General features: G+C 65.3%; 205 protein-coding genes and 1 tRNA gene (2 of these 206 running past the window's edge). 117 read left to right on the top strand and 89 right to left on the bottom strand.

Going from position 1 to position 226,331, the window contains the following annotated elements; translation table 11 throughout:
* On the bottom strand, positions 1-206 hold the start of the coding sequence (locus ACSQ3S_RS30770) for a response regulator (RefSeq protein ID WP_176652281.1). Its footprint begins 505 nt before the window's first position; the window shows 206 of its 711 coding nt (coding positions 1-206); the start codon lies at positions 204-206; its stop codon lies off the left edge, out of view.
* A gap of 172 nt (positions 207-378) precedes the next feature.
* Here ACSQ3S_RS30770 and recA point away from each other — a divergent pair, with 172 nt between their 5' ends.
* From recA to ACSQ3S_RS30730, 8 genes are all read left to right on the top strand, one after another.
* Positions 379-1,506 (top strand): recombinase RecA, encoded by a 1,128-nt coding sequence (gene recA, locus ACSQ3S_RS30765; RefSeq protein WP_436144743.1) that lies wholly within the window; start codon positions 379-381, stop codon positions 1,504-1,506.
* A gap of 135 nt (positions 1,507-1,641) precedes the next feature.
* Positions 1,642-2,094, top strand: a complete 453-nt coding sequence (gene recX, locus ACSQ3S_RS30760; protein WP_436144742.1) for a recombination regulator RecX — start codon at positions 1,642-1,644, stop codon at positions 2,092-2,094.
* A gap of 277 nt (positions 2,095-2,371) precedes the next feature.
* Positions 2,372-2,956, top strand: a complete 585-nt coding sequence (locus tag ACSQ3S_RS30755; RefSeq protein ID WP_176652284.1) for a DUF2889 domain-containing protein — start codon at positions 2,372-2,374, stop codon at positions 2,954-2,956.
* 77 nt (positions 2,957-3,033) lie between these two features.
* Positions 3,034-4,203 (top strand): ADP-forming succinate--CoA ligase subunit beta, encoded by a 1,170-nt coding sequence (sucC, locus tag ACSQ3S_RS30750; protein ID WP_176652285.1) that lies wholly within the window; start codon positions 3,034-3,036, stop codon positions 4,201-4,203.
* Positions 4,204-4,216: 13 nt separating this feature from the next.
* Positions 4,217-5,098: a succinate--CoA ligase subunit alpha gene (gene sucD, locus ACSQ3S_RS30745; protein WP_152808787.1), complete on the top strand. Its 882-nt coding sequence runs from the start codon at positions 4,217-4,219 to the stop codon at positions 5,096-5,098.
* 100 nt (positions 5,099-5,198) lie between these two features.
* On the top strand, positions 5,199-5,777 hold the full coding sequence (locus tag ACSQ3S_RS30740) for an FHA domain-containing protein (RefSeq protein ID WP_436144741.1): 579 nt from the start codon (positions 5,199-5,201) through the stop codon (positions 5,775-5,777).
* 194 nt (positions 5,778-5,971) lie between these two features.
* On the top strand, positions 5,972-6,433 hold the full coding sequence (locus ACSQ3S_RS30735) for a pilin (RefSeq protein ID WP_436144740.1): 462 nt from the start codon (positions 5,972-5,974) through the stop codon (positions 6,431-6,433).
* A 226-nt stretch (positions 6,434-6,659) separates the two neighbouring features.
* Complete coding sequence (locus ACSQ3S_RS30730; RefSeq protein ID WP_436144739.1) at positions 6,660-7,121, top strand: pilin; 462 nt, start codon at positions 6,660-6,662, stop codon at positions 7,119-7,121.
* Between the two features lie 59 nt (positions 7,122-7,180).
* Here the strand turns inward: ACSQ3S_RS30730 and ACSQ3S_RS30725 are convergent, their stop codons facing one another.
* Together ACSQ3S_RS30725 and ACSQ3S_RS30720 are read right to left on the bottom strand one after the other, a co-directional pair.
* Positions 7,181-7,891, bottom strand: coding sequence for a flagellar brake protein (locus tag ACSQ3S_RS30725; RefSeq protein ID WP_436144738.1), 711 nt, complete (start codon positions 7,889-7,891; stop codon positions 7,181-7,183).
* Between the two features lie 118 nt (positions 7,892-8,009).
* The gene (locus ACSQ3S_RS30720; protein ID WP_353401208.1) at positions 8,010-8,921 is read right to left on the bottom strand and encodes a LysR family transcriptional regulator; all 912 of its coding nucleotides are present in this window, start codon (positions 8,919-8,921) and stop codon (positions 8,010-8,012) included.
* A gap of 126 nt (positions 8,922-9,047) precedes the next feature.
* On the opposite strand from ACSQ3S_RS30720, the gene ACSQ3S_RS30715 reads away from it, so the two are divergent.
* Positions 9,048-9,803: an SDR family NAD(P)-dependent oxidoreductase gene (locus ACSQ3S_RS30715; RefSeq protein ID WP_353401207.1), complete on the top strand. Its 756-nt coding sequence runs from the start codon at positions 9,048-9,050 to the stop codon at positions 9,801-9,803.
* Here ACSQ3S_RS30715 and moaC read toward each other — a convergent pair.
* Positions 9,800-10,318 (bottom strand): cyclic pyranopterin monophosphate synthase MoaC, encoded by a 519-nt coding sequence (gene moaC, locus ACSQ3S_RS30710; protein WP_353401205.1) that lies wholly within the window; start codon positions 10,316-10,318, stop codon positions 9,800-9,802. The two genes, ACSQ3S_RS30715 and moaC, sit on opposite strands and share 4 nt — an antisense overlap.
* A 106-nt stretch (positions 10,319-10,424) precedes the next feature.
* On the opposite strand from moaC, the gene ACSQ3S_RS30705 reads away from it, so the two are divergent.
* Positions 10,425-12,137 (top strand): beta-barrel assembly-enhancing protease, encoded by a 1,713-nt coding sequence (locus ACSQ3S_RS30705; RefSeq protein ID WP_436145103.1) that lies wholly within the window; start codon positions 10,425-10,427, stop codon positions 12,135-12,137.
* On the opposite strand, the gene ACSQ3S_RS30700 is transcribed toward ACSQ3S_RS30705, so the two are convergent.
* From ACSQ3S_RS30700 to ACSQ3S_RS30685, 4 genes are read right to left on the bottom strand one after another with little or no spacing between them, the layout of a single operon-like run.
* The gene (locus ACSQ3S_RS30700) at positions 12,112-12,720 is read right to left on the bottom strand and encodes a DUF2946 family protein (RefSeq protein ID WP_413446721.1); all 609 of its coding nucleotides are present in this window, start codon (positions 12,718-12,720) and stop codon (positions 12,112-12,114) included. The two genes, ACSQ3S_RS30705 and ACSQ3S_RS30700, sit on opposite strands and share 26 nt — an antisense overlap.
* Positions 12,713-13,693: a YheT family hydrolase gene (locus ACSQ3S_RS30695; RefSeq protein WP_436144737.1), complete on the bottom strand. Its 981-nt coding sequence runs from the start codon at positions 13,691-13,693 to the stop codon at positions 12,713-12,715. The genes ACSQ3S_RS30700 and ACSQ3S_RS30695 overlap by 8 nt, the downstream gene beginning before the upstream one ends.
* Positions 13,694-13,714: 21 nt before the next feature.
* Positions 13,715-14,146 carry a YybH family protein gene (locus ACSQ3S_RS30690; RefSeq protein ID WP_436144736.1) on the bottom strand — a complete coding sequence of 144 codons (432 nt, stop codon included), beginning with the start codon at positions 14,144-14,146 and terminating at the stop codon, positions 13,715-13,717.
* Between the two features lie 25 nt (positions 14,147-14,171).
* Positions 14,172-14,378 carry a zinc-finger domain-containing protein gene (locus ACSQ3S_RS30685; RefSeq protein WP_176652294.1) on the bottom strand — a complete coding sequence of 69 codons (207 nt, stop codon included), beginning with the start codon at positions 14,376-14,378 and terminating at the stop codon, positions 14,172-14,174.
* Positions 14,379-14,514: 136 nt separating this feature from the next.
* Here ACSQ3S_RS30685 and ACSQ3S_RS30680 point away from each other — a divergent pair, with 136 nt between their 5' ends.
* The 12 genes from ACSQ3S_RS30680 to ACSQ3S_RS30625 all read left to right on the top strand — a co-directional run bounded on the left by ACSQ3S_RS30680 (position 14,515) and on the right by ACSQ3S_RS30625 (position 27,408).
* A complete protein-coding gene (locus ACSQ3S_RS30680; protein ID WP_436144735.1) occupies positions 14,515-15,261 on the top strand; it encodes an AzlC family ABC transporter permease in 747 nt (248 codons plus the stop codon).
* Positions 15,254-15,583 carry an AzlD domain-containing protein gene (locus ACSQ3S_RS30675; RefSeq protein WP_436144734.1) on the top strand — a complete coding sequence of 110 codons (330 nt, stop codon included), beginning with the start codon at positions 15,254-15,256 and terminating at the stop codon, positions 15,581-15,583. Before ACSQ3S_RS30680 ends, ACSQ3S_RS30675 begins: the two co-directional genes overlap by 8 nt.
* Positions 15,584-15,650: 67 nt before the next feature.
* The gene (locus ACSQ3S_RS30670; protein WP_436144733.1) at positions 15,651-16,868 is read left to right on the top strand and encodes a phosphoglycerate kinase; all 1,218 of its coding nucleotides are present in this window, start codon (positions 15,651-15,653) and stop codon (positions 16,866-16,868) included.
* 192 nt (positions 16,869-17,060) lie between these two features.
* Entirely contained in the window at positions 17,061-18,512 is a 1,452-nt protein-coding gene (pyk, locus tag ACSQ3S_RS30665; protein ID WP_176652297.1) for a pyruvate kinase, read from the top strand.
* A gap of 100 nt (positions 18,513-18,612) precedes the next feature.
* Positions 18,613-19,677 (top strand): class II fructose-bisphosphate aldolase, encoded by a 1,065-nt coding sequence (fba, locus tag ACSQ3S_RS30660; protein WP_176652298.1) that lies wholly within the window; start codon positions 18,613-18,615, stop codon positions 19,675-19,677.
* A gap of 107 nt (positions 19,678-19,784) precedes the next feature.
* Positions 19,785-20,678 carry a phosphoribosylaminoimidazolesuccinocarboxamide synthase gene (locus ACSQ3S_RS30655; RefSeq protein WP_176652299.1) on the top strand — a complete coding sequence of 298 codons (894 nt, stop codon included), beginning with the start codon at positions 19,785-19,787 and terminating at the stop codon, positions 20,676-20,678.
* Between the two features lies 1 nt (position 20,679).
* On the top strand, positions 20,680-21,177 hold the full coding sequence (gene purE, locus ACSQ3S_RS30650) for a 5-(carboxyamino)imidazole ribonucleotide mutase (protein ID WP_176652300.1): 498 nt from the start codon (positions 20,680-20,682) through the stop codon (positions 21,175-21,177).
* Positions 21,178-22,374 carry a 5-(carboxyamino)imidazole ribonucleotide synthase gene (locus tag ACSQ3S_RS30645; RefSeq protein ID WP_176652301.1) on the top strand — a complete coding sequence of 399 codons (1,197 nt, stop codon included), beginning with the start codon at positions 21,178-21,180 and terminating at the stop codon, positions 22,372-22,374. It abuts the gene before it with no gap.
* On the top strand, positions 22,371-23,435 hold the full coding sequence (locus ACSQ3S_RS30640; protein ID WP_436144732.1) for an L-threonylcarbamoyladenylate synthase: 1,065 nt from the start codon (positions 22,371-22,373) through the stop codon (positions 23,433-23,435). Before ACSQ3S_RS30645 ends, ACSQ3S_RS30640 begins: the two co-directional genes overlap by 4 nt.
* Before the next feature lie 113 nt (positions 23,436-23,548).
* On the top strand, positions 23,549-25,093 hold the full coding sequence (locus ACSQ3S_RS30635) for an alpha/beta hydrolase family protein (RefSeq protein WP_436144731.1): 1,545 nt from the start codon (positions 23,549-23,551) through the stop codon (positions 25,091-25,093).
* A gap of 183 nt (positions 25,094-25,276) precedes the next feature.
* A complete protein-coding gene (locus ACSQ3S_RS30630) occupies positions 25,277-26,653 on the top strand; it encodes an esterase (RefSeq protein ID WP_353401188.1) in 1,377 nt (458 codons plus the stop codon).
* 74 nt (positions 26,654-26,727) lie between these two features.
* Entirely contained in the window at positions 26,728-27,408 is a 681-nt protein-coding gene (locus tag ACSQ3S_RS30625) for an OmpW/AlkL family protein (protein ID WP_176652305.1), read from the top strand.
* Positions 27,409-27,461: 53 nt separating this feature from the next.
* Here the strand turns inward: ACSQ3S_RS30625 and ACSQ3S_RS30620 are convergent, their stop codons facing one another.
* On the bottom strand, positions 27,462-28,646 hold the full coding sequence (locus ACSQ3S_RS30620) for an acyl-CoA dehydrogenase (protein WP_353401185.1): 1,185 nt from the start codon (positions 28,644-28,646) through the stop codon (positions 27,462-27,464).
* Positions 28,647-28,735: 89 nt separating this feature from the next.
* Positions 28,736-29,239 carry a flavin reductase family protein gene (locus tag ACSQ3S_RS30615; RefSeq protein WP_176652307.1) on the bottom strand — a complete coding sequence of 168 codons (504 nt, stop codon included), beginning with the start codon at positions 29,237-29,239 and terminating at the stop codon, positions 28,736-28,738.
* 118 nt (positions 29,240-29,357) lie between these two features.
* Between ACSQ3S_RS30615 and msrA the strand changes: the two genes are divergently transcribed.
* From msrA to ACSQ3S_RS30600, 3 genes are read left to right on the top strand one after another with little or no spacing between them, the layout of a single operon-like run.
* On the top strand, positions 29,358-29,885 hold the full coding sequence (gene msrA / locus ACSQ3S_RS30610; protein WP_436144730.1) for a peptide-methionine (S)-S-oxide reductase MsrA: 528 nt from the start codon (positions 29,358-29,360) through the stop codon (positions 29,883-29,885).
* Between the two features lie 40 nt (positions 29,886-29,925).
* Positions 29,926-30,993 (top strand): HD domain-containing phosphohydrolase, encoded by a 1,068-nt coding sequence (locus ACSQ3S_RS30605; RefSeq protein ID WP_436144729.1) that lies wholly within the window; start codon positions 29,926-29,928, stop codon positions 30,991-30,993.
* Positions 30,971-33,262, top strand: a complete 2,292-nt coding sequence (locus tag ACSQ3S_RS30600) for an ATP-binding protein (RefSeq protein ID WP_436144728.1) — start codon at positions 30,971-30,973, stop codon at positions 33,260-33,262. The genes ACSQ3S_RS30605 and ACSQ3S_RS30600 overlap by 23 nt, the downstream gene beginning before the upstream one ends.
* Here ACSQ3S_RS30600 and ACSQ3S_RS30595 read toward each other — a convergent pair.
* Both ACSQ3S_RS30595 and pdxH read right to left on the bottom strand, forming a co-directional pair.
* On the bottom strand, positions 33,196-34,545 hold the full coding sequence (locus tag ACSQ3S_RS30595; RefSeq protein WP_436144727.1) for a class I SAM-dependent methyltransferase: 1,350 nt from the start codon (positions 34,543-34,545) through the stop codon (positions 33,196-33,198). The genes ACSQ3S_RS30600 and ACSQ3S_RS30595 overlap by 67 nt on opposite strands.
* 72 nt (positions 34,546-34,617) lie before the next feature.
* The gene (pdxH, locus tag ACSQ3S_RS30590; protein ID WP_436144726.1) at positions 34,618-35,850 is read right to left on the bottom strand and encodes a pyridoxamine 5'-phosphate oxidase; all 1,233 of its coding nucleotides are present in this window, start codon (positions 35,848-35,850) and stop codon (positions 34,618-34,620) included.
* Positions 35,851-35,925: 75 nt separating this feature from the next.
* Between pdxH and tcdA the strand changes: the two genes are divergently transcribed.
* The 3 genes from tcdA (at position 35,926) to cysK (ending at position 38,306) form a co-directional block, all read left to right on the top strand.
* Positions 35,926-36,768 carry a tRNA cyclic N6-threonylcarbamoyladenosine(37) synthase TcdA gene (gene tcdA, locus ACSQ3S_RS30585; protein WP_176652312.1) on the top strand — a complete coding sequence of 281 codons (843 nt, stop codon included), beginning with the start codon at positions 35,926-35,928 and terminating at the stop codon, positions 36,766-36,768.
* Positions 36,769-36,838: 70 nt separating this feature from the next.
* Positions 36,839-37,333: an FKBP-type peptidyl-prolyl cis-trans isomerase gene (locus tag ACSQ3S_RS30580; RefSeq protein ID WP_176652313.1), complete on the top strand. Its 495-nt coding sequence runs from the start codon at positions 36,839-36,841 to the stop codon at positions 37,331-37,333.
* A 40-nt stretch (positions 37,334-37,373) separates the two neighbouring features.
* Positions 37,374-38,306: a cysteine synthase A gene (gene cysK / locus ACSQ3S_RS30575; RefSeq protein WP_353401175.1), complete on the top strand. Its 933-nt coding sequence runs from the start codon at positions 37,374-37,376 to the stop codon at positions 38,304-38,306.
* 14 nt (positions 38,307-38,320) lie between these two features.
* Here cysK and ACSQ3S_RS30570 read toward each other — a convergent pair whose 3' ends face one another.
* The 3 genes from ACSQ3S_RS30570 to ACSQ3S_RS30560 are packed head-to-tail and all read right to left on the bottom strand — an operon-like array spanning position 38,321 to position 40,684.
* A complete protein-coding gene (locus tag ACSQ3S_RS30570) occupies positions 38,321-39,325 on the bottom strand; it encodes a cation diffusion facilitator family transporter (RefSeq protein ID WP_436144725.1) in 1,005 nt (334 codons plus the stop codon).
* Positions 39,322-39,648: an ArsR/SmtB family transcription factor gene (locus ACSQ3S_RS30565; RefSeq protein ID WP_176652316.1), complete on the bottom strand. Its 327-nt coding sequence runs from the start codon at positions 39,646-39,648 to the stop codon at positions 39,322-39,324. The genes ACSQ3S_RS30570 and ACSQ3S_RS30565 overlap by 4 nt, the downstream gene beginning before the upstream one ends.
* Before the next feature lie 49 nt (positions 39,649-39,697).
* Positions 39,698-40,684 (bottom strand): zinc-binding dehydrogenase, encoded by a 987-nt coding sequence (locus tag ACSQ3S_RS30560; protein ID WP_436144724.1) that lies wholly within the window; start codon positions 40,682-40,684, stop codon positions 39,698-39,700.
* Positions 40,685-40,773: 89 nt separating this feature from the next.
* Between ACSQ3S_RS30560 and ACSQ3S_RS30555 the strand changes: the two genes are divergently transcribed.
* Positions 40,774-41,667: a LysR family transcriptional regulator gene (locus ACSQ3S_RS30555; protein WP_436144723.1), complete on the top strand. Its 894-nt coding sequence runs from the start codon at positions 40,774-40,776 to the stop codon at positions 41,665-41,667.
* Positions 41,668-41,679: 12 nt separating this feature from the next.
* Here the strand turns inward: ACSQ3S_RS30555 and ACSQ3S_RS30550 are convergent, their stop codons facing one another.
* The 4 genes from ACSQ3S_RS30550 to ACSQ3S_RS30535 form a co-directional block, all read right to left on the bottom strand.
* On the bottom strand, positions 41,680-42,339 hold the full coding sequence (locus ACSQ3S_RS30550) for a hypothetical protein (RefSeq protein WP_436144722.1): 660 nt from the start codon (positions 42,337-42,339) through the stop codon (positions 41,680-41,682).
* A gap of 9 nt (positions 42,340-42,348) precedes the next feature.
* Positions 42,349-42,933, bottom strand: a complete 585-nt coding sequence (locus ACSQ3S_RS30545) for a hypothetical protein (RefSeq protein WP_436144721.1) — start codon at positions 42,931-42,933, stop codon at positions 42,349-42,351.
* A gap of 6 nt (positions 42,934-42,939) precedes the next feature.
* Positions 42,940-43,680, bottom strand: a complete 741-nt coding sequence (locus ACSQ3S_RS30540) for a hypothetical protein (protein WP_176652321.1) — start codon at positions 43,678-43,680, stop codon at positions 42,940-42,942.
* An 80-nt stretch (positions 43,681-43,760) separates the two neighbouring features.
* The gene (locus tag ACSQ3S_RS30535) at positions 43,761-44,249 is read right to left on the bottom strand and encodes a CinA family protein (RefSeq protein WP_176652322.1); all 489 of its coding nucleotides are present in this window, start codon (positions 44,247-44,249) and stop codon (positions 43,761-43,763) included.
* A 225-nt stretch (positions 44,250-44,474) separates the two neighbouring features.
* Between ACSQ3S_RS30535 and ACSQ3S_RS30530 the strand changes: the two genes are divergently transcribed.
* Entirely contained in the window at positions 44,475-47,093 is a 2,619-nt protein-coding gene (locus tag ACSQ3S_RS30530) for an EAL domain-containing protein (RefSeq protein WP_436144720.1), read from the top strand.
* Here the strand turns inward: ACSQ3S_RS30530 and thiL are convergent.
* Positions 47,078-48,052: a thiamine-phosphate kinase gene (thiL, locus tag ACSQ3S_RS30525; protein ID WP_353401161.1), complete on the bottom strand. Its 975-nt coding sequence runs from the start codon at positions 48,050-48,052 to the stop codon at positions 47,078-47,080. The two genes, ACSQ3S_RS30530 and thiL, sit on opposite strands and share 16 nt — an antisense overlap.
* 292 nt (positions 48,053-48,344) lie before the next feature.
* Here thiL and ACSQ3S_RS30520 point away from each other — a divergent pair, with 292 nt between their 5' ends.
* The 8 genes from ACSQ3S_RS30520 (at position 48,345) to ACSQ3S_RS30485 (ending at position 58,735) form a co-directional block, all read left to right on the top strand.
* Positions 48,345-50,663, top strand: a complete 2,319-nt coding sequence (locus tag ACSQ3S_RS30520) for an NADP-dependent malic enzyme (protein ID WP_176652325.1) — start codon at positions 48,345-48,347, stop codon at positions 50,661-50,663.
* Positions 50,664-50,839: 176 nt separating this feature from the next.
* Entirely contained in the window at positions 50,840-51,883 is a 1,044-nt protein-coding gene (gmd, locus tag ACSQ3S_RS30515) for a GDP-mannose 4,6-dehydratase (protein WP_176652326.1), read from the top strand.
* Between the two features lie 10 nt (positions 51,884-51,893).
* Positions 51,894-52,802, top strand: coding sequence for a GDP-mannose 4,6-dehydratase (locus ACSQ3S_RS30510; protein ID WP_436144719.1), 909 nt, complete (start codon positions 51,894-51,896; stop codon positions 52,800-52,802).
* The gene (locus ACSQ3S_RS30505) at positions 52,799-53,974 is read left to right on the top strand and encodes a glycosyltransferase family 4 protein (protein ID WP_436144718.1); all 1,176 of its coding nucleotides are present in this window, start codon (positions 52,799-52,801) and stop codon (positions 53,972-53,974) included. Before ACSQ3S_RS30510 ends, ACSQ3S_RS30505 begins: the two co-directional genes overlap by 4 nt.
* 7 nt (positions 53,975-53,981) lie before the next feature.
* Positions 53,982-55,121, top strand: coding sequence for a glycosyltransferase family 4 protein (locus tag ACSQ3S_RS30500; RefSeq protein ID WP_353401154.1), 1,140 nt, complete (start codon positions 53,982-53,984; stop codon positions 55,119-55,121).
* A gap of 207 nt (positions 55,122-55,328) precedes the next feature.
* Positions 55,329-56,039, top strand: a complete 711-nt coding sequence (locus tag ACSQ3S_RS30495) for a winged helix-turn-helix domain-containing protein (RefSeq protein WP_176652330.1) — start codon at positions 55,329-55,331, stop codon at positions 56,037-56,039.
* Positions 56,032-57,420, top strand: a complete 1,389-nt coding sequence (locus ACSQ3S_RS30490; RefSeq protein ID WP_436144717.1) for an ATP-binding protein — start codon at positions 56,032-56,034, stop codon at positions 57,418-57,420. Before ACSQ3S_RS30495 ends, ACSQ3S_RS30490 begins: the two co-directional genes overlap by 8 nt.
* Positions 57,421-57,514: 94 nt before the next feature.
* Positions 57,515-58,735, top strand: a complete 1,221-nt coding sequence (locus ACSQ3S_RS30485; protein ID WP_176652331.1) for an aminotransferase class I/II-fold pyridoxal phosphate-dependent enzyme — start codon at positions 57,515-57,517, stop codon at positions 58,733-58,735.
* Positions 58,736-58,738: 3 nt separating this feature from the next.
* Here ACSQ3S_RS30485 and ACSQ3S_RS30480 read toward each other — a convergent pair whose 3' ends face one another.
* The 3 genes from ACSQ3S_RS30480 to ACSQ3S_RS30470 all read right to left on the bottom strand — a co-directional run bounded on the left by ACSQ3S_RS30480 (position 58,739) and on the right by ACSQ3S_RS30470 (position 64,261).
* Entirely contained in the window at positions 58,739-59,758 is a 1,020-nt protein-coding gene (locus tag ACSQ3S_RS30480) for an HD domain-containing phosphohydrolase (protein WP_436144716.1), read from the bottom strand.
* Complete coding sequence (locus ACSQ3S_RS30475) at positions 59,755-63,174, bottom strand: MHYT domain-containing protein (protein ID WP_436144715.1); 3,420 nt, start codon at positions 63,172-63,174, stop codon at positions 59,755-59,757. The genes ACSQ3S_RS30480 and ACSQ3S_RS30475 overlap by 4 nt, the downstream gene beginning before the upstream one ends.
* A gap of 103 nt (positions 63,175-63,277) precedes the next feature.
* Positions 63,278-64,261 (bottom strand): alpha/beta fold hydrolase, encoded by a 984-nt coding sequence (locus ACSQ3S_RS30470; RefSeq protein ID WP_436144714.1) that lies wholly within the window; start codon positions 64,259-64,261, stop codon positions 63,278-63,280.
* A gap of 185 nt (positions 64,262-64,446) precedes the next feature.
* Between ACSQ3S_RS30470 and ACSQ3S_RS30465 the strand changes: the two genes are divergently transcribed.
* From ACSQ3S_RS30465 to ACSQ3S_RS30455, 3 genes are read left to right on the top strand one after another with little or no spacing between them, the layout of a single operon-like run.
* Positions 64,447-65,712, top strand: coding sequence for an efflux RND transporter periplasmic adaptor subunit (locus ACSQ3S_RS30465; RefSeq protein WP_436144713.1), 1,266 nt, complete (start codon positions 64,447-64,449; stop codon positions 65,710-65,712).
* 11 nt (positions 65,713-65,723) lie between these two features.
* A complete protein-coding gene (locus ACSQ3S_RS30460; RefSeq protein WP_436144712.1) occupies positions 65,724-66,464 on the top strand; it encodes an ABC transporter ATP-binding protein in 741 nt (246 codons plus the stop codon).
* 44 nt (positions 66,465-66,508) lie between these two features.
* Positions 66,509-67,693, top strand: coding sequence for an ABC transporter permease (locus ACSQ3S_RS30455; RefSeq protein ID WP_176652336.1), 1,185 nt, complete (start codon positions 66,509-66,511; stop codon positions 67,691-67,693).
* A gap of 1 nt (position 67,694) precedes the next feature.
* Here the strand turns inward: ACSQ3S_RS30455 and ACSQ3S_RS30450 are convergent, their stop codons facing one another.
* From ACSQ3S_RS30450 to ACSQ3S_RS30440, 3 genes are all read right to left on the bottom strand, one after another.
* Positions 67,695-68,135, bottom strand: coding sequence for a hypothetical protein (locus ACSQ3S_RS30450; protein ID WP_176652849.1), 441 nt, complete (start codon positions 68,133-68,135; stop codon positions 67,695-67,697).
* 111 nt (positions 68,136-68,246) lie between these two features.
* The gene (locus ACSQ3S_RS30445) at positions 68,247-68,726 is read right to left on the bottom strand and encodes a glycine zipper 2TM domain-containing protein (protein WP_353401143.1); all 480 of its coding nucleotides are present in this window, start codon (positions 68,724-68,726) and stop codon (positions 68,247-68,249) included.
* A gap of 99 nt (positions 68,727-68,825) precedes the next feature.
* The gene (locus ACSQ3S_RS30440) at positions 68,826-69,143 is read right to left on the bottom strand and encodes a hypothetical protein (protein ID WP_436144711.1); all 318 of its coding nucleotides are present in this window, start codon (positions 69,141-69,143) and stop codon (positions 68,826-68,828) included.
* Positions 69,144-69,226: 83 nt separating this feature from the next.
* Between ACSQ3S_RS30440 and ACSQ3S_RS30435 the strand changes: the two genes are divergently transcribed.
* The 3 genes from ACSQ3S_RS30435 (at position 69,227) to ACSQ3S_RS30425 (ending at position 75,712) form a co-directional block, all read left to right on the top strand.
* A complete protein-coding gene (locus tag ACSQ3S_RS30435; protein WP_436144710.1) occupies positions 69,227-71,356 on the top strand; it encodes a hypothetical protein in 2,130 nt (709 codons plus the stop codon).
* An 81-nt stretch (positions 71,357-71,437) separates the two neighbouring features.
* The gene (locus ACSQ3S_RS30430) at positions 71,438-74,386 is read left to right on the top strand and encodes a triple tyrosine motif-containing protein (RefSeq protein WP_436144709.1); all 2,949 of its coding nucleotides are present in this window, start codon (positions 71,438-71,440) and stop codon (positions 74,384-74,386) included.
* 69 nt (positions 74,387-74,455) lie between these two features.
* A complete protein-coding gene (locus ACSQ3S_RS30425; RefSeq protein ID WP_436144708.1) occupies positions 74,456-75,712 on the top strand; it encodes an SGNH/GDSL hydrolase family protein in 1,257 nt (418 codons plus the stop codon).
* A gap of 33 nt (positions 75,713-75,745) precedes the next feature.
* Here the strand turns inward: ACSQ3S_RS30425 and ACSQ3S_RS30420 are convergent, their stop codons facing one another.
* Together ACSQ3S_RS30420 and ACSQ3S_RS30415 are read right to left on the bottom strand one after the other, a co-directional pair.
* Entirely contained in the window at positions 75,746-77,536 is a 1,791-nt protein-coding gene (locus ACSQ3S_RS30420) for a hypothetical protein (protein WP_436144707.1), read from the bottom strand.
* A 490-nt stretch (positions 77,537-78,026) separates the two neighbouring features.
* A tRNA-Leu gene (locus tag ACSQ3S_RS30415) sits at positions 78,027-78,111 on the bottom strand.
* Positions 78,112-78,259: 148 nt separating this feature from the next.
* Here ACSQ3S_RS30415 and ACSQ3S_RS30410 point away from each other — a divergent pair.
* Positions 78,260-80,221, top strand: coding sequence for an amino acid permease (locus ACSQ3S_RS30410; RefSeq protein ID WP_436144706.1), 1,962 nt, complete (start codon positions 78,260-78,262; stop codon positions 80,219-80,221).
* A 298-nt stretch (positions 80,222-80,519) separates the two neighbouring features.
* On the opposite strand, the gene ACSQ3S_RS30405 is transcribed toward ACSQ3S_RS30410, so the two are convergent.
* Complete coding sequence (locus ACSQ3S_RS30405) at positions 80,520-82,421, bottom strand: AAA family ATPase (protein ID WP_436144705.1); 1,902 nt, start codon at positions 82,419-82,421, stop codon at positions 80,520-80,522.
* Positions 82,422-82,844: 423 nt separating this feature from the next.
* Between ACSQ3S_RS30405 and ACSQ3S_RS30400 the strand changes: the two genes are divergently transcribed.
* The gene (locus ACSQ3S_RS30400; protein ID WP_436144704.1) at positions 82,845-83,231 is read left to right on the top strand and encodes a gel scht; all 387 of its coding nucleotides are present in this window, start codon (positions 82,845-82,847) and stop codon (positions 83,229-83,231) included.
* A gap of 182 nt (positions 83,232-83,413) precedes the next feature.
* Positions 83,414-83,821 carry a gel scht gene (locus tag ACSQ3S_RS30395; RefSeq protein ID WP_176652344.1) on the top strand — a complete coding sequence of 136 codons (408 nt, stop codon included), beginning with the start codon at positions 83,414-83,416 and terminating at the stop codon, positions 83,819-83,821.
* Between the two features lie 7 nt (positions 83,822-83,828).
* On the opposite strand, the gene ACSQ3S_RS30390 is transcribed toward ACSQ3S_RS30395, so the two are convergent.
* The 8 genes from ACSQ3S_RS30390 to hutC form a co-directional block, all read right to left on the bottom strand.
* Positions 83,829-84,578, bottom strand: coding sequence for a substrate-binding periplasmic protein (locus tag ACSQ3S_RS30390; protein ID WP_436144703.1), 750 nt, complete (start codon positions 84,576-84,578; stop codon positions 83,829-83,831).
* Positions 84,579-84,660: 82 nt separating this feature from the next.
* Positions 84,661-86,385 (bottom strand): ArnT family glycosyltransferase, encoded by a 1,725-nt coding sequence (locus tag ACSQ3S_RS30385; RefSeq protein WP_436144702.1) that lies wholly within the window; start codon positions 86,383-86,385, stop codon positions 84,661-84,663.
* 102 nt (positions 86,386-86,487) lie between these two features.
* Entirely contained in the window at positions 86,488-86,757 is a 270-nt protein-coding gene (locus ACSQ3S_RS30380; protein ID WP_176652347.1) for a type B 50S ribosomal protein L31, read from the bottom strand.
* Positions 86,758-87,009: 252 nt separating this feature from the next.
* Positions 87,010-88,272: a transcription termination factor Rho gene (rho, locus tag ACSQ3S_RS30375; RefSeq protein ID WP_116991848.1), complete on the bottom strand. Its 1,263-nt coding sequence runs from the start codon at positions 88,270-88,272 to the stop codon at positions 87,010-87,012.
* Positions 88,273-88,413: 141 nt separating this feature from the next.
* Positions 88,414-88,740 carry a thioredoxin TrxA gene (trxA, locus tag ACSQ3S_RS30370; RefSeq protein WP_176652348.1) on the bottom strand — a complete coding sequence of 109 codons (327 nt, stop codon included), beginning with the start codon at positions 88,738-88,740 and terminating at the stop codon, positions 88,414-88,416.
* A gap of 229 nt (positions 88,741-88,969) precedes the next feature.
* Positions 88,970-89,374, bottom strand: a complete 405-nt coding sequence (locus ACSQ3S_RS30365) for a response regulator (protein WP_176652349.1) — start codon at positions 89,372-89,374, stop codon at positions 88,970-88,972.
* A 13-nt stretch (positions 89,375-89,387) separates the two neighbouring features.
* A complete protein-coding gene (locus ACSQ3S_RS30360; RefSeq protein WP_436144701.1) occupies positions 89,388-93,674 on the bottom strand; it encodes a PAS domain S-box protein in 4,287 nt (1,428 codons plus the stop codon).
* A gap of 132 nt (positions 93,675-93,806) precedes the next feature.
* A complete protein-coding gene (hutC, locus tag ACSQ3S_RS30355; protein ID WP_353401104.1) occupies positions 93,807-94,532 on the bottom strand; it encodes a histidine utilization repressor in 726 nt (241 codons plus the stop codon).
* A 174-nt stretch (positions 94,533-94,706) separates the two neighbouring features.
* On the opposite strand from hutC, the gene ada reads away from it, so the two are divergent.
* The 4 genes from ada to ACSQ3S_RS30335 all read left to right on the top strand — a co-directional run bounded on the left by ada (position 94,707) and on the right by ACSQ3S_RS30335 (position 98,177).
* Positions 94,707-95,801: a bifunctional DNA-binding transcriptional regulator/O6-methylguanine-DNA methyltransferase Ada gene (gene ada, locus ACSQ3S_RS30350; RefSeq protein WP_436144700.1), complete on the top strand. Its 1,095-nt coding sequence runs from the start codon at positions 94,707-94,709 to the stop codon at positions 95,799-95,801.
* Between the two features lie 188 nt (positions 95,802-95,989).
* Positions 95,990-96,691 (top strand): 2OG-Fe(II) oxygenase, encoded by a 702-nt coding sequence (locus ACSQ3S_RS30345; RefSeq protein ID WP_436145102.1) that lies wholly within the window; start codon positions 95,990-95,992, stop codon positions 96,689-96,691.
* Positions 96,692-96,750: 59 nt separating this feature from the next.
* A complete protein-coding gene (locus ACSQ3S_RS30340) occupies positions 96,751-97,332 on the top strand; it encodes a TetR/AcrR family transcriptional regulator (protein WP_436144699.1) in 582 nt (193 codons plus the stop codon).
* A gap of 101 nt (positions 97,333-97,433) precedes the next feature.
* Positions 97,434-98,177 carry a 3-oxoacyl-ACP reductase family protein gene (locus ACSQ3S_RS30335; RefSeq protein ID WP_436144698.1) on the top strand — a complete coding sequence of 248 codons (744 nt, stop codon included), beginning with the start codon at positions 97,434-97,436 and terminating at the stop codon, positions 98,175-98,177.
* Here the strand turns inward: ACSQ3S_RS30335 and msbA are convergent.
* Entirely contained in the window at positions 98,165-99,988 is a 1,824-nt protein-coding gene (gene msbA, locus ACSQ3S_RS30330; RefSeq protein WP_436144697.1) for a lipid A export permease/ATP-binding protein MsbA, read from the bottom strand. The two genes, ACSQ3S_RS30335 and msbA, sit on opposite strands and share 13 nt — an antisense overlap.
* A 104-nt stretch (positions 99,989-100,092) precedes the next feature.
* On the opposite strand from msbA, the gene ACSQ3S_RS30325 reads away from it, so the two are divergent.
* Positions 100,093-101,784, top strand: a complete 1,692-nt coding sequence (locus ACSQ3S_RS30325; RefSeq protein ID WP_436144696.1) for an amidohydrolase — start codon at positions 100,093-100,095, stop codon at positions 101,782-101,784.
* On the opposite strand, the gene ACSQ3S_RS30320 is transcribed toward ACSQ3S_RS30325, so the two are convergent.
* The gene (locus ACSQ3S_RS30320) at positions 101,781-102,344 is read right to left on the bottom strand and encodes a Fic family protein (RefSeq protein WP_436145101.1); all 564 of its coding nucleotides are present in this window, start codon (positions 102,342-102,344) and stop codon (positions 101,781-101,783) included. The two genes, ACSQ3S_RS30325 and ACSQ3S_RS30320, sit on opposite strands and share 4 nt — an antisense overlap.
* Positions 102,345-102,356: 12 nt before the next feature.
* Positions 102,357-103,313: an AlbA family DNA-binding domain-containing protein gene (locus ACSQ3S_RS30315; RefSeq protein WP_436144695.1), complete on the bottom strand. Its 957-nt coding sequence runs from the start codon at positions 103,311-103,313 to the stop codon at positions 102,357-102,359.
* Positions 103,314-103,528: 215 nt separating this feature from the next.
* Between ACSQ3S_RS30315 and hutU the strand changes: the two genes are divergently transcribed.
* The 8 genes from hutU (at position 103,529) to ACSQ3S_RS30275 (ending at position 115,221) form a co-directional block, all read left to right on the top strand.
* Complete coding sequence (gene hutU / locus ACSQ3S_RS30310) at positions 103,529-105,232, top strand: urocanate hydratase (RefSeq protein WP_436144694.1); 1,704 nt, start codon at positions 103,529-103,531, stop codon at positions 105,230-105,232.
* A 13-nt stretch (positions 105,233-105,245) separates the two neighbouring features.
* A complete protein-coding gene (gene hutH / locus ACSQ3S_RS30305; RefSeq protein WP_436144693.1) occupies positions 105,246-106,793 on the top strand; it encodes a histidine ammonia-lyase in 1,548 nt (515 codons plus the stop codon).
* Between the two features lie 11 nt (positions 106,794-106,804).
* Complete coding sequence (hutG, locus tag ACSQ3S_RS30300; RefSeq protein WP_353401084.1) at positions 106,805-107,593, top strand: N-formylglutamate deformylase; 789 nt, start codon at positions 106,805-106,807, stop codon at positions 107,591-107,593.
* Positions 107,590-108,954 (top strand): formimidoylglutamate deiminase, encoded by a 1,365-nt coding sequence (locus ACSQ3S_RS30295; RefSeq protein WP_413446750.1) that lies wholly within the window; start codon positions 107,590-107,592, stop codon positions 108,952-108,954. Before hutG ends, ACSQ3S_RS30295 begins: the two co-directional genes overlap by 4 nt.
* A complete protein-coding gene (locus ACSQ3S_RS30290) occupies positions 108,951-109,526 on the top strand; it encodes a HutD/Ves family protein (protein ID WP_353401081.1) in 576 nt (191 codons plus the stop codon). Before ACSQ3S_RS30295 ends, ACSQ3S_RS30290 begins: the two co-directional genes overlap by 4 nt.
* 12 nt (positions 109,527-109,538) lie before the next feature.
* Positions 109,539-110,750, top strand: coding sequence for an imidazolonepropionase (hutI, locus tag ACSQ3S_RS30285; RefSeq protein ID WP_436144692.1), 1,212 nt, complete (start codon positions 109,539-109,541; stop codon positions 110,748-110,750).
* A 119-nt stretch (positions 110,751-110,869) separates the two neighbouring features.
* Entirely contained in the window at positions 110,870-113,500 is a 2,631-nt protein-coding gene (locus tag ACSQ3S_RS30280) for a zinc-dependent metalloprotease (protein ID WP_436144691.1), read from the top strand.
* Between the two features lie 209 nt (positions 113,501-113,709).
* Entirely contained in the window at positions 113,710-115,221 is a 1,512-nt protein-coding gene (locus ACSQ3S_RS30275) for a glycine betaine ABC transporter substrate-binding protein (protein ID WP_436145100.1), read from the top strand.
* Here ACSQ3S_RS30275 and ACSQ3S_RS30270 read toward each other — a convergent pair.
* From ACSQ3S_RS30270 to ACSQ3S_RS30260, 3 genes are read right to left on the bottom strand one after another with little or no spacing between them, the layout of a single operon-like run.
* Positions 115,207-115,383, bottom strand: coding sequence for a hypothetical protein (locus ACSQ3S_RS30270; protein WP_176652364.1), 177 nt, complete (start codon positions 115,381-115,383; stop codon positions 115,207-115,209). The genes ACSQ3S_RS30275 and ACSQ3S_RS30270 overlap by 15 nt on opposite strands.
* Positions 115,384-115,434: 51 nt before the next feature.
* On the bottom strand, positions 115,435-115,941 hold the full coding sequence (locus ACSQ3S_RS30265) for a GNAT family N-acetyltransferase (RefSeq protein WP_176652365.1): 507 nt from the start codon (positions 115,939-115,941) through the stop codon (positions 115,435-115,437).
* The gene (locus tag ACSQ3S_RS30260; RefSeq protein WP_436144690.1) at positions 115,941-116,861 is read right to left on the bottom strand and encodes a DMT family transporter; all 921 of its coding nucleotides are present in this window, start codon (positions 116,859-116,861) and stop codon (positions 115,941-115,943) included. The genes ACSQ3S_RS30265 and ACSQ3S_RS30260 overlap by 1 nt, the downstream gene beginning before the upstream one ends.
* A 160-nt stretch (positions 116,862-117,021) precedes the next feature.
* On the opposite strand from ACSQ3S_RS30260, the gene ACSQ3S_RS30255 reads away from it, so the two are divergent.
* Positions 117,022-117,147: a hypothetical protein gene (locus ACSQ3S_RS30255; RefSeq protein WP_353401072.1), complete on the top strand. Its 126-nt coding sequence runs from the start codon at positions 117,022-117,024 to the stop codon at positions 117,145-117,147.
* Here ACSQ3S_RS30255 and ACSQ3S_RS30250 read toward each other — a convergent pair.
* Positions 117,144-117,581 (bottom strand): DUF962 domain-containing protein, encoded by a 438-nt coding sequence (locus ACSQ3S_RS30250; protein WP_413446754.1) that lies wholly within the window; start codon positions 117,579-117,581, stop codon positions 117,144-117,146. The two genes, ACSQ3S_RS30255 and ACSQ3S_RS30250, sit on opposite strands and share 4 nt — an antisense overlap.
* A gap of 86 nt (positions 117,582-117,667) precedes the next feature.
* Between ACSQ3S_RS30250 and ACSQ3S_RS30245 the strand changes: the two genes are divergently transcribed.
* Entirely contained in the window at positions 117,668-118,177 is a 510-nt protein-coding gene (locus ACSQ3S_RS30245) for a DNA-deoxyinosine glycosylase (RefSeq protein ID WP_436144689.1), read from the top strand.
* Positions 118,178-118,348: 171 nt separating this feature from the next.
* Here the strand turns inward: ACSQ3S_RS30245 and ACSQ3S_RS30240 are convergent, their stop codons facing one another.
* The gene (locus ACSQ3S_RS30240) at positions 118,349-119,035 is read right to left on the bottom strand and encodes a GNAT family N-acetyltransferase (protein ID WP_436144688.1); all 687 of its coding nucleotides are present in this window, start codon (positions 119,033-119,035) and stop codon (positions 118,349-118,351) included.
* Between the two features lie 80 nt (positions 119,036-119,115).
* Here ACSQ3S_RS30240 and ACSQ3S_RS30235 point away from each other — a divergent pair, with 80 nt between their 5' ends.
* Positions 119,116-119,493, top strand: a complete 378-nt coding sequence (locus tag ACSQ3S_RS30235) for a homoserine dehydrogenase (protein ID WP_436144687.1) — start codon at positions 119,116-119,118, stop codon at positions 119,491-119,493.
* Positions 119,494-119,496: 3 nt separating this feature from the next.
* Here the strand turns inward: ACSQ3S_RS30235 and ACSQ3S_RS30230 are convergent, their stop codons facing one another.
* From ACSQ3S_RS30230 to ACSQ3S_RS30210, 5 genes are all read right to left on the bottom strand, one after another.
* A complete protein-coding gene (locus tag ACSQ3S_RS30230; protein ID WP_436144686.1) occupies positions 119,497-122,118 on the bottom strand; it encodes a BACON domain-containing protein in 2,622 nt (873 codons plus the stop codon).
* Positions 122,119-122,222: 104 nt separating this feature from the next.
* On the bottom strand, positions 122,223-123,419 hold the full coding sequence (locus tag ACSQ3S_RS30225; RefSeq protein WP_436144685.1) for a tetratricopeptide repeat protein: 1,197 nt from the start codon (positions 123,417-123,419) through the stop codon (positions 122,223-122,225).
* Between the two features lie 75 nt (positions 123,420-123,494).
* On the bottom strand, positions 123,495-124,715 hold the full coding sequence (locus ACSQ3S_RS30220; RefSeq protein WP_436144684.1) for a DUF2863 family protein: 1,221 nt from the start codon (positions 124,713-124,715) through the stop codon (positions 123,495-123,497).
* A gap of 6 nt (positions 124,716-124,721) precedes the next feature.
* Entirely contained in the window at positions 124,722-125,588 is an 867-nt protein-coding gene (locus tag ACSQ3S_RS30215) for an HDOD domain-containing protein (RefSeq protein WP_436144683.1), read from the bottom strand.
* 50 nt (positions 125,589-125,638) lie between these two features.
* Positions 125,639-125,815, bottom strand: a complete 177-nt coding sequence (locus tag ACSQ3S_RS30210; RefSeq protein ID WP_436144682.1) for a hypothetical protein — start codon at positions 125,813-125,815, stop codon at positions 125,639-125,641.
* Between the two features lie 36 nt (positions 125,816-125,851).
* On the opposite strand from ACSQ3S_RS30210, the gene ACSQ3S_RS30205 reads away from it, so the two are divergent.
* Positions 125,852-126,430, top strand: a complete 579-nt coding sequence (locus ACSQ3S_RS30205) for a DNA-3-methyladenine glycosylase (RefSeq protein ID WP_436144681.1) — start codon at positions 125,852-125,854, stop codon at positions 126,428-126,430.
* On the opposite strand, the gene ACSQ3S_RS30200 is transcribed toward ACSQ3S_RS30205, so the two are convergent.
* On the bottom strand, positions 126,335-128,002 hold the full coding sequence (locus tag ACSQ3S_RS30200) for a methyl-accepting chemotaxis protein (RefSeq protein ID WP_436144680.1): 1,668 nt from the start codon (positions 128,000-128,002) through the stop codon (positions 126,335-126,337). The genes ACSQ3S_RS30205 and ACSQ3S_RS30200 overlap by 96 nt on opposite strands.
* A gap of 12 nt (positions 128,003-128,014) precedes the next feature.
* Entirely contained in the window at positions 128,015-128,464 is a 450-nt protein-coding gene (locus ACSQ3S_RS30195) for a cache domain-containing protein (protein WP_436144679.1), read from the bottom strand.
* A gap of 224 nt (positions 128,465-128,688) precedes the next feature.
* On the opposite strand from ACSQ3S_RS30195, the gene ACSQ3S_RS30190 reads away from it, so the two are divergent.
* Genes ACSQ3S_RS30190 through ACSQ3S_RS30175 form a run of 4 tightly spaced genes read left to right on the top strand, consistent with a single transcriptional unit; the run spans position 128,689 to position 133,238 of the window.
* Positions 128,689-130,143, top strand: coding sequence for a KamA family radical SAM protein (locus ACSQ3S_RS30190; RefSeq protein WP_436144678.1), 1,455 nt, complete (start codon positions 128,689-128,691; stop codon positions 130,141-130,143).
* Between the two features lie 9 nt (positions 130,144-130,152).
* On the top strand, positions 130,153-131,469 hold the full coding sequence (locus ACSQ3S_RS30185; RefSeq protein WP_436144677.1) for an MFS transporter: 1,317 nt from the start codon (positions 130,153-130,155) through the stop codon (positions 131,467-131,469).
* Complete coding sequence (locus ACSQ3S_RS30180; RefSeq protein WP_436144676.1) at positions 131,444-132,352, top strand: 2OG-Fe(II) oxygenase; 909 nt, start codon at positions 131,444-131,446, stop codon at positions 132,350-132,352. The genes ACSQ3S_RS30185 and ACSQ3S_RS30180 overlap by 26 nt, the downstream gene beginning before the upstream one ends.
* Positions 132,353-132,383: 31 nt before the next feature.
* Complete coding sequence (locus ACSQ3S_RS30175; protein WP_436144675.1) at positions 132,384-133,238, top strand: fumarylacetoacetate hydrolase family protein; 855 nt, start codon at positions 132,384-132,386, stop codon at positions 133,236-133,238.
* On the opposite strand, the gene ACSQ3S_RS30170 is transcribed toward ACSQ3S_RS30175, so the two are convergent.
* On the bottom strand, positions 133,239-134,570 hold the full coding sequence (locus ACSQ3S_RS30170) for an aspartate aminotransferase family protein (RefSeq protein WP_413446768.1): 1,332 nt from the start codon (positions 134,568-134,570) through the stop codon (positions 133,239-133,241).
* A gap of 114 nt (positions 134,571-134,684) precedes the next feature.
* On the opposite strand from ACSQ3S_RS30170, the gene ACSQ3S_RS30165 reads away from it, so the two are divergent.
* Positions 134,685-135,236, top strand: a complete 552-nt coding sequence (locus ACSQ3S_RS30165; RefSeq protein ID WP_436144674.1) for a carboxymuconolactone decarboxylase family protein — start codon at positions 134,685-134,687, stop codon at positions 135,234-135,236.
* A 13-nt stretch (positions 135,237-135,249) separates the two neighbouring features.
* On the opposite strand, the gene ACSQ3S_RS30160 is transcribed toward ACSQ3S_RS30165, so the two are convergent.
* Genes ACSQ3S_RS30160 through yjgA form a run of 3 tightly spaced genes read right to left on the bottom strand, consistent with a single transcriptional unit; the run spans position 135,250 to position 137,148 of the window.
* Positions 135,250-135,918 carry an alpha/beta hydrolase gene (locus ACSQ3S_RS30160; RefSeq protein WP_176652381.1) on the bottom strand — a complete coding sequence of 223 codons (669 nt, stop codon included), beginning with the start codon at positions 135,916-135,918 and terminating at the stop codon, positions 135,250-135,252.
* Positions 135,919-135,926: 8 nt separating this feature from the next.
* Complete coding sequence (gene mog / locus ACSQ3S_RS30155) at positions 135,927-136,550, bottom strand: molybdopterin adenylyltransferase (RefSeq protein WP_176652382.1); 624 nt, start codon at positions 136,548-136,550, stop codon at positions 135,927-135,929.
* Positions 136,540-137,148 (bottom strand): ribosome biogenesis factor YjgA, encoded by a 609-nt coding sequence (gene yjgA / locus ACSQ3S_RS30150; RefSeq protein ID WP_176652383.1) that lies wholly within the window; start codon positions 137,146-137,148, stop codon positions 136,540-136,542. Before yjgA ends, mog begins: the two co-directional genes overlap by 11 nt.
* Before the next feature lie 94 nt (positions 137,149-137,242).
* Here yjgA and pmbA point away from each other — a divergent pair, with 94 nt between their 5' ends.
* A complete protein-coding gene (gene pmbA / locus ACSQ3S_RS30145; protein ID WP_176652384.1) occupies positions 137,243-138,595 on the top strand; it encodes a metalloprotease PmbA in 1,353 nt (450 codons plus the stop codon).
* An 89-nt stretch (positions 138,596-138,684) separates the two neighbouring features.
* Complete coding sequence (locus tag ACSQ3S_RS30140) at positions 138,685-139,776, top strand: TRAP transporter substrate-binding protein (protein ID WP_413446772.1); 1,092 nt, start codon at positions 138,685-138,687, stop codon at positions 139,774-139,776.
* Positions 139,777-139,783: 7 nt separating this feature from the next.
* Here ACSQ3S_RS30140 and ACSQ3S_RS30135 read toward each other — a convergent pair whose 3' ends face one another.
* The 3 genes from ACSQ3S_RS30135 to ACSQ3S_RS30125 form a co-directional block, all read right to left on the bottom strand.
* On the bottom strand, positions 139,784-140,929 hold the full coding sequence (locus ACSQ3S_RS30135) for a hypothetical protein (RefSeq protein WP_436144673.1): 1,146 nt from the start codon (positions 140,927-140,929) through the stop codon (positions 139,784-139,786).
* Between the two features lie 110 nt (positions 140,930-141,039).
* Complete coding sequence (locus ACSQ3S_RS30130) at positions 141,040-143,232, bottom strand: TonB-dependent receptor plug domain-containing protein (protein WP_436144672.1); 2,193 nt, start codon at positions 143,230-143,232, stop codon at positions 141,040-141,042.
* Positions 143,233-143,349: 117 nt separating this feature from the next.
* Positions 143,350-144,480, bottom strand: coding sequence for a M14 family metallopeptidase (locus ACSQ3S_RS30125; protein WP_353401036.1), 1,131 nt, complete (start codon positions 144,478-144,480; stop codon positions 143,350-143,352).
* A 156-nt stretch (positions 144,481-144,636) separates the two neighbouring features.
* Between ACSQ3S_RS30125 and ACSQ3S_RS30120 the strand changes: the two genes are divergently transcribed.
* Positions 144,637-145,722 (top strand): TRAP transporter substrate-binding protein, encoded by a 1,086-nt coding sequence (locus tag ACSQ3S_RS30120; protein ID WP_176652388.1) that lies wholly within the window; start codon positions 144,637-144,639, stop codon positions 145,720-145,722.
* A gap of 15 nt (positions 145,723-145,737) precedes the next feature.
* On the opposite strand, the gene paaX is transcribed toward ACSQ3S_RS30120, so the two are convergent.
* Complete coding sequence (gene paaX, locus ACSQ3S_RS30115) at positions 145,738-146,658, bottom strand: phenylacetic acid degradation operon negative regulatory protein PaaX (RefSeq protein ID WP_436144671.1); 921 nt, start codon at positions 146,656-146,658, stop codon at positions 145,738-145,740.
* 176 nt (positions 146,659-146,834) lie between these two features.
* On the opposite strand from paaX, the gene paaA reads away from it, so the two are divergent.
* The 13 genes from paaA to ACSQ3S_RS30050 all read left to right on the top strand — a co-directional run bounded on the left by paaA (position 146,835) and on the right by ACSQ3S_RS30050 (position 159,195).
* Entirely contained in the window at positions 146,835-147,821 is a 987-nt protein-coding gene (paaA, locus tag ACSQ3S_RS30110; protein ID WP_436144670.1) for a 1,2-phenylacetyl-CoA epoxidase subunit PaaA, read from the top strand.
* Between the two features lie 10 nt (positions 147,822-147,831).
* Complete coding sequence (paaB, locus tag ACSQ3S_RS30105) at positions 147,832-148,116, top strand: 1,2-phenylacetyl-CoA epoxidase subunit PaaB (protein ID WP_176652393.1); 285 nt, start codon at positions 147,832-147,834, stop codon at positions 148,114-148,116.
* Between the two features lie 13 nt (positions 148,117-148,129).
* Positions 148,130-148,882: a 1,2-phenylacetyl-CoA epoxidase subunit PaaC gene (paaC, locus tag ACSQ3S_RS30100; protein WP_436144669.1), complete on the top strand. Its 753-nt coding sequence runs from the start codon at positions 148,130-148,132 to the stop codon at positions 148,880-148,882.
* Positions 148,883-148,895: 13 nt separating this feature from the next.
* A complete protein-coding gene (gene paaD, locus ACSQ3S_RS30095; RefSeq protein WP_436144668.1) occupies positions 148,896-149,447 on the top strand; it encodes a 1,2-phenylacetyl-CoA epoxidase subunit PaaD in 552 nt (183 codons plus the stop codon).
* 7 nt (positions 149,448-149,454) lie between these two features.
* Positions 149,455-150,534 carry a 1,2-phenylacetyl-CoA epoxidase subunit PaaE gene (gene paaE, locus ACSQ3S_RS30090; protein ID WP_436144667.1) on the top strand — a complete coding sequence of 360 codons (1,080 nt, stop codon included), beginning with the start codon at positions 149,455-149,457 and terminating at the stop codon, positions 150,532-150,534.
* 36 nt (positions 150,535-150,570) lie between these two features.
* Positions 150,571-151,362, top strand: coding sequence for a 2-(1,2-epoxy-1,2-dihydrophenyl)acetyl-CoA isomerase PaaG (paaG, locus tag ACSQ3S_RS30085; RefSeq protein ID WP_436144666.1), 792 nt, complete (start codon positions 150,571-150,573; stop codon positions 151,360-151,362).
* 1 nt (position 151,363) lies between these two features.
* Positions 151,364-152,974: a 3-hydroxyacyl-CoA dehydrogenase PaaH gene (paaH, locus tag ACSQ3S_RS30080; protein WP_436144665.1), complete on the top strand. Its 1,611-nt coding sequence runs from the start codon at positions 151,364-151,366 to the stop codon at positions 152,972-152,974.
* The gene (paaI, locus tag ACSQ3S_RS30075; protein WP_176652399.1) at positions 152,967-153,446 is read left to right on the top strand and encodes a hydroxyphenylacetyl-CoA thioesterase PaaI; all 480 of its coding nucleotides are present in this window, start codon (positions 152,967-152,969) and stop codon (positions 153,444-153,446) included. Before paaH ends, paaI begins: the two co-directional genes overlap by 8 nt.
* Before the next feature lie 13 nt (positions 153,447-153,459).
* On the top strand, positions 153,460-154,770 hold the full coding sequence (paaK, locus tag ACSQ3S_RS30070) for a phenylacetate--CoA ligase PaaK (protein ID WP_436144664.1): 1,311 nt from the start codon (positions 153,460-153,462) through the stop codon (positions 154,768-154,770).
* A 9-nt stretch (positions 154,771-154,779) separates the two neighbouring features.
* Positions 154,780-155,985 carry a 3-oxoadipyl-CoA thiolase gene (gene pcaF, locus ACSQ3S_RS30065; RefSeq protein ID WP_436144663.1) on the top strand — a complete coding sequence of 402 codons (1,206 nt, stop codon included), beginning with the start codon at positions 154,780-154,782 and terminating at the stop codon, positions 155,983-155,985.
* Between the two features lie 16 nt (positions 155,986-156,001).
* On the top strand, positions 156,002-156,613 hold the full coding sequence (paaY, locus tag ACSQ3S_RS30060; protein ID WP_176652402.1) for a phenylacetic acid degradation protein PaaY: 612 nt from the start codon (positions 156,002-156,004) through the stop codon (positions 156,611-156,613).
* A 27-nt stretch (positions 156,614-156,640) separates the two neighbouring features.
* Positions 156,641-158,686: a phenylacetic acid degradation bifunctional protein PaaZ gene (paaZ, locus tag ACSQ3S_RS30055; protein ID WP_436144662.1), complete on the top strand. Its 2,046-nt coding sequence runs from the start codon at positions 156,641-156,643 to the stop codon at positions 158,684-158,686.
* A gap of 80 nt (positions 158,687-158,766) precedes the next feature.
* Positions 158,767-159,195, top strand: a complete 429-nt coding sequence (locus ACSQ3S_RS30050) for a hypothetical protein (protein WP_436144661.1) — start codon at positions 158,767-158,769, stop codon at positions 159,193-159,195.
* Positions 159,196-159,198: 3 nt separating this feature from the next.
* Here ACSQ3S_RS30050 and ACSQ3S_RS30045 read toward each other — a convergent pair whose 3' ends face one another.
* Complete coding sequence (locus ACSQ3S_RS30045) at positions 159,199-160,428, bottom strand: M24 family metallopeptidase (RefSeq protein ID WP_436144660.1); 1,230 nt, start codon at positions 160,426-160,428, stop codon at positions 159,199-159,201.
* 155 nt (positions 160,429-160,583) lie between these two features.
* Between ACSQ3S_RS30045 and ACSQ3S_RS30040 the strand changes: the two genes are divergently transcribed.
* Positions 160,584-162,212 (top strand): S-layer protein, encoded by a 1,629-nt coding sequence (locus ACSQ3S_RS30040; protein WP_436144659.1) that lies wholly within the window; start codon positions 160,584-160,586, stop codon positions 162,210-162,212.
* Between the two features lie 15 nt (positions 162,213-162,227).
* Here the strand turns inward: ACSQ3S_RS30040 and ACSQ3S_RS30035 are convergent, their stop codons facing one another.
* The 12 genes from ACSQ3S_RS30035 to ACSQ3S_RS29980 all read right to left on the bottom strand — a co-directional run bounded on the left by ACSQ3S_RS30035 (position 162,228) and on the right by ACSQ3S_RS29980 (position 175,936).
* Positions 162,228-164,495 (bottom strand): M4 family metallopeptidase, encoded by a 2,268-nt coding sequence (locus ACSQ3S_RS30035; RefSeq protein ID WP_436144658.1) that lies wholly within the window; start codon positions 164,493-164,495, stop codon positions 162,228-162,230.
* Between the two features lie 116 nt (positions 164,496-164,611).
* Positions 164,612-165,121 (bottom strand): type II secretion system protein, encoded by a 510-nt coding sequence (locus tag ACSQ3S_RS30030; RefSeq protein ID WP_436144657.1) that lies wholly within the window; start codon positions 165,119-165,121, stop codon positions 164,612-164,614.
* Positions 165,096-165,470, bottom strand: coding sequence for a type II secretion system protein (locus ACSQ3S_RS30025; protein ID WP_176652407.1), 375 nt, complete (start codon positions 165,468-165,470; stop codon positions 165,096-165,098). Before ACSQ3S_RS30025 ends, ACSQ3S_RS30030 begins: the two co-directional genes overlap by 26 nt.
* A gap of 4 nt (positions 165,471-165,474) precedes the next feature.
* Positions 165,475-165,948, bottom strand: coding sequence for a type II secretion system protein (locus ACSQ3S_RS30020; RefSeq protein WP_436144656.1), 474 nt, complete (start codon positions 165,946-165,948; stop codon positions 165,475-165,477).
* A 2-nt stretch (positions 165,949-165,950) separates the two neighbouring features.
* Positions 165,951-167,903, bottom strand: coding sequence for a secretin and TonB N-terminal domain-containing protein (locus ACSQ3S_RS30015; protein WP_436144655.1), 1,953 nt, complete (start codon positions 167,901-167,903; stop codon positions 165,951-165,953).
* Positions 167,900-168,412: a hypothetical protein gene (locus tag ACSQ3S_RS30010; RefSeq protein ID WP_436144654.1), complete on the bottom strand. Its 513-nt coding sequence runs from the start codon at positions 168,410-168,412 to the stop codon at positions 167,900-167,902. The genes ACSQ3S_RS30015 and ACSQ3S_RS30010 overlap by 4 nt, the downstream gene beginning before the upstream one ends.
* Entirely contained in the window at positions 168,409-169,014 is a 606-nt protein-coding gene (locus ACSQ3S_RS30005) for a hypothetical protein (protein ID WP_436144653.1), read from the bottom strand. The genes ACSQ3S_RS30010 and ACSQ3S_RS30005 overlap by 4 nt, the downstream gene beginning before the upstream one ends.
* Positions 169,002-169,562, bottom strand: a complete 561-nt coding sequence (locus ACSQ3S_RS30000) for a hypothetical protein (RefSeq protein ID WP_436144652.1) — start codon at positions 169,560-169,562, stop codon at positions 169,002-169,004. The genes ACSQ3S_RS30005 and ACSQ3S_RS30000 overlap by 13 nt, the downstream gene beginning before the upstream one ends.
* Entirely contained in the window at positions 169,559-170,416 is an 858-nt protein-coding gene (locus tag ACSQ3S_RS29995; RefSeq protein WP_436144651.1) for a hypothetical protein, read from the bottom strand. The genes ACSQ3S_RS30000 and ACSQ3S_RS29995 overlap by 4 nt, the downstream gene beginning before the upstream one ends.
* Positions 170,403-172,088, bottom strand: a complete 1,686-nt coding sequence (locus ACSQ3S_RS29990) for a GspE/PulE family protein (protein ID WP_436144650.1) — start codon at positions 172,086-172,088, stop codon at positions 170,403-170,405. Before ACSQ3S_RS29990 ends, ACSQ3S_RS29995 begins: the two co-directional genes overlap by 14 nt.
* On the bottom strand, positions 172,085-173,287 hold the full coding sequence (locus ACSQ3S_RS29985; RefSeq protein WP_436144649.1) for a type II secretion system F family protein: 1,203 nt from the start codon (positions 173,285-173,287) through the stop codon (positions 172,085-172,087). The genes ACSQ3S_RS29990 and ACSQ3S_RS29985 overlap by 4 nt, the downstream gene beginning before the upstream one ends.
* A gap of 111 nt (positions 173,288-173,398) precedes the next feature.
* Positions 173,399-175,936, bottom strand: coding sequence for a M4 family metallopeptidase (locus ACSQ3S_RS29980; protein ID WP_436144648.1), 2,538 nt, complete (start codon positions 175,934-175,936; stop codon positions 173,399-173,401).
* Between the two features lie 767 nt (positions 175,937-176,703).
* Between ACSQ3S_RS29980 and ACSQ3S_RS29975 the strand changes: the two genes are divergently transcribed.
* On the top strand, positions 176,704-177,360 hold the full coding sequence (locus ACSQ3S_RS29975; protein ID WP_176652416.1) for a hypothetical protein: 657 nt from the start codon (positions 176,704-176,706) through the stop codon (positions 177,358-177,360).
* 9 nt (positions 177,361-177,369) lie between these two features.
* On the opposite strand, the gene ACSQ3S_RS29970 is transcribed toward ACSQ3S_RS29975, so the two are convergent.
* The 4 genes from ACSQ3S_RS29970 to argH form a co-directional block, all read right to left on the bottom strand.
* Positions 177,370-178,026, bottom strand: coding sequence for a DUF6445 family protein (locus ACSQ3S_RS29970; RefSeq protein WP_176652417.1), 657 nt, complete (start codon positions 178,024-178,026; stop codon positions 177,370-177,372).
* Complete coding sequence (locus ACSQ3S_RS29965) at positions 178,023-179,669, bottom strand: TRAP transporter large permease (RefSeq protein WP_436144647.1); 1,647 nt, start codon at positions 179,667-179,669, stop codon at positions 178,023-178,025. The genes ACSQ3S_RS29970 and ACSQ3S_RS29965 overlap by 4 nt, the downstream gene beginning before the upstream one ends.
* Before the next feature lie 9 nt (positions 179,670-179,678).
* On the bottom strand, positions 179,679-180,251 hold the full coding sequence (locus ACSQ3S_RS29960; protein WP_436145099.1) for a TRAP transporter small permease subunit: 573 nt from the start codon (positions 180,249-180,251) through the stop codon (positions 179,679-179,681).
* 139 nt (positions 180,252-180,390) lie between these two features.
* On the bottom strand, positions 180,391-181,788 hold the full coding sequence (argH, locus tag ACSQ3S_RS29955; RefSeq protein ID WP_436144646.1) for an argininosuccinate lyase: 1,398 nt from the start codon (positions 181,786-181,788) through the stop codon (positions 180,391-180,393).
* Positions 181,789-181,883: 95 nt separating this feature from the next.
* Here argH and ACSQ3S_RS29950 point away from each other — a divergent pair, with 95 nt between their 5' ends.
* Both ACSQ3S_RS29950 and ACSQ3S_RS29945 read left to right on the top strand, forming a co-directional pair.
* Positions 181,884-182,309, top strand: coding sequence for a GNAT family N-acetyltransferase (locus ACSQ3S_RS29950; protein ID WP_176652420.1), 426 nt, complete (start codon positions 181,884-181,886; stop codon positions 182,307-182,309).
* Between the two features lie 320 nt (positions 182,310-182,629).
* The gene (locus ACSQ3S_RS29945) at positions 182,630-183,106 is read left to right on the top strand and encodes a hypothetical protein (RefSeq protein ID WP_353400986.1); all 477 of its coding nucleotides are present in this window, start codon (positions 182,630-182,632) and stop codon (positions 183,104-183,106) included.
* Between the two features lie 6 nt (positions 183,107-183,112).
* Here the strand turns inward: ACSQ3S_RS29945 and ACSQ3S_RS29940 are convergent, their stop codons facing one another.
* The gene (locus ACSQ3S_RS29940; RefSeq protein WP_176652421.1) at positions 183,113-184,507 is read right to left on the bottom strand and encodes a YfcC family protein; all 1,395 of its coding nucleotides are present in this window, start codon (positions 184,505-184,507) and stop codon (positions 183,113-183,115) included.
* Positions 184,508-184,518: 11 nt separating this feature from the next.
* Entirely contained in the window at positions 184,519-185,658 is a 1,140-nt protein-coding gene (locus tag ACSQ3S_RS29935; RefSeq protein ID WP_436144645.1) for a succinylglutamate desuccinylase/aspartoacylase family protein, read from the bottom strand.
* A gap of 164 nt (positions 185,659-185,822) precedes the next feature.
* On the opposite strand from ACSQ3S_RS29935, the gene ACSQ3S_RS29930 reads away from it, so the two are divergent.
* From ACSQ3S_RS29930 to ACSQ3S_RS29875, 12 genes are all read left to right on the top strand, one after another.
* Positions 185,823-188,588, top strand: coding sequence for a TonB-dependent receptor (locus ACSQ3S_RS29930; RefSeq protein ID WP_436144644.1), 2,766 nt, complete (start codon positions 185,823-185,825; stop codon positions 188,586-188,588).
* A gap of 107 nt (positions 188,589-188,695) precedes the next feature.
* On the top strand, positions 188,696-190,030 hold the full coding sequence (locus ACSQ3S_RS29925) for a cyanophycinase (protein ID WP_176652424.1): 1,335 nt from the start codon (positions 188,696-188,698) through the stop codon (positions 190,028-190,030).
* A 74-nt stretch (positions 190,031-190,104) separates the two neighbouring features.
* Positions 190,105-191,358 carry a cyanophycinase gene (locus tag ACSQ3S_RS29920; RefSeq protein ID WP_436145098.1) on the top strand — a complete coding sequence of 418 codons (1,254 nt, stop codon included), beginning with the start codon at positions 190,105-190,107 and terminating at the stop codon, positions 191,356-191,358.
* A gap of 162 nt (positions 191,359-191,520) precedes the next feature.
* Positions 191,521-191,946, top strand: coding sequence for a DoxX family protein (locus tag ACSQ3S_RS29915; protein ID WP_436144643.1), 426 nt, complete (start codon positions 191,521-191,523; stop codon positions 191,944-191,946).
* Positions 191,947-192,017: 71 nt separating this feature from the next.
* The gene (locus ACSQ3S_RS29910) at positions 192,018-192,299 is read left to right on the top strand and encodes a BufA1 family periplasmic bufferin-type metallophore (RefSeq protein WP_176652426.1); all 282 of its coding nucleotides are present in this window, start codon (positions 192,018-192,020) and stop codon (positions 192,297-192,299) included.
* The gene (locus tag ACSQ3S_RS29905; protein ID WP_436144642.1) at positions 192,296-193,057 is read left to right on the top strand and encodes an alpha/beta hydrolase; all 762 of its coding nucleotides are present in this window, start codon (positions 192,296-192,298) and stop codon (positions 193,055-193,057) included. Before ACSQ3S_RS29910 ends, ACSQ3S_RS29905 begins: the two co-directional genes overlap by 4 nt.
* Before the next feature lie 30 nt (positions 193,058-193,087).
* On the top strand, positions 193,088-193,369 hold the full coding sequence (bufA2, locus tag ACSQ3S_RS29900) for a BufA2 family periplasmic bufferin-type metallophore (protein WP_436144641.1): 282 nt from the start codon (positions 193,088-193,090) through the stop codon (positions 193,367-193,369).
* 2 nt (positions 193,370-193,371) lie between these two features.
* Entirely contained in the window at positions 193,372-194,217 is an 846-nt protein-coding gene (gene bufB / locus ACSQ3S_RS29895; RefSeq protein WP_436144640.1) for an MNIO family bufferin maturase, read from the top strand.
* Entirely contained in the window at positions 194,214-194,966 is a 753-nt protein-coding gene (locus ACSQ3S_RS29890; RefSeq protein ID WP_436144639.1) for an HvfC/BufC family peptide modification chaperone, read from the top strand. The genes bufB and ACSQ3S_RS29890 overlap by 4 nt, the downstream gene beginning before the upstream one ends.
* Before the next feature lie 27 nt (positions 194,967-194,993).
* Positions 194,994-196,046 carry an alpha/beta fold hydrolase gene (locus tag ACSQ3S_RS29885; RefSeq protein ID WP_436144638.1) on the top strand — a complete coding sequence of 351 codons (1,053 nt, stop codon included), beginning with the start codon at positions 194,994-194,996 and terminating at the stop codon, positions 196,044-196,046.
* A gap of 65 nt (positions 196,047-196,111) precedes the next feature.
* Complete coding sequence (locus tag ACSQ3S_RS29880; protein ID WP_436144637.1) at positions 196,112-197,533, top strand: M64 family metallopeptidase; 1,422 nt, start codon at positions 196,112-196,114, stop codon at positions 197,531-197,533.
* A gap of 125 nt (positions 197,534-197,658) precedes the next feature.
* A complete protein-coding gene (locus tag ACSQ3S_RS29875; RefSeq protein ID WP_436144636.1) occupies positions 197,659-198,126 on the top strand; it encodes a hypothetical protein in 468 nt (155 codons plus the stop codon).
* A gap of 111 nt (positions 198,127-198,237) precedes the next feature.
* On the opposite strand, the gene parC is transcribed toward ACSQ3S_RS29875, so the two are convergent.
* Positions 198,238-200,730: a DNA topoisomerase IV subunit A gene (gene parC / locus ACSQ3S_RS29870; RefSeq protein WP_436144635.1), complete on the bottom strand. Its 2,493-nt coding sequence runs from the start codon at positions 200,728-200,730 to the stop codon at positions 198,238-198,240.
* A gap of 13 nt (positions 200,731-200,743) precedes the next feature.
* Positions 200,744-202,741 carry a DNA topoisomerase IV subunit B gene (locus ACSQ3S_RS29865; RefSeq protein WP_176652434.1) on the bottom strand — a complete coding sequence of 666 codons (1,998 nt, stop codon included), beginning with the start codon at positions 202,739-202,741 and terminating at the stop codon, positions 200,744-200,746.
* A gap of 223 nt (positions 202,742-202,964) precedes the next feature.
* On the opposite strand from ACSQ3S_RS29865, the gene ACSQ3S_RS29860 reads away from it, so the two are divergent.
* From ACSQ3S_RS29860 to kdpE, 8 genes are all read left to right on the top strand, one after another.
* Positions 202,965-203,465, top strand: coding sequence for a hypothetical protein (locus ACSQ3S_RS29860; RefSeq protein ID WP_436144634.1), 501 nt, complete (start codon positions 202,965-202,967; stop codon positions 203,463-203,465).
* Between the two features lie 15 nt (positions 203,466-203,480).
* Positions 203,481-204,242, top strand: a complete 762-nt coding sequence (locus ACSQ3S_RS29855) for a TorF family putative porin (RefSeq protein ID WP_436144633.1) — start codon at positions 203,481-203,483, stop codon at positions 204,240-204,242.
* A 364-nt stretch (positions 204,243-204,606) separates the two neighbouring features.
* Positions 204,607-204,696 (top strand): potassium-transporting ATPase subunit F, encoded by a 90-nt coding sequence (locus tag ACSQ3S_RS29850; protein WP_176652437.1) that lies wholly within the window; start codon positions 204,607-204,609, stop codon positions 204,694-204,696.
* Positions 204,696-206,513, top strand: a complete 1,818-nt coding sequence (kdpA, locus tag ACSQ3S_RS29845) for a potassium-transporting ATPase subunit KdpA (RefSeq protein ID WP_436144632.1) — start codon at positions 204,696-204,698, stop codon at positions 206,511-206,513. The genes ACSQ3S_RS29850 and kdpA overlap by 1 nt, the downstream gene beginning before the upstream one ends.
* 33 nt (positions 206,514-206,546) lie before the next feature.
* Positions 206,547-208,667 carry a potassium-transporting ATPase subunit KdpB gene (kdpB, locus tag ACSQ3S_RS29840; RefSeq protein WP_436145097.1) on the top strand — a complete coding sequence of 707 codons (2,121 nt, stop codon included), beginning with the start codon at positions 206,547-206,549 and terminating at the stop codon, positions 208,665-208,667.
* A gap of 21 nt (positions 208,668-208,688) precedes the next feature.
* Positions 208,689-209,276 carry a potassium-transporting ATPase subunit KdpC gene (gene kdpC / locus ACSQ3S_RS29835; protein WP_436145096.1) on the top strand — a complete coding sequence of 196 codons (588 nt, stop codon included), beginning with the start codon at positions 208,689-208,691 and terminating at the stop codon, positions 209,274-209,276.
* A 15-nt stretch (positions 209,277-209,291) separates the two neighbouring features.
* Positions 209,292-212,087: a two-component system sensor histidine kinase KdpD gene (gene kdpD, locus ACSQ3S_RS29830; RefSeq protein ID WP_436144631.1), complete on the top strand. Its 2,796-nt coding sequence runs from the start codon at positions 209,292-209,294 to the stop codon at positions 212,085-212,087.
* Positions 212,080-212,787, top strand: a complete 708-nt coding sequence (gene kdpE, locus ACSQ3S_RS29825) for a two-component system response regulator KdpE (protein WP_436144630.1) — start codon at positions 212,080-212,082, stop codon at positions 212,785-212,787. The genes kdpD and kdpE overlap by 8 nt, the downstream gene beginning before the upstream one ends.
* A 218-nt stretch (positions 212,788-213,005) precedes the next feature.
* Here kdpE and ACSQ3S_RS29820 read toward each other — a convergent pair whose 3' ends face one another.
* Genes ACSQ3S_RS29820 through ACSQ3S_RS29810 form a run of 3 tightly spaced genes read right to left on the bottom strand, consistent with a single transcriptional unit; the run spans position 213,006 to position 215,645 of the window.
* Positions 213,006-214,175, bottom strand: coding sequence for a vWA domain-containing protein (locus tag ACSQ3S_RS29820; RefSeq protein ID WP_353400952.1), 1,170 nt, complete (start codon positions 214,173-214,175; stop codon positions 213,006-213,008).
* Position 214,176: 1 nt separating this feature from the next.
* Positions 214,177-214,791, bottom strand: coding sequence for a GNAT family N-acetyltransferase (locus ACSQ3S_RS29815; RefSeq protein WP_436144629.1), 615 nt, complete (start codon positions 214,789-214,791; stop codon positions 214,177-214,179).
* Entirely contained in the window at positions 214,791-215,645 is an 855-nt protein-coding gene (locus ACSQ3S_RS29810) for an AAA family ATPase (RefSeq protein WP_436144628.1), read from the bottom strand. The genes ACSQ3S_RS29815 and ACSQ3S_RS29810 overlap by 1 nt, the downstream gene beginning before the upstream one ends.
* Before the next feature lie 199 nt (positions 215,646-215,844).
* On the opposite strand from ACSQ3S_RS29810, the gene ACSQ3S_RS29805 reads away from it, so the two are divergent.
* Entirely contained in the window at positions 215,845-216,186 is a 342-nt protein-coding gene (locus tag ACSQ3S_RS29805; protein WP_176652445.1) for a c-type cytochrome, read from the top strand.
* A gap of 11 nt (positions 216,187-216,197) precedes the next feature.
* Complete coding sequence (locus ACSQ3S_RS29800) at positions 216,198-216,539, top strand: c-type cytochrome (protein WP_176652864.1); 342 nt, start codon at positions 216,198-216,200, stop codon at positions 216,537-216,539.
* Between the two features lie 140 nt (positions 216,540-216,679).
* Here ACSQ3S_RS29800 and ACSQ3S_RS29795 read toward each other — a convergent pair whose 3' ends face one another.
* A complete protein-coding gene (locus tag ACSQ3S_RS29795; RefSeq protein ID WP_176652446.1) occupies positions 216,680-217,105 on the bottom strand; it encodes a DUF1841 family protein in 426 nt (141 codons plus the stop codon).
* An 81-nt stretch (positions 217,106-217,186) separates the two neighbouring features.
* Here ACSQ3S_RS29795 and ACSQ3S_RS29790 point away from each other — a divergent pair, with 81 nt between their 5' ends.
* Positions 217,187-217,768: a malonic semialdehyde reductase gene (locus tag ACSQ3S_RS29790; protein ID WP_176652447.1), complete on the top strand. Its 582-nt coding sequence runs from the start codon at positions 217,187-217,189 to the stop codon at positions 217,766-217,768.
* A 35-nt stretch (positions 217,769-217,803) separates the two neighbouring features.
* Here ACSQ3S_RS29790 and ACSQ3S_RS29785 read toward each other — a convergent pair whose 3' ends face one another.
* Positions 217,804-218,421, bottom strand: a complete 618-nt coding sequence (locus tag ACSQ3S_RS29785; RefSeq protein WP_176652448.1) for an RNA pyrophosphohydrolase — start codon at positions 218,419-218,421, stop codon at positions 217,804-217,806.
* A gap of 202 nt (positions 218,422-218,623) precedes the next feature.
* Here ACSQ3S_RS29785 and ACSQ3S_RS29780 point away from each other — a divergent pair, with 202 nt between their 5' ends.
* Both ACSQ3S_RS29780 and ACSQ3S_RS29775 read left to right on the top strand, forming a co-directional pair.
* Positions 218,624-220,360, top strand: a complete 1,737-nt coding sequence (locus tag ACSQ3S_RS29780; RefSeq protein WP_436144627.1) for a proline--tRNA ligase — start codon at positions 218,624-218,626, stop codon at positions 220,358-220,360.
* Between the two features lie 11 nt (positions 220,361-220,371).
* Positions 220,372-220,956, top strand: a complete 585-nt coding sequence (locus ACSQ3S_RS29775) for a lytic transglycosylase domain-containing protein (RefSeq protein WP_413448909.1) — start codon at positions 220,372-220,374, stop codon at positions 220,954-220,956.
* 156 nt (positions 220,957-221,112) lie between these two features.
* On the opposite strand, the gene ACSQ3S_RS29770 is transcribed toward ACSQ3S_RS29775, so the two are convergent.
* On the bottom strand, positions 221,113-221,502 hold the full coding sequence (locus tag ACSQ3S_RS29770; RefSeq protein WP_176652450.1) for an SWIB/MDM2 domain-containing protein: 390 nt from the start codon (positions 221,500-221,502) through the stop codon (positions 221,113-221,115).
* A 180-nt stretch (positions 221,503-221,682) separates the two neighbouring features.
* Positions 221,683-223,050: a signal recognition particle protein gene (gene ffh, locus ACSQ3S_RS29765; protein WP_176652451.1), complete on the bottom strand. Its 1,368-nt coding sequence runs from the start codon at positions 223,048-223,050 to the stop codon at positions 221,683-221,685.
* 91 nt (positions 223,051-223,141) lie between these two features.
* On the opposite strand from ffh, the gene ACSQ3S_RS29760 reads away from it, so the two are divergent.
* On the top strand, positions 223,142-223,885 hold the full coding sequence (locus ACSQ3S_RS29760) for a substrate-binding periplasmic protein (protein ID WP_436144626.1): 744 nt from the start codon (positions 223,142-223,144) through the stop codon (positions 223,883-223,885).
* Here ACSQ3S_RS29760 and ACSQ3S_RS29755 read toward each other — a convergent pair.
* The gene (locus ACSQ3S_RS29755) at positions 223,882-225,123 is read right to left on the bottom strand and encodes a hypothetical protein (RefSeq protein WP_436144625.1); all 1,242 of its coding nucleotides are present in this window, start codon (positions 225,121-225,123) and stop codon (positions 223,882-223,884) included. The genes ACSQ3S_RS29760 and ACSQ3S_RS29755 overlap by 4 nt on opposite strands.
* A 203-nt stretch (positions 225,124-225,326) precedes the next feature.
* Between ACSQ3S_RS29755 and ACSQ3S_RS29750 the strand changes: the two genes are divergently transcribed.
* Together ACSQ3S_RS29750 and ACSQ3S_RS29745 are read left to right on the top strand one after the other, a co-directional pair.
* Positions 225,327-226,301, top strand: coding sequence for an ABC transporter substrate-binding protein (locus ACSQ3S_RS29750; RefSeq protein ID WP_413448902.1), 975 nt, complete (start codon positions 225,327-225,329; stop codon positions 226,299-226,301).
* On the top strand, positions 226,301-226,331 hold the 5' end (the start) of the coding sequence (locus ACSQ3S_RS29745) for an ABC transporter permease (protein WP_436144624.1). The gene runs 803 nt beyond the window's last position; only the first 31 of its 834 coding nucleotides appear in the window; it begins with the start codon at positions 226,301-226,303; its stop codon lies beyond the right edge, outside the window. The genes ACSQ3S_RS29750 and ACSQ3S_RS29745 overlap by 1 nt, the downstream gene beginning before the upstream one ends.

Here is a 226,331-nt window from a genome sequence, read left to right as displayed (position 1 = left end):
CGCGCGCGCAGGCGGCGCAGCACCTCCAGGCCGGACAGCTTGGGCAGGCCCAGGTCCAGTATCAGCAAATCGAATTCCTGGGTCGACAGGGCGGTGTCGGCCTCCTGGCCGTTGCGCACGCAATCGATGGCGTAGCCGGATTGGCGCAGCGACCGGGTCAGGCCGTCGGCCAGTACGCTATCGTCCTCGGCAAGTAAAATACGCATGGTAGACACTCCGGCTGCAGAAGCTTGTATTGTGTTTCATTTCACGCAAGGTGGCGAGTTTTTGTGCGAACTCAAAATTGTTTAAAAATCGTGCTTGCATTAAGCACTGTTTTTTTATACAGTACTGCCTGTACCGACGAATTTGCACCCACCCACTGGTTGAAAGAACATTATGGACGATAAAAAAGCTGTTGTACCTGCATCTGAAAAGGCCAAGGCGCTGGCTGCCGCGCTGGCACAGATTGAAAAGCAATTCGGCAAAGGCTCCGTAATGCGCATGGACGCCAGTACGCCGATGGAAGAGGTGCAAGTGGTGTCGACCGGCTCGCTCGGCCTGGACATCGCCCTGGGCGTCGGCGGCCTGCCGCGCGGCCGCGTGGTGGAAATCTACGGTCCGGAATCGTCGGGTAAGACCACGCTGACCCTGCAAACCATCGCGGAAATGCAAAAACTGGGCGGCACCTGCGCCTTCATCGACGCGGAACACGCGCTGGACGTCGGCTATGCGCAAAAATTGGGCGTCAACCTGCATGAACTGCTGATCTCGCAGCCGGACACCGGCGAGCAGGCGCTGGAAATCTGCGACGCGCTGGTGCGTTCCGGTTCGGTCGACATGGTGGTGATCGACTCCGTCGCCGCGCTGACGCCGCGCGCCGAGATCGAAGGCGACATGGGCGATTCGCTGCCGGGCCTGCAAGCCCGTCTGATGTCGCAGGCGCTGCGCAAGCTGACCGGTTCGATCAACCGCACCAACACCCTGGTCATCTTCATCAACCAGATCCGCATGAAGATCGGCGTCATGTTCGGCAGCCCGGAGACCACCACCGGCGGCAACGCGCTGAAGTTCTACGCCTCCGTGCGCCTGGACATCCGCCGCACCGGCTCGATCAAGTCGGGTGACGAGGTGATCGGCAACGAAACCAAGGTCAAGGTCGTCAAGAACAAGATCGCGCCGCCGTTCAAGGAAGCGCACTTCGACATCCTGTATGGCGCAGGCACCTCGCGCGAAGGCGAAATTCTTGATCTGGGTGTGGAAGCGAAGATCGTCGAGAAGTCCGGTTCCTGGTACAGCTACAACGGCGAGCGCGTCGGCCAGGGCAAGGACAACGCCCGCATCTTCCTGCAAGAGCGTCCTGAGCTGGCATGGGAAATCGAAAACAAGGTCCGCGAATCGCTGGGCGTGCGCGCACTGCCGCCGCTGAATACCGATAAAGCCGACACCGTCGTCAAGCTGAAGTCCGTCGACAAAGCCGATAAGGCCGACAAAGCGGACAAAGCCGACAAAGCCGACGCGGCGTAAAATAGCCGTCATCCTCGCGAAAGCGGGGATCCATGCTGAGCATGCGTTCTATAGGCTCCCGCCTGCGCGGGAGCGACGGATTGACCACCGCGCTGTTTATTCAGCCGGTGGTTTTCTCATTGTGCAGAGGGTTTTATGGCAGCACCGCAACTGAGCCTGAAGGCACGCGCACTGCGATTCCTGTCGATGCGCGAACACAGCCGGCTGGAACTGGGCCGCAAGCTGTCGCGCTACGCGGAAGAGGGCGACGACATCGAAGCCCTGCTCGACTTGCTGGAAAAGAACAACTGGCTGTCGCAGGAGCGGTTTTCCGAAGCGCTGATCCACCGCCGCTCCGCGCGCTTCGGCAACAGCCGCATTGTCGCCGAGCTGCAAAGCCACGGCATCAAGGGCGAGGAGTTGCAGGAACTGAAGGCCGGCCTGGCCGAAGGCGAGGCCGAGCGCTGCCAGGAAGTGTGGAGCCGCAAGTTCGGCACCGTGGCCGCCGATCCGCAGGAACGCAACAAGCAGATGCGCTTCCTGCTGCAGCGCGGATTTTCCCAGCGCGCCGTCCAGGCCGCGTTAAAAGGCGCGCCGGAGGATGATTAAGCGCGACTGAGCGGCTGACTGAACGGCTGCCGCAACGCACCATACAATGTTTCCATGACTGAAATACGATTGATGAATTTCTTGTAAAAACAACCTCGAAACGCCCATTTTTGTGGTCAAAACATATGTTCTGGCGCAACTGGCGGTCTTGATGTGCTACACTTTTGGGGTTTTTGCAGCGCCGCAGGTGCGGTAGTTGTCCGTAGAAGCTGCGGACACGTGCGTTTCAGCACATGGCTGCTTACTAAATTTCTGTCGCGAGAGCGGCATCGGTCTTATGTCCCTGTCAACCCCAGTTACCCGACGTGCGCTCCGGCACACGCGCGCAATTGCCGTCCAAGCGTACGCACGCGATGACGGCCTGTGGGATCTTGACGCCCATATCACCGATATCAAAGTGCACGACACCGTGCTGGCCTCGGGCCCACGCGCTGGCGGCACCCCCCTGCATGACCTGCACCTGCGTTTGACCGTCGATCTGCAACTGACCATCGTCGATGCCGAAGCCGCATCCGATGCCGTTCCGTATCCCGGCCACTGCGACACCATTGCTCCCGATTACAAACAACAGCTCGTCGGCCTGAACCTGATGAAGGGTTTCCGCCACGAGCTCAAGCAACGCCTGGCCGGCATTTCCGGCTGCACCCACTTGACCGAACTGGCGCAGATCCTGCCGACGGCCGCGGTGCAGGCGTTTGCCAACGATGTCTGGTCGACCAACGACGCGGCTACCGAAGATAACGGCGTGCCGCGCCACAAGCCTTTTCAACTCGACAAATGCCATGCCCTGCGCACCGACGGCGGAGCAGTGGCGCAGTTTTACCCGCGCTGGGTGGTCAAAGCAGCACCAGGTGGCGCGTAGCAATCTCTGCTTACTAGATACACACATTTCGCACTATCAACCGATTTTTACACATCAGCATCAGAAGGGAAGCCAGCATGAAAATCCATGAGTATCAAGGCAAAGAAATCCTCCGAAAATACGGAGTGACGGTTCCGCGCGGTATTCCGTGCATGTCCGTGGAAGAAGCAGTCAAAGCTGCTGAAACCTTGGGCGGCCCGGTCTGGGTTGTAAAAGCACAAATCCACGCCGGTGGCCGTGGTAAAGGCGGCGGCGTGAAGGTAGCCAAGTCGCTGGAGCAAGTCAAAGAATACGCCGAGCAAATCATGGGCATGCAGCTGGTCACGCACCAGACCGGCCCTGAAGGCCAGAAAGTACGCCGCCTGCTGATCGAAGAAGGCGCGGACATCAAGAAAGAACTGTACGTGTCGATGGTGACCGACCGCGTATCGCAGCGCGTCGTCCTGATGGCTTCCTCCGAAGGCGGCATGGACATCGAAGAAGTTGCCGAGTCCCACCCAGAACTGCTGCACTCGATCGCCATCGACCCATCCGTCGGCCTGACCGACGCTGAAGCCGCCAGCATCGCCGCCAAGATCGGTGTGCCGGAAGGTTCGATCGCCGACGCGGTCACCAACCTGCAAGGCCTGTACAAAGCCTACTGGGAAACCGATTCGTCGCTGGCCGAAATCAACCCGCTGATCCTGACCGGTTCGGGCAAGGTCATCGCACTGGACGCCAAGTTCAACTTCGACGCCAACTCGCTGTTCCGCCAGCCGGAAATCCTGGCTTACCGCGACCTGGACGAAGAAGATCCAGCCGAAGTCGAAGCATCGAAATTCGACCTGGCCTACATCTCGCTGGACGGTAACATCGGCTGCCTGGTGAACGGCGCCGGCCTGGCCATGGCCACCATGGACACCATCAAGCTGTTCGGCGGCGAGCCGGCCAACTTCCTGGACGTGGGCGGCGGCGCAACGGCCGAGAAAGTGACCGAAGCGTTCAAGATCATGCTGAAAAACCCAGGCCTGAAAGCCATCCTGGTCAACATCTTCGGCGGCATCATGCGTTGCGACGTCATCGCCGAAGGCGTGATCACCGCATCGAAAGCCGTTTCGCTGAAGGTGCCTCTGGTGGTGCGCATGAAGGGCACCAACGAAGACCTGGGCAAGAAGATGCTGGCCGATTCCGGTCTGCCTATCATCGCAGCCGACACCATGGAAGATGCAGCGAAGAGCGTTGTAGCAGCCGCTGCCGGTCAAGCTTAATTAAGGAATCAACATGTCCATTCTGATCAATAAAGATACCAAAGTCGTTACCCAAGGTATTACCGGCAAGACCGGTCAATTCCACACCCGCATGTGCCGCGACTACGCGAACGGCAAAGCTGCTTTCGTGGCAGGCGTGAATCCTAAGAAAGCCGGCGAAGACTTCGAAGGCATTCCTATTTTCGCCAACGTGACCGAAGCGAAAAAAGAAACCGGCGCAAACGTGTCGGTGATCTACGTACCGCCTGCAGGCGCGGCCGCCGCGATCTGGGAAGCTGTCGAAGCTGAAATGGATCTGGCCATCTGCATCACCGAAGGCATTCCAGTCCGCGACATGATGGCCCTGAAGGACCGCATGGCCAAAGCCGGCTCGAAGACCCTGCTGCTGGGCCCTAACTGCCCAGGCCTGATCACCCCTGACGAAATCAAGATCGGCATCATGCCAGGCCACATCCACCGCAAGGGCCGCATCGGCGTGGTCTCGCGTTCGGGTACCCTGACCTATGAAGCAGTCGGTCAGCTGACCGCACTGGGCCTGGGCCAATCGTCGGCAGTCGGCATCGGCGGCGACCCGATCAACGGTCTGAAGCACATCGACGTCATGAAGATGTTCAACGACGATCCTGACACCGACGCGGTCATCATGATCGGCGAAATCGGCGGCCCGGACGAAGCGAACGCGGCTTACTGGATCAAAGACAACATGAAGAAACCAGTGGTCGGCTTCATCGCCGGCGTTACCGCTCCTCCGGGCAAGCGCATGGGCCACGCCGGCGCGCTGATCTCCGGCGGTGCCGACACCGCACAAGCCAAACTGGAAATCATGGAAGCTTGCGGCATCACCGTCACCAAGAACCCGTCCGAAATGGCGCGTCTGCTGAAAGCCATGCTGTAATAACAGCCAGCTTGAATGTGGAATAAAAAAGCCCCATGTGCGCATGCGACGCTCAAGATCGTCGCAAGGCCACACGGGGCTTTTTCTTTTGGAGACCAGATTGGCGAAGATCATCATCTCGCGGGATGGGCAGGTGGAACAGCAAGTACAACTGAGCAAGGAGCGGATGACCATCGGCCGTCACCCGCGCAACGACATCGTGCTGACGCATCCGGCCGTCAGCGGCGAACACGCGGTCATCGTCACCATCCTCGACGATTCCTTCCTCGAGGACCTGCACAGCACCAACGGCACCTTCGTCAACGGCCACCGCATCGGCAAGCATTTCCTGCAGCACCAGGATGTGATCAAGATGGCCAAGTTCCACGTCGAGTTCGTGGCTGACGGCGTGCGGCCGATGGCTGCGGCGGCACCGTTGCTGGCGCAAATCGAAGTATTAAATGGCAGCAACGCCGGCAAGCAGGTGGCGCTGACCAAGCCGCAGACCACGCTCGGCCGCGCCGGCGTGCAGGTGGTGGTGATCCATCGTCAGCCGGATGCGTATTCGATCGTCCACACGGAAGGCGACGTGGCGCCGCTGGTGAATGGCGTCGCCCTGGGCAAGCAGGCGGCGCAACGATTGCACCCGGGCGACTTGATCGACCTCAGCGGAACACAAATGGCCTTCCGCATCGGCTGACCAAATTTGTCAGTTGCGGGCTGAGCTGACAAATTGCGGCGTACCGGCTGACAAAAAAGGGCAGTCGGACCGACAAAAAACGGCAGTTTCAGGCGGTTTCAGCCGGATTCCATCGCAAAAAGGGCTGGCACATCAATTGCACATAGCTAGGTGCTCTACAAAATTTTGATGTTCAACACACCCGGGAGTCAAAAATGAAATCCATGCAGATGATGAAGAAACAAGCTCAGGCTGGCTTTACGCTGATCGAACTGATGATCGTGGTTGCCATTATCGGTATTTTGGCCGCCGTGGCGATCCCGGCGTACAGCGACTATACCGTCAAGGCCAAGATCGCCAACGCCCAGGGCGCTGCCGATTCGCTGAAAACCGCTGTGGCCGTTTGCGCCCAGGAAGCCGGCGGCATCCTGACCGACTGCTCCGATACCAAGCCAGGCATCCCAGCCTTCACACCGACCAAGGAAGTTGCCAGCGCAACCGTCGCTGCCGGCGTGATCACCCTGACCCTGGGTACCGGTCTGGGCACCGGCGTCGATGGCCTGACCATCATCTACACCCCAACCGTTGCAGCTGGCGCAACCAACTTGACCTGGAAGGCCACCACCACCGTGACCAACACGGCTGCGAAGACCGCCATCGAGAAGAACAACATCTAAGCTGATTTAGATGCATAGAGAACCCGGCTGCGGCCGGGTTTTTTTGTGGGCGACTGACAAAATTTGTCAATCGATTGCGCGACTGACAAATTGCGTCATGGAAACTGACAAAAAGTGGCGTATTTTTTATGATTTCGTTCCTTTTGGTGGCTGAAATGCCTTGGCACGCCACTTGCTCATAGGAAAGTACACAAAAAAACGTAGCGCCCACCCTCAGGAGTAGAAAATGAAATCCATGAAAATGATGAAGAAACAAGCACAAGCCGGCTTTACCCTGATCGAACTGATGATCGTGGTCGCCATTATCGGCATCCTGGCCGCCGTGGCGATTCCAGCGTATAGCGATTACACCGTGAAAGCCAAGATCGCCAACGCCCAGGGCGCTGCCGATTCGCTGAAAACCGCTGTGGCCGTTTGCGCCCAGGAAGCTGGCGGCATCCTGACCGACTGCTCCGATACCAAGCCTGGCATTCCGGTCTTTACCCCGACCAAGGAAGTCGCCAGCGCAACCGTCGCTGCCGGCGTGATCACCCTGACCCTGGGTACCGGCTTGGGTACCGGCGTCGATGGCCTGACCGTAATCTACACCCCGACCATCGCAGCTGGCGCCACCAACCTGACCTGGAAGGCCACCACCACGGTGACCAACACGGCCGCGAAGACCGCCATCACGAAGAACAACATCTAAGCTGATTTAGATGTAGAAAACCGGCCTCGGCCGGTTTTTTTTCGTCCCTGCAAAACGCATCAGACGATCTTCTGGCGGTCGGCGATCAGCGCTTCGTAGGTCAGGTTTTGCAGCATCGTGTAGTGGACCGGGTCCAGGTCGATGAATTGCACGCCGTAAGTGAACACGTCGGGTTTGCCGCCGGTGGCCGGCTTGACCATGTTGATATTGCGTATCGTCGCCTGCGGATTGATGCGCACCTGCCGGTTGCCGGGCTGGGCGATCAGGTAGAACGACAGGCCGACCTCGGCGTCGTCTTCCGACAGCCTCTTGGCCGACTCGATCAATGCGCCGGAAACGCTCAGGTTGACCAGGAATACCGAGGTGGTGCCGACCGGCGTCGTCACCTGCGCCGGGATATCGACCTTGACCCGCATCGCCGCCCGCAGGCTGGTGCCCTGGATCGATACCGGGAACGACAGGTGGACATAAAACAGCGGCCTGGGAAACACGCGCTGCACGACGCAGGAGAAAGAGCACACGTTCACGCCGGAAAAGACCCGGATCGTCAGCTTGTCGCCATCGTTGAGCGCGATCGGTGCGCCATTCTCGAACGGCACCTTGACGATCATGTATTCGTCTTTGGACCATCCTATCAGCGTGGAGAAGTGCTGGATGGGTTTGATGGTACGGTGAGTAATGAACTGTATCCTGCCGCCTACCTGCAGGTTCATCTGCTCGAATTCGTATTCCTGAGTCTTGGCTTCGCCTGCGGGAGGAGTGCTGCTCATGCAAATTCTTTCGTGAGACCTGCGTCAAATAATTACTTCCGTGACATCAATTATATACCTGCCATGGAAGGGTAACAATCAGACAAGACGAGCAGTTGCGATTTGGTCGCGGCGTGCTTTAGTCTGGCGTCCTGGACAAGGGCAGCCCGTCCAGTCCCGGCGTGGCGGCGAACAAGGCGGCGATGAAGTCGATGAAGACCGTCGCGCGCAGTGGCAGTAGCCGGTCAGCGGAATACACCGCATTGACCGGCGATTTCTTTGCATGATCGCCCAGGACAAGTTGAAGCTTGCCGCTGCGAAGCTCATGGGCGACCATCCACGCCGGCAAATAGCCTATGCCCATGTTCGCCAGCGCCGCGCGGCGCACCCCCTCCAGGCTGTTGAGCTTGAGGCGGCCCGTCACGTGCACCTCGCCGTTCGTGAATGCCCAGCCCCGTCCTTCTTCAGCGAGCAGGGTATAGATGATGCATTGATGTTGCAGCAAATCGGCGGGCTGGCTCGGAACGCCATGCTGCTCCAGATAAGCGGCACCGGCGATGCAGACGCGCTCCGAGGTTCCAACCCGCCGTGCCCGCAGCGCGCTGTCTTTCAGCGCGCCACCGCGTATCGCCACATCCACTCCCTCGGCGATGAGATCGGCGAAGCTGTCGCTGAGCCTGAATTCCACCTCTACATCCGGAAACCTGGCCATGAATTCCGGCAGTGAATCGACGATCTGTTCCACCGCCAGGGTGGGGGCGCACGCCACCCTCAGCAGTCCATGCGGATTTTGCTGTCCACGCGCCTCGGACTCCGCCTGATTGATGACATCCATCGCCTGCCGGGCCAATTCGTAATAGCGCTGACCGTCGGGTGTGACGGTCAGCTGGCGAGTCGACCGGTTCAATAGCCTGGTGCCCAGCATGCGCTCCAGCGACCCGATGTGGCGACTGACATTGGGCTGGCCGATGCCCAATTCGCGCGCCACGGCCGAAAAGCTGCCGGTCTCCACAGCCCGAACCAGGCAATGCATCCATAGCAATTTATTCATCTGGGGACGCCGAGTGATTGATTCATGCAATTAAAGCATAAATGTTGTGAGCCGCGCTTGCCTTATCGGGCCGGTTGTTCCTCTGCATACTCACTCGCACTCCATCCACTTTAAAGGAAGATCATCATGACGTTGAAACTCGTACAAAAAGTTGCAGTCATCACTGGTGGCAGCACTGGTATCGGCCTGGCCATGGCCAAGCGTTTCGTCCGCGAAGGCGCCAAGGTCTACATCACCGGCCGCCGGCAGACGGAACTCGACGCTGCGGTCAGCGCCATCGGCGGCGCTGCCGAAGGGATGCGCGTCGACTCCACGGACCAGTCGCAGTTACAGCAACTGTTCGATCACATTCGCGACCGGCATGGCAAGCTGGACGTACTCGTCGCCAACGCCGGCGGCGGCACCATGCTACCGCTGGGCCAGATTACGGCAGAGCATTTTGACGACACCTTCTCCCGCAACGTGAAGGGCACGCTGTTCACCGTCCAGACCGCCTTGCCGCTGCTGGGAAATGGCGCCTCGGTCATCCTGACGGGCTCCACCGCCGGCAGCAGCGGCACCGAAGCGTTCAGTGTCTACGGGGCATCCAAGGCGGCGGTGCGCGCGTTTGCGCGCAACTGGATTCTGGATTTGAAGGGACGTGGCATCCGCATCAACACGCTGAGCCCCGGTCCGATCAAAACGCCAGGCCTGGTGGAACTGGTCGGCAACGATCCTTCTCAGCAGCAGGGCTTCCTCGACCACCTGGCCTCGCTGATCCCGATGGGACGCGTTGGCGATCCGGACGAGATCGCGAAGGCGGCGGTGTTCCTGGCCTCGGACGATTCCAGCTTCGTCAATGGCATCGAGCTGTTTGTCGACGGCGGTATCCAGCAGATTTAGTCTGCAGCAATGGCTTGGCTGGTCACGCTCCAGTCGCCCGACTTGCCGCCATGCTTCTCCATCACGCGGATGTCGGTCATCACCATGCCCCGGTCCACGGCCTTGCACATGTCGTAAACGGTCAGCAGGCCGACCTGCACGGCGGTCAGCGCTTCCATTTCCACGCCGGTCTTGCCGTAGGTTTCCACCTGGGCCTTGCAGTGGACGCTGGAATTGGCGACGTCGGTCTCGAAATCGACGGCAACACGGGTCAGCGCCAGCGGGTGGCACAGCGGCACCAGGTCGCTGGTGCGCTTGGACGCCATGATGGCGGCGATGCGGGCGATGCCCAGCACGTCGCCTTTCTTGGCCGTGCCGCCGGTGATGATGGCCAGCGTTTCCGGCTTCATGCGGATGGTGCCGCTGGCCAGCGCGATGCGGTGCGTTTCGGCCTTGGCGCCGACGTCGACCATGTGGGCCTGGCCGGAGGCGTCGAAATGGGTCAGCTGCTCGGCGGGATTTGCGGGTGTGGTCATGATCGAAACGTAACAAAATAATTCAGTGGAGAGCGCTGTGCGTAAGCGCGCGAGTTGCGGGTATCATAGCATCGTGAATGAAAAACGATTCCCCCGCTCCCTGCGCATGCGCCTGACCGCCGCCGCGCTGCTGGTCGCCATGCCGGTGGCGATGGCGCAGAACGCGCTGGCGCCCGCCAAGATCCCGAACCTGCCTTCGCTCGGCGATACCGAACGCCAGGACCTGTCGCCGCTGATGGAACGCAAGCTGGGCGAGGAAATCATGCGCGACATCCGCCGCGACAAGGATTTTCTCGACGACGGCCCCATCCTCGAATACATGAACAACTTCGGCAACGCGCTGGTGGCGGCCCGCCCCGGCGCGCGCGGCGAAGCCAATTTCGATTATTACTTCTTTGTCGTGCGCGATCCGCAGCTGAACGCGTTCGCGCTGCCGGGCGGCTTTATCGCCGTGCACTCGGCGCTGCTGCTGGCGGCAAACAACGAGTCCGAGCTGGCCTCGGTGCTGGGCCACGAGATCGGCCACGTGGTCCAGCGCCACATCGCCCGCTCCATCGGCCAGCAGAAGCAGGACGCGCTGATACCGCTGGCGGCCATGATCCTGGCCGCGCTGGCGTCCCGCGCCGGCGGCGACGCGGCCATGGGCGTGTTCCTGGGCGGCCAGGGCCTGGCGATCCAGCGTCAGCTGAACTTCGGCCGCGATGCCGAACGCGAAGCCGACCGCATCGGTTTCCAGATCATGGGCGAGGCCGGCTTCGACACGTCGGGCATGGTGGCCTTCTTCCAGCAAATGCAGAATTCGACCCGCAACTACAGCGATCTGGTGCCGGCCTGGCTGCTGACCCACCCGCTGACCACCGAGCGCATCGCCGACATCCAGGCGCGCATCCGCGAGCAGCCGTACAAGCAGCGCCAGGACAGCCTGGACTTTTACCTGGTGCGTTCGCGCGCCCGCGTGCTGCAGGACCAGACCTCCAACGGCTATGCCGAAGCGAAGCAGTTTTTCCAGACCCAGATGGGGCAGGACAACTGGCAGCTGAAGGCCGCCGGCCAATACGGCATGGCCTTCCTGAGCATGAAGCAGGGCGACACGGCCAGCGCGCAAACCTGGCTGGACAAGGCGCGCGACACCGTCAACAAGCCGCCGATGGCCGGTGTGTTCGGCGCCGCGCCGCGCACCAAGGCGGAATCGATATTTGTCGCGACGTCGATCGAGATCAAGCTGGCGCAGCCGGATAACAAGGCGGTGCTGGCCAAGGCCGCCGAGGAGGCGGAGGCGGCGCACCAGAAGTTCCCGCTGTCGCGCGGCATCGCGCATCAGTACGGCGAGGCGATGATCGCGGCCGGCAAGCTGGAGGAAGCGGCCGTCTATCTGCGCGACCAGGTGCAGCTGTACCGCGAGGATCCGGATTCCTACGACCTGCTGGCGCAGACGTATTCCAAGCAGGGCAAGCTGGCGTTGCAACATATCGCGCTGGCGGAATCGTATGTGCTGCAGGGCGGCACCTTGTCGGCGCTGGACCAGCTGAACTATGCGCGCAAGGCGCCCGATGCGTCCTTCTACGACCAGGCCGTCATCGATGCGCGCGAACGCGAGCTGCAGGCCAAACGCCGCGAGGAAATGGGCGACAAGGCCAAGAAGGATATGCGCGAGGCCGACTCGCGGCCGGCGTTCAAGGCCGAGATAAAGTCCGGCGCGGATGCCCGCCAGTCAAGCTATCCGTTCGACCGCCTGCGTCAGCAGAACTCGGACGCTACCACCGATCCGTTCGACCGCTCGCGTTCACAGGATATTACGTCGGGGCGGACGGTACGCTGACGTAGCCTAAGCGCGCCGGCAAGTCGGCGCCAGCCATGCGCTGCACGGCGATCTGGCGGCCCCGCTCGCACAATGTCAGCGCCACCGGCGGCAGTTCGTCGCCTTCCAGCCAGGCCAGCAAGGCTTCGTCGTCCACCGGCTCGCCATTCATTTGCAACTGCGGCAGCACGTGCGCGAAGTCGCGGTCGTCGAGTTGCGCCACCACGTCGCCGCTGCGCAAGACCAGCGCGCCGGTCTCCGTCAGCACCGCTTCATCGATGCCGCCCAGCGCGGCGCCGGTGTGCAGCGTCCAGCCATGCTCGGAATCGGGATCGGTGCGGACGATGTAGGGCGTCGCCTCCAATTGCACGTACACGCGCTGCGGACCGTTCTGGAAATACCAGCAGCCGCGCTCGTCGGCGGCATAGTTGCGCACGATGAAGGCCACCAGCGCGCCATGCGTCAGCTTGTCGCCAGGAAGGTTCAGGTGCTGCGCGCGCTCGTCGCGCATGCGCCAATTGCCGCGCGCATCCAGCCCCAGCCAGCCGTAGCAGTGGGGCACGTTCGGCCATTTGGCCAGCGCCTGCTTGACGATGTCATCCATGCTGTTCCACCAGTGCGTCGTTTTGTGCGATCCCGGTGGCGCCTTCCATGAAATGGATCAGGCGCCGTGGCAGCCAGTCCAGCTTGCCCGGCAGTCCGCCGACGGCAAAACCGACATGGCCTCCGTGAGCAGGATAGTCCAATACCACATTGGCCGCCGCACGCTGCGGCAGATGGCGGCCCGGCAGGAAGGGATCGTTCCTGGCGTTGAGCACCAGCGTGGGCACGGTGATGTCGCCCAGCACGTGCTTGGCGCTGGCGCGGTCCCAGTAATCCTCGGTGTTGCGGTAGCCGTGCAGCGGCGCCGTGACGACATTGTCGAATTCGTAGAGATCGCGCGCGGCGCGCAGCTTGTCCAGTTCGAACAGGCCGGGGAATTGCTGCAGCTTGGCCACGCACTTGGGCTTCAGCGTTTGCAGGAACATGCGCGTGTAGATCATGTTGAAGCCGCTCGACAGCGATGCGCCGCCCTGCGCCAGGTCCAGCGGCGCCGACACCGAGCAGGCGGCGTCGACGAAGTCCGCCCGGTGCTGCGATTCGCCCAGCCAGCGCAGCAGCGCATTACCGCCCAGCGAGACGCCGGCCGCGTAGAACTTGCCCTGGCTGCGCGCGTGCAGGCGGCGGATGACCCAGTCGATTTCCTCGGCATCACCGGAATGGTAGAAGCGCGGCGCGCGGTTCGGCTCGCCCGAGCAGCCGCGGAAATGCGGCACCGCGCCGGACCAGCCGCGCGCGGCCACGTCGGCCATCAGCGCGCGCGCGTAGTGGCTGTCGGACGAGCCTTCGAGGCCGTGGAACAGCACGACAAACGGCTGCCCCGGCTGGCCGTCGACGAAATCGACGTCGACGAAGTCGCCGTCCGGAGCATCCCAGCGCTCGCGCCGGAACTGCACCGCCGGCTTGGCGATGCAGGTGGCGGGATAGATGGTCTGCAGGTGGCCGCTGGGCAGCCACAGAGGGGCGGTGTACTTCACGGCGATTCGTTGCGGCTTAATTTAGTGGAAGACTTGTGTGGGCGTATCGACCGGCACCGGGCCCGGCGCCACCGACACATGGTGCAGCACGATGCGCCAGCCGCGCGGGGTTTTGACGTAGACGTTGGTGGCGACCAGGTGCGCCGCTTCGTTGCCGGCTGCGGCGGTGGTGCCTTCGACCACCGTGTGCACCGAGCTCATCAAGTTGTGCGTCTCATGCAGCTGCGACGGCATGATGTGCAGGCCACCATGCCCGAGGATGGCGCTCCATGACGAGCGGATCGCCGCGTGCCCGATCAGGCGCGGGCCGCCGGGATGCACGCAGACGATTTCGTCGTCGTCGGCCCACAGGGCCATCAGCGCATCGAGGTCGGCGCGGTTCAGCGCATCGTAAAACGCCGATTCGGTTTCGGCGGCGCTACCATTCAACTGCTTGACTCGTTTGGTTGGCATGCTGGCTCCGGTAGCGCTGCGCTGATTAGTGGTGGCCGACGACGGTGCCTGGCTTCAGGCGGTAGGCGGTGCCGCAGTAAGGGCACTTGGCGACGCCGTCATGGTTAAACTCCAGGAATACGCGCGGATGCGACGACCACAGCGGCATGGCGGGGTTCGGGCAATGGGCTGGCAGGTCCTTGCCTTCGAGTTCTACGGCATTGGCGGCGGCGGACGTGTTGGCGGTGGTCATATTCTTATGCTCCGAAAGGCTGAGGGAAAACCACGATTTTAACGGATTCGCGCATTGAGCAAAAATCATCGGTAAAATAGCGCCTCTACAACACCGGTCCCACCTGCTATGTGGCAGGAATGCCACAAGAATCCACATGACCGAATCCAGCAGCGCACCCCCATCGCCTTACGTGGCAGAGCATCATGAGCCATCCTGGCGCGAGGGGGTGAAGGCCGGCACGCCCACCCTGTTCGGCATCGGCGCCTGGGGCCTGGTGGTCGGCATCGCGATGGTCAAGAGCGGGCTGACGGTGCCGCAGGCGCTGGGCATGACCATGCTGGTGTTCGCCGGATCGGCCCAGCTGGCGGCCTTGCCGTTGATCGCCGCGCACTCGCCGATCTGGGTCATTTTCGCCACCGCTTTTGTAGTAAATCTTCGTTTTGTCATCTTTTCCGCGCTGTTGGCGCCGCATTTCGCGCATTTGCCGCTGCGTAAGCGCTTCCTGCTGGGCTATGTGGCCGGCGACATGACGGTCGCGCTGTTCCTGCAAAAATACCCGTCCGAAGCGCCGCAAGTGGGCAAGCTGTCCTATCTGAAGGGCTTGCTGTATCCGAACTGGGCCGCCTGGCAGATCGGCTCGATCGCCGGCATCTTCCTCGGCAGCGCCGTGCCAGCCGAATGGGGGCTGAGCTTTGCCGGCACGCTGGCCATCATCTGCGTGATGATCCCGCTGATGGCCGACCGTCCGGCGCTGTGCGGCGTGCTGGTGGCCGGCGTGGTGTCGGTGCTGGCGGCCGGCCTGCCGTACAAGCTGGGCCTGCTGCTGGCCGTGCTGGTCGGCATGCTGACCTCGATGGCGGTCGAAGAGGGCGCCGAAAAATGGAGAAAAACACATGGCTGATTGGGAAATCTGGGCCGTCATCGGTGCGCTGGCGGTGGCCACGGCCGCCACCCGCAGCTCGTTTTGGGTAGTTGGACAACATGTGACCATCCCGAAGCGGGTGCAGGAAATGTTGCGCTACGCCCCGGCCTGCGCGCTGGCGGCCATCGTCGCGCCGGACCTGATACTGGCGGACGGCCATGCTGTGCTTGATTTGAGCAATCTCAAACTGGTGTCTGGAATTGTTGCTACGATCTTCTACTTGCTGCGTCGCAATATGCTGCAGACCATTATATTTGGCATGGCTTTCTACACGGCATTACGCCTGATGCATGTATTTTAATAACAGAAGAATCAGCCCCGGCTTGCGGTAAAATAGCGCTCTTTCATTAACTCGACCTTGGGTAGCCATGTCCGCTGTTCTGAACTTCATCCGTCTGCAAGATCTCATCGCCCAGAATGCGCTGCAAGGCAAGCGCGTTTTTATCCGCGCCGACTTGAACGTGCCGCAGGATGATGCGGGCAATATCACCGAAGATACGCGCATCCGCGCTTCCGTTCCGGCCATCAAGGCAGCTGCCGCCGCCGGCGCCAAAGTGATGGTGACGTCCCACCTGGGTCGTCCGACCGAGGGCGAGTTCAAGCCGGAAGACAGCCTGGCGCCGGTCGCCAAGCGCCTGTCCGAGCTGCTGGGCCAGCCGGTTGAGCTGAAGCAGAACTGGGTGGACGGCGCCGGCCTCGAAGGCCTGCAGGCCGGCCAGGTCGTGTTGCTGGAAAACGTCCGCGTCAACAAGGGCGAAAAGAAGAACAGCGACGAACTGGCGCAGAAAATGGCCGCTTTGTGCGACATCTACGTCAATGACGCCTTCGGCACCGCCCACCGCGCCGAGGCTTCGACGCACGGCATCGCCAAGTTCGCGCCGGTCGCCGCGGCCGGTCCGCTGCTGGCCGCCGAGCTGGACGCGCTGGGCAAGGCGCTGGGCGCCCCGGCCCGTCCGCTGCTGGCCATCGTCGCCGGCTCCAAGGTTTCCTCCAAGCTGTCGATCCTGAAGGCGCTGGCCGACAAGGTCGACAACCTGATCGTCGGCGGCGGTATCGCCAACACCTTCATGAAGGCCGTCGGCCTGAACATCGGCAAGTCGCTGGTCGAGAACGAACTGGTCGATGAAGCCAAGGCCATCATCGAGATCATGGCCAAGCGCGGCGCGCAAGTGCCGATCCCGGTCGATGTCGTGTGCGCCAAAGAGTTCTCGCCCACCGCCGCCGCCACCGTCAAGGACGTGGCCGACGTGGCGGACGACGACATGATCCTGGACATCGGTCCGAAGACGGCCGCCATCCTGGCCGCGCAGATCGGCGCGGCCGGCACCATCGTCTGGAACGGCCCGGTCGGCGTGTTCGAGTTTGACCAGTTCGGCGAAGGCACCAAGACGCTGGCACTGGCCATCGCCGCGTCGAAGGCGTTCTCGATCGCCGGCGGTGGCGACACGCTGGCGGCGATCGCCAAGTACAACATCACCGAGCAGATCGGTTACATCTCGACCGGCGGCGGCGCCTTCCTGGAGTTCCTGGAAGGTAAAACCCTGCCGGCAGTGGAGATCCTGACCCAGCGTGCTGCGGCGCAGTAATATAGCAGGTATAAAAGCACGGTCGTGCGGTGTAGCAAATTAACAGTAAAATCCAGTTAATGCCTGGGAAAGGTCTAAAAACTGTAGCTTTGCTACATTTTTTGGGCCTCACCATAACAAACAGCGCAGCTTTTCCTGGTTCCCGCCGACCGCGGGGACTGTTCGCATGACCCAACGCTCAAGGAATACTCCATGTCCCGTGGTACCAAAATTGTCGCAACGATCGGCCCAGCCTCCACTGACTTCAATGTACTGGTCAAAATGATACGTGCAGGCGTCGATGTCGTACGCCTGAATTTCTCGCACGGCAAGGCGCAGGACCATATCGACCGAGCGCGCCTGGTGCGCGAAGCGGCGGCCGAATGCGGCCGCGAAGTGGCGATCATGGCGGACATGCAGGGTCCTAAAATCCGCGTTGGCAAGTTTGAAAATGGTAAGATTGACCTTGCGAACGGCGACAAGTTCATCCTGGACGCCAAATGGGGCGAAAACGGCGAACTGGGCAACCAGGAGCGCGTCGGCCTGGACTACAAGGCGCTGCCGCAGGATCTGCGCCCGGACGACAAGCTGCTGCTGAACGACGGCCTGATCGTGCTGGTGGTCGACAAGGTGGTCGGCCACGAGATTTACACCACCGTGAAAATCGGCGGCGAGCTGTCCAACAACAAGGGCATCAATCGCCAGGGCGGCGGCCTGACCGCGCCGGCGCTGACCGCCAAGGACATGGAAGACATCAAGACGGCCATGAGTTTCCAGTGCGATTACCTGGCGATCTCGTTCCCGAAAAGCGCAACCGATATGGAAATGGCGCGCCAGCTGGCCAACATCGCCGGCGAGCCGTTCGGCCACAAGCCGATGATGATCGCCAAGATCGAGCGTGCCGAAGCGATCCCTGTGCTGCAGGAGATCCTTGACGCGTCCGACGGTATCATGGTGGCGCGTGGCGACCTGGCGGTGGAAGTGGGCAACGCGGCGGTGCCGGCGCTGCAGAAGCGCATGATCAAGATGGCGCGCGAGTCGAACAAGCTGGCGATCACCGCGACCCAGATGATGGAATCGATGATCTTCAACGCCGTGCCGACCCGCGCCGAAGTATCGGACGTGGCCAACGCGGTGCTGGACGGCACCGACGCGGTGATGACCTCGGCGGAAACCGCCTCGGGCCGCTACCCGATCGAGACCGTGGAAATGATGGCCGCCATTTGCGTGGAAGCCGAGCAGTCCGAGTACAACAAGCTCGACGCCGACTTCCTCAATGCGACCTTTACCCGTATCGACCAGTCGATCGCGTACGGCGCCCTGTTCACCGCGCACCATCTGGCGGTCAAGGCGATCGTGGCGTTGACCGAGTCCGGTTCGACCGCGCTGTGGATGAGCCGCCACAACATCGATACGCCGATTTACGCGCTGACGCCAAGCACCACGACGTTGCGCAAGGTGGCGCTGTACCGCAACGTGAAGGCCTACAATCTGCAGCAGAAGGGCAGCAGCGCGCAGGTGCTGAAGCAGGCCGAGGATCTGCTGGTGGAGTACGGCATCGTCAAGAAGGGCGACATGATCGTCGTGACCTGGGGCGAGCCGATGGGCCAGGTTGGCGGCACCAATGCGCTGAAGATCGTCAAGGTTGGAGAGTTTACCCAGTAAGTCCGGTAGCGCCGCCCCCGCGGAACGGGGGGTCGCCCCTCGAACAACGAGGGGGGACGGGCTCCGGCAACCAGGTTTTTTTATTGTTTGGAGTATTACCATGTCCCTCGTATCCATGCGTCAACTGCTGGACCACGCCGCTGAAAACGGCTATGGCATCCCTGCGTTCAACGTCAACAATCTGGAGCAGGTGCAGGCCATCATGGCCGCCGCCGACGCCCTGAACAGCCCGGTCATCATGCAGGCCTCGGCCGGCGCCCGCAAATATGCCGGCGAAGCTTTCCTGCGCCACCTGATCGACGCCGCCGTCGAAGCCTACCCGCACATCCCGGTCGTCATGCACCAGGACCACGGCCAGTCGCCGGCCGTGTGCCAGGCCGCGATCCGTTCCGGCTTCACCTCGGTGATGATGGACGGTTCGCTGGAAGCGGACGGCAAGTCGGTCGCATCGTACGAGTACAACGTTGAAGTGTCGAAGGAAGTGGTCAAGTTCTCGCACGCCATCGGCGTCACCGTGGAAGCGGAACTGGGCGTGCTCGGTTCGCTGGAAACCATGAAGGGCGACAAGGAAGACGGCCACGGCGCCGAAGGCACCATGACCCGCGAAATGCTGCTGACCGACGTGGCCCAGGCCGCCGACTTCGTGCAGCGCACCCAGTGCGACGCGCTGGCGATCGCCATCGGCACCTCGCACGGCGCCTACAAGTTCACCCGCAAGCCGACCGGCGACATCCTGGCCATCGACCGCATCAAGGAAATCCACGCCCGCATCCCCAACACCCACCTGGTGATGCACGGCTCGTCGTCGGTGCCGCAGGAACTGCTGGCCATCATCCGCGAATTCGGCGGCGACATGAAGGAAACCTACGGCGTGCCGGTCGAGGAAATCCAGGAAGGCATCCGCCACGGCGTTCGCAAGATCAACATCGACACCGACATCCGCCTGGCGATGACCGCCGCCGTGCGCAAGTTCATGTTCGAGAACCCGTCGAAGTTCGACCCGCGCGACTTCCTCAAGCCGGCCCGCGCCGCCGCCGAGCTGGTCGTGCGCGCGCGCTTCCAGTCCTTCGGCTGCGAAGGCCAGGCGTCGAAAATCAAGGTCATTCCGCTGGAAAAAATGGCTGAACGCTACAAGGCCGGCGAGCTGGCCCAGATTGTGAAGTAAAATTCTGTTTGGAACGGGTTAGTCCTTTTGGACCAACCTGACTCTTTCGACCGGCGATCGAGGCTCCCTCCACCGCCGGTTTTCGCTTTTTCATTACATTCCCCGCTATGAACAGCCTTTACCAGACCTCTATCCACTCCCTGCCATTGCTCGGCCACGGCAAAGTCCGCGACAACTACGCTGTCGGCGACGACAAGATCCTGATCGTCACCACCGACCGCCTGTCGGCCTTCGACGTGGTCATGAATGAACCGATTCCCGGCAAGGGCATGGTGCTGAACCAGATGAGCGACTTCTGGTTCGAGAAGCTCGGCCACATCGTGCCGAACCACCTGACCGGCGTGGCGCCGGAATCCGTGGTGGCGCCGGAGGAAGTGGAGCAGGTCCAGGGCCGTGCCGTGGTCGCCAAGCGCCTGAAGCCGATCATGGTCGAGGCGGTGGTGCGCGGCTACATCATCGGTTCGGGCTGGAAGGATTACCAGGACACCGGCAGCATCTGCGGCATCAAGCTGCCGGCGGGCCTGCAACAGGCCGAGAAGCTGCCCGAGCCGCTGTTCACGCCGGCCGCCAAGGCCGACCTGGGCGAGCATGATGAAAACATCAGCTTTGCCGAAATGGAAAGCCGCATCGGCGCCGAACTGGCCGCCAAGATGCGCGACGTCAGCATCCAGCTATACAAGGCCGCCGCCGACTACGCGGCCACGCGCGGCATCATCATCGCCGACACCAAGTTCGAATTCGGCCTGGACGAAAACGGCGTCATGCACCTGATGGATGAAGTGCTGACCGCCGATTCCTCGCGCTTCTGGCCGGCCGATTCGTACAAGCCGGGCATGTCGCCGCCGTCGTTCGACAAGCAGTTCGTGCGCGACTACCTGGAAACGCTGACCTGGGGCAAAACCGCGCCGGCGCCGGCGCTGCCTGCCGACGTCATCGACAAGACCCAGGCCAAGTATTTCGAAGCCATCGAGCGCCTGACCGGCCAGAAACTGAAGGCCTGACATGGATCAGAACAAGCCATTGGTCGGCGTCATCATGGGCTCGTCGTCGGACTGGGACGTGATGCAGAACGCGGTCGCCATCCTCAAGCAGTTCGGCGTGCCGTTTGAAGCGCAAGTGATTTCGGCCCACCGCATGCCGGACGAGATGTATGCCTACGCCAAGAGCGCGCGCGCGCGCGGCCTGCGCGCCATCATCGCCGGCGCCGGCGGCGCCGCCCACCTGCCGGGCATGGTGGCCGCGATGACCATCGTGCCGGTGCTGGGCGTGCCGGTGCCGTCGAAATATCTGCGCGGCGAGGATTCGCTGCTGTCCATCGTGCAAATGCCGAAGGGCGTGCCGGTGTCGACCTTCGCCATCGGCGAAGCGGGCGCCGCCAATGCCGCGCTGACGGCGGTGGCGATGATCGCCGCCAACGACGACGCGCTGGCCGACCAGCTGGAAGCATTCCGCGCCACGCAAACCGCAGCCGCCAAGGCCATGACTTTACCGCTTGAATAAATGAGTAATCCGAAGTTCACACCACTGCTGCCCAACGCCAATCCGCCAGCGTGGCTGGGCGTGATGGGCGGCGGCCAGCTCGGCCGCATGTTTGCCCAGGCCGCACAAAGCATGGGCTACCAGGTCGCCGTGCTGGAGCCTGCCGACGAGTGTCCGGCAGGGCAGGTCGCGCAGCGCCTCGTCAACGCCGGCTACAGCGATGCCGCCGGCCTCGACGCGCTGGCCGCGCAATGCCTGGCCGTCACCACCGAATTCGAGAACGTGCCGGCCGACAGCCTGTCGCGCCTGGCCGAAAAAGTATTTGTCGCGCCGAACGCGCACGGCGTGTCGGTGGCGCAGGACCGCATCGCGGAAAAACGTTTCTTCGTCGATTGCGCGGCCAAGTCCGGCGTGCTGCCGGCGCCGCACAAGGTGATCGCCTCGCAGGAGGATATCGACGCCATCGCCGACGACCTGCTGCCCGGCATCCTGAAGACCGTGCGCATGGGTTACGACGGCAAGGGCCAGGTCCGCGTGAAGTCGCGCGAAGACGTGCGCGCCGCGTTCGAGTCCATGGACAAGGTCACTTGTCTGCTGGAAAAGATGCTGCCGCTGGCCTATGAAGTGTCGGTGCTGACGGCGCGCGGCGCGGACGGCGAGTCGGTGGTCTATCCGATCGCCGAGAACGTGCACCGCGACGGCATCCTGTTCACCACCACCGTGCCGGGCCCGAATGTTTCCGACGCCAGCGCCAAGGTGGCGCAACGGGCGGCGCAAGCCATCGTTGCCGAGCTCGGTTATGTCGGCGTGCTGTGCATCGAGTTCTTCGTGCTCACCGACGGCAGCCTGGTGGTCAATGAAATGGCGCCGCGTCCGCACAACAGCGGCCACTACACGATGGATGCCTGCGTCACCAGCCAGTTCGCGCAGCAGGTCCGCGCGATGGCGCGCCTGCCGCTGGGCGACGTGCGCCAGCATTCGCCGGCCGTGATGCTCAACATCCTCGGCGACGTCTGGTTCACCGACGACACCGATGCCACGCGCGAACCGGCGTGGGACCAGGTGCTGGCGCTGCCCGGCGCCTGCCTGCACCTGTACGGCAAGGACGACCCGCGCCGCGCGCGCAAGATGGGGCATCTGACCTTTATCGCGCCGACCCTGGCGCAAGCGCGGCAGCAGCTGAACGCCGCCTGCGTCATCCTGGGCATCGCGCCGTGAAAGCGGTCGCTGACCAGGCCGCCATTGCGGCGGCGGCGGAAGTGCTGGAAGCGGGCGGCCTGGTCGCCTTTCCGACCGAGACCGTCTACGGCCTGGGCGCGGATGCCGAGAACCCGGCGGCCGTGGCCCGCATCTACGAAGCCAAGGGCCGTCCCAACGACCATCCGGTGATCGTCCACGTCGCGCCCGGCGCCGATCTCGACTACTGGGTCACCGATATCCCGCGGGAAGCGCGCCAGCTGGTGCAAGCCTTCTGGCCCGGTCCGCTGACCTTGATTTTGAAACGCGCCAGCCACATCCCCGACGCCGTCTCCGGCGGCCAGGATACGGTCGGCATCCGCTGCCCGTCGCATCCGGTCGCGATCGCCTTGCTGAGCGCCTTCAAGGGCGGCAAGGGCGGCGTGGCCGCGCCGTCGGCCAACAAGTTCGGCAACGTCAGCCCGACCACCGCGCAGCACGTGCGCGACGAGTTCGGCCTCGACGACCATGACGAGGGCCCGACCGAATCCGGGGACGACGCCTGCAGCGCCGCCTTGCTGACCACCGTGCTCGAAGGCGGACCCAGCCAGGTCGGCATCGAGTCGACCATCGTCGACCTGTCGCGCCTGGCCACGCACGGCCCGGTGCTGCTGCGTCCCGGCCACATCAGCGCGCAGCAGATCGCCGGCGTCATCGGCGCCATGCCGGCCGCGCCCGACCAGGCCGCGCCGCGCGCCTCCGGCACGCTGGAATCGCACTACGCGCCGCGCACGCCGGTCACCATGCTTGAGCACGCCAAACTGTCCGACACCGTGGCTCAGTTGCAATCGAAAAGTCTCTCTGTTGCCGTCATCAGCTATGCCTTGCCGGCATTGGTGCAGTCGCAGCAAATGTTGCCCGCCGACCCGGCCGGCTATGCCTACGGTTTGTATGCCGCCTTGCGCGATATGGACCAGACCGGCTCCGACGTGATTCTCGTCGAAACCCCGCCGCAAGGCCCGGAATGGCTGGGTGTCAACGACCGGCTGCGCCGATCCGTATTCGGCTCGGCCGGTGTCATCGCGTCATTGTTGAACAAATGAGCTGTGTGGGCACCGCAACATCATGGTGCTTGCGGTTTGCTTTCCTGCTACGATGAAACGGTTGCCGGCCGAAAAAATCGCTCGGCGACCTTGAATTCACTAGCAAGGATGCGATGATGCGCGGCCCCCGTCTTTCCCTGATTTTCCCGGCAGTCCTGTTGGCTTCGTGCGGCGGCGGTGGCGGTTCTTCCGCCGACCATACCGGCGGCACCGTCGTCACCCAGCCTCCCGTTACGCAGTTGCGCGGCGTCGTCATCGGCGGCGCCACCCTGGTGCCGGCCGCTGTGAGCGCCGGCGCCACGCTGAACACCGTCGATCCCGTCACGATGAGAAACCTGGTGCAGGCCTCGGTCAGCTACGGCAGCGCCGTCACCGGCACGCCGACCTGCGCCGTCACCACCTACACCGTCAGATACCACACGCTCGACGGCATGGCCGCCGACACCGACGCCAGCACCGCCATCATGGTGCCGTCCGGCACTGATCCGGCGTGCCAGGGCGGCCGTCCGGTGATGCTGTACGCGCACGGCACCTCGGCCTCGAAAGCCACCGACATGGCCAACCTGGCCGGCACCGAGGCGCGCCTGATGGCGGCGATGTTCGCGGCGCAGGGATACATCGTGGTGGCGCCGAACTACGGCGGTTACGCCGGCTCGGCCATGGCCTACCACGCCTATCTCGACGCCGAGCAGCAGGCCAACGACATGATCGACGCCTTGCGCGCCGCGCGCAGCGTGTTCGGCGCCATCAACGCGACCGCGTCCAGCCGGCTGATGGTGAGCGGTTACTCTCAGGGCGGCTTTGTGGCGCTGGCCACGCAGCGCGCGATGCAGACCAAATACTCGGGCGAATTCAAGGTCACGGCGGCGGCGCCGATGTCCGGCCCGTACGCCTTGCTGCAGTTCGGCGACGCCATCTTCAACGGCGCGCCGACGGTCGGTTCCAGCGCTTTCCTGCCGATGCTGATCAACGCCGGGCAGCGCGCCGGCGCCGGCCTGTACACCAGCCTGAACGACGTCTACGAAGACAAATACGCCACCGGCATCGACACGCTGCTGCCCGGCACCCTGGGCCTGGGCGACCTGGTCGCCGCCGGCAAGCTGCCGAACGACGTGCTGTTCGCGGCCGATTCGCTGCCGCAGGCGGCCGGCTACGCTTCCTATTTCGGCGCCGACCATTTGCTCAAGACCAGCTACCGCAACAGCTACCTGGCCGATCTGAAGGCCAATCCGTGCAATACCAACTCGAGCACGCCGCTGGCCTGCGCGCCGGCGCAGCCGCTGCGCAAGTGGCTGCTGAAGAACGACCTGCGCACCTACACGCCGAGCGTGCCGCTGTTCCTGTGCGGCGGCAACCAGGACCCGGTGGTGCCGTTCGCCAATACCGATGCCGCCGGCGCTTATTTCCGCGCCCAAGCCATGTCGTCGTTGCAATTGACGGTGCTGGATCTGGACGACTCCGCGCTGCTCACCGACTACCGCAACGCGCGCGCGGAGTTCGCCGCCGCCAAGGCATTGCTGCGGCTTTCGGTCATCAGCGGCGGCGGCAGCGGGAGCGATGCCAACAAGGCCGTCGCCGACAGCTACCATGCCGGCCTGGTGGCGCCATTCTGTATGCGTGAGGCAAGAAACTTCTTCGATTCCGCACCATCGCGGTGAAAATACCGCCGGACTCGCTTTCATGCCGAAATTGACACCGAGCAAACGTTCTTTTTAGCCACAAAAAGGACGCTCAATTGCGTGCTCCTCTATACAACGTTGCTCAAGGCTGGCATATTAGTTGTGTTGCGAATAGCACGGCCGTTCGTATCACATCACAAAATAAAATTCCTAGGAGACAATATGCGTCACACCAAATTTGCACTCGCTGCAATGGCCTTGGCCGTCCTTGCAGGCTGCGGCGGTACAGATCCAGCACCTGGCAACCAAACCCTCAAGAACAAGTTCAGCGCCCAGGTATCGTTTGGCGATAGCCTGTCCGACGTCGGCTCCTACGCTGTCGGCACCGTGGCTGCGCTGAAGGGTGGCAAATTCACGATCAACGGCGACAGCTCCGCCACCGTGTCCACGCTGACCGGCAAGAACTGGACCGAACTGATGGCCGCGCAAATCGGCGTGGCCGCGCCATGCCCCGCGATTACCGGCCTCGACGGCAATGCAGCCCAAGGCTTCTCGGTGCCGCAAGTAGCCCACGCCGGCTGCTACGGCTATGCACAGGGCGGTGCCCGTGTGACCAACCCTGTCGGCCCAGGCAACAAGCTGACCGGCAGCCCGCTGGGCGCGCTGACCATTCCTGTGGTCACCCAGGTGGCGAATCACCTGAAAGCCGTCGGCGGCAAATTCAAGGGCGACGAGCTGGTGCTGGTCATGGCCGGCGGTAACGACGTGCTGTTCAACCTGTCCAAGCTGAGCGCCGACGCCACCGCGGCCGGTACCGCCGCCGGCGGCCAAGCCTATGTGACTAGCCTGGTGGGCCAGCTGGCCGCCGGCGCCACCAACCCGCAGACCGCCGCCCAGGCCATCGGCCTGGCCGCGGGCACCGAAGCGGCGCGTCCTGGCAGCACCCAGACCACGATCACCCAGGCCGCCATCGGCGCCGCCGCCATCCAGCCAGGCAACTCGGCTGTGGCATCGCCTGCCGTCTATGGTCCAATGGTGGCCAAGGCCACCACCGACGCGACCGCCGCCGGCGCCAAGGCCGGTGCCGACTATGCCACCGCCCACGGTCCCGACCTGGTCGCCGCCATGACGACCGCCGGCACCGAACTGGCCACCCTGGTGAAAACCCAGATCGTCGCCAACGGCGCCAACTTCGTCACCGTGAACAACCTGCCGGACGTGGCCACCACGCCGTCGGGCCGCGGCCAGTCGGCATCGACCCAGGCCCTGATCAACGCCATGGTCAGCGCCTTCAACACCGCGCTGACCACCGGCCTGTCGTCGGAAACCAAGGTGCTGATCGTGGACGTGTTTGCCGCCAGCCACGACCAGGCCACCAACCCCGGCCCATACGGCCTGACCAACGTGTCGGAAACCGCCTGCGACCTGACCCCTGCCAAGAACCCGCTGGCCAGCTCGCTGGTCTGCAACGCCAGCAACGTCAAGTCCGGCGATATCAGCCACTGGTCCTTCGCCGACGACGTTCACCCGACGCCGTTCACCAACCTGCTGCTGGCCCGTTATGTGGCCGAGAAGCTGGTGGTCAAGGGCTGGCTGTAATTCTGTCGTCGCAGGCAGCCGCCGCCTGAGGGCGCCGGCTGCCGGACTCACAACACAATAAATCTGGAGACGATATGAAGAACACGGTAAAACTGCTGGCGCTGGCCGCCGCGATGACGGTAGCCTCGGCTGCATCCGCACAACAAACCCAGGGCACCTGGCTGGGCACGCTGGGCGTCAACAAGATCACCCCTAAAGTCGACTCGGGCGACGTTTCGGCGCCGGCGCTGCCAGGCACCAAGACCGACGTCGGTTCGGATACCAAGCCGCGCTTTGCGGTTGCCTACATGGTGACCGACAACATCTCGGCCGAACTGGATCTGGGTCTGCCGTACAAGCACGAGCTGGAAGGCGCCGGCGCCATTCAGGGCACGGGCAAGCTGGCCACGGCCGAAGTGCTGCCGCCGACCGCCTTTATCCAGTACCGCTTCCTGCCGGCCAACTCGATGTTCCGTCCGTACGTGGGCCTGGGCATCACCTACGCCATGTTCCAGAAGGAGCGTGGTTCGGGCCAGTTGACCTCGATTCTGAACACCGGCGGCCCTGGCGCAACCTTCAAGCTCGATGACAAGTGGGCGGCCAGCTACCAGATCGGCGGCACGGTGAAGATCAACGAGAAGTGGTTCATCGACGCTTCGGTCATCAAGACCAAGCTGAAAACCACCGCGCATTACTCGACCGGTCAGACCCAGGACGTGCGTCTGGATCCGCTGGCGGTCAACGTCAGCATCGGCTATGCCTTCAAGGGCTTCTAGAAAGCGGCCGCACAATGAGAAACCGCTGCCTCGGCAGCGGTTTTTTTTTAGCTTTACTGGAAGGCCTGGATGCCGGTCTGGGCCCGGCCCAGGATCAGCGCATGGATGTCATGCGTGCCTTCGTAGGTATTGACCACTTCCAGGTTCACCATGTGGCGGATGATGCCGAACTCGTCCGAGATGCCGTTACCGCCCAGCATATCGCGCGCCACGCGGGCGACGTCCAGCGACTTGCCGCAGGAGTTGCGCTTCATCATCGAGGTGATTTCCACCGCCGCCGTGCCCGCATCCTTCATGCGGCCCAGCTGCAGGCAGCCCTGCAGGCCCAGCGTGATTTCGGTCTGCATGTCGGCCAGCTTTTTCTGCACCAGCTGGTTAGCGGCCAGCGGACGGCCGAACTGCGAGCGGTCCAGCACGTACTGGCGCGCCGTGTGCCAGCAGTCTTCCGCCGCGCCCAGCGCGCCCCAGGCGATGCCGTAGCGCGCCGAGTTCAGGCAGGTGAACGGACCCTTCAGGCCGCGCACGTCCGGGAAGGCGTTCTCTTCCGGGCAGAACACGTTGTCCATGACGATCTCGCCGGTCACCGAGGCGCGCAGGCCGAACTTGCCGTGGATCGCGGGCGCGCTCAGGCCGGCCATGCCTTTTTCCAGCACGAAGCCGCGGATCGCGCCTTCATCGTCCTTGGCCCAGACCACGAACACGTCGGCCACCGGCGAATTGGTGATCCACATCTTGGAACCGGTCAGCGCGTAGCCGCCCGCCACCTTCTTGGCGCGGGTGATCATCGAGCCGGGATCGGAGCCGTGGTTGGGCTCGGTCAGGCCGAAGCAGCCGATCCACTCGCCGGTGGCCAGTTTCGGCAGGTATTTCTGTTTCTGTTCCTCGGTGCCGAATTCGTAGATGGGCACCATCACCAGCGACGACTGCACGCTCATCATCGAGCGGTAGCCGGAATCGACGCGCTCGACTTCACGCGCGATCAGGCCGTAGGACACGTAGTTCAGGCCGGGACCGCCGTACTGTTCCGGGATGGTCGGGCCGAGCAGGCCCAGTTCGCCCATTTCGCGGAAGATGGAGGTGTCCATCTGCTCGTGGCGGAACGCTTCGAGGATGCGCGGCTGCAGCTTGTCCTGGCAATAGGCGGCAGCGGCGTCGCGCACCATGCGCTCGTCGTCGGTCAGTTGCTGGTCCAGCAGCAGGGGATCATCCCAGTGGAATTGGGCGCGGGCTTGGCTCATGGTGGTCTCTCATTGTGGTGTATGCTGCCCAGCATTCTATGCCGTCACACGGGGGGCGGCTTTTCAAATGGCGACACCAATTTCCGTTTTTAGCCCAGGCTGCAGAATTGCCCGCCGTGGAAAATCAGCGGCGGCGCCGGCGTGACCGCGCACAGCTCGACCTCGCCGACGAAAATGACGTGGTCGCCCTCGGGATAGCGGCTGCGGTTGTGGCATTCGAACCAGGCCGACGAGCCTTTCAGGATCGGCTGGCCGGTGCGCGACAGTTCGTATTCCACGCTGTCCCACGGATTGACGCCGCGCGTGGAAAACAGCTTGGCCAGGTGCGCCTGGCCTGCCGACAGCACATTGATGACGTAATGCGAGTTGCCGGTGAAGATGGGCATGCTGTTGGCCGAGGTGGCCAGGCTCCACAGCACCAGCGGCGGATCCAGCGATACCGAATTGAAGGAACTCGCCGTCAGGCCACGGAAAGTGCCGTCCGCCAGCCGCGTCGTGATGACGGTGACGCCGGTGGCAAACTGCCCCAGGGCCTGGCGGAAATGGGGGGTATCGAAGGAGCGCTGTTGGGCGCGGGGAGAACGTGTGTGCATGGTTGGCCTGTATATTTCTGACATTATGCCAAAGTTTGCCCCGCGATAGCGTATTGCCCCGGTTTGCGTTACAGTCACTCATGGACAGAACCGGGCAGTCTTCTACGCAGGGGGAGTGATGACAATCGAAACCGCGATACTGGGCGGAGGCTGTTTCTGGTGCCTCGAGGCGGTGTATCTGGAAGTGAAGGGCGTTACCCACGTTGAGTCCGGCTACACGGGCGGCCATCAGCCCAACCCGACCTACGAGCAAGTCTGCGTCGGCGACACCGGCCATGCCGAAGTGGTGAAACTGGACTTTGATCCGGCCGTCGTCAGCTACCGCGACCTGCTGGAAATCTTCTTCACCATCCACGACCCGACCACCCTGAACCGCCAGGGCAACGACGTCGGCACCCAGTACCGCTCGGTGATCTACCACCAGTCGCCGCAGCAGGAAGCCACGGCGCGCCAGGTGATCGCCGAAATGGCGGGAGTGTGGGACGCGCCCATCGTCACCGAACTGTCGCCGACCCAGCCCTACTACAAGGCCGAGGACTATCACCAGGACTACTTCCGCCAGCATCCGCTGCAAGGCTATTGCGCCTTCGTGGTGGCGCCCAAGGTGGCCAAGTTCAAGAAGACGTACACGCATCGCTTGAAATAATTGCTTGAAATAATAAGAACGACTAAGCCCGGAGGCATGCATGAAGGTGGTACTGGTCGACGACACCCATATCAACCTGGTGCTGATGTCGCGGCTGGTCGATAAACTGCAGGACGTCAGCACGATGTCGTTCCAGTCGGCGCGCGAGGCGCTGGCCTGGTGCAACGCCAACCCCTACGATCTGCTGATCGTCGACTACATGATGCCGGACATGAACGGGCTGGAGCTGATCGCCGCGCTGGCCGCGCCGCCCGACCAGCGCCCGCCGGTGCTGATGGTGACCGCCAGCGTCGACGTCGACGTGCGCCACCGCGCGCTGGAAAACGGCGCCAGCGATTTCCTCATCAAGCCGATCGACAAGGTCGAGTTCCTGGCCCGCACCCGCAACATGCTGGCGCTGCGCAGCGCCACCTTGAGCCTGCAGCACCGCGCCAGCTGGCTGGCGGACGAGGTCAGCAAGGCCACCGCCGAGCTGCGCGCGCGCGAGCAGGAAACCATCATGCTGCTGTGCCGCGCCTCCGAGTACCGCGATCCCGAGACCGGCGCCCACATCCAGCGCATGGCCCACTATTCGAAGCTGATCGCCGGCCAGCTGGGCCTGTCTGCCGAACAACAAGACGACATCCTCAACGCCGCGCCCATGCACGACATCGGCAAGGTCGGCACGCCGGACCACATCCTGCTCAAGCCGGGTCGCCTGAACGACGAGGAAATGGTGGTGATGCGCCAGCACGCCGGCATCGGCTACAACATCCTCAAGGATTGCCAGGCGCGCATGCTGCAGCTGGCGGCCGAGATCGCGCTGACCCACCACGAGCGCTGGGACGGCAACGGCTACCCGCGCGGCCTGGCCGGCGAGGCCATTCCGCTGGTGGGCCGCATCGTCGCCGTGGCCGACGTGTTCGACGCGCTGACCAGCGTGCGGCCGTACAAGCAAGCCTGGAGCATGGAGGACGCCCGCCGTCACTTGTTGGACAACTGCAACACGCATTTCGACCGGCGCTGCGTCGACGCCTTGCTGGCGCGCTGGGACGACGTGCAGCACATCCGCGCCCGTTTCCGCGACGAACCCGACCAGGCTGGCGATGCCACAATCGCCACCGCCTAGCTGGCCGGCGCCGGCGCTGCGCCGCGACAGCCTGATCGGGGCGATACGGCAGGCGTTCGGCCTGGGCGACGAGGCCGCGCTGGAACGGCTGCTGATCACCTTGGCCGAACTGGAGACCGAGTCCACCCAGCTGCGCCTGGCCAACTCGCTGCTGCGCAAGGAAAACCGCCAGCAGCGCGGCAACGTCGGCACCTGGCGCGACAAGACCGCGGCCAAGCTGGCCGGCCTGCAGCGCGACCTGCACGCCGACCTGACCACGCCGTCCGAATCCGCGGCCGACCGGGCCGCGCGCGACCAGCAGGAGCTGACCGAGCAGATCCTCGACCAGCTGCCGATCCCCGTCTTCCTCAAGGACCGCGCCGGCCGCTTCCTGCGCTTCAACAGCCGCTTCGAGGAATTCACGCAGCGCTCGCGGGCGGAAATCCTCGGCCGCACCATCGGCGACTTCGCCTCGCCGCGCTGGGCCGCCGCCACCTTGCGCGAGGACGAGCAGGCGTGGAGCAGCGGCCGGCTGGTCACCAGCGAACGGCGCATGACCAGCGTCGACCCGCCGATCGACGTGCTGGTCAGCCGCAAGGTGATCAACAGCGGCGGGCTGTCCTATATGCTGGGCTATTTCATCGACATCAGCGAGCAGCGCGCCGCCCGCGCCGCCATGCAGCACGCGGTGGAATCGGCCGAGGCGGCCAGCCGCGCCAAGAGCGAATTCCTGGCCAATATGAGCCATGAAATCCGCACGCCGATGAACGGCATCCTCGGCATGACCGAGCTGGTGCTGGAGTCCGGACTCAACGCCGAGCAGCGCGCCGACCTGGGGCTGGTCAAGGCCTCGGCCGACGCCCTGCTGCACATCGTCGACGACATCCTCGACTTTTCCAAGATCGAGGCGGGCAAGCTGGAGATCGAGGAAGTGCCGTTCGACCTGCACCAGCTGGTGGGCGACACGCTGCGCGCGATGGGCTTGCGCGCCCGGCAGAAAGGGCTGGCGCTGGCCGGCGAGCTGGCGCCGGAACTGCCGCGCATCATGAAGGGCGATCCGGGGCGGTTGCGCCAGGTGCTGCTGAACCTGGTCGGCAACGCCATCAAGTTCACCGAACACGGCGGCGTGACGGTGGCGCTGGGCGCCGGTCCCGAGCACGACGGCCGCAGCGACATCACGTTTGCCGTGCGCGACACCGGCATCGGCGTGCCGGCCGAAAAGCAGCACATGATCTTCGAGGCGTTTGCCCAGGTCGACGGTTCCACCACGCGCCAGTACGGCGGCACCGGCCTGGGATTGGCGATCTGCCGCCGGCTGGTGATCCTGATGCAGGGACGGATAGACGTCAGCAGCGAACCGGGGCGGGGCAGCGTGTTCAGCTTTACCGTGCCGCTGCAGCACACCGGGGTGACGCAGGCGGCGCCGCTGCCGCCGCTGCCGGTGCAGGCCCCGGGCGCGAACATGGGGCCCAGCGTGCTGACCGCCGAGGGCGACGCATTGCCTTCATACTCGCCGGTGTCGGCGGCCACCACTGCGCCCGCGCTCGGCGGCCTGCGCGTGCTGCTGGCCGAAGACAATCCGGTCAACCAGCGGCTGGCGATGCGGCTGCTGGAAAAGCTGGGCCACCGCGTGACCCTGGTCGACAACGGCCTGGCCGTGCTCGACAGCGCGGTGTACGGCGGCTTCGACGTGATCCTGATGGACGTGCAGATGCCGGCCCTGGATGGCTTGGCGGCCACGCGCCAGATCCGCCTGCGCGAGCTGGCGCAGGGCGGCCATGTGCCGATCATCGCGATGACCGCGCGCGCCATGGCCGGCGACCGCGAGCGCTGCATGGAGGCGGGCATGGACGACTACCTGTCCAAGCCGGTCGACAGCCAGCAGCTGCGCGAGATGCTGCAGCGCTATCAGCCCGACAGCGGCCATCAGTTGCTGGACTGGCGCGGCGCGCTGCAGCGGCTGGACGGCGATACCGAACTGCTGCTGGAACTGGCCGCGCTGTTCCTGCAGGACGGCCCGCAGCTGTGGCAGGAACTGGGCGCGGCGCTGGCGTCGGGCGAGACCGAACGCAGCACGCGCGCCGTGCACAGCCTCAAGGGCGTGCTGGTCAACTTCGGCGCCGCGCGCGCGGTGGCGCTGGCCGAGCAGCTGTCGGCGGCGTTGCATGCCGGCCAGCCGTGGCAATCGGCCGCCGTGCGCCTGGAGTCGGCGCTGGAGCAGGTCTACGAGGCGCTGAAGGCCTTGATCGCCGGCGGCGTCGACGCCACGGCCGCGCCGCCATCGTCCTGAAGCAGCGCGAACGCCGACAGGCCGTCGCCGCCGAGCGCGTAGTTCCCGGCGCCGGTGCCATTGTTCGTATTGTCCGCCGCCGACGGATACATATGCTTGCGCGACCACGGCAGCGCGCCGCTGCGTTGCGCCGCCTTGCGGCCGACGATCTGGTACAGGCTGATCCAGTCCTGCTCGAAGGCATAGCTGCAGCCGGCCAGGTAGACGTGCCAGATCCGGTAGCGCTTGTCGCCCGCCAGCGCCCGCGCGCGCTCGGCCCCGGCCTCGAAATTGTCGGTCCAGATCGCGCAGGTGCGGGCGTAGTGGCGGCGCAGGTTCTCCACGTCGAACACTTCCAGCCCCCCTTGCTGCATGGTCTTGAGCACGTTGCCGACGTGCGCCAGTTCGCCGTGCGGGAACACGTATTTTTCAATGAACTCGCCGCCGCCGTACGGCGTTTCGCCGTTGTCCGGATCGGTGGTGGTGATGCCGTGGTTCATCACCACGCCGTCCGGCGCCAGCAGCCTGTTGATGGCCGCGAAATACTCGGGCAGGTGCTTGACGCCGACGTGCTCGAACATGCCGACGCTGGTGATGCGGTCGAACTGGCCGCGCACGTCGCGGTAGTCCTGCAGGCGGATCTCGACCAGGTGTTCCAGCCCGGCGCGCCGCACCCGCTCCTTGGCCAGCGCGAACTGGTTTTCGGACAGCGTGACGCCGACGCAGCGCGCCTTGTACTGCTGCGCCGCGCGTATCACCAGCGCGCCCCAGCCGCAGCCGATGTCGAGCAGCGTCTGGTTGGGCTTGAGCTCGATCTTGCGCAGGATGTGGTCGATCTTCTTGACCTGGGCCACGGCCAGGTCCTCGTCGCCGTTCTCGAAATAGGCGCAGGAATACACCATGTTGGGATCGAGGAACTGCGCGTAGAACTCGTTGGACACGTCGTAGTGGTAGCGGATCGCCTCCGCGTCCTTCTGCTTGCTGTGGGCCATGCCGCGCACGATGCGGGCGAACTTGCCCTCGGCCTTGAGCGTGGTGCGCGCCAGCGCGTTGACGATGGCGATCATGTCGTGCGCGCGGCCCTTGACCTCGATCGCGCCTTCGACATAGGCGGCGCCGAGGTTGGACAGCGACGGCGTCAGCAGGTAGCGCGCCGCCGACACATTGGGCAGCCGTATCGTCACGCGCGGCGGCTGGTCGGAGAAATCGACATGCTGGCCGTTCCACAGTTCGATGCGCAGCGGCAGCGCGATTTGCTGGCGGATGCCCGAGATCCAGGTGCTGAGTCGGTTCTGTACAAACAAGATAACCTCCGAGTTCAGAAACAAAAAGACCATCGCAAGCGATGGCCTGGTGTCCCGCCCGGCGCGCCGGTGCTACGGCTGCAAGCGTTCCTTCACCCAGCTTCCATCTGCCTGTTTGACGTACACGATCCGGTCATGGAAACGCGAACGGCGTCCCTGCCAGAACTCGATGCGCACCGGATCGAGGCGGTAGCCGCCCCAGTGTTCCGGCCGCACCGGATGTTCGCCGCCGACCGCGGCGGCGGCATCGTAATTGGCTTCCATCTGTTCCCGGTTGGCGATCCGCGCGCTCTGCTGCGATGCGATCGCGGCGATCTGGCTTTTCACCGGCCGGCTGTAAAAATACTTGTCGCTCTCTTCGGCGGAGGTGTGCTCCACCTTGCCTTCTATCCGCACCTGGCGTTCCAACTCGCTCCAAAAGAATAACAGCGCGGCGTGCGGGTTGGCGCGCAGTTGCCGGCCTTTCTGGCTCTCGTAATTGGTGTACCAGGTGAAGCCGCGCTGGTCGTACTGCTTGATCAGCACAATGCGCGAACTGGGCTTGCCGTCCGCATCCACCGTCGCCACGCTCATCGCGTTCGGTTCATTGACCTGGGCGCGCAGGGCTTCTTCAAACCATTTGCCGAACTGGGCGATCGGATCGTCCAGCACATCGTGTTCCGTCAAACTGGCGCGGCCGTAATCGAGGCGCAGGTCCGCCAGCACCACGCCGTCGGCCACCGTGTTGGCCACCGCCACCTGTTGCTGCTCCGGCACCTGGCTTTGCGGCAGGGCCGGGGCGATGCCGCGCCGCGCCTGCATCGCGCTGCCCAGCTGCGCCATCTGCTCCGGGCTGAACAGGCGCTTGGCCATCGGCGCGACGTGCGTTTCTTCCTTGGTCATATGGGCCGCGTAGGCGTCGCAGAAACGCTGGACATCCTGCGCCGACAAGGCGGTACTTTGCCCATTTGCAATTTGATCAAGTTGTGAATTAATTATATGCCAGTCTTGGTCCATTTGCTGGTGGTCGGCCAAAATGCCGGGCACCAGCTCGGCCAGCAGCGCGGCGTCGGCGCCGCGCGCGGTGGCCTGCAGCATCGGCACCAGGTTCTGCTCCTCGTCGTCGTGGTGCAGGTGGGCCGCCTTGTTGAAATATTTCTGCACCGCTTGCGCGGCCTTTTGCGCCTCGGCGTCGGCGCCGTGCTTGGGCAAATGCGCCAGCAGCTTCTGCAGCGTTTCCAGCTGCTGGCGTATCTTGTCGTGGCAATGTTTCAAGACTGCTATCGGCTGGCTGAAATCGGGGGCGGTGTCAAACAAGGTACTCATGGGATGGGCGCTCTGGCTAAGGTAGAAAGTCATTCTAAAATAATTTTTGCGGCAGCGTCCGTTAAAATGTCGGCTATGAACTCCATCGCCCCCACCCAATTCGACGATATCGACTTCGAGCGCCGCTTCGGCGGCATCGCCCGCCTCTATGGCGAGCGCGCGCTGGCGCGCTTCCGCGGCGCCCACGTGTGCGTGGTCGGCACCGGCGGCGTCGGCTCCTGGATCGTCGAGGCGCTGGCGCGCAGCGCCATCGGCCAGCTGACCTTGATTGATCTGGACAACGTCGCCGAGTCCAACATCAACCGCCAGATCCAGGCCCTGAGCGGCACCGTCGGCCAGGCCAAGATCGGCGCGCTGGCCGAGCGCATCGCCCAGATCAATCCGTTCTGCGTGGTCAACCAGATCGAGGACTTCGTCACGCCGGACAACCTGGAGCAGATGCTGGGCGCGGGCAGGTACGACTACGTGGTCGACGCCATCGACAGCGTCAAGGCCAAGGCGGCGATGATCGCCTGGTGCCGTCAGCACGCGCTGCCGATGATCATCATCGGCAGCGCCGGCGGCCAGACCGATCCGACCCAGATCGCCGTGCGCGACCTGGCGCGCACCGAGCAGGAACCGCTGCTGAAAAAAGTGCGCAAGGTGCTGCGCAGCCAGTACGGCTATCCGCGCGGCGAAAAGACCAAGTTCCACGTCGACGCGGTGTTCTCGATGGAGCCGCTGAAGTTCCCGGAAACGGGCGAGGCGTGCGCGGTGGACGGCGACGAGCGCGCCGGCGGGGTCACCGGTTTGAACTGCGCCGGCTTCGGCTCGGCGATGGTGGTCACCGCCACCTTCGGCATGGTGGCCGCCAGCCAGGTGCTGCTCAAGCTGGCCGAGAGCGTGCAACCGGCGGTACCGGCCGCCGCGACGATGTAAGTTTTATCCAGTTCGCGATACAGGTTTGCTATCATAGCCCGCTGTCCCAGACCCATCGAAAGAAAACCATATGATGCGTAGTTCAGTATTCGTTGCACTGTGCGCGCTGGCGGCCTCCGTGGCCCAGGCGCAAACCCCGGCCGCGCCGGCCACCGCCGCCGATGCGCCGCCACCGCCGCCGCTGGTGGTCGGCTCGGCCACGCCGGGCCCGGCCGCCGAGCAGCTGATCGTCACCGACACCAAGGTCGGCACCGGCAAGGAAGCGACCACCGGCGCCACCGTCTACATGCACTACTCGGGCTGGCTGTATCGTCCGCTGGCGAAAGGCATGCACGGCAAGCTGTTCGACTCGTCGATCCCGCGCGGCGAGCCGCTGGACTTCGTGCTGGGCGCAGGCCGCGTCATCAAGGGCTGGGACCAGGGCATCCAGGGCATGAAGGTGGGCGGCAAGCGCACCTTGATCATCCCGTCGGAACTGGCCTACGGCTCGCGCCCGTCGCCGGGCAGCGGCATCCCGCCGAATTCCGCGCTGATCTTCGACGTGGAGCTGATGGACGTCAAATAAAGGCGTAGACTGGAACCTCCGTCCCACCCCGGAGGTTCTGATGAAGATAGCCAACGACGTAACCGAATTGATCGGCCGTACCCCGCTGGTACGGCTGAACCGGCTGGCCAAGGGCAGCACCGCCCAGGTACTGGCCAAGCTGGAATACTGCAACCCGGCCCACAGCGTGAAAGACCGCATCGGCCTGTCCATGATCGAAGCGGCCGAAGCGGCCGGCCAGATCCGTCCCGACACCATCATCCTCGAACCGACCAGCGGCAACACCGGCATCGCGCTGGCGATGGTCTGCGCCGCGCGCGGCTACCGCTGCACCCTGGTCATGCCGGACACCATGAGCCGCGAACGGCGCCTGCTGCTGCGCGCCTACGGCGCTGAACTGATACTGACGCCGGGCAGCGAAGGCATGCTGGGCGCGATCCGCAAGGCCGAGGAGCTGGCCGAGGGCGACCGCCGCTACCTGATGCCGCAGCAGTTCAACAATCCCGCCAATCCCGACGTGCATCGCCGCACGACGGCCGAGGAAATCTGGGCCGATACCGACGGCCGCGCCGACATCCTGGTGGCCGGCGTCGGCACCGGCGGCACGATCACCGGCGTGGGCGAGGTGATCAAGGCGCGCAAGCCGGAATTCCGCTGCATCGCGGTGGAACCGGAGGCGTCGCCGATGCTGGCCAAGGGCACCAAGGGCCCGCACCCGATCCAGGGCATAGGCGCCGGCTTCGTGCCGGCGGTGCTGAACACCAAGGTCTACGATGAAATCATCGGCGTGAAAAACGAGGACGCGTTCGAGACCGCGCGCCTGGCGGCCAGTCAGGAAGGGCTGCTGGTGGGGATCTCTTCCGGCGCCGCGCTGTGGGCCGCGCTGCAGGTGGCGCGGCGGCCGGAGAGCGCGGGCAAGATCATCGTGGTGATCATCCCGTCGTTTGGCGAGCGCTATCTGAGCACGCCGCTGTACGCCAACCTGGCGGACTAGCCGCTTAGCTTAGCTTAGTGCGGCGCCGGCTGCAGGCAGCATTCCTGCGAGCCGGTGCCGAGGCGGATCTGCAGCGTGCTGTGCTGGATCGAGAATTCCTCGCGCAGCTGGCGGCTGATGGCGTCGATGGCGCCGTCGCCGGGGTAGCCGGCCGGCGTGACCAGTTGCGCCGTCAGCGCCGTCTCGGTGGTGCTCATGGCCCAGATGTGCACGTCGCACACCTCGCTCACCTCGGGCTGGCTGCGCAGGAAGGCTTCGATCTCGGCGCGGTCCACATTGTCCGGCACGGCGGCCAGCATCATGCGCATGGCCTGCTTCAACAGCGACCAGGTGCTGTAGGCGATGAAGGCGACGATGGCCATGCTGACCAGCGGGTCCAGCCAGTTCCAGCCGGAATAGCGGACGATGACGCCGGCCACCAGCACGCCCAGCGAGATGGCGGCGTCGGCGGCCATGTGCAGGTAGGCGCCGCGGATGTTGATGTCGTCCTTGCTGCCGGACATGAACAGCCAGGCCGAGAAACCGTTGACCAGGATGCCGACGCCGGCCACCACCGACACCGTCAGGCCGGCCACCGGTTCCGGATGCACCAGCTGCTGCACGGCTTCCCAGGCGATGCCGCCGCAGGCCGCCATCAGCAGCATCGAATTGAACAGCGCGGCCAGCATCGAGGTGCTGCGCAGGCCGTAGGTATAGCGGCCGTTCGGCGTGCGCCGGGCCAGGATGGCGGCGCCCCAGGCCAGCATCAGGCCCAGCACGTCCGACAGGTTATGGCCGGCGTCGGCCATCAGCGCGGTGGAGTTGGCCAGGAAGCCGTAGAAGAATTCGATCGCCACGAACACGGTGTTGAGCACGATGGCGATGGCGAAGGCGCGGCCCATGGTGTTCGGGTCGCCGTGGTGGTGGCCGTGGCTGTGGTCGTGCCCATGATCGTGGCTGTGCGCCTTGGCCTTGGCCGGCGCGTGGCTGTGGTCGTGGTCATGATGATCGTGGTCGTGATGGTCGTGGTGCTGGCTCATGCTTCGTTCCCGTTGGAAGGTTCGGCGATATGTTCGAGCATATCGTTGAGGACGCCGCTGATATGGGCGTCGGCTGCGGAGTAGAAAACCTGCTTGCCCTGGCGCTCGGACTTGACGATGCGCGCCGCGCGCAGCAGGCGCAAGTGGTGGCTGACCAGAGAGCTGCTCAGTTCAAGGGAGGAGGCGATGTCGCTGACGGCGATCGGCGCCGCCACGCAGGCAAGCACGATGCGCAGGCGCGTCGGATCGCCCAGCAGGTGGAACAGATCGGCCAGCTGGGCAATCGCGGGATCGCAGACGGTATAGTCGTGTTGGCAACTCATAATACTAACAAGTGAATAGGTATTCACATGTTAGCAGAAAATGCCGGCGTCAGGGTAGTACGGTCACAACAGCCTTGCCCGTTCCCGTGCCGGACTCCAGGTATTCATGGGCGCCGACGATGTCTTCGAAGGAAAATACCCGCGCCGGCCTTGCCCGGTAGTGGCCCTGTTCCACCCGCTCGACGATTTGCTGCAAGGGCACCCGGTCCAGCTCGAATCCCGGCGAGCCGAACGCGAAGCTGCCGAAAAAGCTCAGCTGCACCCGCGGCGGCAGATGTTGCAGCGGCAGGAAGCCGGCCAGCGGCCCGAGGCCGCCGAGGAAGCCTGCCTGGCAGACGCGGCCGGGCCGGGCCGCGAGGGCCAGCGAATCGAGCAGCGTGGTATTGCCCACCAGGTCCAGCACCGCGTCGACGCCGCCGGGAGCGATGGCGCGCACGGCGGCGGCCAGGCTGGGCTGTTCCTCGATGACGTGGCGGGCGCCGTTGTCTTTCAACAGGGTCTCAAGCGCAGCCGGACGGCGCGTGGTGGCGATCACCTGCGCGCCCGCGTGGGCCGCGATATTGGTCGCCGCCTGGCCCAGCGCGGAGCTGGCGCCGCGTACCAGCAGCGTTTGCCCGGGACGCAGCTCCAGGTTGTCGTGCAAGCAGGCCCAGGCGGTTGCATACGATTCCGGTATCGCGGCCAGATCGGCCCACGGCAGCGACGAGCGCAGCGGCACCACATTGCCGGCCGGGACGCACGCATATTCCGCGTAGCTGCCGTTGATGGTGCGTCCCATGCCGCCCATGATGGCGGCCACGGTGTCGCCTTCGCGCAGCCCGGTTCCCGGCGCCGCGGCCACGATGCCGACGCATTCGATGCCCGGCACCCTGGCGACCTCGCCCCACAAGCCCTGGCGCATATAGGTTTCCGCGCGGTTCAGGCCGAACGCCTGGACGTGGATCAGCGCCTGGCCGGGAGCGGGCACCGGTGTGGGCAGCTGCACCGGCTGCAACTGGTCGGGACCGCCGAACTGGGCGATTTGTATGGCACGCATGAGGTTCTCCTGAAAGTGGTCGAGCCACGACTGTATGGGAAAACATATTCGGATAAAATTGGAAAATCTGGTCAATCTCTGTAGGATTTATGAACTCTGTCGGATTCACCCTGCATGAACTGGCCTGCTTCCTGGCGGTCGCCGAACTGGGCAGCTTTCAAAAGGCCGCGACCCGGCTGCACCGCTCCCATCCCAGCGTGTTTGCCGCCGTCGCCAGCCTCGAGCGCCAACTGGGGCTGGCGCTGTTCGACCGCGGCGGCTATCGGGTCGCCGTCTCCGCCGCCGGCGAGGCCTTCCTGGACCGGGCCAGGCAGATGCTGGACAGCGCCAGGCAGATGGAAACGCAGGCTCGGCAGATCGCCATGGGGGAGGAAGTCAGGCTGGCGGTGGTGATCGGCGACCTGTGCCCGCTGCCGGCGACCTTGCATTTGCTGCGGCGTTTTTTTGCGCAGTGCCCGGCGACCCGGCTGGACCTGCATTTCGAGGCCCTGTCAGGCCCGTGGGAGCGCCTGCAAAGCGGCGAGGCGGACTTGATCTTCCATCACCTCGAGCAGGCGGAGGTGCGCTTCGACGCCAGGGGATGGCAGCGGGGCCGGCTGGTGCCGGTGGTGGCGCCCGATTTCCTGGATTTTCCGGTGCACGCCGGCATCACGCCGGAAATGATGCGGCCCTACGTGCAATGCGTGATACGCGACAGCGCGCGCAACGGCGTCCCGCGCGACTACTTCGTGGTGGACGGCGCCCGCCGCTGCACCGTCGCCGATCAGTTCATGAAGCGCGAGGTGATCCTGCAAGGCATGGGGTGGGGGCATATGCCGCTGTACCTGGTGGAAGAGGATCTGGCTCAGGGGCGGCTGCTGTCGATGGCCGGCGACCATTTCCGCGAAAGCGAGCTGGAACTGGTCATCGCGCGCCGCCGCGATGTCGCCCACGGTCCGGTCGCCACCCGGCTGTGGGAGCACCTGGTGGCGCATCTGCCGTAGATCAGGAGTGCGTCAGGAATGCGGGGCGGCCGGCACGGACTTGGCCAGGTCGTTGCGCAGCGCCTGCAGGTTGCCGTCCAGGCTGCTGTAGGCGCTGATCATCTGGCTCAGCATGCGGAAAATCGCCTTCGGATCGCCGTCGCCCATGCGCACATCGCTGATCGTGTCCATCATGCCCGGGCCGTTGAGGAAATTGTTGCCGCCGCTGGCATTGATCATCTGCACGTCGCGCATGCTGGCATACAGGCCCGAATACCGTTCCAGCTCCTGTTGCGACATCCAGCTGACCGCCTGGCTGGCGACCGCCACTTCCCATGCCTCGCGCCGCAGCGCCGGGGTCAGCACGCTCAGGCCCAGCTTGTTCTTCAACTCCAGTTTGTCGATCAGCGCCTGGCTGCCGCCCTTGTCCTGGATGCCGGCCAGCAGTTGCGCGCGCAGCGCCTGCAGCTTGGTCAGCTCGGCGGTGTTGTGGGTCAGTACCTGGTCGAGTTCGCGGACATTGGCCTGGATCTCGGCGTCGATGCGGGTGCCGGCTTCATGCGCCAGGTGGCGGTGGTGCAGGGTTTGCACGCCATGCTCCAGCGCCAGCGCGGTGATGATGCTGATGACGATCATCAGGTACTCGCCGCCGAATTCCTTGAAAGAGCTGGCCTTGGGGACTTCAAAGTGCATGTATCTTCCTTATTTTTGCAGCTCGGCCTGGAGCTGGGTGCGGACTTTCGGGTCCAGTTTCTGGATCGCCTTGTTCAGCTTGTCGGCGTTTTGCAGGGCCAGGGTTTGTTCCGGCGTCAGCGCCTGCGCCTGGATGACGGCGGCCGGCGGCGGCGCGGGCTTGAAGAAGGCGGCCTGGCCGCCCAGCACCAGCAGCGCGCTCAGCACCGAGACGCCGGCGGCGGCCGCCAGCAGGCGCAGTTCGCGCGGCGTGATGGCCGGCGACTGGGTGGCGATCGGGCGTACCGCGCCGGCGGCGGGCGCCGGCGCGTAGGCCGACGGCGTGGCGGGCGGCTCCGTGGCGGCGGCCGGCTCGTTGGTGGCGTCCAGCACCGCCGCCTTGTGGCTGCCGGCCTGCAGCGGCGCCAGCCCGCCGGCCAGGCGCGCCTGCTGCGCCAGCTCCAGCGAGGCGGCGTCGATCAGCGCGACGTGGCGCTCGACCGCTTCCTCCAGCACCGCTTCGTTCAAGGCCACCAGCGCGAACACCGGATCGTCGATGTCGATCCTGACGCCGGTTTTTTCAAAGACCAGACTGCGCAGCTTCTGCTGATCCATGGCGGCTTACCACTCCACTTTGTCGAGTTGCTCGAACAGGTCGCGGAACACCACCTTGATGCGCTGCTTTTCCATGACGTTGAACTTGTCGCTTTCCTTGACCTCGTTGGCGGTCAGGCGCGCCGTGTTCATCTTCTTGATGTCGGCGCCGAAGGTGTCGGCGTTGCGCGCCGACAGCACGATGCGACCCTTGACGCGCGACGAGTTGTCGGCGTAGGTCTGCGATTCGGTGAACTGCTTGCCGGACGCCGACTGCAGCAGGCCGAAGTGCTCGTTTTCCCACAGCACCAGCGGCACATTGGTCGACTTGGCCGTCGACACGAAGCCCATCGCCGTGTCGTGCAGGGTGTCGCCGCCGCCGACGATGGTGTGGATGTAGACCTTGCGCCCCGATTCCTGCAGCAGCGAGAAGCAGTCGTTCTCGATCAGGTAGCCCATCAGCGGGGAGAAGGTGTTGGCGCCGTTGTCGATGACGCAGTTGCCGTCCTCTTCCAGGATGTCGATCATCAGCGCGTCGAAACGCTTGGGGTCGATGTTGCGGCTGTCCGTCATCACCGGCACATGCTTGACGTCCATCGCCTTGTAGCGCGAGAAGGTCGCGTTCTCCTGGTCGGTGTCGTAGCAGCGCAGCGGCTGGTCGCCTTCGCCGACGTCCTTGCTGGCGATCCATTGCGCGAGGATGGTCGAGACCAGCGTCTTGCCGATGCCGCCTTTGCCCTGGAGAATAAAATGTACCGTGTTTTGCATCAATTACTCCTGAAACGCTTGAATGCGTCGAGAGTAATTGTTTTGTGGCGGGATGGCAACCGCCACGCTGACTTCCGGACTCAGTTGATGAAGCGGAGCAGTCCCTGCAGCGCGTGGATCACGGTTTGCTCGCGCACCGCCTTGCGGTCGCCGCTGAACACCAGCCGCTCCGTGTGCACGGTGTCGGCGTTGGCCCAGCCGAAGCAGACGGTGCCGACCGGCTTGCCCGGCACGGCGCCGGTCGGGCCGGCGATGCCGGTGGTCGAGACCGCCAGGTGGGCGTTGCTGGAGCCGAGCGCGCCGCTGGCCATGGCGGCCGCCACTTCCTCGGACACGCTGCCCATCTGCGCGATCAGCGCGGCCGACACGTCCAGCAGTTCGGTCTTGGAGGCGTTGGAATAGGCGATGAAGCCGCAATCGAACCAGGCGGTCGAGCCGGCGATTTCGGTGATGGCCTGCGCCACCCCGCCGCCGGTGCACGATTCGGCGGTGGCCAGGATCAGGCCCTTCTGCTGCAGGGCCTTGCCGACCTGCGCGGCCAGCTCGAGTATGGTGTTCGTGGAATCCATGGAATTCTCCTTCTGATGCGGCAATCTGGGGGCGTGCTGCCACTGTACCATGCAGTTCGCAATCGTTGCCAGTGGCGTACTGGAGGTTTATCAACGGTTTGCCGGAATCGCAACATCCCAGAAAACATTAGACCGGCGAATTGAAGTTGCGTACACTCAAATGATTGTGCGGTAGCCTCTGCCCAAACAACGCAGATGTGCGCCGACCACACGGAGGCGCATCCCATGATCAGCCAGACCGACATCTTTCACGCCCGCATCCTGATCGTCGACGATCAGCCCGTGAACGTGGAATTACTGGAATTCCTGCTGCACTCGACCGGCTACACGGCCGTCAGCTCGACCACCGATCCGCACGTCGTCGCCGACTGGCACGCCGAACACCGATACGACCTGATCATCCTCGACATGCAGATGCCCGGCATGAACGGCTTCGACGTGATGGAGGCGCTCAAGCCGCTGGAGGCGGGCTCCTGGCTGCCGGTGCTGGTGGTCACGGCCCAGCCCGACCACAAGCTCAAGGCGCTCGAGGCGGGTGCGCGCGATTTCATCAGCAAGCCCTTCGATCCGGTCGAGGTGCTCACCCGCATCCGCAACATGCTGGAGGTGCGGCTGCTGCACGGCGAGTCGCGCAACTACAGCGTCCGGCTGGAGCAGACCGTGCGCGAACGCACCGCCGAACTGCAGCGCTTCCGCAGCGCGATGGACGCCACCGCCGACGCCATTTTCCTGCTCGACCCGGCCAGCGCCGAGGTGGTCGACGCCAACGACGGCGCCAGCCGCATGCTGGCCTATCCGCGCTCCGAACTGCTGGGCCAGAGCGTCAGCCGCCTCGGCCTGGGCACGCCGTCCGTGATCCGCGAGCGTGCCGCGCAGCTGGCCGCGCAACTGGTCAATGCCACGGCCGCCGGCGGCCCGCCGCGCGCGCCCGAGCTGATCGAGCTGGAGCTGATGCGGCGCGACCTGGTCGCGGTGCCGGTGGAACTGTACTGGCAGCTGCTGCAGCGGCCCGAGCAGCCGGCCGTGTTGCTGGGCGTGGCGCGCGACATCAGCGAGCGGCGCCAGGCCGAGGAACTGCTGCTGCACATGGCGCATTACGACAGCCTGACCGGCCTGCCCAACCGCACGCTGTTTTTCCAGACGCTGGCCGACGCCATCGCCCTGGCGCGCGACAAGAACTGGCGCGTCGTGGTGCTGTTCATCGCGCTGGACCGCTTCAAGAACGTCAACGATTCGCTGGGGCCGCTGCAGGGCGACGAGCTGCTGCGCCAGTTCAGCAACCGGCTGGTGCAGTGCGTGCGCCTGCGCGACACCGTCGGCCGCATGGGCGGCGACGAGTTCGCGCTGATCCTGACCATGACGCGCGACCAGCAGGACGCCGTCCACACCGCCAACGAAGTGCGCGAGGCGCTGCGCCTGCCGTTCGACCTGGACGGCCATCCGGCCGTGCTCAGCGCCAGCATCGGCATCGCCATGTATCCGGACGACGCCACCGATCCCGAGACGCTGATCAAATATGCCGACACCGCGATGGAGCGCGCCAAGCAGGCCGGCCGCGACGGCTACCGCTTCTTCACCGCCGGCATGAACGTGCAGGTGCTGGCGCGGCTGGACATGGAGCAGGCGCTGCGCCGGGCGCTCGACAACAACGAGCTGCTGCTGCATTACCAGCCCAAGGTCAACCTGAACACCGGCGCCATCGCCGGCGCCGAGGCGCTGCTGCGCTGGCAGCGGCCGGGCTTCGGCATGGTGTTCCCGGCCGACTTCGTGCCGGTGCTCGAGGATACCGGCCTGATCGTGCGGGTCGGCGCCTGGATCATCGACAGCGCCTGCCGCCAGATCAGCGCCTGGAACCGCGGCGGCATCGGGCCGGTGCGGGTGGCCGTCAACGTCGCCAGCCGGCAGTTCGTCGAGGGCGACCTGGAGCAGGTGGTGCGCGATGCGCTGGCGCGGCACCAGGTGGCGCCCGAGCTGCTGGAACTGGAGCTGACCGAGACCGCGCTGATGTCCAACGCCGAGCGCACCATCACCGTGCTGGGCAACCTGAAGGCGCTCGGCATCAAGGTGGCGATCGACGATTTCGGCACCGGCTATTCGTCGCTGGCCTATCTGCAGCGCTTCCCGATCGACAAGCTGAAGATCGATATCGCCTTCGTGCGCGACATCACCACCAACCCCAACGACGCGGCCATCGCGCAGGCCATCATCAGCATGGCGCACAGCCTGAAGCTGCGGGTGATCGCCGAAGGGGTGGAGACGCGCGCCCAGCTGGAGTATCTGCGGCGCAGCCGCTGCGACGAGATCCAGGGCTATTTCTTCAGCCGGCCGGTGCCGGCGGCCGAGATGGCCGCCATGATGGTCGCCGGCCGCAGCCTGCCGCCGCCGCCGGGCGATGCGGCCCAGCCGGCGCAGACCCTGCTGATCGTCGACGACGACGTCAACGTGCTGGCCTCGCTGCACCGGCTGTTCCGCCGCGACGGCTACCAGATCCTGACCGCGGCCACGCCGGCCGAGGGCTTCGAGCTGCTGGCGCTGCACGCGGTGCAGGTGATCGTCTGCGACCAGCGCATGCCGGGCATGAGCGGCACCGAGTTCCTCGGCAAGGTCAAGGAGATGTATCCGGAGACGATACGCATCGTGCTGTCCGGCTACACGGGGCTGGAGGCGGTGCTTGATTCGATCAACCGCGGCGCCATCTACCGCTTCTACACCAAGCCGTGGGATGACACCCAGCTGCGCGACAACATCCGCCTGGCCTTCCACCATTACTGGCTGATGCACGGCAGCGGCCGGCGCGCCGGCCAGCCGGACGAGGACGTGACCTCGCTTCAGGAAGCGAAGTGATCGAAGCCGTGTAGTGGCAGGTCGAGCGCGGCGCCGGCGGCGTCCACCAGGCGCAGGCCGGCCTGCGCGTCGATGCTGCCGACGCGGGTGACCGGCGTCGCCACGCTGGCCGCCGCCGCCAGGATGGCCGCGCGCGCCGAGGCCGGCGCGGTGAAGCACAGCTCGTAGTCGTCGCCGCCGGCGGCGGTGTAGGCGCGCCGCAGCGCCGTCTCGCGCGTGGCCAGCACGGCGCCGGCCGGCAGCGCGTCCACATCCAGCGTGGCGCCCACCTGCGACCGTGTCAGGATGTGGCCGAGATCGCCCACCAGGCCGTCCGAGATGTCGATGGCGGCGTGGGCCAGGCCCTGTTCGGCCAGCAGCATGCCCAGCTCGACGCGCGGCACCGGCGTGTGCATGCGCACCGAGGCCGCCTGCAGGCTGGCCGCGTCCAGCGGCTGCGCCAGTTCCAGCCGGTAGCCGGCCAGCGCCAGGCGGGCGTCGCCCAGCGTGCCGGAGATCCAGATATCGTCGCCGGCGCGGGCGGCGTCGCGGCGCAGGGCCCGGCCCGGCCGCAGTTCGCCGAACACGGTGATGCAGATGGTCAGCGGGCCTTTGGTGGTGTCGCCGCCTATCAGTTCGATGTTGAAGGCGTCGGCCAGCGCGAACAAGCCCCTGGCGTAGCCGGCCAGCCAGTCGGGCTCGGCCGACGGCAGCGCCAGCGCCAACGTGAAGCCGACGGGGCGCGCGCCCATCGCCGCCAGGTCCGACAGGTTGACCGCCAGCGACTTATGGCCGAGGCGCTGCGCATCCTCGCCGGCAAAGAAGTGGCGGCCTTCGACCAGCATGTCCGACGAGATCGCCGTCTGCATGCCGGGCGTGGGGGTGAGCAGCGCGCAGTCGTCACCGATGCCGAGCGTGGCGCGGGCCGGATGGTGGGGGCGCTGGAAGTATTCCTTGATGAGGTCGAATTCGGAGAGCATGCGGCATTGTACCGCCGCCGCGGCCGGCGCGCCGGGGCCGGACTTTGGCGCAATATTGTCAATTTCAATCAATTTAATAATTTTAATAGTAAAATGTAATTAGTTAGGAAAATTGATTATGTTGTGGCGATTGATAGGTTAAAACGACAAAAATTCGGTCATCGGCGCCCTGCAATCATAAATAATGCTGATACCGGTCATAGCTGTTGGTGAAAATACCTACTTAAATGAAAGAATTGGTCTGATAAAATCGCAAGCTATCCGACAGCACAAAACAGGAAGGCCGCACAGCATGGATTCGTCACTTGAGAAAAAAGAAGAACTTCGCCAACAATTGCGCCTCGCGGCGCTCGAATACCACGAGTGCCCGACGCCCGGCAAGATCAGCGTCACGCCGACCAAGCAACTGACCAACCAGCGCGACCTGGCGCTGGCCTACTCGCCGGGCGTGGCCGCGCCGTGCGAGGAAATCGTCATCGACCCGGCCAACGCCTATAAATATACGGCGCGCGGCAACCTGGTGGCGGTCATCACCAACGGCACCGCCGTGCTGGGCCTGGGCAATATCGGCCCGCTGGCGGCCAAGCCGGTGATGGAAGGCAAGGGCGTGCTGTTCAAGAAATTCGCCGGCATCGACGTGTTCGACATCGAGATCAACGAGATGGACCCGGACAAGCTGGTCGACATCATCGCCTCGCTGGAGCCGACCTTCGGCGGCGTCAACCTGGAAGACATCAAGGCGCCCGAGTGCTTCTACATCGAGCGCCAGCTGCGCGAGCGGATGAAGATCCCGGTGTTCCACGACGACCAGCACGGCACCGCCATCATCGTCGGCGCGGCCATCATGAACGGCATCCAGTACGTCGGCAAGGACATCGCCAACTGCAAGCTGGTGGTGTCGGGCGCCGGCGCGGCCGCGCTGGCCTGCCTGGACCTGATCGTCGACCTCGGCTTCCCGCTGGAAAACATCTACGTGACCGACCTGGCCGGCGTGGTGTACAAGGGCCGCACCGAGCTGATGGATCCGGACAAGGAACGCTTCGCCCGCGACACCCCGGCCCGCACGCTGGCCGAAGTGATACACGACGCCGACATCTTCCTCGGCCTGTCGGCCGGCGGCGTGCTCAAGCAGGACATGGTCAAGGCGATGGCGCCCAACCCGCTGATCCTGGCGCTGGCCAACCCGAATCCGGAAATCCTGCCGGAAGACGTCAAGGCCGTGCGCGGCGACGCCATCATCTGCACCGGCCGCTCGGACTATCCGAACCAGGTCAACAACGTGCTGTGCTTCCCCTACATCTTCCGCGGCGCGCTCGACTGCGGCGCCACCACCATCACGCGCGAAATGGAAATCGCCGTGGTGCACGCGATCGCCGAGCTGGCCCACGCCGAGCAGTCCGACATCGTCGCCACCACCTACGGCTTCAGCAACCTGTCGTTCGGCCCGGAATACCTGATCCCGATGCCGTTCGATCCGCGCCTGCTGATCAAGATCGCCCCGGCCGTGGCCAAGGCGGCCGAGGATTCCGGCGTCGCCACCCGTCCGATCAAGGACCTGCAGGCGTACGCGGACAGCCTGCAGCAGTTCGTCTACCGCAGCGGCACCTTCATGAAGCCGCTGTTCCAGGTGGCGAAGAAGACCGCCGCCGAGCTCAAGCGCATCGTCTACGCCGAGGGCGAGGAAGAGCGCGTGCTGCGCGCGGTGCAGGTCATCGTCGACGAGAAGCTGGCCCGTCCTATCCTGGTCGGCCGCCCGGCCGTGCTGGAGACGCGCATCGCCAAGTTCGGCCTGCGCCTGAAGCAGGGCGTGGACTTCGACGTCATCAACCCTGACCACGACGAGCGCTACCGCGAATACTGGCAGGCTTACTACGAGCTGACCAGCCGCAAGGGCGTCACCCAGGAGTACGCCAAGCTGGAAATGCGCCGCCGCCACTCGCTGATCGGCGCCATGATGATCAAGAAGGGCGACGCCGACGGCATGATCTGCGGCACCTTCGGCACCACCCAGCTGCACCTGCACTACATCGACCAGGTGCTGGGCCGCCGCGAGGGCGCCTGCGTCTACGCCGCGATGAACGTGCTGATCATGCCCGAGCGCCAGCTGGTGATGGTCGACACCCACGTCAACGAAAACCCGGACGCCAACGAACTGGCGGCCATCACCGTGATGGCGGCCGAGGAAATGCGCCGCTTCGGCCTGTCGCCGCGCGCGGCGCTGCTGTCGCACTCGAACTTCGGCTCGTCCAACAGCGAGTCGGCGCAGAAGATGCGCGCCGCGCTGGAGCTGGTCAAGCTGCGCGACCCGACCTTGGAAGTGGACGGCGAGATGCACGGCGACACCGCGCTGGACTCGAAGCTGCGCAATTCCATCATGCCGGGTTCGACCCTGACGGGCGACGCCAACCTGCTGGTGATGCCGAACATCGACGCCGCCAACATCGCCTACAACCTGGTCAAGACGGCGGCCGGCAACGGCATCGCGGTCGGCCCTATCCTGCTCGGCTGCGCCAAGCCGGTGCACATCCTGACGCCGTCGGCGACGGTGCGCCGCATCGTCAACATGACCGCGCTGTGCGTGGTCGACGCGGTGGCCCAGCGCAAGGCTTAAGCGTTTCCCGCCAGTGCGGCCGAGGAGGGCCGGACCGACACCGGTCCGGCCTTTTTTATTGAGCTGTAACAAGATGTAAGGGATGTAATTGAGACATTTGGTGAGAAGTGCTCCATATCCGCTCTGTTACAATACCCGGCTTGTCGAGTCTTTAACGAATTTGGATCGTATTCACCATGCAGAAAATCAAAAAAGCCCTGGTTACGGGGATCACCGGCCAAGACGGCGCATATCTGGCGGAACTGCTGCTGGAAAAAGGTTACGAAGTCACCGGTACCTATCGCCGTACCAGCTCGGTCAATTTCTGGCGTATCGAGGAATTGGGCATCCAGTCGCACCCGAACCTGAACCTGGTGGAATACGATTTGACCGACCTCGGCTCGAGCATCCGCCTGCTGCAGAACGCGCAGCCGGACGAGGTGTACAACCTGGCGGCGCAAAGCTTTGTCGGCGTCTCGTTCGAGCAGCCGGTGACCACGGCGGAAATCACCGGTGTCGGCCCGGTCAACCTGCTGGAAGCAATCCGCATCGTCAATCCGAAGATCCGCTTCTACCAGGCGTCGACCTCGGAAATGTTCGGCAAGGTGCAGGCCGTGCCGCAGAAGGAAGACACCCCGTTCTACCCGCGCAGCCCGTATGGCGTGGCCAAGCTGTATGCCCACTGGATGACCGTGAATTACCGCGAATCGTATGGTATCTTCGGCTGCTCCGGCATCCTGTTCAACCACGAATCGCCGCTGCGCGGCCGTGAATTCGTCACCCGCAAGATCACCGACTCGGTGGCCAAGATCCACCTGGGCCAGCTCGACGTGCTCGAGCTGGGCAATATGGACGCCAAGCGCGACTGGGGCTATGCCAAGGAATACGTCGAAGGCATGTGGCGCATCCTGCAGGCCGACCATCCGGACACCTACGTGCTGGCCACCAACCGCACCGAGACCGTGCGCGACTTCGTGACCATGGCGTTCAAGGCGGTCGATGTCGCCATCGAGTGGAGCGGCGCGGCCGACCATGAAATCGGCACCTGCAAGAAGACCGGCAAGGTGCTGGTACGCGTCAATCCCAAATTCTACCGTCCGGCCGAAGTGGAGCTGCTGATCGGCGATCCGGCCAAGGCCCTGGCGGACCTGGGCTGGAAGCCGAAAACCACGCTGGAGCAGCTGTGCCAGATGATGGTCGAGGCCGACCTGCGCCGCAACAAAGCCGGCTTCTCCTTCTAAGGCGGCGACGATGGCCGCCGAAGGTGCAGGCAAGCGCGCGCTGATCACCGGCCTGGCGGGCTTCACCGGCCGCTACGTCGAACAGGAACTGCAGGCCGCCGGCTACGAGGTGTACGGCACCATCACCCCCGGTCATGCCCCCGGCGAGCGTCAGTTCGCCATCGACCTCAACGACCGCGCCGCCATGGCGGCCATGGTGCAGGAGGTGCGGCCGGACGTGGTGGCCCACCTGGCCGCCATCGCCTTCGTCGGCCATGGCGATGTCGAACAAATCTACCGCGTCAACGTGGCCGGCACCCGCAACCTGCTGGAGGCGCTGGCCGCGCTGGAGCAGAAACCGTCGGCCGTGCTGCTGGCGTCGAGCGCCAACATCTACGGCAACACCGACGTCGGCGTGATCCACGAGGACGTGCCGGCCGCGCCGGCCAACGACTACGCGGTCAGCAAGCTGGCCATGGAATACATGGCCAGGCTGTGGCAGGACAAGCTGCCGTTGATCGTGGTCCGTCCATTCAACTACACCGGCGTCGGCCAGCACGAGAATTTTCTGCTGCCGAAAATCGTTGGCCACTTCCGCCGCAAGGCCGCCGACATCGAGCTGGGCAACCTGCACGTGTGGCGCGACTTTTCCGACGTGCGCATGGTCGCTGCCAGCTACCGCAAGCTGCTGGCCGCCCGCCCCGCCACCTCGGGACTAGCCTTCAATATCTGCTCCGGCCACGCGTACTCGCTGGGCGAGGCGCTGGACATGATGGCCGACATCGCCGGCTACAAGATCAACGTCCACGTCAATCCGGCCTTCGTGCGCGCCAATGAAGTGGTGCGCCTGGTCGGCGACAACAGCCGCCTGGTGGCCGCCACCGGCCCGTTGGCGCGCGTACCGCTGGCCGACACGCTGCGCTGGATGTATTCGGCGTGAGCGCCGCCGTATCCGGCGAGGCCTTGCGCATCGGCCTTTCCACCACCACGGCCGAACCGGCGCTGACCGGCGGCCGCCTGGACGGCATCGGCGTCTACAGCCGCGCCCTGCTCGAACACCTGCCTCATGCCGGCGTCGAAGCGCTGCCGTTTTCCTTTGCTCCGCCGGGCGACGCGCGGCGGCTGACGGTCGGCCGCGCGCTGCCGCTGTCGTTCCCGCTGGCGACGCTGGGCGATTTGCTGCTGCCGTCCTCGGTGCATTTGAACGTGAGTCGCGTGATGGGCAGGAACGCGCCGCCGCTGGACCTGTTCCACGCCACCGACTACCGCATCGTGCGCATGGATTGCCCGGTGGTGGCGACCTTGCACGACGCGCTGCCGATTTCGCATCCCGAGTGGTGCAGCCCGAAAATGCGCGGCGTGAAGAACTGGCTGCAGGCCAAGGCCGCGCGCAAGGCGCAGCATGTGATCACCGGCTCGCATTACTCGATCCGCGAGCTGGTCGAATGCTTCGGCGTCGACGAGCGCAGGATCAGTGTGGTGCACCACGGCGTGCGCGCCGAGTGGTTCGACGCGCCGCCCGCCGAAGCGCGCGACGCCACGCTGGCGCAGTACGGCCTGAACGCCGGCTACTTCCTGTTTGTCGGCACGCTGCAGCCGCGCAAGAACGTCGAGCGCCTGCTGCAAGCCTATCTGGCGCTGCCGCCGGTGCTGCGCTCCGCGCGCCAGCTGCTCATCGTCGGCGCGCCGGGCTGGCGCAGCGAAGAACTGGTCAAGCGCATCAAGGCCGCGCAGCAGCAGGGCGAAAACGTCATCTGGCTCGACAAGCTGACCGACGACGCTCAGCTGCAACACCTGTACGCGGGCGCGGGCGCCTTCGTGTTTCCGTCGCTGCACGAGGGCTTCGGCCTGCCGCTGGTGGAGGCTTTCGCCAGCGGAGTGGCGGTGGCCACCTCCAACGCCACCTCGCTGCCGGAAGTGGCGCAGGGCGCGGCGCTGGAATTCGATCCGCTGTCGGTGCCGGAAATGACCGCCGCCATGACCACGCTGGTGCGCGACGACGCCGTCCGCAACCGTTGTATCGCCGCCGGCCGCCGCCGCGCGCTGGAACTGACATGGGATGAAGCGGCGCGCCGTACCGTCGCCGTGTACCGTCAAGTCTTATCCCACTAAATCCCTTATGCGCGTCCTCCATTTCTACAAGACCTACTATCCCGATACATGGGGCGGCATCGAGCAGGTGATACGCCAGCTGTGCGTGGGCACCGGCCGCCTCGGCGTGACCAACGAAGTGCTGACGCTGACGCGCGACAGCGGCCCGGCGCAGATCGAGTTCGAAGGCCACACCGTGCACCGCGCGCCGCTGGATTTCGAAATCGCCTCGACCGGTTTTTCGTTCGCGGCCATCCGCAAGCTGGCGCGCCTGGCGCGCGAGGCGGACGTGATCCACTATCACTTCCCGTGGCCGTTCATGGACCTGGCGCACTTCATGGCGCGCATCGACAAGCCGAGCGTGGTCACCTACCACTCGGACATCGTGCGGCAGAAGAACCTGCTGCGCGTATATGGCCCGCTCAAGCGGCAGTTCCTGCGCAGCGTCGGCACCATCGTCGCCACCTCGCCCAACTACCTGGCCTCGTCGCCGGTGCTCAAGCGCTTCGAACACAAGACCCGCACCATCACCTATGGCCTGGACAAGACCATTTATCCCAAGCCTTCCGAGGCGGTCAAGGACAAATGGCGCGCCCTCTGCGGCGAGCGCTTCTTCCTGTTCGTCGGCGTGCTGCGCTACTACAAGGGCCTGCACATCCTGCTCGACGCGATGGCCAACCTCGACTATCCGGTGGTGATCGTCGGCGCCGGTCCGATCGAGCAGGAGCTGAAGGAGCATGCGCAGCGCCTGGGCCTGGCGCACGTGATGTTCGTCGGCGCGGTGGAGGAGGAAGACAAGGTCGCGCTGCTGGAGCTGTGCTACGCGTTGGCTTTCCCGTCGCACCTGCGCTCGGAGGCGTTCGGCATCTCGCTGCTGGAAGGCGCGATGTACGGCAAGCCGATGATCTCCAGCGAGATCGGCACCGGCACCACCTACATCAACATCGACAACGAGACCGGGCTGGTGGTGCCGCCGGACGATCCGCAAGCCTTCGGCGAGGCGATGCGCACCCTGTGGGAGCAGCCCGAACGCGCCGCCGAAATGGGGCGCCGCGCCGAAGCGCGCTACTGGGAGCTGTTCACGGCGCGGAAAATGGCCGAGAGCTATGCCGCGCTGTACCATGAGCTGGCCGATGGCCGGGAAGCGGGCCGCAAGCGCGCTGTTTGATCTGGCGCAAGGGTTGAACAGGCACGCGCGGCTACCATGGCAGTCGAACTCCGCGCTCTGGCCACGGTCCCCAGAGATGACGCTACCATGATGGCGCCAACCGCTGTGCGACGCAACGACGTCGTCCGGGCGGGAGTTCACCACCGTGCTCCGCGGGTTATACGCAGGTTACAATACCTGCCACCATCCTGAATTACGGAGTACCGCGTGCGCTGCCTGGTCATCGAAGACGAAGCCGAAACCTCCAATTACATCTGCAAGGGACTGCGCGAGGCGGGCTATCTGGTTACGTCCCGCGACAACGGGCCCGAAGGACTGGACCTGGCCGTCGGCGACGACTGGGACGTCATCATCCTCGACCGCATGCTGCCCGGCCGCGTGGACGGCCTGACCATCGTCGACAAGCTGCGCGCGCTGGGCAAGGCCACGCCCGTCATCATCGTCAGCGCCATGACCACCATCGACGCCCGCGTCTCCGGCCTGCGCGGCGGCGCCGACGACTACCTGTCCAAGCCTTTCGCCTTCTCCGAGCTGCTGGCGCGGGTGGAGGCGCTGCTGCGCCGCAGCGCCCCCGGCGCCGACAGCTCGCAGCTGCAGGTGGCGGACCTGAAGCTGGACCTGCGCACCTTGCGCGTCACCCGCGGCAGCAAGGTCATCACGCTGCAGCCGCGCGAATACCGGCTGCTCGAATACCTGATGCGCAATGTAAACCAGGTGGTGACGCGCACCATGCTGCTGGAATCGGTGTGGGACTATCACTTCGACCCGCAGACCAATGTCATCGACGTGCAGATCAGCCGCCTGCGGGCCAAGGTCGACAAGGATTTCCCCGTCATGCTGATCCATACGCTGCGCGGTGTCGGCTACCGCATGGGGGCTGCGCCGCCGGAAGACGGCACGGAGCGCGGGCTTGCTTAAGCTGCCATCGTTGCCTGCATCATCGATCGCGGCCAAGCTGGTGCTGGGCTACGGCCTGCTGGGCACCGCCTCCATCGTGCTGGTGTCGGCGGTGTTCTACACCGGCACCGTCGGCGTGCTCGATCGCGACATCGACGGCAAGATCGTCGCCCAATCGGACCGCCTGATCGAACATGCGGGCAGGCGCCATCGCGGCGTGCTGCTGGCCGAAGTGCGGCGCCAGCTGGACGACGGCATCGACAGCGACCGTGAAATCTTCCAGCTGCTGGACGCCGCCGGCGCGCCGGTGGCCGGCAACCTGGGCACGTGGCCTGCGGTCGACGCCATCGCTGCCGCCGATGCCGACACTCCGCCGCTGGTCAGCGCCGTGGTCACGCGCAACGGCCGTCCCACCACGGCGCGCCTGTACCTGCGGCCGCTGGACGGCGGCGGCGTGCTGATCGTCGGCCGCGACCTGAGCGAACAGGAGGAAGTGCGCGACGTGATCTGGCGCGCGCTGCTGGCCGGCGCCGGCGTGTCGCTGCTGCTGACGGTGGCCGGCGCCCTGCTGTTCCGGCGCACCATCGAGAGCCGGCTGGGGGCGATCCGCCGCACGGCGGCGCAGATCGAGACGGGCGACCTCAGTCCGCGCGTGCCGGTCAGCGGCAACGACGAATTCGCGCTGCTCAACCGCGACATCAACCGTATGCTGGACCGGATCGAACTGCTGATGGAAGGCGTGCGCCACGTGTCGAACGCCATCGCCCACGACCTGCGCACGCCGCTGAGCCGCGTGCGCAGCAAGCTCGATGACGCCTTGCGCCACCAGGCCACGGTGCCGGGCCTGAGCGGCGCCGCGCACGCCGCCATCGACGATATCGACGACCTGATACGCCTGTTCGAGCGCCTGCTGCAGATCGCCGAGGCTGAATCGGGCATGCGCGCGCGCCTGTTCGAGCGGCTCGACCTTGGCCACGTCGCCGCCGACATCGGCGAGATGTACGAAGCAACCGCGGAAGACAGCGGCGTGACGCTGACGGTGGACGCGCCCGAGCACCTGTATGTCGACGGCGACCGCAACCTGCTGGCCAGCGCCGTCGCCAGCCTGCTGGACAACGCCATCAAGTATGCGGGGCAGGGCGCCGCGATCCGCGTGCGCGCCGGCCTGTATCACGGCCAGGCCTCGATCGCCGTGCACGACAACGGCCCCGGCATCCCGGAGACGGAGCGCGGCAAGGTCACGCAGCGCTTCTACCGCCTCGACGACAGCCGGCATATGCCCGGCAACGGCCTGGGACTGGCCATCGTCAGCGCCACCGCCATGTCGCACGGCGGCTCGCTGGTGCTGGAGGACGGCGCGCCGGGACTGGTGGCGCGCATCCTGCTGCCGGTCGCGCTGTAGTTTTCCTGTAGCTCTCCTATCGGTAATGCGGCTGCAATCTTGCGGCAAGCCGAGGGCAGCTAACATGGGGCGATCTTCACAGGATCATCCCATCATGCACGATTTAAGCGACATCGCCGATTGGCTGCAGCACCATCCCATCTATCACAACTCGTCGGTGCACAGCACCTTGCCCGACCCCGTCTTCGTCACGCGCGGCGAGAGCGTGGTGTCCTTCAGCACCAACAACTACCTGGCGCTGGCCAATCATCCGCGCCTGGTGGATGCGGCCAAGCAGGGCCTGGACCGCTACGGCGTGGGCAATTGCGAATCGCGCCTGCTGGGCGGCGACCTGGAGGTGTACCGCACGCTGGAAGCGCGGCTCGGCGCCTTGAAGCACAAGAGCGACGCGGTGCTGTTCGTGACCGGCTACATGGCCAACATCGGCGTGCTGTCGTCGATCGTCAAGGCGGCCACGCTGGCGCGCCTGCACGGCTTCCGCGCGAAGCGGCGCCACAAGTACGCCTACTATTCGGACGAGTTCAATCACATCAGCATCCGCGAGGGGATACAGATGTCCGGCGCGCTGCGCTACAACTACCGCCACTGCGACATGAACCACCTGGAGTCGCTGCTGCAGGCCGGCGCAGGCGAGGGCACCACGCCCATCATCGTCAGCGACGGCGTGTTCAGCATGGAAGGCACCATCGCGCCGCTGCCGGAGCTGGTGGCGCTGGCCGAGCGCTACGGCGCGCTGCTGTACATCGACGACGCCCACGCCACCGGCATCCTGGGCGCCAACGGCGGCGGCACCTCGGAGCACTTCAATTGCTACAGCCCGTGCATCATGCAGATGGGGACCTTGAGCAAGGCGCTCGGTTCGATCGGCGGTTTCGTCGCCGTCGAGCGCGACGTGGCGGACGTGATCCGGCTGACCAGCTCCGCCTACGGCTTCACCTGCCCGCCGCCGCCGGACCAGGCGGCCGCGCTGCTGGCGGCGCTGGATCTGCTGGAGGAAGAACCGCAGCGCCGCCAGCGCCTGTGGGACAACCAGCGCTACTTCATCGAACGGATGGCGCCGCTGGGCTACACCATCATGTCCACCGCCACGCCTATCGTGCCGGTGCTGATCGGCGATGCGGAAACCTGCCAGCGCTATGCGATCGCGCTGCGCAAGGAAGGCATCCATGTCGATGCGATCCAGTTCCCGGCGGCGCCGGTCGGCCAGGCGCGCCTGCGCTTCATGATGAACGCCGGCCATACCAGGGCGCAGATCGACCACCTGGTCAGCGTGATGGCCCAGCTGGCGGGGCGCCAACCGCGACTGGTGGCCTGAAGTTCAGGCCGGGGCCGGAGCGACGGTCTGTTCCGCCCAGCGCTGCTTGACTTCGAGCAGCGCCGGCATCTGCGCCAGGAACAGGTCGACCAGCTGTGCGTCGAAGTGCTTGCCGCGCTGCTGTTCCAGATACTCGACAGCCTTTTCCAGCGGCCACTCCGGCTTGTAGGGGCGGGCCGAGGTCAGCGCGTCGAACACGTCGGCGATGGCGACGATGCGCCCCACCAGCGGTATCTGTTCGCCCGCTAGGCCGTTCGGATAGCCGCTGCCGTCCCACTTTTCATGGTGCGTCATGGCGACCGCGTGCGCCATCGCCAGCATGCCCTGCGCGTGCCGGCCGATGATGTCGCCGCCGATGGTGGCGTGCGATTGCATCACCTTCCATTCGTCCGGATCGAGCGCGCCGGGCTTGCGCAGGATGCTGTCCGGGATGCCGATCTTGCCGACATCGTGCATCGGCGCCGCGTGCAGCAGGTCGTCGGCCTCGGCCTCGCTCATGCCGGCCGCGCGGCCGAGAATGCGCGAGTAGTGGCTCATGCGGATCACGTGCAGGCCCGTTTCGTTGTCCTTGTACTCGGCGGCCAGGCCCAGGCGCTGGACGATTTCGAGCCGCGTCTGTTTCAGTTCGTCGGTGTGCACCAGCGACAGGTGGGTGCGCACGCGCGCACGCACGATGGGCGGGCTGACCGGCTTGGTGATGTAGTCGACCGCGCCGGCCTCGAAGCCGACCACTTCGTCGTCGGGGTCGCTGAGGGCGGTGACGAAGATGACGGGGATGGCGGCGGTGGCCGGATCGGCCTTCAGTTTGACGCAAGCTTCGTAGCCGGTCATCCCCGGCATCATCACGTCGAGCAGAATCAGCTGCGGCTTTTCCTGGCGCGCCAGCTCCAGCGCGCGTGGGCCGTCCTTGGCGAACAGCAGGCGGTATTGGTCTTGCAGGATGTGGCGCAGCAGTTGCAGGTTGCTGGCTTCGTCGTCGACCGCGAGGATCAGTGGCTGGTTGGGTTGGTGGGTGGTGATCATGGGTTCTCCGTGGCCAGGCTGGCCAGCAACTCCTGCAGCGCGCCTTGCGCCAGCGGAAAGTCGAAATCGTTCAGGGCGTTTTGCAGCTCGGCCAGCTGCTGCGTTTGCGCGGCGGGCGCTCCGGCCAGGCTGGATGCGAGTTCCGTCAGCTTGGAGTCATCGAGCGCGCCGCGTTGCAGCGACGGCAGCAGGGCCGACGCTTTCTGGCGCGTGGCTGCAGGGTCGTAAGTCTTGACGTCGCCAACCGCCGCGCCGCCAGCGCCTGCGCTCGCACCAGCTCCAGCACCAGCATCTGCGGCGGCCGTGCCGCCCGCCGCCACGGCGGCGTGGATGGCGCTGAGCGCGGCGTCCAGCTGAGCCGTCAGCGTGCGCTGTGCCCGCGTCAGTTCGGTGTTCAGGGTGCCGCCGTCGTGCGGCGAGCCGCATAGTTTTTCAATCTGTCCCAGGGTGGCGGTCAGCTGCTCCAGGCCCAGGTTGGCGGCCACGCCTCGTATCTTGTGGCACCACGCCTGCGCGTCGTCCAGGCGCACATCGCTGGTGGATGCGAGCAGCTTGCCCAGCGTGGTGGCGGCGCTGGTGTAGTCGGCGGCAAAGCGTTTCAGCGCCTGCTGGTACACCGGCAGCTGCCCGGACCACCGCTGCAGGCCTGCCTTCTGGTTCAATACCCGCTGGCGCACCGGCGCATCGGGCGCGGGCGCAGCCGGCTCCAGCGCCGGCAGTTTCATCACTCGCGCGATCTCGTGCGACAGCGCGTGCCAGTCCACCGGCTTGGACGCGAAACCCTGCATGCCCGCCGCGCTGCTCGCTTCGCGGTGCGCCGCCAGCACGCTGGCCGTCATCGCCACGACTGGCAGTGCCGGCGCCTGCGTTGCGCGTTCGCGCTCGCGGATCGCGCGGGTCGCGGCCAGGCCGTCCATCTGCGGCATCTGCACGTCCATCAGCACCACGTCGTAGCGCCGTTCGGCCGTCAGGCGCACCGCCTGGGCGCCGTCGCAGGCGGTATCGAGCGTGTGGCCACGTTTGGCCAGCAGCAGCGACAGCAGCTCCAGGTTCTGCGGCACGTCGTCGGCCGCCAGGATGTGCAGCGGCGGCAGCGGATAGTCGACGCGTTCGCCGCCTTGCGCCACATCGTTGCGGGCCGGCTCCAGCGGCAGCGTGACGTGGAAGGTGGTGCCCTCGCCGGGCGCGCTCTCGGCCCAGATCTTGCCGCCCATGAGCGCCACCAGCTGGCGGCTGATGGTGGTGCCCAGGCCGGTGCCGCCGAAGCGCCGCGTCATCGAGACGTCGGCCTGGGTGAACGGATCGAAGATCGCATCGAGCCGCTCCGGCGCGATGCCGATGCCGGTGTCCTGCACGGCGATGTGCAGCTGCCCCTGCCGCACGCCGGCGTGCAGGCCGACCTTGCCGGCCGCGGTGAACTTGATGGCGTTGTCCAGCAGGTTGCCCAGGATCTGGCGCATGCGCAGCTCGTCGCCGTGCAGCCAGGCCGGCAGCGCAGGATCGTAGACGATGTCGATCGTCAGACCCTTGCTGCGGGCGTTGCTGCCGAAGGTGGAGGCCAGTTCGTCGATCAGCCCGAGCAGGCTGTAGTCGTCCGGCTCCAGTTCCATCGCGCCCTTGTCCAGCTTGGCGGTGTCGAGGATCTCGTTGAGCAGGCGTAGCAGCGAACGGCCTTCCTTGCGCACGGTGTCGAGGTGGCGACGCTGGCTGTCATCGAGTTCGGTGTCGAGCAGCACGTCGGTGAAGCCGAGGATGGCGTTCATCGGCGTGCGGATTTCATGGCTCATGTTGGCGACAAAGCTGGCGCGGGCCGCCGCCGCCTGTTCGGCCGTCTCCTTGGCCTTGCGCAGTTGCTGCTCCATCTCGCGCCGCTCGCTGATGTCGAGGATCACGCCGTCGATCCAGCGTATCGTCGGATCGCTCTCGTCCTGGGTGACGGCGCCGTGCTCCCACATCGCGCGCACGCTGCCGTCGGCGTGCCGCAGGCGGTACTCGACCTGGTAGGGCGACAGCGCGGCCACGCTGCGGGCGATCTCCTCGGCCACGCGCGCGCGGTCTTCCTCGCAGATCAGCGAGCCGAGGGTGCGGGTGCGATGCTCGCCGACGAAATCGCTGGCGGGATAGCCGGCCACGCGCTCGATGCCGTCGCTGACGAACACCGGCGGCGCGTCGAAGCGCATGCTGCTGCGGAAGGAAATGCCGGGGATGTTGCTGATCAGCGAGCGGAATTGCAGCTCGCTGTCGCGCAGCGCCTGCATGATGGCGCGCCGCTCGCTGATGTCGGTGATGAAGAGGACGAACAGGTCGCGCTGGGCCAGCCGGGCATGGCCCAGCGCGCGGCGGATAGGCAGCGTGCTGCCGTCCTTGCGCAGGGCGATCACTTCGCTGCCTTTGCCCGGCGCGCCGGCCTCGCCGGTGCGCAGGTAGTTGAGCAGGCCGTCGTGTTCGGAGCGCTGGACGTCGGCCATCAGTATGCGGATATTGCGGCCGACGATTTCGCCGCGCGTCCAGCCGAAGATGCGCTCGGCCGACGCGTTGAACTCATGGATCACGCCGTGGCGGTCGACCGTCACCACGCCGTCGACGGTGGTGGTGAGCAGGGCGCGCATCCAGCTTTCGCTCTCGCTTTTTTGGCGGAACAGTTCACGGTAGCGCAGCAAGCCGTTGGCCGACATGATGAAGATGGTGATGGCGACCGTGATCAGGGTGATCGCCAGCGCCAGGAAGGTGCTGCCATGCTGGGGCGCGGCGCTGCCGGGCGGCAGCTGGCCGACGAAGCGTGCCGCCGCCATGCCGGTGTAGTGCATGCCTGCGATGGCGCAGCCCATGACGCTGGCGCTGATCAGACCCAGCGTCCTGCCGCTCACACGGGCGCGCAGCGTGCGCAGGCCGAAGCGTATCCACAGGGCCAGCGTTGCCAGCACCACGGCCACCACAATGGACAGGCCGAACATCAGCGGATCGTAGCGCAGGTCCAGCGCCGTGCGCATGGCGGCCATGCCGGTGTAGTGCATGGCGCCGATGCCCGCGCCCACCAGGATGCCGCCGACGATCAGCGACGCGGCGTTGATGCGCTGGCGGCTGATGATGGAAAGCGCGATGTAGGACGCGCCAAGGCTGGGCAGTACCGACAGCATGGTCACGCCCTGGTCGTAGTCGACGGCGGTGCACAGGTCGAAGGCCAGCATGCCGATGAAGTGCATCGACCACACGCCGCAGCCGAGCGCCAGGCTGCCGGTGCACAGCATGATGGTGCGCAGTCCGCGCGTGCCGGCCGATTGCGCCTGCGCGGCGACTTGTAATCCCATCCATGATGAGAAGATGGCAACCATTATCGACAGCAGCACCAGCGATGGCGTGTAGGTTCCGTAGTGGATCAGCGCCGAGTTGTCGGGAGGAGAGAACAGTTGCATCATGGTAGAAGAAACCATAGCACAAAAAAAACCCGCCGGCCCGAACGCATTCAAGATCGCGTTCAGTGCCGGCGGGTTTTTGGGAGAGTGTGGTTATGGCGCCAAATCAGGACTTGGCGAAGGCCAGGAAGTCGGCGTTGAACTTGTCCTTGTAGGTGTCGGTCAGGCCGTGCGGCGCGCCCGGGTAGGTGATCAACTTGGCATGCTTGACGATGGCGGCCGAGGCGCGGCCTGCGGCGTCGATCGGCACGATCTGGTCGTCCTCGCCGTGGATGATCAGCGTCGGCTTGTCGAATTTTTTCAGGTCGTCGCGGAAGTCGGTTTCCGAGAACGCCTTGATCGAGTCGTAGGTGTTCTTGTGGCCGGCCTGCATGCCCTGTGCGTACCACGCCTGGATGATGCCCTGCGACGGCTTGGCGCCCGGGCGGTTGTAGTTGTAGAACGGGCCGGACGCCAGGTCCAGGTACAGCTGCCCGCGGTTGGCGACCGAGGCGGCGCGGATGCCGTCGAACACTTCGATCGGCAGGCCGCCCGGATTGGTCGCGGTCTTGAGCATCAGCGGCGGCACGGCCGAGATCAGGCCCAGTTTGGCGATGCGTTTGGTGCCATGGCGGCCCACGTAGCGCGCCACCTCGCCGCCGCCGGTCGAGAAGCCGGCCAGGATGATGTTCTTCAGGTCCAGCGCCTCGATCAGCTGCGCCAGGTCGTCGGCGTAGTGGTCCATGTCGTTGCCGTCCCAGGGCTGGCTGGAGCGGCCATGGCCGCGGCGGTCATGGGTGACGACGCGGAAGCCGTTGTTGGCCAGATGGAAGGCCGCCGATTCCCAGCTGTCGGCGTTCAGCGGCCAGCCGTGGCTCAGCACCACCGGCTGGCCGGTCTTCGGACCCCAGTCCTTGTAGTAGATCTCGACGCCGTCGCGGGTGGTGATGGTGCTGGCGGTCTTGGCCACTTTGCCGGTGGCGGCCTGGCTGTCGGTGCTGACAGCCGCCAGCGGCAGCGCGGTGGCGACTGCGGCGGCGGCGGCAACCGCGCTGCCGACCATGGCGGAGCGGCGCGATGGATTGACCTGCTCTTTATCGTTATTGTTCATGATGTCCTGCCTTTTGAAGTGGAAGAGGTGAACCATCGTAGGATCGAATCGCGGCCGCGGGTACGCCCATTGGTAGTGGTTGTCTCTCCCCTGAGGGAGGGATGGCCTTGCGCCGGCCTGATTGCATATTTTGCAAAACTCAATAATACTTGCCGTGCTGATCCGCATATCGCCGGATTTCACCTATGGGACTTACAGAAACGATGGCTTTCCTGACCAAGAAGAAAATCGTGCTGGCCGTCGGCCTGCTCATCATCTGCGGCGCCAGCGCCGCCTGGTATTCCAAAAGCAAGACTCCGGTAGTCGAGCCGCCGCGCTTCCGCGTCGCCGCCGCCGATACCGGCAACATCACGCAGACGGTGACGGCCACCGGCACCATCAACCCGGTCGCGCTGATCAACATCGGCTCGCAGGTGTCGGGCACGGTGAGCGAATTGAAGGCGGATTTCAACGATCACGTGAAAAAGGGCCAGGTGCTGCTCAAGCTCGACCCGACCATCTTCAACGCGCAGATCCGCCAGGGCGAGGCGCAACTGGCGTCGGCGCGGGCCAACCTGCGGCTGGCGCAGGCCACGCACCAGCGCAACCAGACACTGGTGACGCAGAGCTTCATCTCGCCGCTGGCGCTGGACCAGTCCAAGCGCGAAGTCGACGTGGCGCAGGCCAACATCCAGCTGGCGCAGGCGCAGCTGGCGCGCGCACAGGCGGACCTCGACAACAGCGTGATCCGCTCGCCGATCGACGGCGTCATCATCAAGCGCACGGTGGATTTGGGGCAGACGGTGGCGGCCTCGTTCACCACGCCGACCCTGTTCCAGATCGCGCGCGACCTGACCAAGATGCAGATCGATACCAGCGTGTCGGAGGCGGACGTGGGGGCGCTGAAGGAGGGACAGGAGGCGCGCTTTGTCGTCGACGCCTATCCTGACAAGGAATTTTCCGCGCGCATGCGCCAGTTCCGCCTGGCCGCCAACGTGGTGCAGAACGTCGTCACCTACAACGTCGTGCTGGACGTGGACAACAAGGAAGAGCTGCTCAAGCCGGGCATGACGGCGCAGGTGCGGCTGCTGGTCGGCAATCGCCAGCAGGTGCTGCGCATACCGACGGCCGCGCTGCGCTTCCGCCTCAGCGACGAGGAGGTGGAGAAGCAGGCCAAGCTGGCCAAGGCCGCCGCGGCATCCGCAGGAGGATCGGCTTCGGCCAGCGCCTCCGCATCGGCCGCCGCCGTCGCCGAAGCGCAGCAGCCGGAGGATGACGCCGCCTTCCGCAGCAAGAGCGAGCTGGCGCGCTCGTTCAAGATCTACACGCTGGACGCGAAGAACCAGCCGGTGTCCCGGGACATCCGGATCGGCCTGTCGAACTTCCGCTACACCGAAGTGCTGGGCGGCGAATTGAAAAAGGGCGACAAGGTCATCACCCGCGCGATCAACGACAAGCAGGGTGACATGTGACGGCGCCGGAAATGCTGATCGATATCCGCAAGGTCACCAAGAGCTACTTCTCCGGCAACGTGGAAACGCAGGTGCTGTTCGGCATCGACCTGGCCGTGCCGCGCGGCGACTTCCTCGCCGTGATGGGGCAGTCCGGCTCGGGCAAGTCGACGCTGATGAACATCTTCGGCTGCCTGGACCAGGCTACCGGCGGCAGCTACCATCTGAACGGTATCGACACGCTGACCCTCTCGCGCGCCGAACTGGCCACCATCCGCAACCGCACCATCGGCTTCGTGTTCCAGAGCTTTAACCTGATCAAGCGCATGAGCGTGGCGGAGAACGTGGCGCTGCCGCTGATCTATGCCGGCGTGTCGCGCTCGAAGGCGCACGCCAAGGCGCTGGTGGAGCTGGAGCGCGTGGGCCTGAAGGAGTATGCGAAGCGCACGCCGAACCAGCTGTCCGGCGGCCAGCAGCAGCGCGTGGCGATCGCCCGCGCGCTGGTCGGCGATCCGCCGCTGATCCTGGCCGACGAACCGACCGGCAACCTCGATACGCAGACCAGCGAGGAGATCATGCGCTCGTTCCAGCAGTTGAACGAGGAACGCGGCATCACCATCCTGCTGGTGACGCACGAACCGGACATCGCGGCCTACGCCAAGCGGCTGATGCGGCTCAAGGACGGCCATGTGCTGTACGACGGTCCCGCCGCCGAGGGCTTGAAACTGCTGGGGGCGGAGTCGGTGACCCGCCACGAACCGATAACTATATAAATCATATGAATCCTTTACAGATAGTGGTGGAGGCGTTTCGCTCGATGATGGCGAACCGCCTGCGTACGCTGCTGACCATGCTGGGCATCATCATCGGCATCACGTCGGTGGTGCTGCTGCTGGCGGTGGGCGACAGCATGAAGCGTTTCATCGCCAAGGAGCTGGAGCAGCTGGGCACCAACATGCTGTTCGTCTCGCCGGGCGGCGACCGCGCGCAGCAGCAGCGCATGCGCAGCGGCGCGGCGCCGGCGTTGACGATGGCCGATGCGGCGGCGTTGAACGCGCTGCCGTCGCTGGCCGGCGCGGCGCCGGTGCTGCAGGGCGGCTTCAACCTCGCGGTGGGCAACGAGAACGCGTCGAAGACGGTGCATGGCGTGACGCCGGCCATGTTCAAGATACGCGGCTGGAAGGTCGACAAGGGCAGCGCCTTCAGCGAGGCCGATGTGCGCGCGGCCTCGCGCATGGTGGTCATCGGTAAAAAGATCGCCGACCAGTTCTTCTACAAGGTCGACCCGCTGGGCAAGTACATCCGCATCGAGAACGTGTCGTTCCAGGTGGTGGGCGTGTTGTACGGCGAGGGCAAGCAGGTGGACGGCGGCGACCTGTCCGACTACGTGCTGGTGCCGATCACGGCGTCGGCGGCCAACCTGGTGCGGCTGCCGTTCCCCGGCAACGTGCACTACGTGGTCGCGCAGGGCAAGTCCGGCGGCAATCTGCAGGATGCGATCCAGGACATCAACGAAACGCTGCGCGATCGCCACCACATCAAGTACGAGCAGCCGGACGACTTCCGCATCGACAACCTGGCCTCGTTCGCCGAGACGGCGCAGAAGATCAGCGCCGGCCTGGCGGCCCTGCTGGGATTGATTGGCGCGATCTCGCTGATCGTCGGCGGCATCGGCATCATGAACATCATGCTGGTGTCGGTGACGGAGCGCACGCGCGAGATCGGCATCCGCATGGCGATCGGCGCCAAGCCGCGCGACGTGCTGCTGCAGTTCCTGACGGAGGCGGTGGTGATCTGCCTGGTGGGCGGCATCTTCGGCATACTGCTGGCCACCGGCGCGGCGGCGGCGATCACGTCGACCGGCAAGTTCGACGTCTTCATCACGCTGCAGGCGGTGGTGGTGGCTTGCGGGTTTTCCAGCCTGGTGGGGGTGTTCTTCGGCTTCTATCCGGCGCGCCGGGCGTCGAAGCTGCTGCCGGTGGACTGCCTGCGCTACGAGTGAGTTAGTAGTCGAACTTGGTGCTGCGGGCGGAGCTCTTGAAGAAGGAAGGGGAGGTTTCCCTTTCCTTCAGTTCCTGTTCGCGGCGTTCTTTCGCTTCCAGCTTCTTTTGCGCGATGCGCTCGTTCTGTTCGTCGATGCGCTGCTGCATGGCGCGGCCCTGCTTGCTGTTCTGCAGCAGGCTCATCTTTTGCAGCATGGCCGCCGCCCAGATCAGGAAGATCACCAGCAGGGCCAGCAGGTAGCCGCCCTGCCAGATGCCGTAGTTCTGGCTGATGAAGGGGAAGATCGGACTGGCGTCTTCCAGCCAGCCCTGGCCCAGCACGCCGAGGACGGCCGCCAGCGCGCCCAGCATGGACGTCTTCATGATCAGCCAGCGGCTGGCCTTGACGCGCTGCTCCCAAAATTGCCGGGGGTCTTCGTGTTGTTCGATGGGCGTGGTCATGACGACAATATTGTCCGGTGGATGATGCGGCGTACATTATGTCATATTTTCCACCTGGAAATAAATTCCGGCCTTGAACCTGGTCAAGGCCGGAGCGGATCCGCCGGACTGTTACGGGTTTTTCTTGGCGATTTCGTTGCCGACGTAGGCGCCGCCAACTGCACCGGCGATGGTCGCCACGGTGCGGCCCTTGCCGCCGCCGACCTGGTTGCCGATCAAGCCGCCGACCACCGCGCCGAGACCCATGCCGAGCGGGCTGTTCTGGGCGGCCGGCGCCGGAGCCGGTGCCGGAGCCGGAGCTGGCGACGATTGGGCATAGCCGTCGTTCTGGCTGACAGGCTTGGGGGCGTAGGTGTGATGCACCACGGTGCGATGCTGCACCACCGCCGGAGCTGCTGGAGCCGCAGGCTGGGCGGCCAGTTGCTGCGTGGCTGGCGGCATGGTGGTCGCGGCCGTCGGGGCGGTGTCGACCGATGCATGCGAATTCGGCAGCAGGCCGGCGATCGAAGCGGCGCCGACCAGGCTGACCAGGGTCAGCGATACGGCGGCAACAGCCATCATTGGGTGGATGCGGGTGGTGGTGGTGGTCATGTTGTTCTCTCCAGTAATACGCCTCGGTGGCGCTTGCTCCTATAACGAGCCGGGGAGAACCGGCGGTGACGCAGAAAGTGTTTCCAGAGTAAGCAGATGTTACGGCGCGGCCCTGGCCGCATCGCGCCGCTCCAGCCATTCGCGGCCGCCGCTGTCGAGCGCCTTGGCGATCACCGCCGGCGGCAGGCTGTAGACGGTGGCCCAGGTGGCGCGCCCGTCGCCGCTGTTGGAAGGAAAGCTGCTGATCTCGATCGGCCAGTTGTATTTGCGTTTCAAGGTCTTGACGATGGCGGCCAGCGACGTGCGACCCTGCAGCGGCGTCGCGCCGGTCTGGTCTTTATCGGAAATCAGCACGGCCAGGACGGCGCCGCGTGCGGTCAGCGGACCGGGGAATTTGGGAAGTTTGGCTGGAGGCATCGCGTTATTCTAGCCGAGCACGCGTCCGCCGGGTTTTGATAGTACTATTAGATAATATTAATTTATATGTAACGGAGGATGGCATGTCATACCAATCATTGTCGGCGCTGGTGTTGCTGGCAGCACTGTCGGCCTGCGGCGGCGGTTCGGGCAATGGTAGCCCCCCTCCTGTAACGCCGGTACCTCCCGTGGTATCCGGCATGACACTCTTAGCCGGCAATGTCGGCGGCCGCGCCGTGGGGACTCCGAGCCTCAACGACGGCCCAGGCGCCAATGCCCGCTTCCTGGGCCCGGCATGGCTTGCGATCGATGCCGCAGGAAAGTTGTACGTAGGCGATTTCAACGGCACTGAAATCGTGCGGACGATCACGCCGGACGGCACCGTCGCCACGGCCGCCGCGCTGCAACCCGGCTCTGGAAGCTTCACACCGATCGCCGTCGATGGCGGCGGCAATTTCTACTACTTCCTCAACTTCCGGCTCCACAAAAAAGCGGTTGACGGCAGCGATGTCGTTGTCGCGGGTTCCGGCAGTGTCGACGGCAACGACGGCAGCGCTCAGGACGCTTCGTTCGCCTCTGTCATGGACATGACGGTGGATGGCAACGGCAATATTTACCTGGCAGACGCGACGATCGTGGACCCCAGCAGCGCATCGCAACGCCGCGTGCGCAAGGTGACGCCGGCCGGCGCGGTCAGCACCTTGTTCGCCTCGGACCAGGCCGCAGCGGTCAGCGCCGGGGAGCCGGTAGGGCCGGGCGGGGCGGTGGCAGTCGATGGCGGCGGCAATGTTTACACGCTCGATAACGACGTGGTGGTAAAAATCACACCCGACGGCAAGGTTGTCGTGCTTGCCGGCAACCGCAGCGGCGCCGGTAGTATCGATGGCGTCGGGACTGCGGCCGGCTTCAGCCGTCCTCACCGGCTGGCGGCCGACCGCGACGGTACGGTCTATGTCACCGACGGCAACAGCACCATCCGCAAGATCACCCCGGCCGGCGTGGTGACGACGCTGGCAGGCAAGCCGAACACCGCGGCGCAGCCATTTGGCACGCCGGTCGAGCTGGGCAGTGCGGACGGACCGGCCGCAACGGCGCGCTTCAACGTGCCGCTGGCGATTCGGGTGGGAGTCGATGGCGCCGTGTATGTGACCGACAGCGCCAACGGCAATATCCGCAAGATCAGCGGCGGGCAGGTCAGCACCTTTGCCGGGCCGTCCGGCGTCGCCAATGTGGTGACCGGCGTCCCCGGTATCGACAGCTGGGTGGGCAGCGCCGATGGCGTCGGCGATGCCGCCTCCTTCAACCAGCCCAGCGGTATCGCGGTCGACGCCACCGGCCGTATTGTCTACGTGGTGGATATGCTCAACGGCAACATCCGCACGGTCGACCCGACCGGCGCCGTGTCGACGCTGACCCGCGCATTTACCCCGAATAACCTCCTCTCCAAGGCCGATGTGTCGCTCGACGGCGCCGGCAACCTCTATGTGCCGGACATCAGCAACCAGGTTATTCGTAAAATCACGCCGGCCGGTGTCAACACCATACTGGCCGGGCAGCCGGGCGTATCCGGCGGCGATGACGGACCGGCGGCGGCGGCCACCTTCAGATACCCTGCGACACTGACGGCCGATCGCGAGGGGAATGTGTATGTATTCGATCAGCTTAGCTATGTGCTGCGCAAGATCAGTGCCGCGGGCGTCGTCAGCACGCTGGCGGGCACGCCGGGCGAGTACGGACACGCGGACGGCACCGGCGCGACGGCGAAATTCAGTTTCCCCTCGCGTGTGGGACTCACGACCGACCAGGCGGGGAATATCTACATGACCGATGGCGTCTACATCCGCAAGATCACCCCGCAAGGCGCGGTGACCACGCTTGCCGGTGGCGGTGGCCAAGTGCTATCTGGAGACAGCCATGGTCCGTTTTACGTGACCACGCACGTCGATGGCAAAGGCGCCAACGCCGGCCTGCCGAATCCGACCGCGCTGACGATAGACGACGATGGCAATCTGTATTTTGCCGATGGTGCGACGGTCAGGAAGTGCACGCCCGACGGCGTGGTCACCACGGTGCTTGGCGCGCCTGGACAGTTCTATTTTGCGCCTGGCGCGCTGCCGGGCAAGATCATGACGCCACGAGGCCTGGCGATCAGGGGCCGTACCCTGTACATGACGATGTATAACGGAGTGGTCAAGGTGCAGGGCTTGCCGTAGCACGGCCGGCGGCGTCCGAGCCCGCCGCCGGGGAGCCCGGAGCTCCCCCGAAGACAGGGACTAAGCGGATAGAATGGCGTCATGAAACTTAGCACCTGGATTGACCGCGCGGCCTGCGCGCTGCTGCTGGCCTGCTGCACGACCGCCGCCGCATCGCCGCTCCCCATCGATGCCCACCACACCAGCTGGACCGCCAAGGACGGCGCGCCGCCCTATATCATCGCGATGACGCAGACGCCGGACGGCTGGCTGTGGCTGGCCGCGTCGAGCGGCCTGTACCGTTTTGACGGCGTGACCTTCGAGCGCTTCGAAGGCAAGGGCGAGCGCTTCCGTTCCAACAATTTATGGGGCATGCGTCTGCTCGAATCCGGCGCGCTGTGGATAGGCTACCGGCACGGCGGCGCCAGCGTCTGGCAGAACGGCAAGGTCCGCAACTACGGCCAGGAAGACGGTTTGCCGCCCAGCAGCTCGGTGGATTTCGAGGAGGATGCCGCCGGCCGCGTGTGGCTGGCCACGGCGCGCGGCTTGTGGCTGTTCGATGGTAAGCGCTGGGCAAAGGCCGGGCCGCAGTTCAAGGCGCCGGAAACCATGTGCACCCTGTTGCGCGACCGCCAGCGCAACCTGTGGGCGCAGTGCGAGAGCGGCGCCTACGAGCTGGCGGCGGGGACATCCGAGTTCGCCAAGTTCGCCGGTCCTGCCGGCATAGGCCGGCTGACGCAGGGGCCGGACGGCACCGTGTGGAGCGTGGGCGGACCGAAGGCCGACGTCACGGCGCTGGCCGGGCCCGGCGTGGGTCGGCCGCCGCCCGGCTGGCCGGCGCCGCGCTACGCCGGCGGCACCATGTTGTTCGAGCGCGATGGCCGGCATCTGTGGGTGGTCGGCGATACCGGCGTGGTGCGGGTCGGCCCGGAAGGCGCCAGCGCAAACTTCGGCATGGCGCAGGGCCTGAGCGGGGCGGTGCCCAACTTCATCCTGCAGGACCGCGAGGGCAATGTCTGGATCGGCACCGAGAACGGACTGGACCGCTTCCGGCCGCAGCTGTTGTCCGGCGTGGCGCTGCCGCAGGTGCATGGCGACAGCGCCACCATCGCCTCGGCCCCGGACGGCGGACTGTGGGTTGGCAAGACGCTGCTGGCCGCGCCGCAGCGCGCCGCTTTCGCCACGCTGCCGCCGGAAAGCGAATCCGACCTGGACGAGGTGACCGTGCTGTGGCGCGAAACGCCGGACAGCCTGTGGACCGCGACGCGCAGCGGCCTGTGGCATGAACAGGGCGGCAAGCGCGAGCGCCTGCCCTTGCCGGACAATCTGCCGCCGCGACTGAATATCTACAGCATCGCGCGCGACCGCGCCGGCGATGTGTGGGTCGCAGTGCGCAGCCGCGGCGTCTACCAGTTGCACGACGGCGCGTGGCTGCGGCCCGCCGGCGTGCCCGAGCCGACTCTCGCCAACCTGCTGTACCGCGACAATGAGGGACGCATGTGGCTGGGCCTGGGCACAAAGGGCGTTGCGGTGCTGGACCAGGGCAGGCTGCGCGTGTTCGGCGAGGCCGACGGCCTGCAGGTTGGCGTCGCGCTGCAGATGCTGCAGGTCGGCAAGGACATGCTGGTCAGCGGCGAGAACGGCTTGTTCCGCTTCGACGGCGCGAAGTTCCATCGCGTGACCGGCGTGGGCGGGGATGGCTTGTACGGCGTCTCCGGCATGTTCCATGCGCGGGGCACGCTGTGGATGAACGGCATCGCCGGCATCACCGCCATCGACGACGCGGAGCTGGAGCGTGCGGCGCGCGATCCCGGCTATCGCGTGCGCTTCCAGCGCCTCGATCACAAGGACGGCCTGCGCGGCGTGGCCACGCAAAGCGCGCCGCTGCCGTCCGCCGTGGCCGGCAGCGACGCCAGGCTGTGGTTCACCACCACCGCCGGCGTGTTCTGGCTGGATCCGGCCCGGGCGCACAAGAACACCTTGCCGCCACCGGTGCTCATACGCCGCATCACGTCGGGCGGCGTGGTCTACCCGCTGGACGATGGCGCGGTCGCCAGGCTGCCGCCCCATCCGTCCCGCGTGCAGATCGACTACACCGCGCTGAGCCTGACGATGCCGGAGCGGATGCGGTTCCGCTATCGGCTCGACGGCGTCGACGGCGACTGGCAGGAGGCCGGCACCAGCCGCAGCACCACCTACACCGACCTGCCGCCGGGCGAGTACCGCTTCAAGGTGCGGGCGGCCAATAACGACGGCGTGTGGAGCAGCGGCGAGACGACCGCGCAATTCGTCGTCGAGCCGGCGCCGTACCAGACCGAATGGTTCCGCGCGCTGTGCGTCACGCTGTTCGGCATGGCGCTGTGGGGACTGTACAAACTGCGGCTGGCGCAGGTGGACCGGCAGATCCGCGCACGCTTCGAGGAGCGGCTCGACGAACGCGAACGCATCTCACGCGAGCTGCACGACACCTTCCTGCAAACGGTGCACGGCTTGATCCTGAAAATCCACATGGCGTTCCAGCGCCTGCCCGCCGACGAGCCGGCCAAGGAGGAGATGGAGCGCTCCCTGCAACTGGCGGAACAGGCGCTGGCCGAGGGACGCGACCGCGTGCAGGGACTACGCCTGAGCACGCTGCGCCAGCCCGAGCTGGTGGCGGCGGTGAGCGTGGCCGTGCGCGGCGAGTACGGCGAAGGCACGATGCTGGTGACGCAATGCGGCGGCAAGGCGCTGCGCTTCCATCCGGTGGTGTTTGAAGAGCTGTTCGCGATCGCGCGCGAAGCCCTGCTGAACGCGGCGCGCCATGCCGGCGCGACGGAAGTCACGTTCGGCGTCACTTATGGCAAGGATGAATTCACGATGACGATCTGCGACAACGGCCATGGCATCGCCGCGGAAGTGCAGCAAGCTGGCCACCTGAGCGGCCACTTCGGCATGATAGGCATGCGCGAACGCGCGGTTCGGATTGGCGCCGCGCTGACCTTGACCAGCGGCGCCGGCGGCACCCAATGGCATCTGGTGCTGCCGTCCACGCTGGCTTACGCGGCAGATTAAAGGTACACGGTTTTGGAATGGTTTTTATATTATTATAATATTTCTTCCATTTAATTTAATAAGGTTCCAATGAAGCGACGACCTTCTGTCACCAGTGCCTTTATTCCCCTGATGCCTGCCTGGAATGACCTCCAAACTGTGACGCAACGCCTGCTTGTCGCCGCACCCGGGCATTTTGATGCGGTAGCGATGTTTGCTATCAATATCGCTACCGTGGAGGCGGTGGTCGATGGCGCCGCGCTGGCCGTCACAGAGCGATCCGATACCGATCGCAGCAAGACCATACCCTCCGTCGGAGGGCAGGAGTACAACGCTTTGGCGGCTGTCGGAACACAAAAAGGTTGGTTGCCGGTGACCTGGAACGGGCAGGGCTCCGTCACGCTGCCTGCGGGCAGCCTGATGCGGCCAGCCGTCGCCTTGTCCGACTTCATCGCGCTGTCCAGCATTGACCGCCTGGACAAGCCGGGAGGATTTCCGCTGGTGATGGCCAGTGCTTATTTTAATAATCGAAGCACCAGCATGTTCACCTTCAGCTCAATCGACGAGAGTCATAAATTCAGCACATTGCTGTCGCCGTACGAGTGGTATCAAACGGCGCAATGGGGCGTGGATGGCGTGAGCCAGCCGGCCCAGATGACGGCCACCTGGAGCGCTGCGGGAGGCTCCAAAGACGTCAGGATTTTCGGACTGGCTTTTCGTACCCGGGGCAGCGCAGACCTGATTCTGTTCACCGGCGATTCCATCATCAAGGGCTTGGGCGCGGGGGGCGACACCACGACCAACAACGCCATGAATTCGGCGGGCGCCTGGGTCACGCGTTCAGCGTTGGGGCTCGCCAACGTCAACCGGCCGGTGGGATTTGTCAACGCGGGCATCGGATCGCAGCCATCGGCGACTTATCTGCAGCGCGCCAAGGATCTGATGGCGCTGCTGCACCCGACGATTTCGGTGTATCCCGTTTATACGCCCAACGACAGCCCTGTCAGCGACGCTGTCAACTCAGCTGAATTTGCCCGCGCCCTGGACTTCGCCGATACCTGCTATAACGGCAGTACGGTCCCGGTGCTGGTCGCCCCGGTGCCTTACAGCGGCGCCGGAACAGAAGGCCGACGCCAGGGGGTCGTGAACAAGGTGCGAGCGCTGCGCGGCATTGCCAGCATTGATCCGAACGTCGCGGGCGTCTTTGATCCGACAAATGCCGCCGGCAGCTACTGGGCGCCGGGGGCAACGGTGGATGGAACCCATCCCGCGGATCAGGCTTACGCCGCCATTGCCAATCTGGCGGCGTTGCCGGTGCTCTCAAGCTTGCTTGGGTCGCGAGATTAGATGGACGGTGGTATGGATTGATTGTGGAGTCTGCTATCTCCTGTTCGGAGTAATAAGCTGACTTTTCTCCGATATCGGGCTGGACATGCGCAGCGCGTCGAGATATTTGCGGCTGTCTTCAATCCCCGCGTTGTATTCCACAATCCGCATCAGGTCTTCGCTGGCGACGGTCCATTCCTTGAACGGGCCGGAGGTTTCGTTGCGCATTTCCGCCACCAGATCGGCGCGGGCGACGCGGGTGGACAGCCTGGCTTGCCAGGTTTTCGCCCAACCGGCCATGTCGGGATCGCGCGCATTATGCGCCAGCAGCGTCAAGGCGTTGTCCGCTTCCGGACCACGTCCAAGATAGGCCAGCGCCAGCGCAGCCGAGCGCGCGTACTGGTTGACCTCGTGCGCGTTGTGCCAGGCGGAGATCGCCGCGTCCAATGCCTGCTGGCTCGGTTGAGCGTCCGCGCGCATCTGCACCTGGTAAAACGCGAACGCCGCCTCGGCCGATTTTGGGGCCAGGCTGCGCGCGCGCGACAGATGCGCGCCCGCGGCCTGTAAATATGCGGCGCGCTCCGCATCCTTGTGCTGCTCGGCCAGTCGCAGATTCGCCAGGCCGAGCAGCGTGAGCGCCTCGACATTGCCGCCGTCCTTGCGCGTGGCTTCGGTCAGATAGGGCAGCGCGTCCCCGGCATTGCCCCAGTTGATCTGCGCCCGGCTCACGGTAAGCCTGGCCGCGTCGTTATTCGGTATGCCGCCCGGATGCTGGGTCACTGTCCGCAGCAAGGCCAGGCCGGCTTTTTTATCCGGGCACGACGCCAGGGCGGCCTCGGCCAGCACGAAGTCGGTGACCGCTTCAGGCAGGCTTGTGAACTCGATCGAGGCGACCGGAAGTTCGGGTATCTCCACCTGGTTCACCTCCACCCCCTTGAGCCGGTAACGCCACATCGCGGTGTCAAGGTCGGTCACCTTCACGCCGAAGGCCTCCTCGAAGGCTTTGCCGGCGGGGACGTCCTGGTGCACGAGGTTGAGGTACTTGTTCCGCTTCGACTGGTTGTCGATGGACGACATCATGTAATGGGTCAGCACCCAGGACTTGGCCAGGAATTCGAGACGCTCGGCCGGCAGCGGATCCTTGGTCTCGGCCTGGTCGAGGATGTCCTGGTATTTCAGGCGGTAGCTGTGGCCGCTGTCGATGAAATAGATATAGCGCGACACGCCGCGCGGCACCCGGCCGAGTGACATTTGATTGTCGGTGAAGCGCAGCGCCGAAAAGTATTGGGCAAAGCCATCGATGTAAGAGGACGGCGAGCGGATATCGGTATAGCGATAAAGGAAGTGGCGCGCATACGCCTCGAAAGCGTAGGACAGGGTGTTGTTGAGCGCATGCTTCGCCAGTTGCGGATTGCTCAAACTCGCCACGCGCTCCAGCTGGACGCCGTAGCCCTGTACGCCCCCGCCGCAGCTGTTGTAGAGGCCGACGGCCTCTTCCGGCTCGTCCCGGACGGCCGCGTTGAAGCCCACCATGCCGTCGTGGTAATACAGCGTCATTTTTTGCCGCGAAGGGCTGGCGCTGATGAAGTCGTGGGTATAAATCCGCAGCACGTAGTCCAGCTTTTCCATATTGTCCAGCAGCTGCCGGACGTCGTCGTTGCTGGTGTTGGAGAAAACAATGAAGTGCTGGCTGACGGCCTTGAACCAGCCGGATGCGTTTTTCTGGCCGGTGACGACCACGCGCTGTGCTGTCTCCGGTGCCGTGGTTTGCTGAGCGTGGGCGCTGAGGGTGGAATAGAACAAAGCCGCCGCAAGCAGCGTCTTCTTTTGGAAGCTGTTTCTCATTGCCGTCTCTTAAATTATGATCGCCAGGGCGATGCTCTAAATAAGTAGACTATTTTGCATCTTTATTCGTGTCAAGCTTCCCGGGGAGTTTGCGCATTATTCTGATGGGTTTGTTAAAAAACATAAGATCCACCCGGATCTCGCGGTAACGGCGACATGTTTGTCTGGCCACAAAAACTTCAGCGAGCAGGCAGAGCCATAATTCACCGTCATTCCACGCATGGAGGAGAATATGCCGTCGCCGTCGGAATATTTGTGGCGGGCTGCCTTGACCGGTCTGACCGTTTTCACGAATGTGTCTGTCAAAGCCATCGCTGCCTCGCTCTGTGACGGTATACGGATTTAGCCTAGCAAACCTACCGTAAGAAATACCGTCAAAAATCAAAGTTTGTGGGATTCAGGGAGAGACGGGCTTAGCCAATAAAAAACCCGCCGTCATAGGAGAGGGGCGGGTTCTTGACTGATACTGGGTTACATGGATTGTAACGATTGGTGCCTCGGGCCGGAATCGAACCGGCACGCCTTGCGGCGGCGGATTTTGAGTCCGCTGCGTCTACCAGTTCCACCACCGAGGCAACGCGACCCGCATTATCCCCGATTTGCCCCCCCGCCGCAACCCATGCTACGAAATTTTTATATTTCGATAAGTATTTCTGCCGCCGCGAAGCGAGTATCATCTCGGCTACCACCAGCTTCCGCCGGTTCCGCGCCGGCAGCAGATGCATGAAAAACAATAAGATACGCGAGATTATCCTGGGGAAACCGCTCGATCCGATGAAGAGCGAAACCCGTCACTCGATGGCGCTGGTGGCCTTCCTGGCCTGGGTCGGACTGGGCGCCGACGGCCTGTCTTCCTCCGCCTACGGCCCCGAGGAAACCTTCCGCGCGCTGGGCACGCACACCCATCTCGGCCTCTACATGGCCATCGCCACCGCCGTGACGGTGTTCATCATCGCACTGGCCTACAACCAGGTGATCGAACTGTTTCCCACCGGCGGTGGCGGCTACCGCGTCGCCACCAAGCTGGTCGGCCCCTACCTGGGCCTGATCTCCGGCTGCGCGCTGATACTCGATTATGTGCTGACCATCGCCATCTCGATCGCCTCCGGCGTCGACGCGCTGGCGTCGTTCCTGCCGCTGGGATTCCAGCCCTACAAGCTGTGGGCCGAGGTGTTCTTCATCGGCCTGCTGATCGTGATGAACCTGCGTGGCCTGAAGGAGGCGATCCAGATCCTGCTGCCGATCTTCCTCGGCTTCGTCGCCACCCATCTGGTGTTAATCGTTTATGGCATTTTCGCCCATGCCTCCCATCTGCCGGCGCTGATACCGAACACCATGGCCGACACCGGCAAGCTGGCCGGCGAGATCGGCTGGATCGGCGTGGCCGGCATGTTGCTGCTGGCGTACTCGCAGGGCGGCGGCACCTACACCGGCCTGGAGGCGGTGTCGAACAACGTCAACCTGCTGGCCGAGCCGCGCGTGCGCACCGGCAAGATGACGATGCTGTACATGGCGCTGTCGCTGGCGTTCACGGCCGGCGGCATCATCCTGCTGTACCTGCTGTGGGATGCCCATCCGATGCCCGGCGAGACGCTCAACGCGTCCACCTTCAAGACCATCATCGCCAGCATGGGACTGGGCGGCGAGGTGGTCAACCAGATGCTGCTGGTGATCGTGCTGGCGTTCGAGGCCGGCTTGCTGTTCGTGGCGGCCAATACCGGCTTCCTCGGCGGGCCGTCGGTGCTGTCGAACATGGCGGCCGATTCGTGGGTGCCGCACAAGTTTCGCTACCTGTCGACGCGGCTGGTGACGCAGAACGGCATCCTGGTGATGGGCATCGCGGCACTGGCCGTGCTGTGGGGCACCGGCGGCAGCGTGACACTGCTGGTGGTGCTGTATTCGATTTCCGTGTTCCTGACCTTCGCCATTTCGCTGTTCGGCCTGGTGCTGTACTGGTCGCGCAACCGCAGCAAGGGCACGCAGTGGAAGCGCCGGCTGCTGCTGTCGGCCATCGGCTTCGTCATTTGCGCCGGCATCCTGGCGATCCTGCTGGTCAAGCGCTTTACCGAGGGCGGCTGGGCGACCGCGCTGATCATCGGCGCCATCGCCGGCCTGTGCGTGCTGATCCGCAAGCATTACCGCGCCACCAAGCAGGCGATCCACTCGGTCGACGAGGTGTTCGCCAGCCAGCCGTTCGGTCCCAACACGGAAGAGATCGAACCGGATCCGGAGGCGCAGACCGCCGTGTTCATCGTCGGCACCTCGCGCGGCGGCGGCCTGCACGCGCTGCTGTGGGTGCAGCGCATGTTCCCCAATCACTTCAAGAATTTTTTGTTCGTCAATGCGCGCACCGTCGATTCGCATGCCTACGGCGGCGAGGGCGCGCTGGAGCAGATGCGCGAGGAGGCGGCCGAGACGCTGGAGTTCTTCGTCGACTTCTGCCACAGCCACGGTATGGCGGCCTCGTCCTATCTGGGCTTCGGCACCGACGCGGTCGACGAGGTGACCCGCATGTGCGAGGAAATCAGCCGCGAGTTCCCGCATGCGATCTTCTTTACCAGCAAGCTGATCTTCTCGTCCGACAACTGGTTCACGCGGCTGCTGCACAACCAGGCGGCGCTGGCGGCCCAGCGCCGGCTACACCTGGAAGGTTTGCAGATGGTGATCCTGCCGATGAAGGTCTAGGTTTTTGAGCGCACCTGGATGCAGATCAATCGGCGCCTGCCTGCCGCGGACAGATAATTGCTTCCTGATGGTCGGGGAGGCGGCATGGAAATGCGCATCGAACTGGTTGGCTGTGCTGCACGTCTCGACGTTGTTGAGCGTCAGCTCTGCGCCTTGGAGCAACGGCTCGACGCCGTGCCGCAGCGGCTGGACGCGCTGGAACTGCGGCTAGCTACCTTGAAGCAGCAGCTGCAATCGCGCCGGCGTATCCGCCGGCGCGTTCGCCGGCATTGCGCTTGCACGCAGGCTGCCCCGGCCTCTAGGCTGGGTGTGCGAGGTCCAGGTTCTGCCTTTCCAGCAGCGCGAAGATGGCGTCTTTCGATAGAACGTACTGCTCCATCAGCACCTCCTTCAGCTCGCCGATCTGCACGCGGTAGTCGGCGATAGCCTGCAGCGTGTAGGTGTACAGCTCATCGGCCTTGGCCTGCACCTGGTCGAGATCGCGCTCCTGGTTCTTGAACTGGCGGTAATCCAGTTTCGAACGCGAATACATCGACAGCTGGTTGACCATCATGTCCAGCATCGAGGTGGCCTTCTGGATATCGTTCTGGCTGCCGACCGAGATGCCGCGCGCGCCGTAGAACAATTCCTCCGCCGCCACGCCGCCATACAGCTGGATGACGTCGCGCTCCAGCTCCTCCAGCGTGCGCAGCGCGACGTCGTCCGACGCCGACAGCACGTAGCCCAGCGCGCCCAGCTTGGACACCGACTCGGTGCTGATCTTCAGCAGCGGCGAGCGTTCCTTGACCTGCGCCAGCGGCATGCCCTGGCGCAGCCACGGGTCGATCTGCATGAAGAAGTGGCCCAGCTCGTGCAGGGCCACGCGCTCGCGCTGGCGGGTCTTCTCGGCGGTGGTGGCGCGGTCGGTCAGGCCGATGGTGGCGCGCTCGAAGGCGCGGAACATCAGGTCGGTGTCGATGACCGTGTGCTCCTGGATCGCGATCATGCTGGCGCGCTCGACCACCGTCCGCAGCACCGCCGGGCTGAGGTTGGCGGTGATCTCGGCCACGTGGTCGAGGTTGAGCCGGTCCCAGGCCACGCAGCCGTCGGCCTTGCGCGACAGGAAGCTGCGCAGCAGCTCGCGCCGCTCGCTCTTGTTCGGCAGGCGGAAATTGATCTTGACCGAGAAACGGCGCAGCATCGCCTCGTCCATCTGCGACGAGGCGTCGTCGAAGTTGGAGGCGACTATCCAGATGACGCCGGCGCCCTTGTCGCTGCGCACGCCGTCGAGCAGGCCCAGCAGCGTGTTGGCGGTGTCGTCCTCCCATTTCTTTTCGCCGCGGCCGCGCGGCGCGAACAGCGTCTGCGCCTCGTCGAGGAAGATGATGCAGCTGCCGCGCGCGCAAGCCTTGCGGTGCAGCGCGTGCAGCGCCTTGGAGCCGCCGCCGATATAGCCCGACTCCAGCGCCGAGGCCGAGGCCTGGATCAGCGGCACGTTCAGGCGCTTGGCCAGGTAGCCGGCCAGCTTGGTCTTGCCGGTGCCGGCCGGGCCGGTCAGCATGACGTTGAACGGCTTGTCGATATCGTGTTCGCGGTACACCGCGCGGTTGCGGATCATGTCTTCCAGGTGCAGCACTTCCTGCTTGATGTCTTCCATGCCGATCAGGTCGTCCATGCTGCCGGCCAGCTGCTGGGGGTTGAGCACGGTGGCCGACACGCCCATGCCGGGCAAGCCGTGGCGCACCACGAACAGCGCCAGGCCGACCAGCAGGATGTCGACCGCGTGGCGGCGCAGGAACACGCCCACGCGCGACAGCGTGCTGTCGTCCTCGTCCTGCAGCACCGCCTTGTGCGACGCCAGGTAGTCGTCGCGCGCGATGGCGTAGGGGATGTTGTTGCGCAGCAGGACTTCGCGTTCCAGGCTCTGGTGCGTATTGGCCGGCACCTTGACCACGTACAGCAGCGGATCGTCGCGCAGCTTGAACACGTAGCGCGGCGCTTCCGACAGCGGCGCCGCGATCATCAGGTATTCCAGGCGCTCGCGCTCGGCCGGCAGCGCGGTGATCTGCGAGATGTCCTGCGAGCGCAGCATCGGGCTGGCGTCCTGCGGCACCTCGATGCGCCAGCTGAGCAGCACGGCGATCGCGACGGCCAGCACGGCCAGTCCGGCGCGCACGTAATTGTTACGCAACGCGGATTGAAGTTTGTGAAGAGTAAACATAGACGCTGTCCAACCTGAGGCTGTGCGGCTGATGTCGGGCTGAAGCGCGGGGATGGGGCGCAGCAGCCGAGGCCGCTATGGCCGGCGCGCGAGGTGGGGCGCTGCCGGGGTGTTGCAATCAATATTGCGAAACAAACATGCTGTAAGGCAACTCATATAGGGACTATAGCTGGCCCGCGGGAGTTTGTGACGGCCCTGCCGAAAAAAAACTTCGCGGCGCAACAGGGCCGGCTGTTTTCTGGTTGCCGCGCGCACCGCTTGTCGCGCTTTTTTGCCATTGGCGCACGCGGTTCGACCGCCCGTCGCATACGCCCGAGCCGGCGCGAGGGTGTTTGTTAATCTGCACCTGTCTACCGCTGATCCATGAATACAGCGGTGGCTCCCCGGCAGTATTTATCACTTCACAATCTTACGGAGCACACCATGAAAACCACCCTGTCCAGCATCGGCGCCGCCCTTGTCCTGAGCTCGATGTCGCTTGCCCACGCCGCCGATACCAGCGTCCACATCAAGGCCACGCCAGGCAGCTATCACATGATGCAGGAAGACTTCCATGACTACAAAAAATCGTATCAATTGACGAACGGACAGGTGGTCGAATTCAGCCAGCGCATGGCCCACTATTACACCCAGCTGAATCACGGCGACCGCGTCGAGATCTTCCCGGTGGCCAAGGGCGTATTCGTCACCGACGCCGGCACGCGCTTCGAATTCCGCGACGAGGCGGAGACCATCGGCATCTCGAATTTCGAGAAGCTGCCGCTGGCCGGCGACCTGCCTGCCAACACCATGATGCTGGCACGCCGCTGATCACTCAGCCGTATGCATTTCGTCGCGCTGTAACGCGATTTATTCCCGCGAAATGCCAGTTCGTCGCATTGCCCTGTAGTCGCCCGGAGCCGGTGCTATTCTGATCCTGCCCTACCGCTGAACCCCTTATGCAGCGGCGGCTCCTTTGAACTACGCAACTTAAAACTTATTGGAGCACCACCATGAAAACCACTCTGTTGAGTCTGGCTGTAGCCGCTGCTTTGTCCATCGCCTCCATCGCTTCCGCCGCACCGGCCTCGGCCGCCCAGGAAGCCGCCAGCGAGAGCGTGAAAATCAGCGCACCGCGTTACCACATCGAGCCGAGCGAGTTCAGCGAATACCTGTACGCATACAAGCTGAGCAATGGCGACATGCTGCGCTTCAGCAACCGCGTCGGCCACTACTACGCGCAGGTCAAGGGCCAGCCCAAAGTGGAGATCTTCGCCACCGGTCCCGCCGAGTTCGTGACCGACACCGGCGCCCGCATGAAGTTCACCGAAGCCGGCGACACGCTGACCATCAACAACTACGAGCGCCTGCCGATGGCCGCCCATCTGCCGGCCAACACCATGGTCATGGCCAAGCGTTGATGGCCGTTCATGGCTTGGACTGCTGGGGCCAGTGTTCGTATTTGTGTTCCAGGCGGGCGAAGGTGCCGTCGCGGCGCATGTCGGCCAGCGCCGCGTTGAGCCGGGCGACCAGTTCGTCCGGCACCGACTGGTTGCAGGCAAGGTAGACCTTGACGCGGTTGAACACCAGCAGCGGCGCCAGCTTGTCCGACCATAGGAACTGATTGCTTCCCACCACGCCGGTGCGCATGGCGACGGCCCACAGGTCGATGCGGTTGAGCAGCAGCTTTTCCGGATTGACCATATTGTTGCTGACCGGGTCGACGGTGTAACCCTGGTCGCGCAGATAGTCGCCCAGCGCGTCGCCGTTGTAGGTGCCGATGCGCAGCTTGCGCGCGTCTTCCATCGTCTTGAGCGGGAACTCGTGGTCGATGCGGCCCCAGAACTGCCATTCGGCCTCGTCGGTCGGACCCACCCATTTGAACAGGCGCTCGCGCTCCGGCGTGCGCGAGGTCGAGTACACGCACGTCTGCGGCTGGTTCAGCGCCATCACGTAGGCGCGCTTCCACGGCAGCAGGTCGATCTTGTAGTCGGTGCGGGTGCGCGCCATCATCTCGCGGATCTTGTCGGTCTCGCGGCCGGTCACGCCGTCCTGGCCCAGCATGCTGGCCGGCGGCGAGTGTTCAGTGGTGATGGTCAGCGGCGCGGCCTGCGCGGCGCCGAGGCCGGCAGCCGACTGGATGAAGGACAGGACAAATGACAGGGTGGTAACACGCATGGGCTGGCCGCTTTCTGAATAAAAGCATAGCAGCAATGCTAATTGAGCGGCAACACCGCCGCCCAGCCGTGCCTGCGGACGATTAATCAGCGCGGCGGTACAGGCGGAAGCGTTCCTCGCGGTCGGCCGGACGGCGGCCTTCCCACAACAGCACCCACTGCTTGCCGCGATGCTCGGGCAGGATCTCGCGGTCGTCGCGCAGCTTGATGCTGTCTTGTAGCAGCAACAGGTTGCAGCGGCCGCCTTCGACACCCTCGAACGGCAGGTGCGCGTAATAGGCAAACGAGGCGCGCTGGGCCGGGCCGACGTTGGTGGCGATGCAGCCGGCGTCCGGCGGCAGCTTCTCGGCGATCTGGCGCGCCACGCTGGCATAGCTCTTCGAATAGTTGACGTCCGGCAGGAACAAGGTCATCAGCAGGATCCAGATCAGGATCAGGCCGCCGGACGACAGCACCACGGCGCGCCACAGCACGGCCGGCTGGCGCGAGATGCGCCAGTGCACCAGCGCGAACCAGCCGGCGGTGGCCGCCAGCGCCACCAGCAGCGCGATCCAGCCCAGCTCCGGGTGGAAGCCCGGCACCAGCTTGAGCGCGTTCTTGGCGGCCTGCGCCGGCCAGCCGGTCAGCTTGGCGATCCAGAACACCCAGATCACGGCCGCGCACAAGGTCAGCGCCATCACCGAGAACCAGTCGATGGCGTTGATGGCGCCGCGCTTCATCGTCAGCAGGCCGAAGGCGGCCATGATCGCCAGCGGCGGCAGCAGCACCAGCAGCTGGCCCTGCTCGGGTGCGTCGTTGAACAAGGTCAGCAGCGCGCCCATGGTGACGAAGGCCAGCGGCACGACGATGTGCAGCGCCAGGCGCTGGCGGCGCCAGGCCCACACGGCCCAGCCGGCGAATGGCCAGGCCGGCCAGAAGAACCAGACGCCGACGCGGAAGAAGAATTTGAGCGACAGCCGGCTCGGCAGGCCGAACAGGTCCAGGTTCCAGGCCAGCCAGGCGTTCAGCGGCAGGTGGTGGTAGGGCTGCAGCAGCTGCGCCGGCAGCAGCCACAGCGCGGCCACGGCGCCGCCGACGGCGATGGTGGCGCCCAGGTCGCGCACGGCGCGGATGGCGGGCTGGTTGAGCAAACGGGTGCAGGCGAACAGGGACAGCATCAGCATCACCGGCGTGACCCAGCCGCGCGTCAAGGTCAGCAGGCCGACCGCCAGGCCGCTCAGCGCGGCGTTGCGCAGCGACGGGCCTTCGACGTAGCGCACGGTGCGGTACAGCAGCAGCGCCACCAGCGACACCTGTAGCGCCTCGGACGTGGTCTCGTGACTGTGCAGCAGCAGGCCCAGGCAGCCGAGGTAGATCAGTACGGCGGCGTCGGCCAGCGTGCGGCCGAAGTCGTCCGGCTCCGGTTGGCCGCCGAAGGCCAGGCGCAGCGGTTGCGCGTCCTGGCGCCGGCCCAGATTGAAGGTGGCGTACCACAGCGACAGCACGCCCAGCAGGAAGATGCCGACGGTGCCCACGCGCGCGGCCAGCACGTCGCCCAGCAGCCAGCCGAACAGCTTGATGCCGATGGCGCCCAGCCAGAACGCCAGCGGGCCTTCCTCCGGCCACGAATAGCCGGCGATGTTGGGCCACAGCCAGTCCTGCCAGGTGCCGTGGGCCATCGTCCACATGATGCCGAAGCTGGCGGCATCGTCGTTCTTCCACGGATCGCGGCCGAGCAGGCCAGGCAGGATGTACAGCAGGCCGAGGGCAAACAGGGCCCAGCGCGGCAATGCCAATGTAGCGGCGGCGGGAAGACGGACTGGCTTCATCGATCGGTGTGCAAGTGAGAGTAGAACGGGAGTATGAAGGAAAACGGGATAACAAACAAAAAAAGCAGCCAGAGGCTGCTTTTTTCATCGAAGCGGCTGAAATTAGCCGGCTGCGACGGCGGTTTTCGAACCGACGGTACCGAACTTCTGGCGGAATTTCTCAACGCGGCCAGCGGTGTCGACGATTTTGTGCTTACCGGTGTAGAACGGGTGCGATTCAGCCGACACCTCGATCTTGACCAACGGGTATTCTTTACCGTTGTGCTCGATTTTTTCGCGGGTCTGGATGGTCGAACGGGTGACGAATTTGAAGTCGCACGACAGGTCGTGGAACACCACTTCGCGGTAGTCTGGATGGATTTCTGGTTTCATTTGAAGCCTCGGTTAGTTTGGTAGCCAAACAGCACTTCGTCGGTCGATGTTGCTTCGTGACCCGATTGCCGCTCACTTGCCAGAGTTAAAGTTGATGCGATCGGCGATTATACAGCTGTAAACGGAAACAGGCAACCGAGGTTGCCTGTTCATCATGATTGCCGGAGTGTTAAAAACTGAGTGCAGCGGGACGCAGCGACGAAGACGTGCGAATAGCACGGCGAGGAGCTGCAACGAAGCTGCGGTCAGTTTTTAACCGCCGCGGCGCATCATGTCGAAGAACTCACCGTTATTCTTGGTGGCCTTCATCTTGTCGAGGATGAACTCCATCGCCTCGATCTCGTCCATCGAGTACAGCAGCTTGCGCAGGATCCAGATCTTCTGCAGCTGGTCCGGCTTGATCAGCAGTTCCTCGCGGCGGGTGCCCGATTTGTTCAGGTTGATCGCCGGGTAGACGCGCTTCTCGGCCAGGCGGCGCTCCAGGTGCACCTCCATGTTGCCGGTACCCTTGAATTCTTCGTAGATCACGTCGTCCATGCGCGAGCCGGTTTCGATCAGCGCGGTGGCGATGATGGTCAGCGAACCGCCTTCTTCGATGTTGCGGGCGGCGCCGAAGAAACGCTTCGGACGCTGCAGCGCGTTGGCGTCGACACCGCCGGTCAGCACCTTGCCGGAGGCAGGGATCACGGTGTTGTAGGCGCGCGCCAGGCGGGTGATCGAGTCCAGCAGGATGATCACGTCTTTCTTCATCTCGACCAGGCGCTTGGCTTTTTCCAGCACCATCTCGGCGACCTGCACGTGGCGGGTGGCCGGTTCGTCGAAGGTCGAGGCGACCACTTCGCCGCGCACCGAGCGTTGCATCTCGGTCACTTCCTCAGGACGTTCGTCGATCAGCAGCACGATCAGCGTGCAGTCGGGATGGTTGGCGGTGATCGCATGCGCGATGTGCTGCAGGATCACCGACTTGCCCGACTTGGGCGAGGCCACCAGCAGGCCGCGCTGGCCCTTGCCGATCGGCGCGATCAGGTCGATGATGCGGCCGGTGATGTTCTCGGTGCCGTTGATGTCACGTTCCAGGCGCAGCGGCTCGTTCGGGTGCAGCGGCGTCAGGTTCTCAAACAATATGCGGTGCTTCGAGGCTTCCGGCGATTCGCCGTTGACCTTGTCGACCTTGACCAGCGCGAAGTAGCGCTCGCCATCTTTGGGGGTGCGCACTTCGCCCTCGATCGAGTCGCCGGTGTGCAGGTTGAAGCGGCGGATCTGCGAAGGGGAAATGTAGATATCGTCGGTGGAGGCCATGTAGCTGGCGTCCGGCGAGCGCAGGAAGCCGAAGCCGTCCGGCAGCACTTCGAGGGCGCCGTCGCCGAAGATCTGCTCGCCCGATTTGGCGCGCTTTTTCAGGATCGCGAACATCAGTTCCTGCTTGCGCAGGCGGGCCGCGTTGTCGATATCAAGACCGATGGCCATCTCCAGCAATGCCGAGACGTGTAAGGCCTTTAATTCAGATAGATGCATATGTGTTGAGTGTCCCGTGACGGGAAAGTAAAGGTAGGGGAGGGAACTGCGTGGTGTTGTCTGTTTAATTATATTTAAACGGTGCCGCGGGCGCGGCACCGTTTGGGTACAGCATGATCTTACTGCATCACGCTATCTTACTTAGATATTGCTGTCGATGAAAGAGGTCAGCTGGCCTTTTGCCATTGCGCCAACCTTTTGAGCGGCGGCGACGCCGTTCTTGAACAGGATCAGCGTCGGGATGCCGCGGATGCCGAACTTGGCAGGTACCGCCTGGTTCGAGTCGACGTCCATCTTGGCGATCAGGATCTTGCCGTCGTATTCCTTGGCCACTTCTTCCAGGATCGGGGCGATGCTCTTGCAAGGACCGCACCATTCGGCCCAGAAGTCGACCAGCACCGGGCGGTCGGACTTCAGCACGTCTGCGTCAAAGGAAGTATCGGTGATGTGTTTGATATTTTCGCTCATAGTTTCCTCTATCGAGGTCAGTTGAATCTCAGTTAGATAATAACGCCTGGGGATTATGCCATTTTGCCTGCAATCGCCTTCAACGTTGCCGGGTTACAGGCAGCAGATGGTGGCCAATTGCACGAATTCAATGTCTTGGAAGGGATGGCAACAAGGTCGGCAGGCGGGGATGGCTGAAATAATAACCCATTTTTAAAAAATGTGCGGCAGATTGTACAAACCCTCTAAACTATTTACCCGGACCGGCCTGCGGCGGGGCGCAGCGTGTTGCGGCGCGGTCCATCAGCGCGCCCAGCGCGTCGAGGCTCAGCGGCTTGGCGCAGGCGTCGAGTATCGCCAGTCCCTGCACCTCGGCCAGCCGGGCGGCGGTCTTCAGCACGGCGCCGTCCACGCCCGACAACAGCACCACGCAGCCGCGATATTGCTGCGCCGCCGCAAGGCGCAGAAAGTCGATGCCGTCCATCACCGGCATGCTCAGGTCGCAGATCAGCAGGTCGGGCGGACGCAGGCGCAGCTCGAGCAGCGCGCGGCGGCCATCGGTTTCGCACAGCACCTCGTGCGGCCCGAGGCCGGCGATCATGTCGGCCAGCAGTTCGAGCATGAACGCGTCGTCATCCAGCAGCAGTACCCGCATGCATCCTCTCTGGTTAATTGTCGTCGGCAAAAGTGGTGTTGGTCATGATTTGTTCGGTGATCCTGTCCAGCAACGGCCACAGCTGCGCCAGCAAGGCCCGCGCGCGCCGCAGCAACTCCTCCTGGCCGCCGTCGGCGGGCAGCTGTTCCAGTTCCAGCAGCAGGTCGCCCAGCCCCAGCGCGCCGACCGTGCGCGCCGGCGACTTGAGCCGGTGGCCCACTTCGCGCGCCACCGCCAGGTCGCCGCGCGCCAGCGCGCGTTCGATCTGGGTCAGGCCGTCCTGGGTATTGTGCAGGAATTTGAACGCGAACTTGCGCACCTTGTGCGGATGATAGCCCAGCAGCTTGGCCAGTATCGATAAATCGATCACCGCCGGGTCGCCGCCCATGGTGGTCTTGAACGCCGTGCGCGACGCCGGCGGCGCCGCTTCGAGCGCGCCGGCGCGGCGCTCCGGCAGCCAGTTGGCGATGGTCTGGTACATCAGCGCCGGCTGGATAGGCTTGGAGATGAAGTCGTCCATGCCGGCCTCGATGCAGCGCACCCGGTCTTCGTTGGTGGCGGTGGCGGTCATCGCCAGCACCCGCATGTCGGCCAGGCTGGGGTCGGCGCGGATGCGGCGAGTCGCCTCCAGACCGTCCATCAGCGGCATCTGCACGTCCATCAGCACGCAGTCGAAGGCGGTCTGGCGCAGCAGCTCCAGCGCCTCCATGCCGTTGTTGGCCAGGCACACCGACGAGCCGACTTCCTCCAGCATCTCCAGCGCGATCTGCTGGTTGAAGGTGTTGTCCTCGACCAGCAGGATGCGGGCGTCCTTCAGCGCCGACATGACGGCGGCGCTGCGCGAGGTGGCCAGCAGCTCGGCGGCGGCGTCCTTGACGCGGTCGATCAGCGCCGGCACCGTCGCGCTGCTGATGCCCAGGCGGGCGGTGAACCAGAAGGTGCTGCCGTGGCCCGGCCGGCTGCGCACGCCGACGTCGCCGCCCATCAGCTGCGCCAGCTGCTTGCAGATGGCCAGGCCCAGGCCGGTGCCGCCGTATTCGCGGGTGGTCGAGGTGTCGGCCTGCTGGAACGACTGGAACAGCTTCTCGATCTCGGTCTCGGACAGGCCGATGCCGCAGTCGCTGACCTCGAAGCGCAGCAGGCAGCCGTTGGCGTCGCCGACCACCTGGCGCACGCGCACCTCGATGCGGCCCTTCTCGCTGAACTTGATGGCGTTGTTGGCGTAGTTGATCAGCACCTGGCCCAGCCGCAGCGGGTCGCCGCGCAGCACGCGCGGCAGCGTGGGGTCGAGGTCGAACACCAGTTCCAGCTCGCGGCTGGCGGCCTTGGGCGCGACCACCGTGGTCAGCGTCTGGATCACGTGGTCGAGCGCGAAGTCGACCTGCTCGATCTCCAGCTTGCCCGCCTCGATCTTGGAGATGTCGAGGATGTCGTCGATGATGCCCAGCAGGTGCTCGCCGGCGAAGCGGATCTTTTCCAGGTAGTCGCGCTGGCGCGCATCGAGGTCGGTCTTCAGCGCCAGATAGGCCATGCCGATCACGCCGTTCATCGGCGTGCGGATCTCGTGGCTCATGTTGGCCAGGAACTGGCCCTTGGTCTGGCTGGCTTCCTCGGCCAGCATGCGCGCCTGGTTCAGCTCCTCGGTGCGCATGGCCACGCGCTCCTCCAGGTGCTCGTTCAGCTCGCGCAGCTGGTCCTCGCCGCGCTTGCGGTCGGTGATGTCGGTCAGGCTGGCCACCACCAGGTGCACGCTGCCGCCCTCGTCGAGGATGGGCTCGGCGTTGACCGACATCCAGCACACGCCGCCGTCCGGCCGCGCCAGTCCCATGACCACGTCGCGCACCGACACGCCGGTGACGATGGCCAGCCGCACCGGATGGCTGGCGGCGTCGAACTGGCTGCCGTCCTCGCGCATGCCGAGCCACAGGCGGTCGCCGGCGATCGGCAGCGAATGCGCCAGCATGCCGGCGGCGGCGGCATTGCTTTCGAGGATGGCGCCGTCACCGTCGACCATCACCAGGCCGTTGGTGACGGCGTTGAAGATCGAGGCCAGGCGCTGGCTGGAACTGCGCAGCGCGCTGTCGGCCCGGCGCCGCGCCGTGATGTCGGTCAGCATGGCCAGCGTGCCGGAGTAGTGGCCGGCGTCGGAGTTGATGACGGTGGTCGACAGCAGGCACCAGACGCTGCTGCCGTCGCGCCGCAGGAAGCAGACGTCGCCCTGGCAGGCTTCGCCGGCCAGCCGGCGCTGCAGGTGCTGCTTGAGCAGCGCGCGGCCGTCGTCGTCCATGAAGTCGGTCATGGCGCGGCCCATCATCTGCTCGACGTCGTAGTCGAGCATGCGCGCCATGGTCGGGTTGACGAAGCTGGTGCGGTCGTCGGCGCCGGTCATCCAGATGCCCTCGGCGGCGGTCTGCACGATCAGGCGGTAGCGTTCCGAGCTGGCGTGCAGCGCCTCCTCGGCGCGCTGGCGCTGGGTCATGTCGCGCAGCGACAGCAGCACCAGTTCCTGCCCGGCCAGCAGCACCGGCGAGATGTGGACCATGGCCGGGAAGCTGCTGCCGTCGGCGCGCATCGCGCTCAGCACGCGGCCCGGCAGGTTGGGGCGCGAGAACAGCTCGCGCGTGCGGCCGTTGCTGCGCATGGCCTCCGGCGCCAGCTGCTCGATCGAGCGGCCGGTCATGCTGCCGTGATAGCCGAAGCTGCGCGCGCAGGCCGGGTTGGCGTGGCGCACGCGGCCGTTCTTTTCGGCGATCAGCATCGCGCCCGGCGTGGCGTCGACGATGGCGCACATGCGCGCCTCCTCGTCGGCGGCGCGCTCGCTGATGTCGGCCAGCGTGCCGATCGCGCGCAACGGCTTGCCGGCCGCGTCGCGCTCCATCACCATGCCGCGCGCCAGCACCCATTTCCAGCCGCCGTCGCCGGTGCGCATGCGGTGCTCGCTGCGGATCGGGGTGCCCGCTTCGGCGCCGCCGGACAGCTGGAACTGGATGCCGCGCTCGACCTGCGCCTGGTCGTCCGGGTGCACGTAGGCCATCCATTCGGCCAGCGTCGGCGCGAATTCGCCGGGCGTGTAGCCCAGCAGTTCGCAATAGCGGCGCGACAGTTTCAGCGTGCCGGTATCGAGCTGCCATTCCCACAGGCCTTCGCCGGAGCCTTCCAGCGCGAAGCTGGCCAGCCGCTCGGCGCTGCCCAGTTCTGCCCGCGCGCCGCGCAGCGCGCCGGCCTGGAGGCGCAGCCGCCAGAAGCCGCCCAGCGTGACCAGCAACAGCAGGGCGCCCAGCAGCGCACCGCTGTAGCGCAGCAGCGGATTGCCGGCCGGCGGCTGGTACAGGAAGCCGTCCAGCTTGAAATCGGCCGGCAGCATGCCCTGCTCGATGTAGGCGCGGGCGATGGCGCGCCAGCGCTCGGGGTTGCTGTAGCCCAGCTCGATCAAGCCCTGTTCCAGCAGGGGGGCGATGTGCTGTGCTTCGAACATCAGGTGTTCGCGGCTGTGGCGTTCGGGATAGCGGGCGCGTATCAGGTCGGCGATTTCGCCCTGGTGCGCCATCGCATAGTTCCAGCCGCGCAGCGTGGCGTCGCGCAGCGCCTGGGCCCGCAGCGGATGCTCGCGCAGCTCGCTCTCGGTGGTGTACAGCGTGTCGCCGTAGAAGTCGTCGCCTTTCGAGCGCGGCGACGCGATCTCGTACTGGACGCTGCTGCGATCGAGCACGTACGGCGCCTCGCTGATGTAGATCGACATGGCGTCGACCCGGCCTTCGAGCAGGTCGTCGACGTTGAAGCTGTGCGCCAGCTGCACCATGCTGTCGAGCCGCACGCCCTGCTTTTTCAGGAAGACGGTCAGCTCTTCGTTGTTCGGCGCCAGCATGATGCGACTGCCGGCCCATGGCCGCGGCTTGCCGTCCGCTCCGTGGCGCACCAGCAGCGCGGAGGCCGAATGCTGGAAAATCGAGGCCAGGGCCACCACCGGCAGTCCCTGCGCGCGCGCCATCAGCAGCGAGGTGTTGCCGACGCCGTATTGGGCGCGGCCATCGAGCACCGTCTGCAGCGGATCGGCGCCGGGGCGCGCTTCCAGCAAGGTGACATCGAGGCCGGCATCGCGGTAATAGCCCTGGTCCTGCGCGGCGTAGTAGCCGGCGAACTGGAACTGGTGCAGCCACTTGAGCTGGATGCTGACTTTTTCCGCCGCCAGCGCGCCGTGGGCGGCGCCGGCCAGAACGAGCGCGCACGCCAGCAACCTGCGCTGCAGGCGACGCCAGCTACCGGCACGGCTCAACCTGGGGCGGCAGTGCAACAAGAGCATCCCTTTCTGTACTGTATCCGGGCAACTATAGCATCGAAATTTTGGCTTTAGTCGAGAAAGTTGCAAGAAACGAATTACATTGCGCGGACGCCGCCACGCTGGTTGCGGCTTGCGGACTGGTAGCCACGGCCGCTACTGGGCGAAGCTGCCGGCGAACTGGTAGCGGTGGCCCGGATGCCACATCGTCGCGATCGAGGCGACCTGGCCGCCGGAGCGGGTCTGGCGCTTCAGCACCAGGCAGGCTTGTTTGGTATCGATGGCCAGCATCTCGGCGATGTCGCGCGGGGCCGCAAGCGCCTCGATGCTGTAGGTGGCGCCCTGCAGCGGGGCCGCCTTCATCAGGTATTCGTTGGGCGTGATGGTGGCGAAGTCCTGCTCCATGTAGTCGGGCGCGCACAGCGGATTGGCCCAGCGATCCTCGACCTGGATCGGCACGCCGTTTTCAAAGTGGACGATCACCGAGTGGAACAGGGGGTGGCCGGCCGGCAGGTCGAACTGCTTGGCCAGCAGGTCGCTGGCCTTGACCCGCTCCAGCTGCTGCAGGCTGCTGCGGTGGGCGTGGCCACGCGCGCGGATCTCGTCGGCGATGGATTTGATCTCCAGCAGCGTGGCCTGGTATTTTTGCTGGGCGACGTAGGTGCCGGAACCCTGGCGGCGGGTGAGGATCTGGTCGGCGGTCAGTTCGCGCACGGCGCGGTTGACCGTCATGCGGGAAACGCCGAATTGCTTGACCAGCGCCTGCTCGGACGGGATCACGTCGCCTTCCTTCCAGGTACCGGCGGCGATCTGGGCAACCAGATAGTCCTTGATGCGCTGGAAAATTGGGGTGCTGTCTTGCAGGGTCTGATCGTCGTTCAACCGGCTTCTCCGAGGCACGCCTCCACTGGCGGCAGAGGGCTATTCTAGCATCGCATGGTTGCTCGTTGAACATCTTTGCGTCAATTTTTCCGGCACGACGTACAATTCGAAAGCAAGAGCCGGAGTGTGTCGCCGCCGGCCGCTGGATAAGATGGATGCATTCCTTATCCAATCATGGAGTCCGAGATGGGCAAGACAGCAAATAAAGTCATTCCGCAAGCCGCCTACCAAGGCGACGAGCAGCGCTGGACCGCCGTGCGGCAGCGCGACGGCGGCGCCGACGAGGTGTTCTGGTATTCGGTGCGCAGCACCGGCGTGTACTGCCGGCCGTCGTGCGGCGCGCGGCCGGCCCTGCGCAAGAACGTGGACTTCCACGACAGCCGCGAGGCGGCCGAGCAGGCGGGCTTCCGTCCATGCCTGCGCTGCAAGCCGGACCAGCCGCCGCTGGCCGAGCGCCAGGCCGCCATCGTGGCGCGGGCCTGCCGCCTGATCGACGAAGCCGAGCAGGCGCCGGACCTGGACGCGCTGGCGGCGGCGGTGGGCGTCAGCCGCTTCCACTTCCATCGCATGTTCAAGGCGGTGACGGGGATTACGCCGAAAGCCTATGCCAACGCGCAGCGGGCGCGGCGCATGCAGGCCGGCCTGGCGCAGGAAGCCTCGGTGACGGACGCGATCTATGCGGCCGGCTTCAACTCGAGCGGACGGTTTTATGCGCAATCGCCGGCGGTGCTGGGCATGACGCCGACCGCCTTCCGCTCCGGCGGGCGCGGCGCGCAGATCCGCTTCGCCATCGGCGCCTGTTCGCTGGGCGCGATCCTGGTGGCCAGCACGGAACAGGGCATCTGCGCGATCCTGATCGACGACGATCCGGATGTGCTGGTGCGCGACCTGCAGGACCGCTTTCCCAAGGCGGAGCTGATCGGCGCGGAACCGGAATATGAGCAGGTGGTGTCGCGCGTGGTCGGCATGGTCGAGCGGCCGGAGCTCGGCCTGGACTTGCCGCTCGACGTGCGCGGCACGGCGTTCCAGCAGCGCGTGTGGCAGGTGCTGCGCGGGATCCCGGCCGGCCGCACGGTGAGCTATGCCGAGCTGGCGCAACTGGTCGGCTCGCCGAAGGGGGCGCGGGCGGTGGCGGGGGCGTGCGCGGCCAACGCGCTGGCGGTGGCGATACCGTGCCACCGCGTGGTGCGCAACGATGGATCGATCTCCGGCTACCGCTGGGGCGTGGATCGCAAGGCCGCGCTGCTGGACCGGGAGGCGGGCAAGTGAAAAACGGCGAGTTCGATTTCAGCGGCGGCGCGCCGGAGCGCAAGCCGCGCAAGACGCCGCCGGTCAGCGTGGCGCCCGCCGCGCAGCTTACGCCCGTCGCGGATCCGGCCGCCGAAGGCGCCTCGGATCCGGCCGCCGTCGCGCAGGCGCAGGCCAACGCGCGCAAGCTGGTGGCTGCGGCGGCGGGCATCGGCGTGCACGTGGCGGGGCTGGACTGGCAAGCCATCGCCGACGAACTGAATGCGCACGGCTACGCCATCGTCCCCGGCATGCTGACCGCCGAGGAGTGCGTCGCCATGGCCGCGCAATACACCCAGCCGCAGTTGTACCGCAGCCGGGTGGTGATGGCGCAGCACGGTTTCGGCAGCGGCGAGTACCAGTACTTCCGCTACCCGCTGCCGGCGATGATCTCGGCGCTGCGCCAGTCCCTGTATGGGCCGCTGGCCGCCATCGCCAATCACTGGCATGAGGTGATGGGCATGGAGGCGCGCTTCCCGCCGGACCACGCCGACTTCCTGGCCCGCTGCCACGCCGCCGGCCAGCAGCGCCCGACGCCGCTGATGCTGCAATACGGCCCCGGCGACTACAACTGCCTGCACCAGGATTTGTACGGCGAACACGTGTTCCCGCTGCAGGCTGCGGTGCTGCTGAGCGAACCGGGAAAGGACTTCGAAGGCGGCGAGTTCGTGCTGACCGAACAGCGGCCGCGCATGCAATCGCGGGTGGAAGTGGTGCCGCTGAAGCGCGGCGACATGGTGATCTTCCCGGTCAACCATCGTCCGGCGCAGGGCGCGCGCGGCGTCTACCGGGTGGCGATGCGGCACGGCGTAAGCCGGCTGCGCGCCGGCGCGCGTCACACGCTGGGCCTGATCTTCCACGACGCCACCTGAATGCATTTCCAGACCAATTAGTCCATAATATGCGGATATTCATACCGCAAGAGGACCGCATGGCCAGGCAAAGAGAATTCGACCGCGACACCGCCCTGAAGCAGGCGCTGGAAGTGTTTTGGCAAAAAGGCTACGCCGCCGCGTCCACCGCCGACCTGCTCGTAGCGATGCAGATCGGCCGCCAGAGCATGTACGACACCTTCGGCGACAAGCACGCGCTCTACCTGGAAGCGCTGCGCCAGTACAACGACGCCAGCACCACCGAACTGCTGCGCGCCCTGCAGGGCGATACCGCGCTGGACTCCATCGCCAATATGCTGCTGGCCTTCGCCTCGCGCCCCGAACGCGATAGCGCCAAGGGCTGCATGGGCATCAACGCGATCTGCGAATTCGGCACCGGCGACGACAAGATCAATGCGCTGCGTGGCGTGAGCAGTGCGCGCATCAACGGCGCGGTCGAGAAAGTGTTGCGCGATGCCGTCGCCGCCGGCGAAATGGCCGCCGGCACGGACATCCGCCATGCCGTTTCCTTCATCGCCGCCACGCTGGCCGGAATGAAGGTCAGCGCCAAGGCCGGCTGCGACATGGCCACGCTGCGCGCCATTGCCGATTTTGCCATCCAGGCGCTGCGGGCCGCCTGAATTTCTCACGAAACGTTTACTTGACTGACCGATCCAGAAAACCTACGATGAGGCTTGATCTTGACTGATCGATCCACAAACCTACATCGAACGGATTTTTTATGACTACCTCTCTGAACAACAAGGTCGCACTGGTCACCGGCGGTGCGCGCGGCATCGGCGCGGCCACCGTCAAACGCCTGGCGCGGGACGGCGCGGCCGTCGCTTTCACCTACGTCTCATCGGCGGCGCAGGCCAACGACCTGGCCGACACCATCAACGCTGCCGGCGGCAGGGCGCTCGCCATCGAGGCCGACAGCGCCGATGCCGCCGAGCTGCAAGCCGCCGTCGAGCAGACCGTCGCCCACTTCGGCGCGCTGGATATCCTGGTCAACAGCGCCGGCATCCTGCATCTGGAGTCGGTGGAGACCTATGCGCTGGAAGCGTTCGACCGCATGGTGAACGTGAATGTGCGCGCGGTGTTCGTCGCCGTGCAGGCGGCCACCGCGCACATGAAGAAGGGCGGGCGCATCGTCACGATAGGCAGTGTGGCCGGCATGCGGGTCGGTTTTCCGGGCTCCGGCGTGTATTCGATGACCAAGGCGGCCGTGGCGACGCTGGTGCGCGGCATGGCGATAGACCTGGCGCCGCGCGGCATCGCCGTCAACAACGTCCAGCCTGGCCCGATAGAGACGGACATGAATCCGGCCGACTCGCCCTACAAGGACCGCATACTCGCGATGATTCCCCAGGGGCGCGTCGGCCAGCCGGACGACGTGGCGGGCATGGTGTCCTGGCTGGTCGGCGACGAAGCCGGTTTCGTCACCGGCGCCAGCTTCACCGTCGACGGCGGTTATACCGCCTGAACGCTCTTCTGCGTTTGATACAGGCGGGCGTAGATGCCGTTGCGCGCCAGCAGCGCATCGTGGCTGCCCACTTCGGCGATGCGGCCGCCGTCGAGCACCACGATGCGGTCGGCGTTCTCGATGGTCGACAGGCGATGGGCGATGACCACCGTGGTGCGGCCCTGCATCAGCACTTCCAATGCCGCCTGCACCAGCCGCTCGGACTCCGTGTCCAGCGCGCTGGTGGCCTCGTCCAGTATCAGGATAGGCGCGTTCTTGTACAGCGCGCGGGCGATCGCCAGCCGCTGGCGCTGGCCGCCTGACAACCGCAAACCGTTTTCTCCCACCGGCGTGTTGTAGCCTTCGGACTGGCGTTCGATGAATTCGTGCGCGTGCGCGGCGCGTGCCGCCGCCTCGATGCGTTGCGGCGATGGGTCCGGATCTCCGTAGGCGATATTGGCCGCCAGCGTATCGTTGAACAGCACCACGTCCTGGCTCACCAGCGCGATCTGCTGGCGCAGCGACGTCATGGCGTACTCGCGCAGGTCGACACCATCGAGCTTGATGCTGCCGGCGCTGACGTCGTAGAAGCGCGGCAGCAGGCCGGCCAGCGTGGTCTTGCCGCTGCCCGAGCTGCCGACCAGTGCCACCGTCTCGCCGGCGGCGATGTCGAGCGACACGTCGTCAAGCGCGGGACGGGCGTGCGGATCGGCCTTGTAGTGGAAGCTGACGTGTTCCAGCGCCAGGCGGCCCTCGGCGCGTTCCACCGTCCGGGTGCCGGTATCGGCTTCGGCCTCGGTGTCGATCAGGCCGAACACCGATTCGGCGGCGGCCAGGCCCTTTTGCATAGGCTCGTTAATCTTGGTCAAGTTCTTGATCGGCGACTGCATCGCCATCAGCGACGACATGAAGGCAACGAAGGCGCCGGGCGACAGCGCGCCGGCCTGCGCCCGCAGCAGCGCAAAGTAAATCACCGACGACAGCGTGATCCCGATCAGCAGCATGATGATGCCGGAGTTCAGCGCCGACGTCGCCGCGTGCTTGACCGCCAGCTGGCGATTGAGCTTGACCACCTGGTCGAAGCGGTTCTGTTCATATTTCTGGCCGCCGAAAATCTTCACCACGCGCTGGCCGCTGATGCTCTCGTCCAGTACATTGGTCAGGTCGCCCATGGCCGCTTGCGCGCTCTTGCTCAGGTGCCGCATGCGGCGGCCGGCGAAGGTGACGATGGCCGCCACCAGCGGCAGCAGGCCGAGGCAGAACACCGCCAGTTGCCAGTCCACGGTGAACAGCGTGATCAGGTAGCCGATGGTGGCGACCGAATCGCGCACCGCCACGTTGACCACCGTCAGGCCGGCCTGCGCCACCTGGGCCGCGTCGAACGCCACGCGCGACAGCGTGGTGCCGGTCGACGACTGGTCGAAAAAGCCGTTCGGCAGGCGCATGATGCGGGCGAACATCAGCTCGCGCAGATTGGCCTGCACCCGGCTGCTCAGCCACGCCGCGCCGTATTCGCCGGCGAAGCTGGAAAACATGCGCATCACGGCCAGGCCGAAGATCACCGCCGGGATCGACCACAGCGCCGCGTTGGCCGGATCGCGCGGCAGCATATGACCCAGCCATTCCTGCACCTCGGCCAGCAGGCCGCCGGCGGGACGCACGGCGCCCAGGCTGTGCGAAGGCGCCAGCGCGTCGACCACGTTTTGCAGCTGGCGTATCAGCAGCACGTCGGTGGCGGCGGCCAGGGCGACGGCGAACAGCGTGGCGACTCCGATCCACGCGTAGGGGGTGAACTGCTTGAGCAGGCGTAAATAGAGTGATCGGCTGGACACGATGTGGTTATAGAGCGGCGAATCCTCCATTGTACCCAGAGTTTGATTGACCCCGGCCCAAACTTGGTTACACTCTGAATCTTGCTTCCGAATGGAGAGAATTGATGCGCGCCCCCTTTATTTCCCTGTCCCCGCTGGCCGCGGCTGTCAGCCTGGCGTTATCCGCTGCCCTGCCGGCGCAAGCCGACACCATCATCGACCACGCCAACGGCTACACGCTGAACTCGGGGGGCGCGCTGCAGCGTTTTACGTCGCTGGCGTTCGACGACTTGGGGCGCATCGTCGCCGTCGGCAGCGAAGCGGAAACGGCGGCCCGTGTGCCGAAGGCGCAGCATATCGACGCGCAGGGCAAAACCCTGCTGCCAGGCTTGATCGACGCCCACGGCCATGTGTTCGAACTGGGCGAGATCGCCTCCAGCGTGGAGCTGTTCAGCCCTTCGACGCTGAACGGCGCGCTCAAGGCGGTGGCCGACTTCAGCAAGTCGCATCCGAAGAACGCCTGGGTGATCGGCTTCGGCTGGAACCAGGAGATCTGGAAGCTGGGCCGCTTCCCGACCGCCGCCGAGCTGGATACGGTGGTGGCGGACCGTCCGGTGTTGCTGCACCGGGTGGACGGCCACGCGATCTGGGTCAACACCAAGGCGCTGGAAATGGCCGGCGTCTCGCGCGACACGCCGGATCCAAAAGGCGGCAAAATCGAACGCGATGCCTCCGGCAAGCCGACCGGGGTGCTGGTCGACGCCGCGATGGACCTGGTGCACAAAGTGGTGCCGCTGCCGACGCCGTCCGACGCGCGCGGCATGCTGGACAACGCGCTGGCGGCCTTGTCCAAGGTCGGCCTGACCAGCGTGCACGATGCCGGCATCAAGGTGGTGCAGGACGACCTGTACCGCGACTACGCCGACCACGGCAAGCTGACCACCCGCGTCTACGCGATGATCGGCGACACCGCGGCCGATTTCGACGAGCTGTCGAAGGAGGGGCCGCTGAAATCCTACGCCAACGACGTCTACGCGCTGGCGGCGGTCAAGCTGTACTCGGACGGCGCGCTGGGCAGCCGCGGCGCGGCGCTGCTGGCGCCGTACTCCGACATGCCGTCGACCAGGGGCCTGCTGTTCTATCCGAACGCCGAGATGCTGGCCAAGATGAACAAGGCCATGAAGGCCGGCTACCAGGTCAACGTGCACGCCATCGGCGACGCCGGCAACCGCCAGATCCTCGACGCCTATGCGCAGCTGATCCCGAAATATAACAACGCCGAGCTGCGCCACCGCATCGAGCATGCGCAGGTGGTGGCGCTGGAGGACATCCCGCGCTTCAGGGCGCTGGGCATCATCCCGTCGATGCAGCCGACGCACGCCACCTCGGACCAAAACATGGCCGAGCAGCGCGTGGGCCACGACCGCATCAAGGGCGCCTATGCGTGGCGCACCTTCCTCGACCAGGGGTCGCGCATCGCCTGCGGTTCGGACTTCCCGGTGGAGTCGCCGAATCCGTTCGAGGGCCTGCATGCGGCCGTCACGCGCCAGAACAATGCCGGCGTGCCGGTGGGCGGCTGGTACAGGAACCAGGCGATGACGCTGATCGAAGCGTTCCGCTGCTTCACCCTGGACGCGGCCTACGCGGCGCACCAGGAAAACGTCATCGGCTCGCTGGAGCCGGGCAAATGGGCTGACTTCATCCTGATCGACCGCGATCTGTTCAAAGTGCCGGCCGAGCAGATCGGCAAGACGCAGGTGTTGCAGACGTGGATGGGCGGCAAGCGGGTGTACAAGAGGGATAAGCGGCCGGATTAATTGCCCGCGTTCATTTTCAGCCATTGCTGGCCGTCCGAGGTCAGGCGATAGCGCTGTTTGCTGCTGCGAGGCTTATCGGGAAGAGTCATCTGCACGAGGCCGGCCTCGATCGCTGGCAGTAGGTACGTTTTGCGAAAATGTTCATCATCCTTCAGTCCAAGCGCTTGCTGGAGTTGCTGGCGTTGCCATTCGCCAACGAGCAGCTTGAGCATACGACGAACTTCAGGGGTGACTTCCGGGGTCACTTCCGGGGTCACTTCCGGGGCGGGGCCTTTTGCCAGCGCGTGGACCGGCAGGCGGACCAGGCAGGAACTGCGCTCATCGTCGGTTTCAAACACTGGCGGCGGCGAGCCGTTGGCGCGCATCGCCTTCAGTATCTTGGGAACGCCTGTCGAACGTCCTTCGGTTAGCTCCAGTTCCTTCAAGAATTCGCCGATCCGGCGATTCCGGTAGCGCCGGCTGACCGCGCGGCCGGCACTCCAATCCTCAAGTCGTATCGACCGGTCCGGCCCCGGAAAGCTGAGTATCGTTATTTCTTCCGGGGTAATGCGTACTTCAATTGGCTCCCGCTCCTAATACGAGCGGTGATACACGGCGTTGATCAACGCCTCTTCAATCGCCGAATATGGGAAGTTCCACGCCCGCGTGGCCTCCGCGCGGTCGGGGTGTTTCAGGATCGTCTGGTGCAGGTAATTGCGTTGGATGTAGCTGAGGGAGTCCCGGGCAATCCGGTTCAGTGGCCCTTTGAATATTTTCTCGTCGAAATGATCGCCGTCTACGCCATCATGGAACCAGACCACGTCGATCTGGCTGTAGGGAAAGAACCTGTCGGGTGCTTCGCTAAAGAACATGAGGCCTACATTTTTCGGCCAAAGACACTCCGGCGAGCCATCAAGGATATTCATCTGGCGGGCCAGTTCTTCCGTTGACAGCTTGTCCGCGTAGTCTGCGAGCGCGCTGCCTACTTCGCGAAGGTAGTCGAGCATTAACGGCCTGGACAAGTCGCTTATCCGTGCCTGCTGCGCCGCCCTGTCATCGAATGGCACGTTGGCGGTCAGGGTTAGTAGCTCCTGCTCGGCATCGCCTTTTGCCTCCACTGTGCTGCTGTAGCGGCGGATGTAGTAGTGCCAGCTTTTGTGCCTGGAAGAGACCGACGACGGCGCCTTGTATGGACGGTTCATGCCACCGGGGGCATGCAGCACGATCAGCTTGCGGCTATCCACCTCGCAGATGCTCAGAATAGGGAAGTAGGGCGGATGTATCTGCTGGCAGGCGGCCAACAATTCCCGCTGAATCTTATCGATCTGATTTTCCGCCACCCCAATAGGCGGAGTCGCCGGTCGACCCTCGGCATCGCAGTCCTGTCCGATGACAATGTAGCCGCCTCCGAGATTTTCAAAGTCGTTGGCGAACGCACACGGGGTGCGGACGATAGCATCCGGATTCCACCCGGACTTGTATTCAATGCGCTCACTCTCGACTGTGCGGTGGCGCAACAGATTTTGTATGTTGATCGGCAAGGCCGCCATATTCAGGCTCCCGGTGAGCGTGTGCCGGCGAATGCTGGCAAGATAGCAAGGACTTATGATGTTTTTGACAAGCTCGAGAATTATTCGTTCACTGAGTCCGCTTAAAAAAACTGGTTGACTTAGTTGTATAGACAACTTATGCTTTGAGGATGCGCCGGCTGTGCGCGGGCCTTGTGCCAACAGCCGGTCCCACCCACTCAGGAGCAGGAGCCACCATGACGACCCATTTAGACAGCGATCCACGTTTTGACGCCAGCCGTGAAATCCGCGCCCCGCGCGGACCGGAACGTACCTGCAAGAACTGGGGCGCCGAGGCGGCCTACCGCATGATCCAGAACAACCTGGACAAGGAAGTGGCGGAAAATCCCAAGCACCTGGTGGTCTACGGCGGCATCGGCCGCGCCGCCCGCAACTGGGAATGCTACGACCAGATCCTGGCGTCGCTGCGCGAGCTGGAAGACAATCAAACCCTGCTGATCCAGTCCGGCAAGCCGGTCGGCGTGTTCCAGACCCACGAGGACGCGCCGCGCGTGCTGATCGCCAATTCGAACCTGGTGCCGAAGTGGGCCAACTGGGAACATTTCAATGAGCTGGACCGCAAGGGCCTGTTCATGTACGGCCAGATGACGGCCGGTTCGTGGATATACATCGGCACCCAGGGCATCGTGCAGGGCACCTTCGAGACCTTCGCCGAGGCTGGCCGCCAGCATTTCGGCGGCGACCTCAAAGGCCGCTGGGTGCTGACCGCGGGCCTGGGCGGCATGGGCGGCGCGCAGCCGCTGGCCGCGACCATGGCCGGCGCCGTCTCGCTGAACATCGAGTGCCAGCAGAGCAGCATCGATTTCCGCCTGCGTACCCGCTATCTGGACAAGCAGGCCGCCAGCATCGACGAGGCGCTGGAGATGATCAAGCTGCACAAGGCCAACGGCGACGCCATCTCCATCGGCCTGCTGGGCAACGCGGCCGACGTGCTGCCGGAGCTGGTGCGCCGCGCCAAGGCCGGCGGCATTCTGCCTGACGTGGTGACCGACCAGACCTCGGCGCATGACCTGATCAACGGCTACCTGCCGCAAGGCTGGTCGGTGGACCAGTGGAAGGCTGCGCAGCACGACGCCGCGCGCCATGAAGAACTGAAAGCGGCGGCCACCGCCTCGTGCGCCGTGCACGTGCAGGCGATGCTGGACTTCCAGGCGCTGGGCGCCAAGGTGGTCGACTACGGCAACAACATCCGCCAGGTGGCGTTCGACCACGGCGTGAAGAACGCCTTCGATTTCCCCGGTTTCGTGCCGGCCTATATCCGTCCGCAATTCTGCGAAGGCCGCGGCCCGTTCCGCTGGGTGGCGTTGTCCGGTGATCCGGAGGATATCTACAAGACCGACGCCAAGATCAAGGAGCTGTTCCCCCACCACGCCAATGTGCACCGCTGGCTGGACATGGCGCGCGAGCGCATCGCCTTTCAGGGGCTGCCGGCGCGCATCTGCTGGCTGGGCCTGGGCGAGCGTCACATCGCCGGCATGGCCTTCAACGAGATGGTGCGCAACGGCGAGCTGAAGGCGCCGATCGTCATCGGCCGCGACCACCTGGACACCGGCTCCGTCGCCAGCCCTAACCGCGAAACCGAAAGCATGAAGGACGGCACCGACGCCGTCTCCGACTGGCCGCTGCTGAATGCATTGCTGAATACCGCCGGCGGCGCGACCTGGGTGTCGCTGCACCACGGCGGCGGCGTGGGCATGGGCTATTCGCAGCACTCGGGCGTGGTGATCGTGGCCGACGGCACCGATGCCGCAGCCAAGCGCCTGGCGCGCGTTCTGGTCAACGACTGCGGCTCGGGCGTGATGCGTCACGCCGATGCGGGATACGAGACGGCGATCGCCTGTGCCAAGCGCAACGGCCTCAATCTGCCTATGATTAAATAATTCGAGAACACCTATGAACCCCAATGCACTGACCCTGAAGCCGGGCGCGATGACGCTCTCCGAACTGCGCGCCGTGTGGAGCGCGGCCGGTCCGCTGTCGCTGGCTGCCGAAGCCTATCCGGTGATCGAGGCATCCGCCGCCGCCGTGCAGGCCATCGTGGCCAAGGGCGACGCGGCCTACGGCATCAACACCGGTTTCGGCCTGCTGGCCAAGACCCGCATCCCGGACGACAAGCTGGAACAGTTGCAGCGCAACCTGATCCTGTCGCACTCGGTCGGCACCGGCGAGCTGGTGTCGGATGCGGTCTGCCGCCTGATCCTGTTGATGAAGATCGGCAGCCTGGCGCGCGGCTACTCCGGCGTGCGTCCGCTGATCATCAACACGCTGATCGCGCTGTACAACGCCGGCATCATGCCGGCCATTCCGGCCAAGGGTTCGGTCGGCGCGTCGGGCGATCTGGCGCCGCTGTCGCACATGACGCTGGCCATGCTGGGCGTGGGCGAAGTGCGCGTCAACGGTGAGCTGATGCAAGCCGCCGACGCGCTCAAGGCCGCCGGCATCGCGCCGGTGGTGTTGGCCGCGAAGGAGGGCCTGGCGCTGATCAACGGCACGCAGGTGTCGACCGCGCTGGCGCTGCACGGCTTGTTCATGGCCGAGCGCCTGCTGGAAGCGGGCATGGTCTCCGGCTCGCTGTCGCTGGACGCCGCCAAGGGCTCCGATTCGCCGTTCGACGCGCGCGTGCACGAGGTGCGCGGCCAGCCGGGTCAGATCGCCGCCGCATCGATTTACCGCCAGCTGGTGAGCAACAGCGCGATCCGCGCTTCGCACCTGGTCGGCGACGAACGCGTGCAGGACCCGTACTGCCTGCGCTGCCAGCCGCAAGTGATGGGCGCGTGCTGGGACATCATCGGCAATGCCTCGCGCACGTTGCTGATCGAAGCCAACGCGGTGACCGACAATCCGCTGCTGTTCAAGGATGGCGAGCTGTCGGTGGTGGTCTCGGGCGGTAACTTCCACGCCGAACCGGTGGCCTTCGCCGCCGATACGCTGGCGTTGGCGATCGCTGAAATCGGCGCTATTTCCGAGCGCCGCATCGCGCTGCTGATCGACGCCACCTTGTCCGGCCTGCCGCCGTTCCTGGTGCGCGATCCGGGCGTGAACTCGGGCTTCATGATCGCCCACGTGACGGCCGCCGCGCTGGCGTCGGAGAACAAATCGCTGGCCCATCCTGGCAGCGTCGATTCGATTCCGACCTCGGCCAACCAGGAGGACCATGTCAGCATGGCGACCTATGCGGCGCGCCGCCTGGACGATATGGCGCAGAATACGGCTGTCATCATCGGCATCGAGCTGCTGGCCGCGGCCCAGGGCATTGATTTCCATCGTCCGCTGAAGACGTCGCCGCAACTGGAGCACGTGCATGCGCAACTGCGCCAGAAGGTGCCGTTCTTCGACGCCGACCGCTTCTTCGCACCGGATATCGAGGCCGCCAAGGGCATGGTCATGCGCGGCGAGTTGAGCGCGTCGTGCAAGAGTTTGTTCACGCCATTGCATCCATAAGAGGAGGCGTCATGGACTATCAGTTCAAAGCAGGCAGCATACCCTTGCTGGTGTCCATGCCGCACGTGGGCACCGATATTCCGGACGAGGTGGCGGCCTGCATGACGCCGGCCGCCACGGACAAGCAGGATACGGACTGGCATCTGGTGCGCCTGTATGAATTCCTTGGCGAGATGGGGGCATCGACCTTGTCGGCGCGCTGGTCGCGCTATGCGATCGATTTGAACCGTCCGCCGGAGAATACCAATTTGTATCCCGGCCAGGACACGACCGGCCTGTGTCCGGTCGATACCTTCCATCGCGAGCCGCTGTATCTGGACGGCCGCACACCGGACGAGGCGGAGGTGCGCCGCCGCCTTGCCGCCTACTGGAAACCCTATCACGATCAACTGCGCGCCGAGCTGGATCGGCTGCTGGCGCTGCATGGCCGCGTGGTGCTGTGGGATGCGCATTCGATCGCGTCCATCGTGCCGCGTTTCTTTGAAGGCAAGCTGCCGGACCTGAACTTCGGCACCGCCGACGGCACCAGCTGCGCGCAGGGTCTGAGCGACGCCATCGTGTCGCGCGCGCTGGCGCAGGAACGGTTCAGCGTGGCCGTCAACGGCCGCTTCAAGGGCGGCCACATCACGCGCCACTACGGCCGGCCTGCGGCGAACGTGCACGCGATCCAGCTGGAGATGTGCCAGTCGACCTATATGGATGAGGAAGCGCCTTACGGCTATCGCCCGGACCTCGCGGTGCGGGTGCAGGGCGTTCTGAAGGAAATGACGCGGGCCGCCGCCGACTGGGGGCGCGCATGAGCAGACTGTTTGCGCGCCATGCCTTGCTGCCGGAGGGATGGCGCAAGGATGTGCTGATCGAGTGGGATGCGGCTGGCGCCATCACCGCCGTGACGGCCGGTGCCGAAGCCCCGGCCGGCGTCGAGGTGGCTGAATATGCGCTGCCGGGCATGATCAACCTGCATTCGCACAGCTTCCAGCGGGCGCTGGGCGGACGCACCGAGAGGGCGGGTGAAACCCAGGACAGCTTCTGGACCTGGCGCGACCTGATGTACCGCTTCGCGCGCAACATCACGCCCGAGCATATCGAAGCCATCGCGGCCCAGCTGTTTTCCGAGTGCCTGCGCCACGGCTATACGGCGATGTGCGAGTTCCATTACGTGCAGCGCGCGCCGGACGGCGCCATGTACCCCCGTCCGGCGGAAACGGCTGAGCGGGTCATCGCCGCCGCACGGTTGGCGGGAATCGGCATCACCATGCTGCCGGTGTTGTATAGTTATTCCGGCTTCGGCGAAAGCGCGCTGAAACCGGAGCAGCGGCGCTTCAAGACCGATCCGCAGGACGTGTTGCGGGTGATCGAGGCGCTGGAACCGCTGCGCGATGGGCAGACCGAGGTCGGCGTGGCGCCGCATTCGTTGCGCGCGGCGTCGGTGGCGCAGATCAACGAGGTGCTGGTGACGCTGCCGGACGACCGTCCGGTGCATATCCACATCGCGGAGCAGAAGCAGGAAGTGCAGCAGTCGCTGGACTGGAGCGGACGCCGCCCGGTGCAATGGCTGCTGGACCAGGTAGAGGTGAACGAACGCTGGTGCCTGGTCCACGCCACGCACCTGATGCGCGACGAGGTGGACCTGATGGCGCAGAGCGGCGCCGTGGCGGGCCTGTGCCCGACGACGGAGGCCAACCTGGGCGACGGCCTGTTCCCGCTGGAGGAATTCCTGGCGGCGGGCGGACGGTTCGGCATCGGCAGCGACAGCCATATTTCGCAAGGCGCGGTCGAGGAACTGCGCTGGCTGGAATACGGCCAGCGGCTGCAGCATCAGCGCCGCAATATCGCGGTGTCCGCCGAAGAACGCAACGTCGGCGACTTTTTGTGGCAGGGCGCCTTGCGCGGCGGCGCGCAGGCGAGCGGGCGCAAGGTGGGCGCGCTGGCGGTTGGCCGTCGCGCCGACCTGATCGTGCTCGACGAGCAGCATCCGAATTTTTATGGATTGGCGCTGGACGAGGTACTCGGCAGCTTCGTCTTCTGCGGCAATGACAATCTGGTCAAGGACGTCATGGTCGGCGGCCAGTGGGTGGTACGCAATCAGCAGCACGTTGCGCAGCAGGCGATCGCTGCGCGCTTCAAGCAGACCTTGGCCGAACTGAGGGAGTTCCGATGACCCAGCTAATCCAGTATGCAAGCCTGCGGCCCGCGCCGTGGAAAAATGGCGGCGGCAGCACCACGGAAATCGCCGTCTTCCCGACCGGCGCCGGCTTCGATGAATTCGACTGGCGCATCAGCCTGGCGACCATCTCGCAGAGCGGCCCGTTCTCGTCCTTCCCCGGCATCGACCGTTCGCTGGCGCTGGTCGACGGCGACGGCGTGCTGCTGGATTTCGGCGACGAGCGCTTCGTGCTCAGCCCCAGCGAACCGCTGATCGAATTCCCTGGCGAGGCGGCGGTGCACGCCACCGTCACCGGCGCCCTGACCACCGACTTCAACGTGATGACGCGGCGCGGCCGCTGCCGCCACCGGCTCGAACCGTGCGTGGTGCGCGGCACGGAGGAACTCAAGCGCCGCGGCGGCACCACCTTGCTGTTCCTGGCCGACGGCGAAAGCCTGACGCTGAGCAGCGCGCGCGAACGCATCGCCATGGTGCGCTACGACGTGGTGGTGATGGAGGCCGAGGAGGCGTGGACCATGGAAGCGTCGCTGGCGACCGTCTTTGTCGTCGACATCGTCTATAACTAGAAAGCTGCCTGTATGTGGGATGTGTTGTTTACCAATGTGCACCTGGCCACCATGGCCGGCGGCTACGGTGAGATCCGCGATGGCGCCATCGCCGTCAAGGATGGCCGCATCGCATGGCTGGGGCGCCAGGCCGACATGGCTGCGGGGGCGGTGGCGCAAACCATGCACGATGGCGGCGGCTGCTGGCTGACGCCCGGCCTGATCGACTGCCACACCCACATCGTCCACGCCGGCAACCGCAGCGACGAATTCGAGGCGCGCCTCAACGGCGCCACCTACGAGGACATCGCCCGCGCCGGCGGCGGCATCATGTCCACCGTGCGCGCCACCCGCGCCGCGTCGGAAGATGAGTTGATGCGGCAAAGCCTGCCGCGCGTGCGCAGCCTGCTGGCCGAGGGCGTGACTACGCTGGAAATCAAATCCGGCTACGGCCTGACCCTGGAATCGGAAGCGAACATGCTGCGCGTCGCGCGCCGCATCGGCCGCGAACTGCCGGTCGGCGTGGCGACCACCTTCCTCGGCGCGCACGCGTTGCCGCCGGAATTCGCCGGCCGCGCCGACGACTACATCACCGAAGTATGCGCGATGATCGCGCCGCTGGCCGCAGAAGGATTGGCCGACGCGGTCGATGCCTTCTGCGAGCGCATCGGCTTTTCGCATGAACAGACGGAGCGCGTGTTCCAGGCCGCGCGCGAGCACGGCCTGCCGGTCAAGCTGCATGCGGAGCAGCTGTCCGACCAGCGCGGCGCGGAACTGGTGGCGCGCTACCAGGGCCTGTCGGCCGACCATCTCGAACATCTGGGCGCGGCGGGCATCAGCGCGATGGCCGCCGCCGGCACCGTGGCCGTGCTGCTGCCCGGCGCCTACTACTTCCTGCGCGACACCACGCCGCCGCCGGTGGCCGCGCTGCGCGCCGCCGGCGTGCCGATGGCGGTCGCCACCGACTGCAATCCCGGCACCTCGCCGATGACGTCCCTGCTGCTGGCGATGAATATGGTCTGCACCCTGTGGCGACTGACGCCGCTGGAGGCGCTGGCCGGTTGCACCGTGCATGCCGCCCGGGCGCTGGGCCGCGATGGGCAGATCGGCAGCCTGGAAGTGGGCAAGCGCGCCGATTTCGCGCTGTGGCGCATCGCCCGTCCGGCCGACCTGTCGTACGCCATCGGCCTCAATCCCTGCTGCGGCGTGGCTAACGGCGGGGTGTTGCGTTCGCCGCAAGTTTAGAGGGAACGCTCTCAAAATTCCGTTTCGTGCGTTGGCCTTTCGGTTACATTATCCGGGATGCCTCTACACGTAACAGGATAACCATGTTTGCCTTGAATTCCCTCCGCGCCGCGGTCCTGATGATGTTGGGCCCAGGCCTGGCCGCGCAGGCGCTGGCCCAGGAGCCGGTGCCGCCATCGCCAACCCCGCATGTGCCGGAAGTGCCGGTGGTCGCCACCGCGCCCTTGCAGCCGGCCGCCGTGCCGGTGCCGGCCATCGCGCCCGCCGCTGCGGTGCGGCCCTTCGTCGACGTAGTACGCGGCGCCGTCCACGTGCTGGGATTCCTGAACCTGTACCAGAAAGAGGAAAAAGTCTGGATCGAGCTGCGCCCCGACCAGTTCGACAAGCCGATCTTCATGACCGTGAATATGCCGAACGGGATCGGCGAGCGTGGCGTGTACGGCAGCCAGATGGGCTTCAGCCAGGTGGTGGTGTTCCATCGCGTCGGCAGCCTGGTGCAGATGATCGCCAAGAACACCGGGTTCGGCGCCAAGGGCGGCACGCCGCAGGCATTGGCGGTGTCGCAGGCGTTCTCGGACAGCCTGCTGGCCATCGCGCCGGTGGCCAGCGGCCCGAATCCGCAAAACCACGGCATCCTGATCGAAGCGAACAATCTGCTGTTCGGCGACATCCCCGGGTTTACCACGCGGCTGGAAGCGGCCTTCCGCCTGGCGTATGTGATGGATCCGCGTAACAGCAGCTTCCTGACGGTGCGTTCGGACGAAGCCATGACCGGCTTCCAAGTCAATGCCCACTATTACGTGCCGCGCATTCCGGCGCCGCCGGTGGTCATGCCGACCGTGCCGCTGGCCGTCGCCAGTCCGCCGACCACGCTGCCGGACCCGCGCAGCATGTTCCTCGGCTTCTATTACAGCTTCATGCCGCTGCCGGCGCAGCCCATGCATGGCCGGCTGGCGGACGACCGCATCGGCCATTTCGTCAGCACCTCGCAGGACTTTTCCGACGACGTGACGCCGACCACGGCGGTGCACCTGGTGGAGCGCTGGCGGCTTGAAAAGCAGGACCCGGCGCTGGAGCTGTCGGAGCCCAAACAGCCCATCGTTTATTGGCTGGATGCGAACATCCCCGAGAAGTATCGCGAATCGGTGCGGCAGGGCGTGCTGGCATGGAACGCCGCGTTCGAGCGCATCGGTTTCAAGAACGCCATCGTGGTCAAGCAGCAGACCGAGGCCGACCGCTTCGATACGATGGATGCGCGGCACGCGTCGGCGCGCTGGTACTTCGGCAGCGATGCGGGCCTGGCCATCGGTCCGCGCCAGGTCGATCCGCGCAGCGGCGAAATACTGGATGCGGACATCGCCATGTCCGACGTGTTCGCGCGCGGCGCGCGGCGCCTGGTCGGCGAGGACGGCATGTCGCTCCAGCCGCCTGCGGTGGTGGGAACGGAGGCGCACTGCGACTACCTGGACGAGTCGGCGCAGGAAATGGGCTTCGCCATGGGCCTGCTGGAGGCGCGCGGCGAACTGGAAATGGGCAGCCCCGAGGCGGATGCCGTGGCGCAGGCTTATGTGCGTTCCGTGATCATGCATGAAGTGGGACATACGCTGGGCTTGCGGCACAACTTCCGCTCGTCCACCATCTACAGCCTGAAGGAACTGCAGGATCCGGAATTCACGAAGAAGAACAGCCTGGCCGGTTCGGTGATGGACTACACGCCGTTCAATCTGTCGCTGAAGGGCGAGAAGCAGGGCGAGTATGTGGCGTCCACGCTGGGACCTTACGACTACTGGGCGATTGAATACGCCTATAAACCGATGGAGGCCGCGCAGGAGAAGGCGGAGCTGGCGAAGATCGCCGCGCGCTCGAACGAGCCGCAACTGGCGTTTGGCACCGACCAGGATGCTGGCGGATTCAACTCCGACCCGGACGTCAACGTGTTCGACCTGGGCAGCGATCCGCTGGCTTACTTCCAGCGCCGCCTGACGATGTCGCGCGAGCTGTGGGACCGGATCGAGACCCGTACGCTCAAGCCGGGCGAGAGCTATGAAACGCTGCGCCGCGGCTTCGATTACGGCTTCCAGCAGTTTGCGCGCACCATGCCGGTGGTGGTCAAGTATGTGGGCGGGGTGACGTATCTGCGCGACCACGCCGGCACCGGGCGCGCGACCTTCACCCCGGTGCCGCTGCCGCGCCAGCGCGAGGCCTTGCGCATGCTGACCAACAGCCTGTTCAAGTCGGACAGCTTCAAGTTCACGCCGGCGATGATCAGCCGCCTGGCGCCGGATCATTTCGAAACGCGCGGCAGGGCCGACGTGTCGGTCAGCCAGCGGGTGCTGTTCCTGCAGGCCGCCGCGCTCGATCAGCTGATGTCCGACGGCGTGGCCGCGCGCTTGCTGGATTCCCAGGAAAAGCTGGACGACCGCAAACAGGCGCTGGGCCTCGAAGAGCTGTACTCCACGGTGCAGGGCGCGGTGTGGAGCGAGCTGAAAACCGGCAAGGACATCAGCGGCATGCGGCGCAACCTGCAGCGCGAGCACCTGAAGCGCGTGGCGGCGACGCTGTTGCGCGGCTCGCCGGCCACGCCGGCCGACGCGCGCAGCCTGCAGCGCGAGAACGCGCTCAAGCTGCAGCGCGAGATCCGCGCCGCGATGGGCAAGCCGATGAGCCGCGAGGCCAAGGCGCATCTGTCGGAGTCGTACGAAACGCTGAGCCAGGCCTTGAGGGCGCCGATGCTGCGCGTGGGCGCTTAGAAGACGTTTCAAAATGACCGTGGCGTCGTTGCGGCTCCTAGCCGTGCAGGCGCACGGTCTTCGTCGCCGCGCCTAGCCACGCTCATTTTGAAACGCCTTCTTAGACTGCACGACCCAATACAGCCGGGTTAGCCCAGCAATGGTAAGCTTGCCGGATTGATCATCAATCCGGAGTGCTTGTGCGCGCACGTTTGCCAGTTTTGCTGTCGCTGCTGTCGCTGATATTCGCTTGTGCGGCGTGGGCCGCGCCGGGCGATACGCTGCATGTGGGGTCGAAGCGCTTCACCGAGTCGTACATCCTCGGCGAGGTGCTGACGCAGACGGCCGCGCCGTACGCCAAGGCCGAGCATCTGCAGGGACTGGGCAATACCGCCATCGTGCTGGCGGCGCTGCAGGCCGGCCGCATCGACGTCTATCCCGAATATCTCGGCACCATCGACCTTGAAATCCTCAAGCACGCGCAGGCCGCGCCGCTGGAGCAGATCCGCCGCGAACTGGCGCCGATGGGGCTGGGCGTGGCGGTGCCGCTGGGCTTCAACAATACCTATGCGCTGGCGATGCGCGGTGGGCCCGATGGCCTGCACAAGCTGAGCGAACTGGCGGCCGCGCCGAAGCTGCGTCTGGGCCTGTCGCATGAATTCATCGGCCGCGCCGACGGCTGGCCGGGACTGGCCAAACTCTACGGCCTGCCGCAGCGGCCCGAGGGACTGGACCACGGCATCGCCTACGAGGCACTGATGCAGCGCCAGGTCGACGTCATCGACATCTACTCCACCGACGCCAAGATCCGCCAGTACGGCCTGCGCGTGCTGGACGACGACCGCGCCTACTTTCCCCGCTACGATGCGGTGCTGCTGTACCGGCTCGATGCGGCCGCGCGCTTTCCGGCCGCGTGGAAGGCGATCACGCAGCTGGAGGGACGCATCAGCGCCGCCGACATGATCGCGATGAACGCCTCGGCCGAAATCGACGGCCAGAATTTCGCCCACGTGGCGCGCGACTGGCTGGCGGCGCACAAGCCGCTGGCCGCTGCCGGCGCTGCCTCCGCGACGACGGCGCAGTCAACGGCTCCTGCCCAGGTCAGGGATGGCCTGATGGCCAAGATCTTCGACAAGAGCCTGTGGACACTGACGCGCCAGCACGTCACGCTGGTGCTGTTCGCGGTCGTGATGGCGTGCCTGATCGGCGTTCCGCTGGGCGTGCTGGCGGCGTTCTTCCCGCGCCTGCGGCAGGTGGTGCTGGCGGCGACGGGCGTGCTGCAGACGGTGCCCTCGCTGGCCTTGCTGGCGCTGCTGATACCCTTGCTCGGCATGATAGGCACGGTGCCGGCGCTGGTGGCGCTGCTGGTGTATGCGCTGCTGCCCATCGTGCGCAACACCTGCACCGGGCTGCTGCAGGTGCCGTCCGGCCTGCGGCTGGCGGCGCTGGCGTTGGGACTGCGGCCGTTCCAGCGGCTGGTGCATATCGAGCTGCCGCTGGCGCTGCCGGTGATATTGGCCGGCGTGAAAACGGCGGCGGTGATGAGCGTGGGAACGGCGACCATCGCCGCCTTCATCGGCGCCGGCGGCTACGGCGAGCGCATCACCATCGGTCTGGCGCTGAACGACAACGACATGCTGCTGGCCGGAGCGATTCCGGCGGCGGTGCTGGCGCTGCTGACCCAGGGCGCGTTCGAGCTGCTGGAGCGGCTGGCCAGCCGCGCGCCATCACAGCGAATGTAGCTTCGAGCGCGTGACGACGACTTCCTTGTGCAGCACGCGCTCGGCGTGGAAATCGTTCTCGCGCTGGGCGGCGATGACTTCCAGCGCGCGGGTGTAGCGCTCCAGCCGCGAGCGCAGATAAGCTTTGTAGACCACGATGGCCAGGGGCGGTAGTTTGATCATGACTGACTCCTGCAGGTTCGCATCAGCAGTCATTTTGTAAGGTTGATAACTTTACGCCTTGTTCTGGATCAAGTCTTGGGCCATATGGGTCAGTGCGCCTCCGGTGACGCGACAGATGCGCCAGTCCGGCAACAGCGACGCGCCCATGCCTTCGTAGAACTTGATGGCGTTGGCGTTCCAGTCCAGCACCGACCATTCGAAGCGGCCGCAATCGCGCTCCACCGCCAGTTGCGCCAGCGCCACCAGCATCTGCTTGCCGTAGCCCTTGCCGCGGCAGCTTTGCTTGACGTACAGGTCTTCCAGGTACAGGCCCTTCTTGCACAGGAAGGTGGAGAAGTTGTGGAAGAACAAGGCGAAGGTGACGACCTCGCCGCCGGCCTCGCCGACCAGCGCCTCGCACACGGGCTTGGCGCAGAACAGGCTGTCGTGCAGCATGGCCTCGTTGGCGACCACCATGTGCTCGAGTTTTTCAAACACGGCCAGTTCATAAATCATGCCGAAGATAGCGGCGACGTCTGCCGGCCGGGCCGGGCGTATGGTCAAATCGGAAGGTGTCATCAGGCTTCTACCATGCTTTCTGCGGGAAGAGGTGTATCGGATTGCAGCGCCCAGGCGACGCTGGACAGGCACAATACCATGCCGGCCCATTCCATGGCTCCGGGGCGGAAATGTTCCAGCTGGATCGACAGCAGCACGGAAATGACCGGCGTGACGACGCCGATGTAGACCGCCTTGTGCGAGCCGATGCGGTGGATCAGCGTGAAATAGGCGGCGAAGGCGATCACCGAGCCGAACAGCGCCAGATACAGCAGGCCGCCCCAGTATTTCGCGCCGCTGGGCATGGTGAACGACTGACCGCTGAGCAGTACCCACAGCGTCACCAGCATGCTGCCCCACATCATCGACCAGGCCATCGTCAGCGGCACGTTGGACGATTGCTCGCGCACCTTGACCACGACCACGTTGCCGATCGAGCTGGCGACGGTGGCGGTGACCGCCAGCATCAGTCCAAGCAAAAAGTGGCCGTTGCCGCCGGACATGATTTCAGTCCACGCGCCGTGGATCGACTGGAAGAACAGCAGCGTGACGCCGCAGATGGCGACCGCGCCGGCGCTCCAGGTGCGCCAGCCGAGCGGCGAGCCGAAGGCGAAATGGTTGAGGATGGGATTCCAGAACACCATCAGCGCGAACAGCACGGCGACCAGGCCGGACACCAGGTATTGCTCGGAAGTGTAGGTGCAGATGTAGCTGAGGGCGAAGGTGGCGCAACCTTGCAGCAACATCCAGCGCTGGGTGCGCCATGGCAGCAGCAGCTTGTCGCCGCGCGCCAGGCACCAGGCGAACAGCACCGCCGCCGACAGGGCGAAGCGGTAGACCACAGAGACGGCCGGCGCGACCTCGCCCAGTTGCAGCGTGATGGCGAAGAAAGTGGAGCCCCAGATCAAACAGGCGATGATGAATAGAAGTGGAGAGGACATCAAACGAGTATAGCTGTCCGGGCCGCATCTTGCCTAGCGTCTACGGTTTTGTTGCGACGCAACAGGTGCCCAAATAAATTGTTTCCCAATTGTACGAATCGGGGTTTTTGTTGAAAATGCAAGTATGATGGAAACACTAATCGTCAAGGGGAGAGCGGTAATGAGCACCGCGCTGCAAATCAAGGTCATCACGCTGCTGGGCTATGTCGCGGTCAGTACCGCGCTGGTGCTGCTGCTTGCCGACGACGAGTTGCAGGGGCTGTTCGCCTTCACCGGCTTCCACTAGTACGCCAGTTTCAAGCGGCGGTACAAAAAGCCCAGCACGAACAGCGGGCCGATCAGCAGGAAGCGCAGGTCGTCGAAAAAGGATGGTTTCTTGCCTTCGATCTTGTGGCCGATAAACTGGCCTATCCACGCCAGCACGAAGATCGCAACCGACAGCGGCAACACAGCCCTGTCCGGCAGCGCGGCCAGCACGGCCAGGAACAGCGCCGACATCAGCAACATCCCCACCGCGAACGGCTTCGACAGCTTGAAATAATACGCCAGCGACGCCAGGGTGACGGCCACCGCCACCAGCGGATGGATCGCCCATAGCAGGCCCAGCAGCGTGAAGACGATGATGGGCACGCAGACGAAGTGGATCAGCTCGTTGGTCGGGTTCAGATGGCTTTCGCTGTACTGGGCCAGCAGCGTGTCGATGGTGCGGGTTTGCGACATGGGTGTCTCCGGTTTTTTTAGTACGGTCGTGCCGTTGACAAATTCTACACCCGAAACGCGGCTGCGCGACGCGGTAGAATGCCGTCATGTCCAAACCAGCTTCCGCCATTCCCTCCGCCCCGCTGACCGGCCTCGCGCCGGTGGTGGACGCCGGCACCCGCATCCTGGTGCTGGGCAGCTTCCCCGGCGCGGCGTCGCTGGCGGCGCAGCAATATTATGCGCATCCGCGCAACCTGCTGTGGCCGATCTTATCGGCGTTGACCGGCGAGCCGCTGGCGCAGCTGCCGTACGACGAACGCCTGCCGCGCCTGCTGGCGCACGGCTTCGGCCTGTGGGACGTACTGGGCGCCTGCGAGCGCGAGGGCAGTCTCGACTCGGCCATCCGCCAGCCCGCCGCCAACGATTTCGCGCGCTTGCGCGAGTTGTGTCCGCTGCTGGAAACGGTCGGCTTCAACGGCCAGACCTCCGGCAAGTTCGCACCGCAGTTCGACGCCGCAGGCTATCGCACTGTGGTACTGCCATCCACGTCGCCCGCGCACGCAGCGATGACGTTTGAGCACAAGCTCACCAGCTGGCGTCGCCTGCTGGCCGGCTGATACGATGCGCGCGGCACCGTTTCTTCCGCCGCTTCAAGCGCGCACGGCAGCCAGCACCGTGGCGGTGTCGACGATGGCGGCGTATTCGCCGTCGAGATTCGACAGCGCCATCCAGTGCACACGGGGCGGGCCATGCCTTTTTGCATATCGATGACGATCAGGGCCTGCATCTCAAGTCTCGTCGCGTGCGACCACGCGCACCACGGTTTCCCGGTAATCGGCAAAGCCCATGCGCAGGTACAGCGCGTGGGCCTCGTTGCTGCGCATGACGTGCAGGAAGGGCGTGTCGCCGCGCTGCAGTTGGCGGCGGATCAGCTTGACGATCAGCCGTTTGGCCAGGCCCCGGCCCTGGTAATCCGGATGGGTGCAGACGCCGCTGATTTCGCACAGGCCCGGCGCGCGCAGGCGCTCGCCGGCCATCGCCATCAGCCGCTCGCCGTCGAAATAGCCGAAGTAGTCGCCCAGCTCGATGGTGCGGATGCCGAACGGGCCCGGCTTGCACAGCGCGGCCAGTTCCACCGCCTGCGCCGCGTGCTGCGGCTGCAGCGCGATGGCGTCGGGCGCCGGATCGTCGGCCGGCATGGCGCCGGCCCAGACCATGCGGAACATGGTGCTCTCGGCGGCGATGCGCCAGCCGGGCGGCACGGCGCCGCTCCAGCTGTCGCAATAGAATTGTTCGCCCGGCGCGCAGTGCGGTTCCAGCGCGGCGAAGTCCGGCCGGGCCGGATCGGCAAAGGCGACGATGGGGGAAAAGCCGGGCGTGTAGCGGCGCGCGCCGCCGCTGCCGCTGGCGTGGCGCGCGTGCGCGCCGGTCAGAGTGTGCCAAAAAATGTGGTCCAGCTGTTCATTGCGCTTCATGCAGCTTGCCTTGTCCGTGGGTCATGGTTATGCTTGTTCAAAAGGTATCGATCGTAGTGTAATTCCAAAACGGGGGACACGTGGACAATCAGAATATCGCCATCGTCGGACTGGGCCGGATCGGATCGGCTTTCTTGCGCAATATGCTGGGCCGCCGCGAGCGCGGCGTCAACCTGGTGGCCGTGGCCGAGAGCGGCAACACGCCGGGCCGCCAGATGGCGCTCGACGCCGGGTTGAAGGTGGTGTCGCTAGATGAGATCGTGGACCTGGACAACGGCGTCGACATCCTGTTCGACCTGACCGGCATTCCCGCGGTGCGGCGCGAGATCCGCGAAAAACTGATGGCCCGGAATAATCATCACACGGTGATCGCGTCGGAGACCATCGCCCGCCTGATCTGGGCCATGACCACCGACGACGACCTGCCCGTCATTGCCGGCCGCAGCACCGGCTATTGATGCTTACGGGCCGACCGGCACGATGGTGGTCGCGCCGTCGTCGGTGATGCCGATCAACAGCAGACCATCGCCGGAAACCGCCATCTGGCGCGGCAGCAGCTGCTTGGCGCCGGCCGCCAGCTTGAACTGGTTGAGCAGCTTGCCCGTGGTGTCGTAGACCCACACATCGCTGACCGTGGCGCGGGTGGCGGCGCCGCAGTAGATGCGGCCGTCGCTGCCCAGCTCGACGTTGTTGGGCGTGCCGTCGCCGGCGGCCAGGTAGCCCAGCACACCGAGGTCGGCCGGGCTGGCGATCGCGCACAGCTTGGGCGTGGCGCTGGCACTGTAGATGCGCGTGCCGTCGGCGCTGACGGCGATATCCTGCCCCAGCGCGCCGCCGCCGGAGTGGCTGGCGGCCGGAATCCTGGCCGGGTACAGCATGCCGCCGCCAAGGCTGGCATAGTCGACGCTGACGCTGGTCACCTGCACCGCGCTGGTGTTTTCCTGCTGCTGCACCACCAGCTTGCCGTCGCCGCTGGCCGCGATCACGCCGGCCGTCAGCGGCAGCGTGCCCTGATACACGCCGCCTGCGGTCAGATAGGCCCGGCCGTCACCCAGCACCAGCACCTCGACACCGTTCGGACGGATGATCTTGAGGCGGGTCGTCTTGTCTACCCCTGTCAGCGGCAACTGGCTCAGGACGGCGAACGTGTTGAGGTCGATGCTGGTCAGCGCGTGGTTGCTCAGGTTCAGCACATGCAGCACATCGCCGTTGGCGCTGGTGACCATGTCGCCCAAGCTGGCGGCCAAGCCGGTGATGGTGATGACCTTCTGCCCGCTGTACAGGTTGTAGACGTCGATGTAGGCGCCGCCGTTGTGGGCATAGGCATACGGCCGGATCGGATCGGCAATCACGGTGGCGTAGGGCAGCGGCAGGGTGACGTTGGCGGTCGGCGTCAGCGTGCCTTTCCACAGCGCCACGCGGATCGGTTCCGGGGCCTTGGCGTCCGCGTCGTTCGGCGTCAGCGTGACGGTCGCGATGTTGAGTGTGTCGGGACCGAACGGAGTCGGGTCGGCCGTCAGCACCAGCTTGTTGCCGTTGACGCCGGCCACCAGCCAGGTCGCGCTGGAACTGGCGCTCATGCCGGTGAAGTTGTTGAAGTTGTCGGTAACGGTCAGTGTGCGGGTCAGCCGGGTCCAGCTGGGCGAGGCGCTGAAGGCCACGGCGGTTTCCGACGGGATCAGCTTGTGCTGGTCCTTGTTGATGGTCAGCAGCGTCGGCGCGATCGCCAGGTCGCCGTTGACGCGGGACGCGGCCTTGACCAGCACCGACGTGGTGCCGACGGCGGCGTTGGCCGGCCGTGCGGTGATGACGGTGCTGGTGCCACCCTGGTTGATGCTGCCGCTGGCGACGGTGGCGCTGGCCCAGGACGGCATGCCGTCCAGGCTCCACGGCCAGGAGTTGGTCGACGTGTTCAGGCTCAGCGTCAGCGTCTGGCTGGTGCTGAAATCGCGGCCGTAGGTGCCGCCCAGGGTCAGGCTGTTGGCCGATGTGGTCAGCGTCGCCGGCACCAGGTTCAGCGCGACCGGCAGCGCGCGCGTCGACAGTCCCGGCGCGCTCAGCGTGATGCTGCTGTTGTAGCTGGCGCTGGCCAGCGATCCGACGGTGGGATCGACCGTCAGCACGGTGGTGGAGGGCGTGCCGCCACTGGTCGGCGACAGCCGCAGCCACGGCGCATTGCTGACGGCGCTCCAGCTGGCGGCGCTGTTGTCGTCGGTGCCGATGCTGACCACCTGGGTCGGGATGGGCGCGCCGTTGACGGCGGTGAAGGTGACGCCGTTGGCGCCGGTGGTCAGGCCGCTCGGCAGCACCGTCAGCGAGGCCGGCAGGCTGGCGACCTGGCCGTCGCTGGCGGTGATGGTCAGCGTGGTGTTGTAGCTGCCCAGCGCCAGGCCGGTGGTGTCGAAGACTACGTTCAGCGTGCCGCTGCCGGTGCCGCTGGCGCGGGCCGGCTTGAGCCAGCCGGCGCCGCTGGCGACGGTCCAGCTGCGGCCTTCGCCGGCGATGGCGACGTCGATCGCCGCCGGCGCGGCGCCGCCGAGGTGGGCGGTGCCCGCCAGCGCCACGGTGGGCGTGGCGGTGAAGGTGGCCTGGCCGGCCGGCACCACCTGGAAGCTGTAGGGCAGCAGCATCGGCGAACCGGGGAACTGGCTGGCGCAGCCGCTGTCGCGGCACAGGCGCACGTTGAAGTTGCCGGTGTAGGTGCCGGCCGCCAGGCCCGGCGCCGATTGCAGGATGGCGTGGTATTGGGTGTCGCTGTCGCGGATCAGCTGGGCGCTTGGCTGGATCACGCCGGCGCTGTCGGTGACGCTGGCAACCACCGTGGTGGCGTTGGCGAAATCGGCCGGGCGGTTGACGGTGGCGAGCACGTTCAAGGTCAGCGAGGTGCCGGCGTTGATGGTGGCGCGTACCGTGGCGGGATTGAAGGTCAGCGCGGGCGAGGCGGCCGGGGTATCGGTGCCGCCGCCGTTGTTGCCGCCACCGCCGCCGCCGCCACCGCCGCCACCGCAGGCCGTCAGGCCGGCGCCCAGCAGCGCGGCCAGCGTCAGGGAGGCGATGACTGTGGCGGACTTGGGTCTGAGCATGGCGGAATCCTTGTGGTAAACGCTGCTTGATTTACAATTATTGCAATTGTTGCGCAATTGCAACTAGAAGTCAAGCCTGTCCCACCAGTCTGCCATGATGTTTGCTAGTGGCGCGCCTCATACGCGCGCAGCCGGTCCAGCTTGGCCGAATACAGGTCGTGGTCGCCGCGCGTGGTGCTGTTTTCCAGCGCGTGCGCCAATTGCGACTCGGCCGCCTTCAGGTTGCCCAGCTGGTAATTGGCCATGGCCAGCCAGAAGTGGAATTCGTGGTAGTCCGGCACCCGCTCCAGCTCGCGTTCGAACATGTCGCGGGCGCGCTTGTAGTCGCCCCGCGCCATCGCTTCCTGGCCCAGGTTGAAGAAATGGAAGGGCGGATACGGCTCCAGCTGCGCCAGCCGCACGCGCAGCACCGCCGCTTCATCCATCTTGCCTTCGCTTTCCAGCGTTTGCGCCAGGTTGGCCAGGAAGATGGTGTTGTCCGGCGCCTGCGACAGCGCATAGCGCAGCGTCTGCTCGGCGTCGAGCCGGTCGCCGTGGTGCTGGTAGATCACGCCCAGCGTGTTGTAGACGTTGAGGTAGTGCGGATCCTGCTCGATCGCCTTGCGCACCGACCAATAGGCGTCGTCCAGCTTGCCTTGCGCCATCAGCTCGGCGGCGCGGTTGTTCAGGTACATGGCGATGATGGTCTGCTCCTCCAGCGGCTTGGCGTTTTCGCGCGCCTTGGGCGGGATGGGGATGAAGTCCACCACCAGCGAGTTCGACATGTCGACGCTGATGCCGTCGGCGTAGCGGGTGCGCTGCTTGCCTATCGCCAGGTTGACGTGGTTGCTGGCGAAGTACAGGTCGCCGGAGCGGCTCCAGCTCTCGTCGACCTCGACCTGCTGAAACTGCACGGGCAGGTTGAGCTCGCGTGCCAGCGCGGCTGTCATGATGGCCAGCGACAGGCAGTTGCCGGCGCGCGCCGCGAAGGTCTGGGCGGCGTTGCGCGTCATCGCCGAATCGTATTCGAGCTTGAGCTTGTCCTTGCGGTAGAGCGCGTCGAACAGCACGCGGCGCACATCCTTGCCGCCGAGCAGGCGGCCGCTGCCGCCGTTGCCGCCGATCTCGCGCTGCAGGTAGAGCCGCATGTCGTCATTGAGGGCGAATACATGGTCGGTGTCGACCGGGGCGGCTGGCGGCTGGAACAGTTGGTCGTGGAATACCGGCGGGGCGGCGTCGCGCGCCACGGTCGCGGGACCGGCGCAACCGCCCAGCAGGGCGGTCGACAGCACGGCGCATAAGGTCAGGGCCCAGGTTTTCATGACGATCTCCCAGCGGATTCTGTGTTCCGCTTGAAGAAAGTATCCTCGGCTCCCGGGACTATGTCAAACAGGAATTTATGCCAGCGGCCGCACGTCCACGGCCTGTCCCTGGGCGTCGAATCGGAGCGCCGCCGAGACGTTGACGATGCCGATGCTGGCCAGCGCGTCGCGCAGGTCGTCGAGCTCCAGTTCGAGGTCGGCGGCCAGGTCCAGCGGCCGCTCGCACAGCGCCAGTTCCACCTCGCCGTCGAACAGTTGCACGCGCAGTACCATGTCGTCGTCGACGTCGGCCGGGGCGATGATGGCGCTGGCCTGGTCCGGCGCGCGGCCGTCCAGCGCCTGGTTCAGTTCGGACAGCATGCGCAGCGTCGCGTATTCGGCCTGGGCCTGTTCCCTGGCGCCGAAGAACAGGTCCTGGTACAGGAAGTTCAGGGTCAGTTCCGGCGTCGCGCCACGGCCGCGGCCCAGGCAGCGCGCCACCAGCGGCGCGTGCTGCGCGGTCCACTGCTGATAGCGTTCGGCGCGCCTGGCGAAGTAGGCGTCGGCGGCTTTTTCGGCTTTCGGCACCTGGTAGAAGGCGTCGTCGGCGCGCTTGAGCGCAAAGCCCAGCAGGAAGCGCAGCTCGACGGCGCTGTCGGCGGCGCCGAAGCTGGTGGCCGACCAGCCGGTCGCCATGCTGCGTTCCAGCGCCGGCGCGGCGGCGATTTTTTTCTCGGTCAGCGAGTGCGCCGCCTCGCGCAGCATGGCGTGCAGCTGGCCGTAGGTGATGCGTTCAATTTCGTCGAGGTCGTAGGCGTGGCTGACCAGCACCACCTTGGCCTGCGGGCTTTCCAGGCCGGCGTCGGTGAAGCTGGCCAGCAGCGCCTCGTAGGCATCGCTGTCCTGGAAGTCGGCGGCCGGGTCGAGCCCGCCCTGGCTGTGCACGAACACCGGGATGGCGAAGGCGTCGATCTCCAGCTCGGGCGCGCCCTCGCGGCGCAGCAGCAGGCTGGCGGCGCCTTCCTCGACCGCGTTGCGCAGGTAGCGGTAGCCGTCGATGGCCTCGTCGCGCGCCAGCTCGATGGCGCCGTACAGCACTTCGTCCTTGCCCTGGTTGAGCAGCTTGCGCAGCAGGCGCTGGAAGTCGAGCGCCTTTTGCGCCAGTTCGGCGCGGGTGCTGTCGGCCACGATGTCGTTGTTGAATTCGCCGTCCGCCAGGTCCAGCGCCAAGGCGCACAATTCGGTGGTTTGCTGCTCGTCTTTCAGTTCCGGGGAGTTGGCGGATTTGCGCGGTACGGGGCGCTTATTTTTAGGCATTTTTTCTTATCGGTCGGTGTGGAAGGCTTCGTGCAGTTCGTCGAGCAGGTCGGCGGTTTCATCTTCGGACAGGCCGAGGTGGCGGCAGGCGCCATCGCCGCCTTTTTCCCATTCATAGGACAGGCTGCGGCCATGGAAGCGCGCGATGCCTTTTTCCGCCAGCAGCGCCAGCGCCACCAGCGAGCGCACGGCGTCGTCGGTGGCCGGGTCGTCCAGCACGCGGTAATCGTGGTGCAGCAGGATGGCCCAGGAGACGTCCGGCGACAGCCCCCAGTTGCGCGCCAGCAGGCAGCCGATGGCGGCGTGGTTGGTGCTGTAGCGGCTGTCCTCGATGGCGGTGAACGGGGTCTCGGCGTCCTCGCAGGCGTCGGCGTAGGTGCCGGCGTAGTCGGTGAAGCGGTTCATCAGCAGCGGCACGCCGATGTCGCAGAACAGGCCGAAGGTGTGGGCGATGTCGGGCGGCGCGATGCGCAGCTTTTGCGAGAAGAACACCACGGCCTGGGCGCGCCGGGAGGAGATTTCCCAGAACGCGTTGAGGTCGGCCTCCTTGCCTTCGATGGCCTGGCGCGCCAGCAGCCCGGTCAGCAGCGCGGCGCACTGGTTGATGCCGAGGAAGTTGATGCCCTGCTCGACCGACTTGGCCTTGCGCGCGGCGCCGAAGAACGGCGAGTTGGCCAGCTTGAGCAGCGCGCCGGACATGCCGACGTCGTTGCCGATGATGCGGGCGATCTTGCGCGGCGACGGATCGGGCAGCGCCAGCTCGCGCTGCAGGTCGACAAGCAGGCTGGGCCGGGGCGGAATGCGGATCGAGCGCATCAGCGCGTCTTCTACCGCGTTTTCTGCTGGCATGGCTTTGGCTGCAACTGTCATCATCGTGTTCATCTTGGGGTAAGGGCGGCGCGCGATGCTATTTCATCATGATGTTATTTCATCACTATAAACCAGGGCGCCAACTCATGCTGGGCATGCTTACTCCGATTATCGCCGCAAGCGCGCGCCGGCGGCATGAATTTCTCCCGATTTTCTGGCCGCGCCGCCGTATTTTGTCGCTTTGTACCGAGCGTCGCGGCGATTCGATAATCATTTGTCACGTGTTTCATGAGCCTCCAGGCCATGTTGACGTTTACAATACATGGATGAATACGCTACTTGCAGGCATAGATTTCAGCGCGCCCTCGCACGAGGTGGCGCGCCAGCTGATCGGCGTGACCTTGCTGGTCGACGGCGTCGGCGGGCGCATCGTCGAGACCGAGGCATACGACGGCACCGAGCCGGCCGCCCACACCTTCAACGGGCCGACCCCGCGCAATTTCTCGATGTTCGGGCCGCCCGGGCGCAGCTATGTGTACCGCTCGCACGGCCTGCACTGGTGTTTGAATTTTGTCTGCCGCGAGGAGGGCCACGGCGCCGGGGTGCTGATCCGCGCGCTGGAGCCGGTGGCGGGGCTGGAATTGATGCGCGAGCGGCGCGGCCTGGAAGACGAGCGGCTGCTGTGCTCGGGACCGGGGCGGCTGTGCCAGGCGCTGGGCGTGACGCGGGCCCTGAACAACTGGCCGCTGGACGCGCCGCCGTTCGAGCTGCTGCCGCGCGACCATGCGCCGAAGATTGCGTTGGAAGTGCTAGCCGGCCCGCGCATCGGCATTTCCAAAGCCGTGGAGCTGCCGTGGCGCTTCGTGCAGGCCGGCTCGCGCTTTTTGAGCAAGCCCATGCGTTGAAGCCTGGGCCGGCGCCAGCTTGAACACCGACATCACCTCGGACAGGTGGCTGGCCTGATCCTGCAGGCTGGCCGCCGCCGCCGCGGCCTGCTCGACCAGCGCGGCGTTCTGCTGCGTCATGTCGTCCATCTGCCCGACCGCCTGGTTGACCTCGGCGATGCCCTGCGCCTGCTCGGCGCTGGCCTCGCTGATGCGGGCGATGATGTCGTTCACCTGGCGCACCGAGGCGACGATGTCGTCCATGCGTTCGCCGGCCTGCTGCACCGAGGCGCTGCCGCTGTCGATGGTGGAGACCGAGGCCGCGATCAGCGCCTTGATTTCCCTGGCCGCGGCGGCCGAGCGTTGCGCCAGCGTGCGTACTTCCGAGGCCACCACGGCGAAGCCGCGCCCCTGCTCGCCGGCGCGCGCCGCCTCCACCGCCGCGTTCAGCGCCAGGATATTGGTCTGGAACGAGATGCCGTCGATGACGCCGATGATGTCGACGATCTGGCGCGAGCTGGCGCGGATCGAGGCCATCGTCCGCACCGCCTGCTGCACCGCCGTGCCGCCGTGCTGCGCCAGCTCGGAGGCGCCGGCCGCCAGGGTGCAGGCCTGGCGCGCGTTGGCGGCGTTCTGCTGCACCGCCTGCGTCAGGCTGTCCATCGCGCTGGCGGTCTGCTCCAGCGAGCTGGCCTGCATCTCGGTGCGGGTCGACAGGTCGAGGTTGCCGCTGGCGATTTCGTGGGCGGCGGTGTCGATCGAGCGCACCGAAGCCATGATGGCGGTCAGCGTCTGCGTCAGGTTGTGCATGGTCTGGTCCAGCATGCGGGCGGTGTCGGCGATCTCGTCGCGGCCGTCGTTGCGCCGGCCGGTGCCGAGGCGGCCGGCGGCCAGCGCCACCACCACGTCGGCGATGGCGCGGATGTCGCGCAGCATGGCGCCGCGCACCGCCATCGTCACGCCGATCGACAGCGCGATCGACAGCAGCACCATGACCGCCATGGTCGTGCTCAGCGCGTGGAACTCGGCCTTGGCGCGCGCGTGCGCCTGTTCGCTGTAGCGCTTTTCCAGCGCCGACAACTGCGCCAGCTGTTCGTTCAGCAGCAGGAATTGTTTTTCCGCGCGCGCCATCGAGTTGGTGGCGATGCTCTGGTCCATCTGCGCCATGTCCATGGTTTCCAGCACGGCTTTGCGATAGGCGTTCAGCGACAGCAGCGACTGCCCGACGATCTTGCGTTCGTCGTCGGTATCGGCGGCAGGATCTGCCGCGGCATCGGCCAGCTGGCGCAGCTGGGTCTCGATATCGGCGTGGGCGGTCTTGATCTGCCGGCTCAGCGCGTCGAGCCGCGCCTGCGCGAAGCTGCCGTTGACCCAGGCCAGCAGCTGGTAGATGTGGGCGTGGGCGTAGCGGGCGTCGCCGGAGACGTCGGCCGCGATCTTCAGGCGCGCGGCGCGCACCTGCACCAGGTTTTCCAGCGAGGCGTTTTGTCGCACCATGCCGTAGTAAGAGGCGGCGGCCGTCACGATCAGCAGCAGCAGCACCAGGCACGGCGCCAGCAGCAGTTTGGGACCGATACGCAGTTTCTTCAGCATGATGCGCTCCCGCTATTTTTTGTAGATGCCCGCTTCCAGCACCGCATCGCCGATGCGCAGGATGTAGGTGGTCTTGGCTTCGAGCTTGCCGCTGGTGGGGTTCTTGTACATGTAGTCGACCCAGCCGTGGCCCTTCCTGGCGGCCAGCTCGATGATCTCGCGGCGGTATTTCTTGCCGTTGGCGTCGGGCACGTCGGTCAGGTCCTTGCCGACGATGGACGGATTGATCGGGTGCGCCAGCACGATGCCGGTGTTGATGTCGCGCAGGTCGACATACAGCGAGCCCTGGACGTAGTCAGGGTCCTTGGCGCTGATCTTCTTCATCATCTCTTCCTTGCCGTGCGCCTTGATGAAGGCGGCGCCTTTCTCGGCCATGGCGATGGCGTCTTTTTCGGTCGGCTCGGCGGCGCGGGCGGGCAGGCACAGCACGGCGGCGGCCAGGGTGGCGGCGGTCAGTCTCATGACGTTTCCTCGATGGTGGCGGGCGGGATTGCTTCGATGAACTGTACGCCGGCGGGGGCGCGGCGAATTGCGGTGTCGCAAGTTCTGGCCGTGTGGCAACGTCGGATGCGGTCTGCATCAATGCAAAATATCTTTCCATACATCAGTTGATTTGCGGCAATCGAACGGTGGGGCGCGGGGCCTAGCATGCAGTTTCCGCCACCTCACTGCGATAGGAACCCGCGATGACCACTACTCCGATTTCGTCCTGGAATGCCGCCGGCGCACAGGCGCCCAAGTTCAAGCCGTTCATCCGCCAGACCATCCCCAACTCGCGCCAATGGGAGTGGATCCCGCGCGACCTGCAGGAAGCGGTGCAGGTGGTGTCGCACGTGCTGCCGTTCCGCACCAATGAATATGTGCTCGACCACCTGATCGACTGGAACAACATCCCCGACGATCCGATCTACCGCCTGACCTTCCCCCACCGCGACATGCTGGCGCCGGACGACTACGCGCAGCTGCGCGAGCTGGTGCTGGGCCGAGCCAACCAGGCCGCGCTGGTGGAGCTGGTGCGCAAGATCCGCATGCGCATGAACCCCCATCCGGCCGGGCAGATGACGCACAACGTGCCGCGCGTGAACGACGCGCCGCTCAAGGGCCTGCAGCACAAGTACAAGGAGACGGTGTTGTTCTTCCCCAGCGCGGGGCAGACCTGCCACGCCTACTGCACCTTCTGCTTCCGCTGGCCGCAGTTCGTCGGCATGGACGACATGAAGTTCGACGCCAAGGAGTCGCACGAGCTGGCGTCCTACCTGAAAATGCACCCGGAGGTGACCGACGTGCTGATCACCGGCGGCGATCCTCTGATCATGAACACGCGCTCGCTGGAGGCCTACATCGAACCGCTGCTGGTCCCGGAGCTGGCGCATATCCAGAACATCCGCATCGGCACCAAGTCGGTGGCGTACTGGCCGCAGCGCTTCGTCTCGGACCGCGACGCCGATGACTTGCTGCGGCTGTTCGAGCGCGTGGTCGCCAGCGGCAAGAACATGGCGATCATGGGCCATTACAACCACGCGATCGAACTGCGGCCGGAGATCGCGCAGCAGGCGGTCAAGCGCATCGTCGGCACCGGCGCCACCCTGCGCATGCAGGGGCCGCTGATACGGCATATCAACGAAGATCCGAAAAGCTGGGCGGAACTGTGGCAGACCGGCGTGCGGCTGGGCGCCATTCCCTACTATATGTTCGTCGAGCGCGACACCGGGCCGCGCGAGTATTTCCAGCTGCCGCTGGCGCGCGCGCACGAGATCTTCCAGCAGGCGTACCAGATGGTGTCGGGCCTGTCGCGCACCGTGCGCGGGCCGTCGATGAGCGCCTTCCCCGGCAAGGTGGTGATCGACGGTGTCGTGACCATCGGAGGCGAGAAGCTGTTCGCGTTGCAGTTCCTGCAGGCGCGCAATCCGGACTGGGTGCGCAGGCCGTTCTATGCGAAATTCGATCCGCAGGCGACCTGGATGGACGAGCTGAAGCCGGCCTTCGGCAAGGACAAGTTCTTCTTCGAGGAGGAGGGCGGCAGCCGCAGCGAGTTCGGCGCCGAGCCACCGGGCCAGCGCAAGGTGATCCCGCTGATCTCTGCGCGCCAGGAAGAGGCCATGCGCGCTGCCGCCGAATGCGATTCGCACACGGCCGCCTAGGGGGATGCGATGACGGCGCCGCCCCCCAGGCTGTCCGGCCGCGCCGTGTTCGTGCTGGTGTTCCTGCCGTTCGCGCTGGGGCATTATCTGTCGAGCCTGATGCGCACCGTGAACGCGACGCTGGCGCCGCAGCTGGTGGCGGCGCTGTCGCTGACGCCCGGCCAGCTTGGCCTGCTGACCAGCGCCTACTTCTTTTCGTTCGCGCTGGTGCAACTGCCGGTGGGCATGGCGCTGGACCGCTGGGGGCCGGCCAGGGTGCAGCTGCCGATGCTGATGCTGGCCGCCGTCGGCGCGCTGGCCTTCGCGGGCGGCCATGATTTCGCCCAGTTGCTGCTGGCGCGCGCGCTGATCGGGCTGGGACTGGGCGGCTGCTTCATGTCGGCGGTGAAGGCGATCTCGACCTGGATCGCGCCGGCGCGGCTGCCGTCGGTGCAGGGCTACCTGATCGCGGTGGGCGGCCTGGGCGCGGCCTCGGCCACCCTGCCGGTGCGGCTGGCGCTGCACTACACCGACTGGCGCGGGCTGTTCGTCTGGCTGGCGGCGGCTGCGGCCGGCACCGGGCTGCTGATCCGGCTGCTGGCGCCGGCCCACCCCCAAACTGGAACGCGGCGGCCGGCAACGCTGGCGGCGATGCGCGAGGTGGTCTGCCATCCGGCCTTCCGCGAGGCGGCGCAGCTGGTGCTGGTGCCGCACACGGTGTTCTTCGGCATGCAGGGCTTGTGGATCAGCCGCTGGCTGGCCGACGTCGCGCACTTTTCCGAGGAGGCGGTGGCCTACCTGCTGTACCTGGGCATGGCGGCGATCATCTTCGGCGCCATCGCGGTCGGCATGATCACCGAGTGGGCCGGCCGGCGCGGCGTGCGGCCGCTCAGCGTGGCGGCGGCCGGCGTGGCGCTGTTCATCGTGGTGCAGCTGGGTTTCGTCTGCAACTGGGCGCCCAGCTACCAGCTGTTGTCGGTGTTGTTTACGCTGGTCGGCACGGTGACCGGCATCGAATATGCGATCGTCGCGCAAAGCCTGCCCGGCGCGCTGACGGGACGCGGCGCCACCTGCCTGAACCTGATGATCTTCCTCGGCGCGTTCGCGGTGCAGGCGGGCTTCGGCGCGCTGGTCGGCTGCTGGCGGCCGAACATCATGCAACAGTATCCGGCGCAGGCCTACCGGGTCGCGTTCGCGGTGCTGGTGTTGTTGCAAATGCCGGGACTGCTGTTTTTCCTGCGCCGGCGCTGGGGACGGGCGGCACATTCCGGTAAAATGGAACTCCAATCCGGCAGCCCGGCGACCAGCCCTCGAATGCGCGATGACTACTTATCAAAACGTTTTTAGCACCCTGCCGCAGACCTGGCAGGACTGGATCATGGAAAACCTGGCGCGCGCCTGCAGCCCGCTCGATATGGCCAACAGCATGGCGCGCTCGGGGCAGCACAGCATGGCGGTGGCCCGCGCGGCCATCGACGAGGCGCTGGCGCTGCGGGCGCGCGGCATCGACAGCGCCGGCGCAGGTTCGGCCCATGCGCCAGCGCCGGTGCCTGCCAGCGCCTTCGAGGCGCCGCAGGAGATGCCCTACATCGACATCAGCCGCAACCTGGTGGCGGCGCCGGACCGCGAGGTCGAGGTGCTGTTCGTGCTCAAGCAGCCGCAGGTCATCCTGCTGGGGAATGTGCTCAGCGACGAGGAGTGCGATGCCATCGTCTCCCATTGCGGCGGGCGCTACACGCGCTCGACGGTGACCGCCGAAGCGGATGGCGCCAGCGTGGTGCACGAGGGCCGCACCAGCGAGATGGCCTTCATCCAGCGCGGCGAGGCCGAGGTGGCCGAGCGCATCGACCGCCGGCTGGCGGCGCTGGCGCACTGGTCGCCCGAGTGCAGCGAGCCGTTCCAACTGCAGAAATACGGCAAGACGCAGGAGTACCGGCCGCACTACGACTGGCTCGATCCGGACAGCGCCGGCCATCGCAGCCACCTGGCGCGCGGCGGCCAGCGGCTGGCCACCTTCATCCTGTACCTGTGCGATGTGGACCAGGGCGGCGGCACGATATTCCCCGGCATCGGGCTCGAAGTGTTCCCGAAAAAGGGCAACGCGCTGTGGTTCCTGAACACCGACGCCAACCACCAGCCGGACAAGCAAACCCTGCACGGCGGGGCGCCGGTGGTCAGCGGCACCAAGATCATCGCCAACAAATGGCTGAGGCAGGGACGCTACGGTTAAAATAGCAGCGACTTTTTAACCTAGGAATCCCATGAGACTCGTGCGCTACGGCCGTCCCGGCAAAGAAAAACCAGGCTTGATCGACGATGAAGGCAAGCTGCGCGACCTGTCCGGCGTGATCGCCGACATCGGCGCCGAACAGCTGGCGCCCAAGGCGCTGCGCAAGCTGGAGAAGATCGCCCATGCGTCGCTGCCGCTGGTGCGCGGCAATCCGCGCTACGGCGTGCCGCTGGCGAAGGTCGGCAAATTCATCGGCATCGGCCTCAATTATTCGGACCACGCGGCCGAAACGGGCATGCCGATACCGAAGGAGCCGATCGTCTTCATGAAGGCGATTTCCTGCCTGTCCGGCCCGGACGACCCGGTCATGCTGCCGCAAGGCTCGAAGAAGACCGACTGGGAAGTGGAACTGGGCGTGGTGATCGGCACGCGCGCGCAGTACGTCAGCGAGGCGGACGCGCTGAAGCACGTGGCCGGCTATTGCGTGGTCAACGACCTGTCGGAGCGCTCGTTCCAGCTGGAGCGCGGCCCGCAGTGGGACAAGGGCAAGGGCTGCGACACCTTCGGCCCGGTCGGCCCGTGGCTGGTGACGCAGGAAGACATCTACGACGTGCAGAAGCTGGACCTGTACCTGGAGCTGAACGGCAAGCGCATGCAGACCGGCTGCACCGACACGATGATTTTTTCGGTGGCGCAGATCGTCAGCTACCTGTCCAGGTTCATGACCCTGGAGCCGGGCGACGTCATCGCCACCGGCACGCCGCCGGGCGTGGGCCAGGGCCGCAAGCCGCAGCGCTTCCTCAAGAAAGGCGACGTCCTGCGGCTGGGCATCGCCGGCCTGGGCGAGCAGCAGCAGGAAGTCGTGGCCTGGACGGCGAAGAAATAATCACGTCACCGCGGCCAGCGCGCGGGTCAGCGAGTCGGCCAGCCGGCTGGTGATTTCGGCCAGCTCGGCCTCGGTGGCGATGAACGGCGGCGCCAGCAAAATATGGTCGCCCCGGCGGCCGTCGATGGTGCCGCCCATCGGATACACCATCAATCCGCGCGCCATGGCCTGGTCCTTGACCGCCGCGTGCAGCTTCAGCGCCGGATCGAACGGCGCCTTGCTGGCGCGGTCCCGCACCAGCTCCAGCGCCAGCAGCATGCCGCGCCCGCGGATGTCGCCGACGTGCGGATGGGCGCCGAAGGCTTCCTTCAGCATGCGCTTGAACGACGCGCCGCGCACCGTGACGGCGCCCAGCAGGCAATCCCGTTGTATCACCTTCTGCACCGCCAGCGCGGCGGCGGCGGCCACCGGATGGCCCATGTAGGTATGGCCGTGCTGGAAGGCGCCGCTGCCGTCGCGCAGCCGCCGCACCACGTGATCGCGCGCCAGCACCGCGCCGATCGGCTGGTAGCCGGCACCCAGTCCCTTGCCCAGCACCGCCAGGTCCGGCACCACGTTTTCCTGTTCGAACGCGTAGAGCGTGCCGGTGCGGCCCATGCCGCACATGACTTCATCGGCGATCAGCAGGATGCCGTACCGGTCGCACAGCGCGCGCACGCCCTTGAAGTAGCCGGGCGTCGGCGGCACGGCGCCGGCGGTGGCGCCGACCACCGTCTCGGCGACAAAGCCGATCACCCGTTCCGGCCCGGCGTCGAGGATGGCCGCCTCCAGTTCGGCCAGCAGGGCGGCGGTGTAGTCGCCCACGGTCTGGCCTTCGGCGCGGTCGCGGTATTCGTAGCAGGGCGACACGTGCGGCACGTCGATCAGCAGCGGCTCGAACGGGCGGCGGCGCCACTCGTTGCCGCCGATGGCCAGCGCGCCCAGCGTGTTGCCGTGGTAGCTCTGGCGGCGGGCGATGAACACGCTGCGTTCCATCTGGCCGGCTTCGACGTGGTACTGGCGCGCCAGCTTGAGGGCGGTCTCCATCGCTTCCGAGCCGCCGGAGACCAGGTAGACGTGATCGAGGTCGCCGGGAGCGTCGTTGGCCAGGCGCGCCGCCAGTTCCTCGGCCGCCTCGGAGCTGAAGAAGGCGGTGTGGGCGTAGGCATTGCGGTCGATCTGCGCGTGCATCGCCGCCAGCACGTCCGGGTGGCCGTGGCCAAGCGAGGAGACGGCGGCGCCGCCGCTGGCGTCGAGGTAGCTGTTGCCGCGGCTGTCGCGCACGGTCAGGCCGGAGGCGCTGACGGCGACCGGCGGCGGGCGGCGCAGGTTGCGATGGATGAGATGACTCATGGCGTCCTTTCTGTCGAAGGTTGGAGGTGACCAAGAGCAGACAATAGCCGCGATCGTCTTGTGTTCCATTGATCTATGCCGCAACATGAGCGAATAATCTCGAGGATGCTTGCCATGACCGATCGTTTGGGGCCTATTCCCTTTGCAGAAATGAGCGCCAGCCAGCAGGTGGCGGCGCAAGCCGTCATCGACGGGCCGCGCGGCGCGCTGTACGGGCCGTTCGTGCCGTTGATCCGCAGTCCGGAGCTGATGGCGGCGGCCCAGCGCATGGGCGAGTACCTGCGCTACCGCAGCGCGATCGGCACGCGGCTGACGGAGCTGGCTATTTTAGTGACGGCGCGGCAGTGGAGCCAGCAGGTGGAATGGGCGATCCACGAACCGATCGCGCGCGACTACGGTATCGCCGACGGGGTGATCGCGGCGATCGCGGCGCGGCGGCCGCCGCAGGGCATGCTGGACGACGAGGCGCTGGTGTACGAGTTCTGCATCCAGCTGCACGAGAAGCAGCGGGTGGACGACGCGACCTACGCGGCGGCGCTGGCCGCCTTCGGCGAGCATGGCGTGGTGGACCTGATGGGTATCAACGGCTACTACACCTTCCTGGCGATGGTGATGAACGCGGCGCAGACGGAAGTGCCATCCTCCCCGGCCGCGCCGCTGCCGTAAAAACAACCGGGGGTTAGGCCAGCACTTTTTTCAGCCAGGCGCTGATGTGGTCGACTTCTTCCTGGCACAGCGAGTGCTGCATCGGGTAGTCGTGCCATTCGACTTGGTAGCCCCATTGCTGCAGCAGGTCGCGCGACTGTTCGGCGCGGGCCACCGGGATCACCGGGTCCATGCGGCCGTGCACCATGAAGACCGGCGTGGCCAGGCTTTCCGGCGTGTGCTCGGCGGCGGCCTTGGCGGCGATCGGCACGTAGCCCGACAAGCACATCAGGCCGGCCAGCTTTTCCTTCTGGCGCAGGCCCGTCTGCAGGGTCATCGCGCAGCCCTGTGAGAAGCCGGCCAGGATGATGCGTTCGGCCGGGATGCCGCGTGCCTTTTCGCGTTCGATCAGGGCTTCGACTTTCGCCTGCGAGGCGCGCAGGCCGGCTTCGTCTTCCTGGCGGCCCAGGTCGGTGGCGACGATGTCGTACCAGGCGCGCATCACGTAGCCGCCGTTGATCGTCACCGGCATCGTGTCGGCGTTGGGGAAGATGAAGCGGATAGCCGGCAGGCCGGCCAGGTCCAGCTCGTGCAGCATCGGCACGAAGTCGTTGGCGTCGGCGCCCAGGCCGTGCATCCAGATGATGGCCACGGTCGGGTTGGCGCCGGTTTCTTTTTCGATGGTTTGCAGCAGGGTGCTCATGGGCGTCCTCAGGGTTGGGGGCGTAGCGCGGATTTGGGGCGGAAGGCCTTGCACACGGCGGCGTCGGTTTCCATGTACGGACCGCCGATCAGGTCGACGCAATAAGGCACGGCGGCGAAGATGCCGCCCACCAAGGTGGCGCCGGCGGCGTCCTTCAGGCCGCCCAGCGTCTCGGCGATGGCCTTCGGCTGGCCCGGCAGGTTCAGGATCAGCGCGGCGTGGTCGGGCGTTTCGCGGATCACGGCGGTCTGGCGCGACAGGATCGCGGTCGGCACGAAATGCAGGCTGATCTGGCGCATCTGCTCGCCGAAGCCGGGCATCTCCTTGGTGCCGACGGCGCGCGTGGCCTCCGGCGTGACGTCGCGGCGCGACGGGCCGGTGCCGCCGGTGGTCAGCACCAGGTGGCAGCGGGTGACGTCGACCAGTTCGGTCAGCGTGGCTTCGATTTGCGGGCGTTCGTCGGCGATCAGCCGGGTTTCCAGGCGATAGGGCGTGGTCAGCGCGCGCGCCAGCCAGTCTTCCAGCGCAGGGATGCCCTGGTCCTGGTAGACGCCGCCGCTGGCGCGGTCGGAGATCGACACCAGGCCGATGACCAGGGTGTCGGCGGCGTTACTGGTCAAGTTACTCGTCATCGGACTCGCTGTCGGCGTCGTCGTCGCCTTCGTCGGCGGCCGGCTTGCCCTTCTTGGACTCGATCTGCTTGAGCAGCTGGAAGATTTCGCGATAAGCCTTCGGCGGCTTGTTCTCGGCCTGCTCCTTGCGGGCATTGCGGATCAGGGTGCGCAGGTGCTGCACGTCCAGTTCCGGATTTTCGGCCAGCAAGGTGGTCAGCGCCTTGTCGTCGGTCAGCAGCTTGTCGCGGCGGCGTTCCAGCGCGTGCATCGCGGCCGTCTCCGACTTGGACGCGCCCTTCCAGCTGTCGATGGCTTGCTGGATCACGGCCACTTCGGTTTCGTCCAGGGTACGCATCTTCTTGCCGACGAATTGCAGCGCGCGGCGCCGGCCCTCGTGGTTGGTGATCACCTGGCAGGCGAGGATGGCTTCGAGCACATCCTCCGGCATCGGCACGCGCTTGACGCGGTCGCGCGGCGCTTCGACCAGGGTTTCACCCATTTTTTGCAGGGCGTCGGACTGGCGCTTGAGCTCGGATTTGGAAGGACGTTCGTACTCTTGCTCGAATTCGGTCGAGCTGAAGCCCACGCCGCCGCTGCCGCGATTGGGATTTACCATAATATTAACTCTCTGTCAGGAGCGTGGCCGCCCCTGTAAACTGTAAACGACTGCTATGATACCTGTTTTAGCGGCCACCCGAAGATTACAGCCCATGAGCGATACCCATTTTACCCATACCCAGGACCAGTTGAAGCAGCTCGCACGCGATGTGCTGGCGTTTGCCAAGGAGCAAGGCGGCACCGATTGCGCCGTCGAAATCAGCGAGGGCAGCGGGCTGTCGGTGTCTGTGCGCAAGAGCAAGATCGAGACCATCGAGCAGAACAAGGACAAGGGCATGGGGGTGACGGTGTTCATCGGCCAGCGCCGCGGCAACGCCAGCACCTCGGACTTTTCGCAGGCGGCGCTGAAGGCGACCGTGGAGGCGGCCTACAACATCGCCCGCTTCACCGCCGACGACGACTGCGCCGGCCTGGCCGACGCCGACCAGCTGGAGCTGGCGCCGCGCGACCTGAAGCTGTTTTATCCGTGGGACATCTCGACCGCCGATGCGGTGGCGCTGGCCCAGCGCGCCGAGGCGGCCGGCTTCGACGTCGATCCGCGCGTGACCAATTCCGAAGGCGCCGGCGTGCACGTGCAGCAGTCGCACTTCGTCGCGGCCAATTCGCGCGGCTTCATCGGCGGCTATCCATATTCGCGCCACACGCTGTCGGTGGCGATGATCGCCGGCAAGGGCGCCAAGATGCAGCGCGACGACTGGTATACCTCGGTGCGCGACGCCAAGAAGATGTCGTCGCCGGAAGCGATCGGGCGCTACGCGGCCGAGCGCGCGCTGGCCCGTCTGAACGCGCGCACCATCGACACCCGCACCTGCCCGGTGCTGTTCGAGGCGCCGCTGGCGGCCGGCCTGCTGGGCGCTTTCGTGCAGGCGACGTCGGGCGGGGCGCTGTACCGCAAGTCCAGCTTCCTGCTCGATTCGCTGGGCAAGCAGGTGCTGCCGAAACATATCCAGATCAAGGAAGACCCGCACGTGGTCGGTGGCGTCGGTTCGGCGCCGTTCGACGAGGAAGGCGTGCGCACCGTCAAGCGCGACGTGGTCAAGGACGGCGTGGTGCAGGGCTATTTCCTGTCGACGTATTCGGCCCGCAAGCTGGGCATGCAGACCACCGGCAACGCCGGCGGCTCGCACAACCTGTCGCTGACGTCGTCGCTGACGAAGAAGGGCGACGACTTCGCGGCCATGCTGCGCAAGATGGGCACCGGCCTGCTGGTGACGGAACTGATGGGCCAGGGCACCAACTACGTGACCGGCGACTACTCGCGCGGCGCCTCGGGCTACTGGGTCGAGAACGGCGTGATCCAGTATCCGGTGGAGGAGATCACCATCGCCGGCAACATGAAGGACATGCTGGCGCAGATCGTCGCGGTGGGCGCGGACGTGCTGGTGCGCGGCACCAAGCAGACCGGCTCGATCCTGATCGAGAACATGGTGGTGGCGGGCGGCTGAGCGCTGTCTGTTGCACTTTGCCGACGGCCGCCCTGTGCGGCCGTTTTTGTCTTACACTGTGGCGACTATAACAACAGCGGAGACTTACCATGCAGCGTCGTTCCTTTCTGAAAAAGGCCGCCACCGGCGCCGGTGTGGCCGCGGTGGCCGCGCCCGCGCTGGCGGCCGATCTGCCGACCATCAACTGGCGGCTGGCCTCAAGCTTCCCCAAATCGCTGGACACGATCTTCTCGGCGTCCGATACGCTGACCAAGCGCGTTGCCCAGCTGACCGGCGGCAAGTTCAACATCCGCGTGTTCGCGGCCGGCGAAATCGTGCCCGGCCTGCAGGTGCTCGACGCGGTGCAGGCCGGCACCGTCGAGATGGGCCATAGCGCCTCCTACTATTACTTCGGCAAGGACCCGGCCTTCGCCTTCGATTGCGCGGTGCCGTTCGGGCTGACGTCGCGCCAGCACACGGCGTGGTTCGACCAGGGCGGCGGACGCGAATTGATGCGCGAGTTCTTCAAGGGCTATGGCGTGGTCAACTTCCTCGGCGGGAATTCCGGCACGCAGATGGGCGGCTGGTTCCGCAAGGAGATCAAGTCGGTGGCCGACCTGAAAGGCCTGAAGATGCGCATCGCCGGTTTCGCCGGGCGGGTGATGGAGCGCCTCGGCGTGGTGCCGCAGCAGCTGGCCGGCGGCGACATCTATCCGGCGCTGGAAAAGGGCACCATCGACGCGGCCGAATGGGTCGGACCGTACGACGACGAGAAGCTGGGCTTCAACAAGGTGGCGCCGTACTACTACGCGCCGGGCTGGTGGGAGGCGTCGGCGTCGTTCTCGTTCTACGTCGGCATCAAGGAGTGGGAGAAGCTGCCCAAGGAGTACCAGGCGGCGATCGAGGTGGCCACGTACGAGGCGCATGTGGTGATGCAGGCCGAGTACGACGCGAAGAATCCGGCCGCGCTGGCGCGCCTGCTGAAGAACGGCGTGAAGCTGCGTAACTTCCCCAAGGATACGATGGACGCCTGCTACGCGGCGGCCACCGCGGTCATGGACGAGGAAGCGGCGCGCAATCCGAAGTTCAAGAAGATTTATGAGCCTTGGAAGAGGTTCCGCCAGGATCAGAATCAGTGGGCGTCGGTGGCCGAGGCGACCATGCAGAACTATCTGATCAGCGCCGGGCGGAACGCGAAGTAAAGCCCGCCTACTCCCGCTTGCAGAGTGCGCTGGACGGCAGTCCGCAGGCGATCAGGCGGCCGACGCCGGGATTGTTCAGGTAGTCCAGGTGGGCGTAGTCGGGCCGCTCCAGCAGGCCGAAATAGGTGGGCGCGTTGGAGACCAGGATGTTGTAGACGGTAACTCCCTCGCGCGCATACTTGTCGGTCTGCATTGTGTACGACAGCAGGTCGTTGGGATCGCTGAATGCCACCAGCGTCAGATGCTGGTCGGCGCCGGCGCGGGGTCGCGCCGCCAGCCGCTTTTGCAACAGCCGCTGCAGGCTGTCGGGCGGAACAGACATCGACAATCCCGGCGCGGCTATCGACTGGTCGGCCAGCGACAGCAGCGGAATCTGATTGGCCGCCATCACCAGAAAACGCAGGCGGTCGACCGCCCGCTGCGCCACCAGCGCCGGCCGCGAGCCGGGCGCCTCCTCGGTCATGCGCAGCAGGGTATCGAACAGGATCTTGCTGCCCATGCTGTGCGAGATCACCACCAGCGGCACCTCCGGCACGCCGTCGCCGTCCGCCAGCACCTGCAGGATGGCATCGCGCATGCGGCGCTGGATCTCGTCGCGGGCCACGCCCTGGTAGATCAGCGCGTCGGGCAGGCAATCGTCGATCAAGCCATCCTTGAACCGGGCATTGAGCCGCGCGCGCTGCGGCGTGTAGGGCGGCGCGCCTTCGCAGATGGCGGACTTGCCGCTCTGGTCGTAGCACAGCTGGCGCTTGAGCGGCGTGGTCAGCGGCGACCAGATCAGCGCGTCGAAGCGCAGCCGGCCTGTTGGCGTCTCGACCGTTGCCGGCACGATCTGGATCTGCGGGCCGCCGTCGGCGCGCGCCACGGCCGGCGCCGATGTGGTGGCCGCGGTGACGGCCTGCATCAATTGCCCGACCACCTCGCCGGCCCAGTTGGCGTCGTGGGTGCAGATGCCGTGCACCAGCAGCACATCGGCGCGCTTGCCGCCGGACTGCGCGGCCAGGTCGGCCAGTCCGGGAAAGGCGGCGCCGGCGTCGGCCACTTGCGGCGGACGGTAGGGTGTGGAGCAGGCGCTCAGCAGCAGGGCGAAGAACAGCAACACGCGGCGCGCCGAGGCGCGGCTGAAAGGCCGGGAAAAAGTCAGGGTATCCATGCTGAACCTCCGGAAGCGGCGCGCGGATGCGCCGTATGAGGTCCAGTGTATTTTTACCTGCGGCGGCGACATTGTCGCGCCGCAGGGAACGGGCTCAAGCGGTTGCTACGTCAGAACTTCATCTCCACCAGCGCCCGCACCACGGCGGTGGTCGGCGTGATGGTGCCGTCGCGCAGCGTGCCGCTGGCATCGGCGTAGCTCGACTCGCTGTAGTTGTCCTGGTGCAGCGCGTTGGCCAGCGCCACCCGCAGCTGGTTCTTGGGATTGAACTTCCACAGCCCGTACAGGTCCAGCGACCGTTTCGGAATGGTGTAGGCCGACTGCTGCAGCGAGATGCGCACCGGGCCGCCGCTCTGGAAGCTGAAGCTGCCGCCCACGGTCAGCGGCAGGGTGTCGAGCTTCCAGTCGGCGCCGACGGTGCCGCTGACCGGGGTCTGCTGGTCCAGCCGGTTGTTCGGGCCCGGCACCGAGGTCAGGTCCGACCAGTTGCGCGAGACGTTGGCGCGCAGGTCCACCGCCGGCATGCCCTTCATCATCGCGCGCAGCGGCAGCTTGGCCTCCAGCTCGATGCCGCGCGTGTTGGCGATGCCGTCGTTGACCGGGCGCGACACGTAGAGGCCATTGATCAGCGCCACCTGCTGGTGCGTGATGTCCTCGATGCGGCGGACGAAGGTGCTGGCCGTCAGCAGGCCGCCGCCCGCCAGGTAGTGCTCGAACGCCAGGTCCAGGCCCCAGGCCAGTTCCGGCTTGAGCAGCGGATTGCCGGTCTGGTCCGGGCTGGTGGCGCTGTTGTTGTTGGAGGCGAAGCGGCGCGGGATCAGGCTGTTGACGCCAGGCGCCTTGTAGGTGCGCGTCAGGCCCAGGCGCAACTGGTCGGCCTTGCTGCCGGGCAGTTTCCACAGCGTCTGGAACAGCGGGCTGAACACGCTGGACTTGTTGCTTACCGGCGCATAGTCGTTACCCTCGCTGGTGGTGTCGATGCCTTCCCAGCGCAGGCCGAAGTACATCGACCATTGCTGCGTCAGCGTCCACTCGTCCTGCGCGTACAGCGCCAGCCGCTTGACGTCGGCGTTGTAGCGCTGGTCCAGGTTGGCGGCCGGCGCGCCCACGGTGGAGCTCTCGCGCTGGATGCGGTCCTCGTCGCGCGCGCTGTAGCCGGCGTCCCAGCCGGCGGCCAGCGCATGGCCCTCGAACAGCGGCGTCGAATACTTGCCGGTGCTCGACCAGCCCTGGTCGGTCGACGCCGACGTGATCAGCCGCGACAGCGCCAGCACGTCGCCCGGATAGTACTGGCTGGACGGCGCCTCGGTCTGGCGGTGGTTGTAGTTGACGCCGCCCTTGAGTTCGAGCTTGGCGCCGCCGGCCAGCTTGCGGGTCCAGGTCAGGTCGCTGCGCAGCATTTCGAAGTCGCTGTCGATGTGGATCCGGGTGCCGGTGTAGCGCGGCGCCGCGCCCTGCACGGTGGCCACCTGCTCGCTGTTGTCGGCGTGGAAGCGGTTGACGTTGACGAAGCTCTGCGAGGTGACGATGTCGTTCGGCCCCAGATTGACGTTGACGCGCGGCGACAGGTTGAGCGCCTCGAACAGGCCGCGGCTCTGTATGGCGGTCCGGCGTAGCAGGTTCTGGCTGCCGTCCGGCGCGAAGCCGGTGGTCACCACTTCAGACGGCCGGTCGAACTTGCCGTAGGTGATGCCGCCGCCGACCGCGTACGACAGCGCGCCGCGGCGGTCCGACAGCTGGAAGTTGGTGTTGGTGCCGACATGGCCGTTGTCGTCCTGCAGGCCGAGCTTGAGTTCGCGCTGGGCCGTCACGATGGCTTTCTTGAGCACGATGTTGATGCCGCCGGCGATGGCCTGGGTGCTGTACTCGGCGGTGGCCGCGCGCATCACCTCGATGCGCTCGATCATGTCCGGCGACAGCGAGTCGAGCGAGAAGCCCGGCGGCGCCGGTTCGCCGTTGAGCATGATCTGCGTGTAGCCACTGCCCAGGCCGCGCATGCGGATGTCGCCGCCGCGTCCCTGCACGCCGCCGACGGTGATGCCCGGCAGCCGCTTGAGCACCTCGGCGATGGTGGTGTCGCCGTTCTTCAGGATCTCTTCCTGCGTGACGACGATCTTGGTGGCGGTGTCGTTGCGGCGGGCGTCGTAGGTGGCCGCCGCGCCCTTGATCTCGACTTGCTGCACGGGCGCTTCGGCCGGCGGCTTCTTGTCGTCGTCGGCGCGGGCGGACAGCGGGGACAGCAGCATGGGGGCCGCGGCCAGCAGGCGCAGCAGGGTAAGGGACGGGCGTTGCCGTGGATTCATGATGATCGATGCCGGTTGGGTGGTCGCACAGAAAAAAGCCCGCATCGCGCGGGCTTTTTCCACTTCGCTGGCATGGTAATCGGAAAGTTGCCTACTTTCAATCACCTGGTTGCAGTATCAGGCCTGGGCCAGCAATTGTTGCAACACCGGCTGCAGCACCGACTTGCCCAGCTCGGCGCTGCGGGCGCCGTTCCAGCCGGTGTCCGGGTCCGGATCGTTGGCGTTGTCCTTGAACGGCATCTCCAGGGTCAGCGACAGGCAGCCGAAGGCGTGGGTGATGTGCGGCGAGCCCATGGTCAGCGTCTCGTCGGTGTACGGCGTCTCGCCGTAGCCGTACTCGTCCTGGAAGTCCGGGCTGGCGATCAGGAAGTTGTCGATGAAATATTGCTGCGCCTCGGCCTGGTCCGGCGTGAACGTCGGCAGCGACTCGCTGCCGGCCACGAACACATAGGGCAGGCCCTCGTCGCCGTGGATGTCCAGGCACAGGTCGCAGCCGGTTTCCAGCATCTTGTTTTTCACCAGGAACACTTCCGGGCTGCGCTCCATGGTCGGGTTCAGCCATTCGCGGTTCAGGTTGGCGCCGGCCGCGTTGGTGCGCAGGTTGCCGCGCACCGAGCCGTCCGGGTTCATGTTCGGCACCACGTAGAACACGGCTTCCTTCAGGCACTGGCGGCCGAACGGGTTGGCCGGGTCCAGCAGGGCTTCCACCATGCCTTCGACGAACCACTCGGCCATCGTCTCGCCCGGGTGCTGGCGGGCGATGACCCACACCTTCTGCTCGGCTTCCGGATCGCCGATGACCAGCATGTTCAGGTCGCGGCCGTCGATGGTGCCGCCCAGGTCGACCAGCTTGACCAGCGGCGACAGCTGGGCGTTGTCCAGCAGCGACAGATGGCGCTCCCACGAATACGGCTCGAAGTAGGCGTAGTAGACGCTGTCGTATTCCGGCGTGTGGCTGATTGTCATCACCGAGCCGTCAAAGGTGGTCGGCACGCGGAACCAGTTGTCGCGGTCGTAGCTGGCGACGGCCTGGTAATCCTTCCAGCCGTCCGGATAGGCGGCCGCGCCGGCGTTGAGGAAGCGCAGCGTCAGCGGCGTCGCCTGCGCGCCCTGCACGCGGAAATAAAACCATTGCGTGATGTCGGCGTGCGAGTCCTTGCGGATGTGGAGGTCGATGGCGGCCGGATCGTCGGCGCGGATCACCTCGATGGCGCCGGCGTCGAATTGCTGGCTGATTTTGATAGACATGGCTGAATCCCGGTAATTTCTATGTATGAGTTTGTTCGCGCTTGTGGCGCGGTGCCGACATGATACAGCCTCGCGCCCGGCGCGGCCCGATTTCAACGATTGCAAGCTTGTCAAAGTGGCTCTACACTGGCCGCAGACCAATCACCGGAGATACGCATGCAACGTCGTTCCTTCCTCAAGCATGGCACCGTCGCAGCCGGCGCCGCCACCCTCGCGGCCCCGGCGCTGGCGCAGGGCGGCCCGGCCATCAGCTGGCGCCTGGCGTCGAGCTTCCCCAAGACGCTGGACACCATCTTCGGCTCGGCCGAGCGCTTCACCAAGCGGGTGGCCGAGCTGACCGGCGGCAAGTTCGTCATCCGCCAGTTCGCCGGCGGCGAGATCGTGCCCGGCCTGCAGGTGATGGACGCGGTGCAGGCCGGCACGGTGGAGATGGGGCACACGCCGTCGTACTACTATTTCGGCAAGGACCCGACGTTCGCCTTCGACTGCGCGGTGCCGTTCGGCCTGACCTCGCGCCAGCAGACGGCGTGGATAGACCAGGGCGGCGGGCGCGAGCTGATGCGCGAATTCTTCAAGGGCTACGGCATCATCAACTTCATGGCCGGCAACACCGGCACCCAGATGGGCGGCTGGTTCCGCAAGGAGATCAAGACCTTGGCCGACATGAAGGGGCTGAAGTTCCGCATCGCCGGGTTCGCCGGCCGCGTGATGGAGCGCATGGGCGTGGTGCCGCAGCAGATCCCGGCCGGCGACGTCTACGCCGCGCTGGAGAAGGGCACCATCGACGCGGCCGAGTGGGTCGGCCCGTACGACGACGAGAAGCTCGGGCTGGTGAAAGTGGCGCCGCACTACTACGCGCCGGGCTGGTGGGAGGCCGGGCCGCAGCTGTCGTTCTACATCAACATCAAGGAATGGGACAAGCTGCCCAAGGAATACCAGGCGGCGATCGAGGCTGCCAGCTTCGAGTGCCACGTCGCCATGCAGGCCGAGTACGACGCCAAGAACCCGGCGGCGCTGGCGCGGCTGATGAAGAACGGCGCCAAGCTGCACAACTTCTCCAAGGAGATCATGGACGCCTCCTACCAGCACGCCACCGCCGTGATGGAGGAGGAAGCGGCGAAGAACGCCAAGTTCAAGAAGGTCTACGAGCCGTGGAAGAAGTTCCGCCACGACCAGAACCAGTGGGCCTCGGTGGCCGAGGCGACGATGCAGAACTACCTGATCAGCATCGGCCGCAAATAAAACCCCCGGATTGGTTTAGGCCAGGCCGCCGAAGCGGTCGAAGAAGGCTGGCTCGGCGGCCGGGGCGGCGGCGTCCTCGCGCCGCAGCGTGGCGTCGACGTGCTGCTCGGCCGCCGCGTAGACGGCCTGGTAGATGTCGCGCGCCAGTTCGTAGGCCACGGCCCCCGGCCACGGCGTCGGCAGCAGCTCGACCGGCAGTTGCGGATCGTGCAGCTGCACGCGGCGGTAGGCGTGGATCAGCAGGGTGCGGATCACGAACGCCTGCTGCGGCGACAACGCGTCCGCTTCCGCCTGCACCGCCGTCCGCAGCGGCTCGAACTGGGTGATGAAGCGCTGGTAGCCGTAGGCCACGCCGCTCAGGTCCCAGCCGTCGGCCACCAGGTCGCTGAGCGGGCGCGCGCTGACCTGGCGCATCGACTTGCCCTGCACCACGAATAACTTGCCCGCCACGCCCAGCCGCTTGAGCAGCTCGTCGAGCGCCGGCCCGTCGGCCGCCGGGTGGCCCATGATGCCGGGCGCGATCACGCTGTAGCCCTCCCACAGCAATTCCTTGCGCACCGCGCCGCGCTCGGCCGCGTTGAGCGCGCCGTCGCCGTTGAGGATCAGGGTCCAGCTGCCGTCCCAGTGCACGTTGAGCGGCGCGTAGATGCGGCGGTAGGCGTGCACGAAACGCGTCATCGCGTCCGGCGTGATGGCGTACGAGCTGCGGCGGCCGTCGCGCTGCGCGCCCAGCCAGCCCTCCTGCGCCAGCCGGAACACGGCGGTGCGCAACAGCCGGTCGTTGACGCCGAAGGGCGCCAGCAGCTCGATCAGGCTACCCAGCCACACCATGCCGCCATGCGGCACGATGGCGTCGCCGAAAATGGTCACCACCAGCGATTTCGACCGCGGCGGGTCGCTGGCCAGGAAATTCGCTATCCAGTCATTGCAATTCATGGGCTGCAATCTTTATCTATACACACAAACAAGAGTTTACTTTGCCTGACCGCAGGCGCAGCATTTATTTCATACGCTTTACCGATGGGATACTGTTTATCAATATGACTCAAAAAAAACGTAGTCAAACTAAAATATGTATCGTATTATGATGTCTACTCGATGAGGAGATAGCGATGTATGCACAAATGGTGGAGACCGGCCTGAGCACCGTCCGCACGGCCGACGACATGGCGGCCGACGAGCGCGCGTTCCAGGCCCGCATCGACGACGGCGTCAAGATCGAGGCCAAGGACTGGATGCCGGATGCCTACCGCAAGACCTTGATCCGGCAGATTTCGCAGCACGCGCACTCGGAAATCGTCGGCCAGCTGCCCGAGGGCAACTGGGTCACGCGCGCGCCTACGCTCAAGCGCAAGTCCATCCTGCTGGCCAAGATCCAGGACGAGGCCGGCCACGGCCTGTACCTGTACAGCGCCGCCGAGACGCTGGGCGTGTCGCGCGACGAGCTGCTGGGTGCGCTGCACAGCGGCAAGGCCAAGTATTCCAGCATCTTCAACTACCCGACGCTGTCGTGGGCCGACATGGGCGCGATCGGCTGGCTGGTCGACGGCTCGGCCATCATCAACCAGATCCCGCTGTGCCGCTGCTCGTACGGTCCGTATGCGCGCGCCATGATCCGCGTCTGCAAGGAAGAATCGTTCCACGCCCGCCAGGGCTACGACATCATGATGGCGCTGGCCAAGGGCACGTCCGAACAGAAGGCCATGGCGCAGGATGCGCTGAACCGCTGGTGGTGGCCGTCGCTGATGATGTTCGGTCCGTCGGATGCCGAATCGGTCAACAGCGCGCAGTCGGCGCAATGGCGGATCAAGCTGTTCTCCAACGACGAGCTGCGCCAGCGCATGGTCGACCAGACCGTGCCGCAGGCCGAGTACCTGGGTCTGACCGTGCCCGATCCCGATCTGAAATTCAACGCCGAAACCGGCCACTACGAATTCGGCGCCATCGACTGGAGCGAGTTCCACAACGTCCTGAAGGGCAACGGCCCGTGCAACCGCGAACGGCTGCGCACCCGCGTCAAGGCGTGGGAAGACGGCGCCTGGTTCCGCGAAGCGCTGGTCGCGCACGCCGACAAACACGCCGCCGCCAAGGCCGCATAAGGAGAAGAGCATGAGCAAAGAATGGCCGTTGTGGGAAGTATTCATCCGCAGCCAGCACGGGCTGGCGCACAAACACGTCGGCAGCCTGCACGCGCCGGACGCCGAAATGGCCGTCAACAACGCGCGCGACGTCTACACGCGCCGCAATGAAGGCGTCAGCATCTGGGTGGTGCGCGCCGCCGACATCGTCGCCAGCAGCCCGTCCGACAAGGGCGCCCTGTTCGAGCCGTCCAACAGCAAGGTGTATCGCCACCCGACCTTCTTCCCGATGCCGGAAGAAGTCAAGAACCTTTAAGCGGAGCCGCACCGTGGATAACAAAGTCAACTACCTTCTGCGCCTCGGCGACAACGCGCTGATCCTGAGCCAGCAGCTGTCGCAGTTGTGCGGCAAGGGCCCTGCGCTGGAAGAGGACATGGCGCTGACCAACGTCGCGCTGGACCTGCTGGGCCAGACCCGCCTGTGGTACGAATACGCCGCCGAGCTGGAAGGCGCCGGCCGCGACGAAGACAAGCTGGCCTACCACCGCGACGCTCACGACTTCAAGAACTGCCTGCTGCTGGAACAGCCGAACGGCAACTACGCCGACACCATGATGCGGCAGTTCTACTTCGACACCTGGCACTACTTCCTGATCGTCGGCCTGACGCGTTCGAGCGACACCCGCATCGCCGCCATCGCCGAGAAATCGCTGAAGGAAGTCACCTATCACCTGCGTCGCAGCGGCGACTTGATCGTGCGTCTCGGCGACGGCACGGAAGTCAGCCACGCCAAGACGCAGGCGGCCGCCGACGAGCTGTGGATGTACAGCGGTGAAGTGTTCGCCTACGACGCCATCGACGACGCCATGGTGGCTGCGGGTATCGCGCCGTCCGCCGACGAACTGCGCGCGCAATGGCTGGCGCACGTGGCCGAGATCTTCGCCGAAGCCACGCTGGCGATGCCGCCGGCCGATGCCTGGATGCAGAAGGGCGGCAAGCAAGGCCGCCATACTGAACACCTGGGCTATATACTGGCCGAGATGCAGTTCCTGCAGCGCGCCTATCCCGGCGCCACCTGGTAACAGCGGGCCTGCCATGACAGCCGCCGCCATCAACGCCGGGCACACCGCCGCACAGGTCTGGTCCTGGCTGGCCGAGGTCTCGGACCCGGAGATCCCGGTCATCTCCATCGTCGACCTGGGCATCGTGCGCGACGTGCAGCTGGCCGCCGACGGCGCCTGCACCGTCACCATCACGCCAACCTATTCCGGCTGTCCCGCCATGCAAGTGATCGCCGACGCAGTCACCGATGCGCTGCACGCGCATGGCCTGCAAGACGTCCGTTTGCAAAACCAGCTCTCGCCCGCCTGGACCACCGACTGGATGAGCGAAGAAGGCAAGGTCAAGCTGAAAAACTACGGCATCGCGCCGCCCGCGCAGCAGGTCATCGACATCAGCGGCCTGCGAGGTGGAGCAGGAGCCCATGCCGCCATCTCGCGCCGCGCGCAACCGCGCCTGAGCGTCGTGTGCCCCAACTGCGGTTCCAGCCATACCGAAATCACCAGCCAGTTCGGCTCCACGCCCTGCAAGGCGCTGTACAAATGCCTGGACTGCCGCGAGCCCTTCGACTACTTCAAGTGCCACTAAAAAGATCATGAGCAAATTCCACCCGCTGACCGTCTCGCAAGTGCGCAACGAAACGCGCGACACCATCGCCGTCACTTTCGCCGTGCCGCCCGAGCTGCGCGACAGCTTCGCCTACCAGCAAGGCCAGCACCTGACCCTGCGCGCGCAGATCGGCGACGAAGACGTGCGCCGCTCGTATTCGATCTGCTCCGCCGTGCAGGACGGCGCGCTGCGCGTGGCCATCAAGCGCACGCAGGGCGGCCTGTTCTCCAGCTGGGCCAACGACACCATCAAGCCCGGCATCACGCTGGAAGTGATGCCGCCGATGGGCCACTTCAACGTGTCGCTGGACGCCACCAACCGCAAGCACTACCTGGCCTTCGCCGCCGGCAGCGGCATCACGCCCATCCTGTCGATCATCAAGACCACGCTGGCGGCCGAGCCGCACAGCCGCTTCACTCTGTTTTACGGCAACCGCGCCTCGTCGTCGGTGATCTTCAAGGACGAGCTGTCGGACCTGAAGGACGTCTACATGGAACGCCTGAAGCTGGCCTACGTGATGAGCCGCGAGCAGCAGGACATCGAGCTGTTCAACGGCCGCATCACCAAAGAGAAGGCCGCGCAGTTCCTGAAGTACTGGGTGCGCGCCGACGACATCGACGTCGCCTTCATCTGCGGCCCGGAAGACATGATGCTGGGCGTATCAGAAGCGCTGCAGGAAGCCGGCATGCCGAAATCGAATATCAAGATCGAGCTGTTCGCCGCCAGCATTCCCAAGCACCAGCACAAGCCGCGCGCCATCGACCCTGCCGCGGCGCGTCACGAAACGGAAGTCACCGTCATCATGGACGGCAGCGCCACCAGCTTCACCATGGACCAGGACAAGGAGTCGCTGCTCGACGCGGGCCTCAAGGCCGGCATCGACATGCGCTACTCGTGCAAGGGCGGGGTGTGCTCGACCTGCCGCTGCAAGCTGCTCGAAGGGAAGGTCGACATGGACGTCAACTACGCGCTGGAAGATTATGAAATCGCGCGCGGCTATGTCCTCAGCTGCCAGAGCTTCCCCATCACCGACAAGGTCGTCATCGACTTCGACCAGGCCGAATAACGCAATAAACAAGCCAATAACCAGCACGGAGACGCCATGAACTACGAGAACATCCTCTTCGACATCACCGACGGCGTTGCCACGCTGACGCTGAACCGTCCCGACAAGTTGAACAGCTTCACGCAGGCCATGCACGAGGAAGTGCGTCACGCCATCCACAAGGTCAACACCGACAAGAGCGTACGCGTATTCGTGCTGACCGGCGCCGGCCGCGGCTTCTGCGCCGGACAGGACTTGTCGGACCGCTCGGTGGAGCCGGGCGCCAGTCCGGTCGACCTGGGCGACTCGGTCGAGAAAAACTACGCGCCGCTGGTGCTGGCGCTGCGCGCCTTGCCGATGCCGGTGATCTGCGCCGTCAACGGCGTGGCCGCCGGCGCCGGCGCCAACATAGCGCTGGCCTGCGACATCGTGCTGGCCGCCAAATCGGCCTCGTTCGTCGAAGTGTTCTGCAAACTGGGCTTGATCCCCGACACCGGCGGCACCTACTTCCTGCCGCGCCTGGTCGGCAGCGCCCGCGCCATGGGCCTGGCCATGCTGGGCGATAAGCTCAGCGCCGAGAAGGCTGAAGCCTGGGGCCTGATCTGGAAGGCCGTGCCGGACGACGAACTGGCCGCTGAAACCGCAGCCATGGCGCGCCACTTCGCCAGCGCGCCGACCAAGGGCCTGGCCTTCACCAAGCAAGCCCTGTACGCCAGCCCGCACAACACGCTGCAGCAGCAACTGACGCTCGAATGCGGCATGATGAGCGAACTGGGTCGCAGCGACGACTACCGCGAAGGCGTCGCCGCCTTCATGGAAAAACGCGCACCGCAATTCAAGGGGCAATAACATGGCCGCCCTCGACAAAGACCGGGTCGTCGCCGTCATCGGCAGCGGCGCGATGGGCGCGGGCATCGCGCAGGTGGCCGCCGTCGCCGGCTATACCGTCAAGTTGTATGACACGCGCCCCGAGGCCGTCGCCAAGGCCATATCCGACATTGCCGCCGCCCTCAACAAGCTGGTGACCAAGGAGCGCATCAGCGCCGTCGACTGCGCCGCCGCCATCGCGCGCCTGCATGCGGCCGTCACGCTGGCCGATGTCGCCGACGCCGCGCTGGTGGTCGAGGCCATCGTCGAGAACCTGGACGTCAAGCGCAAGCTGTTCGCCGAGCTTGAAACGCTGGTCGCGGACGACTGCATCCTGGCCACCAACACCTCGTCGATCTCCGTCACCGCGATTGCCGCGCAGCTGCGCGTGCCCGCGCGCCTGACCGGCATGCACTTCTTCAATCCCGTGCCGCTGATGGCGCTGGTCGAAGTGATCAGCGGCTTGGCCACCGATGCGGCGGTTGCGCAAACCGTGTACGACACCGCCGCCGCCTGGGGCAAGAACCCGGTGCACGCCAAGTCGACGCCGGGCTTCATCGTCAACCGCGTGGCGCGGCCGTTCTACGCCGAAGGCTGGCGCCTGCTGAACGAACAGGCAGCCGACGCCGCCACCATCGACGCGGTGATGCGCGACTGCGGTGGCTTCCGCATGGGACCATTCGAGTTGATGGACCTGATCGGCCATGACGTCAATTTCTCGGTTACGCAGTCGGTCTTCAGCGCCTACTTCAACGATCCGCGCTTCACTCCGTCGGTGCTGCAGCAGGAGATGGTCAATGCGGGCTTCCTGGGCCGTAAATCGGGGCGGGGATTTTATTCATACGGCGAGGCCGCCGTTGCGGGTGCGCCGCTGCATTCCGCACTGCAGCCGCAGGCCGAGGCGCCGCAGCCCAAGCCTGAATATGTCAGCTACACGGTGGAACCCGGCGCCATCGGCGGCGCTTCGCATGCCGCCGGCGGCGTAGTGGCCGACGCGCTGGCCGCGCGTCTGCGCGCATCCGGCATCGCCGTCTCGCATCGCAAGTCGCCGGAGACGCGGGGCCACGCGGCGGGCGCCGACGAAGCGCCGGCCTTCCACTGCAACGGCGCCGCCGTCTTCCTGACGGACGGCCGCAGCGCCACCCAGCGGGCCCGGGACAACAACCATCCCGATACGGTGCTGTTCGACCTGGCGCTGGACTCCGGCAGCGCCAAACGCATCGCATTGTCATGCTCGGACCAGTGCGCGCCGGCCGCCTATCAATCCGTGGTCGGCCTGTTCCAGGCGGCAGGCTTCGTAGTCACGCGGCTGGACGACGTACCCGGCATGGCCGTCATGCGTACGGTCGCCATGCTGGCCAACGAGGCGGCGGACGCTGTCAACCAGGGCGTCTGTAGCGCGTCGGCGGCGGACATCGCCATGCAGAAGGGCGTCAACTATCCGCGCGGCCCGCTGGCCTGGGCCGATGCTGTCGGCATCGCGCAGATCGTGACCGTGCTGTCCAACCTGGCCGCAGGCTATGGCGAGGACCGCTATCGGGTGTCGCCGCTGCTGCGCCGCAAGCTGGCCAACGGAGGACGCTTCCATGACTAAGCTCGGCATCCTGGCCGCTGCGCAGGAACGCAGCATTGACGAAGCGCAGGCGCTGGCCGAAGCCGTCGCCACCTCCATGTTCGAGCGCGACCCGGCCTCGCAAGGACTGGGCATGACGATCGATGCCATCGCACCCGGCTACGCCCGCATGTCGATGCCGGTGCGCGCGGACATGCTGAATGGGCATGGCAGCTGCCACGGCGGTTTCATTTTCGCGCTGGCCGACAGCGCCTTCGCCTTTGCCTGCAACAGCCGCAATATGGTGACCGTCGGCGCAGGCTGCACCATTGACTATCTTGCACCGGGACGCCTGCACGACGTGCTGACCGCGACGGCGGTCGAACAGGCGTTGTCCGGCAAGAGCGGCGTCTACGACATCAAGGTCAGCAACCAGGATGGCCGCACGATCGCGCTGTTTCGCGGTAAGTCGCACCGGGTCAGCGGAGAAGTCATACCGCAGCAGCCAGCATAAAGAGGAGACAACGATGGTCCAACGCATTCCTGAACCGTCCGATCTGGAGCCGATCGAACGCGCCAGCAAGGACGAACTGCAAGCCCTGCAACTGCAGCGCATGCAGTGGTCGCTCAAGCACGCCTACGAAAACGTGGCCCACTACCGCGCCGCGTTCGACGCCGCCGGCGTCCATCCCGACGACCTGCGCACGCTGGCCGACCTGGCCAGGTTTCCCTTCACCGGCAAGAAGGAACTGCGCGACAACTACCCGTTCGGCATGTTCGCCGTGCCGCAGGACCGCGTGGTGCGCGTGCACGCATCGAGCGGTACAACCGGCAAGCCGACCGTGGTCGGCTACACGCAAAACGACATCGACACCTGGGCCAATGTGGTTGCGCGCTCGATCCGCGCCGCCGGCGGCCGACGTGGCGACATGGTTCACATCTCGTACGGCTACGGCCTGTTCACCGGCGGCTTGGGTGCGCACTACGGCGCCGAGCGGCTCGGCTGCACGGTGATTCCGATGTCCGGCGGCCAGACCGAAAAACAGGTGCAGCTGATCCAGGACTTCAAGCCGTCCATCATCATGGTCACGCCATCGTACATGCTGAACATCATCGAGGAATTCCAGCGCCAGGGGCTGGACCCGGCCGCCAGTTCGCTCAAGGTCGGCATCTTCGGCGCAGAACCGTGGACCGACGCCATGCGCAAGGAAATCGAACAACGCGCCGGCATCGACGCGGTCGACATCTACGGCCTGTCCGAAGTGATGGGCCCAGGCGTCGCCAGCGAATGCATCGAGAGCAAGGATGGTCCGGTCATCTGGGAGGACCATTTCTACCCGGAGATCATCGATCCCGAAACCGGTGAAGTGCTGCCGGACGGCGAAGAGGGCGAACTGGTATTCACTTCGCTGAGCAAGGAAGCGCTGCCCATCATCCGCTACCGCACGCGCGACCTCACTCGGCTGCTGCCGGCGACTTCACGTTCGATGCGTCGCATCGGCAAGATCACCGGCCGCTCGGACGATATGCTGATCATCCGCGGCGTCAACGTGTTCCCGACGCAGATCGAAGAACTGATCTGCAAGATGCCCAAGCTGGCGCCGCAATACCAGCTGGTGATCTCGCGCGACGGTCATCTCGACAAACTCGATGTGCTGGCCGAGCTGCGTCCGGAAACGCCGGTTGGCGAGACTGAAGCGCTGGCGCGCGAGCTTGAGCATCACATCAAGACCTACGTTGGCGTCACCACCAAAGTGCGCCTGCTAGCCGCCAACGGCATCGAACGCACGCTGACCGGCAAGGCCCGCCGCGTGGTCGACCAGCGCCCGAAAAATTAAGGAGATTCCGTGAACGACGCTTTTATCTGTGACGCCATCCGCACCCCATTTGGCCGCTACGGCGGCGCCCTCGCCGGCGTGCGCGCCGACGACCTGGCCGCGTTACCCATCGCCGCGCTGATCGCCCGCAACCCCGGCGTCGACTGGTCGAAAGTGGACGACGTCTACTACGGCTGCGCCAACGGCGCCGGAGAGGACAATCGCAACGTCGGCCGCATGGCCGCGCTGCTGGCCGGGCTGCCGGTCGACGTTCCCGCCAACACCATCAATCGCCTGTGCGGCTCCAGCCTCGACGCGGTGGGTATCGCCGCGCGCGCCATCAAGTCCGGCGAAGCACAGCTGGTGATCGCCGGCGGCGTCGAAAGCATGACGCGCGCGCCTTTTGTCATGGGAAAGGGCGACAGCGCCTTCTCGCGCGCAGCCAAGATCGAAGACACTACCATCGGCTGGCGTTTCGTCAATCCGCTGATGAAGGCGCAGCACGGCATCGACTCGATGCCGGAGACGGCCGAAAACGTGGCCCAGGAATTCGGCATCAGCCGTATCGACCAGGACGAATTTGCCGTGCGCAGCCAGCAACGCTGGGCTGCCGCCCACGCGGCGGGTGTATTCAAGAGCGAAATCGTGCCGGTCACGCTGCAACAGAAAAAAGGTGATCCGAAGATCGTCGACACCGACGAGCATCCGCGTCCCGACACCACTGTCGAGATGCTGGCCAAGCTCAAAGGCGTGGTCAGGCCCGACGGCAGCGTCACCGCCGGCAACGCATCCGGCGTCAACGACGGCGCCTGCGCCATCCTACTGGCGTCGGCCGCCGCCGCCGAACAATACGGCTTGAAGAAGCGCGCCCGGGTGCTGGGCATGGCCACCGCAGGCCTGGCGCCGCGCATCATGGGCTTCGGCCCGTCGCCGGCATCGAAGAAGGTGCTGGCGCAGGTCGGCCTGAGCATCGCCCAGATGGACGTCATCGAACTGAACGAAGCCTTCGCAGCGCAAGGCCTGGCCGTTACGCGCGACCTTGGCCTGGCTGACGACGCCTCGCACGTCAACCCGAACGGCGGCGCCATCGCCATCGGCCATCCGCTGGGCGCGTCCGGTGCGCGGCTGGTGCTGACAGCGTTGAACCAACTGGAACGCACCGGTGGCCGCTACGCGCTGTGCACCATGTGCATCGGCGTCGGCCAGGGTATCGCCCTCGTCATCGAACGCGTGTAAGCGCCGGGGAACCGTCATGGTCAAAGTCTACGAAATCAACGGTGTCACGCCGGTGGTCCACCCGACCGCCTACGTGCATCCCAGCGCGGTGCTGATCGGCGACGTCATCGTCGGCCCGCGCTGCTACGTCGGTCCGCTGGCGGCGCTGCGCGGCGACTTCGGCCGGCTGGTCCTGGAGGAGGGCGCCAACCTGCAGGACACTTGCGTCATGCACGGCTTCCCCGGCTGCGATACGGTGGTCGAGCGCGATGGCCATATCGGCCATGGCGCCGTGCTGCACGGCTGCCGCATCGGCCGCAATGCGCTGGTCGGTATGAACAGCGTCATCATGGACAACGCCGTCATCGGTGCCGACAGCATCGTCGCCGCGATGAGCTTCGTCCGCGCCGGCATGGAAGTGCCGCCGCGCAGCCTCGTGGTCGGCACGCCGGCCAAGGTGGCGCGCGCGCTGAGCGACGACGAAATCAAATGGAAGACGGAAGGCACAGGCCAGTACCAGGAGCTGGCCGTGCGCTCGATGAATACGATGCGCGAAGTCGAAGCGCTGACCGAAGTGGAAGCGGACCGCAAGCGCATCGAATGGGAAAGCTCGCTGCCGCTGCACCTGCATAAAAACGCGCAAGCATAACGAATGAAATAAGGAACGGAGATCAACATGGCATCAACCCTGCAAAGCTGGATCGGAGGCCGCTGGATCGGCGCCGAAGCGTCGGCGCCGCTGCACAGCGCCCTGAACAACTCGCTGATCTATCACACCCACGCCGAGAAGATCGACTTCGACGAAGCCGTCACCTATGCCCGCAAGGTGGGCGTGCCGGAACTGATGAAACTCGATTTCCAGCAGCGCGCCGCGCGCCTGAAGTTGCTGGCGCTGTACCTGGTCAGCCGCAAGGAAGAACTGTACACGATCTCGCACCTGACCGGCGCCACCCGCGCCGACAGCTGGGTCGACATCGAAGGCGGCACCGGCACGCTGTTCGCCTACGCAAGCATGGGCAGCCGCGAGTTGCCGTCGTCGAACGTGCTGCATGAAGGTCCGGCCATGGCGCTGGGTAAAAACGGCGGCTTCTCGGGTACTCACATCCTGGTGCCGCGCGGCGGCCTGGCGGTACATATCAACGCCTTCAACTTCCCGATCTGGGGCTTGCTGGAGAAGTTCGCGCCAAGCTTCCTGGCCGCGATGCCGTGCATCGGCAAGCCAGCCACCGCCACCAGCTACCTGACCGAAGCCGTGGTGCGCATGATGCACGAATCCGGTCTGCTGCCGGAAGGCGCGCTGCAGCTGGTCATCGGCAGCACCGGCGACCTGCTCGATCGCCTGGGCGGTGCCGACGTCGTCACCTTCACCGGTTCGGCCGACACCGCCGCCAAGTTGCGCACCAACCGCTACCTGATCGCCAATTCGGTGCCGTTCACCGCCGAAGCAGATTCGCTTAACTGCGCCATCCTGGCACCGGACGTCTCGCCGGACGACGTCGAGTTTGACCTGTTCGTCAAAGAGGTGGCGCGCGAGATGACCGGCAAAGCGGGCCAGAAATGTACCGCGATCCGTCGCATCATCGTGCCGGAAAATATGGTGGACGCCGTCGGCACCCGCCTGCGTGAACGGCTGGCGAAAGTCAGTGTCGGCGATCCGTCGGTCGAGGGCGTGCGCATGGGGGCGCTGGCCTCCAAGGACCAGCAACGCGACGTCGCCGAGCGCGTCGAGCTGCTCGCGCGCGGCAACGAGGTGCTGTTCAGTGAACGCGACGGCTTCAAGCCGGTCGGCGAAGACGTGGCCGGCGGTTCGTTCTTCTCGCCGACGCTGCTGCTGTGCCGCGACGGCATGAGCAACGACGCCGTGCACGACATCGAAGCCTTCGGTCCGGTCAGCACCATCATCAGCTACAACGGCATCGACGAAGCGATGGCCCTGGCCGCGCGCGGCAAGGGCTCGCTGGTCTCGACGCTGGTGACCAAGGAGCCGGCCATCGCCGCGTACGCGGTGCCGATGGCGGCCGCCTCGCACGGGCGCGTGCTGATACTCGAACGTGAAGCGTCGGTGGACTCCACCGGTCATGGTTCGCCGTTGCCGCAGCTGAAGCATGGCGGTCCTGGCCGCGCAGGCGGCGGCGAAGAGCTGGGCGGCATCCGCGCGGTGCGCCACTTCCTGCAGCGCGCCGCAATCCAGGGCTCGCCGACGATGCTGGCCGCCGTCACCGGTGAATACGTCCGTGGCGCCAAGGTGCAGGAAAGCGAAGTCCATCCGTTCCGTAAATATTTCGAAGACCTGAAGATGGGCGACTCGCTGCTGACGCACCGCCGTACCGTGAGCGAAGCGGACATCGTCAACTTCGGCGGCGTCTCGGGCGACTACTTCTACATGCACTTCGATGAGATCGCCGCCAGGGACACGCAGTTCGGCAAGCGCATCGCGCACGGCTACTTCGTGCTGTCGGCCGCCGCCGGCCTGTTCGTCTCGCCGGCGCCCGGTCCGGTGCTGGCCAACTACGGCCTGGACAACCTGCGCTTCATCACGCCGGTCGCCATCGGCGACACCATCCGCGCGCGCCTGACCTGCAAGCGCAAGGTGGACCGCAACCGCACCGACGACAAGGGCGTCGGCCAGGGCGTGGTCGCTTGGGACGTGCAGGTGACCAACCAGAACGACGAACTGGTGGCCAGCTACGACATCCTGACGCTGGTGATGAAGCGCAGCTGATATGGCAGCCGCGCCGGAAGACTGGATTTTTCCAGCGCGGCAATGCAGAATGCCTTATTTGCAACGATCAGGTGCTTCGTATGGCATGTACTTTTAAAAAACAGTCGATCGGCTTCAATCCCCTGCTGAGCGCACGCGACTGGATGGTGTGGGGCTGTCTTGTCGCCGGATTCCTGGCCGTTGCCCTGTTGGTCAGCTATTGGATGCCGAACGCGTTCGTGCGGGGAGCGCTGATCGGCGCCTGCATGGGCCAACTGCCCGCGCTGCTGATGTGCCTTCCGGTACGCGGCACCGTGGATGCGGCAGGCGAGATGGCCTTCCTCGGCCGCGTAGAGCAGTTTGGCTTCGTACCCGTAGGCGAAACCGATGCGGGGCGCATCTTCAACTACAAAAGCCCACGTTGGATGCGCTGGGATTCCAACCGTGTCGTGATCCGTCCCGCCGAAGGCACGCTGCATGTCACCGCACCGCTGTATTTCTACAATCGGCTCAAGCGCATGCAGGCATAAGGATTACTTGCGCAGGCCGAACGGATCGTCGATGCTGTGCGCCGGTTCGGTGAACCACTTCGGACCGCTCTCCGTCATGTAGAAATGGTCTTCGTGGCGCACGCCGAATTCGCCGGGGATGCAGATCATCGGCTCGTTCGAGAAGCACATGCCGACATCGAGTGGCGTCTTGTCGCCGCCGACCAGGTACGGCCATTCGTGGATATCGAGGCCGATGCCGTGGCCGGTGCGGTGCGGCAGGCCTGGCAGCTTGTAGCCCGGGCCGTAGCCATCCGCTTCCAGCGAACGCCGCGCCGCCATGTCCACTTCCTCGCACGGCACGCCCAGCTGCGCCGCATTGAACGCGGCCAGTTGCGCCGCCTTTTCGCTGTTCCACACCGAACGCTGACGCGCGCTGATTTCACCGAACACGTAGGTGCGCGTGATGTCGGAAATGTAGTTGTGCAGTTTGCAGCCTGTATCGATCAGCACAGTGTCGCCTCTCTGCAACGTCTGCACGTAGCTGACACCGTGCGGATACGCGGTCGCCTCGCCGAACAGCACGATCACGAAGTAGGAACCCGAGGCACCTACCTTGCGGTGCGCGCGGTTGATGAACTCCTCCACCTCGACCGTCGTGATCCCCTCGCGCAGCATGCTGGCGGTAGCGACGTGCACGGCCAGCGTCATGTCCTTGGCGCGCTGCATCAGCGCGATCTCGCTGGCCGACTTGCGGGTGCGGCAGTGCGCCGTCACCTGGCGCGCGTTCTCCAGCGCGTAGCCGGCGGCCAGTGGACGGATGCCGTCATAGATGAAGAAGGCCGCGCTCTCGCAAATGCCGACGCGCGGTGCCGTGCCGCCCGCCGCAGCCGGCGCGATGCCCATGCGCTTGAGCGTCTCGACGAACAGCTGATATGGGCTTTCATGCTCATGCCAGGTGTTGACGTTCCCTTCGACAAGCATGAAATCCTTCAGCGTGCTCTCTTCAAACGCAGGAGCGATGTATTCCACCGGGCCGCTGGCCGGTACGATGGCGCCGACCATGCGTTCGCTGGCGTGCCACTTGGTGCCGGTGAAGTAGGTCATGTTGGAGCCGGCGTTGACGTAGATCGCTGCGATGCCCTGCTCGCGCATGTAGGACTGTGCGCGCGCGATGCGCTGCAAGTGTTCGTCCTTGCCGATGGGGACCGCGCCCGCGGTCATGTCGGACAACGAGGCCAAAGCCTCTTCTATGGTTTTTCCGCCTATGGTCATTTTTATAATCCCTGAATTGATTTGCGAGGCTGCGCGGATCTTTGTCTGCGCCAGCCGGCGATCATAGCAGCTTCACACGCCTTACCTCGTCATAAGGAGGTAATACGCCGATGCTAATGTGCCGAATTCCGCATTCACTTCAGGACTCATATATCATGCCGTTTTCCTCCCGTTTTCGCCCACGCCAATTGCTGATCCCGACCGCCATCGCCATCCTGCTGACCGCTGCCGCCTGCGGCGGCGACCAGTCCCCAACCGTCGCCGCGCCTCCGCTGCCGAGCGGTCGCTGGATCGCGGGCGATCTGCATACCCACACCACCCAGTCGCCCGATACCGATGTCAGCCAGACACTGGACAAGGTGCTGGGCAAGGCCTTCACCAACTATGGCCTGGATTGGATGGCTGTCAGCAATCACCTGCGACTGTCCTCGCGAGACGAGAAGGGCGCCACGCTGCCTGCGGCGATTCCACTGTCGACCGGCGTCGAACGCTACGAGATTCCACACGTGAAGGCGCTGCAAGCTGCCGGCACCTTTGCCGACAAGCTGATTTTCTCCGGCTTCGAATGGGACATGCCGACCCACGACCATATCGGGATCGGCCTGTTCGAGGGCACCGACAAGCTGGCCGCCAGTACCAAGGGCATGAAGGAATTCGAATATCTGTTCACCAACCGCGACGCGGCGCTGTTCGATGCGGCCGATGTCGCCGCCTGGAAGGCCAAGTACGGCGCCACCCGCTACAACGCCTCCGCCGACGATGCGCTGAAAGCGATCAGCTGGCTGAAGGACAACTATCCGGATACCAGCTACGCCGTGGTCAACCACCCGTCGCGCAACAAGGGCAGCTACACCGTCGACGACTTCCGCCGCTTCAACGATATCGCGCCGAACATCGTATTCGCCATCGAAGGCATGATCGGCAACCAGATGGAGCCGGACCGCGGCGGTTACACGGCGGCCTACACGCCAGAAAACGCGCCGCTGCGCGCCTACGGCGGCGTCGACTACGTCGTCGCCAAAGTCGGCGGCGTGTGGGATGCGCTGCTCGGCGAGGGCCGCCGCATCTGGAACTTGACCGACTCGGACACCCACTTCAAGATCGTCGGCGGCAACAGCAGCGGCTATTTCCCCGGTGAGTACGCGAAGAACTACGTTTTCAACAGCGCCCAGGGCGCGCCGGCCGCGAAGGACCTGCTGCAAGGTCTGCGCTCGGGCAAAATGTTCTCGGTCTACGGGGACTTGATCAACGCGCTGGACTTCAACCTGGCCAGCAAGGACGACCGCAAGGAGATGGGCGGGGAACTGAAGGTCGCCAGCGGCGACAAGGTGACGATCACCATCCGCTTCAAGTCGCCCGCAAAAAACAACTACGAGAAGCCGGTCGACAGCGGTACGGCCGCCAACGTCAAGCCAGTGGTCGACCACGTCGACCTGATCGTGGGCGACGTGGGCGCCAAGGCCACACCGGGCAGCGCCGCCTACAGTGTGGCCACCAATGCCAGCACCCGCGTGGTGAAGCGTTTCACCAGTGCGGACTGGAAGGTCGATGCGGACGGCTACTTCAGCATCAGCTACGAAACCATCGCCGGCAAGAACCAGTACTACCGCCTGCGCGGCACCAACCTCGGCACCGATGTCGCCGGCCTGACCCTGGATGGCGAGCCGCTGGCGGACCAGCGCACCGGCACCACCGATAACACGGCGCGCTTCAACGACATCAACGATCGCAACTACCGCAGCCTGTGGTTCTATTCGAACCCGGTATTCGTCACGTTGAAGTAAGCGCGCCGTCCTGCCTTACTTGGCGATCAGGCTGATCTTGTCGAGCACGAACGAGGTCTGCTTCGACCGGTCCTCGCGCATCGCAAAGGACAACGTGACGGTCTGGCCTTTGTAGGGCAGCAGATCGAAATTGCGGATCTGGTAGCCCGCTGCCGCGTCGAGGTTGGTGTAGGTGGCCAGTGTCGACAGCACTGCGCCGCTGCTGTTTTTTACCGTGACCACCAGCCGGTCGTAGACCACGGCGCGGGTTTCCGAGGTGTCGATGTGCAGCGCGTAGGTCAGCGTCGCACTGGTGGCTGCGGCTGGAATCGATATGCTCTGGGTCAGCGTTTCGGTAGAAGTGCGGCCATTCCCCCCCAGCCAGGCGAAACGGGTGCCTTCGTAGGCGGTCTGGCCGGTGTGGGAACCGATCACGCGGGTGCTGCCGCTCCAGCCGGTGGTGCCGGATTCGAAACCGCCATTGATAACCAGTTCCGTGCCGTCACCTCCGCCGCCACCTCCACCACCCGCGCCGGCTTCGTCGATGTCGGCGCCGACGTTGATCGCCGCGTAGGCGCGCTGTACGGCGATGGCTTCCTTCGAATCGGCGCCATACAGCTCCTGCGCCGACGCAAGCACCTTGCCGCGGGCGTCGGCGTAGTTGGTCGACGAGGTGAACTTGGTGGTCAGTGCCTTGAACCAGATGCGGTAAGCCTTGTCGTTGCCGATGCCGGTCATCGCGGCGGGACTCTTCACCAGGTATTTGCTGTAGTACTCGGTCGTGGAGTCGGCGTTCGAACCCTGCGACAGGAAGTAGAACATGCGGTTATTCGGCCCGCTGGAATAGTGCACGTCCAGGTTCTTCAGCGAGGTGCTCCACGCATCGGGGCTGCTGCGATCCTTGCTGGGTTTGTACATCCAGCGCAGCGGCTGGCCGGATTTGCTGATCTCCTTGCCCATCATCCAATCGTTGCCGGTAAGCGGGATCGATGTTCCGGTGCCGCCCGCGCGCGCGTAGGCTTCCACCATTTCGCCGCCGATGTCCGAGTTCGATTCGTTCAAGCCGCCCGACTCGCCGGAGTACACCAGATCCGCCGTGGATGCGGTGACGCCGTGCGACATCTCGTGGCCGATGACGTCGATCGAACCCAGGCTGTAGAAGCTATTGCCGTCGCCGATGTACATGCACTTGCAGCTGTCGTCGTAGAAGGCGTTGTCGTAGGCGGTGTCGACGTGGGCGGCGATGTAGGTCGAAGTGTTGTTCCCGTCCAGCGACTGCCAGCCCAGCACATTCTTGTTGGCGTCGTAGGTGTTCATCAACCCCCACAACGCGTTGACCGCGGCTGTCTGGCCATTGGCGTTGGTGGTGCTGCCGCCGTTGATGTACTGCTTGCCGTCGCCCCAGGTATTAGTGCTGTTGGTGTAGATAGCGCCGGGATTCGGATTGTTGGCCGAGCTGTGGTTGGCGTTGGTGATCGCCATGCCGCCGAATTTTCCGCCGGTGCCGCGCGACGCGTCCAGCATCTGGAAGGTGGAGCCGGATTGCGTGGTATTGATCGGCACCGTGCCGTTGTACTGGCTGTTGCCGGTGCCGACCACCGTCTTCAGCGCCACCCATTGCGCGATGATCGCGCCGGTTTTCGCGTTGACGACGGTGTCGTAGTAAACCGGCTTGCCGTCCTGCGCCATACGCGTCTTCACGTAGTAGGCCAGCTCGTAGTGGTCGACTACGTCCTCAACGTCTGTGGCGTTCAGTTCCGATTCCGGCTTGCCGGCGGCGGTGGGCTTGCGCACGGAGTTCATCAACGGGTAGACCAGCAGTTCGGCGCTTGGCGGCCAGCGATGCGTACCGCGCGGCGCGGTCGACTTGGCAGCCACCGCGATGGCGTCATCGGTGCTCAGCACCGGCGTCGTGTCGGTCAACGGCGTCCCCGCCGCGGCGTTGGGGCTCAGTGCGGGCCGCCGGTCGGATGTGGAGACACTGATGATGCCGCCCGCTGCATCGGTGACCACCACCGATTCCGAGCCGAACACGCGCAAGCCCTTGTACGTATGCTGGGCGCGCGTGATCTTCTGGCCGGTCACGCCGGGGTGCTGGCTGCTGAGATGGAAGCTGTAGTCGGTGGCAGGCCCGCGCGCGGCGTCCAGCGCGGCCAGCCGGGCCACCAGCCCGGCGGCCTCCGGCGGAGAGGCGATGTTGACCGGTGCGGCCATCAGTTGTTCGGCCGCGCGCGACGCGGTGGTGGGCAGCATCGAGACAGCTGCGGCGATGCTGGCCGTTAGCAAGTGCATACGTAGGATCATCTCATCCTCCCATGTCGACATTCCAGCGGTATCGAATGATGTCGCCGATTCCGCCAATGCGGATGAGTCACGCTAGAACGGAGAGGCTGGACAGGTACTGTCCTATATCAATAAAATCAACGTTTGACCTCGCCACCCTGCGGGATGGTGAACAGATCGAAGGGATAGGTGAAGATCCAATCGGCATAGCGCGACTTTTTCGCCAAGCCCGCATCGTCGTCGTGGAAGTTGTCCTGCTTGATCGGACGCAGGGGCGATGTCGAGTGAATGCCGACGATGCGGCCCTGCTGCAGTATCAGGCTCCATTCCGGCTTGCCCGTGACCGGATCGGCGTAGAGCCGGCGCAGGTGGCGCCTGGGGTTGGCGAAGCGCGGGTCCTTCAGCAGGTCGTCGAGCGTCAGCGGATACTGGCTCTGGCCATTGGCCTTGACGTAGCTCTCCAGCGCGTGGCGGAATTCATGGCCGATGAACAGCAGCTCGCGTTCTTTGTCGCGCCGCATCGCGGTCGCGTACAGGTCCGCCGCAATGGTCAGGCCGACGCCCATGAACGCCACCAGCATCAGCGTCCACAGATAGGCGAAACCGCGCTGGCGCGGCGGCTTAGAGTTGGCCGAACGGGATGCCATCGCGGGTTTTTCCTTTGGCGCCGCTGCGGATGTCTGCCACGCCGGGTTTGTCGGCGTCGGCGGAGGGCAGCAACTGCCAGGTGACGGCGGATTCCGTCACAGGATCCATGGGCACCTTGCGGAAGTAGTGCTGGCTTACCAGGTCGGACAGCGCGGCCGGATATTCGCCCTTGTCCGCATAGTATTTATCGATGCCGCTGCGGAGCACTTGCAGATTTTCCTTCAGCGCGACTTCCTTCGATTTGTCGACGGAGCTGAAATACCGGGGCAGGGCGATCGTCAGCAGCAGCGAGATAATCGCCAACACCACCAGCAATTCGACCAGTGTGAATGCCTTGTTGCGGTTCATGGTGTCACCATTGTTTGAGGGGGATGCCGTTCAGGCCCGTTTTTCCGGAGCGCGAACTGATGTCGAAAACGTCTTCACCTTCGCTGGGATTGTCCGGCGGCGAGGCGTAGGCGCGGACGGCCCAGCCGCCGCCGCTCGCCTCGGACGGCGCGAACGGGTCGCGCGGGAGGCGGCGCAGGAAGTACATGTTCTGCTTGCGCGGGCTGCGCTGGTCCGGCACGCCAGTGACCAGGTCTTCGAGTCTTTTCGGATAGCCGGAATCGCCTATCGACAGCTTGATGCGGCCGTTGTCGGCTGCGCGCTTGTAGGCATCGATCGCCTCGCGAACTTCGATCAGCGCGGTGCGCAGCTGGTGCTCCTTCTCGCGCTGCAGCGCTACCTGCGCCATCGGCGCCGCCACCATCGCCAGCGTGGCAAGGATGGACAGCGTGATCATCAACTCGATGAAGGTGAAGCCGCGTTCGGCCTTGCGCGACATGCCTACTGGACCTTTTTCGATGAGTTGGAAACCGGGCCAGCCGGTTCGGGCTTGGCCGGAGTTGGCGCCGGCGGTGCGTCGCCGCCAGTCATGCCGGAACTGCCGGTCATGGAAGATCCGCCGGAAACCGGGGATGCGTCGCGCTGCGGTTGCGTGGCTTCCGGCGCTTCCGCTGCATCGCCCACCGAAGCCAGCGTGGTGACCTGGCTGCGGCCGCCGATGTCGGATTCGGTGCCGGAGTTGAACTCCGCCGCCGTCAACTCCGGCCGGCGTATCGAGCGCAGTATGCGCGGCGTGATCGACAACACGATCTCGCTCCGGGTCGAGTCGTCCTTCTGGGAGCCGAACAAACGGCTCAGCATCGGCAGGTCGCCCACGCCCGGCACCTTGTTGGCGGTGGTGCGGTCTTCGTCGCTGATCAAGCCGGCCAGCACCTGCGTCTCGCCGTCCTTCAGGCGCAGCACGGTGGCGGCGCTGCGGGTGCCGATCTGGTAAGCCTGCGTGCCGGATTTGCTGACGATCTCCTTGACCACGCTGCTGACTTCCAGGTTGATCTTGATCGCCACTTCATCGTCCAGGTAGATGTTGGGTTCAACGTCGAGCTTCAGGCCTACGTCCACATAGTTCACGCTGTCGGCGCTGACGCCGTTGTTGGTGGTGACCGTGATCACGGGCACGCGGTCGCCGATCAGCACCTTGGCCTTGTCCTTGTTGCGCACGCGGATGCGGGGATTGGCGAGAATATTGCTGTCTGTGTCCGTCTTGTTGGCGTTGAGCGTGACGGAACCCAGCGCCAGGCCGATATTGCTGCCGTTGATGCGGCGAAGGTCGCCGACGTTGAGCGCGCCATACTGGCCGCTGCCCAGCAAGGTCAGGCCGGCCGAATCGGGCCAGCGGATGCCCAGCTCCTGGCCGCGCGTGCGCTTTACTTCCAGCACTTCCACTTCCAGCATCACTTCCGGATCGGCGACGTCCTGCACCGCGATGATACGCTCGGCCATGCGTATCATCTCCGGCGTGTCGCGCATGATGATGGTGCCGATGCGTTCATCGGTGACGATGTCCTTTGCCTTCAGCAGCGTCTTCAGCGAGAAAGCCACGGTCTTGACGTCGGAATTGGCCAGGAAGAAGCTGCGTACCAGCAGCTGCTGGTAGTCCTTCTGCTTTTGCGGATTGTTCGGGTAGATGGTGACCGAGCGATCGCTGGTGATGCTTTGCTCCAGCTGGTTCGCGCTCAACAGCATGCCGATGGCTTCCTCGATGCTGGTGTCGCGCACCGAGATCGTGGCGCGCAGGTTAGGATCGACGTCGCGGTCGAAGACGAAGTTCAGGCCCGAGATCTTGCTGAGAAAATCGAACACCGACCGTAGCGGCACGTCGCGAAATTCCAGCGTCACGGGTTTGCGGTAGGCGACCGCCAGGCGGCCGCTGGCCGGCCGCAGTCGCGCTTGCGCGTCGTTGAGGCGTGTCTTCAGGCGCTGGAGGTCGCGCTGGTTGGGACGTTCGACCAGCAGGGGACGCAGCATCTCCTGCGCCTGCGTCAGGTTGGCATCGCCGCCGCGCTGCAGCAACGCTTCCGCATCGGTCATCGTCTGCTGCAGGCGCTGGTCCTGGGCCAGCGCCGCCAGGCCCTGGCGCGCGATCAGATTGGCCGGATCGATGACCAGCGCCTGTTCATACAGTGCCGTTGCGTCGGCGGACTGGCCTTTCAGGCGCAGCGTGTCGGCGCGGCTGTTCATCGCGTTGACCAGCTTGAGCTTGCGGTTCAGCAGGACGATGCGGTATTCGGCGTTGTGCGGATCTTCGTGCGCGGCCTGTTCCAGTTTGGCCAGGCCCTGGTCGATCTGGCCGGCGTCCAGCAGGGCATTGCCTTCCTTGAAGGTCTGGCTGCCGGCGCAGGCGCTCAGCAGCAGGCAGGCGGCCAGCGTGTGCAGGCGGTTGGCGATGGATTTCAATTGGTGTCCCCTACGACTAAGGTTTGTTTTTGGTGGAGCGGCAGGTAGATGAAGGTCATCGTTCCGCCGTTGACGCTGTCGAGCACGTAGTCGTCGTTGACCTTTTCGCCGGGACGGGCGACGATATTCTGGCCGTCGATCTGCAGGAACCACGCGGTCTTGCCTTCGTCGATAAAGCGGCCGACGAACTGGAACGGCAGCGCCGGCGGTCCGGATGGCGCTGCCGTCTGCTGTGCCTGTGGCGCCTGTTCCTGCATCATCTTCCTCGGCGCTTCCGGCGCCCAGCTTTGCTTGGCGAAGACGTTGCCCATGTCGTCGTCCGCGACGCGCGGGTGGATTTGCAGTTCTTCGGGCGTGCCGGCCGGGGTGACATCAGTGACGGGGACGGGCGGTGCGGCCTCGCGCGTCGTTGCCGCCGCCGGGCCGACGACGCCGCCATCCTGATCCGGCGCGAACCACGCGGCCAGCAGCGTGGCGACGGCGGCGGCGCCGATGACTATCTTCCTCATCGCCGGTCCTCCTGGCGGCGCACCAGCAGCACGAACTGGATGCGTGTCTCGACGTCGCCCGCTTCGATCTGTTCGCGCTTGAAGGCGACCGATTCCAGCGTCAGCGTCGGCAGCGCCTGCAATGCATTGATGATGAAGCCTTGCGTGCTGGCGTAATCCGCCTTGATCGGCAGCGTGATGCGGTAGCGCAGGAAGCCTGCCTTGCCATCCTGTTCGGCCTTGTACTCGGCCTTGTTCAGCGCGATGCCGCTTTGCTGCGCCACGCGCACCAGTTCCTTGAGCTGGTCAGGAATGGCGTCGTGCGCCGGCAGGTAAGCGTAGAAGGCGGCCACGCCGCCGGCGGCGGTGGCGACCGGAGCATGCGGTGTGGCGGCGGCGCGGGCGGCGGCATTCAGCTGGCGGGTCAACGCGATCTGGCGCTGGTCCAGCTGCGTCGCGTGCCATTGCGCCAGGACCGCCAGCAGCAAACAGGCGACACCGCCGACGGCGCCGGGGCCGCACTGGCGCAGCAGGCGGCGTGCCTGCCATGCCACCCGTGGGACGAGGTTGGGGGGCACGGCCAGCTTCAGCTTGGGCAGCGCACCGGATCTTATTGCCGCCATTGGGCCTCCAGCTGAAAGTGATACGGCCGTTCGCCGGTGCCGCCCGCCGCCATTTCGTGCTTGACCAGATACACGGAGCGGAACATCGGCTGCTGGTTGAGGAAGGCCAGGTAGTTGATCATGTCTTGCGCGGTTTCCGCTTCTGCCACGATCTTCAGGGCACCCGATGGCACGGCGGCATCGGTACCGTCTTGCGGCTGCTGGCCGTTCAAGTCCAGCGCGAGCAAGGCGATGCGGACATCGGCCGGCGCGGCGATGGATTTGATCAGGCGCGTGACGGGCAGGTTGAGTTGGCGCACCGCTTCGGCTACGGCCTTCACCTGCAGGTCCTGTTCGTGCTGCTGGGCCGGCGCCAATGCGGGACGGGTCAGCCGTACCGGTTGCGCGGCGGCTTGGGAGTCCAGACGAGCCTCCAGACGGCTCACAGCCTGCAGATGCGACGCCCAGTTGACGGCGGCCGGCAGCAGCGCTACGACGCCAAGGCTCAGCAGGGCAAGGCGCCAGCCGGAGAGTGGAACGGCGCGGGGCAGGAAGTTCAGGCGCGTCATGCGGCAGCCTCCGGCTGTGCGGGGAACGGCAGGATGGTTGCGGTGACTGCCGCTTCTGTGCCAAATGGGCTGTCGATCAGATGGAAGCGCGCCGGCAACGGTTCCAGCGACGCCTGCGCTATGGACAGGTCAACCACGGCGACCTGCTCGATCCCCGCCAGTTCCGGAGCGCGCAGGGTCCAGCGCTGCCAAGCCTGCGGCAGCGCGAGGCGCCAGGCGTCGCCGGCCGGCTGCGACTGGATCGCCGTGATGCGCTTGCCGTCCAGTGCAGCCATGGTGATGCGGCCAGGTTCGATCAGCGCCAGCGCGCCGGCCGCCGCGTCGAGCGGACGCAGGGCGGTGGCCAGCAGCGGTTCGATGGCGCGGCATGGATGACCGCATTCGGTGGCGACATCCTTCAATGCGTGCAGCAGCGTGCTGTCGACGCCGCAGACCACGCGCGTCTGGCCATAGGGTGCATCGTCGCTGGCGATGCTCCAGCCGCGCGCGTTGTCACCGTAGAGCGCGGCCAGCTGCATCTGCAGGAAACGGCTGGCGCCGGGCTCGGACAGAAGCGCGTCGCTCCACGGTGCCAGCACCATCTGGCTCCAGCGGCCCGACAGGCTGATTTCCAGCGGCAGCCTGGCCGATGCCATCGCCGGCTGTTGCAGCAAGGCGCGCAATGCGTCCACGCTGGCCTGCCAGTGGCCGCCGGCATGGTCCACGGCGATCTGCTGGACGCTGTCTTCGACCAGGCGCTTGCCCTGCACGACCACGCACCGCAGCTGCTGCGGCGCCAGCAGGATGCGCAGGCGGCCTTGCTGCATCAGGCGCGCCAGCGGCGCTCGTGAAAACAGGCGTTCAGTAAGTGACACGATTGAGCTCCAGTAAAGTCGTTTCACCCTGCCGCACCAGATCCAGCCCGGCGCTGCGCGCCAGCCGGAAGCCCATGGTGGCGGCTTCCTCCTTCATGCGGCTGACCGGCGCGCGGGTGCAGATCATTTCCCGCATGGCGTCGTTCAGGATCAGCACCTCTGCCACGGCCTTGCGGCCCTTGTAGCCGGTGCCGCGGCAATGGCCGCAGCCGCTTCCGGCCTTGAAGCGCCAGTCGCGCACGGAATCGGCGCTTAGGCCGCTATCCTGCAGGTCTTGCGAATCGGGCGCGACGTCCACCGCGCAGTGTTCGCAGTTGAGCCGCAGCAGGCGCTGGGCGACGATGCCGTTCAGCGCCGCCGCAAAACTGTACGGATCCACGCCCATGTGCAGGAAGCGGCCGACCACGTCGAACACGTTGTTGGCGTGGACCGTGGTGAACACCAGGTGGCCCGTCAGCGAGGCCTGCACCGCGATCTGCGCGGTCTCGTCGTCGCGGATCTCGCCGATCATGATCTTGTCCGGATCGTGGCGCAGGATGGAGCGCAGGCCGCGCGCGAAGGTCAGGCCTTTTTTCTCGTTGACGGGAATCTGCAGCACGCGCGGCAGCCGGTACTCCACCGGATCCTCGATGGTGACGATCTTGTCGCGCCCCGTGTTGATCTCGGTGATGGCGGCGTACAGCGTGGTGGTCTTGCCGGAGCCGGTCGGCCCGGTCACCAGCAGCATGCCGTGCGGCTTGGCGGCCAGGCGCCGGATCTGCACGATGGCGTCGGCGTTCAGGCCCAGGCTCTCCAGCCGCAACGCGGCCGCCGCCTCGGTCAGCGCGCGGCGGTCGAGCAGGCGCAGCACCGCATCCTCGCCGAAGATGTTCGGCATGATCGAGACGCGGAAGTCGATCTCGCTGCCTTTCACGCGCACCTTGAAGCGGCCGTCCTGCGGCACGCGGCGCTCGGCGATGTCCAGCTCCGCCAGCACCTTGATGCGGGAGATGATCTGCTCGGCCATCTGCAGGCCCTGCACCGTGCCGGCCTGCACCAGCACGCCGTCGACGCGGTACTTGATGACCAGGCTGGCGGCGTCGCATTCCAGGTGGATGTCGCTAGCCTGGAACTTCAGCGCGTCGTAGATCGTCGAGTTGACCAGCTTGACCACTGGGCTGCTGTCTTCGCTGATGCGTATCAGCGAGATGTCCTCGATGGTCTGATCCAGGTCCGCCAGCTCGCCGTGGCTGCCGTCCTCCATCATGTCCTGCATGGCCTGCTGCACGCTTTCCTGCTGCGCCAGATAGGCGGTCAGGTCGTCGGGGTGCGCCAGCGCCACCGTGTAGGCGGCGCCGATGGCGTAGTCGGCCCATTGCAGCGTATCGTCGGCGTAGGGATCGCCGATGACCAGCACGGGGACCGCGCCGACGCCTTCGCGCAGCAGCACGCAGTCGCGCTGGGCGCAGTCGGTGTACGACAGCAGGTCGAAGGCCGGCAGCGCGGCCTGTAGCTTGCTCATCGGCCAGGCCGGATAGCAGAACAGGTTGGCCAACTGGCGGGTCAGCTCTTCGGGCGTCAAGCCGGCGGCCTCCTGCAGCACCGCCATTTGCGGGCGGCCCTGCGCCAGCGCCGCGGCACGCGCGCCGTGCAGCATCTCGGGGCTGAGCACAGCCGGTTCGCGTGCATTCATGACAGACTCCCCGCCAATTCGAAAATCGGCATATACATCAAAACGACGACGCCGCCGATCACCACCCCGATCAGCGTCATCAACACGGGTTCGAGCAGGCGCGAGGCCCAATCGACCCAGCGGGCGAATTCTTCATCGTGGAACTTGGCCGAGCGCTCCAGCATGTCGCCCAGGCGGCCGGTGTTCTCGCCGACCTTGAGCAGCGACTGCGCCACCGGCGTGGCCAGCGCGTTCTGTTCCAGCGCGGTAGAAAACGGCAATCCCTGTTCGACCGCGCGGCGCGTCTGCACCAGCTGCACCTGTTGCGACGGCAGCAGCATGGCGTTGGTCATCGCCAGCGCCTTCGACAGCGGTATGCCGGCGTGCAGCAGCAGTGACAGCGCGCGGTAGAAGCGCGCCAGGCGGAACTCGGCCGCCTTGGCCGACAGCACCGGCAGCCGCAGGATCGCCAGCACCAGCCGCTGGCGCATGGCGGCGTTGCCCAGGCCGAGCACCACGCCGCCGACGACGGCCGCCAGCGTGGCGGCGCACAGCCACGGATGGGCCGCCAGCGTCTTGCCGAAGCCCAGCAGCATCTGCGAGGCCCATGGAATTTCGCGGCCCGAGCTTTCGTAGACCACGCTGAACTTCGGCACCACATAGCCCATCAGGAACAGCGTGACCAGCGTGCCGACCACCAGCAGCATGGTCGGGTAGATCGCGGCCGAGACCAGCTTCTTGCGGATGGCGTCGAACTGCAGCTGATAGCCGACGAAGCGCGCCAGCGCCTCCGGCAGGTTGCCCGAGCGTTCGGCGGCATGCACGGTGGCGACGTAGAGTTCCGGGAAGACGGCCGGGAAATCGGCCAGGGTGTCGGAGAAGCTTTTCCCCTGTTGCAGCGAGCGCTGGATGGCGGCCAGGGTGGCGCGCGCGCCGCCGCGGGTTTCCTTGTTGAGCAGCGTGGCGGTGGCCTCGCTCAGATTGAGTCCCGCTTCCAGTAAAGCCAGCAGCTCCTGGCTGAACTGCAGCAGCGGGAAGGGTTGCTTGCTGATGCGGGCGTGCGCGCTCTCCCCCGCACCGGATTGTCCGGTACCGATGATGGCCAGCACGCGCCAGCCACTGCGCGCCGCCTGCCGTATCGCCTCCGCCTCGCTGGCGGCGTCGATCGCTATGGTTTGCCGGCCGGATGGCCCGCCCTGCACTTGTAGGTGGAACTGCATCGCATGCTACTGCCTTACTCAACCAGAAAAAACGAGGCGGCGATGCGCTGCCGCCTCTTTAAAAACAGCCCCGATGGGGTGGACGGGGCTGTCCAGGTGTTACAACCTCACTTACTGGGTGATCAGGCTGACCTTGTCCACCACGAACGACGTTTGCAGCGACGAGTCTTCCGTCATGGCGAACGACAGCGTGACGGTCTGGCCTTTGTACGCGATCAGGTTGAAGGTGCGGATCTGGTAGCCGCTGGCCGCGTTCGCGTTCGAATAGGTGGCCAGGGTGCCCAGCACGGTGCCGGCGCTGTTCTTCACGGTGACAACCAGCTTGTCGTAGGCGGTGGTGCCCGATTCAGCGGTGTCGATATGCAGTGCGAAGGTCAGCGATGCCGAGGTGGCGGTCGACGGGATCGTCACGGCCTGGGTCAGCGTTTCGGACGCGGTCTGGCCGTTGCCGCCCAGGTAGGCGTACTTGGTGCCTTCGTAGGCCGTTTCGCCGGTGAAGGTGCCGATCACGCCGGTGGTGCCGCTCCAGCCGGTGGCGCCCGATTCAAAGCCGCCGTTGGTCACGCGCTCGGTGCTGCCGCCGGTGCTGCCGACGGTCAGCGTGGCGTTGCCGGAGGTCGCGGTCTTGACCGGCGACGACGAATCGCTGACGACGGCGTTGAACACCGCGCCGTTGTCGGTCGATTGCGCCGTCAGCGAGTAGGTGGCCGAGGTGGCGCCGCTGATCACCGCGCCGTTGCGGTACCACTTGTAGGTGTACGGCGCGGTGCCGCCGGTGGCGCCGACGCTGAACGATGCGGTCGAGCCGGCAGCCACGGTCACGCTGGCTGGCTGGGTCGAGATCGACACGGCGGACCCGCCGGCTGCTTCGTCGATGTCGGCGCCGACGTTGATCGCGGCGTAGGCGCGTTGCACGGCGATGGCTTCCTTCGAGCCCACGCCATACAGTTCCTGTGCTGCCAGCAGCACCTTGTTGCGTGCGTCGGCGTAGTTGGTCGAGGCGGTGAACTTGGTGGTGTTCGCCTTGAACCAGATGCGGAATGCCTTGTCGTTGCCGATACCGGTCATCGCGGCAGGGCTCTTGATCAGGTATTTCGAGTAGTAGTCGCTGGTGCTGCTGGCGTTCGAACCCTGCGACAGGAAGTAGAACATGCGGTTGTTAGGGCCGCTGGAATAGTGCACGTTCAGGTTCTTGATCGTGCTGCTCCAGGCGTCCGGGCTGCTGCCGTCCTTGCTCGGTTTGTACATCCAGCGCAGCGGCTGGCCGGTTTTGCTGATCTCCTTGCCCATCATCCAGTCGTTGCCGCTGGCCGGGATCACCATGCCGGTGCCGCCGTTGCGGGCATAGGCTTCGACCATCTCGCCGCCGATGTCCGAGTTCGACTCGTTCAAGCCGCCCGATTCGCCGGAGTAGGTCAGGTTGGAGGTGGCGTCGGTGACGCCGTGCGACATTTCGTGGCCGATCACGTCGATCGAACCGAGGCTGTAGAAGCTGGAGCCGTCGCCGATGTACATGCACTTGCAGCCCGGGTCGAAGAAGGCGTTGTCGTAGGCGGTGTCGACGTGGGCGGCGATGTAGGTGGCGGTGTTGTTACCGTCCAGCGATTGCCAGCCCAGCACGTTCTTCATCGTGTCGTAGGTGTTCATCAAGCCCCACAGCGCGTTGACCGCGGCGGTCTGGCCATTGGCGTTGGTGTCGCTGCCGCCATTGATGTACTGCTTGCCGTCACCCCAGGTGTTGGTAGTGTTGGTGTAGATGCTGCCGGCATTTGGATTGTCGGCCGAGCTGTGGGCCGCGTCGGTGATGGCCATGCCGCCGTAGGTGCCGCCGGTGCCGCGGGTCGAATCGAGCATCTTGTAGGTGCTGCCCGAGAGCGAGGTCTGGATAGGCACCACGCCGTTGTACTGGCTGTTGCCGGTGCCGACCACGGTTTGCAGCGCCTGCCATTGGGCGATCACGGCGCCGGTCTTGGCGTTGAGGATGGTGTCGAAGTACACCGGCTTGCCCTTGTTGGCCATGCGGGTCTGCACGAAGTAGGCCAGCTCGTAATGGTCGACCACGTCTTCCAGGTCCATCGCGTTCAGCGCGGCTTCGGACTTGTTGACGGCCGAGGCGATGCGCACCGACTTCATCACCGGGTAGATCAGCAGCTCGGCGCTCGGCGCCCAGCGGTGCGTGCCGCTCGGGGCGACGGCCTTGACCACCAGTGCGATGGCGTCGCTGGCGCTCAGCGACGGCGTGGTGTCGACGATGGCGGAGGTTTTACCGGCGGTCACGCCGTTGGTGTCGGCGCCCAGCGCCGCGCGGCGGTCGGAGACCGATTCGCTGACGATGTCGCCGGCGTCATTGGTCACCACCACCGATTCGGAACCGTACACGCGCAGACCCTTGAAGGTGTGCTGCGCGCGGGTGATTTTCTGGCCGACGACGCCAGGGTGCTGGCTGCTGATGCGGAAGCTGTGATCGGCCGACAGGCCGTGCTCGGCGTCCAGCGCCGTCAGCTTGGCGACCAGTCCCTTGCTCTCTTGTGGAGAGGCCAGGCTGACCGGGGCGGACATCAGTTGTGCAGCCGCCTGGGCTGCGCTGGATACCATCATCGGCAAAGCGGCGACGACGGATGCAGCAAGTAGGGTCTTACGTAAATTCATCTCTTCTCCATGGGGTCTAGGTGTATTTCGCTTGATGCTGCCTGGCCGGATCGTGGCCAACTCGGCGTCCTCGGCGCTGCCCCGGCGGGTGGCTGGTCAGCGATTTTTGTGCGGCTAAAACGGCGAGCAGTGGCGACACTATTCCTGTCGAGATGGCGAAGTCAAAAAACTTGGAAAATTAGTCGCGGGAGAAAAAAATGTCTGAATTTAGACAATTCCGGGGGGACATGCGGCCTTGTCCGACCATGGCGCATACCAGAGTAGGCCCGCCGGAAGGCGCACGATTGAAGGGTTTTGTCTTAAATGAACAACGAACTAGACGCCGCGCTCTATTTTCGGTGGCTACGCAACACTATGCCCAAAAATTCAGCAAATCCCAGTTGCATAGATTTAATATTGCGAATTAAACTAGTTGCAGCCGGCTGGGATTATGGTCCCGGACCGGCACATAAAAAGCGCAGGGCACGACCCTTGATAACAAGCGCAATCGGGAACCACAGGAAGAAGAAAATGACCGCACACCCACAGCACGATTTCAGTTCCGCCCGCGCGCTGCGCGCCTCCCATACGACGGCCCCGCCGCCGATCTAGCATCGCTCCCAGTTAAAGACCAACGCTTGCCGCATATCTTCCGCCGCCGCGTCCCTATCCGGGGCGCCGGCGAGGCTATTGCGTCGCTGCGCGGCCCCGATCACGGCGGCCGCGCGGCACAGCGCCTGCTATCAGCTTAGTTTTTGTCCGCCGGCGCGCGGACAAGGGGAACTTGCATGCTGTCGATTGCCACCAAAGTAGAACGCATCGTCATGGAGTCGTCTTTTCTCACGGAAGGGCTGCGGCGCAACCTGATCAACCTGTCGGAGCTGGCGCGCCAGCTGCAGCCGCAGCTGGAGAGCGATTTGTGGAAGCCGGTCGGCCAGGCGGCGGTGGTGATGGCGCTGCGCCGCGTCGCCGAGCGCCTGCCGGAGGCGAGCAACGAGCCGATCGCGTTGGCGCAGAAGACCGGCGAGCTGACCACCCGCACCGAGCTGACCGAATACACCTTCCGCTACACGGACAGCGTCAACGAATGCCACCGCCAGCTGCTGGCGCGCGCCGAGCCGATGCGCGGCTCCTTCGTCACGGTGACGCGCGGCGTCAACGAGGTGATGGTGATCTGCAGCCGGGTGCTCACTTGCATGGTGGAGGAGGTGTTCGTCGGCGAGCGGCTGCTGGCGCGGCAGGACAACCTGAGCGCGGTCACGCTGCACCTCAATCCCGACACCAGCCGCACGCCGGGCATCTATCACGCCATCCTCAAGCAGCTGGCGTGGGACAAGATCAACCTGGTCAACATGATCTGCACCTACACCGAGCTGACCATCCTGCTGGAGCAGAACCAGACCGGCGCTGCGTTTTCGGTGCTGTCGAAGATGGTGACGCTCTGATCGAGGGCGTCACGCCATCCAGAAGAACACGGCGGTCATGCGCTTGTCGTCGTGGTCGCAGCCGAAGTAGCCGCTGGCCGAGTGGACCATGTTGGCGCGGTACAGCAGCATGCGGTTGAACTGGTTGTCGACGCGCAGGTCCTCGTGCCAGGCCTGCGGCGGCAGGCTGGTCACGCCCAGCGCCTCGCGCAGGTTGGCGTGCGGGGGACTGCAGTAGTTGCCGCCCAGCGTGCCATCCGGATAGCGCAGCCGGTAGAACGAGGTGCCGGCCGCCGGCAGCGGGTCCGGCGACAGGTAGATCACCGCCGCGTAGCGGCACAGCTTGAGCGAATCGGTATGCGGCCGCGGGCCGGATTCGATCCCGCCCACCAGCTGCACGTAGTTGTGATTGAGCGTGCTGCCCTGCGGCGTGGCCTCCTGCCACAGCTTCTTCGCTCCCGTCACCTTCTTGACCCAGGCTTCCACCAGCGCCAGTTCGTCCGGCAGCAGCGCGCCCTTGCTGCGCATGCCGGGCCAGGGTTCCGGGCGGTGCGGCGCGCCGAGCTCCCAGTCTTCGCGGGCGAAGCAGCGCTGCGCGACTTCCCGCGCGTTGGGCAGGATGTCGTCCTTGACCCAGTAGTCGCGGCCCAGCTGCGGCTTGCGGTAGGTCAGCGTCGGGCGCGTCATTTCTTCTCCGTGTCGGTCGAGAAGTTCAGCTGCGGCGCCTCGTCGTCCTTCTTCTCTTCGGCAGGCGGTGGCGGCGTGTCGAGTTTCAGTTCGATCTGCTCGTTCATGTCGACCTTCTTCTCCACCGACACCAGGTTGGGGAAGCTGATGATCAGCACCACCATGACGATCTGGATCAGCACGAACGGGATCGCGCCCCAGTAGATGTCGGAGGTCTTCACTTCCTTCGGCGCGACCGAGCGCAGGTAGAACAGCGCGAAGCCGAACGGCGGGTGCATGAAGGAGGTCTGCATGTTCACGCCCAGCAGCACGCCGAACCAGATCAGGTCGATGCCCAACTTGTCCGCCACCGGGCCCACCAGCGGCACCAGGATGAAGGCAAGCTCGAAGAAGTCGAGGAAGAAGGCCAGCACGAAGAACAGGATGTTGACGACGATGAGGAAGCCGGTGCTGCCGCCGGGAAGGCTGGACAGCAGGTGCTCGACCCACAGGTCGCCGTTCACGCCGCGGAACACCAGCGAGAACACGGTGGAGCCGATCAGGATGAACACCACGAAGCAGGACAGGCGGGTGGTCGAGTGCATCGCCTGTTTGGTCAGGTCCAGCGACAGGCGGCCGTTGAACATCGCCAGCAGGATGGCGCCCATCGCGCCCATGCCGCCGCCCTCGGTCGGCGTGGCCAGGCCGATGAAGATGGTGCCGAGCACCAGGAAGATCAGCGCCAGCGGCGGGATCATGACGAACACCACGCGCTCGGCCATGCGCGACAGCAGACCCAGTTTCAGGTGGCGGTTGGCCAGCGCGAACGCGAAGGCGCCGACGATGCCGACCGCGCCGGAGAAGATGCCCAGTTCGTCGGCGGCCAGCGCCGGGTGGCTGGCGCCCCAGTAGTGGGCGAAGGCGAACGACGCGGCCACCGCGCCGATCACCAGCACCAGCAGCGAACGGGCGCCGCTGTCGCCATTGGGCTGGCGCAGGTTGCGCGCCTCCAGCGGCAGCGCCGGCACCATCTTGGGTTTGAAGATCGATATCGCCAGCACGTAGCCGGCGTACAGCGCGGTCAGCAGCAGGCCGGGCACGAAGGCGGCCTTGTACATGTCGCCGACGGAGCGGCCCAGCTGGTCGGCCATGACGATCAGCACCAGCGACGGCGGGATGATCTGCGCCAGCGTGCCGGAAGCGGCGATGACGCCGGCCGCCAGCTTCTTGTCGTAGCCGTAGCGCAGCATGACCGGCAGCGAGATCAGGCCCATCGAGATCACCGAGGCGGCCACCACGCCGGTGGTCGCCGCCAGCAGCGCGCCGACGAAGATCACCGCGTAGGCGACGCCGCCGCGTATCGGTCCGAACAGCTGGCCTATGGTGTCGAGCAGGTCCTCGGCCATGCCGGAGCGCTCGAGGATCAGGCCCATGAAGGTGAAGAAGGGGATGGCCAGCAGCGTGTCGTTGGCCATGATGCCGAAGATGCGGTTCGGCAGCGCCTGCAGCAGCTCGGGTTTCAGCAGGCCCAGTTCGATGCCGACGATGCCGAAGAACAGGCCGTTGGCGGCCAGCGAGAACGCGACGGGAAAACCGGAGAGGAGGAAAATCACCAGCGCGCCGAACATGATGGGCGCCAGATTCGCTACCAGGAATGCTTCCATGTATGTGCCTTAGTTGATCTTATTGGCGGCTTTGATCGCTTCGATCTCTTCCTGCGGCGTGGCGGCGTGCTTGGCGAATTCGTGGCCGTCGATTTTCCCGGCCAGGAAGGCGATGCGCTTGATGATCTCGGAGACGCCCTGCAGCACCATCAGCAGGAAGCCGACCGGCACCAGCATCTTGGCCGGCCAGACGATCAGGCCACCGGCGTTGCTGGACATCTCGGCGCTTCGCAGCGACAGCAGCGCGAACGGCGTGCCGTAGTACAGGATCACCAGCGAGATCGGCATCAGGAACAGCAGGTAGCCGAACAGGTCGATCCAGACCTGCGTGCGTTTGGAGAAGCGGCCGGCGACGACGTCGATGCGCACGTGCTCGTCGCGCTTGAGCGTGTAGGCCGAGGCCAGCATGAACATCGACGCGAACAGGTACCACTGGATCTCCAGCCAGGCGTTGGAGCTCATGTTGAGGGTGTAGCGCACCACGGCGTTGACGGTGCAGATGATGACGGCGGCCAGCAGGCACCAGCCGACGGCGTGGGCGATCTTTTCATTGAGCTTGTCGATGGCTCGCGAGACCGGCATAAACATTTGCGTCTCCTCTGTCCTCTGGCGGGCGTTCGGGATGTCCGGGTGCACGTCATTCCCGCGCAGGCGGGAATCCATGCCGAGCAGCTGCGGATGCCCGGCATGGACTCCCGCTTGCGCGGGAGCGACGCGGGGTTTATTTTGCCAGCTGTTCGCGCACGCGGGCAATCGCCTTGCGCACCTGGTTCGGCGCGGTGCCGCCGACGTGGTCGCGCGCGGCGACCGAGCCTTCCAAGGTCAGCACGGCGAATACGTCGTCCTGGATCAGCGCCGAGAAGGCGCGCAGCTGGTCCAGCGACATTTCTGCCAGGTCGATCTTCAGGTCGTCGCAGGCGCGCACGGCGCGGGCCACGGCTTCGTGGGCGTCGCGGAACGGCAGGCCCTTCTTGACCAGGTAGTCGGCCAGGTCGGTCGCGGTGGCGTAGCCCTGCAGCGCGGCGGCGCGCATCGCTTCCGGCTTGACGCTGATGCCGCCGGCCATGTCGGCAAAGATGCGCAGCGTGTCGACCACGGTGTCGACCGTGTCGAACAGCGGTTCCTTGTCTTCCTGGTTGTCCTTGTTGTAGGCCAGCGGCTGGCCTTTCATCAGGGTCAAAAGGCCCATCAGGTGGCCGTACACGCGGCCGGTCTTGCCGCGCGCCAGTTCCGGCACGTCCGGGTTTTTCTTTTGCGGCATGATCGACGAGCCGGTGCAGAAGCGGTCGGCGATGTCGATGAAGCCCACGCGTGGGCTCATCCAGATCACCAGCTCTTCGGACATGCGCGAGATGTGCGTCATGATCAGCGAGGCGGCGGCGGTGAACTCGATGGCGAAGTCGCGGTCCGAGACGGCGTCCAGCGAGTTGTGGCAGACGTCGTCGAAGCCCAGCGTCTTGGCCACGCGCAGGCGGTCGATCGGGAAGGTGGTGCCGGCCAGCGCGGCGGCGCCCAGCGGCAGGCGGTTGACGCGCTTGCGGCAGTCGGCCATGCGCTCGGCGTCGCGGCCGAACATCTCGACATAGGCCAGCATGTGGTGGCCGAAGGTGATCGGCTGCGCCACCTGCATGTGGGTGAAGCCGGGCATGATGGTGTCGGCGTTCTTTTCGGCCAGGTCGGTCAGCGCGCCGCGCAGGGCGTTGAGCAGTTCGACCACGTCGTCGATGGCCGAGCGCACGTACAGGCGGATGTCGGTGGCCACCTGGTCGTTGCGGGAGCGGCCCGTGTGCAGGCGCTTGCCGGCGTCGCCCACCAGTTCGGTCAGGCGTTTTTCGATATTCAGGTGGACGTCTTCCAGGTCCAGCAGCCATTCGAACTGGCCGGCTTCGATCTCGGACGAGATCTGCGCCATGCCGCGCTCGATCTCGGCGCGGTCGGCGGCGCTGATGATGCCCTGGGCGGCCAGCATTTCGGCGTGGGCCAGCGAGCCCTGGATGTCGGCCTTGGCCAGGCGTTTGTCGAAGAATACCGAGGCGGTATAGCGTTTTACGAGGTCCGAAACGGGTTCGTTGAAGCGGGCCGACCAGGCTTCGGCTTTTTTGGAGAGTTGTGCAGTCATAATGAAGAAAGTAGTTTGCGCGTTTTGTCGGCATCGATTATAAACCGGTAGATGCTCGAAAATACGTCAACGTTGTCTTTTTAATCACCGAAAACATGACTACTCTGCACATCAGCACCGACAAGGCGGAACTCGACCTGCCCTTGATTTACCAATTCCTCAGCGAGCAGTCGACTTGGGCCATCGGCATTCCGCCCGCCGTGGTGGAGCGGGCGATCGACAATTCGCTGTGTTTCGGCGCTTATCTGGACGGCCGGCAGGTGGGTTTCGCGCGGGTGATCACCGACAGCGCCACCTTCGCCAACCTGGTCGACGTGTTCGTGCTGCCGGAGGTCCGGGGGCAGGGATACGGCAAGCGCCTGATGGAGGCGGTGCTGGCGCACCCGGATTTGCAGGGGCTGCGCCGCTTCATGCTGGCCACCAGCGACGCGCACGGCCTGTACGCCCAATTCGGCTTCACGCCGCCGGCCCGGCCGGCGACGCTGATGGAGCGCTACTTCCCGAACATCTACGCCAACTAGCCGTTCATGCCAGCCAGGGGGACGTTGAGGGGGGGATCTGGGGCTCCCCATCGACAGGACCGCACGCGGCGGGTATGTCTTTTTTTCGGGTTTTACTAAAACGTGCGAACCCTTGCTATTCACCGATAGTCTCCGATATTTCGTCGGAGTTTGTACTATCGCGTGAACTAAACAGTACTAATCGGCTCTAACAAATACAGGCCGAAAATTAGTATCGTTTAGCGTTCGTCTTGGCAATTTTAGTAATCGATAGCGCGCAGTAGTAAGTTTTAGCGGCGGTTAGCAGCGCTTAGTAAAAACCGATTTTTTGGGAACCCCTCATGCATGCTCACGCATTCCCGATCCGCGTGCCCTCCGATGTGCTGGAGGCCCTGGGCGAATTCACAGGTCATTTCTGGTCCGATTCTCTAGCGCTGGAGCCGTTCATTTGCGAGGCGATCCGCAACTATATGAAACCGGCCCCGGCAGCCCAACAGCAGCCGGCGGCGCCATCCGAGGCCGGATACCAATGGAAGGAAGTCTTTCTGCCAGAGGGGACAAGGCTGCGCGCATGCTTCGATCACCAGTACTATTTCGCTGTGGTGGCGGGGGCGGAAATCAAATATGGCGAGCATGTAGTTTCGCCATCCTGCTTCGCCAATCTGCAAGGCAGCGGCAACCGCAACGCCTGGAAAGCCATCTGGCTACGCCTTCCGGGCAGTGATCAATGGCTGCTTGCCGATGTCTGCCGGTCGGCGCAAAAAGCGGCCATAGCGCGTTTGCTGGGAGGGACCGCCGCTCATGAAGCAGCTACTTAAAGCCCATCATTGCCAAACCATCAGGCACGGCGGCACCAGCAGCGCCAGCGCCAGCACGGCGTAGATCAGCTGTAGCGGCACCATCCACTTGGCCCAGGTGATCCAGGGGATGCGCGCCAGGGCCAGCACGCCGACGGTGATGCCGGATGTCGGTATCATCGGTGTGGTGAATTCGCCGAACTGGAACGCCAGGATCGCGGTCTGGCGCGTCACGCCCACCAGGTCGGCCAGCGGCGCCATGATCGGCATGGTCAGCGCGGCCTGGCCGCTGCCGGAGTGGATGAAGAAGTTGATCACCGTCTGGATGCCGAACATCTTCCATGCCGCGAAGATCGGGCTGGACGACTGCACCAGCGGCATCAAGGAGTGCAGCATGGTGTCGATGATGTGGGCGTCGCGCGCCAAAATCATCGTGCCGCGCGCCAGCGCGATCACCAGCGCCGTGCCGACCAGGTCGCGCGCGCCCTGGATGAAGCCTTCGACGATCTGCGTCGAATCGAGCTTGCCCACCAGGCCGATGACGATGCCCATGGTCAGGAACAGCGCGGCGATTTCATCGATGTACCAGTCGTAGCCGACCACGCCGCCGACCATGATCACCAGCGAGCCGACGAAGATCGCCAGCACCAGCTTGTGGCGCCCCGTCATGCCGTGGAATTCGCCCAGGCCGTGCGGCTGCTCGCGGCGCTTTTCCAGGTCGAGCGCGTAGGTCGGGCTCAGCTCCGGCGTCTTTTTCACGCGCGCCGCGTACCACATCAGGAAGACGATGGTGATGGCGGTGGCGATGAACCAGACGATCAGGCGATAGCCCCAGCCGGAAAACACCGGCACGCCGGCGATGCCCTGCGCGATGCCGACGTTGAAGGGGTTCAGGAACGCCGCCGAAAAACCGACCTGCGAACCGAGGAAGGGGATCGACACGCCGGTGACGGTGTCATAGCCCAAGGCCAGCGCCAGCGGCACGAAAATCAATATAAACGGTATGGCTTCCTCATTCATGCCGAAGGTGGCGCCGCCGATCGAGAACATGGTCACGAACACCGGGATCAGCGCCTTCTGGATGAACACCGAGCTGTCGTGCGCGCGCGCCAGCGACTTGATCATCGAGTCGACCGCCTCGGTCTTCTGCAGCACGGAGAAGGCGCCGCCGACGATCAGCACGAAGCCGATGATCAGCGCCGCGTCCACGAAGCCCTTGATCGGCGCCTTCATCAGCGCCGTCAGGCCCTGCGGCGCGCTGGCGATGTAGTGGAAGCTGGACGGGTCGATCAGCTGCTTGCCATTGACCAGGTGCGTCTCGTATTTGCCGCCGGGGACCAGCCAGGTGGCCGCCGCGATCAGCGCCAGGATGATGAACAGCAGGACGAAGGTGTGCGGCAGCTTGAATTTTTTGGTGGTCATGTTGTTTTGATTTATTGGCTCAGCAAATCGCCTGCGCGGAAGGCCTGGGCGCCGGCGACTTTGCCGACGTTCATGCCGCGTATCACATGGCGGTGCGCGCTGCGGGCGAAGAACACGCCGGCCACGCTGGCGCGGATCACCGTGGTCTCGCCGCTGACCGGGTCGATCAGGTCGGCGATGGCGTCGCCCGGCGCCAGGCGCGCGCCGAGGTCGCGGGTGTAGACCAGGATGCCGGCGTGCGGCGCGTACAGCGGCTCGACGCCTTCCAGTGGCGTGGCCTGGCACAGCGGCGCGGGCAGCACCGCGGCCGCCGCCGCGGCTGCGGCGTCCTTGGGCAGCAGCACGCCGCTCAGGGTCAGGAACTGCAGCAGGCCGGCGGCGTCCTTCTCGGCCAGCGCGTAGCTCACTTCCATTTCGCCGCGCAGCTCGACGGTGGTCGACAGGCAGGCGGCGGGGATCGGGTAGCGGCCTTCGAAGTGCTTGTCCAGGTCCCACCACAGGCGGCTGCAGGCCTCGTCGAACGGCTCGCCGCCGGCCTGGTAGGCCAGCAGCAGCGCGTGCGCGCCCATGATGGCCGACAGCGGCGCGATGCCTTCGGCCAGCGGCGTGCCGGCGTAGACGTGCAGCACCGCCTCGTTGTCGCAGTGCAGATCGATGACGATGTCGGCGTCCACCGCCATCGTCATCAGGGTTTTCTTCAGCGTCTCGGCGTCGGTGGCGGGCTGCCAGGTGGCGATCGAGGCGCGCGCGTGTTCGCGTATCAGCCGCACGTTGGCGTCGGCGTCTTGTCCCAGCAGGCCTTCCAGCGACTTTTTCAGGTCGTCGGCGACGTGCTTGTAGGAGCGGTTGAAGTTGATGCCGGTGGTCAGGTCGAAGCGGCCGAAGGCGGCGCCGTGGATCGCCTGCGCCAGGCCGATCGGGTTGGCGGCGGGCACCAGGATGACTTCACCGGCGATCTTGCCGGCTTGTTCGAGCGCGGTCAGTTCCTTGCGCAGGTATTGCGCGACCAGCATGCCGGGTACCTCGTCGGCGTGCAGCGAGGCCTGGACATAGACCTTTTTGCCGGTGCCCGCGCTGCCGAAGTGAAAACTGGTCAGTTCAAATGCGGCGTTGCTGTGCGGGCCGGAGAGGGGGTGTTTGTGTACTTGCATGGGTGAGCTAACACTATTTGCGGTCAAAGATTGAGTATGTAGCACTATTTTCACAAAGTAAATCGCTGCACGGCGAAAGGCGGCCTGCTTTCTTGAGTTTTCACGGCGATGTGCGTACAGTTAGTTTAATTGAATTATTTACATTGCTACCAGAGAGAATATATATGGGTGAATTGCACGGCATGCGGGTTTCGACGATGGCGCACTCGGTACGGCGCGCCCTGAGCGTGGGAGCGGTGATCGGGCTGCTGGGCCAGCAGGCCGTCGCGCAGGAGGCGCCGGCCGCGCCGGCGGCGGCGACTATCATGCCCAAGGTCGAGATCACCGGCTCGGCGATCCGCCGCATCGAGTCCGAAACGGCGCTGCCGGTGCAGGTCATCACCCGCGAGGACATCGAGAAGGCCGGCGTGACCACCGCGTCGGAACTGATGGCGCGCGTGTCGGCCAACGTCGGCGGCCTGACCGACGGCGCCAGCATCACCGACGGCCACGACCAGCGCGGCTTCAACAGCGCCAACCTGCGCGGCATCGGCACCTCGTCCACGCTGGTGCTGCTGAACGGCCGCCGCATGGCCAATTTCGCCTCGCCCGGCGACGACACCGGCGTCGACCTGAACAACATCCCGGCCGCCGCGATCCAGCGCGTCGAGGTGCTGCTGGACGGCGCCTCGGCGCTGTACGGCACCGACGCCATCGGCGGCGTGATCAACTTCATCACCCGCAAGGATTTCCAGGGCCTGGAGCTGAACGCCTACGGCGGCAGGACCGACGAGGGCGGCGCCGGCAAGCGCACCGCCACCATCAGCGCCGGCAAGGGCGACCTGGGCAAGGATGGCTACAATGTGTTCGCGGTGCTCGACGTGCAGCGCACCGACGCGCTGAGCACCTCGCAGCGCAAATTCATCAACAACCTGCAGATCCCCGAGCGCCTGCCGCACCTGCTGTCCGGCTATACCGGTCCGGCCAACATCCGCCTGACCGGCGCCCAGCGCGACTACCTGCAGGAGCAGGGCTTCACCATCAACGGCAAGCCGATCACCAACCGCACCATCAACCTGTCGGTGCCGAACTGCGCGCCGCCGGCCAACCTGTACCTGCCGACCGGCACCGGCGGCGTCGACGCCTGCACCTACAACTACATGGGCGACACCGAGCTGTATCCGAAGTCGGACAAGGTCAACCTGCTGAGCCGCGGCGTGCTGCAGCTGAACGCCGACAACCAGCTGTTTGCCGAGGTGGCGCTGAGCCGCTCGAAGACCAGCTACGTGGCCTCGTCGGCGCGCGTCAGGGCGCCGATCAACTACAAGAAGATTCCCGGCCTGGCCAAGTACGACCTGGAATCGGAGGAAGCCAGCGCGGACGACGACGTGGTCGGCGATGTCGAGCTGCGCATCCGCCTGGCCGAGGCGGGCCGCCGCACCAGCGAGTTGACCAGCGAAAGCCAGCGCTTCGTGGTCGGCATGACCGGCAGCGCGCGCGGCTTCGATTACGATATCGGCCTCAATCACAGCGTCAACACCATCAAGGACAAGGATACCCACGGCTATCTGCTGTACGACAAGCTGCAGGCGGGGATCTACGACGGCACGATCAATCCCTTCGGCCCGTCGGGCGCGGCCGGCGTGGCGCTGCTGAACAGTATCCAGGTCAACGACGACGTGCGCCACGCGCGCGGCGTGATGGATTCGGTCGACTTCAAGGTGTCGCATCCGGTCGGCACGCTGGCCGGCGGCGAGGCGGCGCTGGCGCTGGGCGGCGAGGTGCGCCACGAGCGCACCGACTTCACGCCGTCGGCGCTGCTGCTGAGCGATAACATCAACAACGACGCCGCGCCCGAAGGCGGCCGCGCCACCAGCGACAGCCGCACCGTGCAGGCGGTGTACGGCGAACTGCTGCTGCCGTTGACCAAGCAGTGGGAGGCGCAGCTGTCGGCGCGCTACGACCATTACCAGGTGGTCGGCGGCGCCGCCAGTCCGAAGATCGGCGTCACCTACATGCCGGCCAAGACCATGCTGTTCCGCGCCTCGGCCGGGCGCGGCTTCCGCGCGCCGTCGATGTCGGACATGTACCGCCCGACCATCTACGGCGCCACGGCCACCTTGCCGGATCCGCAGTACTGCGCGACGGTGGACAACAACTTCGCCGACTGCGCCGACAACTGGGACACCCGCCGCTATTCGAATCCGGACCTGAAGCCCGAGCGCAGCCGCCAGTACTCGGTCGGCATGGTGCTCGAGCCGAGCAAGCAGGTGGCGATGACGCTGGACTACTGGAACATCAAGCGCACGGACCTGATCAGCGAGATCGGCGACGACGTCATCCTCGGCAACCTGGCCAAGTACGGCAACCTGGTGCACCGCGACGAGGACGGCCTGATCGACTATATCGAGCTGCGCAAGGAAAACCGCGGCGCGCAGGTGGCCACGGGCCTGGACCTGACGCTGGACTTCCGCGGCGTGCAGACCTGGGCCGGCCGCTTCGGCGGCCACCTGTCCGGCACCTATGTGCTCAATTCGAAGATCCAGAACTCGGTCGGCGACGTCTACCTGAGCAATCTGGGCCGCTTCGTCACCGACGGCGTGGTGCAGCGCTGGCGCCATACCGTCACCTTCGACTGGGACCGGGGGCCGTATTCGGCCAGCCTGTCGAACACCTATTCGAGCGGCTATGAGGACCAGAACTCGGCGATCAACATCGACGACGGCTCGGTGGTGGCGTCCAACCACGTGAAGGCGTATTCGCTGTGGGACCTGTCGGGCGCCTGGCAGGCGACCAAGGGGCTCAAGTTCCGGGCCGGCGTGCAGAACCTGTTCAACACCGCGCCGCCCTATTCGAATCAAGCCTATTTCTTCATCTCAGGCTATGATCCGACCTACACCGATCCGCGCGGCCGCCGTTTCTATGCCAGCGCCAATTACGCCTTCAAGTAATGTAACGTAATGATGCTTTAAGTCGGATTGAGGAATAGATTGGTATCATCTGCATTATTACGGCGCCGCGCGAGAGCCCTGGCGCCGGTTTTCATCGGAAGGGCAACATGAAATTTACAGGTTTTGCGCTCCAGCGCCTTGTCATGCGCTTTGGCATGCTCGGGATGCTGGTGTTCTCCGGCGCCGGCGTGTGCGCTGCGCAGACGGCCGCCACGACGCCGGTCGCCAAGACCCATCAAGTGCAGGTCAAGGCCAGCAAGCCGGCCAAGGCGGTGCCCCCGCCCAAGCCGGTGCTGGCGCCGCCTGCGGGCAACCTGGTCATCATCGGCGGCGGCCTGCGGGCCGACAACGCGGAAGTCTGGCAGCGCATCGTGCAGCTGGCCGGCGGCAAGGGCGCGCGCATCGGCGTGTTCGGCTCGGCCTCGATCAACCCCGAGAAGTCGGCCCAGAACACCGTCAACAAACTCAATCAATACGGCGCCCAGGCCTTCTTCATTCCGCTGGGCGTCACGCTGCCCAACAGCGACTACCGCAAGGCGGCCGAGGACCCGGAAGTGGTGGCGGCGATCCATTCGGCCACCGGCATCTACTTCACCGGCGGCGACCAGGCGCGCATCACCAAGGCGCTGGTGCGACCGGACGGCAAGCACACGGCGGCGCTGGACGCGGTGTGGGACGTGTACCGCGACGGCGGCGTGGTGGCCGGCTCCAGCGCCGGCGCGGCGATCATGAGCACCACCATGTTCTACGACGCCAAGGGCACGCTGGAGATGCTCAAGCAGGGCGTCAACGACGGCCACGAGATCGCCTCCGGCCTGGGCTTCATCGGCGACGACGTGTTCGTCGACCAGCATCTACTGGTGCGCGGCCGCTTCGCCCGCATGATCCCGGTGATGTTGAAAAAAGGTTATCAGATCGGCCTCGGCATCGACGAGAACAGCGCGATGGTGGTCAACGCCAAGCGCGACGTCGAGATCATCGGCTACAGCGGCGCGCTGCTGCTGGACCTGTCGGCGGCGATCACCGACCGCGGCGTCAAGGGCTTCAACATCAGCAACGCCACCATCAGCTACCTGGACCGCGGCGACAAGTTCAACCTGGTGACGCGCGAGTTCACACCGTCGCCGGACAAGGCCGACAACAAGCTCGATCCGAACGAGCCCGATACCCGCGAGCCGGTGTACACCAACGACATCCTCGGCAACAACGCGGTGCTGGACCTGATGGTCAACCTGATCGACAACGCCCAGCAGGAAGCCATCGGCATCGCCTTCGGCAATCCACGCGACGTTTCGCCTGAGTTCGGCTTCGAATTCCGCTTCAGTAAAACCATCAACAGCGTCGGCTACAGCTCGACCGAGGCGGAGGCCTACTCGGTGCTCAAGCTGCGCATGGACATCCGGCCGATCCAGCTGCAGCAGCCGCTGTACCGCTACCGCTGACGGCCGCGCGAAATCGGTTATATTTAATGGGACGGCAGGCGCCGTCCCATTTTTTTGCCGGAGCCGCCATGGGCATGACCACCACCTTGTTGAAGCACCTGCTGCAGGCGACGCTGACGCTGGCGGTGCCGCTGGGCGGCGCGCTGGCCGCGCCGACCGTCGATCCGACGCTGCCGGTGGCGCCGGCCGGGCCCAAGGGATCGCTGGTCATCATCGGCGGCAACCTGCGGGCCGACAATGCCGAGGTCTGGCAGCGCATCGTGCAGCTGGCCGGCGGCCAGGGCGCGCGCATCGCCGTGCTGCCGTCGGCCTCGTCCGACCCGACGCTGGTGGGCGAGGCGATCGTGGCCCGGCTCAATGCCTACGGCGCGAGCGCCTTCCTGGTGCCGCTGGCGGTCAAGCTGGCCGACAGCGATTTCCGCAAGGTGGCCGACGATCCCGAACTGGCGGCCGCGGTGCGCGGCGCCGGCGGCGTGTTCTTCGTCGGCGGCGACCAGGCCCGCATCACGCAGGCGCTGGTGCGCGAGGACGGCAGCCGCAGCGCGGTGCTGGACGCGGTGTGGGACCTGTACCGCAACGGCGGCGTGGTGGCCGGCAGCAGCGCCGGCGCGGCCATCATGAGCAGCACCATGTTCTACGCGCCGAACACGGTGTTCGCAACCTTGCGGGCCGGCGTCACCGAGGGTCGGGAGATCGCGCCGGGGCTGGGCTTCATCGGCGACGACGTGTTCGTCGACCAGCACCTGCTGGTGCGCGGGCGCTTCGCCCGCATGATCCCGGCGATGCTGAAGAAGGGCTACAAGTTCGGCCTCGGCATCGACGAGAACACGGCGATGGTGGTGGACAACCGGCGCCGCGTGGAGATCGTCGGCCACAAGGGCGCGCTGCTGATCGACCTGTCGCGCGCCACCACCGATCCGGGCAGCGCCGGCTTCAACGTCTCGAACGCCGTCATCAGCTACCTGGACCGGGGCGACAAGTACGACCTGGCCACGCATACCTTCACGCCGTCCGAGGCCAAGGCCTCGGGCAAGCTGCAGGCGCATGCGGCGGTGCTGCGCGAGCCGGTGTTCTCGCCCGATATCCTGGGCAAGAACGCGGTGGTCGAGCTGATGGAAAACCTGATGAACAACCGCCGCAGCGAGGCGATCGGCATCGCCACCAGCGGCCGCAATACGCCGCTGCCGGAGCTGGGCTTCCAGTTCACCTTCAGCAAGACGCGCGACAGCGTGGGCTACGCGTCGGCGGCGCCGCAAAGCTACTCCATCCTCAATATGCGGCTCGACATCCGGCCGCTCGACATCGGCCAGTCGCTGACGCCGAAGTAGGCGCCAAAGGAGACGTCCATCGCTGCCGCCTGCGCGCGGCCGCCGAAGTATCACAAAAATGTTACGTATGCGATTTAATCGCAACCATTGACATGCTCCGGAATGCTGGTATTATTCAACTCATCCGATTAAAGCGGATGCGATTAATAACCCGGAGTGAACATGAATCAGTCAACCGCGCCCTCGGGCGCCGCCATCTCAACGGCGCTGCCGCAGTCTCTGCAATTGCTGGTGGCGCGGGTCGGCATCGCCGCCGTCTTCTTCCTGTCCGGCCGCACCAAGGTGCAGGGCTGGCTGGCGCTGAAGCCCTTCACCTACGAGCTGTTCCGTTCGGAATACCATCTGCCGCTGATACCGGCGGAACTGGCGGCGCCGCTGGCCACCTACGCCGAGCACCTGTTCCCGTTGCTGCTGGTGGCCGGCCTGTTCACCCGCTACGCCGCGCTGGCGCTGCTGGGCATGACGGCCGTGATCGAGATCTTCGTCTATCCCGCCGCCTGGCCCACCCACCTGCTGTGGACCGCCGTGCTGTTGCCGCTGGTCGCGCAGGGCGGCGGCAAGTGGTCGCTCGACCGGCTTTTTTTTTAAATAAATTCATCGCATCCGCTGACATCGCGCACGTTTAAATGTAGTTCAACCTCAACTGAAAAGGAATCACCATGCTTACCTCCCGTTCCGCCCTTGCCGCATCGCTGGCCTTGACGCTGGCCGCACTGACCGGCGGCGTCCATGCCGCCGACGCCGCCAAGCCGACCGAAAAATGCTTCGGCGTCTCGCTGGCCGGCCAGAACGACTGCGCCGCCGGCGCCGGCACCAGCTGCGCCGGCACCTCCGTCACCGACTACCAGGGCGACGCCTGGACCCTGGTCGAAAAAGGTACTTGCACCAAAATCAAGACACCCAAGGGCTACGGCTCGCTGACCGCGAAGGACAAGAAATGAAAACCTTGAACGCAATCGCCATGGCCGCCGCGCTGCTGGCCGCCGGCATGTCCTCCTCGATGGCGGCCGAAGTGCCGGCCGGCGCCAAGAACATCGTGCTGGTGCCGGGCTCCTTTGTCGACGGCTCCGGCTGGCGCACGGTGCACGACATCCTGTGGCTCAAGGGCTACCACATCACCGTGGTGGGGCAGCCGCATACGAGCTTCGCCGACGACGTGGCCGCCACCCGCAGCGCGCTGGAGCAGCAGGACGGCCCGGCGATCCTGGTCGGCCACAGCTCGGCCGGCGCCGTCATCTCCACCGCCGGCGACGGCGACAAGGTCAAGGCGCTGGTGTTCGTGGCCGGCGTGCTGCCGGACGTCGGCGAGACGCTGGCACAGGTGATCGGCACGATGCCGTCGCCGAGCAACGACATCGTCGCCACGCAGGACGGCCACCTGTACTTCGACCGCGCAAAATTCAACGCGGACTTCGCCGGCGACCTGACGCCCAACCGCACCAACTTCCTGGCCGCGTCGCAGGTGCCGGCCACCGCCGCCGCCTTCAACACGAAGATCGCGACGGCCGCATGGAAGAACAAGCCGAGCTACGCCATCGTCTCCACCGAGGACCGCGCGCTGAGCCCGGACCTGCAGCGCTGGATGTATAAGCGCGCCGGTTCCAAGGTGACCGAGATCAAGGGCAGCCACCTGGTCTACATCTCGCAGCCGGAAGCAGTCGCCCAAGTCATTGTCGAAGCCGCGCAGCGCGCGCAGTAATTTTTTGAACCATCACCAAGGAGTATCACCATGAACCAATCCGTCGCTTCCCGTGTCAGCATCGCCGCCGCTTCCGCCCTGATGGCGCTGGCCTCCCTCACCATCGGCACCCACGTCAGCGCCGCCGAAAAAGACGCCTCCGTCGAAAAGCCCGGCCGCTGCTACGGCATCAACACCTGCAAGGGCACCAGCCTGTGCGCCACCGCCAAGAACGACTGCAAGGGCCTGAACTCGTGCAAGGGCGAGGGCGTGCTGGTGCGCACCAAGACCGCCTGCCTGGCCGAAGGCGGCACGCTGACGGAAACGAAGTAATCATGAGCGCCACCGCTCCCCACTTTTCGGGATATGGCCTTGGCCTGCGCAAGGAGCATTACCGCGACTTCCTGGAAACCCGGGTCGCCGTGGACTTTGTGGAGGTCATCTCCGAGAACTTCATGATCGCCGGCGGCCAGCCGCGCCATATCCTGCGCCAGATCCGCGAACGGCATCCGGTCGCGCTGCATGGCGTGTCGATGTCGATCGGCTCGGCCGACGGCCTGCGCGCCGACTACCTCAAGCGGCTCAAGGCATTGGCCGACGAGATCGAGCCGCTGTTCGTCTCCGACCATCTGAGCTGGTCGCGCATCGGCGGCTTCAATTCGCACGATCTGCTGCCGGTGCCGTACACCGAGGAAGCGCTGGACATCGTCTGCACCAATATCTCACAGGCCCAGGATGTGCTGGGCCGGGCCATGCTGTTCGAGAATCCGTCCAGCTACCTGGCCTTCGGCGGCGCGGCGATGACCGAATGGGAATTCCTGTCGGCGATGGCCAGGCGCACCGGCTGCGGGCTGCTGCTGGACGTGAACAACATCTACGTCAGCGCCGCCAACCACGGCTTCGACGCCGGCGAATTCATCGCCGGCATCCCGTTCGAGCATGTGCGGCAGATCCACCTGGCCGGCCATAGCCGGGGCGCCGGCCTGCTGATCGACACGCACGACGGCCCGGTCAGCGAAGAAGTATGGCAGCTGTATTCGCAGGCGATGGCGCTGGCCGGACCGGTGGCGACCATGATAGAACGCGACGACGACATCCCGCCGCTGGCGGACCTGATGCGGGAGGTGTCGACGGCGCGTTCGCTGGGCGCGCTGCGCGCATGGCACCGGGAGGCCGCATGATGCTGGCCGACCTGCAGCGGGATTTCCAGACATGGCTGGTGGCCGCCGAGCCCAGCGCCTCCATCGGCACCGATGCGCGCGCGATGGCCGGGCTGGCGGTCTACCAGAACAACTACCGCGCGCAGCTGGTGGGCTGTCTCGAGCAGTCCTACCCGCGGCTGCGCGCGTGGATAGGCGAAGAGGCGTTCCGCACCGCCGCCATCACGCATATCGACAGGCATCCGCCGCATGCGTGGACGCTGGATGCGTACGCCGACGGCTTCGACCGCACGCTGGTCGCGCTGTTCCCCGACAACCCGGACGTGTATGAACTGGCGTGGATAGAGCACGCCTTGTCGGCGACCTTCATTGCGCCCGACGCCCGCCCGCTGGCGCTGGAAGGCCTGGCGCAGGTCGACTGGGACAAGGCTGTGCTGAGCGTCGCGCCCTCGTTCATGAGCGCCGTCGCCATCACCAACGCCGAACAAATCTGGTCGGCGCTGTGGGCCGAAGAAACGCCGCCGGAAAGCGAAATGCTGGCGCGGCCGGTCGGCTTGCTGGTCTGGCGGCGGGGCTATACCTCCTGCCTGAAGCAGGTCGACGCGCTGGAGCACGAGGCGTTGCTGCGCCTGCAGGCCTGCGGCAGTTTTACGGAGCTGTGCGACTGGCTGGTCGAACGTCTGGGCGACGCATGGGGCGTGACCAGGGCAGGCGAACTGCTGGCCGGCTGGCTGGCCAGTGAACTGATTGCCGGTATCGACGCGGCGTGACCGCATTCAACTCAAAGGAGCTTCACCATGTCTGACTCTGTACTGAACCGCCGCGGCTTTTTGCTGTCGGCCGCCGCCGGCGCCGCCGGGTTGTCGCTGGGCGGCGTGGCCGCTGCCGCTCAAGGCAAGGACCTGCCACCACCCGTCAAACCGAATACCGGCCCGCTGCCGGTGATGGCCGTGCGCCAGGTGGAGGCCGGCGTGCTGGACGTCGGCTATCACGAAACCGGGCCCGAGAACGGCCGGCCGGTGATACTGCTGCACGGCTATCCGTACGACATCCACAGCTACGTCGAAGTGGCGCCGATGCTGGCGGCGCAAGGCTACCGCGTGATCGTGCCGCACTTGCGCGGCCACGGCACCACGCGCTTCCTCGACGGCGCCACGCCGCGCTCGGGCCAGCAGGCGGCCATCGGCCAGGACGTCATCGACCTGATGGACGCGCTGCACATACCGGAGGCGGTGCTGGCCGGCTACGACTGGGGCGGCCGCGCCGCCTGCGTGGCGGCGGCGCTGCGGCCCACGCGCGTGGTCGGGCTGGTGTCGGTCAACAGCTATCTGATACAGGACATCGCCAAGGCAAGCTTGCCGGCGCCGGCCAAGGTGGAGGCGGGCTTCTGGTACCAGTTCTACTTCCTGACCGAGCGCGGTCGCGCGGGACTGACGGCCAACCGCAACGACGTCGCCCGCATCCTGTGGGAGAACAATTCGCCGAGCTGGCGCTTCGACGGCCCGACCTTCGAACGATCGGCCAAGGCGTTCGATAATCCGGACTATGTCGAGGTGGTGCTGCATTCGTACCGTCACCGGCTGGGCGCGGCGCCCGGCTATCCGGATTATGAAAAGCAGGAAGCGAAGCTGGCCACCGGGCCGGTGATTCCGGTACCGACGATCACGCTCGACGGCCTTGACGACGGCGTGATCCGCGCCACCGACGGCAGCGCGTCGGCGGCAAAGTTCAGCGGCCCGCGCAGCCATCGGCGCGTTCCCGGAGCAGGCCACAATCTGCCGCAGGAGGTGCCGAAAGTGTTCGCCGACGCCGTGGCCGAGTTGGTCCGCAACGGAAAATGGCGGACATAGAAGCGCATTTTGGCCAGGCGCGGGATTACAATGGCGGTCACTTTTCACTGACCGCCGGGAGTCCCATGAACCGCTTTATCTCTTACGTGCTGGCGCTGGCCGTCACTGTGCCCGCATTGGCTGCTGCCGCGCAGCCGGCCACGGTCCGCCTCGACTATCTTCACAGCGGCAATGCGCTCAACGAGCAGTATGCGATGGAGCGCGTGGTGATCGAGCCGCTGCCGTGGCCGGGCGACATGAGCCGCACCGTCGACGACACCAATCGCGGCAACAACATGGTCGAGGTGGTCGACGCCAAGACCGGCGACCTGCTGTACTCGCGCGGCTTCTCGACCATCTTCGCCGAGTGGCGCAGCACCGAGGAGGCCAGTCACGCCAATCGCGGCTTCCAGGAGTCGGTGCGCTTTCCGAAGCCGGACCGGCCGGTGCGCGTGCGCATCCTGAAGCGGGACGACCGCAACGCGTTCTCCGTGGTCTGGACCGCCGACATCGATACCGATGCGATGGACGTGGTGCGCAAGCAGACGCCTCCACCTGATTTGGCCAAACCGATCGGCATCCGCGTCAATGGCCCTTCGCCGGACAAGGTCGACCTGCTGATCCTGGGCGACGGCTACACCAAGGCGGAGATGGCGAAGTTTGAAGCGACCGCGCGCAAACTGGCCGACCACCTGTTTGAAACCTCGCCGTTCAAGGAGCGCGCGAAGGACTTCAACGTCTGGGCGCTGGCGCTGCCGACCGAGGAATCGGGCGTATCGCGGCCGTCGACCGGCGTGCATCATGCGTCGCCGCTGGGCGCGCGCTACGACATTTTCGGCAGCGAGCGCTATGTGCTGACCACCGACAACCGCGCCTTGCGCGAGCTGGCGCAATACGCGCCGTACGAATTCATCGAGATATTGGTGAACAACGAGACCTATGGCGGTGGCGGCATCTTCGGCCAGTTCAGCACCGCGGCGGCCAACAACGACTGGGCCAACTACCTGTTCGTGCACGAATTCGGCCACCACTTCGCCGGCCTGGCCGACGAGTATTACACCTCGCCCGTGGCCTACCAGTCGACCGGCGCGCGCCAGGAGCCGTGGGAGCCGAATGCGACCGCGCTGCGCGATCCGGCCAATGTGAAGTGGAAGAAGTTCGTCAAGCAGGGCACGCCGCTGCCGACGCCGTGGCCGAAGGAGGCCTATGAAACGGCGTCGCGCGCCTACCAGAAGGAGCGCGCCGCGCTGCGGGCGGCCAACCGGCCGGAGTCGGAAATGAGCGCCTTGTTCCGCAAGGACCTGGAGTCGACCAATGCGCTGTTCTCGAAAGACCCGCACTTCCACACGGTGGGCGCGTTCGAGGGGGCTAACTACGAGGCCAAGGGCTACTACCGCCCGCAGATGCAGTGCATCATGTTCGACCGCAGCGAGAAGTTCTGCTCCGTCTGCGCCGACGCGATCGGCACCATCATCGACCTGTACTCGCGCCCCGGGGCTCGGCGGTAAAATCGAGTTAGGTACGGTAGCGTACAGAGTGCTTTACCTCGTCGGCATATTCTGGGTACGTGACATCGAAAGCCCCGCTTTCATATGATAAGAACGTATCCAAATCAACATCGAGAGGAAACACCATGAACAAAATTATCGCTACCCTGATCGCCGGTCTGTTCGCCACCGCCGCCTTCGCACAAACCCCTGCTGTCGTCAAAGCTGAAAATGAAGTGAACAAGGACGTGGCCAAGGCCGAGCAGAAGGAAATGAAGGTGGACGCCAAGGCCGACAAGAAGGCTCATAAAGCCATCGCCAAAGCCGACAAGACCCACGACACCGCCGCCGCCCACGTTGAAGTGGAAAAAGCCAAAGCCAACGAAAAAGTAGCCAAGGCCGATCCGGAAGACAAAGCCAAGGCAGCAGCCAAGGGTGAAAAATCGGTCGCCAAGGCTGAAGAAAAAGCCGAGAAAAAGGCAGTGAAAGCCGACGCCAAAGCGATCAAGGAAACCGTTGACGCCACCGCCGACAAAGCGATCGCCGCCAATAAGACCGACGCCGTCAAAGCCAAAGGCGCTGCCGACGTCAAAGCTGCCGCTGCCAAGAACTAACTAGCAGCGGGATAAACCCGGGGTCAGGTCCGGCAATCGGACACGAGCTCTACCGTAGCATTCGCTACGGTAGAGCTCGTGTCCGATTGCCGGACCTGACCCCGGGTTTTTTTAGACGATAGGCGTCAGCGAGGTTGGTTTGATCTTGGTCGCCAGCGCCTTGCCCTTGCGGGCGCGCTTGCCGAAGTGGACCGCCAGCGCCGATGCCGACAGACGCTCTTCCTGCGGCTTGGCGCCACGGCCTATGCCCGAGACGATCACGCCCTTCTGGCTGATAGGCTTGGCCGCGATCAGGGTTTCCTTGTCGTCCAGCTCCATCAGGATCACGCCGCGGCCACCGTTGGTCAGCACTTTCATCTCGTCCATGCCGAACACCAGCACCCGTGCGTTGGCCGACAACACAGCCACCGCGCTGGCGCCTTCGCTGATCACCGCCGGCGGCAGCGGGACGTCGCCGTCCTCCATCGTGATGAAGGCCTTGCCGCCCTTGATGCGGCTGACCATGTCGCCGGCCTTGGCGACGAAGCCGAAGCCCGCGCTGGTGGCCAGCATCAGCTGCGTGGCGCCGCTGCCTGCGAAGTAGTGCAGGATGCGGGCGCCCGGCGCCAGGTCGATCAGCGTGGTGACCGGCACGCCGTCGCCGCGCGCGTTGGGCAGCGCCGCAACCGGCACCGAATACACCTTGCCGTTGCTGCCGAAGGCCAGCAGGTTGTCCACCGTGCGGCATTCGAAGGCGCCGTAGATCGCGTCGCCGGCCTTGAAGGTGAACTGGGTGGCGTCGTGGCCGATGCCGGTACGGGCGCGTATCCAGCCTTTTTCCGAAATGATGACGGTGACCGGTTCGTCCACCACCTTCTGCTCGACCACGGCTTTCTGCGCTTCCTCGATCACGGTGCGGCGGGCGTCGCCATACAGCTTGGCGTCGGCGTCGATTTCCTTGATGATGGCGCGCTTCATCGACGACGGGTTGTCCAGCAGGTCCTGCAGCAGTCCTTTTTCCTTGCGCAGTTCGGCCAGTTCCTGCTGGATCTTGATCGCTTCCAGACGCGCCAGTTGGCGCAGGCGGATTTCCAGGATGTCTTCGGCCTGGATCTCCGACAGGCGGAAGCGCTCCATCAGCGCCGCTTTCGGTTCGTCCGAGTTGCGGATGATGTGGATGACTTCATCGATGTTCAGCAGGATGGTCTCGCGGCCTTCCAGGATGTGGATGCGCGCGTCGACCTTGCCCAGCTTGAACTGCGTGCGGCGGGTGACGGTGATGAAGCGGAATTCGATCCACTCCTGCAGGATGTCGGTCAGGCCCTTCTGGCGCGGACGGCCATCGCCGCCGATCATCACCAAGTTGATCGAGGCCGACGATTCGAGCGAGGTATGCGCCAACAGCAGCAGCATGAATTCGGTCTGGTCCTGGTTCTTCGACTTCGGCTCGAACACCAGGCGCACCGGCGCCGCGCGGCCCGATTCGTCGCGTATCGTATCCAGCGAATTGAGGATCAGCGATTTGAGCGCCAGCTGTTCCGGCGACAGCGCCTTCTTGCCCATCTTGATCTTCGGGTTGGTCAGCTCCTCGATCTCTTCCAGCACCTTCTGCGACGAGGTGCCCGGCGGCAGTTCGTTGACCACCGCCTGCCACTGGCCGCGCGCCAGTTCTTCGATCTTCCAGCGCGCACGCACCTTCATGCTGCCACGGCCGGTGGCGTACATGTCGCTGATCTGCGAGGCCGGAGTGATGATCTGGCCGCCGCCCGGGAAGTCCGGACCGGGTATCATCGTCATCAATTCGCTGTGCGAGATCTTCGGATTGCGGATCATGGCGACGGCGGCCTGCGCCACCTCGCCCAGGTTGTGCGACGGGATTTCCGTCGCCAGGCCGACCGCGATGCCGGAGGCGCCGTTCAGCAGCACCATCGGCAGGCGCGCCGGCAGCAGGCACGGTTCTTCGGTCGAGCCGTCGTAGTTGGCCTGGAATTCGACCGTGCCGAGGTTGATTTCGTCGAGCAGCACCTTGGCGATCGGCGTCAGCCGGGCTTCGGTGTATCGCATCGCCGCGGCGCCGTCGCCGTCGCGCGAGCCGAAGTTACCCTGGCCGTCGACCAGCGGGTAGCGCAGCGAGAAGTCCTGCGCCATGCGCACCATGGCGTCGTATACCGACTGGTCGCCGTGCGGGTGCAATTTACCCAGCACGTCGCCGACCACGGTCGCCGACTTGCGCGGCTTGGCGGTGGCGTTCAGGCCCATTTCGTTCATCGCGTACAGGATGCGGCGCTGCACCGGCTTCTGGCCGTCGCACACGTCCGGCAGCGCGCGGCCCTTGACCACCGAGATCGCGTAGTCGAGGTAGGCGCGCTCGGCGAAGGTGGACAAGGTCAGCGTGTCGCCGCCATCGCCGCCGTCGCCGTCGCCCAGCGGGGCGCCCGGGCCGCCAGCGTCATCGCCGCCGCCACCGCCACCACCCATGGCGCCCATGCCGCCGTCGCCGCCCATGCCGTCGCCGCCTTGCGGCGGCATCGGTGGTGCGGGCGGAGCGGGCGGCGTGGCGATAGCCTGCTGGCCGGCTGCCGTTTCCGGCGCCGGTTCGTCAAAGAGATTTGCTTGATGAGTCATAGTCGGTCAGTAATTAGATATCGGCTTCGGCTTCGTTGCCGTGTTCTTCGATCCAGGCGCGGCGGGCGGCGGCTTCGCCTTTGCCCATCAACATATTGAAGCGCGCGGCCGATTCGCCGTGCGCGTAGGCACCCAGCGAGACCGGCAGCAGGCGGCGCGTGTCCGGGTTCATCGTGGTTTCCCACAGCTGTTCGGCGTTCATCTCGCCCAGGCCCTTGAAGCGGGAGATGGACCAGGCGCCTTCCTTCAGGCCGTCCTTGCGCAGCTTGTCCTCGATCGCCACCAGTTCGCCGGCGTCGAGCGCGTACAGCTTCTGGATCGGCTTCTTGCCGCGCGCAGGCGCGTCCACGCGATACAGCGGCGGACGGGCGATGCAGATGTTCCCGTTGGCGATCAGGCCGGGGAAGTGCTTGAAGAAGAGGGTCAGCAGCAGCACCTGGATGTGCGAGCCGTCGACGTCCGCATCGGAGAGGATGCAGATCTTGCCGTAACGGAGGCCGCTCAAATCCGGCATGGTGTCGGCGTTGTGCGGGTCGACGCCGATGGCCACCGAGATGTCGTGGATCTCGTTGTTGGCGAACAGGCGGTCCTTGTCGGTCTCCCACGAGTTGAGCACCTTGCCGCGCAGCGGCAGGATGGCCTGGAATTCCTTGTCGCGGCCCATCTTGGCCGAACCGCCCGCCGAGTCGCCCTCGACCAGGAACAATTCGGTGCGCGTGACGTCGGTCGATTCGCAGTCGGTCAGCTTGCCCGGCAGGACGGCCACGCCGGACGATTTCTTCTTCTCGACCTTTTGCAGCGAGCGCAGACGCGATTGCGCCTGCTTGATGACCAGCTCCGCCAGCTTCTTGCCGTAGTCGACGTGGTGGTTCAGCCACAGCTCGAGCGCGGGCTTGGAGTAGGTCGACACCAGGCGCACGGCGTCGCGCGAGTTGAGGCGTTCCTTGATCTGGCCCTGGAACTGCGGGTCCAGCACCTTGGCCGACAGCACGAAGGAGACGCGCGCGAACACGTCCTCCGGCAGCAGCTTGACGCCCTTGGGCAGCAGCGAGTGCATCTCGACGAAGTTCTTCACGGCGCCGTACAAGCCGTCGCGCAGGCCCGATTCGTGGGTGCCGCCGTTCGGCGTCGGGATCAGGTTGACGTAGGATTCGCGCACCACGGCGCCTTGCTCGGTCCATGCCACCACCCACGCCGCGCCTTCGCCCTCGGCGAAGCCTTCGGCGTCCGGCCCGGCGAACTGCGCGCCTTCAAACAGCGGGATCAGGGTTTCGCCGTCGGTCGATTGCGCCAGCGCCTCGGTCAGGTAGCCGCGCAGGCCGTCGTTGTACTGCCAGGTCTGCGATTCGCCGGTCTTGGCGTTGGCCAGCGTGACGGTGACGCCCGGCAGCAGCACGGCCTTGGAGCGCAGCAGGCGCTGAAGCTCGGTCTGCGAGATGGCCGGCGAGTCGAAATATTTGGCGTCCGGCCAGGCGGTGACGCGGGTGCCGGACTTCTTGCCGTCGCGCGGAGCGACGATGGAGGACAGCGGCTCGACCACGTCGCCGTGCTCGAAGGCCAGCTTGTGCAGGCCGGTGCCGTCGGGCTCCTTGCGCCAGACGGTGATCTCCAGGCGCTTGGACAGCGCATTGGTGACCGACACGCCGACGCCGTGCAAACCGCCGGAGAACGCGTAGGCGCCGCCCGAACCCTTGTCGAACTTGCCGCCGGCGTGCAGGCGGGTGAAGACGATTTCCACCGTCGGCACGCCTTCTTCCGGGTGCAGGCCGACCGGGATGCCGCGACCGTCGTCCTCGACGGTGATGCTGCCGTCGGCGTTCTGCGTGACGATGATGTTTTTGCAATGCCCGCCCAGCGCCTCATCGGAGGCATTGTCGATCACTTCCTGGATGATGTGCAGCGGGTTCTCGGTACGGGTGTACATCCCCGGGCGTTGCTTGACGGGTTCCAGGCCCTTGAGGACCCGGATGGATGATTCGCTGTAGTCGGAAACTGGTTTTTTAGTGGCCATACGTGATCAAGCTTGAGGTTTAATACTGGGTTTATGTACAGTTTTATGCGGGCGTTTGCGTATTCTATCCTCAACCGGGCGCAATCGCGGCGGAAAAGGGCCAAAAAAAAGGCGCGGGCCAATTTATACACGATGTTTACAACGACGGCCCGCCTTTTTAGACCGTTTTTACGGCGGCGTCGATAAGCTGTTTTGTATCGCAACGATCAAAACAGGGGCTTGCATGATCATCGCCATCGCCAACCAGAACGACGCCGCCAGGGCCGCAGTGGCCGCCCATCTGGCCCGGCTGCGCGCCCGCAGCGGCCATACCGTGACGCTGATCGACACCGCCGCGCGCACCGTTTCGGGGCGCGAGCTGGTGGCCGAGCTGGAACGGCTGCGCAGCCGCCGCTGCGACATCGTCATCGACACCGCGGGCCGTGACTCCGCCGATAACCGGGCGGCGCTGATCGCCGCCCGGCTGGCGGTGGTGCCGCTGGCGCCGTCGCAGGCCGATCTGGCGGGGCAGTATGCGCTGATCGCGCGGCTGAACGCGGCGCGCATGTTCAATCCGGGGCTGCGGGTGCTGTTCGTGCTCGTCGGCGACGCCGATGCGTCCGAACTGGCGGCGGTGCGCGCTTATGTGGCGCATGTGATGTCGGCGACGCTGGCCCACACCGTGCTGCACGCGGGCGCCAACGGCGACATGGAATCCCTCTATCACGAAGTTTTTACCCACTAGCAGAAAGACCGCATCATGAAGAAGTTAATACTCTCCGCCTCAATTTTCGCCGCTGTCTTTGGCGGCAGCGTGCGCGCGCAGGATGCCGCGCCGGCGGCGAAGCCGGACAACGAGACCAGCTTCAACGCCGCCGTCGTCAGCGATTACCGATATCGCGGCATTTCGCAAACCCGCTTGCAGCCGGCGCTGCAGGGTGGCTTCGACTACGTCAACAACCCGACCGGCTTCTATGCCGGCACCTGGCTGTCGACCATCAAGTGGACCAAGGACGCGGGCGGTGGCGGCGACGTCGAATGGGATATCTACGCCGGCCAGCGTGGACAGGTGAGCGAGGCGGTGTCGTATGACGTCGGCGTTCTGGGTTATGTGTACCCGTCGAACGGCCTCGATAAGGTGTCCGGCTTCGTCGACGCCAACACCGCCGAAATCTACGGCCAGCTGGGCTACGGCCCGGCCTACGTCAAGTATTCGCACGCGGTGACCAACCTGTTCGGCTTCGTCGACAGCAAGAACAGCGGCTACCTCGATATCGGCGCCAATATCGATGCGGGCGAGGGCTATACCGTCAACCTGCATGCGGGTCATCAGAAAGTGAGGCACAACGACGCGGCAAGCTACACCGACTGGAAAATCGGCGTGACCAGGGACTTCGGCGTGGTGACCGGCGCGCTGGCCGTCATCGGCACCAACGCCAGCAAGACCGCCTACGCTTCGCCGGCCAACGGCAAGTTCCTCGGCAAGACCGCGCTGCAGGTGATTGTTAACAAAACCTTTTAAAAACGGTCTTCAATCGAAGGCGACATCCTCTAGACGGAAGCGGTACTTGCGACGCTCAGGCAGCGTCCAACCCGGGCCGGGTTCCGCGGAGCGTGGCTTCTTTCCACGGCGGTTAATACGATCGCCGATGGATCCTGCGATGCCCGTTCCTGCCGGCCAGTTCGACTCCCCGCGATTTTTACGGTTTGTTTACACCCGCTCTCCAAGTCTTTACAAAATCTTTAGACCCTTCCCGCTAACCTTCTCATTATCAAAACAAGACCTGTGAGGGTGTGATGGACATAGTATTTATCGGTGCAATGGTGGTGTTCTTTGTCGTAACCGTGGCGTTTGCCGCCGGCTGCGACAAGCTGGGAGGCCAGCCATGAGCATCTTCTATCTGATCGGCGCAATCGCCTCCGCCGGCCTGCTGGTGTACCTGGTCGTGGCGCTGTTGAAAGCGGAGGAACTGTGATGACCATGCAATCGATACTACTGCTGGTGGCGTTCCTGGCCGCGTTGCTGGCGCTGGCCTGGCCGCTGGGCATCCTGCTGACCCGCGTCGGCGACGGCAGCGCCATTCCGGGCATGGGCTGGATGGGCCGGATCGAAAAGCTGCTGTACCGCTTGGCCGGGATTGCAGGCAAGGATGGCGCGGTCGAAGGCCAGGGCTGGAAAGCCTACGCCATCGCGCTGCTGCTGTTTAACGGCATCGGCGCGCTTGCCGTGTACGCCCTGCAGCGCGTTCAGGCCTTCCTGCCGCTGAATCCACAGGGCTTGGCCAACGTCAGCGCCGACTCCTCGTTCAACACCGCCGTCAGCTTTGTCAGCAATACCAACTGGCAGGGCTACAGCGGCGAACAGACCATGAGCTACCTGACCCAGATGCTGGTGCTGGCGGGGCAGAACTTCTTCTCGGCCGCCACCGGCATCGCCGTGGCCTATGCGCTGATCCGCGGCTTTTCGTCGCGCTCGGCCAAGTCCATCGGTAACTTCTGGGCAGACGTCACCCGCTCCGCCTTGTACGTGCTGCTGCCGCTGTCGCTGGTGTTCGCCGTGTTCCTGATGGGGCAGGGCGTGATCCAGAACTTCTCGGCCTACAAGGACGTGCGGCTGCTCGATGCCGTGACCTACACCCAGCCCAAAGTGGGCGCCGACGGCCAGCCGCTGAAGGACGCCAAGGGCGAGCCGGTCACGGAAACGCTGACCGCCACCACGCAAAGCATCGCCATGGGCCCGGTCGCCTCGCAGGAAGCGATCAAGATGCTGGGCACCAACGGCGGCGGCTTCTTCAACGCCAACTCGGCCCATCCCTATGAAAATCCCACGCCGCTGGCCAACTTCATGCAGATGCTGGCGATCTTCGTGATCCCGGCCGGCCTGTGCTTCGCCTTCGGCCGCATGGTCGGCGACAAGCGCCAGGGTTGGGCGGTGCTGGGCGCGATGACGGTGCTGTTCGTCGCCTGCACGGTGGTGGTGCTGGGCGCCGAGCAGGCCGCGCATCCCGCGCTGCAGGCGCTGCACGTCGACCAGACCATGAGCGCGCTGCAATCGGGCGGCAATATGGAAGGCAAGGAAACCCGCTTCGGCATCAGCGCCTCGGCCCTGTTCGCGGCGGTGACCACGGCCGCATCGTGCGGCGCGGTCAACGCCATGCACGATTCCTTCATGCCGGTCGGCGGCATGATCCCGATGCTGCTGATCCAGTTCGGCGAAGTGATCTTCGGCGGCGTCGGCTCAGGCCTGTACGGCATGCTGATCTTCGCCATCATGGCGGTGTTCATCGCCGGCCTGATGATAGGCCGCACGCCTGAATACCTGGGCAAGAAGATCCAGGCCTATGAAATGAAAATGACCTCGATCGCCATCCTGGTCACGCCGACGCTGGTGCTGGCCGGCACCGCCATCGCCGTCATGTGCGACGCCGGCAAGGCCGGCATCCTCAACCCGGGCGCGCATGGCTTCTCGGAGATCCTGTACGCCTTCAGCTCGGCCGCCAACAACAACGGCAGCGCGTTTGCCGGCCTGTCCGCCAACACGCCGTTCTATAACATCGCGCTGGCGATCGCCATGTGGTTCGGCCGCTTCGCGATGATCGTGCCCATCCTGGCCATCGCCGGTTCGCTGGCCGGCAAGAAGCGGCTGGAGGCCAACGCCGGCACCATGCCGACCCACGGCCCGATGTTCATCGGCCTGCTGTGCGGCGTGGTCGCCCTGGTCGGCGTGCTGAATTACGTCCCGGCGCTGGCGCTCGGCCCTGTGGTTGAACACCTGCAGCTGTTTGCAAAATAAGGAATCGCCATGTCAGACACAACGCAAAAAGAGATGACCCTCTTTACCAATCCACCTTCCAGTTCACCTGCCAATCCGCCTGCGAAGAAGCTGCGGCTGTTCGACTCGGAACTGCTGATGCCGGCCATCGCCGACTCGTTCCGCAAGCTCAGTCCCGCAACGCAGCTGCGCAGTCCCGTGATGTTCGTGGTCTATGTCGGCAGCATCATCACCACGCTGCTGTACGTGCAGGCGCTGTTCGGCCAGGGCGAGGCGCGGCCCGGCTTCATCCTGGCCACCTCCATCTGGCTGTGGTTCACGGTGCTGTTCGCGAACTTCGCCGAGGCGATGGCCGAGGGCCGCAGCAAGGCGCAGGCGGCATCGCTGCGCAGCCTGAAGCAGAGCGTCGTCGCCAAGAAGCTGGCCACGCCGAAGCACGGCACCACTTGGCTGCCGCAGCCCGCGCTCGACCTGCGCAAGGGCCACTACATCCTGGTCGAAGCGGGCGACGTGATCCCGATCGACGGCGAAGTGATCGAAGGCGTGGCCTCGGTCGACGAAAGCGCCATCACCGGCGAATCGGCGCCGGTGATCCGCGAATCGGGTGGCGACTTTTCCAGCGTCACCGGCGGCACCCGCGTGCTGTCGGACTGGCTGGTGGTCAAGGTCACCGCCAATCCGGGCGAGACCTTCCTCGACCGCATGATCTCGATGGTCGAAGGCGCCAAGCGCCAGAAGACCCCCAACGAAATCGCGCTGACCATCCTGCTGGTGGCGCTGACCATCGTGTTCCTGATCGTCACCGTGACCTTGCTGCCGTTCTCTCTGTTCTCGGTGGCCGCCGCCGGCTCGGGAACGCCGATCACCATCACCGTGCTGATCGCGCTGCTGGTATGCCTGATCCCGACCACCATCGGCGGCCTGCTGTCGGCCATCGGCGTGGCCGGCATGAGCCGCATGATGCAGGCCAACGTGATCGCCACCTCCGGCCGCGCGGTCGAAGCGGCCGGCGACGTCGACGTGCTGCTGCTCGATAAAACCGGTACCATCACGCTGGGCAACCGCCAGGCTTCGGCCTTCTTCCCCGCGCCGGGCGTGACCGACCAGCAGCTGGCCGACGTGGCGCAACTGGCCTCGCTGGCCGACGAAACGCCGGAAGGCCGCAGCATCGTGGTGCTGGCCAAGCAGAAGTTCAACATCCGTGAACGCGAGATGGCGTCGCTGCACGCCGTGTTCGTGCCGTTCACCGCGCAAACCCGGATGAGCGGCGTCGACATCGGCGAATCGGGTTCGGTACGCGCTGTTCGCAAGGGCGCGGCCGACACCGTGCGCCAGTATGTCGAGTCGCTGGGCCAGCCCTATCCGGCCGAGGTGTCGCGCACCGTCGACGACGTCGCCCGCCGCGGCAGCACGCCGCTGGTGGTGGTCGATGCCGGCCGGGTGATGGGCGTGGTCGAGCTCAAGGACATCGTCAAGGGCGGCATCAAGGAGCGTTTCGCCGAGCTGCGCCGCATGGGCATCAAGACCGTGATGATCACCGGCGACAACAAGCTGACCGCCGCCGCCATCGCCGCCGAGGCGGGCGTGGACGACTTCCTGGCCGAGGCGACGCCGGAGGACAAGCTCAAACTGATCCGCAGCTACCAGTCCGAAGGCCGCCTGGTGGCCATGACCGGCGACGGCACCAACGACGCGCCGGCGCTGGCCCAGGCCGACGTCGCCGTGGCGATGAACTCCGGCACCCAGGCCGCCAAGGAGGCCGGCAACATGGTCGACCTGGATTCGAATCCGACCAAGCTGCTGGAGATCGTCGAAATCGGCAAGCAGATGCTGATGACGCGCGGCTCGCTGACGACGTTCTCGATCTCGAACGACATCGCCAAGTACTTCGCCATCATCCCGGCGGCCTTCGTCGGCACCTATCCGCAGCTAAAGGCGCTCGACGTCATGCACCTGGCCAGTCCGTCGTCGGCCATCATGTCGGCGGTGATCTTCAACGCATTGATCATCGTTGTGTTGATCCCGCTGGCGCTCAAGGGCGTGCAGTACCGCGCCATCGGCGCCGTCGCGCTGTTGCGCCGCAACCTGCTGCTGTACGGCGTCGGCGGCATCATCCTGCCGTTCATCGGCATCAAGGCGATCGACCTGCTGCTGTCGGCGTTCAACCTGGTTTAAGGAGTCATCATGTCATCATCCCTGTCGTCCCATCTTCGCCCCGCCGTCGTCGTCTTCGGCGCATTGACGCTGATCTGCGGCGTGATCTACCCATTGGCCGTCACCGGCATCGGCGCCGTGGCGTTCCCGGCGCAGGCCGCCGGCAGCATCGTCGAGATCGACGGCAGGGCGGTCGGTTCGACGCTGATCGGCCAGTCGTTCTCGTCGCCGAAGTACTTCTGGGGCCGGCCGTCGGCCACCGGGCCGATGCCCGACAATGCCGCCGGTTCCGGCGGCTCCAACCTGGGCTCGAACAACGCGGCCCAACTGGACGCCGTCAAGGGCCGCATCGACGCGCTCAAGGCCGCCGACCCGGGCAACACGCTGCCGGTGCCGGTCGACCTGGTGACGGCGTCGGGCAGCGGACTCGATCCGGAGATCAGCGTCGCCGCCGCCCGCTACCAGGCCGGCCGCGTCGCCGCCGCCCGCCGGATGCCCGCCGAACAGGTGCTGGCGATGATAGACGGCAGCCGGCTGAAGCAGTATTTCGGCTTCTTCGGCGAACCGCGCGTCAACGTGCTGGAGCTTAATCTCGCGCTGGACCGGGCAAAACCGGCAACGAAGCAGTAAAATCGACGGATGGCCATGTTCCCCAACGATAGTGTGCGACCCGACCCCGATGCGCTGCTGGCGCAGGTGCAGGCGCAGGAGCGCAAGGCGGCGCGCGGCAAGCTGCGCATCTACTTCGGCGCCTCGGCCGGCGTCGGCAAGACCTACGCCATGCTGGCCGCCGCCCGCAAGCTGCAGGCCGACGGCCAGGCCGTGCTGGTCGGCGTGGTGGAAACCCATGGCCGCAGCGAGACGGCGGCCATGCTGGCCGGACTGGACGTGCTGCCGCCGAAGGCGGTCGACTATCGCGGCAAGCGCATCGCCGAATTCGACCTCGACGGCGCGCTGGAGCGCCGTCCGCCGCTGATCCTGATGGACGAGCTGGCCCATTCCAACGCGCCCGGCTCGCGCCATCCCAAGCGCTGGCAGGACGTCGAGGAGCTGCTCGACGCCGGCATCGACGTGCTCACCACCGTCAACGTGCAGCACCTGGAAAGCCTGAACGACGTGGTCGGCGGCATCACCGGCATCCGCGTCGGCGAAACCGTGCCGGACACGGTGTTCGACCAGGCCGACGAGGTGGTGCTGGTCGATATTCCGGCCGACGAGCTGCTGTCGCGGCTCAAGAGCGGCAAGGTGTACCAGGAACAGCAGGCCGAACGCGCGTCGAAGAATTTTTTCCGCAAGGGGAACCTGATCGCGCTGCGCGAGCTGGCGCTGCGCCGCACCGCCGACCGCATCGAGGACGACGTGCGCGCCTACCGCGTGGAGAAGTCCATCGCCGAGATCTGGAAGACCGGCGCCGCGCTGCTGGCCTGTGTCGGCCCGCGCCCGGGCGGCGAGCACACGGTGCGCAGCACGGCGCGGCTGGCCAGCCAGCTGGGCACCGGCTGGCACGCGATCTATATCGAAACGCCGTCGCTGCAGCGGCTGCCCGCCGCCCAGCGCGAACAAATCCTCAAGACGCTCAAGCTGGCCGAAGACCTGGGCGCGGCCACCGCCGTCATTTCCGGCCACGACATCGCGCTGGCGGCGGTCGATTACGCGCGCAGCCACAACCTGTCGAAGATCGTCATGGGACGCGGCCATCCGACCTGGCCCTGGCGCAAGCCGCACATCAAGCGCCTGGCCGTGTACGCGCCGGACATCGACCTGATCGAAATCGGCGAGCCGCGCAACGAGGCCGGCGCGGGTGTGCCGCGCGCGGCGGCGGGCGCAGGCTGGGGCTGGGATGCATCCGGCGCCGCCGACGGTTCGCCGGACGGCGAGCCGGATACCGCGCTGGTGCGCCGTCGCGCCGCCGGCTACCTCGTCGCCGGCGCGGCCAGCTTCGCCACCGCCTTGCTGGCCACGCCGCTGCTGGCCTACTTGGACCTGGCCAACATCGCCATGCTGTTCCTGCTGGTGGTGGTGCTGGTGGCGGTGCGCTTCGGGCGCGGCCCGTCGGTGCTGGCCACCTGCGTCAGCGTGGCCTGCTTCGACTTCTTCTTCGTGCCGCCGCGCTTCACCTTCGCGGTGTCGGATTTCCAGTACCTGATCACCTTCGTGGTCATGCTGGCGGTGGGGCTGATCACCGGCCACCTGACGGCCGACCTGCGCTTCCAGGCGCGCGTCGCCTCGCACCGCGAAAAGCGTTCGCGCGCGCTGTACGAGTTTGCCCGCGAACTGTCGGGCGCCCTGCAGACCGAGCAGATTTTCGAGACCACGCAAAGCTTCATCCAGCGCGCCTTCCGCGCCCGCGCCACCTTGCTGGTGCCGGACGACGCCGGCCGTTTGCGGCTGCCGCCGCTGAACGCGGCCGACATCGCCACCAGCGCCCACTTGTCGGTGCTGGACACCGGCATCGCCCAATGGGCCTACGACCGCGCCGAAAGCGCGGGCCTGGGCACCGACACGCTGCCGGCCAGCCGCATCTTCTACCTGCCGCTGGTGGCGCCGATGCGCACCCGCGGCGTGCTGGCGATCGAGCCGGAACACCGGCGCTGGATACTGATCCCCGAGCAGCGGCAGCAGCTCGACACCTTCGCCGCGCTGGCCGCCATCGCGCTGGAGCGGGTGCACTACATCGAGGTGGCGCAGAACGCGCTGGTCAACATGGAGTCGGAGCGGTTGCGCAACTCGCTGCTGGCGGCGCTGTCGCACGACCTGCGCACGCCGTTGACGTCGCTGGTCGGGCTGTCCGAATCGCTGGCCGGCTCCAAACCGGCGCTGGCGCCGTCGCAGCTGGACATGGCCGCCGCGCTGCACGACGAGGCGCTGCGCATGAGCGCACTGGTGTCCAACCTGCTCGACATGGCGCGCATCCAGAGCGGCGAGGTCAAATTCAACCTGCAATGGCAGCCGCTGGAAGAAGTGGTCGGCAGCGCATTGCGCGCCGTCGGCTCGCTGCTGAAGGGCCATCAGGTGCGCACCAGGCTGCCGCCCGAGCTGCCGCTGCTGCGCTACGACGCGGTGCTGATCGAGCGGGTGCTGTGCAACCTGCTGGAAAACGCCGCCAAATACACGCCGCCCGGCTCGCGCATCGAGATCTCCGCCGAGCTGCACGGCGCCTGGATCAACATCATGGTCTATGATGACGGTCCGGGCCTGCCGCATGGGCGCGAAGAAGCGATCTTTGAAAAATTCACCCGTGGCGAGCGCGAATCGGCCAAGCCGGGCGTCGGGCTGGGGCTGGCGATCTGCCGCGCCATCGTCGAGGCGCACGGTGGCCGCATCGCGGCGGCGCCATCGCCGCTGGGCGGCGCCGCCTTCACCATCACGCTGCCGCTGGGCACACCGCCGGCCATGCCGGAGCTGGAACACGAACAGGGACAGGAACATCGCCATGAATGACGCCGCCGCGCCGACCGCACCTGTCGCCCTGCTGGTCGAGGACGAACCGCAGATCCGCCGCTTCGTGCGCAGCGCGCTGGAGGAGGAGGGCTGGCATGTGCACGAGGCGGCGACCTTGCAGCGCGGCCTGATCGACGCCGGCACCCGCAAGCCCGACCTGATCGTGCTCGATCTCGGCCTGCCCGACGGCGACGGCATCGACTTCGTCACCGACGTGCGCAAGTGGTCGAGCGTGCCGGTGATCGTGCTGTCGGCGCGGGTCAACGAAGCCGACAAGATCCGCGCGCTGGACGCCGGCGCCGACGACTACCTGACCAAGCCGTTCGGCGTGGGCGAGCTGCTGGCCCGCGTGCGCGCCACCCTGCGGCGCCAGCGCCAGCCGGCCGCCGACAATTCCGGCCTGATCCAGTTCGGCGACGTCGCGGTGGACCTGAAGAACCGCCGCGTGACGCGCGCCGGCGAGAACGTGCACCTGACGCCGACCGAATACCGCCTGCTGGCGGTCCTGGTCAGCAACGCCGGCCGCGTGATGACCAACCCGCAGCTGCTGCGCGCCGTGTGGGGGCCGTCGCAGTCCGAGAACGGCCACTACCTGCGCATCTACATGGGCCACCTGCGCCACAAGCTGGAAGCCGATCCGACCCAGCCGCGCTACCTGCTGACCGAAACGGCCGTCGGCTACCGCCTGCAGCTGCCTTAAAACCGCGAAACCGCGGGGTCAGTTCCCGCGGCATTAGCGCGGCATTAGCGGCATTAGGGTCAGTTCCGGCAGTGTGCCACGCCTGGCAGATTGCCGGAACTGACCCCGCTGCCCGCTGACCCCGCTGCCCCCTGGTGCAGCGCGAGCTGGGCGCCGACCGCGCGAAGATGGCCGCCAACTACATGGAGTACGACTGGCGTCCGGAAACCGCCAAATAATTATTTGCTCAGCGTGCGCATGGCCCGTTCCAGGCCGTCCATCGTCAGCGGGAACATGCGGTTGTTCATCAGCTGCTTGATGATGGAGATCGACTGGCGGTACTGCCACACTCCTTCCGGCTCCGGATTGAGCCAGGCGAACTTGGGGAAGGCGTGGGTGAAGCGCGCCAGCCATTCGCTGCCCGCCTCCTCGTTGTTGTACTCGACCGAGCCGCCCGGCTGCAGCACCTCGTAGGGGCTCATCGTCGCGTCGCCGACGAAAATCAGCTTGGTGTCGGGCGGGTACTTGCGCAGGATGTCCCAGGTCGGGAAGCGCTCCGAGTTGCGGCGCCGGTTGTTCTTCCACATGTAGTCGTACACGCAGTTGTGGAAGTAGAAGAACTCCATGTTCTTGAACTCCGTCTTCGACGCCGAGAACAGTTCCTCGGTGCGCTCGATATGGTCGTCCATGGTGCCGCCCACGTCGAACAGCATCAGCACCTTGATGTTGTTCTTGCGCTCGGGCTGCATCTTGATGTCCAGGTAGCCGGCGTTGCTGGCGGTGGCGCGGATGGTCGCGTCCAGCGCGAATTCCTCCTCGGCGCCCTGGCGCGCGAACTTGCGCAGCCGGCGCAGGGCCACCTTGATGTTGCGCGTGCCCAGTTCGCGCTCGCCGTCGTAGTCCTTGTAGGCGCGCGCCTCCCACACCTTGACCGCCGTGCGGTTGCCGCCCTTGCCGCCGATGCGCACGCCCTCGGGATTGGTGCCGCCGTTGCCGAAGGGCGAAGTGCCGCCAGTGCCTATCCACTTGCTGCCGCCCTCGTGGCGCTCCTTTTGTTCCTTCAGCAGCTCGTTGAGGCGGTCCATCAGCTTGTCGTAGCCGAATTTCTCCAGCTGGGCCTTCTGCTCGTCGCTCAGCTCACGCTCCATGCGCTTGATCAGCCAGTCCAGCGGGATGGCGCTGTTGGTCTCGAAGGCGGCGTTGATGCCCTTGAAGTACTGGGCGAAGGCGCGGTCGAACTTGTCGAAGTGGGCCTCGTCCTTGACCAGCGTCAGGCGCGACAGGTAGTAGAAATCGTCCATCGAGGCGCCGATGACGTTCTTTTCCATCGCCTCCAGCAGGGTCAGGAACTCCTTGATCGACACCGGAATTTTGGCGTCTTTCAAAGTGAAAAAGAAATCGATCAGCATGTCAGCGGGCTCCGTGCTGTTCCAGCTTGTAGCGCAACTGCGCCTTGATTTCCGGCCATTCGCCGGCGGCGATGCTGTACATGACGGTGTCGCGCACGGTGCCGTCGCGGCGCAGCGCGTGGTGGCGCAGCACGCCGTCCTTTTTCGCGCCCAGCCGCTCGATGGCCGCCTGCGAGGCGAAATTGAAGTTGTCGGTGCGCAGGCCGACCAGCGCCGCGCCCAGCGTTTCGAACGCGTGCGTCATCAGCAGCAGCTTGCAGGTGGTGTTGACGTGGCTGCGCTGAAAACGCTTGGCATACCAGGTATAACCGATCTCCAGGCGCGCGATGGTCGGCACGATGTCATGATAGCTGGTGGTGCCGACCACGGCGCCGCCGGCGAGGTCGATGACGGCGAACGCCAGCCGGGCGGGGCGCATCTCCAGCGCGGTGGCGATATAGCCGTCGACCTGCTCCGGCTCTGGCACCGAGGTGACGCGCAGCTGCCACAGCGCGCCGTCGCTGGCGGCCGCGCGCAGACCGTCGGCGTGCTGGGGGCCCAGCGGTTCGAGACGCACGCCGTTCAGTTCCAGCGTGACCGGGGCGATGGGGGCGGCGGGGCGGGCGAGCTGGTTCATCAGCGGTTGGTCCTCGACATGAACACCAGGCGTTCGAACAGGTGCACGTCCTGCTCGTTCTTCAGCAGCGCCCCGTGCAGCGGCGGCACGATGGCCTTGGCGTCCTTGCTGCGCAGCGCCTCGGGCGGGATGTCCTCGGCCATCAGCAGCTTGAGCCAGTCGAGGAACTCTGACGTCGACGGCTTTTTCTTCAGGCCCGGCACGTCGCGCACCTCGTAGAAGGTTTGCAGCGCCTGCGCCAGCAGCTCCTTCTTCAGGTTCGGGTAGTGGACGGCGACGATCTGCTCCATCGTGTCGCGGTCCGGGAATTTAATATAGTGGAAGAAGCAGCGGCGCAGGAAGGCGTCCGGCAGCTCTTTTTCGTTGTTGGAGGTGATGATGACCAGCGGACGGTGCCTGGCCTGCACCATTTCGCGGGTCTCATAGACGTAGAATTCCATCCGGTCCAGCTCGCGCAGCAGGTCGTTGGGGAACTCGATGTCGGCCTTGTCGATCTCGTCGATCAGCAGCACCACCGGCTCCGGCGCGGTAAATGCCTGCCACAGCACGCCCTTGACGATGTAGTTGTGGATGTCGCGCACGCGCTCGTCGCCCAGCTGGGAGTCGCGCAAACGCGACACTGCGTCGTATTCGTACAATCCCTGTTGCGCCTTGGTGGTGGACTTGATGTGCCATTGCATCAACGGCATGTTCAGCGCGGCGGCCACTTCCTCGGCCAGCATGGTCTTGCCGGTGCCCGGCTCGCCCTTGATCAGCAACGGGCGTTGCAGCGTCAGGGCCGCATTCACGGCCAGTTTCAGGTCATCGGTCGCGACGTACTGGTCGGAGCCTTCAAAGCGGTGGGTGGCTTGCATACGGTTCTGTCTCAAAAAGAAGGGGATTTGCGCAGTATAGGGGAGTTCGATAGAGGGCGTGCTCGGTCCCTGGTATGTTGTTCTGGCAATGATTCGCTGTAGCTTAGAAAAAATACTTGGGTTAGAATCGCAGGCTGATAGTGCAAAAGTCAAGTTTTGCATCCGCGCGGTAGTACCCGATTACTTACTTGCAGACACCATGAAAAAAATCACCGCACTCCTCGTGCTCGCAGGCATCGCTCAAATCGCCACGGCGGCCGACGTAGTGGGCAATGCCCAGAACGCCAAAGCCAAGATTGAAATGTGTATCGGTTGCCACGGGATTCCCGGCTACAAGGCCACCTTCCCGGAAGTGTTCCAGGTGCCGATGATAGGCGGCCAGTCGGCCAAGTACATCGAGAGCGCGTTGAAGGCGTATCAAAAAGGTGACCGCAAGCATCCGTCGATGAAGGGTATCGCCAGCAGCCTGTCGGACCAGGACATCGCCGATGTTGCCGCGTTCTACTCGCAGCAGACCGCCACCACCGCCGCCGCGAAATGAGGACCGACATGATGAAAAAACTGATCACCGCGCTGTTCTGCTCCGCCGTTTCCTGCTCCGCCTTCGCTGGCGGCAATATCGACGCCGGCAAGGCGCTGGCCGACAAGTACAGCTGCTTCGCCTGCCACGGCAAGGATTTCAACACCCCGATCGACCCGAGCTATCCGAAGCTGGCCGGCCAGCACAAGGATTACCTGGAGCACGCGCTGACCGCCTACAAGCGGGGCGACGGCGCCAACGGCCGCAACAACGCGATCATGACCGGCCAGGTCAAGCCGCTGAGCAACCAGGACATCAAGGACCTGGCGGCCTACCTGCACAGCCTGCCGGGCACGCTGGCGGTACACCGCTGATCCGCTTCGATGCCTATGAAAAAGCCACGCAATGCGTGGCTTTTTCAATCCGGGGTCAGATCCGACATTTGGACACGGTCTCTGCCGTAGCGGCCGCTACGGCAGAGACCGTGTCCAAATGTCGGATCTGACCCCGGATTTTACAGGCGGCGCTTGACCGCTTCGATGTAGGCCTCGCCGTCGGGCGGGGTGCCGCTGCGCTGGGCGTTCCAGATCATCTCGCCCAGGCATTCCATGATCTCGTGGTGCGCCGCGTGGGCGTCGTCCAGCTTCAGGGTCAGCGCGGTGGCGGCGTCGCGGATGCCGCGCGGCTGGTCGATCGAGATCTGCTCGTCGATCGACAAATGCATCGACAGGTGCAGGAAGGGATTGGCTTGCGCCCCCTCGACCGAGTAGTCGCGCGCCAGCGCCGCGTCGACGTCGCCCAGCACGTCGTGGTACTCCGGATGGTTGCGCACCCAGTCGGCCGCCATCGTCTCTATGGGGGTCATGATTTCATTGGCCCGCTGCTTGCGGAAAGTCTCGCAGAAGAAACGGCGGACGTCGTCGGAGGAGGGATTAAACATGCCGATATTGTACCCGCTCGATAAAATAAGCGATGTCCGCGGCCTCGGTCGTATTTATTTAATAACCTTGATGGATATGCCATGCTGAACCAATCCGCCCTCGATACGCTGTTCTACAGCGCCCGCACCCACAACGGCTGGCTGGACCGCGAAGTCAGCAACGCCCAGCTGGAACTGTTGTACGACCTGCTCAAATGGGCGCCCACCTCGGCCAACAGCTCGCCGGCGCGGCTGGTGTTCGTGCGCTCGGCGGAAGCCAAGGCCAGGCTGCTGCCGGCCCTGTCCGCCGGCAACGCCGACAAGACCATGGCGGCGCCGGTCACCGTCATCGTCGGCATGGACCTGGCGTTTTATGAAAAGCTGCCGCAGCTGTCGCCGGCCGTCGATGCCCGCTCGTGGTTCGCCGGCAAGGACGAGGCGATACGCTCCACCGCCTTCCGCAACTCGTCGCTGCAGGGCGCCTACCTGATCATGGCGGCGCGGGCGATCGGCCTCGATTGCGGGCCGATGTCCGGCTTCGACAACGCCAAGGTGGACCAGGCGTTCTTTGCCGGCACGACGGTCAAGTCCAACTTCCTGTGCAATCTCGGCTACGGCGACGTGGCCAAGGTGCGTCCGCGCGCGCCGCGGCTGGCGTTTGACGAGGCCTGCAAGATCGTTTGAATAAAAAAATGGGACAGCCTGGCTGTCCCATCGTTTCAACCGCTTTTCTTTTCCGGTTCGGCCGCCACTGCCGGCTCGGCCGTCCCGCAGGTCGAACCCGGCGGTTCCGGATTCGGCCGCGGCGGATGCGGCTGGCGCAGGTAGCGCGAGCCGTGGTGCCGGCGGTCGTGGCCGTTGGCCGGCCAGGTCAGGAAGCGCGACAGCTCCTGCAGGGCCCGCTGATACACTTCCCGCTTGAATTCGATCACCACGTCCAGCGGCACCCAGTACTCATGCCAGCGCCAGGCGTCGAATTCCGGATGGTCGGTCAGGCGCAGGTTGACGTCGTTGTCGCGGGCGCACATCCGCAGCAGGAACCAAATCTGCTTCTGGCCACGGTAATGGCCGCGAATCTCGCGCTTGATGAAGTGGTCGGGCACCTCGTAGCGCAGCCAGTCGCGCGTGCGGCCCACGATCTTGACATGCTCTGCCCGTAATCCGATCTCTTCTTCCAGCTCCCGATACATCGCCTGTTCCGGCGTTTCTCCGTATTTGATGCCGCCCTGCGGAAATTGCCATGAGTGCTCGCGCACCCGCTTGCCCCACCACACCTCGTTCTGGGCGTTTAGCAGGATGATGCCGACGTTGGGCCGAAACCCTTCACGATCGAGCATATTGCACCTCAAACTTTCTGCGACCGAGCTCCCTGCTTATATTTTTGCCCACAAAACCGCGCCACGGCTGGGTTTTCGGGGTACGAAAACGGCCATGGAGCTATCAATTGAACGCATTTGTATAAAGTATGGACGCATCAGCCAGCTAATCCTTTAAAATTAGGTTGATTATAACTCTCTCTTTTTAAAAAGAATTCACCGTATGCGCGCCTCACGATTTTTTATTTCCACGCTTAAAGAAGCGCCTTCCGACGCCGAGATCGTCAGCCACCAGTTGATGATGCGCGCCGGCATGATCAAACGCCTGGGTTCGGGCATTTATACCTACATGCCGATGGGCTTGCGCATCATCCGCAAGGTCGAGGCGATCGTGCGCGAAGAGATGAACCAGGCCGCCGCCATAGAGCTGCTGATGCCGCTGATCCAGCCGGCCGAGCTGTGGCAGGAAACCGGCCGCTGGGACAAGATGGGCGCCGAGCTGCTGCGCATCAAGGACCGCCACGGCCGCGAGTTCGCTTTCCAGCCGACCGCCGAGGAGGTGATCACCGATGTTGTTCGTTCGGAAATTAAATCCTACCGTCAGCTTCCGTTGAATTTTTACCACATTCAGACCAAATTCCGCGACGAACGCCGTCCGCGCTTCGGTTTGATGCGCGGCCGCGAGTTCACCATGAAGGACGCCTACTCGTTCGACCGCGACCTGGCCGGCATGCAGGCCTCGTACCAGATCATGTATGACGCCTATACCCGCATCTTCAACCGCTTCGGCCTGAAGTTCCGCGCGGTGGCGGCCGACAACGGCGCCATCGGCGGCACCGGTTCGCATGAATTCCACGTCATCGCCAGCACCGGCGAGGACGCCATCGTCTACTGCCCGAGCTCGGACTACGCCGCCAACATGGAGGCGGCCGAGGCGCTGCCGCTGGCCGCCACCCGTCCGGCCGCCGCGCAGGCATTGACCAAGACCGCCACGCCGGACGCCACCAAGTGCGAAGCGGTGGCCGAACTGCTCAAGCTGGACCTGGCGCAGACGGTGAAAACCATCGCGCTGACGGTGGAGACCGAAAAAGACGGCAAAACAGCTAAACAGTATTTCATGTTATTGCTGCGAGGCGACCACGAGCTCAACGAAGTCAAGGTCGGCAAGGTGCCCGGCCTGGCGGCGCACCGCTTCTCGACCGAAGACGAGATCCTCGAGGTGTACGGCTGCGTGCCTGGCTACCTGGGTCCGATCGGTACCAAGGCCCCGGTCACCATCGTGGCCGACCGCACGGTCGCCAACATGGCCGACTTCGTCTGCGGCGCCAACGACGCCGGCTACCACTACACCGGCGCCAACTGGGGCCGTGATACCGCCGAGCCTGCCATCGTGGCCGACCTGCGCAACGTCGTCGCCGGCGACGCCTCGCCGGACGGCAAGGGCGTGCTGGCGATCGAGCGCGGCATCGAAGTGGGCCATGTGTTCCAGCTGGGCACGGCGTACTCGGAGTCGATGAAGGCCACCTTCCTCGACGAAAACGGCAAGCCCGCGCCGCTGCAGATGGGCTGCTACGGCATCGGCATCACCCGCATCCTGGGCGCCGCGATCGAGCAGAACTTCGACGACAAGGGCATCATCTGGCCGACCTCGCTGGCGCCGTTCGAACTGGTGCTGTGCCCGATGGGCATGGACCGCAGCGAGGCGGTCAAGGAAGCGACCGAGCAGCTGTACGCCGACGCGCTGGCGGCCGGCATCGACGTCATCGTCGACGACCGCGGCCTGCGTCCGGGCCAGATGTTCGCCGACTGGGAGCTGATCGGCGTGCCGCACCGCGTGGTGATCGGCGACCGCGGCCTGAAGGAAGGCAACCTGGAATACCAGGGCCGCCGCGACGCCGAAGCGACCGCCGTGCCGGTGGCCGACATCGTCAGCTTCGTCAAAGGCAAAATGGCGGCGTGAACGTGAAGCGCATGCTGGGCGCGGCGATCGCGGCGGTGCTGGTCACCGCCGGCATCGCCCACGCCGGCAACCAGAAGGAAGAAGCGCTGGCCGATTCGGTTCGGCTGGCGCTGTCGAACGCGATCAAGGATGCGACGCCGCCGCAGCCGACCTTCCGCACCGAGGCCGAGCGCCTGCGCTACCAGGGCTGGCTGGCGCAGATGTCGTCGCGCCTGAAGCGCAAGCTGCCGGACGAGCAGACCCGCAGCGAATTTCTCTCCACCGTCTGGTACGAAGCGCGCCGCGCCGGGCTCGATCCGGGCATGGTGCTGGGCCTGATCCAGGTGGAGTCGGCCTACCGCAAGTACGCGGTGTCGATGGTGGGCGCGCGCGGCTACATGCAGGTGATGCCGTTCTGGACCAACATCATCGGCGACCGCAACCGCAGCGCGCTGTTCAACATGCAGACCAACCTGCGCTACGGCTGCGCCATCCTGCGCATGTACCTCGACATGGAGGCTGGCAACCTGTATCTGGCGCTGGGCCGCTACAACGGCAGCCGCGGCAAGCCCGACTACCCGAACGCCGTGCTCTCGGCCTGGAACAACTGGAAATAAATCCGGGGTCAGATCCGACATTTGGACACGAACTCTGCCGTAGCGGAAGCTACGGCAGAGTTCGTGTCCAAATGTCGGATCTGACCCCGGATTAAAAAATGCCTCAAGCGCGTGAGCGATTGAGGCATCCCGGCGCGGCTGTACTGGCCGCTGCGCTTATTTCAGGTGGTCGGAAATGAGCTTGGTCATTTCGAACATGGACACTTGGGCTTTGCCGCCGAATACAGCTTTCAGCTTGTCGTCGGCGTTGATCATGCGGCGGTTGGCCGGATCTTGCAGGTCGAGCTTCTTGATGTAATCCCAGACTTTCTTGGTCACTTCGGTGCGCGGCAGCGGGGTGGCGCCGACCACGGCGGCCAGCGTTGCCGACGGCGTCATCGCTTTCATGAAGGCGGCGTTCGGTTTGCGCGCTGCGGCCGGAGCTGCCGCTTTTTTCACTGCTGGTTTGGCTGCTGCTTTTGCGGGTGCTGCTTTTTTCGCGGCTGCTGGTTTCGCGGCTGCGGCCTTCTTAGCTGGTGCTGCTGGGGTTTTTTTGGCTGTTGCCATCTTCGAGCCTCCTTAACGAACACATGGAAAATTGCGCAATTGATCGCACCGGCTAATATTGGTGGTGATTTAAGGCTTATGCAAGTGTTTTTCGCGTTTTTTCCCGGAAACACCACGTAAACACGGGGTTTCCCGGGCTAGCGCACCTTCACAGGGCGTAAACCGGGGCTTTTCCCCGTCTTAGCGCATGCCCGGCATCATGCCCTTCATCGAGCGCATCATCTTCATCATGCCGCCGCCGGAGAGCTTTTTCATCATCGTCTGCATCTGCTCGAACTGGGTCAGCATGCGGTTCACTTCCTGCACCTGGACGCCGGCGCCGGCCGCGATGCGGCGCTTGCGGGTGGCCTTGATCAGCTCGGGCTTGGCCCGTTCCTGCGGCGTCATCGAGTCGATGATGCCGACCATGCGCCGCACCTGCTTGTCGGCCTGGTCCATGTTGGCGCCGCCGGCGGCTTGCTGGAACTGGGCCGGCAGCTTGTCGACCAGGCTGGCCATGCCGCCCATTTTCTTCATCTGGCCCAGCTGCGCCTTGAAGTCGTTCATGTCGAACTTGCCGCCCGACTTGACCTTGGCGGCCAGCTCGGCCGCGGCCTTGCTGTCGACGCCCTTGCGCGCCTCTTCCACCAGCGCCATGATGTCGCCCATGCCCAGCACGCGGCTGGCCATGCGCGCCGGGTCGAACGCTTCCAGCCCGTCGAGCTTTTCCGACACGCCGGCAAACTTGATCGGCTTGCCGGTGACGTGGCGCACCGACAGCGCGGCGCCGCCGCGCGAATCGCCGTCCAGCTTGGTGAGCACGATGCCGGTCAGCGGCAGCGCGTCGTTGAAGGCCTTGGCGGTGTTGATGGCGTCCTGGCCCAGCATGGCGTCGACCACGAACAGCGTTTCGATCGGTTTCACGGCGGCGTGGACGGCGGCGATTTCCTGCATCATCGCTTCGTCGATGCCGAGGCGGCCGGCGGTGTCGATGATCAGCACGTCGTGGTAGTGCTTCCTGGCCCAGTCCAGCGCGGCCAGCGCGATGTCGACCGGCTTGTCCTGCGCGGTGGACGGGAAGAAGTCGGCGCCGACCTGGGCGGTCACCGATTGCAGCTGGGCGATCGCGGCCGGACGGTAGACGTCGGCCGACACGGTCAGCACCTTCTTCTTCTTTTCTTCCTTCAGGTACTTGGCCAGCTTGCCGACGGTGGTGGTCTTGCCGACACCCTGCAGGCCGGCCATCAGGATGATCGCCGGCGGCTGCTGGGCAAAGCTCAGCTGCGACGCTTCCGGCCCGAGGTCGGCGCCCATCAGCGCGGCCAGCTCGCGCTGCACCACGCCGACCAGCGCCTGGCCCGGCGTCAGCGACGAGATCACTTCCTCGCCCAGGGCCTTGTCCTTGACCTTGGCGATGAATTCGCGCACGGCCGGCAGGGCGACGTCGGCCTCGAGCAGCGCCAGCCGCACTTCGCGCAGCATCTCGGCGGTGTTGGCTTCGGTCAGGCGGGCCTCGCCGCGCATGGTTTTAACGACCTTGGCAAGGCGTTGGGTAAGATTGTCTAGCATGATGGACCCGGAATGAACAGTGGCCGCCATTTTACCCCATCGGGGCGGCGGCCGGCGTGGCGGCGGCCGGCAAGCCTGCTATCATCGCCGGATGAACCCAGCAAGCAGATTATTACGGCCGGCGGCGCTGGCCCTGGCGTCGGCGATCGCCGCGCAGGCCGGCGCCGCCACCGTCAGCATGGCCTTCGGCGACAACCTGCCGCCTTATATATTAGTGCGCGAGGATGCCGGCATCGAAGTCGAGATCGTGCGCGAGGCGCTGGCCTGGCGCGGCCACGCGCTGCAGGCGCGCTATTTGCCGATGGGGCGCATCCCGCCCAGCTTCAAGGCGCGCCAGGTCGACGCCATCATGATGGACGTCGGCGAGGACATGACGCCGCACGGCGGCTACTACGGCGCGCCGCCGGTGGTGTACGACAATGTGTTTTATACGCTCAAGAGCCGCCGGCTGGTGATCCGCAAGCCGCAGGACCTGGTCGGCCGCAGCGTGATGTCGTTTGTCGGCGCGGCCAACCGCTATCCGGTGTGGCTGGCCGGGCTGTCGCGCAACGACTACGTCGAGAACAACCACCAGGAAGTGCAGCCGCAGTTGCTGGCGCTGGGCCGCTACGAGGTGGTGCTGAGCGACCGCAGCGTGTTCCGCTACTACGCCCGCAGCAAGCCCGGCTTCGTGATGCCGGCGGTGGACGAGCACAGCGTCATCCAGGCCGATCCAAACGACTACCGTCCCGTGTTCCGCGACGCCGCCATCCGCGACGACTTCAACGCCGGCCTGGCCCATCTGCACAAGAGCGGCCGCTACCGCGCCATCTACGACAAATACCTGAAGGACTAGTGCGGCAGCACCACCTTGACGATGCCGCTGCCCGAGATCACGGCCACGCTGGCCGGTCCGGTGCGCACCGCCGACATCGGATACTGCAAACCGCCGGGCAGCGTGCCGAGCACCGTGCCCTGCTGGCCGGCCACGCCGGCCAGCGTGCTGCGGGTGCCGTCGGCAGCGGTGCGGTACAGCAGGGCCTGTGAAGAATCGGCCGCATAGGTATAGCCGTCGGGTGCCTGGGCGAGGCCGGTGGGCAGGCTGGCGATCGTCGTCACCACGCCCTGCGGCGTGACCTTGCGCAGGGTGAGCTGATGGTTGAAGCTGGCGTCGCGGTCGTTGACATACAGGTTGCCATCGGCGTCGATGCCGGCCAGCGACGCGCCGACGAAGCTGGCCGCCGCGCCGCTGCCGTCGCGCACGCCGACGCTGGTGATGCTACCGGCAAGCACGCTGACGGCGCCGCCCGGCGTGACCTTGCGGATGTCGCCGCCTAGCGCGCGCGGACTCCGGGTGTCGTCGAGCTTCTGGCTGGCGATGTAGATGTTGCCGGCCTTGTCGACCACCATGCTGTTGGGCTGGGCTGCCTCGGAGGTGTCGTGCGCCAGCGTGGTGACGTCGCCCGCCGGGGTAACCTTGCGCAGTATCAGCTCGATCGTTCCGGACGAGTGCGTGTCATAGAACCCGGCGGCATAGTCGATCACGTACAAGTTGCCGCTATTGTCGGCAGCCAGCACGCGCGGGCGCCCAAATATGGCGGCGGCGCCCTGGCCGTCCTTCTCGATGATGGTGAAGGGGGCGGCAGACAGCCCGTCGTGATAGACGTCGCCGGCCACCAGCCACACGCCGGGCGCGCCCGGGTCGGGATACAGCGTCAGCGTCGTGCTCTGGCTGGCGTTGCCGGCCTTGGCGGTGATGACCACGCTGGTCGGCGCGCTGACGGCGGCGGCCGGCGGCGTGTAGCTGACCGTCGCGCCGCTGGCGGCCGACAGCGTGCCGGGGCCGGCATCGACGCTCCAGCGGACGGTGCCGGCGACGTCGGGCGTGGCGGTCAGGCTGACGGCGGCGGCGCCGGGCAGCAGTTCGCCATTGCCGGATTTGCTCAGCGTGATGGTCTGCGCCGCCGGCGCGGCCGGGCCGCCGGCGCTGCCACCACCGCCGCCGCAAGCGGCCAGCATCGTTGCCAGCGCCAGCGCCAGCGCCAGCGCGCGGAGGGCGCCACGTGCGGCGGCAGGGAGGTTCGTGACGGACATGGTGCTCCTGTTTGTATAAAAACAATATTAAATATAATTGCAGGCGAATTGTCCATCATCCGGGTGCCGTTCATATACACACAATGTCACCAACGACCGGCGCAGTGATAAGTTTTTGCTGTTTTTCATGGAGCTGCTTGATATGATCGGTGCACAATAGCAATGGTGGCCGTCGGCCGACATTCGTCAAGGAGAGAGACTGCATGAAACTGAAAACGTTCGGCAAGATAATGACTGCGGCGGCATTGCTCATGGCCGCCGGCGCCCAGGCCCAGGAGGTGGTACGTCTGGGCAACCTGAAGTTCGCGCACTACGGCGCCGTCTCGTACATCAAGGAGATCGCGCCCAAGTGCGGCATCAAGGTCGAGGAGCGGGTGTTCGCCAAGGGGCTGGACGTCATGCAGGGCATCATCGCCGGCGAGCTCGACGTCGGCACCACGGCGTCGGAGGCGGCCATCTCCGGCCGCGCCAGCGGCGCGCCCATCTTTGTCGTGGCCGGCTTCGCCAAGGGCGGCGCGCGGCTGGTCGGACGCGCCGATCTCAAGCTCAAGACGCTCGCCGACCTGAAGGGCAAGAAGGTCGGCGTCACCCGCGGCGGCATCCAGGAAGTGCTGCTGCTGGCCGAGCTGCAGCAGGCCGGCCTGAGCTTTGCCGACCAGCCGGGCAAGGACGTGCAGCTGATCTACCTGGCGTACGCCGACCTGAACCAGGCCATGCTGGGCAAGAACATCGACGCCATGATGAATTCCGAGCCGCAGTCGTCGCAGGCGATCAACAAGGGCTACGGCACCGAGATCCTGAAGCCGTACAACACCCCGATCGGCGAGCCGATCCGCACCATGGTGATGACCGAGAAGTTCTACAAGGAGCGCCGTCCGCTGGCCGAGAAGTTCATGCGCTGCTTCGTCGAGGCCACCAAGACCTTCATCGACAATCCGGCCGTGGCCGAGAAATACGTGCGCGAGACGGTGTTCAAGGGCCAGATCACCAAGGACGACTTCGACGACGCGATCGGCAATTCGCCGTATTCCTACGACATCACGCCTGAACACATCCAGATCACCACCGACGTCATGTTCAAGACCGGCGTCGGCCGCATGGCCAAGCCGCCCGCCGCCAAGGAGTGGGTCAAGACCGACCTGCTGGACGCGGCCAAGAAAAGCCTGGGCGTGAAGTAATGGCCGGCGCCTCGGCTGGTTCGCGCTGGA

This window comes from Duganella sp. LjRoot269, from assembly GCF_964254095.1.
Classification (GTDB): Bacteria; Pseudomonadota; Gammaproteobacteria; order Burkholderiales; family Burkholderiaceae_D; genus Rugamonas; species Rugamonas hordei.
Note: the sequence above shows the minus strand (reverse complement) of the source record. Positions and strands in the feature narration are given on the sequence as shown.

Excerpts from the sequence above, each read along its gene's own strand:
- ACSQ3S_RS30480 (WP_436144716.1), bottom strand. The coding sequence starts at position 59,758 with ATGATCACCACCCACCAACCCAACCAGCCACTGATCCTCGCGGTCGAC.
- ACSQ3S_RS30720 (WP_353401208.1), bottom strand. The coding sequence starts at position 8,921 with ATGAATAAATTGCTATGGATGCATTGCCTGGTTCGGGCTGTGGAGACC.
- paaY (WP_176652402.1), top strand. The coding sequence starts at position 156,002 with ATGGTCAAAGTCTACGAAATCAACGGTGTCACGCCGGTGGTCCACCCG.
- ACSQ3S_RS30190 (WP_436144678.1), top strand. The coding sequence starts at position 128,689 with ATGACCACTACTCCGATTTCGTCCTGGAATGCCGCCGGCGCACAGGCG.
- parC (WP_436144635.1), bottom strand. The coding sequence starts at position 200,730 with ATGACTCATCAAGCAAATCTCTTTGACGAACCGGCGCCGGAAACGGCA.
- paaA (WP_436144670.1), top strand. The coding sequence starts at position 146,835 with ATGTATGCACAAATGGTGGAGACCGGCCTGAGCACCGTCCGCACGGCC.
- ACSQ3S_RS29920 (WP_436145098.1), top strand. The coding sequence starts at position 190,105 with ATGACCACCACCTTGTTGAAGCACCTGCTGCAGGCGACGCTGACGCTG.
- recX (WP_436144742.1), top strand. The coding sequence starts at position 1,642 with ATGGCAGCACCGCAACTGAGCCTGAAGGCACGCGCACTGCGATTCCTG.
- ACSQ3S_RS29980 (WP_436144648.1), bottom strand. The coding sequence starts at position 175,936 with ATGAATTTACGTAAGACCCTACTTGCTGCATCCGTCGTCGCCGCTTTG.
- ACSQ3S_RS30220 (WP_436144684.1), bottom strand. The coding sequence starts at position 124,715 with ATGCCTAAAAATAAGCGCCCCGTACCGCGCAAATCCGCCAACTCCCCG.
- paaX (WP_436144671.1), bottom strand. The coding sequence starts at position 146,658 with ATGAATTGCAATGACTGGATAGCGAATTTCCTGGCCAGCGACCCGCCG.
- ACSQ3S_RS30240 (WP_436144688.1), bottom strand. The coding sequence starts at position 119,035 with ATGAAGCGCAATGAACAGCTGGACCACATTTTTTGGCACACTCTGACC.
- paaK (WP_436144664.1), top strand. The coding sequence starts at position 153,460 with ATGGTCCAACGCATTCCTGAACCGTCCGATCTGGAGCCGATCGAACGC.
- ACSQ3S_RS29885 (WP_436144638.1), top strand. The coding sequence starts at position 194,994 with ATGTCTGACTCTGTACTGAACCGCCGCGGCTTTTTGCTGTCGGCCGCC.
- hutG (WP_353401084.1), top strand. The coding sequence starts at position 106,805 with ATGGACTATCAGTTCAAAGCAGGCAGCATACCCTTGCTGGTGTCCATG.
- ACSQ3S_RS30185 (WP_436144677.1), top strand. The coding sequence starts at position 130,153 with ATGACGGCGCCGCCCCCCAGGCTGTCCGGCCGCGCCGTGTTCGTGCTG.
- ACSQ3S_RS30680 (WP_436144735.1), top strand. The coding sequence starts at position 14,515 with ATGACCGAATCCAGCAGCGCACCCCCATCGCCTTACGTGGCAGAGCAT.
- ACSQ3S_RS30170 (WP_413446768.1), bottom strand. The coding sequence starts at position 134,570 with ATGAGTCATCTCATCCATCGCAACCTGCGCCGCCCGCCGCCGGTCGCC.
- paaI (WP_176652399.1), top strand. The coding sequence starts at position 152,967 with ATGACTAAGCTCGGCATCCTGGCCGCTGCGCAGGAACGCAGCATTGAC.
- ACSQ3S_RS29960 (WP_436145099.1), bottom strand. The coding sequence starts at position 180,251 with ATGCCGGTCTCGCGAGCCATCGACAAGCTCAATGAAAAGATCGCCCAC.
- ACSQ3S_RS30440 (WP_436144711.1), bottom strand. The coding sequence starts at position 69,143 with ATGCCTCCAGCCAAACTTCCCAAATTCCCCGGTCCGCTGACCGCACGC.
- ACSQ3S_RS30125 (WP_353401036.1), bottom strand. The coding sequence starts at position 144,480 with ATGTCTATCAAAATCAGCCAGCAATTCGACGCCGGCGCCATCGAGGTG.
- ACSQ3S_RS30605 (WP_436144729.1), top strand. The coding sequence starts at position 29,926 with ATGAAGGTGGTACTGGTCGACGACACCCATATCAACCTGGTGCTGATG.
- ACSQ3S_RS29990 (WP_436144650.1), bottom strand. The coding sequence starts at position 172,088 with ATGAATGCACGCGAACCGGCTGTGCTCAGCCCCGAGATGCTGCACGGC.
- kdpE (WP_436144630.1), top strand. The coding sequence starts at position 212,080 with ATGAATGACGCCGCCGCGCCGACCGCACCTGTCGCCCTGCTGGTCGAG.
- ACSQ3S_RS30485 (WP_176652331.1), top strand. The coding sequence starts at position 57,515 with ATGCACGATTTAAGCGACATCGCCGATTGGCTGCAGCACCATCCCATC.
- paaH (WP_436144665.1), top strand. The coding sequence starts at position 151,364 with ATGGCCGCCCTCGACAAAGACCGGGTCGTCGCCGTCATCGGCAGCGGC.
- ACSQ3S_RS29915 (WP_436144643.1), top strand. The coding sequence starts at position 191,521 with ATGAATCAGTCAACCGCGCCCTCGGGCGCCGCCATCTCAACGGCGCTG.
- gmd (WP_176652326.1), top strand. The coding sequence starts at position 50,840 with ATGCAGAAAATCAAAAAAGCCCTGGTTACGGGGATCACCGGCCAAGAC.
- ACSQ3S_RS30165 (WP_436144674.1), top strand. The coding sequence starts at position 134,685 with ATGACCGATCGTTTGGGGCCTATTCCCTTTGCAGAAATGAGCGCCAGC.
- ACSQ3S_RS30205 (WP_436144681.1), top strand. The coding sequence starts at position 125,852 with ATGAATACGCTACTTGCAGGCATAGATTTCAGCGCGCCCTCGCACGAG.
- ACSQ3S_RS30520 (WP_176652325.1), top strand. The coding sequence starts at position 48,345 with ATGGATTCGTCACTTGAGAAAAAAGAAGAACTTCGCCAACAATTGCGC.
- ACSQ3S_RS30620 (WP_353401185.1), bottom strand. The coding sequence starts at position 28,646 with ATGAGCCAAGCCCGCGCCCAATTCCACTGGGATGATCCCCTGCTGCTG.
- ACSQ3S_RS30600 (WP_436144728.1), top strand. The coding sequence starts at position 30,971 with ATGCCACAATCGCCACCGCCTAGCTGGCCGGCGCCGGCGCTGCGCCGC.
- pdxH (WP_436144726.1), bottom strand. The coding sequence starts at position 35,850 with ATGAGTACCTTGTTTGACACCGCCCCCGATTTCAGCCAGCCGATAGCA.
- ACSQ3S_RS30195 (WP_436144679.1), bottom strand. The coding sequence starts at position 128,464 with ATGAGACTGACCGCCGCCACCCTGGCCGCCGCCGTGCTGTGCCTGCCC.
- ACSQ3S_RS29770 (WP_176652450.1), bottom strand. The coding sequence starts at position 221,502 with ATGGCAACAGCCAAAAAAACCCCAGCAGCACCAGCTAAGAAGGCCGCA.
- ACSQ3S_RS30385 (WP_436144702.1), bottom strand. The coding sequence starts at position 86,385 with ATGAAGCCAGTCCGTCTTCCCGCCGCCGCTACATTGGCATTGCCGCGC.
- ACSQ3S_RS29875 (WP_436144636.1), top strand. The coding sequence starts at position 197,659 with ATGAACAAAATTATCGCTACCCTGATCGCCGGTCTGTTCGCCACCGCC.
- ACSQ3S_RS30445 (WP_353401143.1), bottom strand. The coding sequence starts at position 68,726 with ATGACCACCACCACCACCCGCATCCACCCAATGATGGCTGTTGCCGCC.
- cysK (WP_353401175.1), top strand. The coding sequence starts at position 37,374 with ATGAAGATAGCCAACGACGTAACCGAATTGATCGGCCGTACCCCGCTG.
- thiL (WP_353401161.1), bottom strand. The coding sequence starts at position 48,052 with ATGCTCTCCGAATTCGACCTCATCAAGGAATACTTCCAGCGCCCCCAC.
- sucD (WP_152808787.1), top strand. The coding sequence starts at position 4,217 with ATGTCCATTCTGATCAATAAAGATACCAAAGTCGTTACCCAAGGTATT.
- ACSQ3S_RS30280 (WP_436144691.1), top strand. The coding sequence starts at position 110,870 with ATGATGTTGGGCCCAGGCCTGGCCGCGCAGGCGCTGGCCCAGGAGCCG.
- ACSQ3S_RS30455 (WP_176652336.1), top strand. The coding sequence starts at position 66,509 with ATGATGGCGAACCGCCTGCGTACGCTGCTGACCATGCTGGGCATCATC.
- tcdA (WP_176652312.1), top strand. The coding sequence starts at position 35,926 with ATGAACTCCATCGCCCCCACCCAATTCGACGATATCGACTTCGAGCGC.
- ada (WP_436144700.1), top strand. The coding sequence starts at position 94,707 with ATGGAGTCCGAGATGGGCAAGACAGCAAATAAAGTCATTCCGCAAGCC.
- ACSQ3S_RS30635 (WP_436144731.1), top strand. The coding sequence starts at position 23,549 with ATGATGCGCGGCCCCCGTCTTTCCCTGATTTTCCCGGCAGTCCTGTTG.
- ACSQ3S_RS30200 (WP_436144680.1), bottom strand. The coding sequence starts at position 128,002 with ATGCTGAAGAAACTGCGTATCGGTCCCAAACTGCTGCTGGCGCCGTGC.
- bufB (WP_436144640.1), top strand. The coding sequence starts at position 193,372 with ATGAGCGCCACCGCTCCCCACTTTTCGGGATATGGCCTTGGCCTGCGC.
- pmbA (WP_176652384.1), top strand. The coding sequence starts at position 137,243 with ATGAGCGATACCCATTTTACCCATACCCAGGACCAGTTGAAGCAGCTC.
- ACSQ3S_RS30645 (WP_176652301.1), top strand. The coding sequence starts at position 21,178 with ATGAGTAATCCGAAGTTCACACCACTGCTGCCCAACGCCAATCCGCCA.
- ACSQ3S_RS30050 (WP_436144661.1), top strand. The coding sequence starts at position 158,767 with ATGGCATGTACTTTTAAAAAACAGTCGATCGGCTTCAATCCCCTGCTG.
- ACSQ3S_RS29850 (WP_176652437.1), top strand. The coding sequence starts at position 204,607 with ATGAGCATCTTCTATCTGATCGGCGCAATCGCCTCCGCCGGCCTGCTG.
- ACSQ3S_RS30570 (WP_436144725.1), bottom strand. The coding sequence starts at position 39,325 with ATGAGCCAGCACCACGACCATCACGACCACGATCATCATGACCACGAC.
- ACSQ3S_RS30045 (WP_436144660.1), bottom strand. The coding sequence starts at position 160,428 with ATGACCATAGGCGGAAAAACCATAGAAGAGGCTTTGGCCTCGTTGTCC.
- ACSQ3S_RS29865 (WP_176652434.1), bottom strand. The coding sequence starts at position 202,741 with ATGGCCACTAAAAAACCAGTTTCCGACTACAGCGAATCATCCATCCGG.
- ACSQ3S_RS30565 (WP_176652316.1), bottom strand. The coding sequence starts at position 39,648 with ATGAGTTGCCAACACGACTATACCGTCTGCGATCCCGCGATTGCCCAG.
- ACSQ3S_RS30670 (WP_436144733.1), top strand. The coding sequence starts at position 15,651 with ATGTCCGCTGTTCTGAACTTCATCCGTCTGCAAGATCTCATCGCCCAG.
- ACSQ3S_RS29815 (WP_436144629.1), bottom strand. The coding sequence starts at position 214,791 with ATGAACCAGCTCGCCCGCCCCGCCGCCCCCATCGCCCCGGTCACGCTG.
- ACSQ3S_RS30215 (WP_436144683.1), bottom strand. The coding sequence starts at position 125,588 with ATGATGACAGTTGCAGCCAAAGCCATGCCAGCAGAAAACGCGGTAGAA.
- ACSQ3S_RS29945 (WP_353400986.1), top strand. The coding sequence starts at position 182,630 with ATGCATGCTCACGCATTCCCGATCCGCGTGCCCTCCGATGTGCTGGAG.
- ACSQ3S_RS29755 (WP_436144625.1), bottom strand. The coding sequence starts at position 225,123 with ATGTCCGTCACGAACCTCCCTGCCGCCGCACGTGGCGCCCTCCGCGCG.
- ACSQ3S_RS30265 (WP_176652365.1), bottom strand. The coding sequence starts at position 115,941 with ATGACACCTTCCGATTTGACCATACGCCCGGCCCGGCCGGCAGACGTC.
- ACSQ3S_RS30160 (WP_176652381.1), bottom strand. The coding sequence starts at position 135,918 with ATGAGCACCCTGCTGCAAACCATCGAAAAAGAAACCGGCGCCAACCCG.
- ACSQ3S_RS30410 (WP_436144706.1), top strand. The coding sequence starts at position 78,260 with ATGAAAAACAATAAGATACGCGAGATTATCCTGGGGAAACCGCTCGAT.
- ACSQ3S_RS29975 (WP_176652416.1), top strand. The coding sequence starts at position 176,704 with ATGCTGTCGATTGCCACCAAAGTAGAACGCATCGTCATGGAGTCGTCT.
- ACSQ3S_RS29805 (WP_176652445.1), top strand. The coding sequence starts at position 215,845 with ATGAAAAAAATCACCGCACTCCTCGTGCTCGCAGGCATCGCTCAAATC.
- ACSQ3S_RS30040 (WP_436144659.1), top strand. The coding sequence starts at position 160,584 with ATGCCGTTTTCCTCCCGTTTTCGCCCACGCCAATTGCTGATCCCGACC.
- ACSQ3S_RS30250 (WP_413446754.1), bottom strand. The coding sequence starts at position 117,581 with ATGTCGCAAACCCGCACCATCGACACGCTGCTGGCCCAGTACAGCGAA.
- fba (WP_176652298.1), top strand. The coding sequence starts at position 18,613 with ATGTCCCTCGTATCCATGCGTCAACTGCTGGACCACGCCGCTGAAAAC.
- ACSQ3S_RS30315 (WP_436144695.1), bottom strand. The coding sequence starts at position 103,313 with ATGGCGGCCTTGCCGATCAACATACAAAATCTGTTGCGCCACCGCACA.
- ACSQ3S_RS29925 (WP_176652424.1), top strand. The coding sequence starts at position 188,696 with ATGAAATTTACAGGTTTTGCGCTCCAGCGCCTTGTCATGCGCTTTGGC.
- ACSQ3S_RS30260 (WP_436144690.1), bottom strand. The coding sequence starts at position 116,861 with ATGTCCTCTCCACTTCTATTCATCATCGCCTGTTTGATCTGGGGCTCC.
- pyk (WP_176652297.1), top strand. The coding sequence starts at position 17,061 with ATGTCCCGTGGTACCAAAATTGTCGCAACGATCGGCCCAGCCTCCACT.
- ACSQ3S_RS30550 (WP_436144722.1), bottom strand. The coding sequence starts at position 42,339 with ATGCACTTTGAAGTCCCCAAGGCCAGCTCTTTCAAGGAATTCGGCGGC.
- ACSQ3S_RS30400 (WP_436144704.1), top strand. The coding sequence starts at position 82,845 with ATGAAAACCACCCTGTCCAGCATCGGCGCCGCCCTTGTCCTGAGCTCG.
- ACSQ3S_RS29785 (WP_176652448.1), bottom strand. The coding sequence starts at position 218,421 with ATGCTCGATCGTGAAGGGTTTCGGCCCAACGTCGGCATCATCCTGCTA.
- ACSQ3S_RS30730 (WP_436144739.1), top strand. The coding sequence starts at position 6,660 with ATGAAATCCATGAAAATGATGAAGAAACAAGCACAAGCCGGCTTTACC.
- ACSQ3S_RS29820 (WP_353400952.1), bottom strand. The coding sequence starts at position 214,175 with ATGCTGATCGATTTCTTTTTCACTTTGAAAGACGCCAAAATTCCGGTG.
- ACSQ3S_RS30500 (WP_353401154.1), top strand. The coding sequence starts at position 53,982 with ATGCGCGTCCTCCATTTCTACAAGACCTACTATCCCGATACATGGGGC.
- ACSQ3S_RS30705 (WP_436145103.1), top strand. The coding sequence starts at position 10,425 with ATGCGCCTGACCGCCGCCGCGCTGCTGGTCGCCATGCCGGTGGCGATG.
- argH (WP_436144646.1), bottom strand. The coding sequence starts at position 181,788 with ATGACTGCACAACTCTCCAAAAAAGCCGAAGCCTGGTCGGCCCGCTTC.
- ACSQ3S_RS29940 (WP_176652421.1), bottom strand. The coding sequence starts at position 184,507 with ATGACCACCAAAAAATTCAAGCTGCCGCACACCTTCGTCCTGCTGTTC.
- ACSQ3S_RS30685 (WP_176652294.1), bottom strand. The coding sequence starts at position 14,378 with ATGACCACCGCCAACACGTCCGCCGCCGCCAATGCCGTAGAACTCGAA.
- ACSQ3S_RS30420 (WP_436144707.1), bottom strand. The coding sequence starts at position 77,536 with ATGAGAAACAGCTTCCAAAAGAAGACGCTGCTTGCGGCGGCTTTGTTC.
- ACSQ3S_RS30425 (WP_436144708.1), top strand. The coding sequence starts at position 74,456 with ATGAAGCGACGACCTTCTGTCACCAGTGCCTTTATTCCCCTGATGCCT.
- ACSQ3S_RS29855 (WP_436144633.1), top strand. The coding sequence starts at position 203,481 with ATGAAGAAGTTAATACTCTCCGCCTCAATTTTCGCCGCTGTCTTTGGC.
- ACSQ3S_RS29860 (WP_436144634.1), top strand. The coding sequence starts at position 202,965 with ATGATCATCGCCATCGCCAACCAGAACGACGCCGCCAGGGCCGCAGTG.
- paaG (WP_436144666.1), top strand. The coding sequence starts at position 150,571 with ATGAACTACGAGAACATCCTCTTCGACATCACCGACGGCGTTGCCACG.
- hutI (WP_436144692.1), top strand. The coding sequence starts at position 109,539 with ATGTGGGATGTGTTGTTTACCAATGTGCACCTGGCCACCATGGCCGGC.
- msrA (WP_436144730.1), top strand. The coding sequence starts at position 29,358 with ATGACAATCGAAACCGCGATACTGGGCGGAGGCTGTTTCTGGTGCCTC.
- ACSQ3S_RS30430 (WP_436144709.1), top strand. The coding sequence starts at position 71,438 with ATGAAACTTAGCACCTGGATTGACCGCGCGGCCTGCGCGCTGCTGCTG.
- ACSQ3S_RS30225 (WP_436144685.1), bottom strand. The coding sequence starts at position 123,419 with ATGAAAACCTGGGCCCTGACCTTATGCGCCGTGCTGTCGACCGCCCTG.
- paaD (WP_436144668.1), top strand. The coding sequence starts at position 148,896 with ATGACAGCCGCCGCCATCAACGCCGGGCACACCGCCGCACAGGTCTGG.
- ACSQ3S_RS29775 (WP_413448909.1), top strand. The coding sequence starts at position 220,372 with ATGCTGGGCGCGGCGATCGCGGCGGTGCTGGTCACCGCCGGCATCGCC.
- ACSQ3S_RS30715 (WP_353401207.1), top strand. The coding sequence starts at position 9,048 with ATGACGTTGAAACTCGTACAAAAAGTTGCAGTCATCACTGGTGGCAGC.
- ACSQ3S_RS30360 (WP_436144701.1), bottom strand. The coding sequence starts at position 93,674 with ATGCTCTTGTTGCACTGCCGCCCCAGGTTGAGCCGTGCCGGTAGCTGG.
- ACSQ3S_RS29790 (WP_176652447.1), top strand. The coding sequence starts at position 217,187 with ATGCTGAACCAATCCGCCCTCGATACGCTGTTCTACAGCGCCCGCACC.
- ACSQ3S_RS30630 (WP_353401188.1), top strand. The coding sequence starts at position 25,277 with ATGCGTCACACCAAATTTGCACTCGCTGCAATGGCCTTGGCCGTCCTT.
- ACSQ3S_RS29935 (WP_436144645.1), bottom strand. The coding sequence starts at position 185,658 with ATGCAAGTACACAAACACCCCCTCTCCGGCCCGCACAGCAACGCCGCA.
- ACSQ3S_RS30675 (WP_436144734.1), top strand. The coding sequence starts at position 15,254 with ATGGCTGATTGGGAAATCTGGGCCGTCATCGGTGCGCTGGCGGTGGCC.
- kdpD (WP_436144631.1), top strand. The coding sequence starts at position 209,292 with ATGTTCCCCAACGATAGTGTGCGACCCGACCCCGATGCGCTGCTGGCG.
- ACSQ3S_RS30655 (WP_176652299.1), top strand. The coding sequence starts at position 19,785 with ATGAACAGCCTTTACCAGACCTCTATCCACTCCCTGCCATTGCTCGGC.
- ACSQ3S_RS30460 (WP_436144712.1), top strand. The coding sequence starts at position 65,724 with ATGCTGATCGATATCCGCAAGGTCACCAAGAGCTACTTCTCCGGCAAC.
- ACSQ3S_RS30580 (WP_176652313.1), top strand. The coding sequence starts at position 36,839 with ATGATGCGTAGTTCAGTATTCGTTGCACTGTGCGCGCTGGCGGCCTCC.
- ACSQ3S_RS29965 (WP_436144647.1), bottom strand. The coding sequence starts at position 179,669 with ATGGAAGCATTCCTGGTAGCGAATCTGGCGCCCATCATGTTCGGCGCG.
- yjgA (WP_176652383.1), bottom strand. The coding sequence starts at position 137,148 with ATGGTAAATCCCAATCGCGGCAGCGGCGGCGTGGGCTTCAGCTCGACC.
- paaZ (WP_436144662.1), top strand. The coding sequence starts at position 156,641 with ATGGCATCAACCCTGCAAAGCTGGATCGGAGGCCGCTGGATCGGCGCC.
- hutU (WP_436144694.1), top strand. The coding sequence starts at position 103,529 with ATGACGACCCATTTAGACAGCGATCCACGTTTTGACGCCAGCCGTGAA.
- ACSQ3S_RS30340 (WP_436144699.1), top strand. The coding sequence starts at position 96,751 with ATGGCCAGGCAAAGAGAATTCGACCGCGACACCGCCCTGAAGCAGGCG.
- ACSQ3S_RS30510 (WP_436144719.1), top strand. The coding sequence starts at position 51,894 with ATGGCCGCCGAAGGTGCAGGCAAGCGCGCGCTGATCACCGGCCTGGCG.
- ACSQ3S_RS30365 (WP_176652349.1), bottom strand. The coding sequence starts at position 89,374 with ATGCGGGTACTGCTGCTGGATGACGACGCGTTCATGCTCGAACTGCTG.
- recA (WP_436144743.1), top strand. The coding sequence starts at position 379 with ATGGACGATAAAAAAGCTGTTGTACCTGCATCTGAAAAGGCCAAGGCG.
- ACSQ3S_RS30450 (WP_176652849.1), bottom strand. The coding sequence starts at position 68,135 with ATGACCACGCCCATCGAACAACACGAAGACCCCCGGCAATTTTGGGAG.
- ACSQ3S_RS30735 (WP_436144740.1), top strand. The coding sequence starts at position 5,972 with ATGAAATCCATGCAGATGATGAAGAAACAAGCTCAGGCTGGCTTTACG.
- ACSQ3S_RS29910 (WP_176652426.1), top strand. The coding sequence starts at position 192,018 with ATGCTTACCTCCCGTTCCGCCCTTGCCGCATCGCTGGCCTTGACGCTG.
- ACSQ3S_RS30335 (WP_436144698.1), top strand. The coding sequence starts at position 97,434 with ATGACTACCTCTCTGAACAACAAGGTCGCACTGGTCACCGGCGGTGCG.
- rho (WP_116991848.1), bottom strand. The coding sequence starts at position 88,272 with ATGCATCTATCTGAATTAAAGGCCTTACACGTCTCGGCATTGCTGGAG.
- ACSQ3S_RS30295 (WP_413446750.1), top strand. The coding sequence starts at position 107,590 with ATGAGCAGACTGTTTGCGCGCCATGCCTTGCTGCCGGAGGGATGGCGC.
- hutH (WP_436144693.1), top strand. The coding sequence starts at position 105,246 with ATGAACCCCAATGCACTGACCCTGAAGCCGGGCGCGATGACGCTCTCC.
- ACSQ3S_RS30020 (WP_436144656.1), bottom strand. The coding sequence starts at position 165,948 with ATGTCGCGCAAGGCCGAACGCGGCTTCACCTTCATCGAGTTGATGATC.
- ACSQ3S_RS30690 (WP_436144736.1), bottom strand. The coding sequence starts at position 14,146 with ATGCCAACCAAACGAGTCAAGCAGTTGAATGGTAGCGCCGCCGAAACC.
- ACSQ3S_RS30010 (WP_436144654.1), bottom strand. The coding sequence starts at position 168,412 with ATGAGGAAGATAGTCATCGGCGCCGCCGCCGTCGCCACGCTGCTGGCC.
- ACSQ3S_RS30475 (WP_436144715.1), bottom strand. The coding sequence starts at position 63,174 with ATGATGCAACTGTTCTCTCCTCCCGACAACTCGGCGCTGATCCACTAC.
- ACSQ3S_RS29880 (WP_436144637.1), top strand. The coding sequence starts at position 196,112 with ATGAACCGCTTTATCTCTTACGTGCTGGCGCTGGCCGTCACTGTGCCC.
- ACSQ3S_RS30255 (WP_353401072.1), top strand. The coding sequence starts at position 117,022 with ATGAGCACCGCGCTGCAAATCAAGGTCATCACGCTGCTGGGCTATGTC.
- ACSQ3S_RS30025 (WP_176652407.1), bottom strand. The coding sequence starts at position 165,470 with ATGAACCGCAACAAGGCATTCACACTGGTCGAATTGCTGGTGGTGTTG.
- ACSQ3S_RS29930 (WP_436144644.1), top strand. The coding sequence starts at position 185,823 with ATGGGTGAATTGCACGGCATGCGGGTTTCGACGATGGCGCACTCGGTA.
- ACSQ3S_RS29760 (WP_436144626.1), top strand. The coding sequence starts at position 223,142 with ATGAACCCAGCAAGCAGATTATTACGGCCGGCGGCGCTGGCCCTGGCG.
- moaC (WP_353401205.1), bottom strand. The coding sequence starts at position 10,318 with ATGACCACACCCGCAAATCCCGCCGAGCAGCTGACCCATTTCGACGCC.
- bufA2 (WP_436144641.1), top strand. The coding sequence starts at position 193,088 with ATGAACCAATCCGTCGCTTCCCGTGTCAGCATCGCCGCCGCTTCCGCC.
- ACSQ3S_RS30615 (WP_176652307.1), bottom strand. The coding sequence starts at position 29,239 with ATGCACACACGTTCTCCCCGCGCCCAACAGCGCTCCTTCGATACCCCC.
- kdpB (WP_436145097.1), top strand. The coding sequence starts at position 206,547 with ATGACCCTCTTTACCAATCCACCTTCCAGTTCACCTGCCAATCCGCCT.
- ACSQ3S_RS30700 (WP_413446721.1), bottom strand. The coding sequence starts at position 12,720 with ATGGATGACATCGTCAAGCAGGCGCTGGCCAAATGGCCGAACGTGCCC.
- ACSQ3S_RS30210 (WP_436144682.1), bottom strand. The coding sequence starts at position 125,815 with ATGAAACACGTGACAAATGATTATCGAATCGCCGCGACGCTCGGTACA.
- ACSQ3S_RS30530 (WP_436144720.1), top strand. The coding sequence starts at position 44,475 with ATGATCAGCCAGACCGACATCTTTCACGCCCGCATCCTGATCGTCGAC.
- ACSQ3S_RS30270 (WP_176652364.1), bottom strand. The coding sequence starts at position 115,383 with ATGATCAAACTACCGCCCCTGGCCATCGTGGTCTACAAAGCTTATCTG.
- mog (WP_176652382.1), bottom strand. The coding sequence starts at position 136,550 with ATGACGAGTAACTTGACCAGTAACGCCGCCGACACCCTGGTCATCGGC.
- ACSQ3S_RS29970 (WP_176652417.1), bottom strand. The coding sequence starts at position 178,026 with ATGACGCGCCCGACGCTGACCTACCGCAAGCCGCAGCTGGGCCGCGAC.
- ACSQ3S_RS30395 (WP_176652344.1), top strand. The coding sequence starts at position 83,414 with ATGAAAACCACTCTGTTGAGTCTGGCTGTAGCCGCTGCTTTGTCCATC.
- ACSQ3S_RS30725 (WP_436144738.1), bottom strand. The coding sequence starts at position 7,891 with ATGAGCAGCACTCCTCCCGCAGGCGAAGCCAAGACTCAGGAATACGAA.
- ACSQ3S_RS29905 (WP_436144642.1), top strand. The coding sequence starts at position 192,296 with ATGAAAACCTTGAACGCAATCGCCATGGCCGCCGCGCTGCTGGCCGCC.
- ACSQ3S_RS30230 (WP_436144686.1), bottom strand. The coding sequence starts at position 122,118 with ATGCTCAGACCCAAGTCCGCCACAGTCATCGCCTCCCTGACGCTGGCC.
- ACSQ3S_RS30545 (WP_436144721.1), bottom strand. The coding sequence starts at position 42,933 with ATGGATCAGCAGAAGCTGCGCAGTCTGGTCTTTGAAAAAACCGGCGTC.
- ACSQ3S_RS30290 (WP_353401081.1), top strand. The coding sequence starts at position 108,951 with ATGACCCAGCTAATCCAGTATGCAAGCCTGCGGCCCGCGCCGTGGAAA.
- ACSQ3S_RS29795 (WP_176652446.1), bottom strand. The coding sequence starts at position 217,105 with ATGTTTAATCCCTCCTCCGACGACGTCCGCCGTTTCTTCTGCGAGACT.
- ACSQ3S_RS30000 (WP_436144652.1), bottom strand. The coding sequence starts at position 169,562 with ATGACGCGCCTGAACTTCCTGCCCCGCGCCGTTCCACTCTCCGGCTGG.
- ACSQ3S_RS30005 (WP_436144653.1), bottom strand. The coding sequence starts at position 169,014 with ATGGCGGCAATAAGATCCGGTGCGCTGCCCAAGCTGAAGCTGGCCGTG.
- ACSQ3S_RS30175 (WP_436144675.1), top strand. The coding sequence starts at position 132,384 with ATGAGACTCGTGCGCTACGGCCGTCCCGGCAAAGAAAAACCAGGCTTG.
- ACSQ3S_RS29780 (WP_436144627.1), top strand. The coding sequence starts at position 218,624 with ATGCGCGCCTCACGATTTTTTATTTCCACGCTTAAAGAAGCGCCTTCC.
- purE (WP_176652300.1), top strand. The coding sequence starts at position 20,680 with ATGGATCAGAACAAGCCATTGGTCGGCGTCATCATGGGCTCGTCGTCG.
- ACSQ3S_RS30325 (WP_436144696.1), top strand. The coding sequence starts at position 100,093 with ATGCGCGCCCCCTTTATTTCCCTGTCCCCGCTGGCCGCGGCTGTCAGC.
- ACSQ3S_RS29810 (WP_436144628.1), bottom strand. The coding sequence starts at position 215,645 with ATGCAAGCCACCCACCGCTTTGAAGGCTCCGACCAGTACGTCGCGACC.
- ACSQ3S_RS30405 (WP_436144705.1), bottom strand. The coding sequence starts at position 82,421 with ATGTTTACTCTTCACAAACTTCAATCCGCGTTGCGTAACAATTACGTG.
- ACSQ3S_RS30030 (WP_436144657.1), bottom strand. The coding sequence starts at position 165,121 with ATGGCATCCCGTTCGGCCAACTCTAAGCCGCCGCGCCAGCGCGGTTTC.
- ACSQ3S_RS30625 (WP_176652305.1), top strand. The coding sequence starts at position 26,728 with ATGAAGAACACGGTAAAACTGCTGGCGCTGGCCGCCGCGATGACGGTA.
- ACSQ3S_RS30135 (WP_436144673.1), bottom strand. The coding sequence starts at position 140,929 with ATGGATACCCTGACTTTTTCCCGGCCTTTCAGCCGCGCCTCGGCGCGC.
- trxA (WP_176652348.1), bottom strand. The coding sequence starts at position 88,740 with ATGAGCGAAAATATCAAACACATCACCGATACTTCCTTTGACGCAGAC.
- ACSQ3S_RS29985 (WP_436144649.1), bottom strand. The coding sequence starts at position 173,287 with ATGCAGTTCCACCTACAAGTGCAGGGCGGGCCATCCGGCCGGCAAACC.
- ACSQ3S_RS30180 (WP_436144676.1), top strand. The coding sequence starts at position 131,444 with ATGACTACTTATCAAAACGTTTTTAGCACCCTGCCGCAGACCTGGCAG.
- ACSQ3S_RS30555 (WP_436144723.1), top strand. The coding sequence starts at position 40,774 with ATGAACTCTGTCGGATTCACCCTGCATGAACTGGCCTGCTTCCTGGCG.
- ACSQ3S_RS30120 (WP_176652388.1), top strand. The coding sequence starts at position 144,637 with ATGCAACGTCGTTCCTTCCTCAAGCATGGCACCGTCGCAGCCGGCGCC.
- ACSQ3S_RS29890 (WP_436144639.1), top strand. The coding sequence starts at position 194,214 with ATGATGCTGGCCGACCTGCAGCGGGATTTCCAGACATGGCTGGTGGCC.
- ACSQ3S_RS30560 (WP_436144724.1), bottom strand. The coding sequence starts at position 40,684 with ATGCGTGCCATACAAATCGCCCAGTTCGGCGGTCCCGACCAGTTGCAG.
- ACSQ3S_RS30435 (WP_436144710.1), top strand. The coding sequence starts at position 69,227 with ATGTCATACCAATCATTGTCGGCGCTGGTGTTGCTGGCAGCACTGTCG.
- ACSQ3S_RS30540 (WP_176652321.1), bottom strand. The coding sequence starts at position 43,680 with ATGCAAAACACGGTACATTTTATTCTCCAGGGCAAAGGCGGCATCGGC.
- kdpA (WP_436144632.1), top strand. The coding sequence starts at position 204,696 with ATGACCATGCAATCGATACTACTGCTGGTGGCGTTCCTGGCCGCGTTG.
- ffh (WP_176652451.1), bottom strand. The coding sequence starts at position 223,050 with ATGCTAGACAATCTTACCCAACGCCTTGCCAAGGTCGTTAAAACCATG.
- paaB (WP_176652393.1), top strand. The coding sequence starts at position 147,832 with ATGAGCAAAGAATGGCCGTTGTGGGAAGTATTCATCCGCAGCCAGCAC.
- ACSQ3S_RS30245 (WP_436144689.1), top strand. The coding sequence starts at position 117,668 with ATGTCCAAACCAGCTTCCGCCATTCCCTCCGCCCCGCTGACCGGCCTC.
- ACSQ3S_RS29950 (WP_176652420.1), top strand. The coding sequence starts at position 181,884 with ATGACTACTCTGCACATCAGCACCGACAAGGCGGAACTCGACCTGCCC.
- ACSQ3S_RS30380 (WP_176652347.1), bottom strand. The coding sequence starts at position 86,757 with ATGAAACCAGAAATCCATCCAGACTACCGCGAAGTGGTGTTCCACGAC.
- ACSQ3S_RS30470 (WP_436144714.1), bottom strand. The coding sequence starts at position 64,261 with ATGAACAATAACGATAAAGAGCAGGTCAATCCATCGCGCCGCTCCGCC.
- ACSQ3S_RS29750 (WP_413448902.1), top strand. The coding sequence starts at position 225,327 with ATGAAACTGAAAACGTTCGGCAAGATAATGACTGCGGCGGCATTGCTC.
- paaE (WP_436144667.1), top strand. The coding sequence starts at position 149,455 with ATGAGCAAATTCCACCCGCTGACCGTCTCGCAAGTGCGCAACGAAACG.
- ACSQ3S_RS30465 (WP_436144713.1), top strand. The coding sequence starts at position 64,447 with ATGGGACTTACAGAAACGATGGCTTTCCTGACCAAGAAGAAAATCGTG.
- ACSQ3S_RS30535 (WP_176652322.1), bottom strand. The coding sequence starts at position 44,249 with ATGGATTCCACGAACACCATACTCGAGCTGGCCGCGCAGGTCGGCAAG.
- ACSQ3S_RS30390 (WP_436144703.1), bottom strand. The coding sequence starts at position 84,578 with ATGCGTGTTACCACCCTGTCATTTGTCCTGTCCTTCATCCAGTCGGCT.
- sucC (WP_176652285.1), top strand. The coding sequence starts at position 3,034 with ATGAAAATCCATGAGTATCAAGGCAAAGAAATCCTCCGAAAATACGGA.
- ACSQ3S_RS30755 (WP_176652284.1), top strand. The coding sequence starts at position 2,372 with ATGTCCCTGTCAACCCCAGTTACCCGACGTGCGCTCCGGCACACGCGC.
- ACSQ3S_RS30130 (WP_436144672.1), bottom strand. The coding sequence starts at position 143,232 with ATGAATCCACGGCAACGCCCGTCCCTTACCCTGCTGCGCCTGCTGGCC.
- ACSQ3S_RS30140 (WP_413446772.1), top strand. The coding sequence starts at position 138,685 with ATGCAGCGTCGTTCCTTTCTGAAAAAGGCCGCCACCGGCGCCGGTGTG.
- ACSQ3S_RS30035 (WP_436144658.1), bottom strand. The coding sequence starts at position 164,495 with ATGATCCTACGTATGCACTTGCTAACGGCCAGCATCGCCGCAGCTGTC.
- ACSQ3S_RS29800 (WP_176652864.1), top strand. The coding sequence starts at position 216,198 with ATGAAAAAACTGATCACCGCGCTGTTCTGCTCCGCCGTTTCCTGCTCC.